This window comes from Flavobacterium sp. CG_23.5 (assembly GCF_017875765.1).
GTDB lineage: Bacteria > Bacteroidota > Bacteroidia > Flavobacteriales > Flavobacteriaceae > Flavobacterium.
Genome location: NZ_JAGGNA010000001.1, coordinates 173,015 through 390,000, shown reverse-complemented (window position 1 = coordinate 390,000; position 216,986 = coordinate 173,015). Strand labels below are relative to the sequence as shown.

Annotated in this window: 194 protein-coding genes, 1 tRNA gene, 1 rRNA gene, 1 other RNA gene and 1 pseudogene; 105 read left to right on the top strand and 93 right to left on the bottom strand. The window is 33.1% G+C overall.

The features are described 5' to 3' along the window. Window positions 1–207: 207 nt before the first annotated feature. Both H4V97_RS01590 and H4V97_RS01585 read right to left on the bottom strand, forming a co-directional pair. Window positions 208–1,721 (bottom strand): 16S ribosomal RNA (locus H4V97_RS01590). Between the two features lie 1,011 nt (window positions 1,722–2,732). Beyond that, entirely contained in the window at window positions 2,733–3,407 is a 675-nt protein-coding gene (locus H4V97_RS01585) for a DUF4294 domain-containing protein (protein WP_196849510.1), read from the bottom strand. Window positions 3,408–3,491: 84 nt separating this feature from the next. On the opposite strand from H4V97_RS01585, the gene H4V97_RS01580 reads away from it, so the two are divergent. The 7 genes and pseudogenes from H4V97_RS01580 to H4V97_RS01550 all read left to right on the top strand — a co-directional run bounded on the left by H4V97_RS01580 (window position 3,492) and on the right by H4V97_RS01550 (window position 13,495). Then, window positions 3,492–4,583 carry a M42 family metallopeptidase gene (locus tag H4V97_RS01580; RefSeq protein WP_209548736.1) on the top strand — a complete coding sequence of 364 codons (1,092 nt, stop codon included), beginning with the start codon at window positions 3,492–3,494 and terminating at the stop codon, window positions 4,581–4,583. Window positions 4,584–4,651: 68 nt separating this feature from the next. Beyond that, window positions 4,652–5,332 (top strand): response regulator transcription factor, encoded by a 681-nt coding sequence (locus tag H4V97_RS01575; RefSeq protein ID WP_209548735.1) that lies wholly within the window; start codon window positions 4,652–4,654, stop codon window positions 5,330–5,332. After that, window positions 5,329–6,690 (top strand): sensor histidine kinase, encoded by a 1,362-nt coding sequence (locus H4V97_RS01570; RefSeq protein ID WP_209548734.1) that lies wholly within the window; start codon window positions 5,329–5,331, stop codon window positions 6,688–6,690. The genes H4V97_RS01575 and H4V97_RS01570 overlap by 4 nt, the downstream gene beginning before the upstream one ends. Window positions 6,691–7,084: 394 nt before the next feature. Next, window positions 7,085–8,164 carry an efflux RND transporter periplasmic adaptor subunit gene (locus H4V97_RS01565; RefSeq protein WP_209548733.1) on the top strand — a complete coding sequence of 360 codons (1,080 nt, stop codon included), beginning with the start codon at window positions 7,085–7,087 and terminating at the stop codon, window positions 8,162–8,164. 31 nt (window positions 8,165–8,195) lie between these two features. Next, a complete protein-coding gene (locus H4V97_RS01560; RefSeq protein WP_196849515.1) occupies window positions 8,196–11,405 on the top strand; it encodes an efflux RND transporter permease subunit in 3,210 nt (1,069 codons plus the stop codon). Window positions 11,406–11,423: 18 nt separating this feature from the next. Next, the gene (locus H4V97_RS01555; protein WP_196849516.1) at window positions 11,424–12,857 is read left to right on the top strand and encodes a TolC family protein; all 1,434 of its coding nucleotides are present in this window, start codon (window positions 11,424–11,426) and stop codon (window positions 12,855–12,857) included. Between the two features lie 176 nt (window positions 12,858–13,033). Continuing rightward, a pseudogene (locus H4V97_RS01550) lies at window positions 13,034–13,495 on the top strand (DUF1801 domain-containing protein). A 304-nt stretch (window positions 13,496–13,799) separates the two neighbouring features. Here the strand turns inward: H4V97_RS01550 and H4V97_RS01545 are convergent. Next, window positions 13,800–15,419, bottom strand: coding sequence for an ABC-F family ATP-binding cassette domain-containing protein (locus H4V97_RS01545; RefSeq protein ID WP_196849517.1), 1,620 nt, complete (start codon window positions 15,417–15,419; stop codon window positions 13,800–13,802). 259 nt (window positions 15,420–15,678) lie between these two features. Here H4V97_RS01545 and H4V97_RS01540 point away from each other — a divergent pair, with 259 nt between their 5' ends. Next, window positions 15,679–16,611, top strand: coding sequence for a WG repeat-containing protein (locus H4V97_RS01540; protein WP_196849518.1), 933 nt, complete (start codon window positions 15,679–15,681; stop codon window positions 16,609–16,611). Window positions 16,612–16,634: 23 nt separating this feature from the next. Here H4V97_RS01540 and H4V97_RS01535 read toward each other — a convergent pair whose 3' ends face one another. Together H4V97_RS01535 and nagB are read right to left on the bottom strand one after the other, a co-directional pair. After that, the gene (locus H4V97_RS01535; RefSeq protein WP_196849519.1) at window positions 16,635–18,659 is read right to left on the bottom strand and encodes a beta-N-acetylhexosaminidase; all 2,025 of its coding nucleotides are present in this window, start codon (window positions 18,657–18,659) and stop codon (window positions 16,635–16,637) included. 31 nt (window positions 18,660–18,690) lie between these two features. Then, the gene (gene nagB, locus H4V97_RS01530; RefSeq protein ID WP_245345173.1) at window positions 18,691–20,625 is read right to left on the bottom strand and encodes a glucosamine-6-phosphate deaminase; all 1,935 of its coding nucleotides are present in this window, start codon (window positions 20,623–20,625) and stop codon (window positions 18,691–18,693) included. A gap of 416 nt (window positions 20,626–21,041) precedes the next feature. Here nagB and H4V97_RS01525 point away from each other — a divergent pair, with 416 nt between their 5' ends. Beyond that, window positions 21,042–22,703 (top strand): MFS transporter, encoded by a 1,662-nt coding sequence (locus H4V97_RS01525; RefSeq protein ID WP_209548732.1) that lies wholly within the window; start codon window positions 21,042–21,044, stop codon window positions 22,701–22,703. Window positions 22,704–22,864: 161 nt separating this feature from the next. On the opposite strand, the gene fsa is transcribed toward H4V97_RS01525, so the two are convergent. From fsa to ffs, 3 genes are all read right to left on the bottom strand, one after another. Continuing rightward, a complete protein-coding gene (gene fsa, locus H4V97_RS01520; RefSeq protein ID WP_196849522.1) occupies window positions 22,865–23,521 on the bottom strand; it encodes a fructose-6-phosphate aldolase in 657 nt (218 codons plus the stop codon). 144 nt (window positions 23,522–23,665) lie between these two features. Further along, window positions 23,666–24,469, bottom strand: a complete 804-nt coding sequence (locus H4V97_RS01515; RefSeq protein WP_209548731.1) for an SDR family oxidoreductase — start codon at window positions 24,467–24,469, stop codon at window positions 23,666–23,668. 163 nt (window positions 24,470–24,632) lie between these two features. Further along, window positions 24,633–24,730, bottom strand: an RNA gene (ffs, locus tag H4V97_RS01510) — signal recognition particle sRNA small type. 88 nt (window positions 24,731–24,818) lie between these two features. Here ffs and H4V97_RS01505 point away from each other — a divergent pair. Beyond that, window positions 24,819–25,868 (top strand): glutaminyl-peptide cyclotransferase, encoded by a 1,050-nt coding sequence (locus H4V97_RS01505; RefSeq protein ID WP_209548730.1) that lies wholly within the window; start codon window positions 24,819–24,821, stop codon window positions 25,866–25,868. Between the two features lie 11 nt (window positions 25,869–25,879). Beyond that, window positions 25,880–27,118 carry an imidazolonepropionase gene (hutI, locus tag H4V97_RS01500; protein ID WP_209548729.1) on the top strand — a complete coding sequence of 413 codons (1,239 nt, stop codon included), beginning with the start codon at window positions 25,880–25,882 and terminating at the stop codon, window positions 27,116–27,118. Between the two features lie 56 nt (window positions 27,119–27,174). On the opposite strand, the gene H4V97_RS01495 is transcribed toward hutI, so the two are convergent. After that, window positions 27,175–28,059 (bottom strand): hypothetical protein, encoded by an 885-nt coding sequence (locus H4V97_RS01495; protein WP_196849526.1) that lies wholly within the window; start codon window positions 28,057–28,059, stop codon window positions 27,175–27,177. 91 nt (window positions 28,060–28,150) lie between these two features. Between H4V97_RS01495 and H4V97_RS01490 the strand changes: the two genes are divergently transcribed. The 3 genes from H4V97_RS01490 (at window position 28,151) to H4V97_RS01480 (ending at window position 31,214) form a co-directional block, all read left to right on the top strand. Then, window positions 28,151–29,212, top strand: coding sequence for a formimidoylglutamase (locus H4V97_RS01490; RefSeq protein ID WP_196849527.1), 1,062 nt, complete (start codon window positions 28,151–28,153; stop codon window positions 29,210–29,212). Window positions 29,213–29,322: 110 nt separating this feature from the next. Beyond that, the gene (locus H4V97_RS01485) at window positions 29,323–30,576 is read left to right on the top strand and encodes a DEAD/DEAH box helicase (protein WP_196849528.1); all 1,254 of its coding nucleotides are present in this window, start codon (window positions 29,323–29,325) and stop codon (window positions 30,574–30,576) included. 173 nt (window positions 30,577–30,749) lie between these two features. Beyond that, on the top strand, window positions 30,750–31,214 hold the full coding sequence (locus H4V97_RS01480) for an Hsp20/alpha crystallin family protein (protein WP_209548728.1): 465 nt from the start codon (window positions 30,750–30,752) through the stop codon (window positions 31,212–31,214). 145 nt (window positions 31,215–31,359) lie between these two features. Here H4V97_RS01480 and H4V97_RS01475 read toward each other — a convergent pair whose 3' ends face one another. The 3 genes from H4V97_RS01475 to aroC form a co-directional block, all read right to left on the bottom strand. Beyond that, window positions 31,360–33,552, bottom strand: a complete 2,193-nt coding sequence (locus H4V97_RS01475) for a response regulator (protein ID WP_196849530.1) — start codon at window positions 33,550–33,552, stop codon at window positions 31,360–31,362. Window positions 33,553–33,786: 234 nt separating this feature from the next. Further along, window positions 33,787–35,073, bottom strand: a complete 1,287-nt coding sequence (locus H4V97_RS01470; protein WP_196849531.1) for a dicarboxylate/amino acid:cation symporter — start codon at window positions 35,071–35,073, stop codon at window positions 33,787–33,789. Window positions 35,074–35,117: 44 nt separating this feature from the next. After that, on the bottom strand, window positions 35,118–36,182 hold the full coding sequence (aroC, locus tag H4V97_RS01465) for a chorismate synthase (protein ID WP_196849532.1): 1,065 nt from the start codon (window positions 36,180–36,182) through the stop codon (window positions 35,118–35,120). 194 nt (window positions 36,183–36,376) lie between these two features. Here aroC and H4V97_RS01460 point away from each other — a divergent pair, with 194 nt between their 5' ends. The 7 genes from H4V97_RS01460 (at window position 36,377) to H4V97_RS01430 (ending at window position 44,538) form a co-directional block, all read left to right on the top strand. After that, on the top strand, window positions 36,377–37,201 hold the full coding sequence (locus H4V97_RS01460) for a UDP-2,3-diacylglucosamine diphosphatase (protein WP_196849533.1): 825 nt from the start codon (window positions 36,377–36,379) through the stop codon (window positions 37,199–37,201). A 131-nt stretch (window positions 37,202–37,332) separates the two neighbouring features. Beyond that, the gene (locus tag H4V97_RS01455) at window positions 37,333–37,836 is read left to right on the top strand and encodes a hypothetical protein (RefSeq protein ID WP_196849534.1); all 504 of its coding nucleotides are present in this window, start codon (window positions 37,333–37,335) and stop codon (window positions 37,834–37,836) included. Between the two features lie 161 nt (window positions 37,837–37,997). Continuing rightward, window positions 37,998–38,315, top strand: coding sequence for a hypothetical protein (locus H4V97_RS01450; protein ID WP_196849535.1), 318 nt, complete (start codon window positions 37,998–38,000; stop codon window positions 38,313–38,315). 164 nt (window positions 38,316–38,479) lie between these two features. Beyond that, on the top strand, window positions 38,480–38,977 hold the full coding sequence (locus tag H4V97_RS01445) for a hypothetical protein (RefSeq protein WP_196849536.1): 498 nt from the start codon (window positions 38,480–38,482) through the stop codon (window positions 38,975–38,977). Window positions 38,978–39,437: 460 nt separating this feature from the next. Then, window positions 39,438–39,995, top strand: coding sequence for a hypothetical protein (locus H4V97_RS01440; RefSeq protein ID WP_196849537.1), 558 nt, complete (start codon window positions 39,438–39,440; stop codon window positions 39,993–39,995). A gap of 167 nt (window positions 39,996–40,162) precedes the next feature. After that, window positions 40,163–42,694, top strand: coding sequence for a PIG-L family deacetylase (locus H4V97_RS01435; RefSeq protein ID WP_196849538.1), 2,532 nt, complete (start codon window positions 40,163–40,165; stop codon window positions 42,692–42,694). Window positions 42,695–42,816: 122 nt separating this feature from the next. Next, window positions 42,817–44,538, top strand: a complete 1,722-nt coding sequence (locus H4V97_RS01430; RefSeq protein WP_196849539.1) for a sodium:solute symporter — start codon at window positions 42,817–42,819, stop codon at window positions 44,536–44,538. A gap of 102 nt (window positions 44,539–44,640) precedes the next feature. Here the strand turns inward: H4V97_RS01430 and H4V97_RS01425 are convergent, their stop codons facing one another. The 5 genes from H4V97_RS01425 to H4V97_RS01405 all read right to left on the bottom strand — a co-directional run bounded on the left by H4V97_RS01425 (window position 44,641) and on the right by H4V97_RS01405 (window position 48,328). Further along, window positions 44,641–45,486, bottom strand: a complete 846-nt coding sequence (locus tag H4V97_RS01425; protein ID WP_196849540.1) for a DUF2911 domain-containing protein — start codon at window positions 45,484–45,486, stop codon at window positions 44,641–44,643. A gap of 51 nt (window positions 45,487–45,537) precedes the next feature. Further along, window positions 45,538–46,212, bottom strand: coding sequence for an HAD family hydrolase (locus H4V97_RS01420; protein ID WP_196849541.1), 675 nt, complete (start codon window positions 46,210–46,212; stop codon window positions 45,538–45,540). Window positions 46,213–46,296: 84 nt separating this feature from the next. Next, window positions 46,297–47,013, bottom strand: a complete 717-nt coding sequence (locus tag H4V97_RS01415; protein ID WP_196849542.1) for a ThiF family adenylyltransferase — start codon at window positions 47,011–47,013, stop codon at window positions 46,297–46,299. A gap of 59 nt (window positions 47,014–47,072) precedes the next feature. Beyond that, window positions 47,073–47,726 (bottom strand): TatD family hydrolase, encoded by a 654-nt coding sequence (locus H4V97_RS01410; RefSeq protein WP_196849543.1) that lies wholly within the window; start codon window positions 47,724–47,726, stop codon window positions 47,073–47,075. Beyond that, window positions 47,726–48,328: a DUF1684 domain-containing protein gene (locus H4V97_RS01405; protein WP_209548727.1), complete on the bottom strand. Its 603-nt coding sequence runs from the start codon at window positions 48,326–48,328 to the stop codon at window positions 47,726–47,728. The genes H4V97_RS01410 and H4V97_RS01405 overlap by 1 nt, the downstream gene beginning before the upstream one ends. 263 nt (window positions 48,329–48,591) lie before the next feature. Here H4V97_RS01405 and H4V97_RS01400 point away from each other — a divergent pair, with 263 nt between their 5' ends. The 4 genes from H4V97_RS01400 (at window position 48,592) to H4V97_RS01385 (ending at window position 52,479) form a co-directional block, all read left to right on the top strand. Further along, window positions 48,592–49,809 carry an MDR family MFS transporter gene (locus H4V97_RS01400; protein WP_209548726.1) on the top strand — a complete coding sequence of 406 codons (1,218 nt, stop codon included), beginning with the start codon at window positions 48,592–48,594 and terminating at the stop codon, window positions 49,807–49,809. Window positions 49,810–50,093: 284 nt separating this feature from the next. Then, window positions 50,094–50,450 carry a BlaI/MecI/CopY family transcriptional regulator gene (locus H4V97_RS01395; RefSeq protein WP_209548725.1) on the top strand — a complete coding sequence of 119 codons (357 nt, stop codon included), beginning with the start codon at window positions 50,094–50,096 and terminating at the stop codon, window positions 50,448–50,450. Window positions 50,451–50,500: 50 nt separating this feature from the next. Beyond that, entirely contained in the window at window positions 50,501–52,255 is a 1,755-nt protein-coding gene (locus tag H4V97_RS01390) for a M56 family metallopeptidase (RefSeq protein ID WP_196849547.1), read from the top strand. Window positions 52,256–52,338: 83 nt separating this feature from the next. Continuing rightward, complete coding sequence (locus H4V97_RS01385) at window positions 52,339–52,479, top strand: SsrA-binding protein (RefSeq protein WP_196849548.1); 141 nt, start codon at window positions 52,339–52,341, stop codon at window positions 52,477–52,479. Here H4V97_RS01385 and H4V97_RS01380 read toward each other — a convergent pair. Then, window positions 52,476–52,988, bottom strand: coding sequence for an adenine phosphoribosyltransferase (locus tag H4V97_RS01380; protein WP_196849549.1), 513 nt, complete (start codon window positions 52,986–52,988; stop codon window positions 52,476–52,478). The two genes, H4V97_RS01385 and H4V97_RS01380, sit on opposite strands and share 4 nt — an antisense overlap. A 70-nt stretch (window positions 52,989–53,058) precedes the next feature. Here H4V97_RS01380 and H4V97_RS01375 point away from each other — a divergent pair. Further along, window positions 53,059–53,132 (top strand) — tRNA-Arg (locus tag H4V97_RS01375). Window positions 53,133–53,358: 226 nt separating this feature from the next. Here H4V97_RS01375 and H4V97_RS01370 read toward each other — a convergent pair. Then, complete coding sequence (locus tag H4V97_RS01370) at window positions 53,359–53,907, bottom strand: hypothetical protein (protein ID WP_209548724.1); 549 nt, start codon at window positions 53,905–53,907, stop codon at window positions 53,359–53,361. Between the two features lie 27 nt (window positions 53,908–53,934). Further along, the gene (locus H4V97_RS01365) at window positions 53,935–54,123 is read right to left on the bottom strand and encodes a hypothetical protein (protein ID WP_209548723.1); all 189 of its coding nucleotides are present in this window, start codon (window positions 54,121–54,123) and stop codon (window positions 53,935–53,937) included. Between the two features lie 140 nt (window positions 54,124–54,263). On the opposite strand from H4V97_RS01365, the gene H4V97_RS01360 reads away from it, so the two are divergent. Next, window positions 54,264–54,533 (top strand): helix-turn-helix domain-containing protein, encoded by a 270-nt coding sequence (locus H4V97_RS01360; RefSeq protein WP_209548722.1) that lies wholly within the window; start codon window positions 54,264–54,266, stop codon window positions 54,531–54,533. Window positions 54,534–54,576: 43 nt separating this feature from the next. On the opposite strand, the gene H4V97_RS01355 is transcribed toward H4V97_RS01360, so the two are convergent. The 9 genes from H4V97_RS01355 to H4V97_RS01315 all read right to left on the bottom strand — a co-directional run bounded on the left by H4V97_RS01355 (window position 54,577) and on the right by H4V97_RS01315 (window position 60,077). Next, a complete protein-coding gene (locus H4V97_RS01355) occupies window positions 54,577–54,843 on the bottom strand; it encodes a hypothetical protein (RefSeq protein WP_209548721.1) in 267 nt (88 codons plus the stop codon). Continuing rightward, the gene (locus H4V97_RS01350) at window positions 54,843–55,142 is read right to left on the bottom strand and encodes a hypothetical protein (RefSeq protein ID WP_209548720.1); all 300 of its coding nucleotides are present in this window, start codon (window positions 55,140–55,142) and stop codon (window positions 54,843–54,845) included. The genes H4V97_RS01355 and H4V97_RS01350 overlap by 1 nt, the downstream gene beginning before the upstream one ends. A 131-nt stretch (window positions 55,143–55,273) precedes the next feature. Further along, a complete protein-coding gene (locus tag H4V97_RS01345) occupies window positions 55,274–55,945 on the bottom strand; it encodes a hypothetical protein (RefSeq protein WP_209548719.1) in 672 nt (223 codons plus the stop codon). 16 nt (window positions 55,946–55,961) lie between these two features. After that, complete coding sequence (locus tag H4V97_RS01340) at window positions 55,962–56,102, bottom strand: hypothetical protein (protein ID WP_209548718.1); 141 nt, start codon at window positions 56,100–56,102, stop codon at window positions 55,962–55,964. Window positions 56,103–56,176: 74 nt separating this feature from the next. Continuing rightward, a complete protein-coding gene (locus tag H4V97_RS01335) occupies window positions 56,177–57,118 on the bottom strand; it encodes a hypothetical protein (RefSeq protein WP_209548717.1) in 942 nt (313 codons plus the stop codon). Window positions 57,119–57,128: 10 nt separating this feature from the next. Further along, window positions 57,129–57,668, bottom strand: coding sequence for a hypothetical protein (locus tag H4V97_RS01330; RefSeq protein WP_209548716.1), 540 nt, complete (start codon window positions 57,666–57,668; stop codon window positions 57,129–57,131). Window positions 57,669–57,672: 4 nt separating this feature from the next. Next, on the bottom strand, window positions 57,673–57,954 hold the full coding sequence (locus H4V97_RS01325; protein WP_209548715.1) for a helix-turn-helix domain-containing protein: 282 nt from the start codon (window positions 57,952–57,954) through the stop codon (window positions 57,673–57,675). Between the two features lie 97 nt (window positions 57,955–58,051). Further along, window positions 58,052–58,738: a hypothetical protein gene (locus H4V97_RS01320; protein ID WP_209548714.1), complete on the bottom strand. Its 687-nt coding sequence runs from the start codon at window positions 58,736–58,738 to the stop codon at window positions 58,052–58,054. A gap of 37 nt (window positions 58,739–58,775) precedes the next feature. Next, window positions 58,776–60,077, bottom strand: coding sequence for a phage integrase SAM-like domain-containing protein (locus tag H4V97_RS01315; protein ID WP_209548713.1), 1,302 nt, complete (start codon window positions 60,075–60,077; stop codon window positions 58,776–58,778). A gap of 687 nt (window positions 60,078–60,764) precedes the next feature. Between H4V97_RS01315 and H4V97_RS01310 the strand changes: the two genes are divergently transcribed. Together H4V97_RS01310 and H4V97_RS01305 are read left to right on the top strand one after the other, a co-directional pair. Then, complete coding sequence (locus tag H4V97_RS01310; protein ID WP_209548712.1) at window positions 60,765–61,199, top strand: DUF6526 family protein; 435 nt, start codon at window positions 60,765–60,767, stop codon at window positions 61,197–61,199. Window positions 61,200–61,315: 116 nt separating this feature from the next. Continuing rightward, entirely contained in the window at window positions 61,316–61,885 is a 570-nt protein-coding gene (locus tag H4V97_RS01305) for a pentapeptide repeat-containing protein (protein WP_209548711.1), read from the top strand. Window positions 61,886–61,887: 2 nt separating this feature from the next. Here the strand turns inward: H4V97_RS01305 and H4V97_RS01300 are convergent, their stop codons facing one another. The 9 genes from H4V97_RS01300 to glyA all read right to left on the bottom strand — a co-directional run bounded on the left by H4V97_RS01300 (window position 61,888) and on the right by glyA (window position 70,622). After that, on the bottom strand, window positions 61,888–62,568 hold the full coding sequence (locus H4V97_RS01300) for an ABC transporter ATP-binding protein (protein WP_209548710.1): 681 nt from the start codon (window positions 62,566–62,568) through the stop codon (window positions 61,888–61,890). Window positions 62,569–62,570: 2 nt separating this feature from the next. Then, the gene (locus H4V97_RS01295; RefSeq protein ID WP_209548709.1) at window positions 62,571–63,827 is read right to left on the bottom strand and encodes an ABC transporter permease; all 1,257 of its coding nucleotides are present in this window, start codon (window positions 63,825–63,827) and stop codon (window positions 62,571–62,573) included. Continuing rightward, entirely contained in the window at window positions 63,827–64,921 is a 1,095-nt protein-coding gene (locus H4V97_RS01290) for an efflux RND transporter periplasmic adaptor subunit (RefSeq protein ID WP_209548708.1), read from the bottom strand. Before H4V97_RS01290 ends, H4V97_RS01295 begins: the two co-directional genes overlap by 1 nt. A gap of 138 nt (window positions 64,922–65,059) precedes the next feature. Beyond that, window positions 65,060–65,557: a GNAT family N-acetyltransferase gene (locus H4V97_RS01285; RefSeq protein WP_209548707.1), complete on the bottom strand. Its 498-nt coding sequence runs from the start codon at window positions 65,555–65,557 to the stop codon at window positions 65,060–65,062. Between the two features lie 26 nt (window positions 65,558–65,583). Continuing rightward, complete coding sequence (locus H4V97_RS01280; RefSeq protein WP_209548706.1) at window positions 65,584–67,380, bottom strand: ATP-binding protein; 1,797 nt, start codon at window positions 67,378–67,380, stop codon at window positions 65,584–65,586. A gap of 10 nt (window positions 67,381–67,390) precedes the next feature. Next, window positions 67,391–67,843, bottom strand: a complete 453-nt coding sequence (locus tag H4V97_RS01275) for a response regulator (RefSeq protein WP_231385413.1) — start codon at window positions 67,841–67,843, stop codon at window positions 67,391–67,393. A gap of 35 nt (window positions 67,844–67,878) precedes the next feature. Further along, window positions 67,879–68,439, bottom strand: coding sequence for a helix-turn-helix domain-containing protein (locus H4V97_RS01270; protein WP_209548705.1), 561 nt, complete (start codon window positions 68,437–68,439; stop codon window positions 67,879–67,881). A gap of 199 nt (window positions 68,440–68,638) precedes the next feature. Continuing rightward, window positions 68,639–69,232: a tRNA-(ms[2]io[6]A)-hydroxylase gene (locus H4V97_RS01265; RefSeq protein ID WP_073206106.1), complete on the bottom strand. Its 594-nt coding sequence runs from the start codon at window positions 69,230–69,232 to the stop codon at window positions 68,639–68,641. A 115-nt stretch (window positions 69,233–69,347) separates the two neighbouring features. Next, a complete protein-coding gene (gene glyA / locus H4V97_RS01260; protein WP_196849558.1) occupies window positions 69,348–70,622 on the bottom strand; it encodes a serine hydroxymethyltransferase in 1,275 nt (424 codons plus the stop codon). Between the two features lie 107 nt (window positions 70,623–70,729). Here glyA and fahA point away from each other — a divergent pair, with 107 nt between their 5' ends. The 11 genes from fahA (at window position 70,730) to argH (ending at window position 83,494) form a co-directional block, all read left to right on the top strand. Continuing rightward, entirely contained in the window at window positions 70,730–72,013 is a 1,284-nt protein-coding gene (fahA, locus tag H4V97_RS01255; protein WP_209548704.1) for a fumarylacetoacetase, read from the top strand. 765 nt (window positions 72,014–72,778) lie between these two features. Further along, window positions 72,779–73,396 carry a GNAT family N-acetyltransferase gene (locus H4V97_RS01250; RefSeq protein WP_209548703.1) on the top strand — a complete coding sequence of 206 codons (618 nt, stop codon included), beginning with the start codon at window positions 72,779–72,781 and terminating at the stop codon, window positions 73,394–73,396. A gap of 4 nt (window positions 73,397–73,400) precedes the next feature. Continuing rightward, entirely contained in the window at window positions 73,401–74,594 is a 1,194-nt protein-coding gene (locus H4V97_RS01245) for an argininosuccinate synthase (RefSeq protein ID WP_209548702.1), read from the top strand. 111 nt (window positions 74,595–74,705) lie between these two features. Next, window positions 74,706–75,683, top strand: a complete 978-nt coding sequence (gene argC / locus H4V97_RS01240; protein WP_196849562.1) for an N-acetyl-gamma-glutamyl-phosphate reductase — start codon at window positions 74,706–74,708, stop codon at window positions 75,681–75,683. Window positions 75,684–75,765: 82 nt separating this feature from the next. Beyond that, a complete protein-coding gene (locus H4V97_RS01235; RefSeq protein ID WP_196849563.1) occupies window positions 75,766–76,905 on the top strand; it encodes an aspartate aminotransferase family protein in 1,140 nt (379 codons plus the stop codon). Between the two features lie 64 nt (window positions 76,906–76,969). Beyond that, the gene (locus H4V97_RS01230) at window positions 76,970–78,166 is read left to right on the top strand and encodes a glutamate-5-semialdehyde dehydrogenase (protein ID WP_196849564.1); all 1,197 of its coding nucleotides are present in this window, start codon (window positions 76,970–76,972) and stop codon (window positions 78,164–78,166) included. A gap of 136 nt (window positions 78,167–78,302) precedes the next feature. Beyond that, window positions 78,303–79,064 carry a glutamate 5-kinase gene (proB, locus tag H4V97_RS01225; RefSeq protein ID WP_209548701.1) on the top strand — a complete coding sequence of 254 codons (762 nt, stop codon included), beginning with the start codon at window positions 78,303–78,305 and terminating at the stop codon, window positions 79,062–79,064. A 75-nt stretch (window positions 79,065–79,139) separates the two neighbouring features. After that, complete coding sequence (locus H4V97_RS01220; RefSeq protein WP_196849566.1) at window positions 79,140–80,087, top strand: N-acetylornithine carbamoyltransferase; 948 nt, start codon at window positions 79,140–79,142, stop codon at window positions 80,085–80,087. Then, window positions 80,077–80,862, top strand: a complete 786-nt coding sequence (argB, locus tag H4V97_RS01215) for an acetylglutamate kinase (RefSeq protein ID WP_209548700.1) — start codon at window positions 80,077–80,079, stop codon at window positions 80,860–80,862. Before H4V97_RS01220 ends, argB begins: the two co-directional genes overlap by 11 nt. A gap of 105 nt (window positions 80,863–80,967) precedes the next feature. Beyond that, window positions 80,968–82,068 (top strand): M20 family metallo-hydrolase, encoded by a 1,101-nt coding sequence (locus H4V97_RS01210; protein ID WP_196849568.1) that lies wholly within the window; start codon window positions 80,968–80,970, stop codon window positions 82,066–82,068. Window positions 82,069–82,213: 145 nt separating this feature from the next. After that, window positions 82,214–83,494 carry an argininosuccinate lyase gene (gene argH / locus H4V97_RS01205; RefSeq protein ID WP_209548699.1) on the top strand — a complete coding sequence of 427 codons (1,281 nt, stop codon included), beginning with the start codon at window positions 82,214–82,216 and terminating at the stop codon, window positions 83,492–83,494. A 113-nt stretch (window positions 83,495–83,607) separates the two neighbouring features. Here argH and ytxJ read toward each other — a convergent pair whose 3' ends face one another. Beyond that, window positions 83,608–83,997, bottom strand: coding sequence for a bacillithiol system redox-active protein YtxJ (gene ytxJ, locus H4V97_RS01200; RefSeq protein WP_209548698.1), 390 nt, complete (start codon window positions 83,995–83,997; stop codon window positions 83,608–83,610). Window positions 83,998–84,140: 143 nt separating this feature from the next. Here ytxJ and clpB point away from each other — a divergent pair, with 143 nt between their 5' ends. The 11 genes from clpB (at window position 84,141) to H4V97_RS01145 (ending at window position 96,129) form a co-directional block, all read left to right on the top strand. Next, a complete protein-coding gene (clpB, locus tag H4V97_RS01195) occupies window positions 84,141–86,747 on the top strand; it encodes an ATP-dependent chaperone ClpB (RefSeq protein WP_209548697.1) in 2,607 nt (868 codons plus the stop codon). A 363-nt stretch (window positions 86,748–87,110) separates the two neighbouring features. Continuing rightward, window positions 87,111–87,980 (top strand): DUF808 domain-containing protein, encoded by an 870-nt coding sequence (locus H4V97_RS01190; RefSeq protein WP_209548696.1) that lies wholly within the window; start codon window positions 87,111–87,113, stop codon window positions 87,978–87,980. A gap of 331 nt (window positions 87,981–88,311) precedes the next feature. Next, window positions 88,312–88,794 carry a hypothetical protein gene (locus H4V97_RS01185; protein WP_196849573.1) on the top strand — a complete coding sequence of 161 codons (483 nt, stop codon included), beginning with the start codon at window positions 88,312–88,314 and terminating at the stop codon, window positions 88,792–88,794. 174 nt (window positions 88,795–88,968) lie between these two features. After that, a complete protein-coding gene (locus H4V97_RS01180; protein WP_196849574.1) occupies window positions 88,969–89,619 on the top strand; it encodes a hypothetical protein in 651 nt (216 codons plus the stop codon). Window positions 89,620–90,013: 394 nt separating this feature from the next. After that, window positions 90,014–90,589 (top strand): Crp/Fnr family transcriptional regulator, encoded by a 576-nt coding sequence (locus H4V97_RS01175; RefSeq protein WP_196849575.1) that lies wholly within the window; start codon window positions 90,014–90,016, stop codon window positions 90,587–90,589. 55 nt (window positions 90,590–90,644) lie between these two features. After that, a complete protein-coding gene (locus H4V97_RS01170; RefSeq protein ID WP_196849576.1) occupies window positions 90,645–91,271 on the top strand; it encodes a DUF998 domain-containing protein in 627 nt (208 codons plus the stop codon). 407 nt (window positions 91,272–91,678) lie between these two features. Then, window positions 91,679–92,260 carry a Crp/Fnr family transcriptional regulator gene (locus H4V97_RS01165; protein ID WP_196849577.1) on the top strand — a complete coding sequence of 194 codons (582 nt, stop codon included), beginning with the start codon at window positions 91,679–91,681 and terminating at the stop codon, window positions 92,258–92,260. A 60-nt stretch (window positions 92,261–92,320) separates the two neighbouring features. After that, window positions 92,321–93,286 carry a ketopantoate reductase family protein gene (locus H4V97_RS01160; protein WP_196849578.1) on the top strand — a complete coding sequence of 322 codons (966 nt, stop codon included), beginning with the start codon at window positions 92,321–92,323 and terminating at the stop codon, window positions 93,284–93,286. 55 nt (window positions 93,287–93,341) lie between these two features. Then, the gene (locus H4V97_RS01155; protein ID WP_196849579.1) at window positions 93,342–94,364 is read left to right on the top strand and encodes an alpha/beta hydrolase; all 1,023 of its coding nucleotides are present in this window, start codon (window positions 93,342–93,344) and stop codon (window positions 94,362–94,364) included. Window positions 94,365–94,714: 350 nt separating this feature from the next. Further along, entirely contained in the window at window positions 94,715–95,512 is a 798-nt protein-coding gene (locus H4V97_RS01150) for a DUF1853 family protein (protein ID WP_196849580.1), read from the top strand. A gap of 164 nt (window positions 95,513–95,676) precedes the next feature. After that, window positions 95,677–96,129: a Gmad2 immunoglobulin-like domain-containing protein gene (locus H4V97_RS01145; protein WP_196849581.1), complete on the top strand. Its 453-nt coding sequence runs from the start codon at window positions 95,677–95,679 to the stop codon at window positions 96,127–96,129. Between the two features lie 124 nt (window positions 96,130–96,253). Here the strand turns inward: H4V97_RS01145 and H4V97_RS01140 are convergent, their stop codons facing one another. Beyond that, on the bottom strand, window positions 96,254–96,973 hold the full coding sequence (locus tag H4V97_RS01140; protein ID WP_196849582.1) for a hypothetical protein: 720 nt from the start codon (window positions 96,971–96,973) through the stop codon (window positions 96,254–96,256). Between the two features lie 189 nt (window positions 96,974–97,162). Here H4V97_RS01140 and H4V97_RS01135 point away from each other — a divergent pair, with 189 nt between their 5' ends. The 3 genes from H4V97_RS01135 (at window position 97,163) to H4V97_RS01125 (ending at window position 100,180) form a co-directional block, all read left to right on the top strand. Continuing rightward, window positions 97,163–98,095: an NAD-dependent epimerase/dehydratase family protein gene (locus H4V97_RS01135; protein ID WP_196849583.1), complete on the top strand. Its 933-nt coding sequence runs from the start codon at window positions 97,163–97,165 to the stop codon at window positions 98,093–98,095. A gap of 151 nt (window positions 98,096–98,246) precedes the next feature. Further along, window positions 98,247–99,134 carry a carbon-nitrogen hydrolase gene (locus H4V97_RS01130; protein ID WP_196849584.1) on the top strand — a complete coding sequence of 296 codons (888 nt, stop codon included), beginning with the start codon at window positions 98,247–98,249 and terminating at the stop codon, window positions 99,132–99,134. Between the two features lie 2 nt (window positions 99,135–99,136). Further along, window positions 99,137–100,180 carry an agmatine/peptidylarginine deiminase gene (locus H4V97_RS01125; protein WP_209548695.1) on the top strand — a complete coding sequence of 348 codons (1,044 nt, stop codon included), beginning with the start codon at window positions 99,137–99,139 and terminating at the stop codon, window positions 100,178–100,180. Window positions 100,181–100,260: 80 nt separating this feature from the next. Here the strand turns inward: H4V97_RS01125 and H4V97_RS01120 are convergent, their stop codons facing one another. Continuing rightward, window positions 100,261–102,519, bottom strand: coding sequence for a M1 family metallopeptidase (locus tag H4V97_RS01120; protein ID WP_209548694.1), 2,259 nt, complete (start codon window positions 102,517–102,519; stop codon window positions 100,261–100,263). A gap of 258 nt (window positions 102,520–102,777) precedes the next feature. Here H4V97_RS01120 and H4V97_RS01115 point away from each other — a divergent pair, with 258 nt between their 5' ends. From H4V97_RS01115 to H4V97_RS01105, 3 genes are all read left to right on the top strand, one after another. Next, window positions 102,778–103,629 carry an aldose 1-epimerase family protein gene (locus H4V97_RS01115; protein WP_209548693.1) on the top strand — a complete coding sequence of 284 codons (852 nt, stop codon included), beginning with the start codon at window positions 102,778–102,780 and terminating at the stop codon, window positions 103,627–103,629. Between the two features lie 18 nt (window positions 103,630–103,647). Continuing rightward, complete coding sequence (locus H4V97_RS01110) at window positions 103,648–104,196, top strand: GNAT family N-acetyltransferase (protein WP_196849588.1); 549 nt, start codon at window positions 103,648–103,650, stop codon at window positions 104,194–104,196. 138 nt (window positions 104,197–104,334) lie between these two features. Next, entirely contained in the window at window positions 104,335–104,886 is a 552-nt protein-coding gene (locus H4V97_RS01105) for a DUF3575 domain-containing protein (protein ID WP_196849589.1), read from the top strand. Between the two features lie 7 nt (window positions 104,887–104,893). Here the strand turns inward: H4V97_RS01105 and H4V97_RS01100 are convergent, their stop codons facing one another. Next, on the bottom strand, window positions 104,894–105,124 hold the full coding sequence (locus tag H4V97_RS01100) for a VF530 family DNA-binding protein (protein WP_196849590.1): 231 nt from the start codon (window positions 105,122–105,124) through the stop codon (window positions 104,894–104,896). A 49-nt stretch (window positions 105,125–105,173) separates the two neighbouring features. On the opposite strand from H4V97_RS01100, the gene H4V97_RS01095 reads away from it, so the two are divergent. The 3 genes from H4V97_RS01095 (at window position 105,174) to H4V97_RS01085 (ending at window position 107,369) form a co-directional block, all read left to right on the top strand. Continuing rightward, a complete protein-coding gene (locus H4V97_RS01095; RefSeq protein WP_196849591.1) occupies window positions 105,174–105,659 on the top strand; it encodes a histidine phosphatase family protein in 486 nt (161 codons plus the stop codon). A 120-nt stretch (window positions 105,660–105,779) separates the two neighbouring features. Continuing rightward, the gene (gene smpB, locus H4V97_RS01090; protein WP_196849592.1) at window positions 105,780–106,232 is read left to right on the top strand and encodes an SsrA-binding protein SmpB; all 453 of its coding nucleotides are present in this window, start codon (window positions 105,780–105,782) and stop codon (window positions 106,230–106,232) included. Between the two features lie 87 nt (window positions 106,233–106,319). Continuing rightward, window positions 106,320–107,369, top strand: coding sequence for a Fic family protein (locus H4V97_RS01085; RefSeq protein WP_209548692.1), 1,050 nt, complete (start codon window positions 106,320–106,322; stop codon window positions 107,367–107,369). Window positions 107,370–107,407: 38 nt separating this feature from the next. Here the strand turns inward: H4V97_RS01085 and H4V97_RS01080 are convergent, their stop codons facing one another. Then, a complete protein-coding gene (locus H4V97_RS01080) occupies window positions 107,408–108,049 on the bottom strand; it encodes a protein-L-isoaspartate(D-aspartate) O-methyltransferase (protein ID WP_196849594.1) in 642 nt (213 codons plus the stop codon). Between the two features lie 144 nt (window positions 108,050–108,193). On the opposite strand from H4V97_RS01080, the gene H4V97_RS01075 reads away from it, so the two are divergent. From H4V97_RS01075 to H4V97_RS01045, 7 genes are all read left to right on the top strand, one after another. After that, window positions 108,194–109,159 carry a Gfo/Idh/MocA family protein gene (locus tag H4V97_RS01075; RefSeq protein WP_196849595.1) on the top strand — a complete coding sequence of 322 codons (966 nt, stop codon included), beginning with the start codon at window positions 108,194–108,196 and terminating at the stop codon, window positions 109,157–109,159. Between the two features lie 85 nt (window positions 109,160–109,244). Further along, window positions 109,245–110,132, top strand: coding sequence for a 3-hydroxyacyl-CoA dehydrogenase family protein (locus H4V97_RS01070; protein WP_196849596.1), 888 nt, complete (start codon window positions 109,245–109,247; stop codon window positions 110,130–110,132). A gap of 79 nt (window positions 110,133–110,211) precedes the next feature. Continuing rightward, a complete protein-coding gene (locus H4V97_RS01065) occupies window positions 110,212–111,432 on the top strand; it encodes a DUF1015 domain-containing protein (RefSeq protein ID WP_196849597.1) in 1,221 nt (406 codons plus the stop codon). 35 nt (window positions 111,433–111,467) lie between these two features. Then, window positions 111,468–112,127, top strand: a complete 660-nt coding sequence (locus H4V97_RS01060) for a YggS family pyridoxal phosphate-dependent enzyme (RefSeq protein WP_196849598.1) — start codon at window positions 111,468–111,470, stop codon at window positions 112,125–112,127. A 74-nt stretch (window positions 112,128–112,201) separates the two neighbouring features. After that, window positions 112,202–113,563, top strand: a complete 1,362-nt coding sequence (locus tag H4V97_RS01055; RefSeq protein ID WP_196849599.1) for an exonuclease domain-containing protein — start codon at window positions 112,202–112,204, stop codon at window positions 113,561–113,563. A gap of 165 nt (window positions 113,564–113,728) precedes the next feature. Further along, complete coding sequence (gene miaA / locus H4V97_RS01050) at window positions 113,729–114,646, top strand: tRNA (adenosine(37)-N6)-dimethylallyltransferase MiaA (RefSeq protein WP_209548691.1); 918 nt, start codon at window positions 113,729–113,731, stop codon at window positions 114,644–114,646. A 100-nt stretch (window positions 114,647–114,746) separates the two neighbouring features. Then, the gene (locus H4V97_RS01045; RefSeq protein WP_209548690.1) at window positions 114,747–115,487 is read left to right on the top strand and encodes an acyl-[acyl-carrier-protein] thioesterase; all 741 of its coding nucleotides are present in this window, start codon (window positions 114,747–114,749) and stop codon (window positions 115,485–115,487) included. Window positions 115,488–115,630: 143 nt separating this feature from the next. Here H4V97_RS01045 and H4V97_RS01040 read toward each other — a convergent pair whose 3' ends face one another. The 13 genes from H4V97_RS01040 to H4V97_RS00980 all read right to left on the bottom strand — a co-directional run bounded on the left by H4V97_RS01040 (window position 115,631) and on the right by H4V97_RS00980 (window position 128,396). Then, a complete protein-coding gene (locus H4V97_RS01040; protein ID WP_196849602.1) occupies window positions 115,631–116,344 on the bottom strand; it encodes a response regulator transcription factor in 714 nt (237 codons plus the stop codon). 3 nt (window positions 116,345–116,347) lie between these two features. Beyond that, complete coding sequence (locus tag H4V97_RS01035; RefSeq protein ID WP_196849603.1) at window positions 116,348–117,931, bottom strand: sensor histidine kinase; 1,584 nt, start codon at window positions 117,929–117,931, stop codon at window positions 116,348–116,350. 59 nt (window positions 117,932–117,990) lie between these two features. After that, window positions 117,991–118,587, bottom strand: a complete 597-nt coding sequence (coaE, locus tag H4V97_RS01030; protein ID WP_196849604.1) for a dephospho-CoA kinase — start codon at window positions 118,585–118,587, stop codon at window positions 117,991–117,993. Window position 118,588: 1 nt separating this feature from the next. Further along, window positions 118,589–119,587 carry a glycosyltransferase gene (locus tag H4V97_RS01025; RefSeq protein WP_209548689.1) on the bottom strand — a complete coding sequence of 333 codons (999 nt, stop codon included), beginning with the start codon at window positions 119,585–119,587 and terminating at the stop codon, window positions 118,589–118,591. 129 nt (window positions 119,588–119,716) lie between these two features. Continuing rightward, window positions 119,717–120,523 (bottom strand): enoyl-ACP reductase, encoded by an 807-nt coding sequence (locus tag H4V97_RS01020; protein WP_196849606.1) that lies wholly within the window; start codon window positions 120,521–120,523, stop codon window positions 119,717–119,719. A 123-nt stretch (window positions 120,524–120,646) separates the two neighbouring features. Continuing rightward, complete coding sequence (fabV, locus tag H4V97_RS01015; RefSeq protein WP_196849607.1) at window positions 120,647–121,837, bottom strand: enoyl-ACP reductase FabV; 1,191 nt, start codon at window positions 121,835–121,837, stop codon at window positions 120,647–120,649. A gap of 92 nt (window positions 121,838–121,929) precedes the next feature. Next, entirely contained in the window at window positions 121,930–123,582 is a 1,653-nt protein-coding gene (gene recN / locus H4V97_RS01010; protein WP_209548688.1) for a DNA repair protein RecN, read from the bottom strand. Window positions 123,583–123,638: 56 nt separating this feature from the next. Then, on the bottom strand, window positions 123,639–124,523 hold the full coding sequence (locus H4V97_RS01005) for a DUF4835 family protein (protein WP_196849609.1): 885 nt from the start codon (window positions 124,521–124,523) through the stop codon (window positions 123,639–123,641). Then, window positions 124,516–125,727: a bifunctional phosphopantothenoylcysteine decarboxylase/phosphopantothenate--cysteine ligase CoaBC gene (gene coaBC, locus H4V97_RS01000; RefSeq protein WP_196849610.1), complete on the bottom strand. Its 1,212-nt coding sequence runs from the start codon at window positions 125,725–125,727 to the stop codon at window positions 124,516–124,518. The genes H4V97_RS01005 and coaBC overlap by 8 nt, the downstream gene beginning before the upstream one ends. Before the next feature lie 7 nt (window positions 125,728–125,734). Then, window positions 125,735–126,052, bottom strand: a complete 318-nt coding sequence (locus tag H4V97_RS00995; protein ID WP_035671643.1) for a DNA-directed RNA polymerase subunit omega — start codon at window positions 126,050–126,052, stop codon at window positions 125,735–125,737. A 4-nt stretch (window positions 126,053–126,056) separates the two neighbouring features. Continuing rightward, window positions 126,057–126,851 (bottom strand): outer membrane protein assembly factor BamD, encoded by a 795-nt coding sequence (locus H4V97_RS00990; protein ID WP_196849611.1) that lies wholly within the window; start codon window positions 126,849–126,851, stop codon window positions 126,057–126,059. 129 nt (window positions 126,852–126,980) lie between these two features. After that, on the bottom strand, window positions 126,981–127,868 hold the full coding sequence (gene dapA, locus H4V97_RS00985) for a 4-hydroxy-tetrahydrodipicolinate synthase (RefSeq protein WP_196849612.1): 888 nt from the start codon (window positions 127,866–127,868) through the stop codon (window positions 126,981–126,983). 9 nt (window positions 127,869–127,877) lie between these two features. After that, window positions 127,878–128,396, bottom strand: coding sequence for a DUF6913 domain-containing protein (locus H4V97_RS00980; protein WP_196849613.1), 519 nt, complete (start codon window positions 128,394–128,396; stop codon window positions 127,878–127,880). A gap of 47 nt (window positions 128,397–128,443) precedes the next feature. Here H4V97_RS00980 and H4V97_RS00975 point away from each other — a divergent pair, with 47 nt between their 5' ends. Together H4V97_RS00975 and H4V97_RS00970 are read left to right on the top strand one after the other, a co-directional pair. Next, on the top strand, window positions 128,444–129,253 hold the full coding sequence (locus tag H4V97_RS00975) for a 5'-nucleotidase C-terminal domain-containing protein (protein ID WP_196849614.1): 810 nt from the start codon (window positions 128,444–128,446) through the stop codon (window positions 129,251–129,253). A 179-nt stretch (window positions 129,254–129,432) separates the two neighbouring features. Next, entirely contained in the window at window positions 129,433–130,344 is a 912-nt protein-coding gene (locus H4V97_RS00970; RefSeq protein WP_196849615.1) for a bifunctional metallophosphatase/5'-nucleotidase, read from the top strand. Window positions 130,345–130,398: 54 nt separating this feature from the next. Here the strand turns inward: H4V97_RS00970 and H4V97_RS00965 are convergent, their stop codons facing one another. The 6 genes from H4V97_RS00965 to rpsF form a co-directional block, all read right to left on the bottom strand. After that, window positions 130,399–130,806 carry a hypothetical protein gene (locus tag H4V97_RS00965; protein ID WP_209548687.1) on the bottom strand — a complete coding sequence of 136 codons (408 nt, stop codon included), beginning with the start codon at window positions 130,804–130,806 and terminating at the stop codon, window positions 130,399–130,401. A 336-nt stretch (window positions 130,807–131,142) separates the two neighbouring features. Beyond that, window positions 131,143–133,143 (bottom strand): NAD-dependent DNA ligase LigA, encoded by a 2,001-nt coding sequence (ligA, locus tag H4V97_RS00960; protein ID WP_196849617.1) that lies wholly within the window; start codon window positions 133,141–133,143, stop codon window positions 131,143–131,145. A gap of 75 nt (window positions 133,144–133,218) precedes the next feature. Continuing rightward, window positions 133,219–133,692: a DUF6495 family protein gene (locus H4V97_RS00955; protein WP_196849618.1), complete on the bottom strand. Its 474-nt coding sequence runs from the start codon at window positions 133,690–133,692 to the stop codon at window positions 133,219–133,221. A gap of 160 nt (window positions 133,693–133,852) precedes the next feature. After that, window positions 133,853–134,296, bottom strand: coding sequence for a 50S ribosomal protein L9 (rplI, locus tag H4V97_RS00950; RefSeq protein ID WP_196849619.1), 444 nt, complete (start codon window positions 134,294–134,296; stop codon window positions 133,853–133,855). 63 nt (window positions 134,297–134,359) lie between these two features. Continuing rightward, window positions 134,360–134,656, bottom strand: a complete 297-nt coding sequence (rpsR, locus tag H4V97_RS00945) for a 30S ribosomal protein S18 (RefSeq protein WP_073206367.1) — start codon at window positions 134,654–134,656, stop codon at window positions 134,360–134,362. Window positions 134,657–134,658: 2 nt separating this feature from the next. Beyond that, the gene (gene rpsF, locus H4V97_RS00940) at window positions 134,659–135,000 is read right to left on the bottom strand and encodes a 30S ribosomal protein S6 (RefSeq protein ID WP_196849620.1); all 342 of its coding nucleotides are present in this window, start codon (window positions 134,998–135,000) and stop codon (window positions 134,659–134,661) included. Between the two features lie 164 nt (window positions 135,001–135,164). On the opposite strand from rpsF, the gene H4V97_RS00935 reads away from it, so the two are divergent. Then, window positions 135,165–135,860: a LytR/AlgR family response regulator transcription factor gene (locus tag H4V97_RS00935; protein ID WP_196849621.1), complete on the top strand. Its 696-nt coding sequence runs from the start codon at window positions 135,165–135,167 to the stop codon at window positions 135,858–135,860. 10 nt (window positions 135,861–135,870) lie between these two features. Here the strand turns inward: H4V97_RS00935 and priA are convergent, their stop codons facing one another. The 4 genes from priA to nadC form a co-directional block, all read right to left on the bottom strand. After that, on the bottom strand, window positions 135,871–138,321 hold the full coding sequence (gene priA, locus H4V97_RS00930) for a primosomal protein N' (RefSeq protein ID WP_196849622.1): 2,451 nt from the start codon (window positions 138,319–138,321) through the stop codon (window positions 135,871–135,873). 89 nt (window positions 138,322–138,410) lie between these two features. Then, entirely contained in the window at window positions 138,411–138,845 is a 435-nt protein-coding gene (locus H4V97_RS00925; RefSeq protein ID WP_196849623.1) for a DUF2147 domain-containing protein, read from the bottom strand. A 96-nt stretch (window positions 138,846–138,941) separates the two neighbouring features. Beyond that, entirely contained in the window at window positions 138,942–139,853 is a 912-nt protein-coding gene (locus H4V97_RS00920; RefSeq protein ID WP_196849624.1) for a YihY/virulence factor BrkB family protein, read from the bottom strand. Window positions 139,854–139,856: 3 nt separating this feature from the next. After that, window positions 139,857–140,714 (bottom strand): carboxylating nicotinate-nucleotide diphosphorylase, encoded by an 858-nt coding sequence (nadC, locus tag H4V97_RS00915; protein ID WP_196849625.1) that lies wholly within the window; start codon window positions 140,712–140,714, stop codon window positions 139,857–139,859. A 276-nt stretch (window positions 140,715–140,990) separates the two neighbouring features. Here nadC and H4V97_RS00910 point away from each other — a divergent pair, with 276 nt between their 5' ends. The 4 genes from H4V97_RS00910 (at window position 140,991) to H4V97_RS00895 (ending at window position 143,400) form a co-directional block, all read left to right on the top strand. Then, the gene (locus H4V97_RS00910) at window positions 140,991–141,452 is read left to right on the top strand and encodes a hypothetical protein (protein ID WP_196849626.1); all 462 of its coding nucleotides are present in this window, start codon (window positions 140,991–140,993) and stop codon (window positions 141,450–141,452) included. A 17-nt stretch (window positions 141,453–141,469) separates the two neighbouring features. Next, window positions 141,470–141,976: a CIA30 family protein gene (locus tag H4V97_RS00905; protein ID WP_231385415.1), complete on the top strand. Its 507-nt coding sequence runs from the start codon at window positions 141,470–141,472 to the stop codon at window positions 141,974–141,976. Between the two features lie 183 nt (window positions 141,977–142,159). Beyond that, the gene (gene rlmH, locus H4V97_RS00900) at window positions 142,160–142,633 is read left to right on the top strand and encodes a 23S rRNA (pseudouridine(1915)-N(3))-methyltransferase RlmH (protein WP_196849627.1); all 474 of its coding nucleotides are present in this window, start codon (window positions 142,160–142,162) and stop codon (window positions 142,631–142,633) included. A 296-nt stretch (window positions 142,634–142,929) separates the two neighbouring features. Beyond that, entirely contained in the window at window positions 142,930–143,400 is a 471-nt protein-coding gene (locus tag H4V97_RS00895; RefSeq protein ID WP_196849628.1) for a CHRD domain-containing protein, read from the top strand. A 107-nt stretch (window positions 143,401–143,507) separates the two neighbouring features. On the opposite strand, the gene H4V97_RS00890 is transcribed toward H4V97_RS00895, so the two are convergent. Together H4V97_RS00890 and folP are read right to left on the bottom strand one after the other, a co-directional pair. Continuing rightward, window positions 143,508–144,143, bottom strand: a complete 636-nt coding sequence (locus H4V97_RS00890) for a hypothetical protein (protein ID WP_196849629.1) — start codon at window positions 144,141–144,143, stop codon at window positions 143,508–143,510. Between the two features lie 2 nt (window positions 144,144–144,145). Beyond that, complete coding sequence (gene folP / locus H4V97_RS00885) at window positions 144,146–144,970, bottom strand: dihydropteroate synthase (protein WP_209548686.1); 825 nt, start codon at window positions 144,968–144,970, stop codon at window positions 144,146–144,148. 210 nt (window positions 144,971–145,180) lie between these two features. Between folP and H4V97_RS00880 the strand changes: the two genes are divergently transcribed. From H4V97_RS00880 to H4V97_RS00840, 9 genes are all read left to right on the top strand, one after another. Next, window positions 145,181–145,729: a DUF1599 domain-containing protein gene (locus H4V97_RS00880; RefSeq protein WP_209548685.1), complete on the top strand. Its 549-nt coding sequence runs from the start codon at window positions 145,181–145,183 to the stop codon at window positions 145,727–145,729. Between the two features lie 4 nt (window positions 145,730–145,733). Then, the gene (locus tag H4V97_RS00875) at window positions 145,734–146,834 is read left to right on the top strand and encodes a BT_3928 family protein (protein ID WP_209548684.1); all 1,101 of its coding nucleotides are present in this window, start codon (window positions 145,734–145,736) and stop codon (window positions 146,832–146,834) included. Between the two features lie 269 nt (window positions 146,835–147,103). Continuing rightward, on the top strand, window positions 147,104–147,601 hold the full coding sequence (locus H4V97_RS00870; RefSeq protein ID WP_196849633.1) for a TlpA family protein disulfide reductase: 498 nt from the start codon (window positions 147,104–147,106) through the stop codon (window positions 147,599–147,601). Between the two features lie 85 nt (window positions 147,602–147,686). Continuing rightward, on the top strand, window positions 147,687–148,439 hold the full coding sequence (gene tpiA / locus H4V97_RS00865) for a triose-phosphate isomerase (RefSeq protein WP_209548683.1): 753 nt from the start codon (window positions 147,687–147,689) through the stop codon (window positions 148,437–148,439). 109 nt (window positions 148,440–148,548) lie between these two features. Then, window positions 148,549–149,382 (top strand): 50S ribosomal protein L11 methyltransferase, encoded by an 834-nt coding sequence (prmA, locus tag H4V97_RS00860; protein ID WP_209548682.1) that lies wholly within the window; start codon window positions 148,549–148,551, stop codon window positions 149,380–149,382. A 17-nt stretch (window positions 149,383–149,399) separates the two neighbouring features. Beyond that, window positions 149,400–150,011, top strand: a complete 612-nt coding sequence (locus H4V97_RS00855; protein ID WP_209548681.1) for a class I SAM-dependent methyltransferase — start codon at window positions 149,400–149,402, stop codon at window positions 150,009–150,011. 39 nt (window positions 150,012–150,050) lie between these two features. Then, window positions 150,051–150,326: an ATP-dependent Clp protease adaptor ClpS gene (locus H4V97_RS00850; protein WP_196849637.1), complete on the top strand. Its 276-nt coding sequence runs from the start codon at window positions 150,051–150,053 to the stop codon at window positions 150,324–150,326. A gap of 94 nt (window positions 150,327–150,420) precedes the next feature. After that, complete coding sequence (locus tag H4V97_RS00845) at window positions 150,421–151,686, top strand: sterol desaturase family protein (RefSeq protein WP_209548680.1); 1,266 nt, start codon at window positions 150,421–150,423, stop codon at window positions 151,684–151,686. Window positions 151,687–151,701: 15 nt separating this feature from the next. Then, complete coding sequence (locus H4V97_RS00840) at window positions 151,702–152,373, top strand: lysoplasmalogenase (RefSeq protein WP_209548679.1); 672 nt, start codon at window positions 151,702–151,704, stop codon at window positions 152,371–152,373. A 48-nt stretch (window positions 152,374–152,421) separates the two neighbouring features. Here H4V97_RS00840 and H4V97_RS00835 read toward each other — a convergent pair whose 3' ends face one another. Together H4V97_RS00835 and H4V97_RS00830 are read right to left on the bottom strand one after the other, a co-directional pair. Then, window positions 152,422–152,835 (bottom strand): DUF6691 family protein, encoded by a 414-nt coding sequence (locus H4V97_RS00835; RefSeq protein ID WP_209548678.1) that lies wholly within the window; start codon window positions 152,833–152,835, stop codon window positions 152,422–152,424. A 3-nt stretch (window positions 152,836–152,838) separates the two neighbouring features. Then, on the bottom strand, window positions 152,839–153,396 hold the full coding sequence (locus tag H4V97_RS00830; protein WP_209548677.1) for a YeeE/YedE family protein: 558 nt from the start codon (window positions 153,394–153,396) through the stop codon (window positions 152,839–152,841). A 187-nt stretch (window positions 153,397–153,583) separates the two neighbouring features. Here H4V97_RS00830 and H4V97_RS00825 point away from each other — a divergent pair, with 187 nt between their 5' ends. The 4 genes from H4V97_RS00825 to H4V97_RS00810 all read left to right on the top strand — a co-directional run bounded on the left by H4V97_RS00825 (window position 153,584) and on the right by H4V97_RS00810 (window position 157,261). Next, window positions 153,584–154,036 (top strand): 2-dehydro-3-deoxyphosphooctonate aldolase, encoded by a 453-nt coding sequence (locus H4V97_RS00825; protein WP_209548676.1) that lies wholly within the window; start codon window positions 153,584–153,586, stop codon window positions 154,034–154,036. Window positions 154,037–154,213: 177 nt separating this feature from the next. Next, window positions 154,214–155,032, top strand: coding sequence for a 3-deoxy-8-phosphooctulonate synthase (gene kdsA, locus H4V97_RS00820; protein WP_209548675.1), 819 nt, complete (start codon window positions 154,214–154,216; stop codon window positions 155,030–155,032). Between the two features lie 16 nt (window positions 155,033–155,048). Beyond that, window positions 155,049–155,909, top strand: a complete 861-nt coding sequence (locus tag H4V97_RS00815) for a hypothetical protein (RefSeq protein ID WP_209548674.1) — start codon at window positions 155,049–155,051, stop codon at window positions 155,907–155,909. A 251-nt stretch (window positions 155,910–156,160) separates the two neighbouring features. After that, a complete protein-coding gene (locus H4V97_RS00810; protein WP_209548673.1) occupies window positions 156,161–157,261 on the top strand; it encodes a PAS domain-containing sensor histidine kinase in 1,101 nt (366 codons plus the stop codon). A 32-nt stretch (window positions 157,262–157,293) separates the two neighbouring features. On the opposite strand, the gene H4V97_RS00805 is transcribed toward H4V97_RS00810, so the two are convergent. The 14 genes from H4V97_RS00805 to H4V97_RS00740 form a co-directional block, all read right to left on the bottom strand. Further along, a complete protein-coding gene (locus H4V97_RS00805) occupies window positions 157,294–158,673 on the bottom strand; it encodes a M28 family peptidase (RefSeq protein ID WP_209548672.1) in 1,380 nt (459 codons plus the stop codon). 154 nt (window positions 158,674–158,827) lie between these two features. After that, complete coding sequence (locus H4V97_RS00800; RefSeq protein ID WP_209548671.1) at window positions 158,828–160,924, bottom strand: glycoside hydrolase family 97 protein; 2,097 nt, start codon at window positions 160,922–160,924, stop codon at window positions 158,828–158,830. Window positions 160,925–161,067: 143 nt separating this feature from the next. Then, complete coding sequence (bglX, locus tag H4V97_RS00795) at window positions 161,068–163,368, bottom strand: beta-glucosidase BglX (RefSeq protein WP_209548670.1); 2,301 nt, start codon at window positions 163,366–163,368, stop codon at window positions 161,068–161,070. Continuing rightward, window positions 163,365–163,997, bottom strand: a complete 633-nt coding sequence (locus tag H4V97_RS00790) for a prolyl oligopeptidase family serine peptidase (protein ID WP_245345172.1) — start codon at window positions 163,995–163,997, stop codon at window positions 163,365–163,367. The genes bglX and H4V97_RS00790 overlap by 4 nt, the downstream gene beginning before the upstream one ends. Window positions 163,998–164,131: 134 nt before the next feature. Beyond that, on the bottom strand, window positions 164,132–165,118 hold the full coding sequence (locus tag H4V97_RS00785) for a hypothetical protein (RefSeq protein ID WP_196849650.1): 987 nt from the start codon (window positions 165,116–165,118) through the stop codon (window positions 164,132–164,134). 46 nt (window positions 165,119–165,164) lie between these two features. Further along, entirely contained in the window at window positions 165,165–166,547 is a 1,383-nt protein-coding gene (locus H4V97_RS00780; protein WP_196849651.1) for a glucoamylase family protein, read from the bottom strand. Window positions 166,548–166,630: 83 nt separating this feature from the next. Next, window positions 166,631–168,103, bottom strand: a complete 1,473-nt coding sequence (locus H4V97_RS00775) for a RagB/SusD family nutrient uptake outer membrane protein (RefSeq protein ID WP_196849652.1) — start codon at window positions 168,101–168,103, stop codon at window positions 166,631–166,633. A 4-nt stretch (window positions 168,104–168,107) separates the two neighbouring features. Further along, window positions 168,108–171,089, bottom strand: coding sequence for a SusC/RagA family TonB-linked outer membrane protein (locus H4V97_RS00770; RefSeq protein WP_209548668.1), 2,982 nt, complete (start codon window positions 171,087–171,089; stop codon window positions 168,108–168,110). Window positions 171,090–171,329: 240 nt separating this feature from the next. Further along, complete coding sequence (locus H4V97_RS00765; RefSeq protein WP_245345171.1) at window positions 171,330–174,074, bottom strand: LuxR C-terminal-related transcriptional regulator; 2,745 nt, start codon at window positions 174,072–174,074, stop codon at window positions 171,330–171,332. A 98-nt stretch (window positions 174,075–174,172) separates the two neighbouring features. Next, on the bottom strand, window positions 174,173–175,372 hold the full coding sequence (locus tag H4V97_RS00760) for an acetate/propionate family kinase (RefSeq protein WP_209548666.1): 1,200 nt from the start codon (window positions 175,370–175,372) through the stop codon (window positions 174,173–174,175). Between the two features lie 117 nt (window positions 175,373–175,489). After that, window positions 175,490–177,583: a phosphate acetyltransferase gene (gene pta / locus H4V97_RS00755; protein WP_209548665.1), complete on the bottom strand. Its 2,094-nt coding sequence runs from the start codon at window positions 177,581–177,583 to the stop codon at window positions 175,490–175,492. Between the two features lie 145 nt (window positions 177,584–177,728). Next, a complete protein-coding gene (corA, locus tag H4V97_RS00750; RefSeq protein ID WP_209548664.1) occupies window positions 177,729–178,799 on the bottom strand; it encodes a magnesium/cobalt transporter CorA in 1,071 nt (356 codons plus the stop codon). A gap of 227 nt (window positions 178,800–179,026) precedes the next feature. Beyond that, on the bottom strand, window positions 179,027–179,629 hold the full coding sequence (locus H4V97_RS00745; protein WP_209548663.1) for a hypothetical protein: 603 nt from the start codon (window positions 179,627–179,629) through the stop codon (window positions 179,027–179,029). A 154-nt stretch (window positions 179,630–179,783) separates the two neighbouring features. Next, window positions 179,784–180,509, bottom strand: coding sequence for a bacteriorhodopsin-like (locus H4V97_RS00740; RefSeq protein ID WP_209548662.1), 726 nt, complete (start codon window positions 180,507–180,509; stop codon window positions 179,784–179,786). 115 nt (window positions 180,510–180,624) lie between these two features. On the opposite strand from H4V97_RS00740, the gene H4V97_RS00735 reads away from it, so the two are divergent. Next, a complete protein-coding gene (locus H4V97_RS00735) occupies window positions 180,625–181,524 on the top strand; it encodes a Brp/Blh family beta-carotene 15,15'-dioxygenase (RefSeq protein ID WP_209548661.1) in 900 nt (299 codons plus the stop codon). 79 nt (window positions 181,525–181,603) lie between these two features. Here the strand turns inward: H4V97_RS00735 and dnaK are convergent, their stop codons facing one another. Continuing rightward, window positions 181,604–183,490 carry a molecular chaperone DnaK gene (dnaK, locus tag H4V97_RS00730; RefSeq protein WP_196849661.1) on the bottom strand — a complete coding sequence of 629 codons (1,887 nt, stop codon included), beginning with the start codon at window positions 183,488–183,490 and terminating at the stop codon, window positions 181,604–181,606. A gap of 606 nt (window positions 183,491–184,096) precedes the next feature. On the opposite strand from dnaK, the gene H4V97_RS00725 reads away from it, so the two are divergent. The 3 genes from H4V97_RS00725 (at window position 184,097) to H4V97_RS00715 (ending at window position 185,921) form a co-directional block, all read left to right on the top strand. Then, complete coding sequence (locus H4V97_RS00725; RefSeq protein ID WP_209548660.1) at window positions 184,097–184,786, top strand: DUF2461 domain-containing protein; 690 nt, start codon at window positions 184,097–184,099, stop codon at window positions 184,784–184,786. A gap of 378 nt (window positions 184,787–185,164) precedes the next feature. Next, the gene (locus tag H4V97_RS00720; RefSeq protein ID WP_209548659.1) at window positions 185,165–185,602 is read left to right on the top strand and encodes an acyl-CoA thioesterase; all 438 of its coding nucleotides are present in this window, start codon (window positions 185,165–185,167) and stop codon (window positions 185,600–185,602) included. 4 nt (window positions 185,603–185,606) lie between these two features. Further along, window positions 185,607–185,921: a hypothetical protein gene (locus H4V97_RS00715; protein ID WP_196849664.1), complete on the top strand. Its 315-nt coding sequence runs from the start codon at window positions 185,607–185,609 to the stop codon at window positions 185,919–185,921. A gap of 89 nt (window positions 185,922–186,010) precedes the next feature. Here H4V97_RS00715 and H4V97_RS00710 read toward each other — a convergent pair whose 3' ends face one another. Next, window positions 186,011–186,286, bottom strand: a complete 276-nt coding sequence (locus H4V97_RS00710) for a GlsB/YeaQ/YmgE family stress response membrane protein (protein ID WP_196849665.1) — start codon at window positions 186,284–186,286, stop codon at window positions 186,011–186,013. Window positions 186,287–186,893: 607 nt separating this feature from the next. Here H4V97_RS00710 and H4V97_RS00705 point away from each other — a divergent pair. From H4V97_RS00705 to H4V97_RS00660, 10 genes are all read left to right on the top strand, one after another. Further along, the gene (locus tag H4V97_RS00705) at window positions 186,894–188,576 is read left to right on the top strand and encodes a Na/Pi cotransporter family protein (RefSeq protein ID WP_209548658.1); all 1,683 of its coding nucleotides are present in this window, start codon (window positions 186,894–186,896) and stop codon (window positions 188,574–188,576) included. Between the two features lie 231 nt (window positions 188,577–188,807). Further along, window positions 188,808–193,808 carry a translocation/assembly module TamB gene (locus H4V97_RS00700; RefSeq protein ID WP_209548657.1) on the top strand — a complete coding sequence of 1,667 codons (5,001 nt, stop codon included), beginning with the start codon at window positions 188,808–188,810 and terminating at the stop codon, window positions 193,806–193,808. Continuing rightward, entirely contained in the window at window positions 193,801–196,092 is a 2,292-nt protein-coding gene (locus H4V97_RS00695; RefSeq protein WP_209548656.1) for a BamA/TamA family outer membrane protein, read from the top strand. The genes H4V97_RS00700 and H4V97_RS00695 overlap by 8 nt, the downstream gene beginning before the upstream one ends. Before the next feature lie 257 nt (window positions 196,093–196,349). Beyond that, the gene (locus H4V97_RS00690; protein WP_196849669.1) at window positions 196,350–196,640 is read left to right on the top strand and encodes a TIGR03643 family protein; all 291 of its coding nucleotides are present in this window, start codon (window positions 196,350–196,352) and stop codon (window positions 196,638–196,640) included. 19 nt (window positions 196,641–196,659) lie between these two features. Next, on the top strand, window positions 196,660–197,079 hold the full coding sequence (locus tag H4V97_RS00685) for a DUF2452 domain-containing protein (RefSeq protein ID WP_209548655.1): 420 nt from the start codon (window positions 196,660–196,662) through the stop codon (window positions 197,077–197,079). 264 nt (window positions 197,080–197,343) lie between these two features. Beyond that, complete coding sequence (locus tag H4V97_RS00680) at window positions 197,344–198,849, top strand: cryptochrome/deoxyribodipyrimidine photo-lyase family protein (protein ID WP_209548654.1); 1,506 nt, start codon at window positions 197,344–197,346, stop codon at window positions 198,847–198,849. After that, on the top strand, window positions 198,846–199,559 hold the full coding sequence (locus H4V97_RS00675; protein WP_209548653.1) for a YqjF family protein: 714 nt from the start codon (window positions 198,846–198,848) through the stop codon (window positions 199,557–199,559). Before H4V97_RS00680 ends, H4V97_RS00675 begins: the two co-directional genes overlap by 4 nt. Before the next feature lie 4 nt (window positions 199,560–199,563). After that, entirely contained in the window at window positions 199,564–199,701 is a 138-nt protein-coding gene (locus H4V97_RS00670) for a DUF2256 domain-containing protein (protein WP_209548652.1), read from the top strand. A gap of 1 nt (window position 199,702) precedes the next feature. Further along, entirely contained in the window at window positions 199,703–201,238 is a 1,536-nt protein-coding gene (locus H4V97_RS00665; RefSeq protein WP_209548651.1) for a cryptochrome/photolyase family protein, read from the top strand. Continuing rightward, a complete protein-coding gene (locus tag H4V97_RS00660) occupies window positions 201,235–202,527 on the top strand; it encodes a DASH family cryptochrome (protein ID WP_209548650.1) in 1,293 nt (430 codons plus the stop codon). Before H4V97_RS00665 ends, H4V97_RS00660 begins: the two co-directional genes overlap by 4 nt. Before the next feature lie 124 nt (window positions 202,528–202,651). On the opposite strand, the gene H4V97_RS00655 is transcribed toward H4V97_RS00660, so the two are convergent. The 7 genes from H4V97_RS00655 to H4V97_RS00625 form a co-directional block, all read right to left on the bottom strand. Next, window positions 202,652–205,705, bottom strand: coding sequence for an efflux RND transporter permease subunit (locus H4V97_RS00655; protein WP_196849675.1), 3,054 nt, complete (start codon window positions 205,703–205,705; stop codon window positions 202,652–202,654). Between the two features lie 128 nt (window positions 205,706–205,833). After that, on the bottom strand, window positions 205,834–206,784 hold the full coding sequence (locus H4V97_RS00650; protein ID WP_196849676.1) for an efflux RND transporter periplasmic adaptor subunit: 951 nt from the start codon (window positions 206,782–206,784) through the stop codon (window positions 205,834–205,836). Continuing rightward, entirely contained in the window at window positions 206,753–207,991 is a 1,239-nt protein-coding gene (locus H4V97_RS00645) for a TolC family protein (RefSeq protein WP_196849677.1), read from the bottom strand. The genes H4V97_RS00650 and H4V97_RS00645 overlap by 32 nt, the downstream gene beginning before the upstream one ends. A gap of 26 nt (window positions 207,992–208,017) precedes the next feature. Beyond that, window positions 208,018–209,040 carry a YncE family protein gene (locus tag H4V97_RS00640; protein ID WP_196849678.1) on the bottom strand — a complete coding sequence of 341 codons (1,023 nt, stop codon included), beginning with the start codon at window positions 209,038–209,040 and terminating at the stop codon, window positions 208,018–208,020. A 143-nt stretch (window positions 209,041–209,183) separates the two neighbouring features. Beyond that, window positions 209,184–209,603 carry a PepSY-like domain-containing protein gene (locus tag H4V97_RS00635; protein WP_196849679.1) on the bottom strand — a complete coding sequence of 140 codons (420 nt, stop codon included), beginning with the start codon at window positions 209,601–209,603 and terminating at the stop codon, window positions 209,184–209,186. A gap of 99 nt (window positions 209,604–209,702) precedes the next feature. Continuing rightward, window positions 209,703–210,989, bottom strand: coding sequence for a sensor histidine kinase (locus tag H4V97_RS00630; RefSeq protein ID WP_209548649.1), 1,287 nt, complete (start codon window positions 210,987–210,989; stop codon window positions 209,703–209,705). Further along, window positions 210,986–211,666: a response regulator transcription factor gene (locus H4V97_RS00625; protein ID WP_196849681.1), complete on the bottom strand. Its 681-nt coding sequence runs from the start codon at window positions 211,664–211,666 to the stop codon at window positions 210,986–210,988. Before H4V97_RS00625 ends, H4V97_RS00630 begins: the two co-directional genes overlap by 4 nt. A 323-nt stretch (window positions 211,667–211,989) precedes the next feature. Between H4V97_RS00625 and H4V97_RS00620 the strand changes: the two genes are divergently transcribed. From H4V97_RS00620 to H4V97_RS00605, 4 genes are all read left to right on the top strand, one after another. Next, complete coding sequence (locus tag H4V97_RS00620; protein WP_196849682.1) at window positions 211,990–213,417, top strand: L-serine ammonia-lyase; 1,428 nt, start codon at window positions 211,990–211,992, stop codon at window positions 213,415–213,417. A 191-nt stretch (window positions 213,418–213,608) separates the two neighbouring features. Further along, window positions 213,609–214,568 (top strand): YeiH family protein, encoded by a 960-nt coding sequence (locus H4V97_RS00615; RefSeq protein WP_196849717.1) that lies wholly within the window; start codon window positions 213,609–213,611, stop codon window positions 214,566–214,568. 653 nt (window positions 214,569–215,221) lie between these two features. Next, window positions 215,222–215,965 (top strand): hypothetical protein, encoded by a 744-nt coding sequence (locus H4V97_RS00610; RefSeq protein ID WP_196849683.1) that lies wholly within the window; start codon window positions 215,222–215,224, stop codon window positions 215,963–215,965. A 170-nt stretch (window positions 215,966–216,135) separates the two neighbouring features. After that, window positions 216,136–216,618 carry a hypothetical protein gene (locus H4V97_RS00605; protein WP_196849684.1) on the top strand — a complete coding sequence of 161 codons (483 nt, stop codon included), beginning with the start codon at window positions 216,136–216,138 and terminating at the stop codon, window positions 216,616–216,618. Window positions 216,619–216,986: the final 368 nt, after the last annotated feature.

The window sequence follows — 216,986 nt, the reverse complement described above, 5'->3', positions numbered from 1 at the left end:
TCTGATTTTTGATTGTTGATTCCTGATTTTTGATGTTTTCACATCTTAAATCCCAAATCTTAAATCTTAAATCCTAAATCGTTATCTTTAACTTAAATTGTATTATTTGAACTAACAGCAAGAGTAATATAATGTCTTTATTTGTTTCCACTTCGACTTTTCGTCTTCTTTCCCTAGCGTGTATTACTACTAACACTAAGGCTCTAGAAAGGAGGTGTTCCAGCCGCACCTTCCGGTACGGCTACCTTGTTACGACTTAGCCCTAGTTACCAGTTTTACCCTAGGCAGCTCCTTGCGGTCACCGACTTCAGGCACCCCCAGCTTCCATGGCTTGACGGGCGGTGTGTACAAGGCCCGGGAACGTATTCACCGGATCATGGCTGATATCCGATTACTAGCGATTCCAGCTTCACGGAGTCGAGTTGCAGACTCCGATCCGAACTGTGACCGGTTTTGTAGATTCGCTCCTGGTCGCCCAGTGGCTGCTCTCTGTACCGGCCATTGTAGCACGTGTGTAGCCCAAGGCGTAAGGGCCGTGATGATTTGACGTCATCCCCACCTTCCTCTCAGTTTGCACTGGCAGTCTCGTTAGAGTTCCCGACATGACTCGCTGGCAACTAACGACAGGGGTTGCGCTCGTTATAGGACTTAACCTGACACCTCACGGCACGAGCTGACGACAACCATGCAGCACCTTGTAAATTGTCTTGCGAAAAGTCTGTTTCCAAACCGGTCAATCTACATTTAAGCCTTGGTAAGGTTCCTCGCGTATCATCGAATTAAACCACATGCTCCACCGCTTGTGCGGGCCCCCGTCAATTCCTTTGAGTTTCATTCTTGCGAACGTACTCCCCAGGTGGGATACTTATCACTTTCGCTTAGCCACTGAGATTGCTCCCAACAGCTAGTATCCATCGTTTACGGCGTGGACTACCAGGGTATCTAATCCTGTTCGCTACCCACGCTTTCGTCCATCAGCGTCAATCCATTAGTAGTAACCTGCCTTCGCAATTGGTATTCCATGTAATCTCTAAGCATTTCACCGCTACACTACATATTCTAGTTACTTCCTAATAATTCAAGTCTAGCAGTATCAATGGCCGTTCCACCGTTGAGCGATGGGCTTTCACCACTGACTTACTAGACCGCCTACGGACCCTTTAAACCCAATGATTCCGGATAACGCTTGGATCCTCCGTATTACCGCGGCTGCTGGCACGGAGTTAGCCGATCCTTATTCTTACAGTACCGTCAATCTTCCACACGTGAAAGGGTTTCTTCCTGTACAAAAGCAGTTTACAATCCATAGGACCGTCATCCTGCACGCGGCATGGCTGGATCAGGCTTGCGCCCATTGTCCAATATTCCTCACTGCTGCCTCCCGTAGGAGTCTGGTCCGTGTCTCAGTACCAGTGTGGGGGATCTCCCTCTCAGGACCCCTACCCATCGTTGCCTTGGTATGCCGTTACCATACCAACTAGCTAATGGGACGCATGCTCATCTTTCACCGATAAATCTTTAAATACATCTTGATGCCAAGTCGTATTACTATAAGGTATTAATCCAAATTTCTCTGGGCTATCCCTTTGTGAAAGGTAGATTGCATACGCGTTACGCACCCGTGCGCCGGTCTCTAATTCCGAAGAACTATACCCCTCGACTTGCATGTGTTAAGCCTGCCGCTAGCGTTCATCCTGAGCCAGGATCAAACTCTTCATCGTATATTGTTTGCTTAATAAATTAAGCTATTGTTATTTGACTGAAGTTCTAGTGGTTTTTTCAAATCTTTCGATTCTATTACTCTTTATTATTTGTCTCGCCTTTCGGACGAGACGGCTGTCAATTCAATATGTCTAGGAACGTGTTCTTCTTTGTTTTATCGTCTGATTAACTCTTCGTAAAGAGTCTCTCAAAGCGGGTGCAAAAGTGCAACTTCTTTTTTTAACTGGCAAGAAATTTTTGAAGTTTTTTTTGGAAATTTTTTATCTCCATTTCTTCTCGTTTTCTTATCAGTTTGTCAAGGAACTTTGCTTGTTTTGCGGGGTGCAAATGTAACATCCGTTTTCCAATCCCACAAGCTTTTGTGAATCTTTTTTTTGAAAATAAATTCTCGTTTTCGATTCAGAATACTTGTCAGTTTGTTAAAGAACGATTGCGTTGTTGCGGGTGCAAAAGTACCACCTTTATTCGCTTTAACAAGCTTTTTTAATGCTTTTTTTTGATGTTTTTTACTCCTTAGCTTTAACTCGCTGGAAACGTGAATTTTGAAAGTATTTCTTTTTGATCTACTTCCGATTCCGAATCGTCGGGATGGGAATCACCCACGAAAAAGGTTGACTTTACCATCAAAAACCGTCGATATCATTATATATAGGTAGTAAAACTACATTCCTATATATAAGGCAACAAATGAATACTAGTCAATGAGGTCTCTCTTTTCGAAGTGACAAAGTCAGCGGTATGTTGTACTGGTTTAAGAAAGGAAAGTAAAACCCACAAGAAAAGGGAATGAAATGGACCTAACTGTTAGAAATTTTTCCTATATAAAAATAACAAAGTCGCTGATTCGTTGCCCGCGTTAGGGATAGCAGTGGAAAGCCCGCAGAAAAGTGGAGTGAAACACAACTTTATGAGGACTTGTAGCGAATAGCCCGACCGTTTATAAAAAAGAGGCTATTACCTTTATTGATAATAGCCTCTTTTTTATAAAGGGAAACGCCCAAATGAAAGTTTTAATTTGTTTTTTGCACTTTGGACAACCACGAATCCGTAAGGTTATCATAATCTACTGGAGTTGCTGGATTTTGATTTTGTAATCGTCCAGATTCAAACCCTCTTACCAGTATGGTTTCGATTAAATAATCTTCGTTAACATCGTACGGAGCATATTTAGTTTTCAAGTTAATGTCAAACATACTCGCTGCCGTGTTCGACCAAAAAGCTTTCCAACCGCTTTTGAGATTTTTAACGAGATCGTAAGTAGTTGTCCCTGTTTGGCGATGAATTAACTTTACGAGTATTTGGCCTTGCTTACGGGATAGCTTTTTGAGTTTGGATTCAAATTCATTACTAAGGTAATCTTCTACTATCTTGAAATATTTCTTTTTTTCCCTATTCGTCTTAAGTGCTGCCATTCCTTTATTAAGAATAGTCAATCGTTCGGATGCCAGTTTTGCATAAGGATACGTTTTATACACTCGGTTTTGAAGGATTAAAAATTGCTTTTTTGCTTCGGGATCGAGTTTTTCTTTAAAGACTACTAATTCTGGTAATTGTATGGTGTCATTAAGTATGGTATCGCTTTCGGTCAATACATAGCCCATTTTGGTCGTATCTTTTTGGGTAACTTGTGCATTGACATATATTGTAGTAAAAAGAAAAAATAAGAAAAGTTTAATCATCTTCATTAGTAGGAAAATTTAATTGCCAAAATTATACAATATATACACAACTGTAATGCCAAATTTATAATTTAGCAAAAAAATAATTTTATGAGTTCTAAATCAATATTAAAAAAGTCGTCACTTGAATTTTTAGAAAACTATCTTAATAATGCTTCGCCTACTGGTTATGAAAGTGATGGGCAAAAATTATGGATGGATTATTTGAAACCTTACGTTGATACTTTTATAACGGACACTTACGGTACTGCTGTAGGAATTATAAATCCCTATGCTCCATATAAGGTAGTAATTGAAGGTCATGCGGATGAAATTTCCTGGTATGTCAATTATATTACCGATGATGGATTAATCTACGTCATTAGAAACGGAGGTTCTGATCACCAAATTGCTCCTTCAAAACGAGTAAATATTCACACTAAAAACGGAATTGTAAAAGGTGTTTTTGGCTGGCCCGCTATTCACACTCGAAATAGAAAGAAAGACGAGGAAGTGGCAAAGGTCGATAACCTGTTTATTGATATTGGCTGTGAAACTAAGGAACAAGTCGATAAAATGGGTGTTCATGTGGGCTGCGTGATTACCTATCCTGATGAATTTATGATTTTGAACGAAAACAAATTTGTTTGTCGCGCTATCGACAACCGTATGGGTGGGTTTATGATTGCCGAAGTCGCTCGTTTACTGCATGAAAACAAAATTAAACTTCCTTTTGGATTGTATATCACCAATTCTGTTCAGGAAGAAGTTGGTCTTCGTGGTGCCGAAATGATCACCAAAACAATTAAACCAAATGTTGCTATTGTCACGGATGTATGCCATGACTCGACTACTCCAATGATTGACAAGAAAATTGAAGGAGATACAAAAATAGGAAAAGGTCCTGTCGTGACTTACGCGCCTGCTGTTCAAAATAATTTGAGAGAATTAATTCTGGAAACTGCCATGGCTAAAGAAATTCCATTCCAGCGATTGGCTTCTTCTCGTGTTACGGGAACTGACACAGATGCTTTTGCGTACAGTAATGGCGGAGTTGCATCAGCATTAATATCTTTGCCACTGCGATATATGCATACAACAGTTGAAATGGTGCATCGCGATGACGTTGAAAATGTGATTAAACTTATTTATGAAACTTTATTGAAGTTAGAAAACGAAGAAACTTTTTCTTATTTCAAATAATACCTGTTTAAGTGTTAATTTGGTTATTCGTTTAACCGATTAACCAAATTAACAAATAAACAATTTCAATGAAAATTTTATTACTCGAAGACGATTTTACTTTATCGAAAGAAATTGCGACTTTTTTTGCTTCAAAAGCTTTCGCATGCACTCCTTATTATGATGGTTTGTTTTTGCTCAAAAAATACAAACCTAACGAATACGATTTAATCATCCTTGATATTAATGTTCCTGGCAAAAACGGAATCGAAGTTTGCAAAGCCATTCGAGAATTAGACAAAAAAACTCCTATCATAATGCTTACCGCCTTCAGCGAAATTGAAGATAAACTGACTTCTTTCGAAAATGGTGCCGATGATTATTTAGTAAAACCTTTTCATTTTGAAGAATTATTCGCCAGAGTGAATTCGCTTTTGCGAAGAAAGGAAACGCCTCAACAAGCTAAGGAAAAAATTGTCATTCAGGATTTAGAAATTTTTGAAACTGAAATGAAAGTTTTTCGGTCTGAAGTAGAAATAAAATTAACACCCAAAGAGTTTAAATTGTTATTGACCTTAGCGAATGCAAACGGAAATGTACTTTCAAAACAGTTTATAGCCGAAAAATTGTGGGATTATCATATAGAAACGAACCAAAATACAATAGAAGTTTACATTAATTTTTTAAGAAAAAAAATAGACAAAGACCATCCGGTAAAACTAATCCATACAAAAATTGGGTACGGATATTATTTAAAAGAATCCGAATGACTTTAAAAAATCGAATATCACTTTTAGTAAGTTTGCTTTTTACAGTCTTATTTGGCTTGGCTTCTGCGTTTATTTTTGTCTTGTATTCTAATTTTAGAAAACAGGAATTTAACGATCGCTTGGAAATAAAAGCGCTGTCGACCATCAAATTATTGGCAAATGTTAAAGACGTCGATTACAAAATAATGAGATTGATAGATAAAAATTCTACCAATGAATTGTCTAACGAAAAGAAACTGATATTTGATTCCAACTTTAAATTAATATACAGTAGTGTTAATGGCACTAAAATTAACTGGTCGGTGACCGATTTAAAATTTCTAAAAAAGAATAAAACATTTTTCAAAAAACAAGGCTCTAATGAATTATTTGGTGTTTTCTTTGATACCAATGCCAAAGATTATTATGTTTTAATTTCTGCAAATGATAGTTACGGTAAGAGGAAGTTAGTGTATCTCGAATATATTCTAATCCTATCCTACTTACTTTTTACGGCTATTTGTTGGGTTTTGACATCTTTCACCGTCAAAAGAACGATGCAACCTTTGAGTTCATTTTATCAAAAAATTAAAAAAATAAATGAGAATAATCTGGACACCAGAGTAGAGGCAAAAAGCAATAAAAACGAAATCGATTTGATTGCCACTGAATTCAATTTTATGATGGACCGAATTGAAGTCTCTTATCAAAAACAAAAAGAATTTACCGCCCATGCTTCGCATGAATTGCGAACTCCTTTATCTAGGATCACTTCGCAAATAGAAAATAAAATTGGTGGAAATGAAATTGACTCCAATTCGAAAAACTTCTTAAACATTATACTGAATGATGTTAATCAACTGACTGAAGTGATTACTTCTTTATTGATTTTATCTAAATTAGATAACAAAAAATACGAGAATAAAGAAACCCACCGACTTGATGAAATCCTATTTACGGCTATTGAAAAATTGAATAAGATATTTCCTGATTTTATCATTCTTTTTGAAATTGAAGAAAGCGAAAACTTGGATTCGTTACTTGAAATTCGCGGTAACAAAAAATTATTGGAAATAGCTTTTAGCAATATTTTAAAAAATGCTTTTGTTTACTCCGATAACAAACAAGCAAAAGTGAAAATTAGCTGTGTGGCACAGAACCTCATTATTTCCGTTTCAAATACTGGAAATACATTGGATGAAAAAGAACAAAAAAATCTCTTTCAGCCTTTTATGCGCGGAAAAAATTCAAACGGAAGGTCTGGATTTGGTCTTGGTTTGCGAATCGTACAACGCATTCTTACGCTTCATAAAGCAAAAATAGTTTATAGTGTTCCTTCTAAAAACACTAATTTATTCCAACTCCTATTTCATATCTAGATCGTAAGTTTTTGTATCGATTCAAAATTGATGGATTTACATTCCTTTAATGTGCCATCAAACTTTGTTGTGCATATATCTTAATCTGAGCTTACCTCCTATTATCATTATACTCCTTTCATTTTTAAGGTCTTTTTAAGGTCAATTTTAAGGCTTCTTAAAGCCTGTGAATAGCATCTTTGTATCCAATAAAAAACAAATGCAATGGAAAAAATATTGGGATTATCACTGATTCTATTTGAGAATCAAATTATTACTTCACAAAACACTCTCGTAATTTAAAGTCACCTTCTCACTATTTAGACTTTGATTTAACATTCTAAATATAGTTTAAACAGATTGTATTCTTAATAATTTCAATCTAAAATCATTTATTAAAAAATATTTTAAAACTATGAATAAAATTGTAATCCTTGTTAGCATCTGTGCAGTAATGAATTTAGCAAGCTGTAAATCTGACAAAAAAGAAGCTGTAGAAATATCTGAATTTACTGTTACAAAACCAATTGTAAAAGACACCACATTTACAAAAGAATACATTGCACAAATACAATCTTTACAAAATGTAGAGATAAGAGCTCAAGAAAAAGGATATCTGGAAAACTTATATGTTGATGAAGGGAGATCAGTAAAAGCGGGGCAATTGTTGTTTAGCATTATGCCAAAATTATATCAAGCAGAATATTCAAAAGCAAAAGCCGATGCTAAAATAGTTCAGATTGAATATCAAAACACTAAAACCTTAGCCGATAAAAACATCGTTTCTAAATCGGAACTAGCAATGGCTAAAGCCAAATTAGAAGAAGCTAATGCTGATGTAGCAACTGCTGAAACCCATTTATCTTTCACAAAAATTAAAGCCCCTTTTGATGGAACCATTGATAGAATTCAATTTAAAAAAGGGAGTTTGATTGATGAAGGAACTATTTTGACCAAAATTTCAAATAACAGAGAAATCTACGCCTATTTTAATATGTCGGAAGTAGAGTATTTAGATTATAAATCCAGAGCCAAAAACGATATAAATAATAAAGCAGGTTTGTTACTCTCCAATGGTGAAAAACATAAATATCAAGGTCAAATTGAGACTATTGAAAGTGAATTTGACAACAACACAGGAAACATTGCTTTTAGAGCAAAGTTCCCAAATCCTGAATTACTATTAAAAAATGGTGAAACAGGAAAAGTACAATTGGTAGTTCCAATTCATGACGCTTTGATGATACCTCAAAAAGCTACTTTTGAAATTCAAGATAAAATATATGTTTACGTTGTTGATCAAAACAATAATGTCAAATCAAGAAATATTATTATAAAACAGCGATTATCAAATATATACATTATACAATCTGGACTTTCTAAAAATGATAAAATCCTTATGGATGGAATTCAAACTGTAAAAGAAAATGAGAAAATTAAACCTAAGTTGGTCCCTTCTGAACAGATTTTTAATCATTTAGAATTAATCAAATAATAGCGATTTTTAATCATTCAAAACAAGTATTATGTTTAATAAATTTATACAAAGACCAGTACTGTCTATTGTTATTTCGCTTATAATTGTATTTTTAGGTATTTTAGCTTTAATACAATTGCCCATTACGCAGTTTCCTTCTATCTCACCTCCAAAAGTAAATATTACTGCCGATTATCCTGGTGCAAATGGAGAATTGATGATTAAATCGGTAGTGATTCCTTTGGAAAGAGCAATAAATGGAATTCCAGGAATGAAATACATTGCCTCTGATGCAGGTAATGATGGAGAAGCTTCGATACAGGTGGTTTTTGAATTGGGAACGGACCCAAATATTGCTGCGGTTAACGTTCAGAATCGTGTTGCAGCCGTTGTGAACAAGCTTCCTCCAATTGTTGTTCGTGAAGGGGTAAAAATTACACGCGAAGAATCTAATATGTTGCTGTACATCAATATATACAGTAAAGATCCAAATTTGGATGTGAATTTCCTTTATAATTTTGCCGATATCAATTTACTCTCAGAGTTAAAACGTGTTCAAGGAGTTGGAGACGCAGATGTTCTTGGAGACAGAGAATATTCGATGAGAGTTTGGTTGAAACCAGATAGAATGTTTGCTTACAAAATTTCTTCTGATGAAGTAATGAAAGCATTGGATGATCAAAGTTTTGAAGCATCACCTGGAAGATTAGGTGAAAGCTCAGGAAAGAAATCCCAAGCATTTGAATATGTTTTAAAATATCCTGGTCGCTATACCACAAAAGAGCAATATGAAAATATTGTTCTTAAATCAAACCCAAATGGAGAATTGCTTCGTTTGAAGGACGTAGCCGATGTTGAATTTGGAAATGCCTACTACAATTTATATTCAAAATTAAATGGAAAACCATCTGCTGCAATTGTAATCAAACAATCTTACGGAAGTAATGCCAGTGAGGTTATTAAGAATGTAAAAAAGAAATTAGAAGAAATAAAGGGAACTTCATTTCCTAAAGGGATGGATTACGAAATTGGATATGACGTTTCTAAATTTTTGGATGCTTCAATCGAAAAAGTAATACACACATTGATTGAAGCGTTCTTGTTGGTTTCCTTAGTGGTATTTATTTTCTTGGGCGATTGGCGTTCTACTTTAATTCCTGCTATTGCTGTTCCAGTATCCTTAATTGGAACCTTCTTTTTCATGCAGTTATTTGGAATTACGCTTAACTTAATTACGCTATTCGCATTAGTATTGGCAATTGGTATTGTGGTAGATGATGCGATAGTCGTCGTCGAGGCCGTTCACGCAAAAATGGAGGAGTTCCATGTAAATGCACTTGAAGCTACTAAACTAGCCATGAAAGATATTGGAGGAGCAATTATTGCGATTACCTTAGTTATGGCCGCAGTGTTCATTCCAGTTTCGTTTATGTCGGGTCCTGTTGGAATTTTTTACAGACAGTTTTCGGTAACCATGGCTACGGCAATTATTCTGTCTGGTATTGTTGCACTTACTTTTACACCTGCTTTATGTGCTATGATGTTGAAAAACACACATGGAGTTCCTAAGAAAGACAATATATTGAATCGATTATTGGCAAAATTTAATAACTGGTTTAATGGTTTGCAAGGAAGATACCAAAAACTGGTTAGTCTTATTGTAAACAGAAGAGTGGTAACAATGTTGGTCCTTTTAGCGTTTTGCTTAGGAACTTGGTCATTAAGTTCTAGTGTGCCTTCTGGATTTATACCTAATGAGGATCAAGGACTTTTTTATGCTGTTATTCAAACACCTCCAGGTTCAACACTTGAAAGAACGGATCAAGTTGCCGACCAATTGCAAAAAATTGCTTCTGGAATGGAAGGAATAAAATCGATTTCTTCCATGTCAGGTTATGAAATATTGTCTGAAGGTACAGGTTCTAATACGGGAAGTTGTCTTGTGAATCTTAAGAGTTGGGATGAAAGAAAACAGACTTCTCAACAGATAATGGATGAATTGGAAGAAAAAGCCAAAAATATAAAAGGCGCAACTATTGAGTTTTTTCCTCCTCCTGCTGTTCCTGGTTATGGTGCTGCTGGTGGATTTGAACTACGCGTTTTAGATAAAGCTGGTAGTGGAGACTATAAAAAAATGGAAACGGTCACTAGGAACTTTGTAAAAGAACTAACTAAAAGACCTGAACTTTCTTCTGTTTTTAGTTTTTATAGTGCCAGTTTCCCTCAATATATGTTGAAAGTTGATAATGATAAAGCAAAACAAAAAGGAGTTTCTATAGCAGATGCAATGGATAATCTTTCCACTCTTATTGGAAGTAATTACGAAATCAATTTTATTAAATACGACAGACAATATAAAGTGATGGTACAAGCTTTGCCACAATACAGAGCAATGCCAGATGATATTTTAAAGCTTTACACCAAAAATGATCAAGGTGAAATGGTACCTTATGGAGCATTCATGAGTATTGAAAAAGTTTTTGGTCTATCTGAAATCACCAGACACAATCTATATAACGCATCCGAAATAAGTGGTGGTCCGGCAGCTGGATATAGTAGTGGAACCGCACTTAAAACGGTTGAAGAAGTTGCAGCCAAAACACTACCTAAAGGATTTGGAGTAGAATGGGCAGGTATTTCAATAGATGAATCTCGACAAGGAAATCAAGCGCTTTATATATTTTTAATTTCACTCATATTTGTCTATTTGGTGCTATCAGCGCAATACGAAAGCTTCATGCTACCGTTGCCGATACTGCTTTCGTTACCTGTTGGGATTTTCGGAGCCTTCTTTCTACTTAAAGTATTGGGCTTAGAAAATAACATCTATGCACAAATTGCGATGGTGATGTTGATTGGTATTTTGGGGAAAAATGCCGTATTAATTGTAGAGTTCGCAGTACAACGGCATGCCGCAGGGAGGACCGCTATGCAGGCTGCGATTGAAGGAGCGACAGCACGTCTTCGTCCAATTTTAATGACCTCTTTTGCTTTTATTGCTGGATTGATTCCGTTAGTTTTTGCATCTGGTCCTGGAGCAGTAGGTAATCGAACTATTGGAGCAGCGGCTGCAGGAGGAATGTTATTTGGAACGATATTCGGTGTAATAATTATCCCTGGATTGTATTACATTTTTGCGAAAATTTCTGAAAAACATATTCTCATAGAAAATGAAGAAGAAGAAACGTTAACAGAAATTTTTAGAAAATCACTGAAAGGCATATTTTCGAAAAAAAAGAATAAGAAGAACAAGCTTTAAACGAAGAAATCGAATAAAATGAAGGAATTAAAAAAAAGTAAGAAAATAGGTTTCATAATATTATTGGGAACTTTTGCAAGTTGTAAAATGCTTGCTCCAGTTCACTATATCGAAACACCGCAAATACCGCTGGCGTACATGGATTCTAAAGACACCATTAACTCAGGAGCTATAAAATGGAAAGCGTTTTTTCCTGATAAAAATTTACAAAGTTTAATCGATACCGCTCTAACGAAAAACATCGACTTACAAATGACTTTGCAAGACATAGCAATTGCAAGTAATAATGTTCGTGCAAAAAAAGGGCTGTTATTTCCTAGTGTTACCGGTGGTATAGCTGTTGGTACTGAAAAAGTGGGGCGCTATACCAGCCAAGGTGCAGGAGATGCTTCGGCTGAAATTACTTCAGGCCAAATCGTGCCGGAACATTTAAATGATTTTTCCATTGGCATACATGCCAGTTGGGAAGTTGATATATGGAAAAAGCTTAGAAACTCAAAAAAAGCAGCAGTTTCAAGATACTTATCGACTATCGAAGGCAAAAACTTTGTAGTTACCAACTTGATTGCCGAAATTTCGAATTCTTATTATGAGTTACTTTCATTAGACAATCAATTGGATGTTATAAAAGAGACCATTCAGTTACAGAAAAATGCTTTAGGGATTGTAAAAGTTCAAAAAGAAGCGGCTAGAGTAAGTGAATTAGCTGTAAAAAAATATGAAGCTGAAGTATTGAATTCAGAATCTTTAGAATTTGATATCCAACAACAAATAAAAGAAACCGAAAATAAAATCAATTTTCTTTTAGGACGTTATCCACAAGTAATTGTTAGAGATAAAACTATTTTTGAAAGTCAGGTTCCACAGCAAATAAAATCTGGAATTCCATCTCAATTGTTAGCAAATCGTCCTGATATTAAACAAGCTGAATTAGAGTTATTCGCATCTAAATGTGATGTAAAAGTGGCTCAAGCCGAATTTTACCCCTCGTTTAATATTTCAGGTGGGCTGGGATTTCAAGCATTTAAACCGTCATTTCTTTTTACAGCTCCTGAATCAATTGCGTATTCGTTACTTGGAGAATTAACAGCTCCATTAATAAATAGAAATGGTATAAAAGCCGAATTTAATAAAGCTAAAGCGTATCAGATACAAGCAATGTACAACTATCAAAAAACAATTTTGAATGGCTATATTGAAGTGTCTAATGAATTATCTAATATTAAAAACTTAGAGCAATTGTACAATTTAAAAAACAAAGAAGTTCAAGCATTAAATAGTTCTATCGCGATTTCTAATGACCTATTTAGGTCATCCAAAGTAGATTATTTTGAAGTTTTAATGACACAACGAGACGCTCTTTCTTCGAAATTAGAATTAATAGAAGCTAAAGAACGACAATTTAAATCGGTAATAAATGTTTATCGAGCATTAGGCGGCGAATGGAATTAATCGTTTTTAGAGAGAAAAAAAGGCTTTTCAACAGACTAAAAAAAATTGTTAATTGTTAGGTTAGAAAAAAGGCATCCTTATTTATTTAATGGTGCCTTTTTGATTTTTTATATTTCATACACTCGATAATATAATTAGGAATCTTTTTTTACTAATTTTACAACAAACGATCTAAAATGCAATCGAAGGTAAAAAATATTGAAGCCTATTTAAAAGAGATTCCATTGGAAAGACAGGAAGTTTTTACCAAAATTAGAGCAACTATACAAGAAAATATTCCGAAAGGTTTTGTTGAACAAATGAGTTACGGAATGATTGGATATGTAGTTCCTCAAACCACTTACCCCGATGGCTATCATTGCAATCCAAAATTACCATTGCCATTTGTTAACATTGCTTCTCAGAAAAATTATATTGCCATTTATCACATGGGAATTTACGGAAATCCAAAACTATGAGAATGGTTTGTTGCTGAATATCCAAAACATAGTAAACAAAAATTAGACATGGGTAAAGGCTGCATTCGGTTTAAAAAAATGGACCAAATACCATTTGAATTAATTGGAGAACTCATGCAAAAAATAACAGTTGAAGGTTGGATATATTATTACGAATCCCACTTTAAAAAATCTAAATAATAGTTAACCATCATTTTAAAACCATTCACGTACTTAAAAAATTAAGAGAATTATTACTATTATTTTTTAGTTTTAATATCATTTACGGGTTGTTCCGTAATCGAAGGTATATTTAAAGCTGTTGTTGGTGTTGGTATATTTATCGTGGTAGCAATAATAGCCATAAATATACTAATCATAAGGAAAGTTTTCGATAAGAAATAATTTGAAATTAATTACAATTTGATTGTATTTAGCAATTTAACTAAATCAAAAAACTCCCGCAATTGCGAGAGTTTTTATTTTTTATATACTTTTTTACTTTTTAAACAGTGTACATCTTCGTTCTTAATTCTTGAACTTTTTCATCATCAAGATAATCATCAAAAGTCATATATCTATCAATTGCTCCATTTGGCGTTAATTCAATAACACGATTAGCAACCGTTTGAGAGAATTCATGATCATGAGTGGTAAAAATCACAGATCCTTTGAAGTTTTTCAAGGAATTATTGAACGCAGTGATAGACTCTAAATCCAAGTGATTTGTTGGTTCATTAAGCATCAAAACATTGGCTCGTTCCATCATCATTCTTGACAACATACAACGTACCTTTTCTCCTCCAGATAAAACTCGACATGTTTTCAAAGCTTCCTCACCTGAGAAAATCATTTTACCAAGGAAACTACGAATATTAACCTCGTCACGTTCTTCCTCCGTTTTTACCCATTGACGCAACCAATCCACAAGAGAATAATCGCTCTCAAAAAAAGAATGATTTTCTACTGGTAAATACGCTTGGTTTGTAGTAACTCCCCAATCAAAAGTACCTGAATCCGCTTTTTGATTGCCATTTAAAATTTCGTAGAAAGCAGTTGTTGCACGCGAATCTTTTGAGAAAAGGACAATTTTGTCGCCTTTGGCCATATTCAAATCAACCCCTTTAAACAAAATATCCCCATCTATTGAAGCACTTAGATTTTGTACATTCAAAATTTGATCTCCTGCTTCACGCTCTTGATCAAAGATAATCGCTGGATAACGACGGCTTGATGGTTTTATATCAGAAATATTCAACTTGCTAATCATTTTTTTACGAGAAGTAGCTTGTTTTGATTTGGCCACATTCGCACTAAAACGACGTATAAATTCTTCTAATTCCTGTTTCTTTTCTTCGGCTTTTTTGTTTTGTTGTGCGCGTTGTTTTGCTGCTAATTGGCTTGATTCATACCAAAAAGTGTAATTACCTGAATAATGGTTTATTTTACTAAAATCAATATCCGAAATATGGGTACAAACTGAATCTAAAAAGTGTCTATCGTGAGAAACTACAATTACTGTATTTTCATAGTTTGCCAAGAAATTCTCCAACCATGCGATGGTTTCAAAATCCAAATCATTGGTAGGCTCATCCATAATAAGTAAATCTGGATTCCCAAAAAGTGCTTGTGCCAAAAGGACACGAACTTTTATTTTACCCTCAAGATCTCCCATTAAAGTATAATGATGTTCTTCTGAAATTCCAAGATTTGACAACATCGATGCGGCATCTGAGTCAGCATTCCAACCGTTCATTTCTTCAAATTGAACTTGCAACTCCCCTATTCTATCTGCATTTTTATCATTGTAATCTAAATACAAAGCATCCATTTCTTTTTTGATGGCATACAATGTTTTATTTCCCATCATTACGGTCTCAAGAACTGTGCTTTCGTCAAACATATTGTGGTTTTGATTCAAAACCGACATACGTTTTCCTGGTTCCAAATGAATATGTCCCGATGTAGGATCCATTTCACCTGCAATTATTTTAAGAAAAGTAGATTTTCCAGCACCGTTGGCTCCGATAACTCCGTATATATTACCGTGTGTGAAGGTAGTATTTACTTCATCAAACAAAATTCGTTTGCCAAACTGAACTGATAAATTATTAACTGTTAACATAAATATTTTTTATAGAAATTTTTGCAAAAGTACAAAAAAATACACAGATGTAAACTAAATAGCAATGTAGTTATACTTGCATTTTCTTTTTATATTCAACTTAAATTTTTAAAAAGTTGATTTTGTTTTTTTAGTTTAATAATAGTTACTCCAATTTTAATATCTTTAAATAAATTATATCTTATAAAAAACTATTTTTTTAACGCTAACAAATAGAAAAACATCAACAGATTGAACCAAATAACTCAATTGATTTAATATGAATAAAAAATGTACTTTCTTATTGCTTTTTATTTCTCATCTAACTTTTTCACAATCGGAAAAATTATTTTTTTATGTAGAAAAGGATAGTTTAATAGGAGTTAGAAATCAAAATCGTAAAATAATTATATACCCAAAACCAACTTGGAATTCGCCATCCTACTACAATAACCGCGAAATAAAATCAGCACTCTTTAACTTAGATTTTAAAGACAAACCTTATTGTTATTATGACAGAAACGGTAAATTAATATTTAAAACTTTTATGACTTCTGAAGGACCTGATACCTTTCAGGAGGGTTATATACGTTACAGTGAAAATAATAAAAGTGGGTTAATCAGCGATAAAGGCCAAAAAATAACAACTGCTAAATACGACTGGGTATCTCCTATAAAATTTGGTTTTGCCTCATTTTGTAATGGCTGTTATTTTGATACCACCGAAGACGAAGAACATTCTCCATTGATAGGTGGAATTTGGGGCTTTGTAAATAAAAATGGAGTTGAAATAACACCATCTTCTGAAAGAAATCATCCAAAAGATTTTGAAACAAAAGACCACAGGTTCATTCCTTATCAATTTGAATATGATGAAAAAGAAAAGCATATTCTTGATTTTTTCGAAAATCGAAAAGACAAAATAGCCCAAATTAACGGCATTAATTGTAGCGAAAACATTCTATATTTTGAAATTGTTGGGCGTCCTTCCGAATTTGAATCTTTTTATAAAATAAAGACTTTTGAATTATGTGATTTTTACATAAATGCAGCTGATGAAAATTATGATGATTTCAAAAATTTTAAAGTTTCTGCAGATGGGAAAAAATTTTATGTTTTATACATTGATTTAGTTAATTACAAAGAGTATTCAGAATATGTTGAAAGAAAAATTCCAGTAGATAAATGGATTAAAAAAAATCTTAATAAATAGTACTACCTACAACCTCCGTATTATTACTTTAGCTTTTTTAAACTTGCATAAACTGCCACTTCAACATCGGCAGGGCTCCTAGAAGTAAATTGTTCTAATAAGCCATTCAGTATATCAGGATTGACTGTTTTTTTGTTTTCTAAAACTGATAAAAGTTGTTCAGATATATCACTTAGGTTTTTAGACAAAGGTAAAATTGGTTGAATCAATGGAGCATTTGCACTTAATTTAATTAAATCTGAATTCATAGTAATCCATTTTTTAAGAAAGTTAGTTACTAAAGTTTGATTTTCTGTATTTTTATTTTCTAAATAGTTGTTGACCGCTATATTAAAATCATACGCATCCGAAGCATCTGCCGTACAGGCATCAGCAAATAAAGTTAATGGAGAAAACATAAAGTATTTTTTTCCTCCTCCATTTCGCTTATAAACCTTCAATGGTTCACAAACATTAGAAAAATCTTCCAATGACTTTGTTTCTTGATTATTACAAATGTTTCTTAAAATTGCATCTTTACTTTTCAAATGCATGATTCCAAGTTCTTCCAATCTGAAGGATATGTTTTTCAATCTTTTATGTAAACTGCTCAAATCATTTATATTCTCATTACTCCATAATCTTTCGGCTATAGCTGCAGTCCTAGGCCAGATTCTGGAATCTATATTCAATGGAGTTACCAGTTCACTCCACATAGTTGCTTCTCCTCCTAATATCCTGTCCTTTTCCTCTGGAGTAAGAATTGTATTTTTAGGAATTGGATCATTTAAATAGTGACTATCTACACTAAGCATCAAATCAATATAAAATCCATTTGATAAAACGGTCTTAAAACCATTTTTTGCCGCATTAATCAATGAACTGCCAGAAGATTCACCTTCATTCACTCCTTTCCAAGAATGAATTATCGCATCTTTTGACATATCTTTTGTCATGATCTCTTCCCATCCCATTAATTCTTTATGATGCTTTTTTAACATGGGAATCAATTTCATCGTGAAATAGGATTGCAATTCATGATTCGTAGCCAATTTATTTTTCTTCTTAAATTCTTGTATTTTAGGATTTGCATCCCACTCTTTACCTTGATTTTCATCACCTCCAATGTGAAAATAGCTCCCGGGGAAAAGCGGGCTAACCTCGTCAAAAATATCACTTAACACTTGATATGTTTTTGGGTTTGTCGGATCTAATGTTGGCGTGTAAATCCCCGACCTTCTTCCAACTGTGTATGTAATCTCATCACTTGTTTTACTTCCAATTTCAGGAAAAACACTAAGCAATGCCGAGGCATGACCTGGTACATCGATTTCCGGCACAACAAGAATTCCTCTTTGATCCGCATATTTTACAATTGATTTAATTTCTTCTTGAGTATAATAATATCCATCCGAAGCTAATTCAGTTAGTTTTGGGTACTTTTTAATTTCGACTCTCCAACCTTGATCGTCTGCTAAATGCCAATGAAAAACATTCATTTTTACCGAAGCCATTGCGTCAAGATTTCTTTTGATAACGTCTATTGGTTGAAAATGTCTAGCTGCATCAATCATCAATCCTCTCCAGATAAATCGTGGCGAATCTGTGATGGTAGCGGTTGGGAAATAATAAGAAGTGCTGGTATTTTGCAACATTTGCAATAACGTCTCCAAAGCATGTAAAGCTCCCAAATCAGTATTGGCAGTAATCATTATTTTATTAGACTGAATGTCAATTTTATAACTTTCATCTTCATTTAATCCTACTTTTCCATTTTGAATACAATTTATTTGTAATTCTGCCGTAGGAACTTCATTGTTTTTGGTTACATAAGCCTGTTCCAGAAATAAACCTGTCCTTGCATCTAATCTTCGTAAAAAATTTGTTGTTCCTAGAAAAATTCGAGGATTTGGATTACCCGTAATATTTACTTTAAAATTTTTAGTTAAAGCAAAAGTGCCTTCTGTCAAATTTATATTTTGAGGCCAAGGCATTAAATCTAACTGTTCTTTTTTCATTTGCGCATTCGATACAAAAGCAATCAATAATAGGATTTGAATATATTTCATGTATTTTTTAATCTTTTTAAAATGTTGTTTTTTAATATTCAAAACGTTTAAAAGCCTCAATAGCCTCATATTCTGCTAATCCTAAATCATCATATAGTTTAGCAGTGTGCTTGTTTCGGTCCTCTGCCCTTACCCAAAATTCTCTCGAATCATTTCCTTGAAACATCACTCTGTCTTTTTGAGACTGATGATACAAAATCGCATGTCTTTTCAATAATACTTCATCCGGACTTAATGGTACAGCCATGTCAATTTCGTGAATTTCCCATTCCAGCCAAGCCCCTCGATACAGCCATAACCAACAATCTTTCATGTACGCTTTCGATTTTAATTGTTTCATCGCTGCGAATATGGCATTGAGACATACTTCATGAGTTCCGTGTGGATCAGCTAAATCACCCGCTGCAAAAACCTGCTGTGGTTTTATTTTTTCTATAATTGCAGCAACAATTGCTATGTCCTCCGAACTTATTGGGTTTTTCTTAATTTGTCCTGTTTCATAAAAAGGCATATCCAGAAAATGAATATTCGCCTCTTTTAAACCAATATATCTGGTTGCAGCATAGGATTCCCATCTTCTTATCAATCCTTTCAATTTACGGACTTCAACAGAATCAATTTCATTTTCTGATTTGTTATTTAAGAAATCAATAACCGCCACGAAATTAATTTTACTATTATCATCGCCGACGAAATCGTTACAAACTTCAGCAAATTTTAGTGCCTCGTCATCAGTTACGGCAATGTTTCCTGAGGTTTGATACACCACGTGAACATCATGTCCTTGTTTTATTAATTTCGAAAAAGTTCCGCCCATAGAAATCACATCGTCATCTGGATGTGGACTAAAAAGAATAACTCTTTTTTTAGCCGGATTAGCTCTCTCCGGTCTATTAGAATCATCTGTATTGGGTTTTCCACCTGGCCATCCAGTAATGGTATGTTGCAGCACATTGAACATGTTAATATTCAAATCGTAAGCAGAACCTTCTTGTGCCAAAAGATCAGACATTCCATTATTATTGTAATCTCTATCCGTTAATTTCAATATCGACTGACTTGTATTTTGGCTTAGCCAAACAATGGCTTTGCTTTTTAATTCTTGTGTCCAAATGCATTCTCCAACCAACCACGGTGTTTTAAACCTCGTTAACTCTGATGCTGCTGATTGGTCTAAAACGAACGTGACATTGGTCTGATTTTGCAAAAAAGTAGCCGGAACCTCAGAGCTTACACCTCCCTGAATTGTTCTTTTTATAATATCCGCCTTATTTTGGCCCCAAGCCATCAAAACAATTCTTTTGGATTGCAAGATTGTAGAAACGCCCATAGTAATTGCTCTTTTAGGAACATTATCAATACCATTAAAGTCAGATGAAGCATCTACTATTGTAATATGATCCAAAGTAATGATTCGGGTACCTGAATTAATATGAGAACCTGGCTCATTAAATCCAACGTGACCAGTTCGCCCGATTCCCAATAATTGAAAATCAATCCCGCCAGCATTTTTTATTTTTAGTTCATAATCAATACAATATTTATTTAGTTCATCAATCAAAACGGTTCCATCAGGAATATTGATGTTTTCTAGTTTAATGTCAATATGATTAAAGAGATGTTGATGCATAAAATAATGATAGCTCTGATTATTCTTTTTTGTCATTGGAAAATATTCATCCAAATTGAAGGTGATTACATTTCGAAAACTAAGCCCTTCCTCTTTATGCATACGCACTAATTCTTCATACACTTTTATGGGAGACGAACCAGTTGCTAATCCTAAAACGCACGGTTTATCTTTCTTTTGTTTCGATTTTATTAATTCAGCAATTTCTTGTGCAACAACTATCGAAGCTTCTGTCGAGTTTTTGAAAATTTCATTATGAATTTTTTCAAATCTTGTTTCTTCAAATTTACCTGCACTTTTATAACTAATGTCTGCTTTAATTTCTAGAGCACTCATGATTCATTTTTTTAAATACCAATTTATAAAGATATGCTTTTTTTAAAATGGTATACTAAATAAAAGTAAAGACTGTTTCCAAAACCTAAATTAAGCGGCTGACAATATTTCGTTAGCAAAGAGATTTTTTTAACGCGAACACAATCTATATACTTACTTAGGCTCTACAAGTAGTAATGAGTTTTTCTAAACATCTAAAAAGTGAAATTATTAAATAATTACTTTACAAATAATTCGCTTAAAATAAGAAAAAGTCTAAAAAAATCCCGTTTTGCTGCTAATTAATGTATATTATATAATTCTCACAAAAATTATTCTATTTTATTTTTTTTTAATTTACTTAACAAATATATTTACGCTCTTGTAATCTTTTTTTTTAAAGAAATAATTAACTAAAAACTAAACTATTTATAATTATGAATACAGAACAAACGAAGTCGAATAATTCGGCGCTTTATACACTGATAACCGTATTTTTCTTTTGGGGATTTATTGGATCATCAAACGGAGTTTTCATTCCATTTTGTAAGGCTAAATTTGGTTTAGACCAATTTCAAAGTCAACTTATCGATTTTGCTTTTTATGGAGCCTATTATATTGGAGCTTTATTATTATTTATTTTCAGCAGTTTAGCCAAAAAAGATATTCTAAATGGTTGGGGCTTCAAAAAAGGAATTATCAACGGTTTATTAATCAGTACTTTTGGAGCAATTTTAATGATTTTGGCCGTATCTCAAGGTAGTTACTTATTCATTTTAGGTGCATTATTCATCGTTGCCTTAGGTTTTTCTTTGCAACAAACCTCTGCACAGCCATTCGCAGCTTCTTTAGGAGAACCACATACTGCATCAAATAGACTGAATCTTGCTGGTGGAATCAATTCACTTGGAACTACAATAGGACCAATAGTTGTTTCATTTGCGTTATTCGGAGTTATTTCTGGGGTCAGCATTGAAGAATTTGCTCAAAAAGAAAATTCTTTAGACTCCATGAGAGTATTATATGTATTTGTAGGAGGTTTATTTTTAATGGCTGCAGCTTTATTCTATTTTTCAAAAAAATTACCTTCTGGGAAAAGTGATTCTACATTTGAACCTGCCAGCAAAGCAATGAAAACGCTAATAGCAATTACAGTAATTTTAGTAGCAATATTTGCTTACATATTCTCTCGTTATGAAGATCCTGAGTTTATTACTCGTTTTATAGATAATAAAGAAAAGGATTATTTGGGTTTAGGATTAACTGTTGCAACATTATTAATTGTTGTTATCGGGTTACTATTCGCTAATACTACGGCACAAAAAAATCCTGAAGGATGGGGAGCAATGAAATATCCTCAATTAGTTTTGGGAATGTTAGCGCTGTTTACGTATGTAGGAGTTGAAGTAACCATTGGTAGTAATCTTGGTTCATTGTTAGAAACCGATGCTTTTGGTAAAATTGTGGGTCCTGCATTAGCACCTTATATGTCAATGTACTGGGGAAGTTTAATGATTGGTCGTTGGGCAGGTGCAATTTCTGTTTTCAACCCATCATCACAGCTAAAGAAAATTTTACTTATCGTGGTCCCTTACGTAGCTTTTGGAGTAGTTTTAGCCGCTAATGCGATTTCTGGACAAGATGTAACGCCATTATACGGGTACGCATTCATAATCTTATTTCAAATTGCAGGTTTCTTTTTAGGAAAAGATCATCCATCAAGAACATTAATGATTTTCGGTTTAATGGGAATGGCAGCAATGCTTATTGGTTTGTTCACTACTGGAACAACTGCTATTTATGCCTTTATGAGTGGCGGATTGTTTTTAAGTATCATGTGGCCGTCAATTTTCTCTTTGGCAATCGCTGGTTTAGGAAAATATACTTCTCAAGGTTCAGCATTTTTAGTAATGATGATTTTGGGTGGTGGAATTATCCCACCATTACAAGGAAAAATATCTGATATCATTGGAATTCACGATTCTTATTTTATTCCAGTTTTATGTTTTGCCTTTATAGCATTCTACGGATGGAAAGTGATTGCAATATTAGAAAAACAAGGAATTGCAAATGAAGTAGAAGTTGGTGGAGCTCACTAAACTATCATTTAAATTATAATACCTAACCAAAAAACCAAACCAACAAAAAAACTCCCATTCGCCTAGGTGAATGGGAGTTTTTGTTTATACCGAAATCTCAAATCAGAAATCGTTGCCCGAGCCTGAAAGGCGAACTGGCGAAGCAATCTGCAATCTTAAATCTATTTATTACCTTTTTCGAAATCAGCAACAAACTGAGCCAATCCAATATCTGTCAATGGGTGTTTCAATAAACCGTAAATTGCAGAAAGTGGTCCAGTCATAACATCAGCACCAATCTTAGCACAATTTACAATGTGCATCGTGTGACGAACTGAAGCCGCAAGAATTTGAGTTTCATACCCGTAGTTATCATAAATCAATCTGATTTCTTCAATCAAAGCTAATCCATCAGTAGAAACATCATCCAAACGACCAATAAACGGAGAAACATAAGTAGCTCCCGCTTTTGCAGCCAATAAAGCCTGTCCAGCCGAGAATACTAAAGTCACATTTGTTTTTATTCCTTTATCCGAGAAATATTTAGCAGCCATAACACCTTCTTTAGTCATAGGCAATTTTACCACGATTTGATCGTGCAAATCAGCTAATTCTTCTCCCTCTTTAATCATTCCGTCGTAATCCAAAGCATTCACTTCAGCACTTACATCACCATCAACAAGATTACAAATATCTACATAATGCTTCAAAATACTGTTTTTACCAGTAATTCCTTCTTTTGCCATCAATGTTGGATTTGTAGTCACTCCATCCAAAACGCCTAATGCCTGTGCTTCCTTAATTTGAGCTAAATTAGCCGTGTCAATAAAAAATTTCATAATATATAATTTAATTGTGTGTTTTATAATTTGGGCGTGACCTGCTGAAAAAGCCGGTCAGGCTCTTCGCTACAATCTTTTACTTTTTAAAGAAAAATGTAAAAGGATTTCCACTTCGATCCTTCACGCAAATTCGGTGCAAAATTACAACTTATAATGATTCATTAGCATTTTTTCGTACACTTTGTCAGGCAAGATTCTTTTCAAGACAATCGAGAACTTTTGCATAAACGCCCCTACTTTATAATGAATGTCTGGTTCGGTAGTTTGAATAATCTTATACACCGCTTCGGCCATTTCATTTGGATTACTGCCACTATCTACATGTTCATCCATCATTTTTAGGGTATTGCCATAAGGAATTTCATAAGCAGAACCTTTAATTAAAGGAGCGTGAAAACGTCCCGAAGCAATATTGGTGGCAAAATCTCCCGGTGCAACATTAGTAATTTGGATCCCAAATGACTTTACTTCCATTCGCAAAGCTTCTGTAATTATTTCAAGAGCTCCTTTTGAAGCCGAATAAATACTTCGATACGGTAAACCCATATATCCGGCAATAGAAGTAACATTAATAATTAATCCTGATTTTTGCGCACGCATTTGTGGCAACACTGCTTTCATCACTTCAATTGGTCCAAAGAAATTGGTCTCAAAATTATTTTTGATTTCGTGCATTGGAATTTCTTCCAATGCTCCGGTAATTCCAACTCCTGCATTGTTAATAACAATATCCAGTTTTCCTGAAATCGAAATTATTTTAGCTACAGCCGCATGAATTGAATCTGTATCACGAACATCTAAAGCTACTAAAGGAAAAACCGAATTTAATACCCGTTCCGGATTTCGGCTAGTACCATAAACAACAAAGCCTATGTGATGCAAAAATTCACCAATGGATTTCCCTATTCCCGATGAACCTCCTGTAATTAGAACTACTTTACTCATTGATTTTTGTTTGAGGTTAAAAGTTTTATACCCTTTAAAAATGAGTAGCATTAAATACTCAACTCTTTTTTCGAATGGTCCAAAAATAAAAAATCCTCCCGAAGGAAGACTACTTTTGTACGAAATAATTCAAAAAAAAATCTCCCGAAGTGGAAGATTAAAAAAATGGCAAGCGACCTACATCGCATCGCTCAACCGCTTACCCTTGCTATGTTCCCATCCTGGGGGAGTCTGCAGGAGCAGATCGTGTAGGACTTGCCGGTGCAAATATACAATACTTTTTATATTTTTGCAATACCTTTGCACCTATAAAATAACGTTGTATATTGTCTTATTAAAATTTTAAACTATGAAAAATTATAACTTCCTATCTATCATTTTATTAGGAATTACGCTAGCAAGTTGCAGCGATACAAAAAAAGGAGAAAATTCTATATTTACCATCGATAATAGTACTTTCAAGGCACAATATCAGCCTCAAGAGTCGTTGAAGTTGGGGATTTTAAACCCAAATGAGAAGGCCGTAGACAGTATTATTTACTATGTAAATGATAAAAAAATCACATCAAAAAAAGGCCTTGAAAAATTGACTTTTGAATTAAAAGACCAAAAATTAGGGTACCAAAACATAAAAGCCTTAGTTTATTTTGGTGGAGAAAATTCTGAAGCAACAGCTAGAATCGAATTAGTTTCAAATGTTCAGCCTAAATTATTGAAGTACAAAATTGTAAATACACATCCGCACGATATAGCCAGCTTTACCGAAGGATTAGAATTTTACAAAGACACTTTATACGAAAGCACAGGATTAAACGGGAAATCATTTTTCAGAAAATACAATTATAAAACGGGTAAAGTATATAAACAAGTTAATCTCGATTCTAAATATTTTGGGGAAGGAATCACTTTTATAAACGACAAAATGTATCAACTAACGTGGCAAGAAAAAACAGGTTTCATCTATGATGCAAAAACATTAAAACTAGAAAAAACATTTGCTTACGATAAAGATATTGAAGGTTGGGGAATGACAAATGATGGTAAATACATTTATCAAACTGATAAAACTGAGAAAATTTGGAAAATGGATCCGAATACTCAAAAAATGATTGACTACATCAATGTGTACTCCGGAGATTCTAAAGTAAAAGCCGTGAATGAATTAGAATGGATTAACGGTAAGATTTACACTAATGTTTGGCAAAAAGATGCGATTGCAGTTGTGAATCCTAACAATGGTGCAGTCGAAGGAATTCTTGACATGTCAGGCTTGAGAAAATTAGTCAATGTAACTCCTGAAGATTATTTAAACGGAATTGCTTATAACCCAAAAACCAAAACCATTTTTATTACTGGTAAAAACTGGAATAAAATGTTTGAAATCACCGTTTCGGAATAATTTTATAAAAAATGACAACCTTAATCATCAATATCAAGGAATTACTTCAGGTTAGAGATTCTTCAATTTTAAAAATATCCGGTGCTGAAATGGCAATTCTTCCAACAATTAAAAATGCCTATTTAGTAATTCAAAATGGTCTTATTTCTGATTTTGGTTCAATGAAAGATTTACCTAATGTCAATCCAGAAAAATGCATTGACGCAGACGGAAAAATGGTTTTACCTTCCTGGTGTGACAGCCACACTCATATTGTGTATGCAGGTAATCGGGAACAGGAATTTGTAGATCGAATAAATGGATTGACTTACGAGGAAATTGCCAATCGCGGCGGTGGTATATTAAATTCAGCTAAAAAATTGAACGAAACTACCGAAGACGAGATTTACAATCAATCAAAAGCGCGATTAGAGGAAGTCATACGTCTAGGAACTGGAGCAGTAGAAATAAAATCAGGATACGGATTAACAATCGAAGGAGAATTAAAAATGCTTCGGGTGATTCAAAAATTATCTCAAAATTATCCCATAACCATCAGAGCTACATTTCTGGGCGCTCATGCTTTCCCATTAGAATTTAAAGAAAATCATAAAGGCTACATTGATTTAATCATTAATGAAATGCTTCCTGAAATTGCCAAAAACAAACTGGCTGATTACATTGATGCATTCTGTGAAACCGGTTACTTCACCGTCGATGAAACAGAACAAATCATGGAAGCTGGAATTAGATTTGGTTTAAAACCAAAAATTCATGTCAATCAGTTCAATTCAATTGGAGGAATTCTGGCAGGAGTAAAATACAAGGCGCTTTCTGTAGATCATTTAGAAATTATGAAAAAGGAAGATATAGAAATCTTAAAAAATACGGAAACAATGCCAGTGGCCCTGCCATCGTGTTCGTACTTCCTAAGCATTCCTTACACGCCTGCACGAGAAATGATTGCTGCAGGACTTCCATTGGCCATCGCAACCGATTATAACCCGGGATCTACGCCGTCGGGAAATATGAATTTTGTTGTGGCAACTGCTTGCATAAAAATGAAAATGACTCCCGAAGAAGCCATAAATGCTGCCACAATAAATGGCGCTTATGCGATGGGAATTTCACAAACACATGGAAGCATAACAGTGGGAAAAAAAGCAAATCTAATCATCACTAAACCTATACCCTCTTATTATCAATTGCCGTATGCTTTTGGAAGTAATCTAATCGATACTGTAATCATAGAAGGTGAAATTTTTACATAAAAAAAGAGGAACTTTAAAAGTTCCTCTTTTTTTTACGCAATTAATTACTTTAGAAATTATTTTAAATTAAAACTGGTTTTAGAAACCAATTGATCTTTATCAAATATATTTACAAAATAAGTTCCTTTTGGAAAATCTTTACCTCGCAAATTTTCTGTAACATCAACTGTTTTATTTTCATAATTAACATTAGATACAAAACTATAAGTCAAAGTGTTATCACCAAAAGTTTCTGTTTTCTTATCTCCCAAAACATTGTTTTTACTGTCAATTACTTGAACATAATACGATTTAGCTCCTGATTGTGCTACTTGATTTTCAGCAATGGTAAAACTAATTTTAAGAACATCTGCTCTACTGGCTTTATCTGTAGCTACCTCTTTTCCAGAACTTTTTAATTTAAAGGCTGAACCTCTCGTATTCAAAACAGTTAATTTGGCAGCTTTTTCTACTACTTTTGAAAGCTCTTGATTTTGTCCTGCTAAGGTTTCATTAGATTTTTTAGCTTCTCCAAGAACAACAACTGTACTATCACGTTGTGTCGTTAAAGTTGTATTCTGTTTTTTCAAACCTGCATTTTCAGCCATTAATACTTTCATATTAGATTGTAATGCAATAGCTTGAGTTCTGTATTTTGACAAAGAAGCTACATCTCCTTTTGATTTACTAAGATCATTCATTAAGTTTACTACTTTATCTCTTTCTTGAGTTAATTCATCAGACATAGAAGTATTTTCGGATATCGCAGCGTCATAAGTAGTTTTCAAATCTTGCAAATTTTTCATTACTGTCTCCTTTTCAGTTAAAGTTGACTTTAATTCTGTTTTTACAACTTCGGTATCGGATGTCATTTTAAATATATATACTAAACTTCCCACTAATAAAACTGCTAAAACTGCAACCACCGCTTTTAAACCTGAACTGCTTTTTTGATTTTCCATTTTTTATTTTTTATAATTAAATTGAAATATAATGACTTGATAACGTAAATTTACACAATTATATTATTTTTAACAATATTTTTTTTTAATAATGGAAAAGATTATCCCTTTTACAATCAATGATCTTGCTAAAATTACTAACCATAGAAGTGGTGAAATAAAATTTGGTGAGAAAATGATAATAGTGCCAAAAGAGACTGATACAGTAGAGTTTCTTAAAACTTCTGAGGCTAAATATGTATTATTTGGAATACCCGAAGATATTGGCATAAGAGCTAATTTTGGGAGACCAGGAGCAGCATCTGCTTGGGATAGTGCTATAAAAAGTATTGCAAATATTCAACACAACCGTTTTTGCAAAGGAAGCCAACTCATTGTTTTAGGACAATTAGATGTTAGTGAAGAAATGAAAGATGTGGAACATTTAGATTTTAATGACATTGACGACAGAGCAAAATTAAGTCAGTTAGTTGAAAAAATAGATAAAGATGTGTCTCATATTATTTTCAATATCGTGAAATCAGGAAAAACTCCTATAATTATTGGTGGAGGTCATAATAATTCTTACGGAAATATTAAAGGTTCGGCTTTAGCCAAGGGTAAACCTGTAAATGCAATCAATTTTGATGCTCATTCTGATTTTAGAATTTTAGAAGGAAGACACAGCGGCAATGGTTTTTCTTATGCCTATGAAGAAGGTTTTCTTAAAAAATATTTCATTTTTGGTTTACACGAAAACTATACTTCTAAAAGCGTTTTGGATATCATTAAAAAAATTGAAGATCGCGTGCGCTACAATACGTACGACAGTATTAATATTAGAAAAGAAAAAGAGTTCAATATGGAGATGGGACTAGCTTTGGAATTTGTAAATGATGATTTTTATGGAATCGAAATTGATCTGGATGCTATTCCTAATATTGCTTGCAGCGCAATGACTTTGAGTGGTTTCTCAGTGGAACAACTTCGTCAATTTGTTTCGTTTTTCGCAAAAAATAAAAACGCAACCTATTTGCATATTTGCGAAGGTGCCCCAGATTTAGGAGAAGACAAAAACAATCATCTAATTGGAAAGCTTATAGGTTATCTTGTTACCGATTTTATTAAATCTAATACTAATAATAATCTTGCTTTGACAAGAACCATACTATAACGCTCCCAAAATTCCTATCCAAAATAGCATAAAAATAGGCACCAAGAATATTAATACTATCTTTGCAGCACTATCTATGTACTTAATACAAGATATTTAATACCTAAAATATGTTATTCGAAGATTTATCACTTTCAAAAAGTATACAAAAAGCCGTATTTGAACAAGGCTATTTAGAAGCAACTCCCATACAAGAACAAGCTATTCCAATCGTTTTATCGGGAAGAGATATGATCGGTTGCGCACAAACCGGTACTGGAAAAACTGCAGCTTTTGCTATTCCTATCATTCATCAATTGCACAGAATAGTGGGTTCGTCTAAAAAAGCAAGCCCAATACGCGCCCTAATTATTACACCAACAAGAGAATTAGCAGTTCAAATTGGACAAAATTTTGACCAATATGGAAAATATACCAACTTAGTCCAACTCACCATTTTTGGAGGAGTTTCTCAAATGCCACAAGTGGAGATGTTAAAAAAAGGAATTGATATCTTGATTGCAACTCCGGGACGTTTGCTAGATTTAGTAAAACAAGGTTTTATAGATTTAGATCACTTACACACTTTAGTTCTCGATGAAGCAGATCAAATGCTTGATATGGGATTTGTAAATGATGTCAAAAAAATTGTGAAATTGACACCAAATAATAGACAAACACTTTTATTCTCAGCAACAATGCCAATGGCCATAAGAGAATTGGCCGAAATGTTTTTAAAAGATCCTGCAACCGTAACCGTATCTCCTGTTTCGTCAACTGCCGAAAATGTGGAACAACGCGTTTATTTTGTTGAAAAAACAGAAAAAAGAAATTTACTTTATCATTTAATAAAAAATGAAAACTTATCGAATGTTTTGGTTTTTTCAAGAACCAAACATGGAGCAGACAATGTTGTAAAAGCATTACATAAACATGACATTGCAGCCGAAGCGATTCATGGAGATAAGTCTCAAAACGCAAGACAACGCGTTTTAGATGGTTTCAAAAATAAAGAAATCAATGTTTTAGTGGCTACCGATATTGCAGCTAGAGGAATTGATATTGACCAATTACCATTTGTAATTAATTTTGATTTGCCTAATATTCCTGAAACTTACGTGCATCGAATTGGTAGAACTGGTCGTGCCGGAAATGAAGGTATTGCAATTTCTTTTTGCAGTAAGGACGAGCATCAGTACTGGAAAGATATCCAAAAATTAATAAAAGTAGATGTAAAAATTGTAAACGATCATCCGTATGGCTGGCATTCAGGAAGTCCGGAAACAGCTCCTGCTGCAAAACAAAACAATTCTAATCGCAGTGGCGGAGCTCATAAATCAAGAAAATCCGATATTTCAAAACAAAATAAAAAACGTTGGTATTAATTGGTTCCACTTAGAAATTCAATTGTACTAAATCTTTTTTATCGTTTTTATTCAAATAAGTAATTCATCGATAACAAACTGTTTTTAAACGTTTTAACTGTTAAATTATAAATTGCGCTATAGATTTTAGTTAAATTTATATAACTTAATTAAACAATTTAAAACGTACTATTATGGGAAATTTAGTAAAAAGAAACAATTTTGTCGCATCAGTGGATCCTCTTTTTGATGATATTCTCACAAGAGATATTTTTGATTGGACAAACAAAAATTTTTCGGCTATCGGAAGTAATTTACCTTCGGTAAACTTAAAAGAAACAGATAATAAATTAGAAGTTGAATTGGCTGCTCCCGGATTGAAAAAGGAAGATTTCAAAATCGAAATTGACAACAATATGCTTATGATTTCTTCTGAGAAAGAAGAAGAAGAAGAAGAAGAAGAAGAAGAAACCAGAAAAAAAGGTAATTATGTACGTAAAGAATTTAACTATCAATCTTTCTACAGATCTTTCTATTTGCCTGAATATTTAGATGAAAATAAAATTGAAGCGACTTATAAAGATGGAATTCTACATGTTGAGATAGCCAAAATAAACGGCTCCATGAAAAAAACGCATAAAACAATTGCAATCAAATAAATTAATGATTTATTTGATTTGAATAAATCAAAATCGTTAAATCATTGGCGATATTAAACTTTCCCTTTGATTTAGCGATTTTTATATTTTATAAAAATTTACACTGAAAATTTCAATTAATAATGATATTTAAAAGCTTTTCATTTCAAGTTTTAGCACCAAGATTAGTGATGCACTTGAATAATGTATTGGAGTCAAATGGTTTTACTATAATATCGTTTATTCCTGCAGAAATAGCTTCTTCAGCAATTTCTTCTTTATCAAAAGCTGTCAAAGCTACAATGGGTGTTTTTATTCCTGCACTTCGAATCCTTTTTGAAGTTTCAAACCCATTCATTAAAGGCATATTAATATCCATAAATATAATATCAAAATTTTCTTCTTCCAGTACTTTTATAGCCTGAAATCCATCATCGACTATGGAGCAGGAGTAATTATTTTTTTTGAGAATTTTTTCGGTTACAATTTGGTTAATCTTATTATCTTCAACAACCAGAACCTTCAAAAGTTTATTTAACGATAAATCAACTTGGATACTATTTATTATCTCTTTTGTTTTATTAGGGTCAGATTCAAATGCTATTGTAAATTTAAATTCGGTTCCTTTTCCTAAAGCACTTTCTAAAGAAATATCGCTTCCAAACAATTTCAACAACCTTTTTACAATAGATAGACCTAAGCCAGTTCCTTGATAATCATCCTCTTTCCTTCCTACTTGGACAAATTTTTCAAATATCTTTCCCTGATCTTCAATTGCAATACCTACTCCATTATCCTTTATCTTGAATTCAATAAAATGAAATTTATTAGTTACTTTTAATAAATTCACTTCAATAAATACTTCGCCATTTTTAGTAAATTTCAAAGCATTACCAACAAGATTTATTATTATTTGAGAAAGTCTCAGTTTATCACCGATTAAATTTTCTGGAATTGCAGGGTCAATATTTACATCAATACTATTATTATTATTTTTAGCCAGAAACGTAAGTGAATTTTTAATCATATTTATTTCGTCAGAAATATTGAAAGTCAAATTTTCAAGGATAATTCTGTTCTCCTCAATTTTATTAATTTGCAAAACATCATTGACTAATGACAGCAAATACCGAGCTGAAAACTTAAGAGAACTTAAATGTGGGCTGTTAGCCAATTCCTTGTGCTCATCTAAAAGCATATTTGTAATTCCTATAACGCCATATAAAGGAGTTCTCAATTCGTGACTAATGGTTGACACAAATTGTGATTTTAAAATTGATGCTTCTTCTGCTTTTTCTTTTGCGAAAATTAATTTTTCGTTCGTAGAAGAAAGCTCGGTGTTTATATTTTTCTTGAAAATATTGTTTTTATATAATGTAAAAAGAAACATTAATAATATCGTTAGTACAACAATAAACAATAGCATAATAATTTTTGACTTTCTTAAACTTTGCGTTTGTAAGTCTTTTTCATTTTCAATTTTTTCAATTTCTCTTTTATATTCATCTAACTGGAGGTTAATTCCAGCCCTATTTGCCTTTTCAATTCTTTCTTTATTGAAAAGATCAACTGTTATTTTATCATAAAGAACCAAGTTTTCATATGCTTTTTTATAGTTTCCTTTTTTAAACAAATACTTAGAATATTCTTGATGAGTGTAAGACAAATCTAATTTTTCTTTTCCTTCTTCTCCTAATTTGATTCCTTCTAAAAAAGAAGTAGTCGCTTTTTTATTGTCTTCTTTATATGCGTAATACATGCCATTGAGCATATTTAAAGCCACAATGGTCGATTGATTTCCAAATTTTTGATGATAAGTATTGATAAATTTCAAATAAGGATAACCCTCTTCATAAAAACCGATATCAAAAAAAGCCCAAGCAATATTGAGTTTTGTTAAAACAATCTTGCTAGTATCCGCTATTTTTGCGCAATTCGCTAATGAAGTTTTGTAATAGCTAATTCCTGTTTGAAACTGTTTTTTTTCGAAACAATATATATTGCCTAAATTATTATTTATTCCATATTTAATGGTGTCATTGTCGGTTTTGTTGACATAAGAAAGTCCCTTTTTATAAAAAAAAATAGCCTTATCAAATTCAGCTAATTCCTCAAAATTTGAACCGATAGTTTTATAACAGCATGCAATTAGATTGTTATCCTTGACTTTAATTGCCTCATGCAATGCAAGTCTGGCTGTTACTAATGATTTTTCAAAATTAGAATTACGCAAATAAGTAGATGCTTGTTTTGTTAATTTTAAGATTTCATTATTCGGTGTTGTTATAGGTAAAGAATAACAGTTAACATTAAAAAAAGTTAATGTTACAATTAACAAAAAAAATCTAATTTGGGACATATTTAGCTATTATTGAGTCAAATATACAATTTATTCATAAAAAAAATGAAGAATCTATCAATACATTCATAATTTTAATATTTGGTCATTCAAAAAGTAAAACACAGCAACTAATTGGCAATTCAACCTTCTTTTTACATGCTATATACTTTAATATAAAAACAAAAAACTACAACATAAAAAACCCATTTGATAAACAAATGGGTTAGATCACTATTACGGTAAAAGAATATTTTAGATAATTTCCGGTGTCACCATTTCATCTTCAGCTTCCGCTTCCCATTTCCCAACTACTGAAGTGGCTAATGCATTTCCTAAAACATTCGTTGCACTTCTAAACATATCACAAAAATGGTCTATTGGTAAAATTAATGCAATTCCTTCAATTGGAATTTTAAACATTCCGCAAGTCGCAGCTACAACTACTAAGCTAGCTCTAGGTACGCCTGCAATTCCTTTGCTGGTTAGCATTAAAACTAAAAGCATCGTCATTTGAGTTCCCAAATCTAAATGCACTCCATAAGCTTGAGCAATAAAAATACTGGCAAATGTCATGTACATCATGCTCCCATCTAAATTAAAAGAATAGCCCAATGGAAGCATAAAAGAAACGATTCTGTCTTTGACTCCAAAGCGTTCTAGCTCTTCCGTAAGCTTAGGAAAAACTGCTTCGCTACTTGTAGTTCCAAATGCAATAATTAATGGACTTACAATTCTTTTAAGCAAAACAGTCATTCTGCTTTTAAGAAAAATATATCCTACTAATATTAATACAACCCAAATTGATGAAATTCCAATTAAGAAAGAACCAAAGAATTTAAAATAAGTTATGGCTAATTCTTGGAAATCTCTTACTGCAAAGACACCTGCAATAGCACCGAAAACACCAATTGGAGCAAACTTCATTACGTAGTTTACCATTTTTAAAACGATATGAGATGTTTTATCTAATGCGTTGATAACTGGTTTTACATAACTTCCCAAAGACGCCGCTGCCAAACCAAAGAAAATAGAGAATATGACAATTTGTAAAATCTCATTAGTCGCCATCGCTTCAAAGATACTTTTAGGCACAATATGCTCAATGAAGTTTTCAAAGGAAATACTTTGTGTTTTTGCGGTCACTTCTGAAGCAGAAGCTAAATCAACATTTGGTAAATTAAGTCCAACTCCTGGTTCAAGCAGATTTACAAAAAACATACCTAATAACAAGGAAATGAATGAGGCCGTAAAAAACCAACCAAGGGCTTTCCCGCCTATTCGCCCTACTGCTTTGATATCACCTAATTTAGCAATTCCTACAACTAGCGTTGTAAATACTAATGGTGAAATTATCATTTGGACTAATCTAATAAAAACAGTAGCTAGCATTTTGATTTTGCTGCTAAAGGATAGCGCCGCTTCTTGCGAAATAGAATTATGAATAATAATCCCTAAAAGAGCTCCAAATACCATTGCAATAAGTATTTGAGTCGTTAGGTTTGAAAAAATTGATGCTTTCTTGGTTTCGGTTGTATTCATTTAATTGGTTATCTGTTATCTAAAATTGGTTATTATGAAATTGATTATTTGAAATACGTTTTATTAATTAAATAAAAATCAGCAAGGACTATTGCAGCCATTGCTTCAACAATAGGAACTGCACGAGGAACAACACAAGGATCATGTCGTCCTTTTCCTGTCATTTCAGTTATGTTTCCTTGATTATCTAACGTTTCTTGTTTTTGCATAATGGTCGCAACAGGTTTAAATGCAACTCGGAAATATATATCCATTCCGTTGCTAATTCCACCTTGAATTCCCCCAGAGAGATTAGTTTTTGTAGTTCCGTCAGGATTGTATAAATCGTTGTGCTCGCTACCTTTCATTTTTGCCCCACAAAAACCACTTCCAAACTCAAATCCTTTCACTGCATTTATAGAAAGCATGGCTTTACCTAATTCAGCATGAAGTTTATCAAAAACAGGTTCCCCTAAACCAATAGGCACATTTTGAATTACACAGGTTACAGTTCCACCTACCGTATCGCCTTGTTTTCTGATGTCGCGAATATAATCTTCCATTGCACTTGCCATTACTTCATCCGGACAACGAACAGGATTATTCTCCGTTTTCGAAAAATCTAATTCCTGGTACGGTTTTTCTAAAAATAGCGGTCCAACAGAAGAAACGTAAGCATTGATTTTTATTTCAGATAACATTTGTTTTGCAACTGCTCCTGCTACTACTCTACTGGCAGTTTCACGGGCAGAACTTCGACCACCACCACGATAATCGCGAACGCCATATTTTTTTTCGTAGACATAATCGGCATGACTTGGTCTATAATTATCTTTTATATGAGAGTAATCATCGGATTTTTGATTGGTGTTTGGTATAATAAAACCAATGGGAGTTCCAGTTGTTTTCCCTTCAAAAATTCCGGATAGAAACTGTACATCGTCCGGTTCTTTTCTTTGAGTCACAATTGCCGATTGACCTGGTTTCCTTCTCGACATTTCGAATTGAATTGCATCAAGATCTAATGTGATTCCAGAAGGGCAACCATCTATAATTCCGCCTAAAGCTTCTCCATGCGATTCTCCAAAAGTGGTTAATCTGAATAGTGTACCGTAGCTATTTCCCGCCATTATAATAAGTTTTGAACAAATGTATGATTTTAGTTTAGAGTTCAAAACTTTATCCTGCGATTTCGGGATAAAGTTTTATGAAACATTTAAGGATTATTGACTGTAAATTAATCTTGTGCTAGATTTCTTAACCTTTACTTTCATTTCAATTAATACAAATGCAATTAATTTGTTAAACTTCAAAATAGAGAAAATTGAAAAAAAGAAAAGTTGAACTGGTTGTAATTTCAGATGTACATCTTGGAACTTATGGAAGTCATGCTAAGGAACTATATAATTATTTATCTTCCATAAAACCTAAAATTTTAGTGCTAAACGGTGACATTATAGACATCTGGCAATTCAGAAAATCTTATTTCCCGAAAACACATTTGAAAATTATCCAAAAAATTATTAGTATTGCCTCCAAAGGAACAAAGGTCTATTACATTACAGGAAACCATGATGAAATGCTGCGAAAATTTAGTGATATGAATATGGGAAATTTCACCTTGGCAGATAAATTAATATTAGATTTAGATGATAAAAAAGCTTGGATTTTTCATGGCGATGTTTTTGACACTTCGGTACAACACTCTAAATGGATTGCGAAATTAGGTGGATTGGGATATGATTACCTAATACTTTTGAACCGCTTTGTCAATTGGTTCTTGCTGAAATTAGGAAAAGAACCCTATTCTTTTTCTAAAAAAATAAAGGCAAGTGTAAAAAAAGCAGTCAAACATATTTCTGATTTCGAAAAAACAGCAACTGATTTGGCTATTGAAAAAAAATATGATTATGTTATTTGCGGTCATATTCATGAACCCAAAATGATTCAAAAAGAAAATAAAAATGGATCTACCTTATATTTAAATTCAGGGGATTGGGTAGAAAATTTGACAGCGTTAGAATACAACAAAAAAAGATGGAAGTTATATCGCTACTCTGAAGCCAACTATCCTGTAGAAGAGAACCTTTTTGAAATGGAGGATGTTTTGAGCAACCAATTGATTGCATCAATAATTTCATCTAGATAAAAATTTTAAATTGTATCGCGTTATTAAAAACTTAAAGATTTCAAAAGGTGTGAATTTTATAAAATTTAATTAAAATTTTACAAGTAATATTGTTTGCTTTAACAATACCTTTGTAGGACAAAAATTTACTTATGAAAAAAATTATTTTATCAGCGATTATGCTAATTGGATTAGCATTTACTGCTCAAGCTCAAGACATTTCTAAAAATGCATTAGGTCTACGTTTAGGTGGAAATAATGGTTTTGGTGGCGAGCTTTCTTACCAAAGAGGATTGTCTAAAAACAATAGACTTGAATTAGATTTAGGTTGGAGAAACAGAAATGACTACAACAACAACGGATATGATGACAATGCTATCAAATTAGCAGCTTTATACCAATGGGTTTGGAACATTGATGGAGGTTTCAACTGGTACGCAGGTGTTGGTGGAGGTTTAGGTAGCTATAGTTATGACAATAACAATACTCATTACAACGATACTTTCGCATTTGCAGCTGGAGATATAGGTATTGAATATAATTTTGACATTCCATTATTGATTTCTTTGGATTTCAGACCTGAATTTGGTGGTAATGGTTACTATAAAAACAATTACGGTTCTGATGTAGCTTTGGGTTTAAGATACCAATTCTAATATTTAGAATATTTCTAAAAAAAGAGGCTGATCACTATGATCAGCCTCTTTTTTTTATGCTGTAAATTATATAAATCTCGGCTGCAATTATATAATTATAAATTATTATCTAAATTATACATTTACCGTAATAATAACTTTAAACAAAAAAAACAAACAAGATGAAGAAATTAATAGTCTATTTAATGATGATGGTATTGTCATTAAGCGCTTTAGCTACTCCAATGATTGCAGCTGAAAAAACACCAACTACAATAGCAAACAATACTAAAGAAGTACCTGCTGAAGTAAAGATTATGCTTTCCCGATTAGATGAAATAAAAGCAATGGATAAATCTTCTTTGAAATCTTCTGAGAAAAAAGCGCTTCGTAAAGAAGTTCGCGCCATTAAATCTGAGTTAAGATCTACAGGAAACGGTGTATATTTTTCTGTTGGAGCAATAATTATCATAATCCTTTTATTGATTCTTTTATTGTAATCAATTTTTAAATTTAAATGAAAGAGAAGCTTATAAACTTCTCTTTTTTTTCGAAACTAAACCTAATAAAATGTTAATTGATCCATTTGGCACAATTTTGGTTTAATATAAAAACATTGATGATTAGGTTACAATAAAATTATTACTAATTAAATATTTGAAAAATGAAAACATTAAAACTACTCGCCTTAGGAATAATCCTTTTTGCCTCAAGCACAATTCATGCACAAGTTTCAGTAAATGTAAATATTGGTACTCCACCAGCGTGGGGTCCTTCAGGCTATTCTAACGTAGACTATTATTATTTACCTGATGTTGAAGCATACTATGACATTAGAGCTACACAATTTATTTATTTCAATGGAGGAAGATGGACACGAGCTAGATACTTACCAGGACCGTATAGAAATTACAACTTGTATAATGGATATAAAGTAGTGTTGAATGATTACCATGGATCGAGACCATATACTAACTTTAAAAATCATAAAGTGAAATATTACAAAGGTTATCATGGTAAAGCACAGAAATCAATAGGTTCGTATCGTAACAATGACCATAGAGAATACGAAAATCATGGTTATAAAGAAGACAAAGGCTATAAAGGAGAAAAAGGCCATAAAGAAGGAAAAGAACATAAAGAAGGTAAAGGAAAACATTAATTCCTAATTAATTGAAGTAAAAAGAGAACCCAGCGCGGGTTCTCTTTTTTTTTTAGAAATCATTTATAAAAGTTAATCTATTGCACTTTGTTTCTAATTTCTTCAAGTGAATTGAAAAAAGGATTCTTTAAAACTACCCACTTATCTATTCGCGCATTAAATAAAATTTAATCAAGATTGTAACGGTAAATTATATAATTCTCAACTACAATTTTATAATTGCAAATTAAGCTTTAGGCCATACTTTTACTGTGATAAAGTCGGTAAACAAGGTAAAAAAAAATAAAAGTTTATTTCATGATGATCGCGCAGTCATTAGGGACCTATCAAATTATTTTTTTCAAAAACAATATTCAACAAATATGTTAAGTAAAATTTATTGGCACAGTTGTTGGATTTACATAAAAATTACTGACATAAAAAGTTAGTATAAAATTATTATTAATTAAATATTCGGAAAATGAAAACTTTAAAACTACTCGCCTTAGGAATAATCCTTTTTGCCTCAAGCACAATTCATGCACAAGTTTCAGTAAGTGTAAACATAGGAACGGCGCCATCGTGGGGTCCACAGGGTTATTCTGATGTTGACTACTATTATTTACCTGATGTTGAAGCCTACTACGACATCAGAGCTACACAATTTATTTATTTCAATGGAGGAAGATGGACAAGATCTAGATATTTGCCAGGACAATATAGAAATTATGATTTGTATAACGGATACAAAGTGGTATTGAACGACTATCATGGTTCAAGACCTTATAGCAATTACAGAAATGATAGAGTTAGATATTACAAAGGTTATCATGGAAGACCACAAAGATCTATAGGTGCATACCGCAATAATGACCGTAGAGAATACGAAAATCGTGGTGGCAATGGTAACAGAGGTTACGATCGTGGTAATGAAGGTCATGGTAACAAAGGTCACGGAAACGAAGGACGTGGAAACAATGGTCATGGAAATGAAGGACATGGTAACAATGGAAATGGTCGCGGACATGGTCGTGGCTAATTAGATTTTTCATTAAGAAAATTAAAAAAAAGAGAGAGAACCAATTTAGGTTGTCTCTCTTTTTTTGTGTTATCAAGTTTTTATTTTTTCGAAAGAAAATCAAAAACATTTTATAAAAAATTATTTAATTCCTACATTTGGAGTTGTTGCAAATTAAATTCAAAAAAATGCAAAATAAATATATTCTACCTTTAATACTTTTCCTTTTTTGTTTTCAAATAACAAAAGCGCAGCAACCCCAAAAATTAAATTCGGTTGAAATTTGTAATCAAATTCAAAAACTTAATTTTTTAGGATCTGTTCTTTATATAGCTGCGCACCCTGATGATGAAAATACTCGGTTGATTTCTTATTTATCAAATGAAAAAAAAGCAAGAACTGGTTATTTATCTTTAACTCGCGGTGACGGTGGCCAGAATTTAATAGGACCTCAATTACGTGAATTATTAGGAGTAATAAGAACTCAAGAACTTCTTGAAGCTAGAAAAATTGATGGTGGTGAGCAGTTTTTCTCGCGTGCTAATGATTTTGGATTTTCAAAAAATCCGCAAGAAACATTAGAAATTTGGGATAAAAATAAAGTCTTGGCAGATGTAGTTTGGGCAATTAGAAAATTTCAACCCGATGTAATTATCAATCGTTTCGACCATCGTTCATCAGGAACAACACATGGGCATCATACCGCTTCGGCCATGTTGAGTGTAGAAAGTTTTAAACTCGCAAATGATCCAACAGTTTTTCCAGAGCAATTAAAATTAGTCCAACCATGGCAGCCTAAGCGCCAGTTTTTTAATACTTCGTGGTGGTTTTATGGAAGTAAAGAAAAATTTGATGCAGCAGATAAATCTAATTTAATCGACATACAAACTGGAGTTTATTTTCCATCGACTGGAAAATCAAATCAGGAAATTGCAGCATTAAGTAGAAGTCGTCACCAATCACAAGGCTTTGGAAGCACTGGAAGTCGTGGGGAAGACACCGAATACTTAGAGTTTATAAATGGTGAACAATTACAAAACAAAGGTTCCATTTTTGAAGGAATTGATACGAGTTGGAACCGAGTAAAAGGCGGAAAACCTATTGGTGAATTATTGACAACTATTGCGACTCAATTTGATTATCACAATCCTTCAGCCAGCATTCCAAATTTGGCGAAAGCCTATTCAATGGTACAATCGCTGGAGGATAATCATTGGAAAACGATAAAATCTTCCGCCATAAAAGAAATCATTGCAGCCTGTTCCGGATTATATCTTGAAGCTGTCGCGCAAAACCAGGAAGCTACTCCGGGAAGAATTGTAAAACTAAAACTGGAAGCCATAAATAGAAGTGAAACAATCATGCAATTAAGTAGTATAACCACTTTGCCGGAGCAAAAAAATGCGCCGCAAAATAAAATACTAGCTAATAATGTTTCAAATACCATAAATCTCGATTTACAATTGCCAACAACTATTGACTATACGCAACCCTATTGGTTAAAAGACAAGGGAACAGTAGGAATGTATAGCGTCGAAAATCAAAAAAATATTGGGATTCCAGACATTATTCGGGAAGTAAAAGTGGTATTTAACCTGTTAATCAACAACATCGAAATTCCATTTGAACGAACTGTTATTTACAAATATAACGATGGTGTAAAGGGTGAAATGTATAATTATTTAGATATTGTTCCTGAAGTAACCACAAGTATTCTTGATAAAGTTTCCCTTTTTAAAAACGGAAAAAATAAAGAAATAGCAGTAAAAATAAAATCTGGAAAAGATGGGATCAAAGGAGATTTAAAATTGGAACTACCAAATAATTGGAACGTTTTACCTAAATCAATTCCATTTAACTTAGAAAAGAAAGGGACAGAACAAATCGTTTATTTTCAAGTTACACCTCCGGATCAAAATGATGAAGCTGTAGCCAAAAGCATTGCGTTTATTGATAATAGACCATATGATAAAGACCAAATAATTATCGATTACAACCACATAACCAAACAACAAGTATTGAAACCTGCGGAGGCAAAATTTATCAAATTAGATTTGAAAACTAATGATGAAAGAATTGGTTACATTATGGGCGCCGGAGACGAAGTTCTTAAAAGTCTGTCTCAAATGGGATATAAAGTAACGCTACTTAAACCGGAGGAAATAACTCCTGGAAAATTAGCCAATTTTGATGTTGTAATTACAGGAATACGAGCTTACAATACCGTAAAAGAATTAGCCAATAAACAAGCGATACTTTTTGATTTTGTACAAGAAGGAAAAACAATGCTGGTGCAATACAACACTCCTGAAGAGGCAGTTTCTGCAAATATTGCTCCTTTTCCAATGAAAATTTCAAATGATCGTGTAACTGAAGAAAATGCCGAAGTTCGTTTCTTAGCACCAAATCATGCCGTTTTGAACAATCCAAATAAAATTACAGTTAAGGATTTTGAAGGCTGGCAACAGGAACAAGGCTTGTATTATGCAAATAACTTTGACCCAGCCTTCACTCCTATTTTATCATCAAATGACAAAGGTGAAACTCCAAAAAACGGGGCTTTACTAGTTGCTCCGTACGGAAAAGGATACTATATTTATACCGGCTTGAGTTTTTTTAGAGAATTACCGGAAGGAGTTCCAGGTGCTTTTAGATTATTATCAAATATAATTTCTTTAAAAGCTCCAGTAAAAATTCCTGCACAAAAATTTAAGCCATAACACATTAAAAAATGGAAAAGAAAAAATTAAAGACTTGGAAAAAAAGCTATAGTTGGGTCCTTGCAGTCAATGCGATCTATATTTTAATTTTTTACCTAATAATGCAATTATACTCTTAACTTATGCAACTATTTGATTGGATTGTACTTATTGTCACCTTATTATTTATTGTTATTTATGGTGCTTGGAAAACCAAAGGCAGCAAAAATGTAGAAGACTTTATTCTTGGCGGTAATGAAACGCCTTGGCATATTGTTGGTCTTTCGGTTATGGCAACTCAAGCCAGCGCGATCACTTTTCTATCTACACCGGGGCAGGCTTATCACGACGGAATGGGATTTGTACAATTCTATTTTGGACTACCAATTGCCATGGTAGTTATTTGCGTCACTTTTATCCCAATATATCATAAATACAAAGTATATACAGCGTACGAATATCTCGAGAAAAGATTTGATCTTAAAACGCGTTCCCTTGCGGCCTTACTTTTTCTATTTCAAAGGGGACTAGGAACAGGTCTTACCATTTATGCGCCGGCCATTATATTGTCTGCGTTGCTAGGCTGGAATCTCACTATTATGAATATTATTATTGGTGTTTTGGTAATTATTTATACTTTTTCGGGAGGAACAAAAGCGGTAAACGTGACTCAGAAACAGCAAATGTTTGTGATTATGTCGGGGATGTTTATTACCTTCTTTCTGATTTTACATTATTTACCAAATGATATGACTTTCACTAGTGCTTTGCATATCGCTGGAGCAAATGACAAAATGAATATCGTAAATTTCTCGTTTGATCCTGAGGAAAAATATACTTTTTGGAGTGGTATTACGGGAGGATTTTTCCTTGCTTTGGCTTATTTTGGTACAGACCAATCTCAGGTTGGACGTTATTTATCAGGGAAATCTGTTCGAGAAAGTCAGATGGGATTGATTATGAACGGTCTATTGAAAGTTCCTATGCAGTTCTTTATTTTACTTACCGGTGTGATGGTTTTTGTCTTTTTCCAATTCAATCCAGTTCCGTTAAATTTTAATCCGAACAATAAAATAATAGTTGAAAAATCGGCATACAAAGGTGAATATCATTCTTTAGAAAAGAAACTAGACGATTTATCAGAAGATAAAAAAGTGATTAATCTCTTGTACATTGATCAGTTGAATCAAGATTATGACAATCCAATCCTTCGAAAAGAATTAGTTACTTTATCTAATAAGGAGAAAGATTTAAGAGATCGAGCAAAAGAAATTATTCTGAAAGCCGATAGCGGAAGTGAAACTAACGATAAAGACTATGTCTTTTTCCACTTCATTTTGCATTATTTACCCAAAGGACTTATCGGTTTATTATTGGCTGTAATTATTTCTGCAGCTATGTCTTCAACTGCTTCCGGACTGAATGCCTTGGCATCGACCACTGCAATTGATATCTACAAGCGTAATTTGAAAGAAGAAAAATCAGAAAAACATTATCTGAATGCCACAAAGTTTTTTACATTAATGTGGGGGGTAATTGCCATCCTTTTTGCTTGCATAGGAACCTTATTTGAAAATTTAATCCAATTGGTAAATATCATCGGATCTATATTTTACGGAACGGTTCTCGGTATTTTTCTTGTCGGATTTTATATTAAACAAGTCAAATCTAAAGCTATTTTTTACAGCGCGGTTGTAACGCAAATCACCATTTTTATAATCTATTATTTTGCCATCTATATTTACCCAAGCGGAGAAGAAAAACTGGGTTATTTGTGGCTAAATTTCATTGGAGCAATGTTAACGATTATAATTTCTTTAGTTTTACAATGGACTATTTTTAGGAAAGAAAAATCATTAGCCTAACATTTTAAATTCAATATTAGCACGAATAGTTTTCATTATTAATTATAAAAAAATCCCGTTTGCTTAGGCGAACGGGATTTAAGATTAAAAAAAAACAAAGTATTAATTCTTACTCCACTCTGCAATACTTTCCTTATTCATCTTTACATAATCTTGGTTTTTAGCTTTTTCAGCTGCAGCCATAGATATTTTTGCCGTTTCAATAGCACCTTTTTTATCACCAAGTTTTGCTTGTATCAATGATTTTAAACGGTAGTAAAAAAATGGTTTATCCTTATTCATTTCTAAAGCTTTATTTACATAAACTAATGACTTAGCGTTATCTCCATTAGACTGCAATAAAAATTGCGCTGCAGAAAAATAATCACCGGCAGCTGGTCCAGCCAAAGCTTTTTCAATACTTGCCATTGCTGTTTTTTGAGTAGGAACTTCAAACTTTAAAGCAACATAAGAACTCTCCCAATACATTTCTAAATAGGCAAAATTATTATCTAAACCGCTTATCCCGATAGTAAAAGTTTCAACTGGTTTTGGCAAAGTTTCTTCCTTCACCGTGGTTCTTAATACTACGTTAGCTTCGTTCCATTCTTCAGGATTTCCCCAGTTATCTGTAGTTGAATAAAATATGATATCCCAGCTTTCAATTTTAGGAACAGTATACATAGAGTATTTTCCTTTTTTTAAAGTTTTTCCATCAATAACTACATCATCACTAAATGATATTGTTGTGTTTTCATTAGCTCCCGTTCTCCACACTTTTTCAAAAGGGATTAAATTACCAAAAACGGCTCTTCCTCTAGCACTTGGTCTGGAATAATTAATTTCAACTTGGGTTAAACCAACCGTTTGAATAATAGCGGCTTTTGGACTGGCTTGAGGCGTTTTCACTTGTGCCTCAATGGTGAAATTTGCAATAATGATAGCAAATGCAATTAAGATGTTTTTCATAGTATCTGTTTTTATGTTTCCCAAATTTACAAATTCAGGTATTCTTAAATGTTAAATATTCCTTAATTTGGAGTCAATATTATTCACTTCATCCAAACCCAATTCATTGAAATGATTAATTACTACATCCGCTTCCGATAAATCTTGGTCTTTTGAATGAATGCTATTGTAACCCACACAGAAAATTCCAGCAGCTTTAGCAGCTTTCACTCCATTAGTACTGTCTTCAATTACAATACAATTTTCTTTTGGAGCAATCGATAAACTAGCTGCGTGTTCAAAAATGGCAGGATGCGGTTTTGATTTAGGAAAATCTTCTCCACTCACGACATGAGTAAAATATTGATGCAGTTTAAAACGACGAAAAACACGCTCAATAGTAACTTTTGAAGCAGAGGAAGCCAATATCAATTGCATTCCGTTTTCGTGTAATCCTTTGATTAAGTTTTCAACGCCTTCCAGCAATTCTAAATCTTCTTTACTATCAAAAGCATCATTAAATATGTTCCTTTTTCTTTGAATTAAATCCTCAACATTATGATTCAATTGAAAAGCTTCCTTCAAAGTCTGGAATGTATTTCTAGTTGAAAACCCTGTAAATGAGGTATACATTTCTTCCGTAACAGCAATATTCAATTCATCAAATTGTTTAAAATAAGCATAACGGTGTACGGGCTCTGTGTCGACAATTACGCCGTCCATATCAAAAATTACTGTTTGTATCATTTTTTTAGGTTAGAAGTTTGGGGTTAGAGGTTAGATGTTTGATTATCAGAATACTGAGACTGAGACTGAGACTGAGACTAAAAACTACTCCTTTTTAAGCAAATAACGAATCACAGTTTCCGCAGCATATAAACCAAATAATCCTGGCATATAACTATTTGTCCCGTAGAATGATTTTTTAAAATTAGAACCATCCGTCATTTTCAGACTTGATTCATCCTGAATTTCAGAAGAAAAAACGACTTTCAATTTATCAATTTTAAATTCTTTCAAACGTCTTCTGATTGTTTTTGCAAAAAAACAATTGACGGTATTCGTAATATCGGTCACTTTTACTTTGGAAGCTTCCATCTTTCCGCCAGCACCCATGCTGCTTATAATTTTCACTCTTTTTCGCTTTGCGGCGATAATCAAATTCAATTTTGGGGTTACACTGTCGATACAATCCAATACATAATCAAATTCCTCCGAAACAATCTCGAAAGCACGCTCTGGCGAAAGAAATTCTTGTACGCGGGTCAGTTTCAATTCCGGATTGATATCCATTAATCGGTCACCAACTACAGTAACTTTGGGTTGCCCCACAGAAGAATGTAAAGCTGGTAATTGTCTGTTTATATTGGTAATATCAACTACATCTCCATCTACAATGGTCATTTTCCCCACTCCTGCTCTAGCCAAAAATTCGGCTGCAAAAGAACCCACACCACCAAGTCCTACGACTAATACATTTGCATTCTGCAATTTATTTAAACCTTCTTTTTTAAATAAAAGTTCGGCTCTTTCTGTCCACTCTGCCATTATTTTTTTTTGTTTAAAGTTTAATGTTTAAAGTTCTAAAACTTCATCCGTAACTATGTTTAAATTCTATTCTTGAATACTTCCATAAAATTACTATTCACCTGTTTTTGAATTTCTTCAACCGAAATTCCTTTATATTTTGCTGCCAAAGCATAAACAGCATCAATCCCTTCTTCAACTGTATCGGTTTCCAAGAAAAATCGATTATTCGGCATATTTTTAAAAACCAATTCCAACTCCGGATTTAACAATAAATATTTACCAAAAGAAATATAAAATCCATTGTCCAATAACTGTTTCGCTAACTGTTCGCTTTTGGAAAATCCATGAATTAGTACTGGAACCGTAATATTCAATTTTTTCGTAATTTCAATCAATTCCTGAAAAGCGGCAACACAATGAATCACAACTGGTTTTTGATATTTCTGTGCCAAAAGCAATTGTTTTTCGAAAACCATCTGCTGCAATTCCATTGGGATTTCAATACGTTTATCCAGTCCGCATTCACCAACCGCAAGACAATTTGCCTCTTGTAATTTGCTTTCAATAATCTCTAAATCAGCTTCAATTCTATCTTCAACAATAAACCAAGGATGAATTCCAATAGAATAACAGGGAATCGTACCATCAAATTCCTGTGGATATTGATTGACTAATTCCAACACATTGGGCTGATTCGTGAATTTATGGGTATGTAAATTAAAGAATTCCATTAATCATGAAACTTTTTAACTCCTGCTTTTATTTCGATATTCAAATCGTTTTCCAAGGGTACTTTTGGGCAAGAATATTTATGACTGTAAGCACAATATGGATTGTACGATGTATTAAAATCGATGACAATCGTTTTACCTTTAGGCACTTTCATATCAATATATTTTCCGCCAATGTAGCTTTCATTTCCGCAAGTCAAATCTGAAAACGGTAAAAACAAATAGTCTTTGTATTCTTTCTTTTTAGAAAGTTCAATATTCTTGTAAATATTCAGTTTAAAATTTTTCCCTTCTAAAACAAAATAAACTTCCCCATATTTCACATACATTGGTTTTCTTTCCCCAGTGGTCTTCATTTCAAACGGCTTTTCTTTTTTTGTTCTCACGAATTTTGCTACCACAAAAAACTTTTCATTTATGGGATAAAAATCCAAGGTTTTGAATACAGCTAAATCTTCTGAATTCAAAGGACTTGTCTTTGCATCAGCATACTCCGAGTTTATGACTTCTTGAAATTTGGCTACAGATGCCGCATCAAATTTTTCTTGGCCAAAGCCAAAATTCAATTGAACCAAAAGAAACAAAGTAAATAGTGTTCTCATATTAATATCTTTTTGACTTTCTGCTTTAATAATATTGGATTATTTTCATTAAAAATAAAGTTATTCCTGTTGAACCATTAAGCAATTAAGGTCCATTAAGAATAAAACTTAATTTTCTTAAATTCGCAATGATAAAAAAAAATGTTTTGTTTTCTTTGCGGATAGTCCTTAATACTTTTAAGCAAAAATAGTTTAAAAGTTACAATGCCACAAAGTCGCATCACTACAAAGTTTTCTACCTTTGCAAAATTAGAACTTTATATATGATCCAAACCGCTTTCCAACGTTACATTAATAATTTTAGAGGATTCACAAGAGAAGTATGGATTCTTACCTTGATTACGTTTATCAATCGCGCTGGTACGATGGTTTTGCCTTTTCTATCCAAATATTTAAAAGAAGATTTACAATTTTCTTACGCACAAGTTGGATGGATTATGGTAGCTTTTGGTTTTGGATCCATGTTAGGTTCTTGGCTTGGAGGGAAATTATCTGATAAAATTGGGTTTTATAAAATCATGGTTTTCAGTTTATTTACCAGTGGAATCCTATTATTCTTAGTACAATACATTCGTACTTTTTGGGGATTGTGCATCGGGATGTTTGTTATTATGACCGTTGCCGATATGTTTCGTCCCGCCATGTTTGTTTCCCTTGGCACGTATGCGAAACCCGAAAATCGTACCAGAGCATTGACTCTAGTAAGACTAGCGGTAAATTTAGGTTTTACCGCTGGACCGGCTCTGGGAGGTTTAATCATCATGAATTTAGGATATAGCGGTCTTTTTTGGGTAGATGGAAGTTCTTGTATCGTTTCCATTTTGATTTTTGCATTATTGGTAAAAGAACGCAAAAAACCAGCTGATTTAAACGCTGCAAATAGCGAAACCGAAATTCCAGCATCTGTTTTCAAAGATAAGATATTCTGGATTTTCCTGTTTATTTGTTTTATAACGGCCATGCTTTTCTTTCAACTTTTCACCACTTTACCTTTGTATCATAATGAAAAATTTGGATTAACAGAGTTTCAAAGCGGACTTTTACTGTCCTTAAATGGATTGTTAATTTTCTTTCTGGAAATGCCAATTGTCAGTTTTAGCCAAAGAAAAGGCATTGATACACTTAAAATTATTCTTTGGGGTTCCTTTCTAATGTCCCTCAGTTTTTATGTCTTAATGATCAATATGTGGGCAGGAATACTAATTGTAAGTATTATTTTTATCACTTTTGGCGAAATGTTCATCTTCCCTTTTTCCAATTCTTTTGCTTTAAGTCGGGCACCAAAAGGCCATGAAGGTCGCTATATGGCTTTGTTTACGATGAGTTTCAGCTTAGCACACATTGCCAGTTCAAAGACTGGACTGGAAATCATTGCCACATTTGGCTATCAAACCAACTGGTTTGTCATGGGAACATTAGGAATACTTTCGGTTGCGGGCTGTATCTGGCTGCAACGATTAGTTAAAGAAGAACACAAATAATTATTTTTTGGGCGTGACCCCATTTAAAAAAGGGGCTAAGCAACAAGCAGGTTACTTAGCCCCTTTTTTAAATGGGGTCGGGCTATACATTTCAATCTTTTTCCAGCTACCGCCGTAAAAAGGATTTCCATTGCTATCCCTCACGCGGACACGCTTATATAAAAAACTAGGTTTGCTGAAATATAGTAAAATGGTATCCAAAACTAAAAAATTAGTTAAATAACTATAAAAGTAGTTTACAAACTAAAAATATAGTTGTATGTTTGATTCAAATAAATAAAATCATGCAAAAACTGACCAACAAAGAAGAGGAAATCATGCACATTTTATGGAAGCTTAAAAAAGCATTTGTAAAAGAAGTATTGGCAGAAATTACGGAAGAGCAACCGCATTACAACACGCTCTCTACAATTGTGCGGAATCTGGAAGAAAAAGGTTTTGTATCCCATAATGCTTTTGGAAACACGCACCAATACTATCCAATCGTGAGTTTAGAGGACTATAGAAAACGCTTTATGCACACGGCAATCGATAATTATTTTAATAGTTCCTACAAAAATATGGTATCGCATTTTGCCAAAGAAGAAAAAATTTCGGCTGCGGAATTACGAGAAATTCTAGCCATGATTGAAAAACAATAAAATAGCAATAATTTCTTACTGTTATAAAACCTTTACCAAAATAATTATTTATGGAAGCAGTCGCTATTTACTTTTTAAAATCCAGTGGATTACTACTTTTGTTTTTTATGGCGTATAATTTTCTGTTGCGCAAAGAAACTTTTTTTACTACAAATAGAAGGTTTCTTTTAGCAGGATTACTAACAGCTACTATTTTGCCGATAGTCGTTTACACAAAAATAATTTGGGTAGCACCTACACCTATTACTTCCGATTGGTCTTCCTTACCAATAAGAACCGTGACTGAAGAAAATCACACTGAGGAGTATATTTATTTAGGATTGGCTTTGACTTATTGCATTGGCGCTCTGGCTTTGTTGACTAAATTTGGGTTTGATTTTTACAGCCTTCGAAAAATATTTAAGGGAAAAACAGTAGCGCACCAAGCTAATTATAAATTTATAGACACAACAGAAAATCTAGCCCCCTTCTCTTTTTTTAGTACTATCGTCTATAATTCGGCTTTGTACAATGCGACCGAACTTGAAAATATAATTGCTCATGAGAAAGTACATAGCCAGCAAAATCACTCCCTTGACGTATTGATTGCACAACTATTTTGTATTCTTTTTTGGTTTAATCCCTTCATTTGGCTTTACAAGAAAGCGATGCTTCAAAACCTCGAGTTCATCGCAGATGGTGAAGCGTCTAAAAAAATAGCTGATAAAAAAAGTTACCAAATCACACTTTTGAAAATAACAACACAGGAAAATTGTATTCCCATTACCAATCATTTTTATCAATCCTTAATCAAAAAACGAATTGTTATGTTAAACAAAAACCGATCAAACAAAAGGAATTCTTGGAAGTATGCACTCGTACTGCCCGCCTTAGTTGCCTTTATGTGTTTATTTCAAGTTGAAGTAGTTGCACAAGAAAAAGTAATCGCAGAAACGAGTAAGCTTAAAGCAACCAGCCCAATTACAAGTACTAATACTAATAATCAGGAAACGGATAGCATCAAGAAAAACAAAATTCCTGCAGCAAATGCTACTAAAAAGGAGTTTATAGATTTAAATACTGAAATTTATATTGATGGTAAAAAAGTAACAAAAAAAGAATTAGACAGCACCAATCCCGATGATATAGCCACAATGGATGTTATTAAAAACAAAAACGAATCCACGATAAAAATTGTTACGAAAGGCAAAACTACAGGAAGTAAAAGTATTTTTAATTCTGATATAGAAAAAACGGATTTGGGATTTGATAATGTCGATCCTAACAATGTTACTATTCGTCAAAAAACAAAAGATACTTATACCGTTACGAAGATGACTAGAGAGGTAAATGGGGTTCCGGGAGATGCTGACTATTATATTGATGGAAAAAAAGTAAGCCCTCTCGAAGCTGAAAGCATGAGCCCAAATCTTATTAGTAGTATGGATGTCAATAAAGATGCTACTTCAAATAAAAATGCAATTCGTATTATTACAAAAAGCTACGTCGATGGTAAAAAAAACGACAAAATTGAAAGCCAAACTAAAAATGAGGATAAAGGGTGGGCTATTAGTTTTGAGACATCTAAACCAGAAGATAACATTAAAAGAATTCAAAATGATAAAAATGTAGATTTTAAAAAAGCCTTAATTATAATTAATGGAAAACAAAGTAATTATCAAACATTGGAAAAATTAGATCCTAAAAATATTATTAGTATGGGTGTACAAAAACCATCAAATGCAACTGAATTTACAAGACAGAATGCTATTAAAAAATATGGTAAAAAAGCTATAAACGGTGTTATCGAAATTACAACAAAATAATTTTAAAAATACTCCTCACAAATAACAGCAAAAAAGACGGTTATCCTAGAACCGTCTTTTTTTATATCTTTGAAAAAAAATCTATGTATAAGGTACTTGCTCAAATCAATAAACTTCTTTTACCCAGTTTCACTAAACAACGATTGGATTTAGGAAAAGCTAAGAAATGGCAAATGGCAATTATTGGTTACCGCTATTATGTGACGACTCGTGCTTTAAGTTAATAAGTCATCGCAGCAAAAATATCATTTCCTTTAATTTTTTCTCTGCCTTTTAGAAAACTGAGCTCCATCAGGAAATTGCATTGCACTATTACACCTCCCAGTCTCTCGACTAATTCGCAAACGGCTTTTATGGTTCCCCCAGTAGCCAAAACATCGTCGTGTATTAAAATCCTATCACCTTTTTGAATTGCATCGGTATGGATTTCTAATGTATCGGTGCCATATTCTAAATCATAGGTCGCAGAAATTGTTTTAAAAGGTAATTTATGAGGTTTTCTTACGGGAATAAAACCAACATTTAATTCCTGAGCGATTAGCATCCCAAAGAAAAAGCCTCGGCTTTCTACCCCAATAACCTTATCTATTTTTTTATCTTTAAGTGTCGAAACCAGTATTTCCAGACATTTATTCCTTGCTTTTGGGTCAATTAATAACGGAGTTATGTCTTTGAACAAAATTCCTTCTTTTGGAAAACCTTGAATATCACGTATATAATTCTTTAGTGGCATATTTTTAATTATTTATTTATAATTTGACTTGCAAATCACACAATTATACCTATATTTGCACCCGCAATAAGGCCTTGTGGCGCAACTGAATAGCGCACTTGATTACGGCTCAAGAGGTTACTGGTTTGAATCCAGTCAAGGTCACATAAAAAATCCTTAAACGTACTGTAAAGCAGGAGTTTAAGGATTTTTAAATTTAATACTTGTACGATTTATGTACGATTGAGTTAAAAAAACATTTTTTAATATATTTTCAAACCATTTTCAAACAAAAAAACCTTCCATTTCTGAAAGGTTTTTTATCTCTAAAATATTAGATTATTATTTATTGCTTTATTTCATTTCAGCAAATGGAAATACTAGCGTTTCTTTACTGGACCTCATCAATTAATTGTTTTGCTTTGATGATAAAATCTTTAATCTCAATTTTCTTGAAACTCATATTACATTTAAGATCGCTGTAACTATCGCTTAGATCACCTTTTTTATCTTCATTAAGTTTATCATACTGGTCCATATTCATACCTAAAAGAATATAATCTACTTCATAGGGTAAATAAAAATCATCTTCAATATCTGCAAGGCTGCGAGAGAAGGAAAGAAATTCTTCTTTCTTCTGTGAGGCTAAAAAATAACTTTCAAGTTCAGGATATAAAAACGGCTTGCTCTCCAAAACATTACTTATAGCTTTATAATAAATTGAGGAATCAATATTAAAATTAGATTGAAAACCATTGCACATTTTATTTACTAATGTATTAATGCGTATCACATTTAATATTTCAACTGTATAACCAAAGACCTGTTTTGCATCCGGATATAAAATACTATTTGTATCTAGTACCATGAATGAATTAAAGTCTCTTTTTTCTAAAAATCCTTTCGGAGTTACTTCTGCCTGATTGTGTGTAAGTACCATAATTGTAATTTTGTTTGTTAGTAATATTTATTTAAAAATTTTGTCAAAATCTAATCCATTGTAAACAGAATCTATTTTATCCTGATCTGTTTTTCTAGTTACTCCAGAATCATTGAAGGTATAAGTCGTTTTGTGGTAATACACTCCATGAGTCACAATTACATTTTCATTTGGACTAAGTAAGTAACTTGCTAAAACTCTAATTAAATTTTTCATGGTTTAGTATCTCTATAATTATTATACTTCAAATATAAGTAATAGTATAATCAATAACAAGTAAAGCTATAATTATTTTAAAAATAATTTAGTATTACTATAATTTACTTATATTTGTCTAAACTATAAATTTCTAACCCATGAGCATTTTAAGACTAAAAGAATTATTAATTGAAAAAGGTATTTCCGGAAAAGATTTGGCTGCAAAAGTTGAAGTAACGCCTGCCAGCATTTCAAACATAGTCCAGGGGAATAGTTTTCCAAAACCAGACTTGTTAATTAAAATTGCAGACGTTTTGAATGTGGACGTTCGAGAGTTGTTGATCTCTACAAAAGAAGTTGAAACTGAAACTATTTTCGCTTTTCGTGAAGGTTCTTATATTCCAATTGGTGAACTGAAAAAAAAATAAAACAGTCAAAAAATTAACCCTCTCAATCCGAGAGGGTTTTTTATTAATCCAAAACATTTACGGTTTCATTATACCTAAAATATCTCAATTGCAATATTTTGAAAATATTATAATCAACTATAATTGTTTTATCATTTACCCTGTAACTATTTGGAAATGTAAAATTTAGTAAATCTTCAAAATCCAAATCGTTTATTAAAACTTCATTATTGTTTTTATCTAAGAGCATTGTACCAAAGATAAATTGTTGCCATTTACAAATAAATAAAGTTTCGAGTTCTAGCTGTTCCTCTGTGGTGAAAATTTCCATTATTCTAGTAGTTTATTTTTTAAATATTCAATTCGCGCATTACGTTGCTCATCTGACATTTCCACTGTGGTTGCTGTAACCTCTGCTTTAACTTCAATTGACTTTGGTAATATTAAAATTAATAGTTTCGTAACTGCATTTATCCTGTCAAGGGGATCTAACTTTGCCAGCATAGAACCTAATTTTTCTACTTCTTTACCTAAAACTGTTTGAAGTAACTCTTTTGTTTCTGCAGTAGTTTTGTTTAACGCTCCTTTGGGACGTCCATTTACGTTTCTTGTACCTTTAAATCCTGACATAATTATTGTATTTTATGGTTATTTACTGTAAAAGTTTCTTATAAATTCAGTTAATAGTGTGATATTTTTTATTATTATTCAAAAAAATAGAGGGTTGCAGCACTGGGAAACCCTCTATTGATTTACTTTGATTATATATCTCGATTTAGTTCAAAACGCTGTTTGTAGGTTATTAATCCTTTGAGTTTTCCAGCATCAATACAAACTTTACGTGAACTATCTTCACTAAATATCAATCCTAAACAGCTCAATCTGGAATTTGTTACAATGTTTTGTTGATCTATAACATCCAAAAATTTATTATAGGACGTCATTAATTCTTTTGCCAATTCCAAAAATGGCTTCTCATCTTCAGTTATGTAGGTCCTGCAAAAACTTTCTAAAATAGCGTCGTAATCTTCATCTGAAACAATAAAAATTCCTTCATCAAACGAAATAAATTTCAAAGACAATTCAGCACTACGGCTGTATGTGATTGGTCTAAATGCTTTTGCAGCAGTAACTGCTAGGGATAAATCTTCAATTATTTTGTCATGGCCAGTTATGGTATTCAGGCGCATCGTACTTGAGGTTATGCCGAGCCTGTCAAGTTGATCGTTTAAAGTTGTAATGTAAAAAGCAACGGTATTGCTGGGGCCTGTCAATATTAAGGTCTTAAAAATCTCATTAGAAAATAAACCCAGCTCCATTGCTTCATAAGCTCTTTTCAGATCTGCAAGTGCCGGTTTGTACTGGATTAAATCTCTTGCTATTTCCTGCCCTAGCTGGGCGTTTTCTTCTATTAGTGTTCTAGTGTCGTTCATAGTTTTTTTTTAATTATTAAATATGTTTTAACATATTATCGATGGTTTCTTGATCTACTTCGCTTTCGTCTTGTTGCAGCTTTTGAAGCTTTGTCTGCAATGCATCGATTTGAGCTTGTGTAGCTTCAATTTCCGCTGTGTTCTTTCCTTCTTGCATGGTATATTAATTTTATTGGTTAAATTTTAAATTGGGCGCGCGGCCCGGTGTGTACTTTTTTTTCTTTTAGTGCTTTATTCAGTATTAAATGTTTGATTATTTATAATCCTGTCAGCATCAAAGACGTATTGTTTTTTGTTATTTAGGGCCTTGAGTGCGTTTTCACGGTTATAGACAAATTGACTTTTTACTGGTTTTGAAACACCAAACATTTCGTTTACTGCATCGTTAGCGGAATTCTGCAAATTTCCTCCTGATCTTAATGAATTATCTTTATTTAAATAATTGTCCTCTATGATTTTTATAAAGTTCGTTGGGTTAAATATCCAGTCAAAAGTCGCGGTCCAGTTGTCTTTATTATTGCCTTGTAAAAAATTGGAATCCCTGACTTTCTCAATTGCAATTTGAATGCATTCTTTACCATATTGTTTTTCGAGCACTTGAATTCTTTTTTTTCTTGCATCCGATAATTTTTTAACCTCGGGCAAAATCCCTCTATTATCATTAAAAAACGAAACCAGTTTATTAAAATCAATTCTGGTATGGGTAGGTTGATTTTTTAAATCAACAACTTTGTTAGGAATACTTTCTTTTATTTCATCTTCTATTATCTTATCTTCTCTTATTGGCTTTTTTTCGCTTTTACTTTTAGAAACCGAATCATAACCGTTCGGTTTATTTTCGCTTTCTGTCTGTTTTTTTGGTCTTCCACCTAAAGATCCATTCATAGAATTTACACGCGATTTATCCGAGGCCTTCGAGTACTGTTCATCAAGAAAATTGATAGTGATTTTTCCAGAATTGATTTTGATAATATTTTCTTTTATCAGTTCTTCAAAAAGATGATTACTTTTTAATCTTTTCATGGCCTGTTCTAGCTGCAATTCACAGTCTTTTTGCCAATATAAAGCCATAATGTTTACAAATAGTCCTTGTGCTTCAAATGAACAAAACATGATATCGCCAGCGAGATACTCAGCAACTTCAAATTGAAAATATGGTAGTCTCTTACCCATAGCTTTAGTTTTAGGAGTTTTTACAGTTTTCCGTACAAAATTCATTTAGCCATAAATAAAAATCTTGAAAAGTCCTAACAATTAAATAAATCCCCCCTGCGGCTTTAATTGCTTTTTGATAAGCAATTTGTCCTTCTGATTGTTTGTTGTCTGCTGTAGCAGCGCATTTAATCTCAATCTTAACACTTTTACCGTTTATGACACTATGAATGTCACTAGTTCCTGTTTTTCCGGTTCCGGGAATCCATTTAGTACTGCCAATACTTCGAGTGCGACCTAAAATATCAGTTGAATTTTTGCGGTTATCTTTCATGAAGCCTGTTGAATTTACCCTTTCGGCTTGCCCGCCTTTCAATTGGATATAAGCAATCACAGCTTTGGTTAACTGATTAGTTGTATTGTCGTTGTATTTTGGTTTTGGATGGAATGGAAAAGAAGGAAACTTATTTTTAAGATTTTCAAAAGCAAGTTGTTCCAGAGCTTTAATAGCTTCAGATTTTACATGTCTTACCGTTTTGGGATTGGTTGCTTGTGATTTCTTTTGCTGCATAACCTTATACTTTCAAAGGTTTAATTGCTGCTAAAAGTTCAGCTCTCTTGTAATACCGTCTGTTGACAATACCGTATGCAATCACTTTGCCTTTATTGGTCCAGTGCCACAGAGTTGAAGAATTAATTTTAAGAAGTTCACAAGCTTCATCTCTAGTCAAAAGAATGTCTGGATCTGGATTTGCAAGTTCTTTTTTAAATTTGTCTAATTGAATTTTAACGCCCTCACTGATTAAGTTTACCAATGCTTCGGACGTTGTACCTTGTAGAATAATTTGATCGCTCATTTTGTAAAGTATTGTTGTTATACTTTGCAAATGACAGCTACTTGTATGCTTTTAAAAATGTATTAGTTAATTACGTATTGTTTTCGTAATTTATGTATTATTTACTGAAATTTGAACTAACTGTTTTAGTATCAAAACCAGCAAAATAGTCACCTAAAAGCTTTGCGTAATCAATTTGTTTACCTCTGGGCTTGCCGGCAACTACTTTATAATACTCATAAAATATTTTAATTATTTTATCTTTTGTATTCAAATTATCAATATTAAAACGAACCTCCGGAATTTCTTTTTTATAAAATGCGAAGGTCAAATAACTTTCTAAAATCTCATTTTTTAGATATCTAGGTTTCACTAGCTTTTCTTTAAAAAATTTAAGTATTACGGTTTCATCTATATTATCAAAGTTGTTTTCGAAGTGAAAACTCTCTAATTGCTCAGGCTCTAAAGGTTCATTTTGTTGAGGTTTTGAACTTGCTTCAATAGTTAATTTCCTGTTTTCGAAAAATTCTAAGATTTTGTCTGTCGTAGCAATTGTAGCCTGGAATAGATCTAATATTTCATCATAATTACCTTCATCATCTTTTAACTCACTTACATATTGACTGAATGATTTTAATTGACCATCAATAATTGATTTTTGCATTCTAATAAAAAACAATTCGGTATTGTCAACATAATCATCTAAAAATAATTTCAATTCATAATTGTAACCTATCTGGTAATCGTCGAATGTAAATTTAGTTTCCTTTAAAAACGTAAATAAATTAATTCCTTCTTTCTTCATTTTTTGCGGGTATTTTTGATACTTAAAACAATTATTATTAAAAATAATTAGTTATTTCCATGGCCAAATCTTTGTTGCTTTTACTTAAATAATTTAAAAACATAGCTTCGGTACTATGTCCGGTAACATTCATCAAATAGGTTGTTGGGATTGTGCCGTAAAAATTTGAAGCAAATGAACGTCTTCCAATATGGCTTGTTATCAATTCCCATTTAGGGAACATTCCGGATTCTTTACGGTATTGCTTAACATCTTCTTTGTCTTTCATCTTCTTTTCGGTTTCGTCTTCTTTTTTAATATCGCTTAACTTACTGCCTTTTATCTTCTGGGTAATTTTGCCAATTCTGCATACTTGTTTTATGTAGAGATTATATTTAGGATCCGAAATTACCTTTGGAAAATTACCTTCTCTTTTCTCCAGGATAGCCATAACTTTTGGATGTAATGCTACTGTCATAATTTTATCAGTCTTAACCTGAGTAAACTCAATAAAAGGCTTAAAAACGCCTTCTTTGTTTTTCTCTAAGCGAATCATGTCTTTTGTGAAACGCATAAAATCTGATATTCTTTGCCCAGTATAGCAACTGATTATTAACCAGTCCTTCGCATTATCATAATTATCATTCAATCGCCTTTTGTCAATGTTTTCAATTTTTTGCAGCTCATCGAAGTTTAAATAGATTTTTTCTATTTTATAGTTAGGCGTTTTAATAGTTCCTAACTGGTGACTGATCTTTAATCCATTATGTCCAGCATGATTACAAACTGTTTTGATAGTCCTTAGATCCTTTGAAATTGTATTTGGAGCATAATTATTTTTTAAACAATATTTTTCAAAATCCAATCTGAATTTATCATTTACATCTGCAATCTGAATCTTTGATTTTTTCTCAAGTTCATAACGTTGCAGCAAATGCTTGGAAACATTGTATTTTTTCAAAGTACCAACCGTTATTTCATTCTTTTTACACTCAATGAAATAATCAAAATACTTTAGTAATTCTGTAGGTAATAATTCAGCTTCTTGAGGAGGGTTGTAATACCAATCAATCTGGCTTTGAAGCCATTCTTTATTTATCTCAATCGGATTAATTGAATTGAATGAATTTATTATGTGGTTTTCAATTTTATTGAGTTCGTTATTTACTTCAGTCTGCATATTTGTAATATCAATATCTTTAGACTTTTTTTTGTGCTGCTTGCTCCAATAATCTTTTAATACTTCTAACTTCGTGTTTGCGCCAAAAACAAAATCAGCATCGTTCAAACGATACAATAAACGTAAGTGTAAACTTGCTTTTTCTTTAGTTGAGCGATATAAAAAATTGACAGTTGCCATAGTAGAAAAGATTAACAGTACAAATATAATTCATTTGTACGGTACTTGTACGGCAAAATGCAAATAAACAATAACTATTGCAAATTAAATGAAAAGATATAAAACGTTTTAATGACTGAAAATGTTGATTTTAAAAGTATATTTGCAATAAAACCTAAACATTAACGAAATATGCTTTTGCACTAAAAGTAGTTCAGTCAAGGTCACTTTAAAAATCCTTAATTATACTGATAATCAGTATTTTAAGGATTTTTTATTTTAATATTTCCCCACAACTTTTAGTCTTTATCCATCATCACTTTGACGAAATTTATTTATAAACCATTCTGTTACATAAATTAACTCATCATTGGTTTTCTCAAAGATACTAATTACGTTTAATGCTTTGCAAATAATTTCAGTTCCCTGTTTGGCTGTAACGTCATCACGTTTTACAAATGCCAGTAATTCAGTATTATTTTAAATTATTATTTCCATTATCATCTATTTTTAAATTTGAATCCATTCCGTTACTAAGTGAATAATTATTGGTTGAAAATTACTTTTGTTTTGGCTGGTACTTAGTTCAGTTGCTTTTAGTAATGGAATAACAAATGTTAAAAAGCAAAATAATTATAAACAAGAAATACTTGTAGATGCAATACAATTAGATCATTTGATTACCTTTAAATTTTTAAAACACTTTTCATGGAATCACAATCTTATAAAAATCACATTCGGTATTATCCACCGCATCATTTTGTTTATTATCCAATTATAATGACATTTCTAGCCTTCAGCGTGTATTTTAGTTGCACCACCGAAGACAAATTGATTTGGACTTTTATCAGTGGAATTTTTATTGTTCTGTTTTGTCTGGCTTTCATGTTGCGCCAACATTATGCATTGACTTTGCAAAACCGTATTGTGCGATTGGAACTTAGGTATCGTTATTTTACAATTACAGGGGAAAAATTTGAAGATTTAGAACACCGTTTGAATGATGATCAATTGTTTGCTTTACGATTTGCACCTGATGAAGAACTTGTTCCGCTTACAGAAAGAGCAGTTAATGAAAATCTTTCAGTAAAAGCAATTAAAAAAGCAATTGTAAACTGGAAAGGCGATTTTGATAGAGTTTAACATTTCACAACTATTTTTCTAAAACAATTATTTTGATTAAAGGCTTTTGGCGTTATGGAATTTTGTTTCTTTGCTCGAAATTATTACAATACTAAATTCGAATTTTAAATCCGTACATGCCAGAATATTTTTTAGACATTGAATACCGCAACCTGACGTATAATTCTGAAGAGATAAATTTTAAGGAATATGAATGCTGTACTTTTACAAACTGTAATTTTTCTAGTTGCAATTTCATAGCGGTCACTTTTATCGATTGTATTTTTAATGATTGCATTTTTACTGGCGCCCAAATAAATCATGTGGCTTTAAGAACCGTATTTTTCAATCATTGCGAACTAAGAGAGGTTAATTTTGCAATGTGTGATAAACTAATTTTCGAAGTTCATTTTAAAGATTGTAACTTGGATTTCTCCAAATTTTATACGCTGAAAATCAAAGGAACTTCGTTTTCCAATTGTAGTATTGTTGCTGTAGATTTTATGAGTACAGATTTAACCGAAGTCGTTTTTGATAATTGTGATTTATACCGATCTGAATTTGCGAAAGCAATTGCTAATAAAGCCAATTTCAAAACAAGTTACAATTACATCATTGACCCTACCAAAACAAAAATTAAGAAAGCTGTATTTTCATTAGAAGGAATAAAAGGATTGCTTTATAAACATGAAATTAAAGTTCAATAATGTTAAGAAATAATTTTTCCGTCTTCCATAGTAATGATTCGATTTGTTCTTTCAGCAAAATCAGTGTCATGGGTAACAACCAATAAAGTTTGGTTTTGTTCCTGAGTCAATTTATTAAAAATATCAAAAACTAAATCGCTGTTTTTCTTGTCCAAATTTCCTGTGGGTTCATCTCCCATAATGAGTAAGGGATCGTTGATTAAAGCTCTTGCAATAGCTACCCGTTGCTTTTGTCCGCCACTCAATTGATTGGGCATTTTCAAGGCTTGATCTTCCATATCCAATGTTTTCAAATGCTCCATTGCGCGATGTTCGAGTTCCTGATTAGAGAATTTACCCAATTTTAGACCAGGAAGCATTACGTTTTTTAGGACATTATACTCCGCAAGCAAATAATGAAATTGGAATACAAAACCAATTTTTTCATTCCGAATTAAGGCTAATTCTTTGTCTGTTTTTCCAGTAACAAGTTCGTTGTGAATATATATTTCACCGTCATAATCCGTATCCATAGTGGAAAGTAAATATAACAAAGTCGATTTCCCACAACCTGATTTCCCTACAATTGAAACAAACTCACCGTGATTTATGCTCATGTTTATTTCTGAAAGCACCTGAAATTTTACAGGATCGTAGAAATATTTATTTAAACCAATAGTTTCAAGAACTTTATTATTTTCCATACTTATTTTCCTCTGATAATTTCTACGGGATCTACTTTACTGGCTTTTAAAGCAGGGAAAAGTCCTGCTATAATGGTCGTAAATAATGCAAACACGATTCCTATAATATAAAATATTGGATTATAGTTTATCGGATACGTTTTTACGGTAGGTAAAGCCGCTGTTTCAAAGGGAATAACATCAATAATAGAGGAAAAAATATATCCAAACAGCAATCCGAATAATCCTCCTGATAACCCTATAATTATAGATAGTGAAATAAAAATCCATTTCACATCGCTGCCTGAAAAACCTGTGGCTTTAAGGATGGCAATACTGTCCATTTTTTCATAAATCATCATATTCAAAATATTATAAATTCCAAAACCAGCCACAATCAATAATACACATCCTACGGCATAGGAAATTATTGTTCGCACCGTACTTCCGGTTTCAAATTGGGAATTAGCCGTTTGATAATCTATCGTATCGAGATTGAATTTGTTGTGAAACTCTTTGGCGACAGTTGGAGCCGAAACCATATCATATAATTTGATTTGAATGTCTGTAATATATTTAGTAGGCTCTCCAAGTATTTTTTGCGCTGTCGCCAATGATGTGTAGCTCATGGTATTGTCAATATCAGCAATTCCAATTTGTGAAATACCAACAATTTTCAAAGAAGCCAAATTCCCTTTCGAAGAAGTGATTTTTATGACATCTCCTTTTACAAGCAGCATTTTATCAGCTAATCCTTTTCCTATTATTATACTGTTGTTTTCAGATAAATCAGCAATTTTTCCATCAATTATATAATCGCTCAATTTAAATAATTTTTCTTCTGCTTGAATATCAATTCCGTTGATTACACCGGAAATCTCAATGGTACCTGAATTAAAAAATACTGGAGTAGTTATTTTTGGTGCCACATCGATAATACGAGAATCCTTTTTTAAATAATTAATAATCGATTTACTGTTATAAATGGATTTCCCAATATCTTTTGGTTTTATGGAATGAATGAAATTAGATTTATTCTTGTAGGTTTCTGATAATGTTATTGGTTGGTTTTCTGAAGGTTTTATTTCATTATACAAAAGAATATGCGGTGTTCTGTTCAACATTAATCCGTCCAACAAATCATTTAAACCATTCATAAAACTCACCAAAGAAATAAACATAGCAATACTAAAAGTGACCCCAACAGCCGCGACAACGGTCTGTTTTAGCCTCGCCTGGAGAAGATGCAATGCAATATTTAAAATGAGTTTAAAGTTCATTATTTGGGCATATATATAGTTTCTTCCGAGGTCAAACCGTCTAAAATTTCTACTTTTTCATAATCACTCAAACCTATTTTTACTCTGCGTTTCTCGTCTTTGTTAACTAAAACGTATTCCTCTTTTATCAAATATTTCTTTGGAATAGTCATCACCTTTTTTTGGGTTTTAATGACGATATTAGCCTCTGCGGTAAGGTTCGGATAAAGTTTTTTGGGAGGATCTACAAAATGTGCTTCAATTTTAAAGGTGCGGGAACGTTCAACCATTATTGGATAAATTTTATCAATAATTGCTTCAAAAACCTGACCTTTATAACTATCCATCGTCACAAGAGCATTTTGCCCGATGGTGACACGAACCATATCATTTTCATCTACTTCCAATTCTAATAAAAAAGAATTTGCTTTACCAATGATTGCCAATGGAATTTGAGGAGTAATCAATGTTCCTTCTTTTACTAAAACATCAAATAATTGACCGGAGAAGGCACTTTTAATGCCAAAATCACCTTGAGATTTCTGATTGATCTGCAGATTGACTTTGTTTCTATTTTGCTCATTTAGTAATTGAGCTTTAAGTTGTGTCAATTGTTTTTTGGTAGATTCGTAATTGATTCTGGAACTTTTATAAGCCAGTTCTACTCTCTCAAAATCAACTTCCGAAATTCCACCTTGGTTTATTATATTCTTGTTCCTGTTGTAAATGGATTCGTCTAAGGTTAATCTATCTTTGGCAGACTGTACTTTCATTTCCATTTCAGCAATTTTATCCTGAATGTAACGATTACTTTCCAGACTTAATTGATACGCTAAACGAGCATTTTCCGTGTTTAATTCCGCTTTTTCATTTTCCAGTTCAAATAGTGTTTGTCCCTTGTTTATCGATTCTCCTGCAGTAACTTTTATCTTTTGTAGCGTTCCGTTCACTGTTGAATAAACGGTATATTGCCCTTCTGCTTTTACAACTCCAGATGCATAGACACTTTCTGTAACATCTCCTAAGGTAGGTTTAGTTTCTTCAATATCTTTTTTGGAACAAGATATTAGACTAAAAATAAGTATATAAAATAATGATATTGATTTTAAACTCATTTTATTTTTATTTGAACAAGTATACATTTGGATAAATTCTTACTATCAAATGTACGAAAATATACACTGTGACTGCCGATTCATTTTTATATAATTAGCTGCAAAAACAAAAATTTAAAAAAGTATTTTACCAAATAGTTATAACTGTTTTTCCATTACATAATCTTCCATTAAATAACCAAAATCCAATTCAATATTTTCTTCGGAAACAATTGTGAAACCCATTTTCTGATAGAACGTCAGGGCTTTATTGGATCGATTAACATTTAATGAAAGAGCAATGGACTGATTTTCTCTCGCTAAATTTTCAATCGTGTCTATTAATAACTTCCCTGCTCCTTTTCCTTGGGCTTTAGGAAGCAAATAGATTTTGTGAAGACGAGTACCGTTTTTATTCAAGTAATTATGCTCATAGGAAGCAAATCCCAAACAAATATCAGCATCATGAACTAGTATAAAACGATGTCCCTTTTTATTTAAATTTTCGCTCAAAGTCTCCTCTGAATAAAACAAATCAAGCATATACTCAATTTGTTCTTTGGATAAAATTGCGCCATAAGTATCTGGCCAAGATTGAAAAGCAATTTCTTGAATAGTTTTAAAATCGGCAGTTGTTGCCTCTGAGATTATTAACATTTTGTATTTTTTCGAACTTAAAAAAATTAAACCAAATCTCCTTTGGGGAGGAAAATAGAAAATTTAGCCCCAGCGTTGGGTTCGCTTTTCACTTTTATAAATCCTTTATGATTATCCACAATTCGACTACAAATAGCCAATCCAAGTCCGGTTCCAGCATATTTTGGGTCCGTTTCTAAACGTTTGAATAAAAGAAATATTTTCTCTGCAAATTCTTGTTTGAATCCAATTCCGTTATCGGTGATTACAATTTTATAATAATCAGTTTCATTTGCTATTTTATTTTCGAACATTTCTTCTTGGGTGATTTTATCAGAAGTAATGCTAATTTGAGGTATTACATCGTCTTTACTGTATTTAAGTGAATTAGATACTAAATTGATGAAAAGCTGTTTAAGTTGAAAAGGAATCGCTTTAAGCGTGGGTAATTTTCCAATTTGGATCACTGCATTTTTCTCTTCGACATTTGTCGATAAATCTTGTATCGTTTCTACAAGAATTTTGTTTAAATCCGTTTCAACAAAGACTTTGTCCCCTTTAATAGTTCGGGAATAATTGACTAAATCAATAAGCAAGGTTTGCATTCGATTAGCAGCAATTCTAATTTTTGAAAAATAGTCTCTTCCTTGCTGTGAAAGCGCATCAAATTCTTTTTCTTCTAATCTGGAAATAAACATTTGAATCTTGCGAAGAGGTTCCTGTAAATCATGGCTTACAATATTGTTAAAGGACTCAAGCTCTGTATTTATATATTTTAACTCTTTATTATTTTCCTCTAATTCAAGTGTTTTTTTATATTGATTTGTGATATCATAATTCACCCCTATTTTTATCAAATCTCCATTTCCGTCTTTCGTAAAACTACCAACAGCCATAATATGCCTTACCTCATTATCAGGAGTTAAATACCTAAAAAAAAACGAAGTAGCCTCCTGTTTTTTTAAAGAATCTGTATGTAATTTTTTTGCATGCTCCAAATCATCCGGATGAAAGTATTTTATTGAATTTTCTACATTGGGTTCAAATGCATTGGGTTCAACCCCCATAAGCCTATACAAATTATCTGAAAAAGTGTACTTATTTGTTTCTAAATTAACCATCCAGTGTCCAAAACCAGCCGTTTTTTCAGCCGTATTGAATGATTCATTCAGTAACATTAGTTTATCATTTGCTTGCTTAAGTTCCTCGATATCGATATTGGTTTTATTAAAGGACAGCAACAAGATTAAAAGGGACAGAATAATTAATAGAAAAGCTGTTATTAATGAATCTTGAAGTTCAAATTGATGGTTCGAATTTTGAAACTTAGTTTTTAATCTTTCTGAATAAATGATTTTGTAAACAAATAATTTCATCTTTTCAGTGTAATCATTACTCCTCATCAACTTATAATCAAGTCCCCTTTTATCCAAATTACTACTTTTAACAGCAATATAGGTATCCCTAAATAATTTGAACCTGTAGTTTATCAGTTTTTCAAATGTTAGAATATCTTTATGTCTTATAGAATCATTTGCAGTTAAGAGCTTTAGTTTTTTTATACCTTTTTCAATTATGCCTCTATTCAAAAAGCGGTCCTCTAAATAAGAATCATCTTTAGTAATAATATAATTTCGCAAACTATAATCGTAACTATTTATTATCGATAAAAGTTTTTCTAATTCAAGTTGGGTTTCATTGGATTTTGCAATTAATTCAAGTGTTGAGTTGAGTTTTTGCATTTGCGAGAAAAATTTGGAACCAAAATAACAAACAACAAGGATAGCAACAATTAAGGCTAATTTGAATACTTGAGAATTTTTAAATAATCCTGAAAATTTCATCTGTTCCTTTTTAAATGCTGAAGAAAAAGGTTTCTATATTTAATCCTGACGTATGAAATTGCCAATTCATATTGATGACTTCCTTTATTACTTTTTTTAGCATAGAAAAGTCATTTGGTTTTTTTATATAAATATTAGCACCCTCAATAAAGGTGTCTTCTATATCTTTTTCCGACGATGATGTGGAATATATCGCCACTGAAACATCTTTAAAACGAGTATTTGCTCTAATTTCTTTTAGACAATCGATTCCTGTTTTTCCCGGCATATTTAAATCCAGAAATAAAATATGAGGCAATAGGATATCAGGATCTACTAAATAATCCATCAAACCTTTACCATCTTTAAATAAAGTCAACTTATTATCCATTTTAAGCTCCATTATAGCTTCACTAAAAAAAGTGCGATCATCTTCGTCGTCATCCGCTAAAAGAATATGCATTGGATCTTGATGTGTAATCATAGAATATTTGAGGTATTATTTAGGTGATTTTATATTTATTCATTATTGGCTAATTTCCTTCTTTTGTCAACAACTCTTTTAAACATGGTAGGCGTTAATCCCGTCACTTTTTTAAATTGAGTTGACAAATAAGCCACACTGCTGTAATTTAATTCATAAGAGATTTCAGTTAAACTTAATTTTTCATCCATAATTAACTTTTTTGCTCTTTCAATTTTCTGAATAATAATAAAATTTTCTATCGAAGTGTACGTATATTCTGAGAAAACATTAGTAATATAACCATATCTATAATTCAATTTATCCGATAGATATTGAGAAATTGTGGTATTAGGAAATTTATCTTTTTCATATACAATTTCTACAATTGCATCCTTAATTTTTTGAATTAATTGACCTTTTGGATTATCGATAATATGAATACCGTATCTGTTGAGTGAAGTTTGAAGTTCCTCAAAGCAAGCTTCAGATATAGTATCACTAATTTCAATTTGACCTAATTCCAGCAATTGATAATTAATATCTAATTTTTCTAATTGATCTTGTAATATTGTTCTGCAAGCAACATTTCCATCATAATTATAATTCAGCTTCATTGCAATTATTAATTATTAAGGTTAAATTTAAAAATATAAATGTAAATCAAAAATTATAAATCGGTAACCAATAACTTCAATTAATAACAAAAATACTGTCAATAGAAAACAAAATCAATTATAAACAGCTGGTTTATAATTGATTTAAAAAATTAAAAAAAGAGGGTAAATTCTTAATATTAACAAAACATTCTAGAATTTAGCCGTGTATCGTTTCATTTTTTCCATAGTTTTCAATAATGGAAGCTTCAAATTCAATCCATTCTCGCCAACGTTTTTCCACATCTACTCCTACTCCGTACTTTCGGGCATATGTGATAAAAGTCGTATAATGTCCTGCTTCACTTTCCATCAAATCCCGATAAAATATTGACAATTCTTCATCTTGGATATTTTCTGAAAGCACTTTGAAACGTTCACAACTTCGAGCTTCAATCATAGCCGAAAACAATAACCGTTCGACCAAACTGGAAACTCTGCTGCCATTCCCACTTTTTTTCATATACAAATACAATTCGTTTACATAATCGTCTTTGCGCTCGCGCCCTAACTTCAATCCACGTTTAATTATGATATTATGGACTTGTTCAAAATGGTCAATTTCTTCTTTGGCTAAAGCCAATAAATCCTGAACTAAATCTTGATGCTCCGAGTTATTAGTGATAATTGTAATAGCATTTGTAGCAGCTTTTTGTTCGCACCAAGCGTGATCCGTCAAAATTTCTTCAATATTTTTTTCAACAATATTCACCCATCTTGGATCAGTTGGCAATTTTAATCTTAGTACAGACATTTTTTTTAGTTTAAAAGTTGAAAGTCAAAAGTCGAAAGTCAAAACTAAAAAAGAACATACAAATTTCTTTTCCAGACTTTCGACTTTCGACTTTAAAAATTTTAAGACTATTGTATTAGTATACGAAAATAGCTCTTTCGCTCATCATTTCGTTTACTTCATTAGCTACTTCTTCGATGATATCTTCGTTAGTATGATTCATTAGCACTCGGTCAATAAGCTCCACGATAGTTTCCATGTCTTCTTCAACCAGACCACGAGTGGTTATAGCCGGAGTTCCCACACGAATTCCTGAAGTCACAAATGGTGATTTATCATCAAATGGAACCATATTTTTATTAACGGTAATTTCTGCTCGTACCAATGCGTTTTCAGCATCTTTTCCAGAAATATTTTTGTTTCTTAAATCAATCAACATCATGTGATTGTCCGTTCCGCCTGAAATAATTTCATATCCTCTTTTTACAAAAGCATCTGCCATGGCATTTGCATTTTTTTGCAATTGTAAAGCGTAAGTGAAAAATTCATCTTTCAAAGCTTCACCAAAAGCAACCGCTTTGGCAGCAATAATGTGCATTAATGGACCACCTTGGTTTCCAGGGAAAACAGCTAAATCCAATAACGAAGACATCATTCTTATTTCTCCTTTTGGAGTGGTTAAACCAAATGGGTTTTCGAAATCTTTCCCCATCAAAATTAAACCTCCACGAGGACCACGCAACGTTTTGTGAGTGGTAGTTGTTACAATATGACAATGAGGCAAAGGATCATTCATCAAACCTTTGGCAATTAGCCCTGCCGGGTGAGAAATATCAGCCAATAAAATTGCTCCAACACTATCAGCAATTACTCTAAAACGCTCAAAATCCATATCACGAGAATATGCCGAAGCTCCCGCAATGATTAGTTTTGGTTGCTCTCTAGTGGCTATTTCTTGAATTTTATCATAATCTAACCTTCCTGTTTCCTTATCTACACCGTAAAATGAAGGAGAATATAAACGTCCTGAAAAATTTACAGGAGAACCGTGAGTCAAATGTCCACCATGAGATAAATCAAACCCTAAAATTTTGTCTCCGGGTTTAATACAAGCATGGTAAACCGCTGTATTGGCTTGTGAACCAGAGTGTGGTTGCACATTTGCATAGGCAGCACCAAATAATTCTTTGGCTCTATCAATAGCAATTTGTTCGATTACATCAACTACTTCGCAACCTCCGTAGTATCTTTTGCCAGGATATCCTTCGGCATATTTATTAGTTAAAACTGAACCAGCTGCTTCCATTACTTCATCACTGACAAAGTTTTCTGAGGCAATAAGTTCTAATCCGTGAATTTGTCTTTCTTGTTCTTCTAGAATAAGGTCAAAAATTTGTTCGTCGCGTTGCATTTCTTTGATTTTCGTTAATATGATGCAAAAATACAAAAAAACGTTTGGTTAATAGTTAGATTATAATATATTTGACATGTAATTTTCAACAAAATAATTAACACATCATGCCTATAACAGCTAACGATACTAATAGAAAATCTTGGTTAGAAGTACCCGCTAATAGTGACTTCCCAATTCAAAATATACCTTTTGGCGTTTTTCTTACGATAGAAAACGTTGTAACTGTAGGAACTCGAATTGGAGATTTTGCAATTGACTTAGGAGCTCTGCAACAATTAAACTACTTTGAAGGTATTGAGTTGACAGATGACATGTTCATGCAAGATACTTTGAATGATTTTATTTCCGATGGACAAAAAACGTGGCGATTGGTTCGAAACCGTATTGCTGATATTTTTGACGAAAAAAATCCAAAATTACGTGATTCGGAAAAAGATTGTGGTATCATAATTTTCAAAATTGAAGATGTTGAAATGCAATTGCCAGTACTTATAGGTGACTATACTGATTTCTATTCCAGTAAAGAACATGCGACTAATGTAGGGAAAATGTTTCGTGATCCAGAAAATGCATTGTTGCCAAACTGGCTTCATATTCCTGTAGGCTATCACGGTAGAAGTTCTACTATTGTTCCTTCAGGGATTCCTGTTCACAGACCTATGGGACAAACGTTGCCAAATGGCGAAACGACACCTGTTTTTGGACCTTCCCGTCTTGTGGATTTCGAATTAGAAACTGCATTTATCACTACCGATGTCAATATAATGGGTGAAAACATTTCAGTAACAGAAGCCGAAGATTATATTTTTGGAATGGTTTTATTGAATGACTGGAGCGCCCGCGATATTCAAAAATGGGAATATGTGCCACTTGGACCCTTCTTGGCAAAAAACTTTGCTACATCTATTTCACCTTGGATTGTTACGATGGATGCTTTGGAACCTTTTAGAACAAAAGGTCCAAAACAAGAACCAACTCCATTGCCTTATTTACAACAAAAAGGAAAACATTCTTTTGATATAAATTTAGAAGTCGCTATCCAGCCCGAGAATGGAGAACCAACTGTTGTTTCTAATTCTAATTTTAAATATTTATATTGGTCAATGTGCCAACAATTAGCGCATCATACTTCTAATGGTTGCCGAGTGAATTCAGGCGATATGATGGGTTCAGGAACCATTTCCGGACCAACTCCTGATAGTTATGGTTCGATGTTAGAATTGTCTTGGGGAGGTAAAAACCCAATAAAATTGAATGATGGAACAGAACGTAAATTCATAAATGACAACGACACCGTAATCATGAAAGGATTTTGCCAAAACGGACATCTTAGAATTGGTTTTGGCGAAGTTTCCAGTAAACTTCTTCCGCCATTTGTGAGAAAATGAATAACTAAAAAATAAACCTAAAAAACTCCAAAAGTGTAAACTTTCGGAGTTTTTTAGGTTTATGGTAATGAGGTCAGTTCGTCATCTAATTCTCAATAATTAATTATCTGATGTTTTAGCAACTTTGATTTCTCTTTCAATATTTATCTACATTTTTCCCTACTAATCTGTAAAGTAAAGTAGGTACAATAATATGTTTTAATTTAGATAGCAGTGGAAAGTTTTATGCAGTAAAAGGATTGTTTTTTGTTGTCCTAAAAGTGCAACTCTCGAGGCTTCGGGAGATGCTTCTTTGAGTGCTTACAAAAACATACTGAAACAAATAAACTTGCAACGAATAGCTGGTTTCGATAGCTCCTAAAAAATACAACAATGCATTAAAATTTTGTTAGAAAACGCAAAATTAGTATGGTGCAATGAAAATTAGTGTACTTTTGCCCCAATGAATAACACTAGTATAAATATAACTCCTATCTCACGGACAAACAAACCGACTACTTCTCCCGAAGTACGGATGCTATTGGTATAGTTTCCACAAGTGTTTTGTTTTATTTTTATTCATTTTTCATTTTACCGTTTTGAAATCACATTTATTTCCCGTTGGAATAGTATATTCCAAAATCATTATCTCACTATTACTTATTAGTTGCTATTCAATTTATTGGACTATAAATTCGTATTTTAGTTTTAATTTTAATGGGAGGAATAATGCGTTTCAAAACAAACTGACAACTCATTTTTTAACTCAAAAATTCAACTCTTGAAATGAATATATCTATCATTATAACTCAGGAAGAACACTATAAATATTCCCAAGAAATATGCGATACCATTGAGCAATCTGCTTTATTGAGAGGTACGGGAATTGCAAAAAGAACTCCTGATTACATCCAGAAAAAGATGGAAACTAAAGATGCCGTTATCGCATTAGACAACGGGAAATTTGCTGGTTTTTGTTATATCGAAAGTTGGCAGCACGGGAAATTTGTGGCACATTCTGGTTTAATCGTTCATCCTGATTACAGAAATTTAGGCTTAGCCAAACAAATCAAATCAAAAGTATTTGAATATTCTTTGGAGAAATACCCGGACGCTAAGATATTTGGAATCACCACTGGTTTGGCGGTTATGAAAATCAATTCGGATTTGGGTTATAAACCAGTACCTTTTTCGGAATTGACTAGCGATCCTACTTTTTGGTCGGGTTGCAAAACCTGCACCAATTACGAAATTTTGCAAAGCAAAGAAAACAAGATGTGTTTGTGTACTGGAATGTTGTATGACCCAAAAGAGAAACCGAAAAATCCGCCAAAACACCCATTTAACGTGAGAGTTCTCGACAGATTAAAATTAATTAAGGAAGCCTTATTTTTAAAAAAATAATATCATGAAAAAAGTTGTATTAGCATATAGCGGAGGATTAGATACCTCTTATTGCCTGAAATATTTGAAGAACGAAAAAGGATACGAAGTTCATACCGTTCTTATTAATACTGGCGGATTTGACGAAGCTGAATTAGCCGCAATTGAAGAAAGAGCTTACGAACTCGGAAGCGCACAACATACAAATCTGACTATTGTAGATAAATATTACGATAAGGCTATCAAATATTTGATTTATGGAAATGTATTAAAAAATAATACTTATCCTTTATCAGTTAGTGCTGAGCGTGTCTTTCAAGCGATGGAAGCTATTAAATATGCAAAATCTGTTGGTGCGGAAGCCATAGCTCACGGAAGTACAGGTGCAGGAAATGACCAAATTCGTTTTGATTTGATTTTCCAAACCATTGCGCCAGAAATTGAGATCATCACTCCTATCCGTGATTTGAAATTATCAAGACAAGAAGAAGTAGCCTATTTGCAAGCCAATGGCGTAGAATATTCTTGGGAAAAAGCTCAATATTCGATTAATAAAGGACTTTGGGGAACTAGTGTTGGCGGTAAAGAAACATTGACCTCAAACCTTCCGCTTCCAAGTGAAGCTTACCCTTCACAATTACAAAAAGAAGGAGAAGAAAAAGTGACTTTGCATTTTGAAAAAGGGGAATTGGTAGGAATCAATAATAAGATGGATACTCCGGTAAAAAATATAGTTGTATTGGAAAAACTGTCAAGTGCTTTTGCAATTGGTAGAGACATTCACGTTGGCGATACCATTATCGGTATCAAAGGAAGAGTTGGTTTTGAAGCTGCTGCACCATTAATTATTATCAAAGCACACCATTTATTGGAGAAACACACTCTTGGAAAATGGCAACAATATTGGAAAGAGCAGCTAGGAAACTGGTACGGAATGTTATTTCATGAAGGACAATTCTTGGATCCTGTAATGAGAAACATCGAGACTTTCCTCGAAGACACTCAAAAAACGGTAAATGGAACAGTGACAGTATCATTGAAACCATATCATTTTTCACTTGACGGCATTAAATCTGAAAATGACTTGATGAACACCGGTTTTGGTCAATATGGCGAAATGAACAATGCTTGGACATCTGATGATGCCAAAGGATTTATCAAAATATTGGGTAATGCACAGAACATATTTTCGTCTGTGAATAAGGAAACTTACGAGTAGAATAATTAGTACTTGTTTTTCAAACCATTAAGATATTTAAGTTTAATTAAGCTTAATTTTCCTTTAATCTCTTAATGGTTAAAAATAAAAAATGATTTTAAAATAGAGATTATGATTAACGTTGGAATAATTGGAGGCTCGGGTTACACTGCGGGGGAACTCATCAGAATATTGATGTTTCATCCTCATGCGACTATCGATTTTGTTTACAGCACCACCAATGCTGGAAAACCACTTCATGTTGCGCATCACGATTTGATGGGTGACATCGAAATGAATTTTACTGATACGGTAAATCCTAATGTAAATGTGGTTTTCTTGTGCTTGGGTCATGGTAAATCCAAATCATTTTTGGAGCAAAACCAATTTGCGAGTCATACCAAAATCATCGATTTAGGAAATGATTTCCGTTTGACAAAAGACAAAGATTTCGGTGGTAAATCATTTGTTTACGGTTTACCCGAATTGAATAAAGCAGTCATTAAAAACGCTCAGTTTATAGCCAATCCAGGCTGTTTTGCAACGGCAATTCAACTGGCATTATTGCCTTTGGCGAAAGCCGAAATGCTTACAACGGATGTTCATATCAACGCGACAACGGGAAGCACTGGCGCTGGAGTTACCCCTTCGGAAACGACACATTTCAGTTGGAGGTCCAATAATATGTCGCATTACAAAGCTTTTGAACACCAACATTTGGGTGAAATAAACCAAAGTGTCAATCAATTGCAAGCCGATTATACAAACGAATTGATTTTTGTACCCAACAGAGGAGATTTTGCGAGAGGAATTTTCGCTACATTATACACAACAATCGAAGAAAGTCTGGAAGATGTAGTGGCTAAATATGAGGCTTTTTACAAAGACCAACCTTTTGTAACCGTTACAACCACCGGAATCAACATGAAACAAGTGGTTCAAACGAATAAATGCATTATTAGTTTAATGAAAAAAGGAAACCGGTTATTGATTACCTCCGTAATTGATAATTTGACAAAAGGCGCCTCAGGACAAGCCATTCAAAACATGAATTTGATGTTTGGATTGGATGAAACCACAGGATTGCAATTGAAACCATCGGGTTTCTAAAAATTTGTTTCAAGTTTAAAGTTTAAGGTTACACACGTAACTTGAAACTTGAAACCTTAAACCATTCAAACAAAAAAAGAAAATGAACTTATTTAACGTTTACCCTTTATATGATGTAACTCCAGTAAAAGGATTGGATTGTATCATTACAGATGACAAAGGAATCGAATACTTGGATCTTTATGGAGGTCATGCCGTAATTTCAGTAGGTCATACGCATCCAGAATATGTGGCAAAACTCAAAAATCAATTAGATCATTTGGCCTTTTATTCCAATGCGATTCAGAATCCAATTCAAGAAGAATTAGCCACTAAGTTAGGAAAACTTTCCGGTTGTGATGATTATGATTTATTCTTGTGTAGTTCTGGGGCTGAAGCCAATGAAAATGCATTGAAATTAGCTTCGTTTGTTAACGGCAAATCAAGAGTCGTTGCTTTTAATAACTCTTTTCATGGACGAACCTCTGCGGCTGTTGCTGTCACCGACAATGAAAAAATTAATGCTCCTTTAAACAAGCAGCAAAAAGTTACATTTTTGGCCTTTGATGATGTTGAAGCCTTAGAAAACGAATTAAAAAAAGGAGATGTTTCTTCTGTTATTATCGAATCCATTCAAGGTGTGGGTGGTTTAGACCAAGCTTCGACTGCGTTTTTTCAAGCTTTAGAAAAGTTGTGCAAAATCTACAACGTCATTCTTATTCTAGACGAAGTTCAAGCGGGATATGGAAGAACGGGTAAATTTTTTGGTTTTCAACACCATGACATCAAACCAGATATTATTACCATAGCAAAAGGAATGGGAAATGGTTTTCCCATTGGAGGTGTTTTAATTGGTAATCATATCGATGCTGTTTATGGTATGTTAGGAACTACTTTTGGCGGAAACCATTTGGCTTGTGCCGCAGGAATAGCCGTTTTAGATATTATAGAAAAAGAAAAATTAATTGATAATACAATCGCTATTTCTGCCTATTTTCAAGAACAAATAAAAAGTGTTCCTGAAGTTATTAAAGTAAAAGGAAGAGGATTAATGCTGGGTGTTGAATTTGATTTTGATGTAAGTACTTTACGAAAAAAACTAATTCTTGAAAAGCATATTTTTACGGGAAGTGCCAACAATAAAAATTTATTAAGAATCCTTCCGCCATTGACAATCAAGAAAGAAGCCATCGATACTTTCATTATTGCTTTAAAAGAAAGTTTAGCAGAAATAAAACCATAATGCTCCGCAAAGTCTCCGGCTTTGAGGAAGTGATTAACGGTCTTTGACCGTCTAAAACAATCGTATGAACAAACTATTAACTATAGAAAACCGTAACGCAGTTTTAAGCCGTATGGCGGAACTTCTTGAAGAAGAAAGAGCCAATCTTAAAACCATAAACCAACAGGATTTGCACTATTATTTTGGCGATGATTTGGCTATGGAAAAACGATTGTTGGTTGATGATGCTAAAATTGACGGAATGATTTTATCCCTGCAGCAATTAGCCAATCAGGAAGATCCTATTGGTGTAGAACGTTTTAATTTCGACCATGAAAACGGAATGAAAATCATCAATAAAACAGCGGCTTTTGGAACCATAATGATTATTTATGAGTCCAGACCTGATGTTACTGTTGAAGCGGGTGGAATTGCCTTTAAGTCTGGAAATAAAATTCTATTGAAAGGCGGAAAAGAATCCCTACTATCCAATTTGAAAATAGTGGAATTGTGGCATCAAGCTTTAAAAGAAAACAACGTTGCTAAAGAATGGGTGGAGTACTTGAATTACAATCGCGAAGAAACGCAGGCATTTTTGGAGAAACCTACCCAAAAAGTAGATTTAATCGTTCCGCGTGGTGGTGAAAATCTGATTGCTTTTGTAAAAAAACACGCAACCTGCCCGGTAATTATAAGTGGACGAGGAAATAATTTTGTTTATGTAAATAAGGATGCTGATTTAGATCAAGCACTTGCTATTATTATAAATGGAAAAACCTCAAACATATCAGTTTGCAATGCTTTAGATAAAGTTTTAATTGATACTAATTTAAAAAATTGGGAAGCTTTTGCAAAGAAAGTAATTCAGGAATTACAACAAAGAAACGTCACAGTTTTGGGAGACGAAAGTATTTCAAAAACAACGAATGTTCCTCAGATTGAATCGGATTTAATTTGGTACGAAGAGTTTTTGGATTATAAAATTGTCATTGGGACAACCAATTCTGACCAAGAAGCAATTTATAAAATAAATAAATATTGTGGCGGACATTCGGCTTCGATAATCACAAAAAATGATGCAATTGCCCAAGAATTTATGGAAAACGTGGATACCGCAGCCGTGTACCAAAACGCTTCCACCCGATTCACTGATGGAGGACAATTTGGTTTAGGTGGCGAATTGGCGATAAGCACAGACAAATTACACCAACGTGGACCTATTGGTTTGCAACATTTAGTTACTAATAAGTGGTATATTTACGGGAATGGACAAGTGAGATAGTAGGCAGTAATCAGTGTTCAGTATTCGGTTAATTGCAGATTTTAGAATAACGATTAATGATATAAGATTTCCTTTGCGAACCTTGGGTTTGTAAAGATTCAAAATATAAACTTTGCGCCCTTTGCGGTTAAAAATCATGTCTAAAAAAAGAATTTTATTAAAGTTAGGAAGCAATACGTTAACCAAAGAAACCAATCATATTTCGAGAGGAAAGATTGAAGATATTGGCATGCAAATAGCCACTTTACAAGACGAGTACGAGTTTATCATTGTGAGTTCAGGTGCTATCGCTGCAGCCAAACAATTTGTAAAACTGGAAAATCAAGACAAAGATGTTTTTGTAAAACAAGCCTTGGCTTCGATTGGTCAGCCTCATTTAATGCGGATTTATCATGAAAACTTCAGCGATTTAGGATTGCTAATTTCACAGTGTTTACTTTCTTATTCTGATTTCGAAAAAGAACAATCCAAAGTAAATATCGTGAACACCATCAATGTGTTGGTCAAAAATAATTACATTCCGATTATCAATGAAAATGACACGGTGGCAACAGATGAGATTCGGTTTGGTGACAACGATAAATTAGCCGCTTTAACGGCCGTTTTATTAAATGTTGACATTCTGATTATCGCTACGAATACGAACGGAATTTACACCAAAGCATCCATAAACGACACCGTTCCTGCAACGATTTCTTTGGTAACCGATTTAAAAGTATTGGAAAAAGAAATTGGCGATTCGAAATCTTCTCATGGAACTGGTGGAATGCAATCAAAAATAGAAGCTTCGGCAATTGCCAAAAACGCTGCTATCGAAACTTGGATTGTCAATGGATTGGAAGACAATTTTATTTTGAAAGCTTTAAAAAACGAAATACCTTTTACTAAAATAATTTAAAAAGTTGATTCGGTTATTTGTTTATTCGGTTATCCAAATAAACAAAGAATCGACTAACCACAAAAACATAAAACAATGAACTATATTTCGATACAAAACATTGATTCTCTATCAAAATGGGTGAAACAAGCAATTAAAATTAAAAAAAATCCGCTTAAAAACAAAAAACTGGGTAAAAACAAAACCTTAGGAATGTTGTTTTTTAATCCAAGTTTAAGAACGCGTTTGAGTACCCAAAAAGCGGCATTAAATTTGGGCATGAACGTCATGGTAATGAATTTTACCAATGAAGGTTGGACTCTTGAATTTGAAGACGGAGCCGTCATGAACTCCGGTGCTTCGGAGCATATTAAAGAAGCGGCAGCGGTAGTTTCTCAATATTGCGATATTATTGCCGTACGTTCTTTTGCAGGATTGATGGATAAAGAAAAAGACAATGCAGAAATCGTACTTTCTGGTTTCTTAAAACATGCCACTGTGCCTGTTGTTAATATGGAAGGAGCTACCGGACATCCATTACAATCGTTAGCCGATGCTATAACTATGGCTGAACACAAAACGAAACATCAACCAAAAGTAGTTTTGACTTGGGCGCCACATCCTAAAGCATTGCCTCAAGCAGTTGCTAATTCGTTTGTGGAAATGATGCAGTTACAAGATGCCGATTTTGTCATTACGCATCCCGAAGGCTACGAATTAAATCCTGAAATAACTAAAGATTCGAAGATTGAATACGACCAAGATAAGGCTTTTGAAAATGCTGATTTTATTTATGCCAAAAACTGGAGTAATTACAAAGAGTACGGAAAAATCACTAATTCCGACCCCAAATGGACTGTAACCGCCGATAAAATGAAACTGACCAACAATGCTAAATTCATGCACTGTTTGCCGGTAAGACGTAACGTAATCGTAACGGATGAAGTAATTGACAGCGAAAATTCGATTGTGATTGAACAAGCCAATAACAGAACGTATGCAGCCCAATTAGTGTTGAAAAAAATATTAGAAAATGGAAAATAAGAAACCATTAACTATTATAAAAATTGGTGGAAACATCATTGATAATCCAGCGGAATTATCGCAATTTTTATCTGATTTTTCTGCGATTGAAGGGTACAAAATACTCGTTCATGGTGGCGGAAAATCCGCTACAAAAATGGCCGAAAGTATTGGATTAGTTCCTCAAATGATTGACGGACGACGCATTACCGATGCTGCAATGCTTGATGTAGTCGTGATGATTTATGCAGGTCAAATCAACAAAAACATTGTTGCCCAATTACAAGCAAATTCCACCAATGCCTTGGGATTTTCGGGTGCAGATGGAAACTTAATTCAATCGGATAAAAGAAACCATCCCACGATTAACTACGGTTTTGTAGGAGATGTCAAAAAAGTCAATACCGAACTATTGGAAACGTTGCTTACAAATGGGATTGTTCCTGTATTTTGTGCGATTACGCACGATGGAAAAGGACAATTATTAAACTCAAATGCAGACACCATTGCCAGTGAATTGGCGATTGCCTTATCCGAAGTATTTGAAGTAACTTTGAATTATTGTTTCGAAAAACCGGGCGTTTTATATGATGCCGAAGATGATTCTTCCATAATTGAAAACATCAATCAAGAATTATATTCCAAATTAAAAGCCGAAAAAGCGATACATTCCGGCATGATTCCTAAATTAGACAACTGTTTCAATAGTTTGTCCAAAGGAGTTCAAAAAATAAAAATTGGTCATCACAGGATGCTGCAAAATGAAAATTCAGTTTGCACCACTATTCAACTGTAAAAAATTGAACCATTAAGGAATTAAGGTTTAATTAAGAAATAAAAAACTTAATTTTCTTAATTCCTTAATGGTTTAAAATAAACTTTATGATTTTGTAAAAAATAAATGAAAAACATACAAACCCTAACACAAGAAGCCATTGCGCTATTAAAATCACTGATTGAAACCCCTTCCTTTTCAAGTGAAGAAGACCAAACAGCGCTTTTAATCGAAAATTGGTTTACCCAAAATAATATTCCTTTCGAAAGAGAAAATAACAATGTTTGGGCTTTTAATAAACATTTTGACACAACCAAACCTACGCTTTTACTGAATTCCCATCACGATACCGTCAAACCTAATCAAGGATATACTAAAGATCCTTTCAAGGTGATTGTTGAAGACGGAAAGCTATTTGGCTTGGGAAGCAATGATGCAGGAGGTTGTTTGGTTTCGCTTTTAGCGACTTTTGTTCATTTTTATTCGAATGAAAATCTACCTTACAATATTGTTATGGTAGCATCCGCAGAGGAAGAAAGCAGTGGTAAAAAAGGATTAAACAGCGTCTTGAAACATTTACCGGAACTGGAATGTGCCATTGTTGGCGAACCTACTTTGATGCAATTGGCCATAGCCGAAAAAGGTTTATTGGTACTTGATGTTATTGTAAAAGGTACCGCGAGTCACGCCGCGCACAATAATCCTGACAATCCTATTTACAATGCAATACCCGTTATTGAATGGTTTAATAGCTATCAATTCGAAAAAATATCGGAGGTTTTAGGGCCCGTGAAAATGACGGTAACACAAATAAGCGCAGGAAAACAACACAACGTAGTTCCTGCGGAATGTCACTTGGTTGTGGATATCAGAGTGAATGATTGTTATAGCAATCAGGAAATTTTAGACACCGTAAGCCCCCCAACCCGCGAAGGGGGAGTAAAAAAAGAAACGCGGGAAGTATTTGTTACTCCTAGATCTATGCACTTAAACGCTTCCTCAATTCCAGTTAATCATGGTTTAGTGCAGGCAGGAATCGCACTGGGAAGAACCACTTATGGCTCGCCTACCCTTTCTGATCAATCGGTTTTAAGCTGTCAATCCTTAAAATTAGGACCTGGCGAAACCCTGCGGTCACACTCGGCAGATGAATTTATATTTATAAACGAAATAGAAGAAGGAATTGAATTGTATATCAAAATACTAACTGATTTTTTCAAACAATAAAATAATTTGGATTTATCCTGATTATTTTCAGGAGCTAATCCCGCTATACGTTGCAATCTTTTATTTTTTAAAGAAAAAAATAAAAGGATTTCCACTGCTATCGGGGCTAAAAATCTAAAAAGTCTAAAAATCTAATTATCCATATATGAAACTTTGGGAAAAAGGAATACCAACCGATAAGCAAATCGAACATTTTACCGTTGGAAACGACAGAGAACTGGATTTAGTTCTAGCCAAATATGATGCAATAGGTTCTATTGCACATGCTAAAATGCTAGGCCAAATCGGACTTTTGACCGATTCAGAAACTACTTCTCTTGTTTTGGCTTTAGAAGAAATCATAACTGATGACGAAAAAGGTAATTTCGTAATCGAGGATAGTTTTGAAGACGTACATTCTAAAATTGAATATTTATTGACCATAAAATTAGGTGATGCCGGTAAAAAAATCCATACGGCGCGTTCTCGTAACGACCAGGTTTTAGTAGACGTTAATTTATATTTGAAAGATGTCGTTACAGACCTGAAAGAACAAGTAAAAGTGCTTTTTGATTTGTTAATGGAATCCGCAGAAAAACATCAAAATGTTTTATTACCGGGTTACACGCATCTTCAAATCGCGATGCCGTCTTCTTTCGGGATGTGGTTCTCCGCTTATGCCGAAACCTTAATCGATGATATTACGATGCTGAATGCTGCTTTGAAAATCGTGGATCAAAATCCATTAGGTTCCGCTGCAGGATACGGAAGTTCATTTCCCATCAACAGAACTTTCACAACAAAAGAACTGGGATTCGAAACCTTAAAATTCAACTCCGTTGCTGCTCAAATGAGCCGTGGAAAATCAGAAAAAACAGTTGCTTTTGCCATGAGCAGTGTTGCCGCTACCCTTGCTAAATTCTCTATGGATGTGTGTTTGTATATGAGTCAGAATTTTGATTTTATCAGCTTACCGGCACATCTTACAACAGGTTCGAGCATTATGCCACACAAGAAAAACCCGGATGTTTTTGAATTGATTCGTGGAAAATGTAACAAAATTCAAGCGTTACCATACGAAATCACTTTGATTACAAATAACCTCCCAAGTGGCTACCACAGGGATTTGCAATTGTTAAAAGAAGGATTATTTCCTGCGATTCAAAATCTAAAAGCATGTTTGGATATTGCAACATTTGCAATTAAGGATATCAAAGTGAAAGAGCACATCTTGGACGATAAAAAATACAATTACTTGTTTACAGTAGATTCTTTAAATGAAATGGTGGTTGCTGGAATTCCTTTTAGAGATGCTTACAAAGCAGTTGCAGAACAATTGGAAAACGGTACATTTCAATCACCAAAAGAAACCAAACATACGCATGAAGGAAGTATAAATAACCTTTGTTTGGATGAAATAAAACAAAAGATGAAATCTTCATTTTAAAGACGATTTCTTTTTTTAACCACTTCAGCAAAAAATAATAAACCGCAAATTCGCAAATTAATGATTGAATCAAAAATTGCGAATTTGCGGTAAATTTTTTTTAGTAAAATAGATTACAACTTCCCTTTCAATGCTTCCGCGTCAATATCGCTATGCGAAACATTATAAACTGATTTTCCGCCTTTAATCAAAAGCAATTGTGGAGATTGATGTGTTACTCCAAAACGACTCGCAATTTCATTGGAAATATCGCGATACGCTATTAAATCTAGAAAATAAGGCGTAACTTTATCTGACAAATCGAATTCATTTTCAAATTGCTTCAACGCCATTCTGCTCACACTACAACGTGTACTGTGTTTAAAAATAGCCACCGGTTTTTCATTTGAAAGTGCAATAATATCGTTCAATTGTCCCAAATCTGTTAAGGCAGTCCAATTGATTTTATTTGAAGAATCATTTTGGTTTTCTGAACCACTAAAAATATTTTTTAAAAAACTCATAATTGTCTTGTTTTAAGTCAATTTGACTTTTTTATATGATAAAAATCATATAAAATCAGTCATTTTGTCTGTACTATTGTAATGGAATATATCTTGATTAATGAATCGCAAAGTTAGCTAAATAACACAAACAATATAAAATCATGAACATAAATAAATTTACAATCAAATCTCAGGAAGCTATTCAGCTTTCTCAGCAACTTGCGCAAACCTTGGGGCAGCAACAGATTGAAAACGAACATATTTTCAAGGCAATTTTTGAAGTGGATGAAAATGTGGCGCCTTTTATTTTGAAAAAACTCAATGTAAATGTTCCACTATTTCTTCAAATATTGGATAGCACTATTCAGAGCTTTCCTAAAGTTTCCGGTGGAGAAATCATGCTGTCCAGAACTGCCAATACTACTCTTAATGAAGCGGAAATTATAGCCAAAAAAATGAATGATGAATTCGTTTCCATTGAACATTTGATTTTGGCGATTTTTGATTCTAAAACTAAGGTTGCCCAAATATTGAAAGACCAAGGTGTTACCGGAAAAGGATTAAAAGCCGCGATCGACGAATTGCGAAAAGGGGAAAGAGTTACATCGGCCTCCGCGGAAGAAACGTATAATGCTTTAAATAAATACGCCAAAAATCTCAATGAATTAGCCCGTAATGGAAAACTCGACCCAGTGATTGGTCGTGACGAAGAAATTAGACGTGTGCTGCAGATTTTAACCCGTAGAACCAAAAATAATCCAATGTTAGTTGGTGAACCCGGTGTTGGTAAAACCGCCATCGCCGAAGGTTTAGCGCATCGAATTGTAGATGGCGATGTTCCTGACAACCTGAAAGATAAAATTGTATTTTCATTGGATATGGGTGCCTTAATTGCGGGAGCCAAATACAAAGGAGAATTTGAAGAACGACTAAAATCAGTGGTGAAGGAAGTTACTGCTGCCGAGGGTGATATTGTTTTATTCATTGATGAAATTCACACACTCGTAGGCGCTGGTGGTGGCGAAGGCGCAATGGATGCGGCTAATATTCTGAAACCAGCCTTGGCGCGTGGAGAACTGCGTGCTATCGGTGCAACCACATTGGACGAATACCAAAAATATTTTGAAAAAGATAAAGCGCTCGAAAGACGTTTCCAAAAAATAATTATCGAAGAACCAGATACCGAAAGTGCGATTTCAATCCTGCGTGGTATCAAAGAAAAATATGAAACACACCATAAAGTACAGATAAAAGATGAAGCTATTATTGCTGCCGTCGAATTATCACAGCGTTATATTACCAACCGTTTTCTTCCGGACAAAGCCATAGATTTAATGGACGAAGCTGCTTCAAAAATACGCATGGAAATCAACTCAAAACCAGAAGAATTGGATGTTTTGGATCGAAAAGTAATGCAACTCGAAATTGAAATTGAAGCAATAAAGAGAGAGAAAGACGAAAGTAAACTTAAAATTTTAGGTCTTGATTTAGCCAATCTTAAAGAAGAGCGAAATGAAATTTTTGCCAAATGGAAATCGGAGAAAGATGTTGTAGATAACATTCAATCGATAAAAACAGAAATTGAAGATTTTAAGTATGAAGCCGAACGCGCCGAACGCGATGGTGATTATGGAAAAGTAGCTGAAATTCGTTATGGGAAAATAAAAGAAGCGCAAGAGCGTCTGGAGGTTTTGCATGCAGCACTAATCGAAAACCAAGCTGGCGGAAGTTCACTTATTAAAGAGGAAGTTACCCGAGAAGACATTGCCGAAGTAGTAGCCAAATGGACTGGGATTCCAGTTATGAAAATGCTACAAGGAGAACGCGAAAAACTATTGCATCTGGAAGCCGAATTGCACCAGCGTGTAGTAGGTCAGGAAGAAGCAATCGAAGCCGTAAGTGATGCCGTAAGAAGAAGTCGCGCAGGATTACAGGACATGAAAAAACCCGTGGGAACATTTTTATTCCTTGGAACTACAGGAGTTGGAAAAACCGAATTGGCAAAAGCCTTGGCCGAATATTTATTTGACGATGAAAACGCCATGACAAGAATCGATATGAGTGAATATCAGGAGCGTCATAGTGTGAGCCGTTTAGTTGGTGCGCCTCCGGGATATGTGGGTTATGACGAAGGCGGACAATTGACTGAAGCCGTTCGTAGAAAACCGTATTCCGTAATTTTGCTTGATGAAATCGAAAAAGCACATCCCGATACCTTTAATATTTTGTTGCAAGTATTGGATGAAGGACGATTGACGGACAACAAAGGCCGTCTTGCCGATTTCAAAAACACTATTATCATTATGACTTCAAATATGGGGAGCCAGATTATTCAAGAGAAATTTGAAAATTTAAAAGGAAGTGTGGAAGCAGCAACAGAAGCGGCCAAAGTAGAAGTTTTAGGTTTATTGAAACAAACCGTTCGTCCGGAATTCATCAACCGTATTGACGAAATTGTAATGTTTACGCCACTTACCAATGCTAATATTACCAAAATTGTAGGTTTGCAACTGAAAAGTGTCACAAAAATGCTGGCACAACAAGGAATTACAATGGATGCTACTCCAGAAGCCATTGCCTATTTATCAGAAAAAGGATATGATCCGCAATTTGGTGCCAGACCGGTAAAACGTGTGATTCAAAGAGATGTCTTGAACCAGTTATCTAAGGAAATCCTTGCTGGAAATATCACATCAGACAGCATTATTCTGTTGGATGCTTTTGATGGAAAGTTGGTGTTCAGAAACCAAACGGAACTGGTAGAATAAGCAGTTTGTCCCTACGATTTGAGAACTTCTGTAATGAAATGAAGCAAAAAATGTATTGACAAGTATCACAAAACATCAGTCGAAAGGCTGGTGTTTTTTTATGCTGATTTTTTGGAGCAGAACTACATTAAATTTGCATCTCGAGTTGTCCCGCTGTCCGCCGTATCCAACCTGATTGCTTCATTCTGCACAATGACAGCGCTGAAGATTTACTCCCAAAAGTGCTAGATTAGAAATTTCGGATTTCTAAAATTAAATTATAAATAAAAAAGTTTTAAATTCGCACTAATAAAAAATCATAACGCATCGATTAAATTTTTGCAAAGCAAAACCAAAATCAAATCAGTTATTAAAACAATCAAAATGGCATCAGGATTTTTCGCATTATTAGACGATATCGCAGCAATTATGGATGATGTTGCCGTAATGAGTAAAATTGCCGCCAAAAAAACGGCAGGTATTTTGGGCGATGATTTAGCCGTAAATGCCGAGAAAGCTTCGGGATTTATATCCTCAAGAGAACTCCCCGTATTATGGGCAATTGCAAAAGGTTCTTTCATTAATAAACTAATCATTTTACCTATAGCCTTTCTGTTGAGTGCTTTTTTACCCGTGGCTATTATAATAATCTTAGTACTTGGTGGACTTTATTTAGCGTACGAAGGCGCCGAAAAAATATACGAATATTTATTTCCTCATGAGCATGCAAAGCATGAAAAATCTTTGGAACCAATGACCAAAGAAGAAATTTTGACTTTCGAAAAAGAAAAAATAAAATCAGCAATAGTAACTGATTTTATTCTATCAGTAGAGATTGTAATTATTGCACTGGGCACCGTTATTGGAAAACCAATTTTATCCCAAATTCTTGTTGTTTCCATCATTGCAATAGTAGCAACCGTGGGTGTTTATGGAATTGTAGCCTTAATTGTCCGAATGGATGAAGTAGGGTTAAAACTAATGAAAATCAGCTCAAAAGAAAGAAGTTTTACAAAAAGTCTAGGTAATATTCTGGTACAAGCACTGCCCAAAGTCATCAAAAGTTTATCCGTTATAGGTACAATCGCCTTGATCTTAGTAGCAGGAGGCATATTTGTACATAACATTGATTTTTTACATGATGTATTGCCCCAATTACCCGCCATTGTAACAGAATTTTTAGTTGGCCTCGCATTTGGTTTACTTGTTTTGGGAATTGTAAAATTGTTCAAGAAGATAATTGGCAAAAAGTAAGCCATGCATAATGAGTGCACTTTAGCTCTTCCATATTTAAAAATAGTAAAGAAACACTGGTCGAGAGGCTGGTGTTTTTTTATGGAGATTTTTAGGAGCAGAAATAATTATTTCCAGAACAACCATCCCTCCTGCTCTCGGCTATATCTCTCCGTTACACTGCGAGGATGCCGCCTCGATCAGGGCTAATGAGAGGGTATATTACATCTCAACACCAACAAGAATTATTTAACAAGAAAAAAATTTCAAATTTAGAAAAAACACCAAAAAAGATGTATACATTTGATGTTATGTACGAGTTAGCCGTTATTTTACCTGAACGAAACGAAAAATGAAAAAATCAACCAAAATTATTTTAATGTTTTTTCTAATTTTATTAATTGGAATTTTCATTCATCCTCAGAAAGTAATTTTTGAGGCAAATATTGAAGGAAAGGTAATTGACGAAAACAATATGCCTGTTTTCAACGCAACAGTTTACAGAATTGAAAAAGAATATTTCATAAATGAAAAAATTGGCTCGAATGAATCAAGAGATTTAAGAACTGAAAGTGTTAAAACCGACAAAAATGGAAACTTCAAGTTTTATGAAAAATCAAGAATAGATTGGTTTCATACTCCATTAGATCTGCCAATTGGCTATTGTTATGCGGAATTCGAAATTGAGAAAAGCGGACATGAATTTTATAAAACAAAGTTTGGTAAGTTTGAACAATACAGAATTGAAAATTGTTACGCTTGTGAAAAAGTATTATTTAAGCCAATTATTACTTTGAAAAGCCAAAACATAACCGAAAACAGAATTAAAAAATAAAAACAACGGCTAACCGTCGTTTGGCAATATGGCGGGATTTGGCTTAATTTGAAGATAGTTTTGTACTTGGAAAATTAGTCATTAACCGAAAGATTAGGCTTCCTTAATCCGCCACATCGCCAAGCGGCATGGACGTTAACTGCAATATTGAAAAAACACTACGAAACTAAAAATATGAATTTAGCTTTGAACAACTTAAACAAAATAGCAGAGGAAATTGAAAAGATTGGAGGAATCTCGGCGATTTTGTCTAAAGCTTTAGACATATCAAATCCTTCGATGACTGAAAACACTGAAATATTATTGAACTATGGATGGTATATTTCAAGTGATATTGAAATGAGAAAATTGTCTGAAACGATTAAACTAATTAAAAACGACGAAATAGAAACTGCTGAAAAATCACTGATTGAATTTTATAAAAAAAACATCAAGAGTATTGAGGCAAAATTAATTTCAAAACACTCAGAGAGGGAAAACATTTTTAAAGAAGCTTTTCTGGCTCACAAAAACAAAATGTATTATTCGTCAACAATTCTTTTCTTGTCGCAAGGAGACGGAATGATTGATGGCAAAATCTTTCATAATCGACAAAATCTTGATAAGCACTTAGACAAAAAAAGAAATCCAGATTTCGTGAGTCTTTTAAAAGATGATTGTCCATTAAATGTTCCTTCTATTAAAGTTAAAAAGTCAAAATACTTTAGCAAATTAAATAGACATGCGGTAATGCATGGAGAAGACAAAAATTACGGAACAGAAATAAATAGTCTTAAAGCCCTTTCACTTTGTTGCTTTGTAAGTGATTGGTATAATCGATATTAATACTGCAGTTAACAACTAATGATTCGTTGCCCCACTCTGGTGCTCGTTTGCAACGAGTACCTCCTTTCTTTAAAAACGAAATCGTAGCATTTGCAATGCGGGTACACAATGCAAGTACATTCTAGAGAGAAACAAATTGACGCTTTCAAAGAATTAAAAAAATTAATAAAAGCGTCTGCTAACAACTAAGTATTCGTTGCGCTCGCAAAGCCAACACCCGAGCGATAGCGAACAGACGAAGTAATTAACCCGCGTTTGAACGGAACCGGAGGTCGGTTTTTAAAGCAATTCCTTTTTGGCACTACAAATCAACTATATTTGCTCCAAATTAAGTTCTAAGGAGCTTTTTATACACGCTGACGTTAGACATGCAATTGAAAAACCTAATTCGTAAATGATAGAAATATTAGTAGATCATATCAAAAGCTTCATTCCTGTTTCAAAAGAATTAACAAAACGACTGGAAGAAATTTCTAGTACAAAAATCATTGAAAAAGGAAAGTTTTTGCATAGACCAAACAGAATTTGTGAAAATACTTATTTCATAAAATCAGGTCTATTACGAGTTTTCTATAAAAAAGACGAAAAGGAAATAACCGACAATTTTTCAGCTGAAGGAGAATGGATTACTTCTATTTATAGTTTTATGAAAAATGTTCCCGACAACTGCTACATAGAAACATTAGAAAAGGCAGAACTAATTGCCATTAATGTTTTACAACTTGAAAAGTGTTTTAAGGAATTTCCCGAAATGGAGCGATTTGGTAGAATTTTAATCTCCAAATACTTTATTCAAAAGTCAGAAAGAATAATTTCGATGCAATTTCATACAGCCACAGAGAAGTATCAATTCTTTTGCAACACGTCTAAAAACATATTGTCAAGAGTACCACTTGGGATGCTATCCTCATATTTAGGAATTACACAAGAAACATTGAGCCGAATACGTGCCAAAATAGTCTTTTTTTGACATAGATCAAAAAATGTTTTTTTATAAGCTCATATCTTTGAAGAAAAAACAAAGAATGAATAATAAGACTAATGGATTAATTGGAATTACTGCTGTTGTGGTTGGGGTATCAACTATTATCATAATGGCAGGACTAAGAACTGATGGTTACAATCACTTTCATAAAGCTGTAAGTGAACTAGGATCAACTGATGCTGAAAACAAATGGATATTTAACATACTGGGATTCATTATACCAGGAATTCTCATAGCAATTTTCAGTTTTAACCTTATGAAGGAATTTCGTTCATATTCTATAAAATCATACCCGTTTTATTTATTAATTTTATCTGGATTGTTTCTAACTCTTGCAGGATTATCTCCAGCCAATATGGAAAATAAAAAATCGATTAGTACAATTATTCACTCGGTTGGAGCAGTTGGAGGAGCTGTTTTTTGGCTACTATGTGCTTTGACTTTATGGTGGCAACTCAAAAAGAATAACATTTGGAAAAATACGGCAATTTCTACTTTCTTAATACCTTTTATAATGATAGTAGCGATGAGTTTTGTTTCAGAAAACACACCAGGTATATCGCAACGGATTATTTTCATCGCCTTGTATTTATTTATTCTTATTTTAGCTGGGAAACAGTTATTGATTGCAAATAAAAAACCACAAAAAATAGAAAAGTGGAATTGAGATATCGAGAAAATTACTAAAAACAGACAAAATCTGACTGATAAAATTCCCATCTGGTGCTCGTTTGCAACGAGTACCTCCTTTCTTTAAAAACAAAATCGTAGCATTTGCAATGCGGGTACACAATGCAAGTACATTCTAGAGAGAAACAAATTGACGCTTTCAAAGAATTAAAAAAATTAATAAAAGCGGCTGCTAACAACTAAGTATTCGTTGCGCTCGCAAAGCCAACACCCGAGCGATAGCGAACAGACGAAGTAATTAACCCGCGTTTGAACGGAACCGGAGGTCGGTTTTTAAAGCAATTCCTTTTTGGCACAACAAATCAACTATATTTGCTCCAAATTAAGTTCTATGGCGCGTTTTACACACGCTGACGTTATACATGAAATTGAAAAACCAAATTAATGGACAAATCGATACTTAACAATTATTTCCATTCTTTGTTTCCAATCCAAAAAGAAATCGTGGAAAAAATTACGGAAACGTTCTGTGATTTTGCATTAGATAAGAATACTACACTGCTGGATCAAGACACGATCAGCACAAAAACATATTTTTTAGAGAAAGGATATATGCGCTCCTATATTCTGGATGAAGATAATAATGAAGTTACAACTAACATCTATTCAGCGCCTTGTTTTGTAAATGACTTTTTATCCTTCTTTAAAAAACAACCTACAAAAGAAATCTATCAAACCTTGACTGACTGCATACTATGGGAAACTTCCTTAGAAAATGTACAAAAAAACTTTCATAACATCGCGGAATTCAGGGAGTTTAGCCGGCTTTTATTTGTTATCAATTACTATAAACTAAACGACCGAGTAATTGAAATGGCAAGTCAAAAAGCAGAAACAAGGTATTTAAACCTTTTAAAACTACAGCCACTTATTTTTCAACATGTTCCTCTTAAAATTATAGCTTCTTATTTAGGAATTACAGACAGTACATTAAGCAGAATTAGAAAAGAAATCAGTAAACTATAATTTCTTGCCATTTATCAAGTGCTTATGTATTCGTGAATTTTCACCTTTGTAAAAAAAAAGATGAATAAAAAACACATTGTTATCATAGGTCTTGGGGGTGTTGGCGGTTATTTTGGCTTTAAGATAAATCAAGCAAACGAAAAAAATAAACAACATACAATTTCTTTCGTAGCAAGAGGTACAACCTACGATACTGTAAAAGAAAATGGACTAACGTTACTTTCTCCGGAACATTCAATAAGTACAACAAAACCGGATGCGATTCATCAAACAGTATTTGACATTTCTAAGCCTGATTTGGTATTTATTTGTGTTAAAGAATATGATTTAACGAATGTTTGTACGCAACTATCCGAAGTAATTACAAAAAATACCATCCTAATACCAATGATGAATGGAGCTGATATTTATGATCGAATTCGTGAAATCATACCTAATAATATTATTTTACCCTCCTGTCTTTATGTTGCTTCTCATATAAGTGAAAAGGGCATTATTGAACATAAAGGAAAAGCAGGAAAATTAATCTTAGGCAAAGACCCAGAACATGCTTCTGAAGATATAGATTGGGTTATCAATTTAATAGACAGCAGTAAAATAGATTTTGAGTTTAAAGACAATTCTTTAGTTGATATTTGGACTAAATTTATTTTCATAGCAAGTTTTGGTTTAATAACTGCAAAATACAATTCCTCTATAGGAGCCGTTTGCACCATTGAATTACAAAAAGAAGAGGCGACGAAAATAATGGACGAAATAAAATCAATTGCAGATCGAAAAGGAATTTATCTACAAGACAACATTATCCAAAAGACATTTGAAAAAGCAGCTACATTTCCTCCAAAAACACCTACTTCATTACAACTTGATTTAAATTCAGGAAAAGAAGATAATGAATTAGAATTGTTCGCTGGTACTATTATCAAATACGGAAAAGAATGGAATATAAACACGTCTTTTACTGAAAGTGTTTATCAAGAAATAATATTTACTAATTCACTGTTATTAAAAAAAACTTCACTATAAAGGTAACTTTATATAATCCAAATCGTCTTATGACGATAACTATAAAATTTAAATAATGAAACGAAAGATTTTCAGAGTGCTTAAATGGGCATTTTTAATACTTCTTGTTCTATTCTTTTTTAAGGCTTGTATGCCATCAATGCAAGACAGCCCAACGATAAAACCAAGACAATCAACTCAATATTGGAATCTAAAAACAGGTTCCAAGATAGCCTATACTTTTATTGAAGGGAAAGGAATTAAAAAACCATACCCTGTTATTTACCTACATGGAGGCCCAGGTGGATATGTACATTCGAAAGTGATTGAAGTTCTTGGTAAACTTTCTGAAGATGGATTTGATGTTTATTTATATGACCAAATTGGTTGTGGGCTGTCTGCTAGGCTCGAAAATGTAAATGATTATACTGCGCCGCGTCATCAAAAAGATCTTGAAGCAATCGTCGAGATTATAAAAGCTAAAAAAATAATTTTAGTAGGGCAATCTTGGGGCGGTGCTTTGGCAACATTATACGCAGCTGATAACCTCAAAAAAGTGGATAAGATAATACTTACATGCCCAGGTGCAGTAAAACCAGTTAATGATTCGGTTGAAAAAATTAAAGCACCTGATAGTTTACAGCTCAAAGACCCAATGGAAGTTAACAGTGATGTAATTGGCTTTGTATTAAAGCCACGGTATATAGCAATTCGTTTTTGGGCGTTTTTTGGAAAGAAAATAGCGAGTGATGAAGAGGCGGATAGCTATTTAAATAAAATGGCAATGGGTTTTACCAAAGGACTTGTTTATGATCCTTCCAAAATATTGCCCGAAGAAGGTGGCGGTGGCGGTTACTGCAATATTAAAACACCAACAAGTTATAGCAAGCTTACAGATCCAAGACCAAAACTTAAGAACAGTATTATTCCCGTTTTAATAATAAAAGGTCAATACGATAATATTCCTTGGGGCAATACGAATGAATATAGAGCTATTTTTAAAAACAGTCAATTAAAAATAATAGAAAAGTCAGGACATGATGTTTATATCGAAAAACCTGATGAATATTTACTGGCGATGAAATTGTTTTTAAAGTAAAGTTGAATTTTAAAAGCAATAGCGAACAGGACTTAAATTCAATTCGGGCAGAAATATAAGGCATTTGCAAAAGCTGTCCTTTCAGGAAGAATAATTATTCTCGCTTTGCAAATGTCTAATAAACATGTAGCTTTGTCTGTACTATTTGGGAGGATAAAGTTTCGAAAACTAAACTGAAATTTAGTTCAGACTGCTAGCGTAAGCGTTAAAAAAATGGTATATTCTCTTCTATTTTTTATATTTTTAAAATTATATAAAAAACAAAAAGGTATCTGTTTTAAAAAATTTTGAACTTCTTGCGATTATAGGGCTTTCTTTGCGAAACAAACTACATTAACACCAACGATAGAATGAAAACGAAGACAAGGATTGCATCAATAATAAAAGCGAATTGTCTAGACTTTTCTTTTACTGGTTTACAAACTTTTGATTTATCGGCATTAAACCTAACAACTGATCTGGAATTTCAACTGCCAACTAATGTAAGATTGGGACATTTGGTAGAAAAAATTGTTTCTGAATTGATTAAAGCGTCTACCAACTACAAACTACTTTATGAAAATGTTCAAATAATTGAAGATAAAAAAACCATTGGCGAAATTGATTTTATTATTCAAAATGAAAATACAAAGCAGTTAATCCATCTGGAGTTAGCTTATAAGTTTTATCTGTTTGACCCAAGCATTTCTTCGGAACCAATAAATAATTGGATTGGTCCAAATAGGAATGATTCATTGAAAGAGAAATTAGAAAAATTAAAAACAAAACAATTTCCTTTATTATACCATAATTGTGCTAAATCAATGTTTGATACTATTGTAGTTGACGATGTTTCTCAAGCGCTGTGTTTATTAGTTTCCTTGTTCGTTCCTTACGATTATAAAGCCAATTTTAGCCCTATTTATGAAAAAGCCATAAAAGGCTACTATATAAACATGGAAACTTTTATAAGCCTTGATAATCCATCAAAAACTTATTATCTACCTCCAAAAAAGGAATGGGGAATGGATCCAGCTGAAAACGAAATTTGGAACCACTTTAATGGTATAGAAAAGCACATTACCAATGCTATTAATGAAAAACAAGCACCATTATGTTGGCAAAAAGACAAAAATTCCTATTTAGAATTTTTTATTGTTTGGTGGTAGGTTAAATTGATTGGATTAAAATAAGAAAAACTAGCTATAACAATAAGTATGATCGGATATCTGCGGCTAATTCCAAGTAATTTTATATTTTAGTCCTTGCGATAGTTCAAGAATGCTATACTATCTAAAACCTTTTAGGAAAAAAATCTCAAACTAGTAAAACAATGAAAATAAAATTAACAATGTTGTTATTTAGCTTGTTATTGTTAGCATGCAACAAACAAAATAAAGACGAAACGGAAAGCAATGAAAACTCGGTTTCCAGCGATACAATTGAAATAACAAAGCCCATCGAACCACAAAAACAAATAGCGACAGTCTTTTCAAATGAACATTTTCGCCAAGTAACGGTAGAAAAAATAGATGGAACTAAATTCCATATACAAGGACAAGCCCAAGTTTGGGAAGCAAACGTTAGTTGGGTGATTGAGGATGGATATAACGAATTGAAAAACGGATTTACAATGACCGATGCTGGCGCACCAGAATGGGGTAAATTTGATTTTACAATCGATATTGAGAAAAAAGAGGAGTATTCAACTTTAACTCTTATTCTGTTTGAAGAGAGCGCAAAAGATGGTAGCCGAACACACGAATTACAAATACCACTAAAGTAAAACCTACATAGCGAATTTTGCTATTGCTATTTTTTCGATTAAAGTTTGATACGTTTGAGCGAAACCTAGAAAAAGGTTTACTTCTTACCGATAGATAAAAAAATTTATAACAAATTACTAACTTTTATAGTTTCGTGAAAATAGCGGAATTAAAATTAGTTTTAACTTTTACATTTTTGGGTCCAACTTCTTCATTCGGTCTGTCAAAAGAAAGCAAGATGTTACCCACTTTTTGATAGTTATTCCATGGCTTTAAGAACTTTGGCTTGGCATCTTTATAATTTTTATAATGCGCCCATTGCTTTATTAAATGGTCTTTTTTATCAACATACAGCCAGTATTTATTTTCGGGAGTTACACCAACAGCACTAAAAGTGAGTTGCAAAATATCCGCCGTTTTTCCATTTGGTAATTTATCCGTTTTAACATAAATAAGATGCACTCCAGGATCTTGTAATTTCCATGGCATCACTAACCAATACGAATCATTTATCCACCAGTTCTTCGCTTCTTTAAGCAGACCATTGGCTTTAGTCTGATCTTTAATTAATACTCCATTTTGATATGCCTTACCTTTTAAAGTATTGATATTTACTAAAATTACTTGATTTTCTGTTGGATTCTCTATGCGAACATTTCCTGTCCATTTATCCCAAAAGAGTTTTCTGTTCACAAATTCCCATTGAATAAAATGGATAGCATTATAATTTTTCATTCCGCCCATCGCTGTTAGCATATCTTTCACGATGGCATTGGCTTTTTTATCTTTTGACTGCGCCAACGTCGAAGTGAAGCTAAAAATCACTGTACTAAGAATTAAAGTAGCTTTAAAAATAGTTTTCATAATCATGTATTTAGTTTATTCTATCTAACAAAAATAGTCACTTTTGCTGCTATTTTTAATTCAAAGCTCATTTTTTAAACTTATATCTTCATTTGTCATGGCTATAGCTGCTCCATATAGCGAATATCCCGTAAAAATTATTCTTACCTTAGCACTCCAACCCATTTTCGAACAAGAAAAATAGTTAAGATGCAAACGATATTAGGAGCAAACGGAATCATAGGAGAAGAATTAGCTCGCGAATTGCGAAATAATTATACAGACCAAATTAAATTAGTGGGACGCAATCCCCAAAAAGTCCATCCAAACGATCATCTTTTTAAAGCAGACTTACTCAATCTTGAAAGTGTTGTAACAGCACTTGAAAACACAGAGATTGCCTATTTGACAGTGGGACTTCCGTATGATTCTGAAATATGGCTTAGGGATTGGGTAATTGTAATGAAAAATGCAATCGCCGCCTGTAAAAAGAACAACTGCAAACTCGTGTATTTCGACAATACCTGCGCCTATCCTCAAGACAGCGAAATTCAAACCGAAGAAACTCCTTTAACTTCTGAGGGGAAAAAAGGAAGAGGAAAAAAACTGGCTGCTGAATTACTGTTAAAAGCCATTGCCAACAAAGAAAATGAAGCCGTGATTTGCAGAGCACCCGAGTTTTATGGTCCCGGTAAAACCAAAGGACTTACCAATAGTCTTATTTTCGAAAATCTTAAAAACGGAAAAGAAACTAAAGTATTTTTAAAAGACAATGTCTTACGTACACTTATCTTTACCCCTGACGCTAGCAAAGCCATGGCATTAATTGGCAATACAGCTGATACTTTTGGGCAAACTTGGCACTTACCTTGTGACGATAACCGATTAACCTACAAGCAATTTATTGCAGAAATCGGGCATCAATTGGGTAGAGAAATAAAATACAAAGTATTGCCCTGGCTCGTACTGAAAATAGGTTCTTTCTTTAACAAAAACCTTAAAGAAACACAGGAATTACTCCCACGTTATGCGATTGACAATATCTTTCAATCCTCAAAATTCAAAACTAGATTTCCAGATTTCAAAGTAACAAAGTATTCAGAAGGAATAAGAATAATTCTTAACGACTTTAAAATAAACTGAGGAATAACGTATAAAGTAATAGTTCATCGTTACAAATTGTACTTCATTTTTGAGCATCAGAAAATCGTAAAGAAATTAGTCTCACTTTTCCATTATCTCCGTTTTCTACTCTTTATAAAATTCACTATTTTTGCAGTCTAAAAAGTACACTATGCCGAATAAAAAATATAAAATAGCAGTTATTCAATTGAACCTTAACGACGTTGCCGAAAACAACCTTAAGAAGTGTTTGAGCTGGGTACGCGATGCTGCCAGTCAAGGCGCCGAGGTCATTTCGTTACCGGAATTATACAGCAGTCATTATTTCTGTCAGAGCGAAGATGTAGACAATTTTGCATTAGCAGAACCTTTATACAGCACTTCGTTTATTGCTTTTAGCGCTTTGGCAAAAGAATTGGGCGTAGTAATCATTGTTCCTTTTTTCGAAAAAAGAATGGCAGGAATTTACCACAACAGTGCATACATAATTGATACAGATGGATCTGAAGCCGGATTGTATCGAAAAATGCACATTCCTGATGATCCGCATTTTTATGAAAAATTTTATTTTACGCCTGGCGATTTGGGTTTCAAAACGATTCCAACCAAAAAAGGAAAAATAGGAACACTAATTTGTTGGGATCAATGGTATCCTGAAGCAGCAAGACTGACCGCTTTAAAAGGAGCTGAAGTGTTATTTTACCCAACAGCAATTGGATGGCATCCAGGAGAAAAAGATGAATACGGAGTAAACCAGCATGGAGCTTGGATGAGTGTCATGAAAGGACATGCGGTTGCTAATGGTGTTTATGTTGCAGCAGCAAATAGAATAGGTTTAGAGCAATATTTACCTGATACCGATGGAATCCAGTTTTGGGGATCTTCGTTTATTGCGGGACCGCAAGGTGAAATATTGGCGCAAGCCTCACACGATAAAGAAGAAATCCTTATTGCAGAAGTTGATTTGGATTTACAGGAAAATGTACGTCAGAACTGGCCATTTTTTAGAGACAGAAGAATTGACGCTTTTGGCGATATTACTAAAAGAGCAATTGACTAATTATGAGTACAACCAATAATAGAAGATTTCCTGCTGAGTGGGAAAAACAGCAAGGCATTTTATTATGTTTTCCGCATAATGGTAAAGATTGGCCAGGAAAATATGAAGCTATACAATGGGCTTTTGTAGAATTCATTAAAAAAGTGGCTACTTTCGAACAAGTCATTTTAGTGGTGGCCGATGAAAATCAGAAAGAAAAAGTCGTTGGAATGTTAGAAACGGCTCATGTAAAAATCGAAAATGTTTCTTTTATAATTCACAAAACCAATAGAAGTTGGATGCGTGATTCGGGACCAATTATCGTAAAAAACGGAACCGAAAGAGAAGCATTAAATTTCAACTTTAATGGTTGGGCCAAGTACAAAAACTTTCAATTGGACAAATTTGTTCCTTCCAAAGTGGGCGAGTTTTTGAATATTCCTGTTACTCAAGTAATGTATAAAGGAAAACCGGTAATTGTTGAAGGTGGCGCGATTGATAGCAACGGAAGAGGTACTTTACTGACTTCGGAAGAATGTTTGATGCATCCAGATATTCAGGTTCGCAATCCAAATTTTACCAAAGCAGATTACGAAGCAGTTTTCAAGGAATATCTTGGAATTACCAATGTGATTTGGTTAGGAAACGGAATTGAAGGTGATGATACGCACGGTCACATCGATGATTTATGCCGTTTTGTAAATGAAGACACTATTGTAACTATTGTAGAAACAGATCCAACGGATAATAATTACAAACCGTTGCAAGACAATTTGCAACGTTTGCAAAACGCTAAACTGGAAAATGGTAAATCTCCTATAATTGTTGTTTTACCCATGCCAAAACGTTTGGATTTTGATGGCTTGAGATTACCTGCCAGTTATGCTAATTTCTTAATTTTGAATAAGTGTGTTTTGGTTCCTACTTTTAACGACAGCAATGATAGAAAAGCGTTGAACATCCTTTCAGAATGTTTTCCCGATAGAGAAATCATCGGAATTAGCGCTACTGATTTTATTTGGGGTTTTGGAACATTACATTGTTTGAGTCAACAAATTCCGGAGTAAAACTAACTGTTTACTTTTAAATCTAATCATAAAAAAAACGCCAACTTCTCAGTTGGCGTTTTTATGAATACTATAAAATATTATTTATCTCTTGTAAATAAGAAACTCTGTCCGTTAACTCCTAGTGTAAATTCGCTTTTACTTTCGTTAAATTGAATAGTAAGTCCAGCGGGAGCAAAAACAAATTTATTGTTTCCTGCAGCAACCAGATTCAAATTTGGCTGACCTTCGGATTTCCCGATCAAAACACCATCTTCATCGGAAAAAATAAGTTTTACAGGAATTTGTTTACTTGAAAATGTTCCTAAATAAGCATCTAGTGCTACAACTATTTCTTTCTCTAATTCTCCTTTTCCAGCTGTCCATGTGTCATTACCAGTATTAATGTCTGGAAAAACATGACTTGGATCAAGTGTTATTGTGTCAATTTCTTCAGTTGTATTTGATTTGAACGACCAACTTTTGTTGCGTTCCCAAATCTCCACCGGAAGATTAACTCTAGTCACTTTACCAGATTTAGACTTGATATCTAAGATTACTGGAAAAGGCATTTTCTCTAAATTATCTATAGTAATAATAGCTCCTTTTGCAGGATCATTTTTTATATATTTAACTTTCGAAACTGCTTGATCAAAACGCCAGTTGTTAATAATCCAACCTCTCCAAAACCAGTTTAAATCCTCTCCTGAGACATTTTCCATCGTACGGAAAAAATCATCTGGAGTTGGGTGTTTGAAAGCCCAACGTTCCGTGTAGGTTCTAAAAGCGTAATCAAAACGCTCTTTTCCTAGAATTTGTTCACGCAACATGGTTAATCCAGCACTTGGTTTATAATAAGCCAATATACCTAAGTTTGCTTCTTTTAATGCATCAGGTGCAGTGAAAACAGGCTCCATTTCAGAATTTGTCAACGTATTAGCCGAACGATGCAAATCGGAAGCAGGCTGTTTGTACTCTCCATTATTAAAATCAACCGAACTTAACGAATTAATAAAAGTATTAAAACCTTCATCCATCCACGCAAAAACACGTTCGTTTGAGCCTACAATCATTGGAAACCAACCGTGACCAAATTCGTGATCAGTTACTCCCCATAAATTATCTCCTTTTGATTCCCATCCGCAAAAAACAATTCCAGGATATTCCATTCCTCCTTCATTACCGGCAACATTTGTGGCAGCAGGATAAGGAAATTCAAACCATCTTTTTGAATAATTTTCAATGGAAGTCTTGGTATATTCGGTTGAACGGCCCCATGCACCTTGACCTTCACTTTCAACTGGATAAGCCGAAATTGCCATAGATTTTTTTCCGCTTGGCAAATTAATTTTGGCAGCATCAATAATAAAAGCAGCTGATGATGCAAAAGCAACATCTCGAGAATTTTTAATTTTAAATTTCCACGTCAAAGTCGATTTTCCTGCTGGACGAGAGCTAGCGCTAGTTACTTCGGCTGCCGTGCGAATCATTACAGTTTTGTCACTTGCAGCGGCTTGCGCCCAACGTTTTTGTTGTTCGGCTGTATACACTTCTGATGGGTTTTGTAAGTCACCAGAACAAACTACAATATGATTAGACGGTGCCGTAATTGCAATATCAAAATCTCCGTATTCTAAATAAAACTCTCCTGCACCGATGTAAGGCAAAGTATTCCATCCTTTTACATCATCATAAACACACATTCTAGGATACCATTGAGCAATGGTGAAAATCTTACCATTTTTGGTATCTAAAACTCCAGTTCTGTCTGAACCGTATTTTGGTGAAATATATGAGAAGTCTATTTTTACTTTAATTGAAGACCCATTACCATTTAATTCTTGTGGCAAAATAATTTGCATTCGAGTATCCACAACTGTAAATTTCGCTTCTTTTTCAACAGCTTTTCCTCCTATCGTTGCAATAACTTTGATTGATTTAATTTTGTGACCTCCATCAAAAATTTCACCATCCGCTCCGTTACGACTTCCGTTAACCGGAATAACTGCATTTCCACGCGAATCTTTTTTAAATAGATTTTGGTCAACGTTCATCCAAAGAAAAGCTAATTTATCTGGACTGTTATTAGTATACGTTAAGGTTTCGGTACCAGTAATCTCACTGTTTTTATCATTTAAATTTGCAGTTAATTGATAATCAGCCCTGTTTTGCCAATACTTTGCTCCAGGTTGACCACTTGCAGAACGAGTTTCCGTTCCATTTTTAGTATAAAATCCTGGTGCAAATGCATCATGATAATCGTACTTTGAGACGCTTGTTTTTGAGTCCTGCGCATGAAGCGAAGAAACTCCACAAAATAAAGCTAAATAAAATGACGCTTTAATGAAGTTGTTTTTCATAATTTGATTGATTTTTTACTTTTTATCTGTTTGATTAACAATTAGTATGAAAGTGTGTACTTTTGTTACATTAAAAAAAAATATTGACTAAATATTGTAACAAATTAATGAAAAATAATGCAGAGTGTAACAAAAAAATAATTTGTTGAAAAGTTTTACTATATAATAATATCTTTTGACCACTTTATATTTTGACCACTTTATGCTTTTAGAAAAATTTGAAATATATTTACAATCTAAATTAAAACAAAAACTGCTTTGAAAACAGTAATTACAAATACTTTTTTAACCGCTACAATAAAGAGCTTCGGTGCTGAATTATGTTCTTTAAAAGATACTAATAACGAAGAATACTTATGGGAAGGAAATCCTGATTTTTGGGGCAAGCACTCTCCTATTTTGTTTCCAATTGTTGGCACATTAAAAAATAATTCCTATCAATATAATAATACAGAATATCATTTATCCCGACATGGATTTGCTCGAGATATGGAGTTTCAAATAATAGATAAAAACGAGAATAGCGCCACTTTTTCGATAAAATCATCTAAAGAAACATTAAAAGTCTATCCTTTTAATTTTGAATTACAAATAACCTATACTCTAGACAACACGAGTTTATCCATTGAATATAAAGTCATTAACAAAGGAAAATTAAAAATGCCGTTTTCTATTGGAGCGCATCCTGCTTTTGCTTTATCAGGTAATTTTGAAAATTACGCTATTGAATTCGAAAAAGAAGAATCTTTAAAATATTACCTTTTAGAGAATGATTTAATTTCAAATAAAACAAAAACGCTGGAGTTACTAAATAAACAAGTGACTTTGAACTATCCGTTATTTGAAAATGATGCTTTAATTTTTAAAACATTGGAATCTAATTCGGTGACCATTTTAGAAAATGCAAAACCAAAGTTCCGAGTTCATTTCAAAGATTTCCCTAGCTTAGGAATTTGGACAAAAATGAATGCCCCATTTCTTTGCATCGAACCTTGGTTTGGCTATTCAGATACTAATGAAAGTTCCGGAAATCTTTTTGAGAAAGAAGGAATCCAAATTTTGGGTGCCAATGAAACTTTTAGATCAAAATTTAGTATTGAAATCCTCTAAATTAATAAAATAAAAGATATGCTGACTATTAATTTTACTCCATTTCCAAATTTAGAAACCGAAAGATTACTGTTGAGACGCGTTAATAAGGATGATGTAAACGAAATTTTCGCTTTGCGTTCTAATCCAGAAACCATGAAATATATTCCTAGACCATTAGTGAAAACAAATGATGATGCCCTGGAGCATATTGCATTGATTGATGCTAAAATTGAATCCAACGAAGGGATAAATTGGGCGATTACGTTGAAAGATAACCCAAAACTAATAGGCATTATTGGTCATTATAGAATAAAACCCGAGCATTTTCGTGCTGAGATTGGCTATATGATACTTCCGGAATATAATGGAAAAGGGATTGTTTCTGAAGCTGTAAAAGAAGTTGTTACTTATGGTTTTAATGAGATGAAACTGCATTCGATTGAAGCTATAATTGATCCTGAAAATTTTGGATCTGAAAAAGTTTTGCAAAAATGTGGTTTTGTAAAAGAAGCGCATTTCAAAGAAAATGAATTTTATGAAGGACGTTTTTTAGATGCTGTTATTTACTCTATTTTGAATAAATAACTATTTTAAATCATAAATAAATCACTCGATATTATTTTTTACAAAAACCCATATTATTGTCTATTTGAAAGAATAATCTTTATATTTGCCGCCGAAAAGTATTATGCTTTATAGGAAAAGCATTAGGAAACCTTCATTATGAAAAAATTATTATTAATTGCAATTCTTTTCTTTTCAATCCATTCCCAAAGTCAAACTTACGTAAAAGTAAATGCATTAACGACTTTATTAGGCGTGCCAAACGTGGGTATTGAAACCAGTATTGGCAAAAAATCGACTTTTCAATTAGACATTTTAGCCTCCCCGTGGAAGTCAGTAGACGGTAAACCGTTACAGTTTTATACTTTTATTCCGGAATATCGCTATCATTTTAAAGAGAAGTATAATGGTTTCTATGTTGGAGCACACATAGGTGCAACTGCCTTTAATTTCCAAAAATGGAATTATTTAAATACTGATAGATATGAAAAAGGATTTGGTTATGTCATAGGTGCAACAATTGGATATCAAGCTAAAATAAATGATAAGTTTGTATTAGACTGCTTTTTGGGAGGAGGAAATCAGCAAGGGTTCTACCATGGATATTATCTGGGAACTGATGAACGTTACGAAACCGCTAAGCATTGGAACAAAAGCGGAGAATGGTTACCCTACCGCGGTGGCGTTATGGTTTCTTATCGAATCAATTAAATTGAAACTATTTTATGAATTTAGGCAAGGATTGAATATATAATTCTTCGACTTGCTTTCTGGCCCACTCTGTTTTTCGTAGGAAAGTTAACGAAGATTTTATGCTAGGATTATCCGTAAAACATTTAATTTTAATTAATTCTCCCAAAGTATCAAATCCATAATGTTCCACTAATTGTTCCAAGATTCTTAGTAAAGTGATTCCGTGAAGAGGATCTTTTGATTTTGAATTTTCCATTTTGCAAATATATAAAATCGTTAAACAACAAAATTTTAAATTAGGTCAAATGAAAAAATATTTATTGATTGTTGCTTTTTTTGTTTTGCAAGTTAGTTTTGGACAAAACACTACAACCACTTATTACTTTATTCGCCATGCGGAGAAAGTTGATAATTCTAAAAATCCTGATTTATCTCAAACTGGTCTTCAAAGAGCCAAACTTTGGAATGAAATATTTTCAGAAATTAATCTAGATGCCATCTACTCTACTGATTTTAATAGAACTCTTCAAACCGCTACCCCAACAGCGACAAATAAAAAGATTAGTATTATAAAATATAATCCTAAAACTATAGACTTAGAATCATTCAAAAAAGAAACTTTAGGAAAAAAGGTATTGGTTGTTGGCCATAGCAATACTATTCCAAATTTTGTTAATCAAATTATCGGTCAAAAAATATACTTTGATATCAATGACACTACTTTTGGCAATCTTTACATCGTGACTATAAATGGCGATTCTATAAATCATCAATTATTAAAATTACCGTAAACTATTAGCATTATAATTTCACTTTTAAAGGATGTAAATAATAGTTTTCAAGTGGTTTTTGAGTCTAATTATTGTCCTTTAGTAGAAATCTTTTCTTTTTTATCATACCTTTGCAATCCTATGCTAAAAACAATAAATATATACAACAAAAGAGCTAAATTCGATTATGAAATAATTGAAACATTCACTGCTGGGATTGTTTTGGCTGGAACTGAGATTAAATCAATCCGTTTAGGAAAAGCGAATATTACGGAGAGTTTTTGTGAATTTAGCAATAACGAACTTTTTGCAATCAATACTTACATTGAAGAATATACTTTTGGCAATCAATTCAACCACAAAGCAAGAAGCGAACGTAAGTTACTTTTGAATAAAAAAGAATTAAAAGGCCTTGCTAAAAGTGTTCAAGCAAAAGGACTTACCGTTATCCCTTTAAAATTGTTCACCAATGAAAAAGGAATGGCTAAACTACAAATTGGTCTTTGCAAAGGGAAGAAAACCTACGACAAACGCGAATCTCTAAAGGAACAAGACACTAAAAGAGATCTTGACAGAATAAAAAAATCATTTTAAATAAAAATTGAAGTTCAAAACAGTGCGGTTTTTTAAATTCAAAAAAAATGACTAATTTTGTCAAGACAATTTAAAACATTTTCAAAAATGAAAATACTACTCAAAAACGAAAGAGAACAAAAAGGACTCAAAACCAGAGAAGTGGCTCAACTTTTAGGAATTGATCAAGCCTTGATTAGTAAATTTGAAAGTGGCACTAGAAAACCCACTAGAGAGCAAGTTATAAAACTAGCATCGTTACTGGAAATAGATTTAGAAACAATAATGGTAGCTTGGCTAAAAGAAAAAATTCTTTATGAAATAGGTCAAGATGAATTTGCATTAAAAGCATTACTAGTTGCTGAGGAAGAAATAAGATATCAAAGTAAATCTTTAAAGAAAAAAATATCTAATACGCTACAAAAAATCTTAGACGAAATCGACACTTTGAAGACAAAACTGGATAGTTTTCGTCAATTTGACAGCTATCGAATCGCCCAAGCATTAGAATTAGAATACACTTTTGAAAGTAACCGTATCGAAGGAAATACTATGACGCTTCGGGAAACTGATTTGGTTATCAATGAAGGTTTAACTATTTCAGGGAAAAGTATGAGGGAACATCTTGAAGTGATTAATCATCAGGAGGCGATTGCATACATTAAAGAATTAGTGCAAAAAAATAGCTCCATAAATGAACGAGAAGTATTATCTATTCATAATTTAATTTTGAGAGGAATTCATCCCGAGGAAGCTGGAAGATACAGAAAAGTACAAGTGATGATAAAAGGAAGCACTCACATGCCACCGCAACCGTATATGGTCGCTAAGGAAATGGAAGATTTTTTCATTTGGTATGAAAGCAATAAATCAATTCTTCATCCTATCGTTTTGGCTGCCGAAATACACGAACGATTAGTAACCATTCATCCATTTATTGATGGAAACGGTAGAACATCTCGTTTAGTCATGAACTTAGTTTTATTGCAGCATGGCTACATCATTGCTAATATAAAAGGGGATTATGAAACTAGAATGAAATATTATGAAGCACTGGAAACAGCTCAAACTAAAAATAACAAAGAAGATTTTTTACTGTTTATCGCTGAAAAAGAAAAAGAAAGCTTAGAGCGGTATTTAAGTATTATTGGTCAATAAAAAACCCGTCTCGTTATTTAAGCGAGACGGGTTTCTTTTTAATTTTTATCTTCTAATAATGGTACAAATCGGAATTCTCCAAACTCATGTTTTTCGAATTGGGTTTCGTTTTTACGAATCAACAAAGTCATAATTTGTACCTCTTCTCCTAGCGGAATAACTAGCCTACCTCCTATTTTTAATTGTGACATCAATGGTTGAGGAATAAACGGAGCGCCAGCAGTTACAATGATGCTGTCAAACGGAGCATATCCGGGTAATCCTTTATACCCATCTCCAAAAGAAAGATGTTTAGGACGAATATTTAGTTTTGGAAATAACAAAGAGGTTGTTTTAAACAATTCATTTTGTCTTTCCACACTAAAAACTTTCGCTCCCATCATACATAATACAGCCGTTTGATATCCCGAACCAGTTCCTATTTCTAAAACTTTATGCTCTTTTTTTATTTCCAATAACTGGGATTGAAAAGCTACGGTATAGGGTTGAGAAATAGTTTGACCAGCACCAATAGGAAATGCCTTGTCCTGATAAGCATAATCTTCAAAACTGGAATTTAAAAATAAGTGCCTTGGAATCTTTTTTATTGCATCCAAAACATTTTTATCAGTAATCCCTTTTTGTTCCAAAGTGCTTACTAATTGATTCCGAAGTCCTTGATGTTTGGCTGTATCTTTCAAAATTTGATATTTAATTTTGGTAAAAATAGAAAACAATTTCTAATATTAAATAGTGAATTTTAAATATTAAATTGGTTAAATAATTGTTTGATATCCTTAAAAAAGTAATCAATTTATTGCTATTTTTGTACAAATTAAATCATTATGCTGAAAATTGGAGTGTTAGGTGCGGGTCATCTGGGTAAAATACATTTGCGTTTATTACAACAATCTGAAAAATATGAATTAGTTGGTTTTTACGACCCAAACCAAGAAAATGCCGAAAAGGTTTCTAAAGAATTTGGTTACAAACATTTTAGCACGATAGCTACACTTATTCATGCTGTTGATGTAATTGATATTGTCACTCCTACTCTTTCTCATTATAAATGTGCTAAAGTTGCTATCAAGTCAGGCAAACACGTTTTTATAGAAAAACCTATTTCAAATACAGTTGAAGAAGCCGAAGAAATAATCGCTTTGGCAAAAGAATACAATGTTAAAGGTCAAGTTGGTCATGTAGAACGATTTAATCCTGCATTTATCGCAACCAAAAACATGATCGAAAACCCAATGTTTATTGAAACACATCGATTGGCTGAATTCAATCCTCGCGGTACGGATGTGCCTGTAGTTTTGGATTTAATGATTCATGACATTGATGCAATTTTAAGTGTGGTAAAATCTAAAGTAAAAAACATTAGCGCAAGCGGAGTTTCTGTTATCAGCGACACTCCCGATATTGCTAACGCCCGAATCGAATTCGAAAATGGATGTGTGGCTAATTTAACTGCCAGTAGAATTTCGATGAAAAACATGCGTAAATCACGTTTTTTCCAGAAAGATGCTTATATCTCAGTCGATTTCTTAGAAAAGAAATGTGAAGTAGTAAAAATGAAAGACGCTCCAGAAGTTCCTGGTGATTTTGATATCATTTTGCAAAACGCTGAAGGAGTTAAAAAACAAATCTACTTTTCAAATCCTGATGTAGAACAAAACAATGCAATTCTTGACGAACTAGATTCATTTGCAGATGCCATCAATAATAACACTACTCCTGTTGTAACCCTAGAACAAGCAACGGAAGCGCTTCGCGTGGCCTATCAAATTATTGATTGCTTTAAAAAATAGTTAAAAAAAATTCAGGTTTCAAGCTTCAAGTTTAGGGTTATCCGACTTGAAACTTGGGACTTTAAACTTTAAATAAAAAAACAGAATGAAAACAATAGCAGTAATCGGAGCGGGAACAATGGGTAATGGAATTGCTCACACATTTGCTCAAAGTGGTTTTACCGTAAAACTAATTGATCTTTCCGAAAAATCACTTGACAAAGGAATGGCAACTATTGCCGCTAATTTAGACAGAATGGTTTCAAAAGGAACGATAACTGAAGAAGATAAAGCAAAAACGATTACCAATATTATAACGTATACTGACATAAAAGATGGCGTTGTGGGAGCAGATTTAGTGGTTGAAGCGGCTACCGAAAATGTTGAATTGAAATTAAATATCTTCAAGCAATTGAATGAGGCTTGTTCTCATAATACTATTTTGGCAACCAATACTTCTTCTATTTCTATCACTCAAATTGGAGCTGTCGTAGCACATCCAGAGCGCGTTATTGGAATGCACTTTATGAATCCAGTGCCCATCATGAAACTCGTTGAAATCATTCGAGGCTACACTACTTCGGACGAGGTGACGAAAATTATCATGGATTTATCCGAAAAATTAGGAAAAACTCCAGTGGAAGTAAATGATTATCCTGGATTTGTCGCCAATAGAATTTTGATGCCAATGATCAACGAAGCCATTGAAACTTTATACAACAAAGTCGCTGGTGTTTATGAAATTGACACGGTAATGAAATTAGGGATGGGACACCCAATGGGACCTTTACAATTAGCTGATTTTATTGGTCTTGACGTATGTTTAGCCATCTTAAATGTAATGTATGATGGTTTCAAAAACCCGAAATATGCGCCTTGCCCGTTACTGGTAAATATGGTTCGCGCAGGAAAAATGGGTGTAAAATCTGGTGAAGGTTTCTATGATTATTCGGAAAGTAAAAAAGCAGAAAAGATTTCTAAACAATTTACATAAAAATCACAGTACGCAATCGCAGTTTACAGCTTTCCCACTGAATACTGCGACTGCTAACTGCTACTGAATACTATAAAAAATGGCAAAAATAGTTCCTTTCCAAGCGGTCAGACCCACTCGTGATAAAGTTTGCCTAGTCACTTGTCGTTCCTATGAAGAATATGTGAATGCCGAGTTAGCAGCACAATTGGATTTTAATCCGTTATCGTTTTTGCATATTCTAAAACCAGCCTATACCAATCAGGAAACTGTTTCTTTTGAAAAAAGATACCGACAGGTACATCAAAAATACCAGGAATTCAAAAATGAAATTATATTAGTTAAAGATAAAAAACCGGCGATTTATATTCATAAAATCGTGACCAAAACACATTCTTTCACCGGAATTATTGTAGGAACAAGTGTGGAAGATTATCGTAATAATGTTATAAAAAAACACGAAGATATTTTAGCCTTTCGAGTACAATTACTGAAAGATTATATGAAATATGCCGAGTTCAATACGGAGCCAGTTTTAATGACTTATCCTGACAATAAAACAATAGAAAATTGGATTTTTAACTGTACTCAAAAACTAGCCGATTTTGAATTTTCTACAACCAAAAAAGAGGTTCATTATCTGTGGAAAATTGAAGATACTTTAGAAATTAATTGGATACAAAAAATATTCGAAAAAACAGAAAGTCTTTATATCGCTGACGGACATCATCGTACAGAAGCTTTAAAATTACTATCCGAAGAAAATAAAAATCCGGAAAACACTACAAAGGATTATATATTAAGCTACTTAATTTCGGAAAATAATGTTAAAATTTACGAATTTAATCGATTAGTAAAAGATTTAAACGGTTTCTCGAAAGAGGATTTTATCACGGCATTGAATGTGAATTTTATTGTTGAAAATAAACACAAACAACCTGTTCAACCTTCTGAAAAACATCAGTTCGGAATGTACCTTGACAATAACTTTTATAGCTTAATTTTACGAAAGGAAAACACTGTTTTTAATAGCGCATTAGAGAGTTTAGACACTCAAATTTTGTATAAAAAAGTACTTTTACCTCTACTTGCAATCGAAGATTTACGCAATGATGAACGTATCGAGTACATTTCTGGGAAGCAATCCGTTTTAGAAGTAAAAGATAAAATTGATCAAGGGGAATTTGAAGTTGGCTTTATTCTTTATCCTTCAAACATTACGGAAATTAAAGATTTAGCCGATAACAATTTGATCATGCCCCCAAAAAGCACCTATATCGAACCAAAGTTCAGAAGTGGTTTAGTGATTTATGAATTTTAGATTAGAATTAAAAATAAAATTAAAAGATTTAAAAAATGTCGATAGCTCAAAACTTACTCTCCATAAAATCTACTTTACCAGAGCATATAACCTTAGTTGCTGTCTCTAAAACTAAACCCGTTCCTGACTTAATGGAAGCATATGAAGCAGGACAACGCATTTTTGGAGAAAACAAAATCCAGGAAATGGCGGAAAAATGGGAACAAATGCCAAAAGACATTCAATGGCACATGATTGGTCATGTTCAGACGAATAAAGTCAAATTTATGGCACAATTTGTGAGCTTAATTCATGGAGTAGATAGTCTGAAATTACTACAGGAAATCAATAAACAAGCACAAAAAAATAACAGAATTATTGATTGCTTATTGCAAATTCATATCGCTGAAGAGGAAACTAAATTTGGTCTTGATGAAGAGGAATTGTCTTCTCTATTATCTTCTAATGAATTTCAAGAAATGAAAAATATTAGAGTGGTGGGATTGATGGGAATGGCAACATTTACGGATAACAAAGAGCAAATTAAAAAAGAATTTACTCATTTGAAATCGATTTTTGATACCATTCGCAGTAGAGATGCACTGCAATGCATCTCTACGTTGTCAATGGGAATGTCAGGCGATTATCAACTCGCAATTGACTGCGGAAGCACAATGATTCGAATAGGAAGTAGTATCTTTGGAGGAAGAAATTGATTTTCGATTTTTGATTAACGATTTTTGACTTCACATGTTTCATAACTTGTAACATTAAACATTAAACAAAAAATTTGTACGCAATACTTGACATAGAAACCACAGGAGGACAATTCAACGAAGAGGGAATAACTGAAATCGCCATCTATAAATTTGATGGACATGAGGTTGTGGACCAATTCATCAGTTTAGTCAATCCGGAAATCCCGATTCAGCCATTTGTGGTGAAATTAACTGGAATCAATAATGAAATGTTGCGCGGTGCTCCCAAATTTTTTGAAGTAGCCAAACGTATTGTCGAAATGACAAATGATTGTGTCATAGTAGCGCACAATGCCTCTTTCGATTATAGAATTTTACGCACTGAGTTTAGACGATTAGGCTATGATTTTGAAGCAAAAACACTTTGCACTGTAGAATTATCAAAAAAACTATTACCAGAGCAACCTTCGCATAGTTTAGGAAAACTAGTGCGTGCCCTTGGAATCCCAATGGCAGATAGACACAGAGCCAGTGGAGATGCATTGGCTACAGTCAAATTATTCAAAATTCTTTTAGAGAAAGATCTAGAAAAAGAAATTGTAAAAGATTTTATCAAACTCGAAGTTGAGAAAGGAATTGCTCCAAAACTGCTAGACATTGTTAGTAGTTTACCTTCTACAACTGGTATCTATTACATTCACAATGAAAAAGGTAACCTGATTTATATTGGCAAAAGCCGAAACATAAAAAAACGAATAAATCAGCATTTTACAGGGACTTCAACTAAATGCAAAAAGATTCAAACCGACGTTTTTACCGTAACGTACGATGAAACCGGAAGCGAATTGATTGCTTTATTAAAAGAAAGTGAAGAAATAAAAATCAATAAACCTATTCTAAACAGAGCCCAACGAAAAAGCATATTTCAATTTGCATTGTATGCTGAAAAAGATGAAAAAGGCTATTTGAACCTAAAACTTCAAAAAGCAGACGGTCGAAAAAAAGAAATCACCTCATTTACCTCTTTGCAGGAAGGGAAAAATGCCTTGTTTAGAATCACTTCCCATTATAATTTATGTCAAAAATTTACGGGATTATATACCTCAAAAACAAACTGCTTTCAATACAGCATAAAAGAATGTGATGGCGCTTGCATTGGTGAAGTTTCTCCTGAAATATACAACGCTAGAGTCCTTGAATTTATAGAAAAAAACTCCTTCGAAAATCAAAACATGATTCTTATCGACAAAGGAAGAAATATCAGTGAACGATCCGCTGTTTTGATAGAAAACGGAATTTACAAAGGCTATGCGTTTTATGATTTGAACTATCAAATACACAATATTGAAATCCTAAGAAATATTATCATTCCTATGCAAAATAATCGTGATACCAAGAATATTATTCAGGGCCATGTTCGAAGAAGCAAAACGCTAAAAGTGATAAATTTTTAATTGACTAACTTTAATTTGTAGCTACTCCTGCTATACACTGCAACTCCTCGCTATTCAAGTAGTTTTTCTAAGGCATAAAAGGAGCTTCCTTTGGTCGCTCTTTTACACCAAGAAAAACGAACTTTCATAACTCCGGGGTTTCCGTTTCCATCAGGGCTAAAAAACATGAAATACTTAATAACCATTATCGGACCCACAGCTATTGGAAAAACTTCCTTAAGTATTATGCTCGCAAACTATTTCAATTGCGAAATTATTTCCTGCGACAGCCGACAATTTTTCAAAGAAATGAGCATAGGAACAGCAGTTCCAAGCAATTCAGAGCTAGCGGCAGCAAAACATCATTTCATTCAAAATATTTCAATTTTCGATAATTATACAGTAGGTGATTTTGAGAAAGAAGCCATGTCTAAACTCGATGAATTATTTTTGACAAACGATTATGCTATTTTAGTTGGCGGATCCGGCTTGTATGTGGATTCGATTCTGAAAGGTTTTGATGAATTTCCTGAAATTGATCCTTCAGTTCGCTTAGATGTAAATTCAAATTATGAAAAATTGGGAATTGGGTATTTGCAACAAAAACTAGAAGTATTAGATCCAGATTATTACGCAAGATTAACAAAAGAAAATCCACAAACTTTACAAAATCCACAACGAATGATGCGTTTTGTAGAAGTATGCTTGGGTTCTGGAAAACCATATTCATCTTTTTTAAATCAAAAACAAAACAGTCGCAACTTCACTCCTATTTTAATTGGACTTGAAGCAGAAAGAAACGTAATATACAATCGAATCAATCTACGTGTTGATAGTATGATGAACGAAGGTTTATTGGCTGAAGCCAAAGCTTTATTTCCAAACAAGGAATTGAATGCATTGCAAACCGTGGGCTATAGAGAATTATTTAGTTATTTTGATCGTGAAATCACATTAGAATTTGCCATCGAAGAAATAAAGAAAAACACGAGACGGTTTTCTAAGCGCCAATTGACTTGGTTTAAAAGAAATGAAAATACCAAATGGTTTAATTTTGAAACTCCGTATGAAGAAATTGTCAGTTATATAAATTCAAAGAAATAGCCAATTCAATTGCAATAACAATAGCAAAAATCAATTTCAATAGCTATGGCAAATCAAAAATCTTAAATCGTTAATCAAAAATCTTAAATCCTATTTATCAATGCCAATAGCTCCACATTTCACTTCCATTCTTAGCAAAGATTGGGTAATCAATTTTACTCAATGTGCACCAAGCGGCTACTTAAAATATACTGATTTGTGCAATATCCTGCAGTTAACAGCCGCAGCACATTCGGAAATTGGCGGAATTAGTTTTTCTGACATGCAGGAATTCAACCAAGCTTGGGTTTTGAGCAGAATGCGAGTTGAAATCGATGCTTTACCTAAATGGGGAGATGTAGTGACAGTAAAAACTTGGATTAATTCTTTAGAAAATTCCCGTTCGGTACGTGCGCTTGAAATGTACGTCAATGGAAAAAAAATAGTCGGTTCGGAGACTTTTTGGGTTGTTTTTAATACTGAAATTCGCCGACCAGAAGGTTTGGCCTTACCATTCGACCATTTTCAATTGTATCCTGATACAAGAGCTACAAAGCATGGCTTTTCAAAAATTAATTTGAATCATCAAAAAGAAATGGTCTTTGAAAAAACAGTTTTCTTATCCGATTTGGATATTGTAAATCACGTAAATAATGTAAAATATTTGGAATGGTGTCTAGATCATATAGACGAAAAACTAATTCTAAACCAACAAATTGCAAGTTTTGAAATGAATTTTCTTAAGGAGTTATCTTTCAAAGACAGCGTGATCATTCATAAAAGTTTAAATGAAAACGCGACTACATTTAGTATCACGAAAGAAGATAAAACCAGTTTCGCTTTGCAATTGAATTGGAAATAAACTAAAATTTATTTTTTCCATAAAGTCCTAGCCCAGATAAAAGTGGAAATCCTTTTATGCTGGTGTTCAGCATAAAAGATTAAAACGGTTAGCTGGAAATAGCTCCAAAAAAAAGGCTCCGATTTCTCGAAGCCTCTTTAATATTATGCTACTTTGTTTTTTACAACTAATCTAAATCCTTCACCGTGAATATTAAGAATTTCTACATCTTCATCTAGCTTAAGGTATTTTCTTAATTTAGCGATGTAAACATCCATACTTCTTGAAGTAAAGTAGTTATCATCTCTCCATATTTTAGTTAATGCTAACTCTCTAGGCATTAAATCATTTTCATGAAGAATCAACATTTTCAATAATTCATTCTCTTTAGGAGATAATTTTATTGGTTCTTCATTATCAAAAGTTAAAAAACGGAGTTTTGAATTAAAATGAAATTTACCAATATTAAATTCAAATTGTGCTTGTTCCGCCTTATTATCTGAAGATTTTCTTTGAATAATAGCTTTAATTTTCATTAAAAGCACTTCAGAATCAAAAGGTTTATTTAAGTAATCATCCGCACCAGCTTTGTACCCTTTCAACACATCCTCTTTCATAGATTTTGCTGTTAAGAAAATAATTGGCACTTCATTATTTTTTTCTCTGATTTCTTTTGCTAGCGTATAGCCATCTTTATATGGCATCATAACATCCAAAATACATAAATCAAAGGTATCTTTTTTGAATTTTTCAAAACCTTCCATTCCATTTTTAGCTAAAGTAACGTCAAAATCATTTAGCATCAAATAATCTTTTAGTACGGCACCAAAATTAAGGTCGTCTTCAACTAAAAGTATTTTTTTATTTACATTTTCCATATTTTAATTTATTAATGGTAATTTTATTATAAAGGTACTTCCTTTCCCCTTTTCACTTTCTACATATACTTGACCATTATGGTCTTCAACAATTCTTTTTACGTAGGCTAAACCTAAACCGTGCCCTTTAACATTATGTATGTCTCCTGTATGCTCTCTATAAAACTTTTCAAAAATCCTTTTCTGCGCTGTCTTACCCATTCCTAGTCCATTATCCTTAATCTTAATGATGACCATATCTTTTACATTTTCTGTAACAACATCAATTTTAGGAATATCTGGTGAGTATTTAATTGCATTTTCCAAAATATTCACAATCACATTGGTAAAATGAACGTCATTTAGCAAAACAGTCTTTCTTGTGGCATCATAATGTGTTGTAATTGTACCCTGTCTGTCTTCCAATATTAAATTTACATGCTCAATAGCTTCATTAATAATTTCTTCAGCATTACAAGATTCTTTAGCTATATCTAACTCTTTTTTTTCTAATTTAGAAATACGCAAAACATTTTCAACTTGAGCGTGCATTCTTTTATTTTCATCCCTAATCATTTGAAGGTATCGAAGAACCTTCTCCTTATCATCAATTATTTTCGGGTTTTTTATCGCATCCAAAGCTAAATTAATAGTCGCAATAGGCGTTTTAAATTCATGAGTCATATTGTTGATAAAATCTGTTTTAATCTCCGATATATGACGTTGACGAATTAATTGATTTAATGCACTCGAATATGCTATCAGAATAATTAGCGTAAATATGATCGACAGTACTGTTATACTAACGAGTTCTGACAATAAATATTTCTTTTTATGAGGAAATGTAACCAATAATTGATATTTACTATTTCCTTCATTATCACTAAAAATAGGAATTGAATAAGTGGCATTTTTATCATATTTAAAATCTTTTGATTTTACCTTTGTTGCCAAATTATTATTATAAATACCAAACTCAAATCTTGTATTTACACCATATTCCTCTAATTCTTTCTTTATTAGCTTCTGCAATATTTCTTTTGAAACTCTTTCTTGAATAGGCATTGCTGAAGCAATATCTTTGAAAAAAATCTCAAATTGAGCATTATCTAGAACATCTAAATTTCCAGATTTTTCAATCTTCACATCTGGAATTAAGTTTTGTTGAACAGACGAATTGTCAATATTGTTATTGTTGTAAACTTCCGTAACTCGTTTAGAATTAAAATTCTTAAATCTATCACTATCAAATTTTTTATCAAAGAACGTCGACGATATTTTATAATCTTCTGATATAATGCTATTTGAATAAACTATAGTTTTATTCGTTTTAGGATTTTTCTGAACATAATAAAATTCCAATAAATCATTCTTTTGAGGAATTTTACCTGTACTGTCTTTATAGTGATTGTATTTATCATAAAAACTATAAGCCTCTTTTTGCTGCAATTTATCGGCTACGTTACCTATAACTTGTTTAACATGAAATTTGAATTGATCATCATTATTTTTAAATGATGTATTAAACCAATATACCTGAACCAAAATTATCCCAATCAAGGATAAGCTCATCAATAATACTAGTAATCTAAAAAAAAGTTTATTCATCGAAACAAAATTAGTATTTTAACAATATATTAAATAATACATTAACCAAACATTAACATCTAATGCTCATTTTGTCTAATCCTTAAAATTTTAAGAATTTTAACAATTTCTGATTTAGTTTCTTCAATATTTGTGTTTTTAATGACAAAATCGCTTTTTAGGATGCGTTTTTCGTCATTCCATTGCATATTAATTCTTTTTAAAACTTGCTCACGGGTCGTTTTATCTCTTTCCATTACCCTTTGAATCCTTATTTCTAAAGGTGCGGTAACAGTAATGATTAAATCACAATTTTTGTAACCCCCACTTTCAAACAAAATTGCTGCTTCATAAATAATAAACGGAGACTCTTTCTGATTTAAAATCCATTCCGAGAAATGTTTTTTTACGGCCGGATGAACAATTGCATTAAGTTGCTCCAGTTTTTCGGGGTCGTTAAACACAATTTGGGCAAGCTTTTCTCTATTTAGTTGATTATCATCAAAAACGGCATGACCAAAAACTATTTTGATTGCGTCAATAACATCACTGGACTGCATGAGTTTTCTAGCTTCATCATCAGCAATATAAACCGGAACTCCTAATGATCGAAATTCATTAGCAATTGTAGTTTTTCCAGTGCCAATACCACCCGTTAATCCTATAATTTTTGTCATGTTATACTTTGAAAAACAATTCTGGAAAGGCCTTCTGAGGCTTTTGTTTCAGAATGATGATTTTTATAAATGATTCCATAAAACCGAGTCCGTAACCAAAGAATTGTTTCCAAACTGCAATTAATGATAAGTACCCTATTTTCAAGCTCTTGTTCTGATATGTTGACATCAAAAATAATACCAAAAAATACATAAAATACATTTTAAGCAGCAAATCATTATTAAAAACTAGGGCAAGAAGCGCTACAACAAATCCTATTAAAAAAACAGTTGGGAAGAAAAAAGTAATTTTATTGTACTTGGGATACCAGCTATTAAGAATTGGTCTTGCTTTACCAAATTTATTGACCTGAACAGAAAACTTATCCCAATCAATTCTTCTTTTATGATATACAAATGCGTTTGGAAAAAGTTTGGTTTCAAAACCTAAGTTCCATAAACGTATCGATAAATCCGGGTCTTCCCCAGGATGAATATTTCCAAAACCTTGTGAGGCTTCAAAAGCTTTTCGAGACAATCCCATATTGAAACTTCGAGGTTGAAACTTATCAATTTTTTCTGATCCACCGCGAATTCCACCCGTAGTGAGAAATGAAGTCATAGCAAAATTTATTGCTTTTTGAATATCGGAAAAACTGTCCAAAGCCTTGTCAGGCCCACCAAAACAGTCTACATAATTTTGTTTTAAAGCTTTTTCAACTTCATCTAAATACTGTTTTGGAATGATGCAATCTGAATCAAAAATGATAAAATAATCTCCTCTTGCTTTTTTCATTCCGTAATTTCTGGAATCTCCAGGCCCTGAATTCTCTTTGTAATAGTAAGAAATATCTAATTTGTTCCCATATTTTTGAGCGACATCCTGGCATCTCAATGTAGATCCATCTTCAACAATCACAATTTCAAAAATCTCATTGTAGTTCGATTGCGACAAACTTTCTAAAAGTTCATCGACTTCATCTGGACGGTTGTAAACTGGAATGATTAAGGAAAATAACATACTTTTTAATGTTCTATTTAGGTAGTATTCTATTGATTCGAAAATTTTAACAAATATAATCTTTATCCATAAAAAAACCATCAAATAGCAATTGATGGTTGTTGTAAAATTTTTGGTTTTATTTGCTTTTTATTCAAACATTTCAACCACTTCCTGGCTCACTCCCATATTGGAGAATCCACCATCATGCAATAAATTTTGTAAAGTCACTTTTCTTGTTAAATCCGAAAACATAGAAACAGTATAATTAGCACAATCTAAAGCAGTTGCATTTCCTAATGGTGACATTTTCTCAGCAAAAGCAATGAATCCATTAAAACCTTTCACACCCTGACCCGCTTTGGTAGCCGTCGGTGATTGTGAAATGGTATTCACTCTTACTTTTTTATCTCTTCCAAAAAAATATCCAAAACTGCGGGCAATAGATTCCAAATAAGCTTTATTGTCAGCCATATCATTATAATCAGGGAAAACACGCTGCGCTGCCATATAAGACAAAGCCACGATACTTCCCCATTCGTTCATGGCATCTTTTTTATACAAAACTTGCATCACTTTATGAAAAGAAACGGCAGATACGTTCCAACCTTTCTCCGTGTAATCATAATTCTGATTCGTGTAATGATTTCCTTTTCGAACATTTACAGACATCCCGATAGAGTGCAAAACAAAATCAATTTTACCTCCCAAAATTGCTATTGCCTGATCAACTAAATTTTCTAAATCAGTTACCGAAGTTGCATCTGCAGGAATGATTTGCGAATTAGTTTCTTGTGCCAATTGATCAATGGTTCCCATTCTCATCGCAGCCGGCGCATTCGATAGCACGAAAATCCCTCCTTCTTCATGAACACGTTCGGCCGTTTTCCAAGCAATGGAATTTTCATCTAATGCTCCAAAAATAATACCTCTTTTCCCTTTTAATAAATTATACATAACAAATGAAATTAACTTTAAATCAGATTTAAAAAAAATACACCTTAATTTCTAAATGAATAAAACCATTATGAAATTAAGGTGTATTATGAAAAATTTTATATTTTAACTTTGTAAAAAGAATTACGCAATACTAGAAACATTTACCATTTCATCCGCATCAGCTTTGTACTCTACACCTTCAACATCAAAACCGAATAAATTGTAAAAATCTTTTCTGTATCCTTCTAAATCAGATATATCAGATAAATTTTCGGTCACAGCCTCTGCCCACAATTTAGCAATCTTTTCTTGAACATCAGGACGCATTTCTAAATCATCGATACGAATTCTACCTTTTTCATCCGTTGGAATTTCGGCACCAGTATATAATCTTTCACTGTACAAACGCTGAATCTGCTCAATACATCCTTCATGAATTCCTTCTGCTTTCATGATTTTATACAATAAAGAAATATATAATGGAATAACTGGAATTGCTGAACTTGCTTGAGTAACCAATGCTTTATTTACAGAAACATAAGCTTTACCATTAATATCTGCTAAACTATCTGTAATAGAAAAAGCAGTAGCTTCAAGGTGATCTTTGGCACGACCTATGGTCCCCTTTCTATAAACGGCTTCAGTAAGTGATGGTCCTATATAAGAATACGCAACCGTAGTAGCTTCTGGAGCAAGGAGATTTTCAGCTTTTAAAGCATCAATCCACATTGACCAATCTTCACCACCCATTACCGCAACTGTATTTTCAATGTCTTCGTCAGTACAAGGAGCAATAGAAATTTCTGAAACTTTACCTGAATGAAAATCTACCGTTTTATTGGTAAACGTACTTCCGATAGGTTTCAAAACGGAACGATGTAAAACACCGGTTACCGGATGCATACGAACAGGAGAAGCCAAACTGTAGATAACCAAATCAACTTGGCCTAAATCAGCTTTTATTAAATCTAATGTTTGTTTTTTTATTTCATTTGAAAAAGCGTCGCCATTAATACTTTTTGCAAATAATCCCGCTTTATGCGCTTCATTTTCAAAAGCCGCAGAATTGTACCAACCCGGAGAAGCTGTTTTGCCTTCTGCTGGTGGTTTTTCAAAAAATACACCTATAGTTCCCGCATTTGAACCAAAAGCACTTGTAATTCTCGAAGCCAAACCAAAACCGGTTGAAGCACCAATTACCAATACTTTTTTGGCTCCAGCAATAGGACCTTTGGATTTTATATATTCAATTTGATTTTTAACATTTTGTTCGCATCCTTTTGGGTGAGATGTCGTACAAATAAATCCTCTCATTCTTGGTTCTATAATCATATCTTGTTATTCTTAATTTATTATCCTTGAAATTATTTTTTGGTAATACGAAAATACCTTTTGTTAAAAGGAAACAAATATAAAGCTAAATATTAATTCAGCAAGGTTTTTGCATGATTTAAGGCCGAATCAGAAACAACAATTCCTGATAGCATTTGCGCAATTTCAACAACTCTTTCGTCATTACTCAGTAACTTTAATTCGGATTGTGTATCCTCACCAATAGTCGATTTGAATACTTTGAAATGTGCATTTCCTTTTGCAGCAATTTGTGGTAAATGGGTAATGGCAAAAATTTGCATTTTCTGGCTCATTTCCTTCATGATTTCTCCCATTCTAATTGCAATTTCGCCTGAAACACCGGTATCTATTTCATCGAAAATCAGTGTCGGTAATTTTGAATATTGTGCCAATATTGCCTTTACTGCAAGCATTATTCTTGACATTTCTCCCCCGGAAGCCACTTTTTTCAGTAATCCAAAGTCAGTTCCTTTATTAGCAGAAAATAAAAACTGAAGTTCGTCTTTTCCGTTTGCTAAATAAGTTGAAGTCGCATTAAGTTCAATATTAAAACGCACATTTGGCATTCCTAAAGTTTCTAAAATAGTAATCAACTTTCCAGATAAAACAGGGATTGAATCCAATCTGTTTTTATGAATTGTCTCAGATAAAGTATCTAATATTATCGTTTTTTGTTGAATTGAAGTAGTCAATACTATAATTTCTTCCTCTAAATTTCCTAATTCTAAAACTGAATTTTCTAGATTAGCCTGAATTTCTACTAATTCATCGACTGAAGAAACTTGATGTTTCTTTTGCAAATTAAAAATCACTTGCAACTTTTGACTAATTAAATCCAATTGTTCCGGATCATTAATCAGTTTCTCTGAACATCTGTTTAATTCATCAGAAATATCATCAAATTCAATTGCTATGCTTGTAACTCTTTCCAACAAGGAATAATATTCGGAAGAAAAAGAGGAAATTTTTTGCAATGAAACCTTAATTTCATTCAAATTATGTAAAACTCCTATTTGTTCTTCATTGGCAACAGCCAAAGATTTATCAATGGATTCTTTTATAATCTCAACATTATTCAATTTTTCAAAATCAGCTTCAAGAACTTCTTGTTCGCCTGATTTTAATTGTGCAGTTACTAATTCATCCAATAAAAAAGTATTGTATTCTTGCTCTTTTGAAGCATCATTTTGTTTTTTAAGAAGCGAATTTAATTTAGACTTATCCAATTTATAACTTTTCAAAACCGATTGATACTCTAGAATAGTAACTTGATTAGTAGCAATTGCATCTATAATTTCGAATTGAACATTCTCATCCGATAGTTCTTGGGTTTGTTGTTGCGAGTGAATATCAATCAAAAACAAACTCAATTCCTGTAGTTCTTGAAGATTTACGGGACTATCATTGATAAAAGCTCTTGATTTCCCAGACGGCAGAATTTCACGTCTAATAATGGTATCATCTTCATAATCCAAATCATTTTCTTCAAAAAATTGACGCAGATTATATTTGGAGATCTCAAAATGAGCTTCAATAATACACTTTTCTTCTTTATTCTTCAACGAAGTTAAGTCGGCTCTTTTTCCTAAAACTAGACCTAAAGCTCCTAATATTATTGATTTCCCTGCGCCTGTTTCTCCAGTGATTATTGAAAAACCTTTGGAAAAATCAATAGTTAATTTTTCTATAAGTGCATAGTTTTTTATCGAAAGAGAGGTAATCATTTAAATTAATTTTGGGATGAAAAACAAGGATATTTTAGTAATTTGAAAGTAATCAATTAATACTTAATTGATGCCCATTTACTGGAATTCAAAGGAGAAACTTTATTCATATTCTCAACCAAATCAGTAATTGAAATACTTGGCCCACCTGAAAAAATAGAAACAATTTCGTCTGATTTAGCGTCAAAAAATACGCGTGTTAAAAAAGCATTGGGTTTTGTATTATTTAATTTTGATAAATTAAGTAATGACTTCTTTATTTTTTCTTTTGAAGCTTTCAAATCTTGACTCATCAAATCTAATCCGGAATGGTAATCGAATAAAGTTTGTCTGACTTCCATAAATGTGGGAGATAATAAATCATTTATCAAAAAGTAACGATTTTGATTTCCATCGCTTTGCGTCCATCCTTTATAACCGCCTTGTTGCGCCACATTAGAAATGTTTTGGGCTGTTTCAAAATAAGGATTCCCCGATTGTAATACAAAAGTATCTGCATCCATTCCCAATATTATATTGCTATAAAATGCCAATACTGACACTAAATTTGAATCAAAAGTAGTAGGACTAAAGATTAAATTTTCAAACTCCGTATATCTAAAACTGAAGTCCTTATCGTTATAATTCAATACAGGCGAAGCATAGGATGAATTGAAAACAGGTCTTGATGATTGTACTTGTATTGTTGCCGTGAATTGATCGGAACTGTTCGATAAAACAGTAATATACATCGAACAATTAATCTTTTCATTTTGTTTAAAAGTTTGTCCTGTCCAATCTGTTTTATTTACAAATTCACTTACTGACGCTTCCAAAGTTTTAAAAACGGCTTGATTCGCATTAGTTAGTTTTTGTGAATTGACCGTTACCGTACAATTTAGCTGTTGCGCTTGTGAAAGCCCAAAAGTAAGTAAGAAAAGAAAAGTAATTATTTTATACATAAAAATGTGTGATTACTTTGTTTAATATATCATCCGCCACAGCTTCTTTTGATTTCAGTTCCATCGCTTCGATATTGAAAAATTTATCTATAAAGGTAACTTTATTTGTCGGCTTTCCAAAACCGGCTCCTTGATCTTGCAATGAGTTTAAAACTATCAAATCTAAGTTTTTTTTCTGAATTTTCAACTTCGCATTTTCAATTTCATTTTCCGTTTCTAAAGCAAACCCGATTAAAAACTGATTTTTTTTGATTTTACCCAAAGAAGCTAAAATATCTTTGGTTTTTTCCAGCTCAATGGTGAAATCATCTTCTGCTTTTTTAATCTTTTGAAGTGCCACATTCTTTGGTTTGTAATCTGCTACTGCTGCTGCAGCTATTGCCACATCAACATCCTCATAATAGAGATGACACGCGTTATACATTTCCTCACCAGAAACTACATTTATCACCTTTATCGAAGAATGAACCGCTTTACAATTGGTAGGACCAGTAACTAATATCACTGAAGCCCCTAAATTTGCAGCACTTAAGGCAATATCAAAACCCATTTTTCCAGACGAATGATTTCCTATAAAACGTACAGGATCTATCGCTTCGTATGTGGGACCGGCAGTAATTAGTATTTTTTTCCCTTTAAGAGGTAATTTACTTTCTAAATCAGCTTCCAAGAATGCTACAATATTTTCTGGTTCTGCCATTCTTCCTTCACCAGATAAACCACTGGCTAATTCACCACTTTCAGCGGGAATTATAGTGTTTCCAAATTGGTTTAAAGCTAAAAAATTTGCAATCGTAGAGGGATGTTTATACATGTCCAAATCCATCGCAGGAGCAAAATACACCGGACATTTTGCCGATAAATAAGTTGCAATAAGAAGATTATCACAAGTACCGCTTGCCATTTTAGACAAGGTGTTTGCCGTTGCAGGTGCAATAAGCATCAAATCTGCCCACAGTGCTAATTCAACGTGATTATTCCATTTTTCGTTCTCATCATCTTGATTATAAAAACTGGAAAATACAGGATTTTTTGATAACGTAGATAACGTTAGAGGAGTTACAAAATCCTTAGAAGCAGGTGTCATTATCACTTGGACATGTGCACCTGCTTTTATGAAGAGTCGTACTAATGACGCTGTTTTATAGGCAGCAATCCCACCAGAAATACCTAGTAAAATTTTCTTACCGCTTAAAACTGACATTATACTATTATTTATTTGAATCTCTGTGGTAGATTTTACCATCTAACCATTCTTGAACCGCTAAAGCATGAGGCTTAGGCAATTTTTCGTAAAATTTAGAAACCTCAATTTGTTCTTTATTTTCAAAAACTTCTTCAAGACTGTCATTATATGTAGCAAATTCTTCCAATTTCTCTGTCAATTCTTTTTTGATTTCAGAATTGATTTGGTTTGCTCTTTTAGCCATAATGGTTATCGCTTCATACACATTACCAGTAGGTTCTTCAATAACATTTTTATTGTAAGTTATTGTATTTACCGGAGCATTCGTCTTTTTTAAATCCATGACTTTATTTATTAAATTTTTGTAAATCTTTATCAATTCGCACTAACATTTCGTCAGTTTTCTTTTTGTATTTGTTATTTGCATTAAATTTTACAAGATTTGAATGCGCTGCTTTTGCAACATTTAATCTTTCTTCCATTTTTGCAGGAATACTGTTTATTGCTAATTGGTAAGCAGAATCAAATTTGTAAAAAAGAGCATCTTCCCTGAACATTGTACCAGGATAATCTGCTATAAAGTTATCAAAAGCAACAATCGCAGATTTGTAATCTGAGATGGTATTATAACCTTTTGCATTTTCATATACCTTTTTCTCTATTTTCTCGCTTAGCTGTTTTAGCGTTGCGTTTGCTTCTGCCAAATATTCTGAATTTGGATAATTGTCTATAAATGCTTGAAGTTTGTCAATGGCCTTAAAGGTATCTTTTTGATCTAAACTATAAACCGGTGATAGCATCGAGTAACTTTTGGCGGCTAAATAAGCAGCCTCTTGAACTTTTTCACTTTTTGGATAACCAGAAACAAAACTTTCAAATTGGTATCCCGCTAAATAATATTGTTTTGTTTTATAATACGATTGCGCAAACATATAAAACAATTTTTCTGCTTGTGGTTTCCCTCTGTAAGTAGGAGCAATTTGCTCAAAAAGACGAATTGCTTTAGTATAACTACCTGAATCATACAATTTGGTTGCCATACTAAACTTTATGGAAACATCTTCGGTTTTTATAGCTTTTTGATATTCATTACAAGAATAAAAAAAGGTAACAAGAAGTAATAGAGATAATATTTTTTTCATTTTTATACTTTATTTATGATTTCCCGGCCGTAGTAAACACAAAAAATCATACCGAAGTTTCGGTGGCAAATTTAGTTAATAATTTAGCTACTTCAAAATATTTTTTTGTTTTAATAAAAGTAAGATTTTTTATCCGTTTTTATTCATTTTTTCAACAAAATGGTTTATTCTTCCCGCTAATGTCTCATCTACTTTTATTAGTGGAAGACGAACAACATTTTCGGAAATTCCCAATGATAGAAACACTTCTTTGATTCCTGCAGGATTTCCTTGTTCAAAAATCATATCGATACAATCATCTAAAATATACTGTGTTTTGAATGCTTCATCCACTTTTCTATTCAAACCTAATCGTATCATTTCCGAAAACTCTTTTGGAAAACCTTGACCAATTACAGATATAACACCAGATCCACCGGCTAAAACCATAGGTAAAGCAATCATATCATCTCCAGAAATTACAAGGAAATCTTTTGGTTTATTTTTCAATAATTGCATCGCTTGAACCATATCACCCGCGGCTTCTTTGATGGCAACTACATTTTTGAAATCATTGGCTAAACGCAAAACAGTAGCCGGCAACATATTACTTGCTGTTCTTCCCGGAACATTATATAAAATTACTGGAATTGGAGACGCTTCTGCAACTGCTTTAAAGTGTTGATAAATTCCTTCTTGTGTTGGTTTATTGTAATAAGGTGAAACAGAGAGAATTGCAACAAATTGAGATAAATCTCTAGTTTTCAATTCTTCAACTACCTTTAAAGTATTGTTACCTCCTACCCCAAGAACTAATGGTAAACTTCCGTTGTTTGCTTCTATTACCGTACTGATAACTAATTCTTTTTCCTCTTGAGACAAGGTAGCATTTTCAGCAGTCGTACCAAGCACTACAAGGTATTCAATTCCGCCATCTATCGAGAAATTTACAATTCTTTTTAAAGCTTCTGTATCAATTGAAAAATCTTCTTTAAATGGAGTTACAAGGGCAACACCAGTTCCTATTAATGATTGCATAGTATTGGATTATATTTTGTTTAATAATTTTAAATATCTGAATAATTCATCAGTGAAAACTTTATAATTTTCGGCTTTCGTATCAATAATCAAATGGTTTAACCTTTTGTCAATTGATGCAAAACCCACTTTAAATTTTGCTTTCGATTTAATAGTAAAAAGCATTAGTATTGTTTTTTCAACATCGTAATAACTGATAAGAAAATCAAATTCTTCATTGAGATAATCATTTACTTTTGGTTCCGTAATTTCTCCTTTCCAATTAAGATGTTTTGCACTGAATGCAAGTTGTGAATTTGCGTTGTTTGACTTTGATTTATCTGTGTAAACAATAACCTTAATATTTTCATTAGAAAATCCATTTGCAATTAAGTCGTTAATCAAGGCTTCTTTTTTAGAAAAATAACTGGTATCAATTAACAAACCAACTGTTTTTACCACATTTGAAACCTCCTCGCTTTTTACATTTTGCAAGTTTTTTTTAAATGTTTTTTTTACGTAGAAATTCTTTATATAATTTATAAACATACTACATTTACCTGATTACAAAATTAATTAATTAAGTCGCATTTAAAATGGTAAATCTAAAAAAGTATAACGACGTTTTAAAACTTTTTGTTATATTCTTAACATTTCTTTTTATTGTTTCCTGTAGCAAACAAAATTATCATGTTTCTAAAATAGAAGGCAAACGAATTCCAATCACTGCAAAGGAAAACGAAGTTCCTGACCAGAGCCCACAGGGCGAGCAGGCAAAGCAAATTGAAAACTTCATTAAACCCTATCGCGAACATATTAATAAAGATTTGGACAGTGTGCTTGCCTACTGTCCTGTAACATTGGACAAAAGTTCTGGTAAATGGCAGACAACTATTGGAAATCTATTAGCGGATGTCAGCTTGAAGCGGGGAAATCTGGTTTTTAATGCCAGAGAAAAAAAGAATATCGATATTTGTTTACTCAACCATGGTGGTATTCGTTCCATTATTCCTAAAGGGAATGTAACCAGCAGAACAGCATTTGAAATCATGCCTTTTGAAAACACTATGGTCGTTATTGCTTTGAAAGGAGAACAGGTTTTTGAATTAGTTGACTATTTTATCGCCGAAAAAAAACCACATCCACTTTCTGGAATTACTTTTACAATCGACAAAAACAATAAGGCCAAGAATATAATAGTCCGAGGAAAGCCTGTTGAAAAAGAGACTATCTATTATGTGGGTACCAACGATTATTTAGCGAATGGGGGTGACAATATGAATTTCTTTAAAAAAGGAGTTCAAAAATTTGACTTAGATTACAAACTTCGAAATATTTTGATTGATTATTTCAAAGAAGTAGATACAATTCCGGTGATAAATGATGTTAGAATTACTGTTGAATAAATATAAATCCTAGTAAATAAATAATGCCCTAGCCCCGATTACTTCACTTGATTTTTATTCTTATAGGAGTTCAGTGAATTACATTTGAAGTGGAAATCCTTATTATTTTTTTTCAAAAATAAAAAGATTGCAATCTCGTCTTTAGGACGAGACGGGAAATAGCTCTAAAAAAATAAAAAATGAAAAGAAGAGATTTTATAGAAAAAACGGCTGCAAGTACAGCTCTATTAAGTTTGGGTTTGTCGTTGAGCAGCTTCGAATCTGCGAGAACGAAGCATCTCACGATTTTGCATACTAATGATGTTCACAGTTATATTGATCCATTTCCTGCAAATCATCCAAAAAATGCTAATATGGGTGGTGTCGCGCGAAGAGCAGCATTGATTGAAACCATCCGAAAAGAAAATCCAAATGTTTTATTACTTGATGCTGGCGATATTTTTCAGGGAACTCCTTATTTTAACTATTATGGAGGGGAATTAGAATTCAAATTGATGAGCATGATGAAATATGATGCTTCTGCGATTGGGAATCATGATTTTGATAATGGAGTTGAAGGATTGTACGCCCAAATGCCTCACGCGACCTTTGAGTTTATATCAGCAAATTACGATTTTAAAAATACTGTGATGAATGGTCTAGTAAAACCCTATAAAATTTTTAATAAAAACGGAATCAAAGTTGGTGTTTTTGGACTTGGAGTGGAATTAAATGGCTTGGTTGACAAAGCAATGTACAAAGAAACGGTTTATAACGATCCTGTTGAGACTACACAAGATATGGTTCGCATCTTGAAAAAAGAAAACAAATGCGATTTAGTGATTTGCTTGTCGCACTTAGGGTACAATTATAAAGACGAACCCAATAAAATTTGCGATTTAAAATTGGCTCAAATTACTCAAGATATTGACTTAATAATTGGTGGTCATACCCATACCTTTCTTGATAAACCAACTGTGATGAAAAACAGTGTTGGCAAAGATGTTTTAGTTAATCAAGTCGGCTGTTATGGAATTAATTTAGGGAGAATTGATTTCTATTTGGATAATAATAAAGAAAAAGCATCACAAGGAACTTCAATTATTGTTTAATTTTTTTAATTGGATTTGTTTTACCAACAAAAATATTTTTCCTCAAATTACATTCTAATCAATCAAAGAATTATTTTGATAGTTGTATTCTTGTAAATCTACATCCATTCTTTCAGTATCGATGACAAATTTATAAAAAGCGTAATAGCTGGAAACATATAAAATCATTCCTAATGGGGTAAAGAAAGTGGGAGGCAAATTAAATAAAAAACATTTTTCAATAAATACAGTAAAATACATAGCGGTTGACAATAGCCCAAAAATAAATAACCAGGGTGTATTTCTAGTTTGATTCATGAAGTAATTAGACAAGATAACCCCACCAAGAATAGACACCAAAATATTTTGAGCTACCAAAGGATAATAACTGTTTTCCGGAATCTCATCAGAAATAGAAAGCAGATAGGAAAAAATAAGAATAAAAGGAATAATTGCAATTACTATGGGCATAAAATCTTTCACCTTATTTAATTTTAAAATATAAAAAATAAGCAAAATTCGGTGAATCAAAATGCCTGTCAATCCCAATATTAAAAATAGCATTGATGTCGAAAGAATAAAAATACTAGTCAGTAATAAAAAAAATACGGTCACAAAAAAAAGTAAACTCCGCACATTAGAAGTAATCCAATATAGATAGAGCAACACAACGGCAATAAAAGGTCTAAACGCAAATAAAATTACCTTGAATGAAAATAATTCTGCTAAGATTTCAATAATTGCAAAAGAGAAGAACAAACCTACGATTGTATTTTCCTGCAAAAAAATATTTTTTTTAATCAGTGACTGCATTCGCTTTTAGTTATTAACTAGATTTATAAAATCATCCTCAGAAATTATCGGTATGTTCAGTTTGTTCGCTTTTTCTAATTTTGCAGGTCCCATACTATCCCCAGCAACAACATAATCAGTTTTTGCGGATATTGAGCTTCCTACTTTACCCCCATTATCTTCAATTGATTTTTTCAAATCATCTCTGGAAAATTTCTCAAAAACACCGGATACGACGAAGGTTTTACCGGCAAATTTATCGGTTGCATTAGGATTTATTTTTTCGATTACTTCAAATTGAACTCCGTAACTTTTTAAACGGTCAACAATAGTTCTATTTTCCTGATTTTCGAAAAATTCGATGACGCTTTTAGCAATCCTGTCCCCAATTTCGTCCACTAAAACTAAGTCCATCAAAGTCGCCTGACTCAATGCATCAATACTTTTATAATGTTTAGCTAATTTCTTAGCGACAGTTTCACCTACAAATCGGATTCCAAGGGCAAACAGCACTCTCTCAAAAGGTATATTTTTAGAAATCTGAACCCCATTCACAAGATTCTCTGCTGATTTTTGAGCCATTCTTTCCAAAGGTAGAATTTGCTCCACAGTCAATTGATATAAATCGGCATAATTATGAACCAAACCATTATTGAACAGTAACGTTACCGTTTCGCCGCCAAGTCCTTCAATGTCCATTGCTTTACGCGAAATAAAATGCTGTATTCTTCCAACAATTTGTGGCGGACAGCCATAAAAATTAGGGCAATAATGATTGGCTTCCCCTTCATTTCTAACTAATTCCGTATGACATTCCGGGCAATGAGTGATGTATTTTGTAGCTTCTAAATTTTCAGGACGTTTCGTTAAATCAACTGCAATAATTTTAGGAATAATCTCCCCTCCTTTTTCAACAAAAACGGTATCACCAACACGAATATCTAATTTTTCTATTTGATCGGCATTATGCAATGAAGCGCGTTTTACAATAGTTCCGGCTAATTGTACCGGTTCTAAATTTGCTACGGGCGTAATCGCACCCGTTCTTCCAACTTGGTATGAAATTGAATTTAATTTTGTTGAAACCTGTTCCGACTTAAATTTATAAGCGATTGCCCAACGAGGAGATTTAGCCGTAAAACCTAATTCATCCTGATAATGAAAAGAATTTACTTTGACCACCACTCCATCGGTTTCGTATGGCATCTTGTGTCTGTGAGTATCCCAATAATCAATAAATTCAAAAACTTCATGCAAATTATGGGCTAACTTAGCTTCTTTCGGTGCTTTGAATCCCCATTGTCTGGCTGTTTCTAATCCATCAAATTGAGAATTAAAAGGTAATTTATTTCCAATTATAAAATACAACAAACAATCTAACGGTCTTTTTGCCACCTCGGCACTGTCTTGCAATTTCAAACTACCGGAAGCCGTATTTCTAGGATTCGAATACGGTGCTTCTCCAATTTCGATTAATTCCTGATTCATTTTTTCAAATCCGGCAAAAGGTAAAATGATTTCGCCGCGTACATCAAATGTAGTAGGAAAATCTCCTTTTATCTGTAATGGAATTGATTTAATGGTTTTGATATTATTAGTCACATCGTCACCTTGAAAACCGTCACCGCGAGTCACAGCACGTTTCAGTTTTCCATTTTCGTAGGTAATACTTATGGATGCACCATCGTACTTTAATTCGCAGGTATATTCTAAAGGAACATCTCCCAAAACTTTTTGAATACGTTTTTCCCAATCCATCAATTCTTCTTTGGAATAGGAATTGTCCAAAGAATACATTCGATGTTCATGAGCAACGGTTTGAAAGTTTTTTGTAATTGTTCCGCCAACTCTTTGCGTGGGCGAATTTTCATCGAAGTATTCTGGGTTATTATTTTCTAAATCCTGAAGTTGCTTTAACTTCAAATCAAATTCAAAATCAGAAATGGTCGGTTTGTCTAACACATAGTAATTATAGTTGTGCTGATTTAATTCCTCTCTTAACGTTTGAATCGTATTTTGAATATCCATAGAAAATAAAAATTGGCTATTTTAGTGCTTAAAATAAGGCACTAAAATAACCAATTTAAAATAAAAACAATAGAATTATGACTCTATAATTGTGTTTATTTGTTTGTATAATTGTCCGTCACTTAAAAAAGCTCCTTGTTGTATCAAGGCAAAGATCGACTTGTTGCGTTCTTCAGTAAATTCCTTTTTACCGGTTTTCATTTCAATAGTTTCGGTAAACATGTTATCGCTAAGCCATTGTAACCCTTCTCTAGTTAAAAAATCAACTTCAGGAACCAACGATTTTAAAACGATTGACTGAACATGAGTATCAAAACTTTGAAACAGAAAAATATGGTTTTTCGAAAAATGTTCTAAATATTCTGCTTTGGCAAGAACACCTTCCCAAATCAAATCAGAAAAAACGTCAAGTTCTTGTTCGGCAACCTCAGGTTGTTCCGTTTTTATTTTATCCCATTCGGCTTTATCAATTGCTTGAGTCGCAAGGAACGTACTGAATTCTTGATTCAGTTCTTCAAATTGTTCTTTTGTTAGTCTTGAGTATTTCATTTAAGCTGAATTTAGTTACTGCGTCAATTCGCTACGCTCGTGTCAGCATCTTAATTATTTACGACGCTCTTTATTTATAAATTAAAGAATCTGAACCAAGTTCAGATTAAACAAAAAAAATCCCGACTTACATCGGGATTCAGTTATATAAACTTAGAAATTATGCTTTTTCAGCAACAATTTCATAAGGCAATTCAACTATTACATCTCTGTGTAATCTAACGTTAGCAGTATATTTTCCTGTACGTTTAACGATTCCACTAGTAATGAATTTTCTGTCAATTACTTGACCGCCTTTTGCTAAAGCTTCAGCGATATCAATATTCGTGATTGAACCGAATAATTTTTCTCCACCTGCTTTTGCGAAAATTTTAATTTCAATAGCTTTCAAAGCTTCAGCCAATGCTTTTGCATCGTTTACTACTTTTTCTTCTTTGTGAGCTCTTTGTTTTAGGTTTTCAGCTAACACTTTCTTTGCAGAAGAAGTTGCTAAATGTGCGTGACCTTGTGGGATTAAAAAGTTACGACCGTAACCGTTTTTCACAGATACTACATCATCTTTAAATCCTAAATTTTGAACGTCTTGTCTTAAAATAAGTTCCATGTTGTTGTCCTTTGTTATAGAAGTTAGGTTTCATTTTCAGAAAACCAACAACTGCGTTAAATATTATTTTAGTAAATCAGCCACATATGGCATTAATGCTATGTGACGTGCTCTCTTAACAGCAACTGACACTTTTCTTTGGTACTTTAATGAAGTTCCTGTTAAACGACGAGGAAGTATTTTCCCTTGTTCATTCACGAATTTCAATAAGAAATCAGCATCTTTATAATCAATATATTTGATACCTGATTTTTTGAAACGACAATACTTTTTTTGTTTGTTTGTTTCTATGTTCAAAGGCGTAAGATATCTGATATCTCCGTCTTTTTTTCCTGAAGCCGATTGTTGTAGTGTAGCCATGATTACGCTTTTGTTGCTTTTAATTTAGTTCTTCTTCTCTCAGCCCAAGAAATCGCGTGTTTATCTAAACTTACAGTTAAGAAACGCATGATTCTTTCGTCACGTCTAAATTCAGTTTCAAAAGCAATTAGAACTTCTCCAGCTACTTTGAATTCGAATAAATGGTAAAAACCAGATTTTTTGTTTTGAATTTCGTAAGCCATTTTTTTAAGGCCCCAATCTTCTTTCGATACCATTTCTGCTCCTCTACTAGTAAGAAAATCTTCAAATTTGCTTACTGTTTCCTTTACCTGAACTTCAGATAAAACGGGATTTAAAATGAAAACAGTTTCATAATGATTCATAAATATATATTTATTTGTTAATTTGGGTGCAAAAGTAACCATTTGTTTTAGATAAACAAGCCTTATTTTACTTTAATCGTCAAACGGCGAAAAAAAACGTTTCATATTAGTTTTTTTAATAATTTAATGTTAAATTTACTAATCCAAATCTAAAATAAAAAATTATGAAACTTAATTGCGTAGTAGTTGATGATAGTTCCATTCAAAGAATGATTATCGCAAAGTTAGTAAATAACCATACAAACTTACATTTAATTGGGGATTTTTCGAATGCAATCGAAGCTAGGAGTTGCATGTCGGTACACAACGTAGATTTAATATTTCTGGATATTGAAATGCCAGTTATAAGTGGTTTTGATTTTTTAGATGGTTTAAAAATAAAACCGCAAATAATTTTCATTACTTCTAAGGCAGAATATGCGATGAAAGCATTTGATTATGATGCGACTGATTATTTGCAAAAACCAATTGCAATCGATCGATTCAACGCCTCGGTTAGAAGAGCAATGGATCAATATTTACTTAAAAAAGAAAACAAGGAAGAAGAAGGAGAACATATTTTTATTAAAAGTAATCTAAAAAAATTGAAAATTTTTACTTCTAAAATTAAATGGATAGAAGCTTTTGGTGACTATGTAAGAGTAGTTACTGAAGAAGATAGTAATTTAGTACTTTCTACAATGAAATCCTTTGAAAATGATTTATCTAAAGAAAAATTCATACGTGTTCATAAATCATATATTATCAATATCGACAAAGTAGAACGTTTTAACAGCAAATTTGCCGAAATTGGAGTCACTAAAATCCCTTTAAGCAGAAACAAAAAAGAAGATTTAGTTAAAGCGCTATCATTTGCATAAAAAACTACTTTTAATAAAAATCAACGTTTAACGTAACCTTCACAGCTCTATATTGAGGCACGGCTTCAAAACTATTCAGAATCTTTTGAATAGTTTTTTTTGTGTTTAAAATAGAAATTTCCTGCGGAATTTTAATAATTATCGTCCGTATAAATTCATTCCTGATCCTACTGATTGCTGGTTCTTCAGGTCCTAAAACAGGCATATTTAGGTTTTGGCTCATCACTTGATACAACCACATAGATCCTTCCTTTAACTTATCAAAATCACGTTGTTTAAGCGTTAGTTTAACAATTCTAAAATATGGAGGGTATTTATAAATCTGTCTGTCATACAACTGTTCCTTAAACATTCCTACATAATCTGTAGTGGTTACCTGCTGAATGGTATTGTGATTTGGATTATAGGTTTGGATAATCACTTTTCCTTGTTTTTCTGAGCGTCCTGCACGACCGGCCACTTGCGTCATCATTTGGAAACTTCTTTCAAAAGCTCTGAAATCTGGATGATACAGCATATTATCCGCATTCATAATCCCTACCAAAGTTACATTATCAAAATCTAATCCTTTGGCAAGCATTTGCGTTCCCACAAGAATATCAATTTCTCTATTCTTGAAACTATCGATTATTTTCTCAAAACCAAATTTCCCTCTTGTTGTATCCTGATCCATCCTTCCCGTTTTTGCAGTTGGAAAAATAGCAATTAGTTCTTGTTCGATTTGTTCAGTTCCAAAACCTTTTGTAGCCAAATCAACACTGGAACAAGAATGACAATGCGTTGGTTTTGCCATGGAATATCCGCAATAATGACAACGCAATTGATCTTTATGCTTATGGTACGTCAAACTCACATCACATTGCTGACAATGGGGCACATGACCACAAGTCATGCATTCGATGATGGGAGAATAACCTCTCCTGTTTTGAAACAAAATCACTTGTTCCCCTAAGGACAAAGCTGTTGTGATTTCGTCAATTAAAGTATCGCTGAAATGCCCGGTCATTTTCTTGCGAAAATATTTGTCTTTTAAATCTACCAATTCGATATTTGGCATCATGACGTTTCCAAATCGCTCCGAGATTTCGACTAATCCAAATTTTCCAGACTTAGCATTGAAATAGGTTTCTAAGCTAGGTGTTGCAGAACCCAATAACACTTTTGCTTGATGTGAATGTGCCAAAACTATGGCTGCATCGCGTGCATGATAACGAGGTGCAGGATCTACTTGCTTGAACGTTTGCTCGTGTTCTTCATCTACAATTATGAATCCCAAATTATGAAATGGCAAAAATAAGGCCGACCTCGCTCCTATTACCACTTGCGCTTTTTCGGAATTTTCTAAAACTTGATTCCAAACTTCCACGCGCTCGTTATTATTATATTTCGAATGAAAAACCGCTACTTTATTGCCAAAATAAGTCCTTAACCTTCCCACTAATTGAGTCGTCAAAGCAATTTCAGGAAGTAAATACAGTACTTGCTTTCCTGAATCGATATATTCTTCGATGAGTTTGATATAAATTTCCGTTTTACCACTGGATGTTACGCCATGTAAAAGGCAAACTTCTTTTTGAATAAAACTTTCTTTGATTTCATCAAAAGCGATTTGTTGTGCAGGACTTAACTGCAATTGACCTTCTCTGGTTTTTCCTGTAAAATTGACGCGGTCTTCCTGTATAAAATAGTCCTCAAATATTTCTTTTTCAATCAATGCTTTTACAATAGCTGCCGAAGAATTAGCTGCCTCTACCAGTTTTTTTACCGTTATTGGCTTCTTTTCCACAGCGCTAAGTTGAAAATAATTCAAGACAATTTCCTTTTGTTTATTGGCACTTTTGAGTGTCTCAAGTAATTGACTTAAACCGGCATTTGAATCATATTTAGAATGCAACCGTACGTAGCGAACTAATTTTGGTTTATAGGTTTCCAGCATTTCTTCCTCAAGCACCAATATATTTTTGTCAATCAATTTTTGAATGACTGGAAAGATATTTTTCTTGTTTAAAATTGAAATGATGTCTTGGACTTTGAGTGAACTTTGTTGTTGTAAAGCCTGATAAATTAGATATTCATCATCCGAAAGCAGGCTTTCATCTACAAATAAATCTTGTTTTTGAGAAATTACGGTTTCGCTTTCCAGCAAAAGTGCGCTAGGCATTGCACCGCGATAAACGTCACCGATGGCACACATATAGTACGAAGCAATCCATTGCCAATGTAAGATTTGGATTTCTGTTACAATGGGTTTTTCGTCAAGGATTTGGTGAATTTCTTTAGCTTCGTATAATTCAGGTTTGTTTTGGTGAATTTCGATAACTAAAGCCGTGTAGATTTTACTTTTACCAAATGGAACTGCCACGCGCATTCCTTTTTTTATATAATGGAATTCGGCTTCTGAGATGCTATAAGTAAAGGTTTTGGCAAGGGAAAGCGGTAAAATTACTTCGACGAAATACATTCTTTTAATTTAAATAGTTTAAAGTTTCAGGTTTTAAGTCTCTTATTCCAGTTACAAAACTTGAAACTTGAAACCTGAAACAATAGGACCTAGTTTTTAACTCTAGACCAATATTGTGTTCTTCCAAATAATGAAAATCCAATAAAACCACGTACTTTCAGTTTATCTTTTGATTCTAATGTCATTAAACATTTATACATTTTTCCGTTTTTAGGGTCTAATATTTTTCCATTAGTATATTCATCCCCATCTTTTTTTAATCCTTTTATAATGACCAACCCAAGAATTGGTTTATTTTTATCCTCTCCGGCACAATCTTGACATACGTTATTCTTATGAGCCACATCTAAAATCTCAATTACTTTCCCGTAGATTTTTCCCGATTTCTCATAAATTTCTACAATTGATTTTGCTTTACCGGTTTCGTCGTCAATAGTTTTCCATTTTCCAACAACGGTTTGATTTTGACTATAAAAAATAGTTGTAAAAAATAATGCTGCAATAATTAAAATGTTGTTTTTCATAATTTTGTTTTTTTTTAGCCCTGATAGCAGTGAAAATCCTTTTCCTTTTTTTAAAGGAAAAGATTGTAACGAATAGCAGGAATTAGCTCCTTAAATTTAACCTTCTTTTTTAATTTTTAATTTATTTACTGTAGCGTTTAATTCAAATCCCAGAAGTAATATCATACAGTTGATCCAAATGTAAAACATTAGAATTAATAATGTACCAATCGACCCATATAATTCATTATATTTTGAGAATCGTATCACCCAAATCCCAAAACCGTAGGAATCCAAAAGAATCAAGATAGTTGTGAATACTGAACCTATCGAGATAAATGCCCTGTTTTTATCATGTGTTGTGCCAAACTTAAAAAGTATGGAGGTGGTCGCTAATATCATCAGAATTACGAATGCATATCTCCCCAAAACAATCAGTTGATTGACATCGCTAAAAACTGTTTTTTGAATAAATACCTCGAAAACTACTATCGTTGAAATAGTTACGATTAAAAGCAATGACAACAATAACGACATGCCTAATGCGACTATGTATTGATGAATAAATCCCCTTTTGATGAGTACGTGGCGGGAGGATTCAAAACCTCCAAGAATTCCATTCAATCCATTTGCCATAAGGAAAATAGACAGAATAAATCCTGATGAAAGCAATCCGGAATGACTGTTATGGAGAATATCATTAATGATTTTATAAATGGCATCATACGTATTAGGTGGGACTCCTTGTCTTACAAATTGAAGAAAATCACTTTGAAAACCTTCAATAGGAATGTATGGAATAAGATTTAGTATAAATAGTGCAAAAGGAAATAATGCCATAAAAAAACTAAAGGCAATAGCGCTTGCATGATAAGTCAAAGCGCTTTCCAGAATTCCCAATCCGTACAATTCTAATAAGTCATATAAAGACATTCCTTGTAGCCAAGACAGCTTTATCCGTTTCAGTACATGAACTAAATTCCTGATTACCGGAACTTTTTCGAGTTTTATTTCTATTTCTTCGGACATAATTTAAATCGCTTTTAGACTTAAGTCCATATTGTAAACGGAATGCGTCAAAGCACCTGATGAAATATAATTAACACCACATTCCGCATAATGACGAATCGTTTTTTCATTGATATTCCCTGAGGATTCCGTTAAGCATTTGGTGCCAATTAAGGCTACTGCCTTTTTTGTATCTTCATAATTGAAATTGTCTATCAGGATTCTAAAAATACCTTCGCTTTTCAGGATTTCTTTTATTTCGTCTAGGTTTCTGGCTTCGACAATTATTTTTAAATCCAAATTATTTTCTTTGAGATAGGCTTTAGTTTTGGCTATGGCCAAAGTAATTCCACCCGCAAAATCGTTGTGATTGTCCTTGAGCATTACCATATCATACAAAGCAAAACGGTGGTTTTCGCCTCCGCCAATTTTCACTGCCCATTTTTCACATGCACGGAATCCCGGAGTTGTTTTGCGTGTATCGAGAATTTTAGTATGGGTTCCTTCCAATAACTGAACGTATTCTTTGGTTTTGGTTGCAATGGCTGACATTCTTTGCATCGAATTCAAAACTACTCTTTCGGCTTTTAAAATGGATTGTGAACTTCCCGAAACATGCAAAATAATATCACCTTTTTTAACTGGCGTTCCATCTTTTATAAAAATTTCGATTTCCAAATTTGGATCGACGTACGCAAAAACCATTTTGGCGAAAGCCACACCGGCAATAATACCATCTTCTTTTACAAGCAACTTTGCTTTTCCGCTTGCAGTTGCAGGAATACAGGCCAAAGAACTGTAATCTCCCGGACCAACATCTTCGCGAATGGCGTTTTTTATTATTAATTGTAACTCGTTTTCGAACTGTGCTTCGCTAATCATTTTATAGGAAATTTAATAGTATGCTAAAGTAGAATATATTTTGTGGATTTGAAAATTTGTAGGTGGGGTTCTTTTGAAAAAAAAAGAAGCACTGATTCTACTCTTCATAAATAACTACATTAGTAAATTTTGAAACAGTTTGCAAAAAAGAATTCCCATAGTTTCCTTTACTAAATGATTTTGCGAATAAGATTGATGCCCCAAAATCAATTGCAATAGTTAGGTGTTTACTATTTAAAGTCTTATATTTGAGTGTAGTAATTTAAATCCTTTATTATGAAAAATTTTATCAATCTACTTTTTGCATTAACTATACTAACGACTTCTTGCAAAAATGAAGCAGAACAACAAAACGACACAACTACCACAAATGTAGTTCCTTTTACTGAAGTTGGAAGACAAATGAAGAATCAATCTCAGACTAGCAACCAGCAACAACCCGCCACTATTGATCCAGTAACGACAAATACTGTTGCTCCATCAACTATCAGTACTGTTGCGAAAGGAATGAATCCGGCACACGGACAACCTGGACACCGCTGCGACATTGCAGTTGGAGCGCCATTGAACGCTCCAGCGGTTACAAAGCCGAATCAAAACGCTCCAGCGCCTGCCACAACCATAACTACTGCAGCTACTCCAGCTGAAGCAACTCCTACACCAGAGGGAATGAATCCACCACACGGTCAAACCAACCATAGATGCGATATTGCTGTCGGCGCACCATTGCCGAAATAGAAATTTTAAATTTATTTTTGAAAAAAACGCTAATGAATCCGTTATTGATTTTTGAATTTAGTTCCAAAAGTGATCTAAGTCACTGGAAAGTTGTCAATGATGCTGTGATGGGAGGAAAATCACAAAGTAAATTATATCTGAATGCCGAAGGAAATGGCGTATTTGAAGGTGAGGTGTCATTAGAAAATAATGGTGGGTTTTGTGCTGTTAAATTTGCTTTTGCTGCAATTGCTTTAGAACAAAGTAAGCACATTTCTATCCGTCTTAAAGGAGACGGTAAAGAATACCAATTTAGAGTCAAGACCCATCGAGATGATTCCCATTCGTATGTCTATCACTTTAAAACTTCAGGAGACTGGCAAACCATTGACATTCCTATTATGTCGTTATATCCTGCTTTTAGAGGTCGTAAATTAGAAATTCCGAATTATGATGGTTCAAATTTAGAAGAAATTGCATTTTTGATTGGGAATAAAAAACGCGAAACTTTTGAACTGATTATAGAAACCATTGAAGTAAAATAATTCCTGTTTTTTATCCATTTTAGTGTTACGAAAACTTCATTACTTAACAAATAAATCGACCAGAATTCAACTGAAAATTGAAAATATTTTTTAAACTTGAATAAGTCCAGTGCCATTCCGTTTAAAGCCAATCGCGTTAAACTTCTGAAATTTTCTATCTTTACGTTTTTGAAACACTAGAAAATGAACATCAAACTGGTTGCCATTGGTAAAACCGATAACAAAGCTTTACAAACATTAATCGACGATTATACCAAACGTTTGTCTTTTTATATCAAGTTTGATCTGGATATTATTCCTGATATAAAAAACGTAAAAAACTTATCTGAAAGTCAGCAGAAAGAGAAGGAAGGCGAATTAATTTTATCAAAAATCACTCCTACAGACCAACTTATTTTGTTGGACGAAAACGGTAAAAACTATTCCAGCGTCGGCTTTTCTGAAGAATTGCAAAAGAAAATGAACTCAGGCGTTAAAACTTTGGTTTTTGTAATTGGTGGTCCTTACGGATTCTCGGAAACATTATATGCCAAAGCAAACGGCAAAATTTCTCTATCACTTATGACCTTTTCACACCAAATGGTGCGTTTGTTTTTTATTGAACAATTGTATCGTGGATTTACAATTTTGAGGAATGAACCGTATCATCATCAATAGATTTTAGAAATACTTTGTCTTCAATATAACTTCCCTATCTCAAATCTTTTTCAAAAAAAGATAATTTATTCCTTTTGCAAGAGTTGGTGCTTTGCAGCAGGCAAAATTTAAAATATTGCCTTCCTTAAAAATATCAAACCTTGTTTTAAAAAAAGTATTGAAAAATAAGTTGCCTTTTAAAAGAAAATTCCTAAATTTACAAGGATAGTAAATTTTTAAGACTATGTATTACAAATAGTTAAAAAAAAATTATGAACAATGCTCTTTCATTTTTTTAATCTTTATTTTTATATCCTATGAAAAATTTAATTAGATTATTCGCACTTTCATTTTTTGTATTGGTTATCACTTCTTGTAGTGACAACAATTCAAACTCAGGTCCAAGCATAACTACTTTTACTGCTACATTAAATGGCGCAAACGAGGTTCCTGCAAACAATTCAACTGCAAGTGGAACAGCCACGCTTTCTTTTAATAATACGACAAAGATATTTACAATTACAGTTACTCATACTCTTGCAGCGGCAGCAGCTGGGCATATACACATGGGAGCGGCTGGAACTAACGGTTCAGTAGTATTTCCTTTTACTAGTTTAACCTCACCTATCAACTACACAAGTATCGCCTTAACTACAGCACAGGAAGCAGATCTTAAGGCAGACATGTATTATGTTAATATACATAGTTCTACATTTAGCGGTGGAGAAATACGAGGTCAACTGCTTAAGGGCGCTACAACAGGTGGAAGTACTGGCGGAGGCTACTAAGAATAATTTATTATCTTTAATCGTATAAAAAAGTCTTACTCTCTTTATAAAAGGAAGTAAGATTTTTTTTTTGTAAATATTCCTTTTTCTAAACAAGAATCTTCTAGTTAGTAGAAAAATTCTTTATTTTCATCAAATCGGATTCCTTTCTTGGTATGTACCAAATTTCTAATAAAAATTTTATTCTGAAGATAAGATCCGTAGCTGTCGTTCTTATCAAAACACAAAATAATTTTTACATCATTCTCAACAAACATATTGTTCAAATAATTTTGTAATTCTTTTTTAAGCACCAAAACATCATTCACTTTGATTTTGTCTTTATAAAAGTAAACAGTAGGATTCCCTGAAAAAGGTTTTTCCAATTTGTAAAACACTTTTGTAAATAGGATAAAAGCTAAGTTTTTGCCAATGGTGTCCGCATAGGAATAATAATTTTCGGCCTTTTCATTTTTGTGTGCTTTTTCAGCGCGTTTTTTTTCCTGTAATTTCATCACTTCCGGAATCACTAATCGCAATGGCAAACGTTTGTCGATATTAAAAATCCAATTGGTAGAAATAATTTCATTTTTACGGTTTACTTCGGCCAAAGTATCTTTTTCTTTTGTTCTAAAAAAAATATAGATTGGCGAATGATCTTCGACATTTTTGACAATAGTTGTATTCGATTTCGGCAATAGAATATCTTCTTTGTTTCCGCAAGAAACAACTATAAAAAGAACAATCAGGCTAAAGTATTTCATATTTATGAATTGATTTTATTATATAAAGTTACACACTGAATTGCTTCTTTTACATCGTGAACACGAAGAATTTTTGCACCCTTTGTTAATGCTATGGTATTTAATATTGTGGTTCCGTTTAAGGCTTCTTCAATACTAGTATTTAATGTTTTATAAATCATTGATTTTCTTGAAATTCCAACCAGAAGCGGCAACTCAAGCATATTAAACAATTCTATTTTTTCAAAAACTTCGTAATTTTGATCCATCGTTTTGGCAAAGCCAAAACCGGGATCGATTATTAAATCATTGATTCCAAAACTTCTGGCTTTTGCAATTCGTTCCGAAAAATAAAGCAACATTTCTTCTACAATATCATCATAATCCGTTAAGGCTTGCATGGTTTGCGGTGTTCCTCTCATGTGCATCATAATGTAAGGAACATTATATTTACCAATTACCGCCAACATTTTATCATCTAAATGTCCTGCCGAAATATCATTGATGATGCCCGCGCCACTTTCGATACTGGCTTTGGCCACTTCGCTTCTAAAAGTATCTATCGAAAGAATCGTTTCAGGAAAATGTTTTAGAATCAAATCAATCGAAGGAATTAATCTTGAAATCTCCTCTTCTTCTGATACAAACTCTGCATTAGGTTTACTGGAATAGGCACCAATATCAATGAAGCTAGCACCTTCGGTTATCATTATTTCGACTTGAGAAAGTATTTCGTTTTCATTTTTATATTTTCCACCATCAAAAAAAGAGTTGGGTGTAACGTTCAAAATTCCCATTACTTTGGGAGTTGATAAGTCAATGAGTTGTGCTTTGCAATTAATAGTCATTATTTTTTTAAGTTTTCAGTTTTCAGTCGCAGTCTCGAGTTTCAAAAACTTCTGTATTCAACCCCGACGCTTCGGAACATTAATTAACATTCGATATTCTCTCCTAGTATTCAGTTTAAAAACTTCTGCAATCAAAAATCGTTAATCTACATTCTTCAATCAAAATTTATCCTTATTTTTGAGGAAATTTTAGACAAATATACACCAATAATGAAGAATACGTCAAAGGAATATGATTCTGTGATTGCGATCTGTCGCACATTATTTATCAACAAAATGAAAGATTATGGATGTGCATGGCGTATTTTGAGATTGCCTTCATTGACGGATCAAATTTACATAAAAGCACAGAGAATCAGAAGCTTACAAGAAAATGAAGTTCGTAAAATTGATGAAGATGAAGCAGGAGAATTCATCGGCATTATCAATTATTCGATAATGGCTCTAATTCAATTAGAATTAGGTGTTGTGGATCAACCTGATTTAGATGTTGCGAAAGCAACCGAATTGTACGATGCAAAAATAAAACTAACCAAAGATTTAATGCTGGATAAAAATCATGATTATGGGGAAGCTTGGCGCGAAATGCGTGTCAGTTCACTTACTGATCTTATTTTGCAAAAACTACTTCGTGTTAAACAAATTGAAGATAATAAGGGAAAAACATTAGTTTCCGAAGGAATTGACGCTAATTATCAAGATATGATAAATTATGCCGTTTTTGCTTTAATTTTAATGGGTTTTGGTAATCAAAAATAAAAATATGAAAAATATAATTACTCAATTTTCAAGAATTTTCGTTGGAATCTTATTCATTATTTCGGGATTAATAAAATTAAATGATCCGCTTGGGTTCTCTTATAAACTGGCAGAATATTTTAGTGAACCTGTTTTCAATATGTCTTTTTTGGAGCCGTTCGCATTGGCCCTAGCCTTATTTTTAGTGACCGTTGAAGTGGTTTTGGGTGTTATGTTGCTCATTGGTTACAAATCTAAATTCACGATTTGGAGTTTGTTATTACTGATTGTATTTTTCACATTCTTAACTTTTTATTCGGCTTATTTTGATGTCGTAAAAGATTGTGGTTGTTTTGGTGATGCCTTACATCTTACCCCATGGCAATCCTTCACTAAAGATGTGGTTTTGTTGTTTTTCATCCTTATCTTGTTTTATAACAAAAAATTAGTCAAACCTTTATTTGGAAATACCACGCAAAACATCCTAGCGTTTGCAAGCATTGCTGCCTGTGCCTTTATGGGGTATTGGGTTTTAAACCATTTGCCATTTATTGATTTTCGACCTTTTAAAGTTGGAAACAATATCCAAAAAGGAATGAGAATTCCGGATGGTGCGCCAAAAAGTGTAGTAGAAATGGTTTTTATCTATAAAGTAAACGGCGTTGACAAGGAATTTACAGAGAAGGATTTAATGAATATTCCGGCTGGAGCGACTTTTGTAGATAGAAAAGACAAGGTAATTACAGAAGGTTACGTTCCTCCAATTCATGATTTTGCTATGGCAAAAGACGGTTCTGATTATAAAGATGAATTTTTACAAGAACCAAAAGTGGTCATGATCGTCGCCTATGATTTAATTCATGCGGACAAAGCGGGTTTATTGAAACTAGAAAAGCTGAATTTAGATGCTAAAGCAAAAGGGTATAAAGTAATTGGTATGACGGCTTCAACTCCAGAAGATATTGCTAAAACAAACAAACAATTCGGATATACTTTTGATTTTTATTTTTGTGATGCTATCCCTTTGAAAACAATTGAAAGAGCTAATCCAAGCATTGTGATTTTGAATCACGGAACGATTTTGCAAAAAGTACATTATAACGATATTCAAGACTTGAAATTGTAAAATTATTTCAGTTTAAAGTTTAAAGCTCCCATCTCTTTAAACCTTAAACTTTTTTTTATTGCCTCCAAAAATAAAATTAAAGTAATTATCCGCTACAGCTTATTGCTTCAGTGGGGAACAATAGTAAACAACTGTAAAATAAAGATTATCAGTTTTTTTATTAACTATAACGATATTATTTTGTGGGTTTTGAGATTCTGCTTTCAAAATTCGATATTCTATATATCTCATTCCATTTCTTTTTCTAACTTTACTAAAATTATAAACAAATGAAAAAAATATTCGCTTTATTAATTGTTATCGCAACATTTTCATGTACCAACGCGCAACAAAAGACAAAATTCTCAAAAAAGGCATTATCAGAAACATTATTATCTCCTGATGGAAGTCAAGTTGCTTTTAAGAATATCATAAAAAAATATAAAGGAAAAACGCTTGTAATAGAAGTTTGGGCTTCCTGGTGCGGTGATTGTGTAAAAGCAATGCCTAAAATTAAAGAATTACAAGCAAATAATCCTAACGTTGCTTATGTTTTCATTTCTATGGACAAAGCAGCTGACAAATGGAAAATGGGTGTTGAAAAACACGAATTAAAAGGAGATCACTTCATGGCAAATGATCAAATGAAAGGAGTATTTGGAAAAGCTATAGATTTAGATTGGATTCCAAGATATATTATTTTAGACAAAACAGGAAAAATTGTTTTATATCGTGCCATAGAAACTGATTTTGACAAAATAAATGAAACGTTAAAAAAATTGAAATAAGAAAGTCAATATCGGTGGTTAAGTAAAAAATAAATGCCATTTTTACTGTTAAAAAAACTAAAAACTAAATATAATAAGTACTAAGATGAGAAAGAAGATTGTAGCAGGAAACTGGAAAATGCATAAAAATGCAGAGCAAACTGAAGATCTATTGAATGAGCTAATCGCTAAAATACCAACTGAAACTACAGCACAAGTAATAGTTGCTCCTACTTTTGTTAATTTGGCTTCTGCTGTTGATCATTTGGAATTCACAAACATTGATGTGGCTGCCCAAAATATGCATCAAGCGGAAAGTGGCGCTTTTACCGGTGAAATTTCTGCTGATATGTTGCAAAGTGTAGGTGTAAATATCGTAATTCTTGGGCATTCAGAACGAAGAGCTATTTTTAATGAAACAGATGCATTAATTGCCAGTAAAGTAAATTCAGCTTTGGAACATGACATGACCATTATCTTTTGTTTTGGCGAAGAATTAAAAGACCGTCAATCTAAGAATCATTTTAATATTGTTGAAAATCAATTAAAAGATGGTTTATTTAGTATTGAAGCATCAGATTGGGGAAATATAGTTTTGGCGTATGAACCAGTATGGGCTATAGGAACAGGAGAAACTGCTTCTCCAGAACAAGCGCAAGAAATGCATGAATTCATTAGAGAAACAGTTCGTAAAGCTTTTGGAAGTGATATTGCTGAAGATGTATCAATTCTATATGGTGGAAGCGTTAAACCTGAAAATGCGAAAGAAATTTTCTCGAAACCAGATGTAGACGGAGGTCTTATAGGTGGAGCCGCACTAAAAGCTGATGATTTCATAGCTATTGTAAATGCTATTTAAAAAAATTAAATAAAGTTTAAAGAGAGGTTTGAAATTATTCGAACCTCTTTTTTTTTGGTTTTCATTATCCAATAGAAATAGATAATACTACCTTTGCAAAAAAATAAACATGTCAAACATATATATAGGTTATCATTTTACCATCGAACCAAAAGAACTAGGTTCGGAAATATTAATTGCCGAATTAGGCGAAAAAGCATTTGAAAGTTTTGCAGAAACGGAAACTGGTATTTCTGCTTTTGTGCAAAAAGATTTATGGGATGAAACTATTCTAGATAATATTTACATTTTGCAATCTGAGGAATTTAAAATTGACTATACTTTTGAGGAAATCGAACAAGTGAATTGGAATGAGGAATGGGAAAAGAATTTTGAACCTATAGATGTAGAAGGAAATTGCCATGTTCGTGCCCCTTTTCATCCAAAAACTGATGCCGAATTTGATATTGTAATCGAACCGAAGATGAGTTTTGGAACTGGTCATCATGAGACTACACACATGATGATTCAGCATTTATTAGAAATAGATGTTACAGGAATGAAAACGTTGGATATTGGTTGCGGAACAGCAATTTTAGCTATTCTTGCCGAAATGAAGGGAGCACAACCAATTGACGCCATTGACATCGATAATTGGTGTTATTTGAATTCTATAGAAAATGCGGAACGCAATAATTGTAAACACATTACAGTTTATGAAGGAGATGCATCTTTATTAAAAGACAAAAAATACGATTTAATTATAGCGAATATTAACAGAAATATTCTGTTGAACGACATGCAAAGTTACTTTGATTGTTTGAATCCAAAAGGAACTCTTTTATTAAGCGGTTTTTATGAAGAAGACATCCCGTTTATAGACTCTTCTTGTACGGAAAAAGGTCTACATTATGTTAAAAAGTTCCAAAAAAATAATTGGGTTTCTTTAAAATACGTAATTTAGTACTGAATATCAGATAGATGGAAATTAGTAGAAAAAATCATTGGGAAACTGTTTATGAAACTAAACAGCCCAATGAAGTAAGTTGGACACAAGAAAAACCTCATACTTCTCTTGATTTTATTCGAGAAACCAATTTGGGTAAATCGGCAAAAATTATAGATATTGGAGGTGGCGACAGTAAACTAGTTGATTTTCTATTAGAACAAGGTTACGAAAATTTAACTGTTTTAGACATATCGGCTAGTGCGTTAGAACGAGCTAAAATTCGTTTGGGAGATAAAGCTGACAGGGTTACATGGATCGTTTCAGATATCACTGAATTTGAACCTGACACCAATTATGATATTTGGCATGACCGGGCTACCTTTCATTTCTTGATTACAGAGGATCAGATAAATCAATATGTTAAAATAGCTCAAAAATGGATTAGCGGATATTTAATTATTGGCACATTTTCTGAAGAAGGTCCTAGCAAATGTAGCGGACTTGAGATAAAACAGTACACCGAAACAAGTTTAGAAAATCAATTTCAGAAAGAATTTGAAAAATTAAAATGCATTAACGAAGATCACAAAACGCCTTTTGAAACTATACAAAATTTTATATTTTGTATTTTTAGGAGAAGATAAATCAAACTGTATTTTTATTTAAACCCCAATTACATAAAAATGAGTACCAAAGAAAAAGTAAGAGAAAAAGTCAGCAAGAAAGAAGTTACATCAATAAATAACGAAATTGTAGTTTATAATGATGATGTAAATACTTTTGATCACGTAATAGATACTCTTATACGTGTTTGCCAACACACGGCCGAACAAGCAGAACAATGTTCTTTAATCGTGCATTATAATGGAAAATGTACGGTAAAAACGGGTCCTTATGACAAACTAAAACCGCAATGCAGTCAATTACTCGAAGCAGGATTGAGTGCAGAAATTGTATAACCAAAACTAAAACAATTAGCCTTTTGCAAAATTATTCACTATAATTTAAAAAACATATAGTTTTATTATATATTTGAAAAAATATTAGACTTATATGGTAGAATACGGTAAAATTTTAGTGTTTGTGATGCCCATTTTTTTAATATTAATTATATTAGAAAAACTTTATGGACATTATAAAGGAGAAAACACGGCTCCTAATATGGATTCTATTTCGAGCGTAAGTTCAGGAATGGTCAATTCTGTGAAGGATGTTTTGGGGCTTAGTATTACCCTAATATCCTATGATTGGATTGCTTCAAAAATTGCCATTTTCCATTTGGAGGCTACCATCATGGCTTATATAATTGGTTTTATAGCTATCGATTTTTATGGGTATTGGAGTCATCGCTTGTCACATCAAATTAATTTTTTATGGAACAAACATGCTATACATCACAGCAGTGAAGAGTTTAACTTAGCGTGTGCTTTGCGTCAGCCAGTATCGAGTTTTGTTAATTTATTTACCTTTTTATTGATTCCTGCAGCGTTGCTGGGCGTTCCGTCTAAAGTCATTGCAATTACGCTTCCTGTACATCTATTTCTTCAATTTTGGTATCATACGAAACACATAAAAAAAATCGGTTTTCTTGAAAACATACTCGTTTCACCATCTCATCACAGGGTGCATCATGCTATCAACCCAGAATATATGGATAAAAATCATTCTCAAATATTTATTATTTGGGACAAGTTGTTCGGAACTTTTCAGGAAGAGTTAGAAACGGTTCCTCCTGTTTTTGGAATCACGAGACCTGCAAAAACCTGGAATCCCATTCGAATAAACTTTCAACATTTATGGTTAATGATTACCGATGCTTGGCGTGCTGAAAATTGGAAAGACAAATTTACCATTTGGTTTAAACCAACCGGTTGGCGTCCAGAAAATTTTGAAGAAAAATACCCAGTACACAAAATCACGAACGTATATGATTTTGAAAAATACAGCACAAATCACTCTAAAAAACTAATGATTTGGTCAATGTTTCAAGCCATAATTACTTTATTATTTATTACTTATCTCTATAATTCTATTGCCATAATTGGTTTACCAAATGTATTTGTATATGGAGCCTTCATCTTTGTCACTGTTTACAGTTATACGGAATTGATGGATACTCGAAAGATTTCAATATTTTGGGAAAGCATCCGATTTATTTTTGGAATCTCCATTATCACTTATTTTGGTGACTGGTTTTCAATGAATCAGCTTTTCCCGTACGCAAATTATATTATTATTGGATATCTCACGTTATCCTTAATAGCCACGCTCTACTTTGTAAGTGTAAATTTCGAAAAAGAAAAAGTAGTTTTATCATAATCCTAAAAATAATTCATGAGAAGTACGTTATCATTCAAAGCCTATATAGGAATTAGTTTCGTTTATCTTTTATTAATTATTTTAGAAAGAGAGGACATTTCTTGGTTCTTAAAACCTTTTTTGATTCCTTTTCTTTTTTTAGCCGTTTACACTTGTGGAGATTTTCCATCAAAAAAATTCCTATTAATAGCCTTGACTTTTTCTTGGATTGGTGATGTAGTTTTAATGTTTGCGGACAAAGGAGAGCTATACTTTATAGTTGGATTGGCTTCCTTTTTAATCTCCCATATTGCTTACATCATTTTGTTCAGCAAACAATTAAGAATAAATTCAACAAGAAACAAAGCTGTTTTTTGGGTGGGCATTACAGTTATAATAGTCTATTTAATGGCTATGTTATCCGTTTTATTACCAAGTTTGGGTGATCTAAAAATTCCTGTCTTTGTCTATGCTATAGTGCTGTCAACTATGCTTTTATTTGCATTTAAAGGCTATTTGAAATGGAGCAAACCTGCTGGAATGTATATTTTACTAGGTGCAGTTATTTTTGTAAGTTCTGATAGTATCATGGCTTTTGATAAGTTTTATGAACCCCTTAAATTTAGTTCTTTCCTGATTATGTCCACGTATATAGCGGCACAGTATTTAATCGTTGTTGGTATTTTAAAATTAAACAAAAAAAAATAGCATCTTCTTTTTTTAGAAAATGCTATTTTAAATGTCAATTCAGAATGATTAATGAGGCAATTTATCTTTCATTACTCCATAAATAAAAGTACCCAACAAAGCGCCAAAAAGCACTAATAGAACACTCCAGAAACCAGCGCCAAGCAGGATGAAGATAGGTCCTGGACAAGAACCTACAAGCGCCCATCCTAGTCCAAAAAATATTCCTCCTATCCAATAACGGAAAGAGCCTTTTTCTTTATCAAGAATTTCTATTGGTTGTCCTTTTATGTCTTTAATATTGTTTCTTTTTATAATTTGAATGCCAATCACACCCGTTGCAATTGCTACAGAAATAATTCCGTACATGTGAAACGATTGAAATTGAAACATCTCATAAATGCGATACCAAGAAACTGCTTCTGATTTTGTAAGTACAATTCCGAAAACAAAACCAACAAGTAAATATTTTAATATGTTCATATGCTAAAAAATTAATTGTAATAAAAAATGTGCCATGATTAAACCTCCAATAAAAAATCCGATAACAGCTTTCAAAGAAGGAAGCTGCAAATTACTCAAGCCTGATATGGCATGACCTGAAGTACAACCGCCGGCATAACGAGTTCCAAATCCGATTAGAATTCCTCCAATTAATAGGATAAGAATACTTTTTGGAGATTGCCAAATTTGTGTTCCAAATAGTGCTTCCGGCATAAGTTTTCCATTTGGTGCGTCAATTCCTAATTGTGCTAACTGAGCGATAGTTTTTGGGTTTATGTCGACATTCGAGGGATCACTCATAAAATGTACAGCTACAAAACCACCCAACATGGCCCCTACCACAACCAGTAAATTCCATCGTTGTGATTTCCAATCGAAATTAAAGAAAGAGACATATTTCCCTACTCCTGCTATAGAGCATAACGAACGCAAATTAGATGACATCCCAAAAACTTTCCCGAAATAGATAAGAGAAAGCATAATCATTCCTATCAAAAACCCTGAAACATACCAAGGCCAAGTTTGAAAAATAATATTCATATAGATTCTTTTTTTGCAAATATATGAAGCATTTCACTAAATCTATGTGAGAAATGTTACATTAGAAATAAAAGAAGGATTCAAATTCAAAATACTAATTGATTCTTGTAATAATCATTTAAAGTTCTTTTTATATTTGTATGATAATTACCAAATAAATTTCACCTATAAAGATTAATTAAAAAACATGAAAAAAACTGCACTTTATATCGCAATACTGATTGTTACCGCTTCTTGCATGAGTACAAAATCTACGTTGAAAAACATTGATGACAACGCTCCTGCTCTTATGTTATCCAAAGACAATACATTTGTAATCACAGAATTCAGCAAAGACAAAAAATACGGCTACGATCAAGATTATCCCATCAATATTTTTTATAGAAATACCAAGGAAGACTCCATTAATCAACAACGATTTTTGAATGCTTTAGCAGGACCAAAAGGCGAAAAAATCACGTATACAAAATTAGAAAGCTGTTGTCCTTTCCCCTCGAAAAGAACTGAATTAGGTGCTGGATTTCTAGACGTTTATGAACTAAAATGGGATGGACAAAAAAAACCTGTAAAACTCTATTTGAATATTTACGAAAAAGGAATTTTAATGGTTCCTGTAGGTCTTAGTTTAAAGAAAAATTAAAATATAGACGACTGCCCTAGCCCTTATAGAAGTGAAAAATCCTTTTCCTTTTTTATTTAAAAAGGAAAAGATTGAAACGGATAGAAGGAATCAGCTCCTAATACTTGATAATATTAATCTAAATTAATTTGTAAATCGCAAATCCTAACTACCTTTGCACTTTCAAAAATAACTACTATGAACATACAACATATTCCACAAATCAAACATACTGAAAGTGGTAACTTTTTTTTACTGGCTGGACCTTGCGCTATTGAAGGTGAAGAAATGGCAATGCGTATCGCTGAAAAATTAATTGGTATCACTGACAAACTGCAAATTCCTTTCGTTTTTAAAGGTTCATTCAAGAAAGCTAATCGTTCTAGAATTGACAGTTTTTCTGGAATTGGAGACGAAAAAGCATTGAAAATACTGAGAAAAGTATCAGAATCTTTTAGTGTTCCAACCGTAACAGATATTCATACCAATGAAGATGCAGAAATGGCTGCGCAATATGTTGATATTCTTCAAATCCCTGCTTTTCTTGTTCGCCAAACTGATTTAGTTGTGGCAGCTGCCAATACTGGAAAAGTGGTAAACTTGAAAAAAGGGCAATTCATGAGTCCTGAAAGCATGAAACATGCCGTGCAAAAAGTTTTGGATTGTAACAATCAAAACGTAATGGTTACAGATCGTGGAACTATGTTTGGTTACCAAGATATGATTGTTGACTTTAGAGGAATTCCTACAATGCAACAATATGCTACTACGGTTCTTGATGTAACACATTCGTTACAACAACCCAACCAAACGGCTGGAGTAACAGGCGGAAGACCTGATATGATTGAAACAATTGCCAAAGCCGGAATTGCTGTAGGCGTGGATGGGATTTTTATAGAGACACATTTTGATCCCGCTAATGCAAAAAGTGACGGGGCAAATATGCTGCATTTAGACTATTTTGAAGGATTAATGACCAAGTTAGTTGCAATCAGAAAAACCGTAAATCAATTTTAAATTAAATAAAAATTCGTTGAAAAATATAATTATATTTTCTGCATATTTTTCACTGTGTTTTTCGAAAAATATTGTAGCTCAAGAACAACTTAAAATAAAAGATAGATATACTAACAATAATAAAGGAAAATTCTTTATCTCATGGGGAGGAAACCGAGATTCTTACAGTAATTCTGACATAACTTTTACAGGGAAAGATTACAATTTCACTCTTGATAATGCAATCGCTCATGACAAACCAAAAGGCTGGCACGTAGATTATATAAATCCTACTAAAATGACTATCCCTCAAACTAATTTTAGAATGGGATATTTCATTAATAACCATTACAGTATTGCTATTGGAATGGATCATATGAAATATGTATTGACACAAAACCAGACAGTCAATATGACCGGAACAATCAGTCTTCCATTAACCGATTCGGGATCAGATTACAATGGTACTTACAGCAATACTCCTACTATTGTTACGGAGAAGTTTCTAATGTACGAACATACAGATGGATTGAATTATGTAAACACAGAGTTTTCGAGGCATGATGATATTTCGTCATTATTCAAAATTGGAAATACTGATAAGATTCAAATCAATTTGACTGAAGGTGTAGGAGTTGGATTATTGTATCCAAAAACAAATACAACACTTTTAGGGAAACCACGTAATGATGATTTTCATATATCGGGTTATGGAACCTCTTTAAAAGCAGGTTTAAATATCACTTTTTTAAAACATTTTTATGTTCAAGGAGAATTAAAAGCAGGTTATATTAATATGCAAGACATTAGAACTACTCAAAGCATAGAAGACAGCGCTTCTCAAGACTTTTTCTTTTTTCAAAGAATAATTGCCTTGGGAGGGATTTTTAAAATCTAAATTAATTAAAATCGCATAAAAAAAGGCTGTCAACAAAATTGATAGCCTTTTTTTTAAAAATCATTTTCTTATTATTAAATAATATTATTCTTTCAAATTTTTATCCTAGGTTTCTAATGAAAATTAACAATATTATAATTTATATTGTCTAATTTTGATTTAAAAAGTTTGTTTAATCTTTAAGTATTAATTAAATAAGTACAAAATTTTATACTAGCTCGAAATCTCACATATAAATTTTATTAAGCAAAATGACTAAAAACAGCAATTTAAATCCTGATTTAGAGGGAATATATCACTTTGATAATTTCTTTAAGATATCAGCCGATTTTATTTGTATTGCAGGATTTGATGGATATTTTAAAAGAATTAATCCTGCAGTTTCAAAATTATTAGGGTATAGTGATGAGGAACTATATTCTAAACCTATAACTGATTTTGTTTATGCACCAGATCTTAAAGCCACGATTGAAACTCGAGAACAAGTATATAAAAATAAACCACTATTAAATTTTGAAAATCGGTATTTAACGAAAGCTGGGGAAATTGTTTGGTTATCTTGGACATCCATGCCTGTAGAAAACGAGCGGTTAGTTTATGCGATAGCAAAAAATATTACGGATAAAAAAAGAATTGAAGAGGAACGAAATTTACTTCTTTCCAATATTACAAAAATCAATAAGGATCTCAAGCTTTTAACACATAAAACGTCACATGATTTAAAGTCTCCTATTAACAATTTACTTTCCATTTTCGGACTTATTGATGTTTCTAAAATTAATGATCCGGAAACGCTTGAATTTGTAGAAATACTTAAAATTACCACGGAAAATTTAAAAGAAACTTTAAATGACTCTATAAAAACACTGTCTCAAAATGAAAATTTGACTACTTCAATCGAAGAATTAAATTTAAACGAGTCCTTACACGATGTTCTTGTATCGATAACTTCTTTAATAAAAGATTCCAAAGCGGTCATTAATGTTGATTTCTCAGCGCTTGAAAACATAAATTTTAATAAAGCCTATCTAAAAAGTATTTTTCTGAATTTATTGACGAATTCAATAAAATATGCCAAACCAGATTCGGTCCCCACTATTTCCGTTTATTCTAAGAAAGTTAATGGAATAAATCAATTAATATTTTGTGATGAGGGTCTTGGTTTTGATTTGGATAAAGTAAAAGATAAAATTTTTGGATTACATCAAAAATTCCATAATAACAGTCATAGTGACAGTAATGGTATAGGACTATATTTAGTTTATAATCATATTACCAGTCTTGGTGGCCGTATCGTTGTAGAAAGTAAAATTAATGAAGGAGCTAAATTTACTATTTCTTTTAAATATTAAAGAAAAAAATAAATTTAGCTCACTCATTTATATTATTTAATGATTCCGTTTTGATCGATCAAATACATCAGTGAAGCCATTGTTGCTGCTCCTAACTCTAATTCTCGTTTATTTATTGCATCAAATTTATCATTTAAAGCATGGTGATAATCAAAATAACGTTGTGAATCAGGATTTAAACCTGCTTTTACAATCGATCTAGAAGTCAATGGCCCAATATCCGAACCACTATGTCCTTTTACAAAAAGGTGTATTAAATAAGGCTCGAAAAGATTTTTCCAACTTGCTATTTTATTAAAATTAGCATCATCAGCTTCAAAAGAAAAACCTCTTGGACTAAAACCTCCTGAATCACTTTCTAAAGCAAAAATGTGGTTTTCTTTATTGGCTTTTGCCAATTCCTCGTATTTTTTTCCTCCTCTGCCTCCATTTTCTTCATTCATAAAAAGTACGACACGAATAGTATTTTTTGGTTTATAACCCAAATTCTTGAAAATATTAATGACTTCCATACTTTGTACTACTCCAGCGCCATCATGATGAGAACCATCTGCTAAATCCCAAGAATCAAGATGTCCGCCAACCACCATAATATTTTCTGGATGTTCACTTCCTTTTATTTCACCAACTACGTTATAAGACAAAACGTCGTCCATTTGCTGGCACGATTGCTTGAAATAGAATTTTAATTTTGGATTGTTTTTCAAAGTTTTAGATAATAATTCGGCACCGTTAGTACTTATAGCTGCTGTAGGAATGTATTGTGATTTTGGTATATCACCATAACTTTGATTTCCAGTATGAGGAAAGTCATCCAATCGCAAATTCATTGAACGCACTATTGTACCCACGGCACCAAATTTTGATGCTTCTTCTGCACCACCGTATCTTTGATCTACCGCTCCAGAATATGCATCAAAAGCTTCTATCTCGCCATTATTCATTGGACGATTATAAAAAACAATTTTTCCTTTTATTTTATCTGTTCCTAATGTAGCTAATTCTGCTAAGCTATGTACTTCAATAACTTCTGCAGTTAGTCCGCTCTTTGCGGTTGCAACAGAACTTCCTAAAGCACAAATTGGCACACTTATTTTGTTCTTTTTATCTTGAATATAGGCTGTTTCTTTTTCACCTCGAACCCATTTTGGTACCATTACTTCTTGAAGATAGACTTTATCTAAACCAAGTTTTTCAAGTTGTGCTTTAGTATATAAAACTGCTTTTTGAGCATTATCAGAACCTGATAAACGAGAACCGATTTTATTGGATAAATAATCCAACCAAGAATAACATTTTGAATTGGTTAATGAAGATTTGTAAATTTCTTTGATAGTTTGCTCCTCTTTGGTTTGTGCAAAAAGGGTAATTCCATTAAAAAAAATAAGCATTACAAAAGATAGTTTTCTCATAATTTATAGCATTAAGTATTTAAATAGTTCTATACTATTCTGATTTATGCCGCAATTTCGTCAATATTATAGTATTCTGGCATCTAAATCAAAAAAAAAAAAATCCTGCAAGTTAATAACAACTTGCAGGAAATGAACTTAGCAACTGAAATGGCTATTTAATTGGTTCGAAACTAATCGCTGTTCCTCCTCCTGGTGCCAAATTCAAATTGATTTTTGATTTATTGGTCACTTCTATTGTTTTAATTTTATAAGCGATAGGGTTATTTTTCCAATCGGCATTTTTGGCATCTTCATAGATGATCGCTTTATACTTTTTACCTTTGGTAAGAAAGTCTAACTTTATTTCCGATTTTCTGGCATTTTCATCCGTGATTGCACCTAGAAACCAAGATTCTTTTCCTTTTGCTTTTCTAGCAATCGTTAAATAATCTCCCGGTTCCGCTTGAAGATATTTACTTTCGTCCCAATCTACTGCTACGTCTTTTATAAACTGAAAAGCATCCGGATATTTTTCATAATTTTCAAGTAAATCAGCCGCCATTTGCAACGGAGAATACATTGTCACGTACAATGCCAATTGTTTTGCTAAAGTAGTATGAACTTGCTCGGTTTTATTTTTGTCATAATAACTCATTTTTATTTCAAAAATTCCGGGAGTATAATCCATAGGTCCTCCTAAAAGTCTTGTAAAAGGCAATATCGTTTCATGCATTGGTGGATTTCCAACACTCCAAGCATTAAACTCATTACCACGAGCCGCTTCGGCAGCAATATAATTTGGATACGTTCTTCCGTAACCTGTTGGTCTTGAAGATTCATGGGAATTAATCATCAACTTATAATCTGCTGCGCGTCTGGCAACAAAATTGAAATGATTCACCATAGTTTGACCGTCATGAAATTCACCACGCGGAATAATTTTACCCACATAGCCTGATTTTACTGCAGGATAATCGTATTTCACCATATTCTCGAAAGCACGGTCCAAATGGCGCTCGTAATTAGCGACAGAACCTGATGTCTCATGATGCATAATCATTTTAACGTTTTTTGATTTGGCGTAAGCCGAAATAGCAGCAATATCAAAATCTGGGTAAGGCGTTACAAAATCAAAAACTTCTTCTTTCCAGTTTCCATTCCAATCTTCCCAACCTACATTCCAACCTTCTACCAATACTCCATCAAAACCATTTTTGGCTGCAAAATCGATATATCTTTTGGTGTTCTCCGTAGTTGCGCCGTGCTTTCCTGACGCTTTTGGTGCATCTGCAAAATTAGTTGCATTTTGGGAACCGGCATAATCCCATGTTGATTTCCCAACATGCATTTCCCACCAAATTCCAATATATTTCATTGGTTTTACCCAAGAAGTGTCATCTAATTTTGATGGTTCATTTAAGTTTAAAATCATTTTAGACCCTACAATATCTCTAGCATCATTACTTATCATGATAGTTCTCCAAGGAGAAACACAAGGCGTTTGTAAATATGCTTTGTCACCAATGGCATTGGGTACTAATTGTGCATTTAATTTGTAATTTTTTACATCAACATTCAAATGCATTACCGGATAATTGACAACTGCTGCTTCAAAAATATTAAGATACAACCCTGATGGCGATTTCATCATCAAAGGGGATTGCACCACATATTTTCCTGGAATGGATTTTACTCCAATACCATTATTCATGTTTATTTTAGAGTTATCAATTTCTGAAAGTTTCGTTTCATTATATTCATATTCATTGCTGTCAAAATCCCCCGGAATCCAAAATACTTTGTTATTTTCTGTCAGATTAAATTGAGTAACCTCATCAGAAATAATGAAATAATTCAAATCAGCTTGTTTTGGAAAATCATATCTGAAAGCCACTCCTTCGTCAAAAGCCCTGAAAATGATATTCATTTTTACATGGGTTTCTTTTTGAATAAGAGAAATTATAAGCTCATTGTAATGATTAACAATAGTGGCTTGTTCTCCTAAAACTGGTTTCCAAGATTCATTGAAAGTGGCTGTTTTTGAACCAACACTTTCAAAACCAGCATCCAAAGCCGGTTTTTCCTTTAGTTTTATTCCCAAAGCGCTTTGCAGAACGACCGCTTTATCTTTGTAATTTACTGAATATGTTGGTTGTCCATTTCCAGCTAATTTGAAATTAATCGCAATTTTACCGGAAGGCGATTCAATGCTTTGTGCATTCAATATACTCATGGTAAAGACGGCTAAAAGTGTTACTAATTGTTTCATTTTTATAGTTTTTTAGAATTGATAAAAGTAAATAAAATAGCGGCTTTTTTATAATCTGACATTTAACAAATACGATTTATTTGTTAAAAAAACCCTTCGATATTAAATATCGAAGGGCGAATCTCAAAATAAACAAACCAAATTTATTTAATCAACTCAAAACTAACTTTATTCTCTGTGCTGGAGTTTGTTCCTACGAAAACTTGGAACACACCCGGTTCAGCAATAAATTGCAAATCAGAATTATAAAACTTCAACTCTTCGACAGAAATTTCAAAGGTTACCGTTTGTTTTTCTCCTTTTTTAAGCATTATTTTTTGAAAACCCTTCAACTCTTTTATCGGTCTTGTAACTGAACCTACCATATCACGTATATACAATTGAACGACTTCTTTACCATCATAATTTCCGGTATTTTTAACATCAACGATAACGTTTACTTTTTCGTTGAAGTTCATTTTGTCCGATGAAATTTTAAGATTTGAATAGTCAAATGTGGAGTAACTCAATCCAAAACCAAAAGGAAATAATGGCTCATTTCTTTCGTCTATATAATTAGACCTGAATTTTTCGAACTTTCCTTCTTTATTACCTAAGGGTCTTCCGGTATTTTTTTGATTGTAATAAATAGGTACCTGCCCTACATTTCTTGGGAAAGTAGCGGTTAATTTTCCAGAAGGGTTTTCATTTCCAAACAAAACATCAGCAATGGCACTTCCCGCTTCGCTTCCTGCAAACCAAGTGTTCAAAATAGCTGGTACAGTTTCATTTTCCTGAACCAAAACCAAAGGACGTCCTGTAAATAAAACGAGTACAACCGGTTTTCCTGTTTTAAGTAATTCCTGCAATAAATCTTTCTGAGCCTGTGGAATGGATAAGTTAGTTCTACTACTGCTTTCTCCGCTCATTTCTGCTGACTCACCAAGAGCTGCAACAATTATATCCGATTGATTGGCAATTTTCAATGCTTCCGCCAATAATTCTTCTTTTGTTCTATTATCTCGGTGTAGAGTCTTACCAAACATGGTTGCTTTTTCTTCAAATGCGGGGTCATAATCCAGATTACTTCCTTTAGCATAAAGCACTTTTGTACTATTCCCTGCCACTTCTTTGATTCCGGATATTAATGAAATCGATGTTTGCATGTTAGTAGCAACACTCCAAGTACCCGCCATATTTTCTTTGGCATCAGCCAATGGTCCAATCACGGCAACGGTTCCAGATTTTTTTAACGGAAGCAATTGGTTGTTGTTTTTTAGTAAAACTAAAGATTGAGTCGCAATTTTTCTAGCTTCAACTCTATTTGAGGTTGTAAAAACTTCCGTTTTTGCTCTTTTCTCATCACAATATTTATAAGGATCCTCAAATAATCCTAAATCATATTTTGCATTCAAAATAAGTCGAACTGCATTGTCAATTTGTTCCATACTTACTTTATTTTCGTCTAATGATTTCTTTAAAGTTGTAAGGAAACCTTCACCCACCATATCCATTTCAATTCCAGCATTTAATGCCAAAGCAGATACGGTTTGCAAATCGCCCATCCCGTGTTCAACCATTTCGTTAATACCAGTAAAATCAGTAACTACAAAACCTTTAAAACCCCATTGTTTTCTCAACACATCGGTCATTAACCATTTATTTCCGGTTGCAGGAATTCCTTCTACTTCGTTGAAAGATGCCATAACTGATCCGACACCTGCATCAACAGCGGCCTTGTATGGAGGGAAATAATCGTTGTACATTTTTATTCTGCTCATATCAACCGTGTTGTAATCACGTCCTGCATCAGGCGCACCATACAAAGCAAAATGTTTCACACACGATAAAATCGTATTATTTTTTGATAAATCATCTCCTTGATATCCATGTACCATCGCTTTTGCAATTTGGCTTCCCAAAAACGGATCTTCACCTGAACCTTCAGAAACTCTGCCCCAACGCGGATCGCGAGAAATATCAACCATAGGAGAAAAAGTCCAGTTTATCCCATCAGCGCTGGCTTCTTGAGCAGCAATTTGTGCACTTCTTTCAATCAGTTTCATATCCCAAGTACAAGACAATCCAAGCGGAATAGGAAAAGTGGTTTCATAACCATGAATCACATCCATTCCAAAAAGTAATGGTATTTTCAGTCGGCTTTTTTCGACTGCAATCTTTTGTACTTCTTTAATTTTTTGAACTGATTTGATATTGAATAAACCACCTACTTTACCATCTTCAATATTTTTAGCGACATTAGAGCTACTGGCTGATCCTGTTGTGATGTCTCCCGAAGTAGGCAAATTTAGCTGCCCAATTTTCTCCTCCAGAGTCATTTTCGACATTAATTCTGCTACAAATTCGGTTTTGGGTTTAATTTTAACCGTTTTCTTGGTAGTCTTTTTTTGGCTGAAGCCAAAAAGGGAAAATCCCAAGAGCAGTATAATTAGTTTCGTTTTCATTTTTTATCTGTTTTTGTTTGTTTAAACATCCAATCGTAAATTTCTTGGTTGTCATATACTTTAGACCAGCTATCGTGACCCGCATCATCGAAGATGGTTAGTTCAACATTGGCATTACAGGTTTTTAATTTTTTATAAATAGTAATCGCATAATCGACATTGACAACATCGTCCAACAGACCATGAAAAATTCGGGTGGGAATATTCTTGATTTTACAATCTTCTATCATCGGAACTCTGTCTACAAATCCTGCAATTGGAACTAATGCAGCAAAAGTTTCGGGATGTGCAAAAGCAAGATTCCAAGCTCCCCATCCTCCCATACTTAAACCCGTCAAATAAATTCTACTGGGATCGATATTATTTTCTTTTTGGATTTTTAATATCAAACGGTACAATACTTCTTCATTCCAATATTCATTCTCCGGACATTGTGGCGCTAAAATATAAGCATCGAGTGCGTGGCTTTTTAAGTATTTGAAAGGACCGTGAACTTTCACTTTTTCTATATCTGTTCCTTTTTCGCCTGAACCATGAAGAAAAATAATCAGTGGTTTTTTCTCTTTGGTATTTGCAGGCATATGTAATACATAACCTAATTCGTGTTTTTCAACGATTTCGGTTTTCATTTTCCCATTAACCTCTGATTGAGAAAAAGAAAATTGACTTAAAATTAAAAATAGAAAAAGAAGCTTTCTTTTCATTTAAAAATATAATAAAAACAGATAGTAGGTAATTTTACTATCTGTTTAACAATTAAATATTATCTGTTTGTACTTTCTAATTTATATAAGGCATTAACTTCAGAAGAAGTCAAAGCTGATTTATAGATTCTAAATTCATCTAATAAACCGGCATAATCTGTTGCCCAACCTTCATCTCCATGTGTAGTTGTAAGTGAAGGTGTAGTGCTGAATTGATTTGACCCAATAACCAATTGCGATAGATTTGGTGTAGCAAAAACTAAGGCACCGTATAAAGGAGCGCTGTTAGGATTTCCGTTGCTTCCATCAGGTCCGCCTGGATTATCACCATAAAGTATGCATGAACCATTTAAGTCCGTAAAAGGACCGTAAGGAGTTCCGTAAATACTGTTAGTTCCTTTTTCTCCATTTTTATAAACTGTATATCTACTTGTAACGTCATCATACGTCAAAACCACTTGAATCCAAGAATCTACTGCTCCTTCAATGTTAAAAATTGGTCCTTGACCACCCCAAGCTACTCTTTTGTTTTCGATACCCATTTTCAAACGAAGAGTATTCGGTTTTGAGTTATCAGGATTTTCAAGAAACAAATTCAATCCTCCCCAAAAACCTGCTGGGTTTACTAAAGAAAAAATTCCTTGAATACCTTTTCCTTGTCCTGGAGCACCACCGTCAGGAACGGTTTGACCAGATTTCATCCAAAAACTAAAACTGAAGCTACTTAGTGCACCAACAGCTGTTGCATTATTATAAACGGCATAACGTTCTTGAATATTAGAACCTTGAAACGCCTGTCCTTTAGCACCTGCTGTATAAGTTACATTTTTGCCTGTTCCGGTAAGGCCTCCTTTAGAATCTGCTATGCTATTTTCAAAACTCCATTTCGCAATTAAATTTGAAGCATTTACCTCGTCAGAAGTATTGTAAGACCCAATTGGTGGGTAATCCAGTGGCTCATTGCTATCTACATTATCAGTACAACTTGCTAAAAACTGCATGGAAAATACAGCACTTAAACAGAATATTTTTATACTATTTTTCATATTTAATATTTTTAATTATTACTAATTTTTCTATTTTTAATTCTAATTAGAATGCATATTTACCAGAATGAAAACCAAGACTAATTAAACCTTGTTTCACCTCGGGAGCATTCATGAACAATTGCCATAATAATCCCGAACGATAATTTTCTAACATAACCATTTCTGGTCCTTGGTCTATCGCCAAATAGCGTTGTGCTGTCCATTGATACTGCTGACTGTGAGCGTCGTAAAATCCTGCCACGCCCCATGTATCTGTTTTATAATTTTCATATAAATTTCGCATCAGTGCTTTAGATTCTACCGGTGTATAAACAATTGAACTTATTGCCGCTGTTGGAGAAATAATCCCTTTATCATTACTCGGCATGTGTGCATCATAACCGATCGATCCATCTGTATTTCTAGAATACGATGCGGTTAAGCCCCAATAATTTGGGCCATATCCTTTATAACTCTTTGGATTTGCAACGCAATATAGATAGTCAATTTTAACATGATTCGAATTCAAATCCCAATAGTTAGCATATTGATCGCTCAACTGATTTGGATCTACACCAAGATAAGAATAATGTGCCCAAAATAATGGTCCACCAAATTCTTGAGCTCCATTGTGTTTTAAAATCAAAGGCAAATTGTATTTTGTTAAGGCCGATACTATTCCGCCACTTCTGGCCCAACCTTCATGATAAGCAATTGGTGCAATAGCATGTGAAGGAGAAGCAGATGCCATAACATAAGTTATCAAACACTCGTTATAACCTTCAAGAGGGAAATTCATTTGCCAGGCGTAATTAGGTGACCAATGCCAAAACAACTTATTCTGATTATTAGTATACCATTGCCAATCGACTCCTTTCCAAAGTACATCATATTTTTGAGCTAAAGCTTTTTCGTCAGTTGTACCATTTTTAAGGTATTCGCGAACAGTTATCATACCAGCTGTCAAAAATGAAGTTTCCACCAAGTCACCACCATTATCTATGGTTCCAAAAGGAATAACATGCCCAGTGTTTCCATCAATCCAATGTGACCAAGCACCATGAAAACGATCAGCAGTAGCTAGGAAATCAGCTATTTTATTTAATCGTTCTGTTCCTTGTGCTTTTGTTATATACCCTCGGGACATAGCCGAAACTATCGCCATTAAACCAAAACCAGAGCCACCTGTTGTGACAATATTCTGATCAAAACTTGGGTCTTGAGGAATATAGCGTTCTCTTGCCATTCCAGAATTAGTTTGAGCATAATTCCAAAAATAAGCGAAGGTTTGCTTTTGCACCAAATCTATTAGTTCTTCATCAGATAATTTTACTACCGGAGGAACAACAACTGGAGGAGTAACTACTGTACCACCGCTTGAAGCGGAACTAGAAGAGTCACATCCAAGGAAAGTAAAAAGCAGAACTAAAATTGAAAATTTTATCATTTTAGATTTTGTTTTATGATGTATAATAGATTGTCCACAAACTCCAACCCTTTCAAAAAGAAAGGGCGAAATTGTAGAAATTTCTAATTATAACCTGGATTTTGTAAAGATTTCCCATCAGCCTGAATAATGAATTTTTGAGGTAAAGGAAACAATTCATGTTTTCCTTCCACAAAAGTTTTACCATCGGCAGCCATAGCGGCTTTTGCTTGACCTGTTCTAACTAGATCAAACCATCGGTCATGCTCAAAAGCCAATTCATGTCTTCTTTCGGCTCTAATGGCAGCTCTTAATCCTGCCTGTCCTGTTGCCGTTGTATTTGCTAAACCAGCTCTGTTTCTTACTTTATTCAATGGACCAGTTACATCACCGGTTCCACTTTCGTTAGCGGCTTCAGCCTGCATCAATAAAACCTCTGCGTAACGTAAAACTCGGATGTTTTTTGTGGTTTCCCAATCACCGTTGAAAGTTTCTGCAGTGTTACTTACATATGCTTTTTCATTGTATCTTGGGTTAGCCACAAGCGGAGAAACTACTCTTCCGTCCCACATGGTTTCACCTGCAAAAACAATAGTTGCATCTTTTCTGACATCGCCAGCTTCATAAGAATTAGCCAACCCTAAAGTAGGTGTATTGAAACCCCAACCCCAGCCACTAGTTCCTCTCGCTCCTTGAGATACCATATAGCCTTCAATACCTTGAGAAGGATTCCCACCATATCCACGAATTTCAAAAATAGATTCTATGCTGTCTTCACCAGCTTCTCTCCAAATTGTTGCATAATTAGGCACTAAATTATATCCCGTTATAGCGGAAGTTTGGTCTTTTACACCTTGCCAGTTTCCTTGATACAAATATACTTTTGCCAGTAAAGCATGAGCAGCACCTTTAGTCGCTCTTCCTAAATCAGAAACAGCATATCCTGATTTTTCAGGAAGCGCAGCTATTGCAGCTAATAAATCTGTTTGAATAAAAGCATATACTTCTTGTTTTGATTTTTTAGTCAATGTCATATCAGTATCTTCTGAAGAAGAAGGTACGGGAACATGATCTACAATCGGTACACCACCATAGCATCTTACCAAATTGAAATACATCAAAGCGCGAAGAAATTTAGCTTCACCAGTTAATCTAGATTTTAGAGCAGCATCTGCTTTATCTAATTTTGGAAGATATAAAAGCGCAATATTAACTCTGCTTATTCCTTGGTAATTAGCCTCAAAAACATCTTGTACAGATAGCGAAGTTGCATCTAGAGTAAGTGCGTCACATTTATCTTTATCTGCTCCTGAATCTCCAGGATCCGATCCTTTGTCAGCATCATCAGAAGTCATGCTTGACAAACCATTCCAAGAGAATGAACTCATATTCCAGTCCAGAGACTTACTATAAATAGCGGTTACAAAACTCTTAGCTCCATCGTCATTATTATAAACTGTCAATAAATCTGCTTCAGTTATACTTTCTGTTGGAGCAACATCAATAAAATCATTAGAACAACTATTAGAAAAAAGCGCAATAGTTACTAAAGTTATGGGTATGAATATTTTTTTCATGTTATTAAAATTTTATGTTAGCACCAATAATGAATGAACTCAATGTAGGATAAGCATCAAGCTCTATTCCCTGCATTCCCATTGGGTCACCATCATTATTTAATTCTGGAGAATATCCTGTAAATTTTTGTGATATAAAAGGATTTATAGCACTTGCATATAACCTAAGAGAACTAACAGAGTTTGACAATTTAGGTATAGTATAGCCTAAAGTGATGTTATTCACTCTAAAGAAAGCTCCTGATTCTAAGTAATAGTTTGATGAAATTGGAACAGAATTAAACGGTGCCGGATTTGCTGCATTAATATTTGTAGAAGTCCAAAAATCGGTAGCTATACCAGCTTCAATGTTTTCGTTTCCAAAACGTTGTGCTTTTTTTCCATTGTACACTTTGTTTCCTCCTACTCCGTATGTATCTACAGAAAAGTCAATATTTTTATATTCTAAACCAAAATTTGCCCCGTAATAATACGTTGGTAAAGAAGAACCAAAGAATTTTCGATCTGTTTCTGCCGGTGTAGATGTAACAATGCCATCTTTGTCATAGTAAGTAAAATTACCATTTGCATCATAACCCGCTACTTCAAACAAGTAAAAACTACCAATAGGCTGTCCTTCTGCCAATTGCTTAGTATATTGTCCATTACCTATTCCTCCACCAGTTTGCTTAATTGCTAATGGATTGTACACATTAGACACTAAGTTTTTATTATTCGAATAATTACCTCCAACCCAATATTTAAGGTTATCATTGATATTATCATCCCAGCGCAAGGCAACTTCATATCCTTTGTTTGTAATTTCTCCTGCATGCGCTGGAGTTGCTCCTGTACCCACAGTCAAAGGTGGTGTAACATTAAGAATAACATTCGTTGTCTTTTTATTGTACCAATCCAATGATCCTGATAATTTATTGTCTATCGTTTTAAAGTCTAAACCAGCTGATGCTTCTTCTGTAATTTCCCAACCCAAAGTAGGGTCAATAAAAGAACCAATAGTAGTCCCTGAATATAGTGAACCACCAAAATCATAAGCATATCCTGAACCTGAACTAAACGTTTGTTGATTAATAGGTACATTTTGATTTCCTAATCTACCCCAACCTCCACGAAGTTTTAAGAAATTGATTGCATTACTGTCTTTCAAGAAATCTTCTTTGGATACAACCCACCCTAAACCAAATGATGGAAAATTACCCCATTTGTTATCAGATGAAAATTGTGAAGAACCATCTCTACGAATCGTACCTGTAAAAAGATATTTTTCCATAAGTGTGTATTGGAATCGAGCGAAATACCCAATTAAATTTTTACGATTTCCAATTCTATGATTAGTAACAACATTATTAGAAAGAGCACTAGATTGATTTAAACTCCAGTAATTAGAATTCTCAGGAACATTTCTACCTTTTACGTCTAACTCTTCTTTACTTCCAAACTCTTGAGCAGACATACCGACAGTTAATTCAACATCATGAATATCAGCAAATTTCTTATTGTAAGTCAAGAAATTATCAAAATTCCAATTGAAATAATCACTTCTTGCAGTAACTAATTCATTAATTGGATCTGAAGCAGAATAATTAGCCACATTTCTTGTAGGATCAGCCGCTAACCATAGATTACGTGAAGGTGTGTAAGCAAATTTTTTCCAAGTATTATATTCCAAACCTACTCTTGAAGTAAATTTCAATTCATCAAAAATTTTGTATTCCAGTCCGAGGCTTCCTTGCAACAATAGATTTTTTTGCTCTTCAGTAAAATACTCTAATTGAGCCACTGGATTTCCCACATTATTGAATAAAGCTCCACTTGTAGATGCTTGTCCATCAGCACCAATTATTGGCATTCCCCATCTTCCATTCGGGTATTTTACAGGAACTAATGGTGATTGTTTGTAAGCTGATGTGAATGCTGATAAAGGTTTTGGTGAAGATTTAGAGATAGATGCACTCAAAGTTTGAGTTATTTTTAATTTATCGGTAAGCTTGTAATCATTATTATTTCTAAAAGTAAAACGGTTGTAATCCAAACCGTTTAAAATTCCTTTTTCATCATAATAATTCAAACTGAATAAATAATTGATTTTTTCTGAAGCTCCAGATAATGATAAATTATTTGAGGAATACGTTCCTAATCTTGAAATTTCATCAAACCAATTGGTGTTATATTTTTGATTTGTAGAAAATCTGGTGTTTTGCTCTGCCACATCAGAATAGTAAGCAAAATGATTAGAACCCGCCATTTTTACAGTTTTTAGCGGAGTTCTTACTCCATAAAAGCCATCATATTCCACAGTAGTTTTATCACCTTTTCCTTTTTTAGTTGTAATAATTACAACTCCATTCGCCGCTTGATTACCGTAAATTGCTAATGAAGAAGCATCTTTTAATACATCAAATGATGCGATATCATTAGAATTTATGTTAATGATATTTTTTGTAGGAATCCCATCTACAACATATAAAGGTGTTCTATCAGCACCAAAAGTACCAATCCCTCTAATAATAAGTGAAGGAGAACTACCTGGTGTATCAGTTCCTATAACTTGAACACCTGCCGCTTTACCTTGAATCGCCTGTGTGGCATTCAAAACTTTAGATTTAGTTATATCGCTTGCTGAAAGTTGTGAAATTGATCCTGTGTTATCAGATTTTTTTCTGGTTCCATACCCAATTACAACTACCTCTTTCAATTCAGTATCCTTAGATTCCTTCATCTGTATAGACATAGGACTAGAAGTTGCAGGCATTGATAATGCATCAAAACCTAACATACTAATTTTTAACATCTCACCTACTTTGGCATTGATATTAAAATTTCCATCAAAATCAGTATCAGCCGATGTTTTAGAATCAGTGGCAAATATCATTGCTCCAGGAATTCCAATTCCGTTTTTATCTAATACTTTTCCCTTGATTACTTGACCAGACATATAGGCTGGAAGCAGGATGAGCGCTAAAAAGCTAAAAATAAAATTTCTCATATATTAATAATTTGTTAAGTTAGTAGAGCCAAATTAGATAAATACAACGTTATAGTAAGCTAAATGGAATTACTACATGAATACATCAAAATGTTGAAATACATGAAAAAATCAATGTTTTATAGTAGCTAAGGAAGATAATGAGGTATAGGCTACATCGATGTGATGTAGTAATGATGTATTGTAATTTCGCAAAAAAATTACTTAAATAATATATTATCTATAAAAATATAAACTTTATTATAAACTTAATAAAAATTTAGAAAGATTTTCATCCTGAGTAAGATTCAATTTCTTTCTTAATCGATAACGATGTAGCTCCACTCCTCTAAAAGAAATATTCATCATTGGAGCAATTTCTTTAGAAGATAAATTCATTTTTAAATAAATACAAAGCTTTATATCCTTTGAAGTTAGGACTGGATATTTTTTCGAAAGATTAATTATAAATTCATTGTGAATTTGATTCAGGTTGGATTCAAAGGTTTCCCATTCATGCTTATTTACAGCGTTAATTTTTATGGCCTTTTTTATTTCACTTTTCAATTTATTAAAGTCGGTTTCTGTATCCAAAATTCCTTGAATATTTTCTATCATTTCACTTTGCTTTGCAATAGAAAGTGATTTACCGGCAACTTCTGAAGATTTAGATTGCAATTCCAATTCAAGGATGTGCTTTTCATACTCCTGAACATTCAATTCATTTTCGGCTTTTAATTCCATCTCTAGAATTTTCTTTTGATGTTTTAGTTCTTCTTCTCTCAATTCAATCTTTTGAGTGTATTGCATTTTATTCCATTTATAATAAAGAAATAAAACAGCACCAATTATTGCGAAATACAACAGAATCATCCAAAAAGAAAAATACCAAGGTTTTGCAACTGTGAATTCAAAAGTGGAAATTTTACTATAACTTAAACCATCATGATTATAAATTGTAATGATATGTGAACCATTACTTATATTGTTCAAAACAATTAACCCTTCTTTTATGGCAATGAAATCATTTGCAGTATCAATTTTATAAAACAAGTTCGGTTTTGTTGCTCCAAATATTCCCGAAATCACATTTATTTTTAGCTCTGAATTATAATCAATCTTTGATTTATCTTCTAACAGATTATCATTATTGAAAGCTTCAATTTTTACAGTTGTGTTCTGTTTATTCTCAAATTTTAATCGAAGGGAAATGAATCCATCATCCAAATTCAATAAATAATTTTCTTTATCTTTGAAAATTTTCAAATTGTCGTTAATAATTTTTCCTTTGTAATATTTCTCCTGAACAACATTCCAAACAAATCTATTTCCCTTGGCATCAATATGATATAAAAGTCCTTCCTTTAAAACCATAAAATGATTTTCATCAATCGCAATGATTTCAGAAACGTTTCTGAAATTCGAATTAAACAATTCATTTAATTTTAATTGATTAGTGATAGAACTATAAGTGTACCAAGAATTGTTAATCAAAAACAAAATTTCATCTCTGAACTCAAATATTTTCACCCCAAAGTCATTCGTTATTTTATGGCGTTGAGTAGTGTTTTCTACCTGAGTACCTTCGTCGCTATCACTATATTTTATGCGATACAACCCTCGATAGTTATCAGCCGCCCAAATTTCATTTTTTCTGTTTTGAGCAACATATTTAATAGGTTTTAAAAGTCCATTTACTAGCTTGTTTTGACCTAAATCATTGGCATTATTGTAAATGATAACACCACTATATGTAGCCTGCAGATAGGTATTATTGATGTTACTTTTTACAAAATTCCAACCTCCATTTATATCATTTAACTTAGAAAAAATACCATTTTCATAAATGAAAGTCCCTTCATTGTGACCAATAACGTATTTATTATCTATTTTACTGATATTCCAAGCTTGCCCTTGGGTATTTGGAATTAAAGAGAGTTGCTTATATTCATACTTAAAAACGCCATGATTGGAAGCCATCAAATATCCCTTTGGCGTACTTGCCACCGAATAAACTGAACCTAAAATACCTGAATTATCATAAAAAATAGAGATTGGTGAATTAACCTCAACATGCGCAATTCCGTTGTCCAAGCCCAGCCATAAATCATTTTCAGAATCCAGGCCAATACTTAAAATGGAGTTATTCATCAATACGTTATTTCGATTGATACTTGTAGATGAATTAGTAGCGAAATCAAAAACATAAACGCCTTTATTAGCAGTTCCTATGATTAATTTATTGTCCTTAATAAACTTGGCTAAGTTGATATTTGCCGCTTTCAAAACTGCATTTAAGGGGTTATCCCAAACCCTAAGAATACCGTTCTCTTCAATATAAACTCCGTTTTTTTTAGTGAAAATATAGGTTTTGTTGTGGTATTTTTCAATATGGTGAATTACGTTATTCTCTAAGATGGTCCATCCTTGTATTTTTTCAAACTTAGAATCATTCATCTTATAAATTCCTTTTTCTACCGCGGCAACAAGCAATTGATTCTCTACCACAAAGCAATAGGAAACCAGAAAAGGGAACTTAATTTTCCTAAGTACTTTCGCATCATAAAGATAAATCCCGTTAAAAGACTGAAAGTAAATTTTGCCTTTGAATTTAAATATCTTCCAAATCTCTTCATTATCACTATCATCAAAAACTTTCGTTTTATCAGAAATGGAAACGTAATACATCTTGCCCTCTTTTCTAAACCAATACCCAAATTCCTTATAGGATCCCGAATAAATTTTATCTCCGTCGACCATTATAGAACGTATAATGGTCTTATTAGGCAACATGTTTTTTTCCCATTTTACGCCATCATAACGCAATAAATAATGGTTATTGGCAAAATACATAGCGTTATCGTTTCCTTGCGCTACATTCCAAATTTGGTTATCTCCCTGATAATTTGATTTATTGTAATTCTCAACAAATGGCAATAACTCCTGCGAATACAACTGCGAGGATATAAAATAGAGAAGTATTATTTTTATTATTCTTTCTTTCAAAATTGTATGATTTGTCTTCAAATATAATCACATTTATTGAATTTGAACCATAAAAAAAGCTTCCCGATTGAGAAGCTTTTTTCTGTGTAAATCTATTCTTAGTTTACAAGTAACTCATAAACCTGATTGGCAATTTCAATTTCTTCATTGGTAGGTATCACCAATATTTTTGTTTTCGAATCTAGAGTATTGATTTCTCTTATTTCTTTCGAACGAATTTCATTTTTTGCATCGTCTAATTCAATTCCGAAATAATCCATATCAGTACAAACTAGTTTTCTGATATAAGATGAATTCTCTCCAATTCCCGCTGTAAAAATAATTGCATCCAAGCCATTCAAAACAGCCGTGTAAGAACCAATATATTTTTTTATTCGATAGGCATTCATATCTAATGCTAATTGGCAATCCACGTCTCCATTCTCTGCATTAGCTTCTATATCTCTCAAATCACTGTAACCGGTCATCCCTAGCATTCCGCTTTGTTTTTGCAACATTGTATTGACATCATCCAGCGAATAGCCCAAAGAATTTACCATATAAAATATCACCGATTGATCGACATCACCGCTTCTTGTTCCCATAATCAAACCGTTCATAGGACCAAAACCTAAAGTATGATCGATGCTTTTTCCGTCTTTTATAGCGGTCATGCTACATCCGTTTCCAAGATGTATTGTTATAATTTTTGACGCCGAATTAATTGAGTTTTCCCTTAAATAATGAATCGCATTTTCTGAAACGTACTTATGACTTGTTCCGTGAAAACCGTATACTCGAATTTTATTTTCTGTCAAAAGTTGATTTGGTATCGCATATTTATGCGCCACTACTGGAATTGTTTGATGAAATGCCGTGTCAAAAACTGCTACTTGTTGAGCATTTTCAAAGATTTCTTCGGCTACATTTATACCTTCTAAGTTAGCAGGATTATGCAATGGTGCCAAGTCAAAAAGTTTTTTGATTTTATCTTTCACTTCCTTATCAATGATAATGGTATTCGAAAAAGTGCTTCCGCCATGTACCACTCGATGACCAACAGCCTCAATCTCCGATGTGCTTTTAATCACGCCCACGGTTTCATCCATTAACAATTGGGCGATTTTTTCTAAACCAATTTTATGACTAGGAATAGGTAAAATCTCTTCTAATTTTACATTATCTGTTACATAAGTTAGATTAGAAGTTTCCAATCCTATTCTGTCAATCATACCAGAACAAATTACGTGATTTGCCGGCATATCAATCAGTTGGTATTTTATAGAAGAACTCCCCGAGTTTATAATTACTATTTTCATTTTTTATGTTTTCCTCTACCGTCCCGAAGTTTCGGGACTTTCCCACTTAAAGGCAGACGGGGTAGATATTTATTATATTAACTTTTTTAAACTTAAAACCTTAAACTTAAAACTTTTTTACAATCCTTGTGCTTGAATCGCGGTAATCACGACTGTGTTTATAATATCATCAACCGTACAACCACGACTTAAATCGTTAACAGGTTTATTTAACCCTTGTAACATAGGACCAATTGCCAATGCTCCCGTTTCTCTTTGCACCGCTTTGTATGTGTTATTTCCTGTGTTTAAATCTGGGAAAATTAAAACGCTTGCTTGTCCTGCCACTTCTGAATTTGGCATTTTGCTTTTTCCCACTTCCATATCTACGGCAGCGTCATATTGAATAGGACCTTCGATTTTTAAATCGGGACGTTTTTTTCTAACTATTTCAGTTGCTGTTCTTACCTTATCTACTTCGTCTCCTTTTCCAGACGATCCAGAAGAATACGAAAGCATCGCTATTTTTGGTTCTAAACCAAAAGCCAAACTCGAATCAGCAGATGAAATGGCTATTTCCGCCAATTGTTCTGCGGTAGGATTAGGATTAATAGCACAATCCCCAAAAACAGAAACCCGGTCTTCTAAACACATGAAAAATATAGAAGAGACTACGGATGAATTTGGTTTTGTTTTAATGAATTGCAATGCTGGTAAAATCGTATGCTGTGTGGTATGCGCCGCCCCTGAAACCATACCGTCAGCGTGGCCTTTATACACCATCATTGTTCCAAAATAAGAACCATCTTCCATTAAATCTTTGGCCATAGCCAATGTTACTTTCTTATTCTTACGCAACTCATAATAGGTATTTACGTAATCTTCATAATTCTCAGATTGAATCGGATTGATGATTTTTACTTTCGAAAAGTCAAAAGCAATACCCAACTCTGCAACCTTATTTTCTATTTGTTTTTTATTTCCCAGAATCGATATATCAACAACATCCATTGCTAACAAACGTGCAGCAGCAATAATAATTCTTTCATCATTCCCTTCGGGCAAAACGATATGCTTTCTGTGCTTTTTTGCTCTTTTTACTAGATTGTATTGAAACATTTTTGGAGTCATCCCTTCCGCTTCAAAAGAGCTTAATTTTTTAGCTAAATTATCCAAGTCAACATACTTCTCGAAAGTATTTATTGAAGTTTCAATTTTCTGCTTATTGTCAGCATAAATCTGAGATTTTATATTCCCTATTTTATTAGTAATGCTATATGTTCCTCCTTCAACAGAAATAATAGGAACAATACTGGTCAATCCTTCAATTAATTTGAGAATACTGTCATCAGGCAATATATTACCTGTGAGTACTATTCCTGAAATCGTCGGATAATTTGCAGATTCATTGGCTTGCAATGCACCCAATATAATATCAGCCCTGTCACCAGGAGTTATCACCAAAGCATTTTCTTTTAAGTGTAACAAGTAGTTGTGTAACTGCATTGCTCCAACACTAAAATTCCCAATTTCATTATTTAAGAATTCGCCACCAAATAACACTTTTGCCTCGAGTTCATCTACAATTTCTTTAATGGTCGGATTGTTCAAACTAGAAATTATCGGAATGGCATTCACGAGAATATCTTTTGGTAAACTTGCTTTTAATCCATCCGTAACTAATTTGATATTTTCGGGTTGTACTTTATTGGCAATAACAGCCAGTACTTCGACGTCCTTTACTTTAAAAGAATCATACGCCAAATAAAGACTATCGATTAATTCCTCTAATGTTTTACCAACTCCTGAGCCCACAATTATAGTTGGAATACCCAGATTTTTGGCTATAAGAACATTCATATCGAGTTCGATAACCGTTCCTTCACCGCTAAAGCTAGTTCCCTCAACCAAAACAAAATCAAATTGTTCTTCCAGTCGTTTGTATTTATCAATGATCAAATCAAGGACTTCTCCTATTTTACCTTTGTTTTTCTTTTTGATTAGCTTGCTTTTAGTAATTGCAAATGCATCTTCAAATGCAATATCCAAACCAAAATGAGAGATTACGGTTTCAATATGATTGTCTATTTTACCATCCTCAAAATCTTCTATTATTGGTCGAAAATAGCCCACTTTAGCTGTTTTACCAATAAGCATACTCATTAAACCTAAAGTAATAATTGACTTTCCACTATTAGGTTCAGAGGTTGCAATATATATGGCTTTGTTCATTCTAATATTTTTTATTTTTATTATAATTCTTATGCGTTGAAAATTCTCTATATTTCACTCCAGTCCTTTATTTAAGACCGAGATTTTATATTCTTTTAAAGGCATTCTATTGTTATAGACTAAATATCTTTACTGATTACTACTCTCAAAACCACTTTCGCTTTTTAAAATAAAAGATCATTGCAATTCCTAAAGAAATCATAATACCAATAATGGTATAATATCCATTTCGATAATGCAGCTCCGGCATAAACTCAAAATTCATTCCATAAACTCCCACAATAAATGTCAGCGGAATAAATATGGCGGAGACAATAGTCAGCGTTTTCATAATCTCGTTCATCTTATGCGTTTGCGCCGAAAAAAAGAAATTAGAAGCACTTTCTAATGATCCCATATCCGAATCAATTTGTTCTAACAGCTCTAAACTTTTTTGATGCAATCGAGCAAAAAAACTAAAATTATCCATTTCCATAGCATTAAAGACATTGTCATCTTTTATACTTTTTATATCGTACAAAGAATCTCTCAAAGGAATAATGGATCTTTTAACAAAATTAAAATTATCTCTGTGTTTTTCAATTCTCTCTAAAATAATGGGGTCAGCACTTCGTTTCGAAAGGTTAATTAGGTCTTCTACTTTGTCTTCTTCATTTTCAATAGTAATATAAAAATTTTCCATGATAGCATCCAAAAGGATGTACAACAGATAATCGACTTTTTTTGTTCTAACAATTCCTGAATGCGTGCGAATTCGTTCTCTGATATGCATGAAAAAATCACTGCGCTTTTCTTGAAAAGAAATTAAAATACCATCCTTTATCAAAAAACTGATTTGTTCCACACTGATATTGTCGGAATCTCCAGCCGGCAGAAGTGATTTTATATTAAAAAATAAGATGTCGGACAGTTCTTCCAGTTTTGTTCTTCTAGTCGTATTTAAAATATCGGCAAGCATCAAATCATCTATTTCAAAATAACCACCAATCGCTTTTATTAGCTCAATATTATTTAAACCATGAATATTCAGCCAATTCATTTTTTGAGTATTGATATATTTATCCAGATCCGAAACTTTAAAATCCTCATATTCTGTCAAATCAAAATTGTCAAAAACAAACAACTGCATTTCTGACTCATGCTGCTTGTGAATTCCGGTATATTCCAAATTAAAAGGCTGCAATTTTCTGCCTTTCTTGTACTTAATTTTTCTCATTCAAAATTATTTGTATAGTAATATTACGAAATACTTTTATCAATAAATCTCAACTTTAGGAATTGGACATTCTAAAAATCAAGTTTTCATATTGACTTATTTTAAAAAAAACAAAGATATGCAGAAATAATAATTACTAATAGCAGATTAATGACGTATCTCGTATTAAAAACAAAACCCGACACATTTTTAAAACGGGTCGGGTTAAATATTAAAACTTGATTTTATTATTTTTTCTTAGATTGTCCGGCTGAGGCGAATACAAACTTTTTATCTGAAGGATTGTAAATCATTTTATTTTCCTTTCCTTTATTTTTCAATACCACATCTCCTTGTTTGTTTACTATACATTCAAAACCTTCGTTTCTAATTTTATCAATGGTTTCAGAAACAGTTTGGTTAACATCCAAAAAATGTATTTCTTTTATTTTAGTCATGGTTTGTTCATTCGTCAGGACTTTTGTTTTTGAAGCAATATCACAAATTACAGAAACAGTTGTTACCGCATCTTCAGTTTTTAATTTGGTTATTGCACTCTTTTTTTCCAACCAAGTTATTTTATGCAAGGTAGTTCCTTTGGTTATAAACGCCTCAATCTTACATTCTAATGGCACCTTATTTGAGTCAAAAGTTTTCAATAAAATTGTATCTTTTTTTTCTTCTTTATTGGTGAAAGACAAATAAAATTTATTCTTATTCATCTCTGCCGAAACATTTTCTGATTTTGCAAGAACTAGTGAAGAGGATGATTTTTTGGATGACTTATTTGACTGGCTAAAAATAGTAGTACAAAAAAATGATAGTGTAAGAAGTAGGATTATTTTTTTCATAATGAATTAAGATTTCAACTAGGATTGAAAATTACAATAATATTTGATGCAAAATAATCCGTTTTGTTTTTTAACTAAATAAAAAAATCCATTGCATAAAAAAACCGAACTTTAAAAAAGCTCGGTTTTAGTAAACAAATTAAATAAAAGAAAATTAGTTAGCTTGTGATTTTACTGCTAAATTATAGACTACTAATCCAAAACCAATTTTATTAATGGCATCAGCAATATTGTAAGCGACATCTACGCTTCCTTTTCCAAGGATTCCCGTGTACCATCCATCAGTTCCTAACATGTATCCTAATGGGTAAATTGCCCAACCTACAAGTACAAACCAACATAATATTTTGTGTGAGGCAAGAACATTTCCTCCTGCAGCGGCAGCTAATTTAGAAGCTTGCCCTAACCATATTTCGTAAACAATAGCGAAATAAGCTATTCCAGATACTAATCCCCAAATTTGAGCATTTTCTGGATTTACGGCTTCACCAAAGTAACCCGTAACTAACATTATTAATGAATAGATAATCATTTTCCATAACAATGATTGTTTAGCTCCTGCTATTTTTAATATCAAATAGAACTCAACACACATTAATGGCACCGTTAAAACCCAGTCAACATAACGAAAGAAAGTAGGTGATTCTCCAAACGAAGCCCAATAATCTCTCATGTAAAAATAATGTACTGCGGCAATAAAAGTAATTAAACCAGAAACTAAGACTGAAGTACGCCACTTTTTGTCAAATTGGTTCAGTGATAAAAAGAAAAATGCTGATGCGGCCATCATAGCCATACAACCAACGAAAAAAGTAAATCCTACATAATCTGTAGGAGATAATTTTGCAACCAACATAGTAATAAACATAGAATTTGTCATAATTTAAATTTAAAGGTTAAGGTTATTTGTTGAAGTAAATATAATAAAAGTTAAACAAACAAAATACATTTTGTTAAAATATTTTTACTTAATTTTAAACAAACTTAATTCAAACATGCTTAAATATACAAATTTCGCAATCGTAGCAAGCTTTTTTTGTTTGTGGCTCAACTCCTTTTTCCCTAAAGAAATTCAAATATTCATTAGTTTTTTACTCATTTTTACGTTCGGAATTTTACATGGGGCTAATGATTTGCTATTAATTAAGAATACAAACGATTCAAAAAACGCGTTTTCCTTTACAAAAATTCTAATATATTATGTTCTGGTAGTTTTAAGTGGGTTACTACTTTTCTATTTAGTACCTGTGTTAGCCTTGCTATTATTCATTTTGGTAAGTGCGTTCCATTTTGGCGATCAGCAAGGGTTGTATTTAGATTTTGATGTCCCAAAATGGCTGCTTATTCTCTACCCGTTTACATACGGAATTGTTCTCTTGTTCTTATTGTTTTTCTTTCATATCAATGAAGTCCAAATTATAGTAACAGAAATTATTAGATTTAAACTTCCGTCCTACTATATAAATGAAACCCTCATAATTAGCGGATTGATCTTTATAAGTTTAAGTGTTTATTTTTATTGGAAATTTGAATCCTTTCGAAAAAAATTAGAAAGAGAATTGTTTTTTCTTTTGCTTTTTGCAATATTATTTAAAACTTCAGATTTAATTTGGGGTTTTGCCATTTACTTTATCATTTGGCATAGCATTCCTTCTATTTTAGACCAAATAAAATATCTGCATGGTTCTTTTACTTTTACCCATTTTATAGCGTATTGTAGGAATGGCTTTGTCTATTGGTTCGCCTCATTACTGGGTATCGGACTTCTTTATTTCCTGTTTAGGGATACGGAAATATTCAACGGGTTGTTTTTCTCTTTTCTAGCAGCAATTACGTTTCCGCATGTATTAGTAATTCTGAAAATGTCGCATAAAAAGCATTCGAAAATCGCATAAAAAAAACCGTTCACCACAGGCGAACGGTTTTTTAAATCAACAATAAAGACGCACCGCAGTGCGTCTCTACGGGAAATTATTATTTTACTTCTTCAAATTCAACGTCTTCAACATTGTCTCCTTGAGCAGCATCCCCTTGAGGTTGTGCTTCAGCTTGACCTTGTTCTCCTTGAGCATACATCGCTTCAGTTGCTTTTTTCCAAGCAGCGTTGATGTTGTCAAGAGCAGTTTGAATTGCAGGAATGTCTTGAGATTGGTGCGCCATTCTCAATTCAGTTAATGCATATTCTACAGCCACTTTGTTTTCGTCAGATAATTTAGAACCTAATTCTTTCAATTGAGTTTCAGTTTGGAAAATCATTCCATCTGCTTCGTTCAATTTTTCTGCTCTAGATCTTGCGATTTTGTCAGATTCAGCGTTAGCTTCAGCATCTTGTTTCATTCTTTCGATTTCTTCAGAAGTTAATCCAGAAGAAGCTTCGATACGAATATCGTGAGATTTACCAGTTCCTTTATCAGTAGCCGAAACTTTGATGATACCATTAGCATCAATATCAAAAGTTACTTCAATTTGTGGAACACCTCTTGGTGCTGGTGGAATACCGTCTAAGTTAAAACGACCGATAGTTTTGTTATCAGCAGCCATTGCTCTAGCTCCTTGCAATACGTGCAATTCAACTGTTGGTTGAGAATCTGCAGCAGTAGAGAAAACTTGAGATTTTTTTGTTGGAATAGTTGTATTAGACTCAATAAGAGTTGTCATAACACCACCCATAGTTTCGATACCTAAAGATAAAGGTGTAACGTCAAGTAACAATACATCTTTTACATCTCCAGAAAGAACTCCACCTTGAATAGCTGCTCCAATAGCAACAACCTCATCAGGATTAACTCCTTTAGACGCTTTTTTACCAAAGAATTTTTCCACTTCGTCAGCGATTCTTGGCATACGAGTAGAACCTCCTACAAGGATAACTTCGTCAATATCAGAAACAGATAAATTTGCATCTTTAAGCGCTTTAGCAACTGGTGCCATAGAACGTTTCACTAATGAATCAGTTAATTGCTCAAATTTAGCTCTAGTTAATTTTTTAACTAAGTGTTTAGGTCCTGAAGCCGTAGCAGTAACGTATGGCAAGTTAATTTCAGTTTCCGCAGAAGAAGACAATTCAATTTTTGCTTTCTCAGCAGCTTCTTTCAAACGTTGCAATGACATTGGGTCAAGACGTAAGTCAATACCTTCTTCAGTTAAGAATTCAGCAGCTAACCAGTCAATAATTTCATGGTCAAAATCATCTCCACCTAAGTGAGTATCCCCATTTGTAGATAATACTTCGAAAACTCCGTCTCCTAATTCAAGAACAGAAATATCAAATGTACCTCCACCTAAATCGTAAACTGCAATTTTTTGATCTTTACCTTTTTTATCAAGACCGTAAGCCAGCGCTGCAGCTGTAGGTTCGTTGATAATACGCATTACTTTAAGACCTGCAATTTCACCAGCTTCTTTTGTAGCTTGACGTTGTGCATCATTAAAGTAAGCAGGAACTGTAATAACTGCTTCAGTAACAGTTTGGCCTAAATAGTCTTCAGCTGTTTTTTTCATTTTTTGAAGAGTCATTGCTGACAATTCTTGTGCAGTATATAAACGACCATCAATATCAACACGTGGTGTATTGTTGTCTCCTTTTACTACAGAATAAGAAACTCTTTTTGCTTCAGCAGTAATTTCTGAAAAAGAGTGACCCATAAAACGTTTGATAGAAGCAATCGTTTTGGTAGGATTAGTTACCGCTTGTCTTTTGGCAGGATCTCCCACTTTAATCTCTCCACCTTCAACAAAAGCGATGATAGATGGTGTTGTTCTTTTTCCTTCTGCGTTAGGGATAACCACTGCTTCGTTACCTTCCATTACAGAAACACAAGAGTTTGTCGTACCTAAATCAATTCCGATTATTTTACCCATTTTTACTATATTTAATTTTAATTGTAAACTTATTTTTAACGTCTCGAAGACGATAAGTCAATCTTTGTGCCAATACAATAGGTGCCCATAAATTGTCAGTTTATGTGAAAATTGGCGGGAAATAATCTGACAACATGACATTTTAATCTGAATTCATTTCAGATTCTCCTGTCTTATATCTCGCTATCTTCAGCTTGCCTATGATTTATTCCTCCTTTATTTTAGGAGCTATTTCCTGCTATCCATTGCAATCTTTCTTGTCTCTTCTTGTCTTTTGGGACAAGAAGAGACAAGAAAGGATTTCCATTTCTATCAGGGCTAGGGATTTTGTATTTCCATCACATTTAAAATCATTATCTTATTCTCATTATTGTACGGACAGGTCGCGACTTGTCTCCACGTGAAAAAACCCGCTCCTCGAAGTGTTCTTTGCTTACTCCAAAACGTTTTCAACTTTGAGGATGCGTCATTCAGTTTAAGATTAAAATAATAAAACTGACTGATGCAATAAAGATCAGGAGACCTTAAACACTTTCTCAAAGTTGAAAACTTTGCGAAGCGATCGTGACCTTAAAGTTCCATATATTTACTTTATAAAAATAAAGAATGAAAGACATCCCCATATTAGCAAGTAGCATCACTTTTTTGAAGAGTCTGGCAAATAATAACAATAGAGAATGGTTTGCTGAAAATAAGGAGACTTATATTTCAGCACAAAATAATATTATTGCATTTATAGACCAACTTATAATACTAATGAATAATCATGAATCTATTGAAAATGTTTCTGGAAAAAAAAGTCTCTATCGTATTTATAGTGATGTTCGTTTCAGTAAAGACAAATCACCTTACAAACCTCGCTTTGCAGCAAGTTTGCAAAGAGCGACTAACTTAAAACGAGGTGGCTATTATTTGAATATTCAGCCCGGTAATAATTTTCTAGCGTGTGGTTTTTTCTCTCCAAATCCCGATGACCTAAAAAGAATAAGAAAAGATATTGACCTTAACCATAAAGATTGGCGCAAAATTTTAAACTCCAAATCAATAAAGAATAATTTTTTAGAACTGACAGGTCATACAGTTCCAACTTTCCCAAAAGGATTTTCCCAAGACCACGAAGCGATGGATTTAATTCGGCATAAACAATTTATTCTTAAACATAATTTTACCGATAAAGAAGTAATTGATCCAAAATTTATTTACAATGTAAACGAAATATTTAAATCGGTAAGACCCTTTTTTGATTATATGAGTTTTGTGCTTACAACTGATTTAAATGGAGAATTGAAAGTTTAGAAACTAAAAGAAACATAAGAGATAGCGCAACAATAGGACAATTGGTCATTTTATCAAATTTGGAAAGTCTCAATGCTGTTTTTATTCAGCAAGGACAATCGCAATCACAAAGGCTTATTCAACTCAATACTATTGCGATAACCCAAATGAAAGCTTTAGTAAATAGCAAACAAATAAAGACCTTGGATTAATTATGTTTTTCTACAATAAAAAAACGCAGGTTTTAAATCCTCTTCTCTTCCAACATTTTAAAAAGTAAAAACTTTATTATCGTATTATTACTCGTTTTTTCTATATTTACAGAAATCAAATGCGGGTTCTACAATATGTTTATCGGACCTTAGCACTAAAATAAATGCAATTTAAAATAAAATAATAATGACAGCTTTTAGCAAAGAATTATCCTTTCGTTGGTCAGATTTAGACCCTAATTTTCATGTACGTCACAGCGCTTATTATGATTTTGGCGCTCAGCACCGTATCGAGATTTTAGAAAGCCTAGGTTTAACAATGAAGGTTTTGCGGTCACAGAATTTTGGTCCCATCTTATTCAGGGAAGAATGCATTTTTAGAAAAGAAATACTGCTTTCGGATAAAATAGTGATGCATACTAAAATTTCTAAAATGAAACCCGACGCTTCACGTTGGTCAATTGTCCACGAATTCCTGAATGACGAAAATAAACTTTGTGCCATAATAACCGTAGATGGTGCATGGATGGATACCAAACTGCGCAAAATAGCCAACCCAACTCCTGAAATAGCGATAGACGCTATTCGTAATTTTCCAAAAACTAATGATTTTCTAGAACTTTAAATTTATGAAACAATTATTTAAAATTGCCAGCTGCTTACTGATTGTAATCGCACTGGCTGTAAGTTGCAGTCCGTTGATAAACGCAAACACCACTGAATTCACCACTGGTAAAGTGCAGGAAATCGTAGTGGGCAAAGACGGGTATACCGCGAAATTAGCAACAACCGACAATTCAATTTATCTAGCGACTATCAGTCGCGCCAATTTATTTGAACCAACACAATATAGACAGGTTTCAACTGGAGAAACTATACAAGTGAAAGGGGATGTTTTTAAAATTTCAGGCGTTAATCATATGACAGTGCGAGTGCTGAAGTAACGAAAAACTAAAAAATTGTACATCAAGAATAAAAAAAGTCAATAGAAATTACGCTATTGACTTTTTTTATGCATTAAATAGTTTTTTTGCTACAAATTTGATCTTCCTCGATTTAACAATCCTACAATAAACAACAGGACAACAGCACCTAAGACCGCGGTTACTATACTGGCTAAATTAAAACCACCAGTTTCAGTACCTGCAATTCCAAGTCTTGTGCCTAGCCATCCGCCCAAAAAACTACCTACGATACCTACAATTATGTTTCCGATAAGGCCAAAGCCACTACCCTTCATAATTTGACCTGCTAACCATCCTGCGACTACTCCTAAAAGTAACCAAACTAAAAAATTTTCTGTTGACATAATTAAATAATTTAAATTGTTGAACAACTATTTTAGTAAATCAAACATAAAGGTAGCATTTTTCTGTTTAAAAAATTTACATTTATAAATTATTTTCTGATTAAAAAAGAAAAAATATTTATATATCAATCTGTATTGCAATTAATTAATAAGATTTTTTTTTGAAATTTAGGTTTTCAAAACAGAACCATAATATTTAAATTTTTAATCTTACCGCAACACCTCAATAGAATTTAACCTTGATGCTTTCAACGCATGATAATAGCTAAAAAATACGTCACTAACATAACAAATTAAAAACGAAAGAAGTATAGGACATAGTGCGATTGAACTGGGCCAATTATAAACTAAGTAACCAGTTTGGTAGCGCTAATTGCAAAAATAATCCCATTTAATCCTCCGGTTATACGGGTCATCATGGCATTAATTAAAAATTTTATTAAGATATTGATTCCTCTGGCTTCCCGTTTGAAATAAAATGACGAACAGTTTAATAAACAAAACTGATTTGTAACACATTTTATTTAAAACTTGAGGTTATAGATCGGTAATAGTTCTAGTACAATTATAAAATTAAATTAGTTATCTTTAAAAGTTAAATAAGTCTATGGAAACACTTAACTCGATTTTTAAACTAGCCGCGGGAATAGGATTGTTCCTATTTGCAATGTACCTGATTGAGGAAGCATTAAAAAATCTTTCCGGTCGAACATTTAAACTTTTTTTGCAGCGCATTACAAAAAATAATATAGGTGCCATAACTGGTGGCGCAGTCGTAACTGCAGTTCTTCAGAGCAGTTCTATGGTTTCTTTGATGGTTTTAGCATTTGTAGGGGCAGGCGTGTTTACGATGAAGAATGCCTTGACAATAATTCTAGGCGCTAATCTGGGCACCACACTCGATAGTTGGCTGGTCGCTACGCTTGGTTTTAAAACAAATATTGAAATAATTGCCTATCCTGCCGTGTGCTTGGGCGGTTTTCTACTAATACTTTTCAGGAGTCGCAAGACAATTGAATATATCTCTTATTTTCTTTTAGGATTCGGACTCTTATTCATTGGGCTTTCCTTTATGAAAACTGCCATGGAAACGCAGGTGCAAAACTTTAATTTTTCGGAATATGCAGCCATGCCTTCTATTGTGTTTCTATTCATGGGGTTTCTCATTACTATGGTGGTTCAATCCAGCTCTGTAACAATGGCTCTTACACTTAGTGCACTTCATGCAGGGGCAATTGATTTTCCTATGGCAGCAGCCATTGTTCTAGGCTCAGAAACAGGTACTACAATTAAAATACTACTTGGCGCAATAGGTGGCAATGTCTCGAAAAAGCGAGTGGCGCTTGGTAATATTCTTTTCAACATCGTCCTAACTGTAATTGCGTTCCTATTCCTAAAACCTATTCTGTTATTGATTACTGATGTTTTCAACATAAAGGATTCCCTTATAGGATTGGTTACTTTTTCCAGTCTTATTAATTTACTTGCTATTGTTCTTTTTCTTCCTTTTCTCGATTTATTTACAAAATTTTTAGAACGGTTTTTTAAAGATTCAGATGGTTCCACAGCTGCCTTTATAGGACACGCGTCTATCAATGAACCAGAAACAGCCTTGGATTTATTTCGACGAGAAACCAAATATTTTATTTATAATTCAATGATTTTTAATCTGGAGTTATTTAAGACCGATACTTCCTCGCTTCAAGCCCACTCTGAATATAAAATCATCAATAAGGATAAAAATTTCTTTTCGAAAACTAAAGAAGAAAAATATGAATTCCTGAAACAATTGCAGGGTGAAATACAGGCTTTTTATTTAAAATTGCGATCTAAAATACAAAATGAGCACCAGGGAGAACTCAATCAATTGATTTCAGCAGGACGGAGCTCTATGCATTCGGTAAAAAGTATCAAGGACATAGGTTCTAATATCTCAAATCTCAGCCATTCCTCAAAAGATATTAAATACAATTTTTTTATACATCATAAAAAAGAAACAGAAAACCTGTATTTTCATTTGAATACCTTGCTTTTGCAAGAAAACAAAGTGAGTTTTGAAGAACTCCAATCCCTTTTTGACAGTATCCAGAATAACTACAGTTCTGCCTTGAATAATTTTTATACCGAGGCGCAACAAGCTTCAATTGAAAATTTAGATATCACCACCATAATCAACTTTAATCGGGAACTTTTCACCTCCAATAAAGCGATGCTAATGGCTGTAAAAGAAATGGTATTGGACGAAAAACAAGCTGAATTTTTTAATGAGATTCCAAAATATAAAACCTAAAAGAAGTGAAAGTGATTGATTTTTAGCCGTTTTTTAAAATACCTAAGCCTTACAAGTAAAATACATAAAACTTTGAGCCTATTTTATCCAAAAATTTTACAACTTTAAAAACGACTTTTATACGATTTTTCGTTGCGAAATTTACATCTTTGTAGATTATTCCATTTTCGACTAAAATTGTTAATCTGGTTGAAATTGGTTATTTTTAAAACATTAAAAAAAACACTTCATTTGAAAAACTATTTAAAGAAAGGTTTAAAAATTTTCCTTTGGACTTTAGGAACAATCGTACTATTGTTTCTATTGATAATAGCAATTTTTCAAATTCCCTCTGTTCAAAATTTTGCCAAAGAAAAAGCGGTAACGTATCTGGAAGGAAAAATTAAAACTAAAGTTTCCATTGCCAGATTAAAAATTGGATTACCCGAAAAAGTAATTCTAGAAGGTGTTTATTTTCAGGATCAAAAAAAGGACACGCTTTTAGCCGGAGAAAAATTATCGGCTGATATCAGTTTGCTGCAATTGATAAACAACAAAATTGAAATCAACTCCTTGGAATTGGAGGGAATTACTGCCAATTTAAATAGAGATTCAAAAGCAGTTTTTAATTTCGAATATATCTTCAAGGCTTTTGCTTCGCCAGAAAAACAAAAAAGCGATTCTCCTCCGATGCAATTTTCTGTAGAGAAAATTAAATTGGACCGAATAAAATTCAATTATAATGATGCCGTTACAAAAAACGATTTAAATGCCAATTTAAATCATTTTGAAACAACAGTAAAAACATTTGATTTAGATCAGATGATTTTTGAAATCCCAAAAGCTAAAATTAATGGCTTACGTTTTAAATTAAGGCAAGGGTTGGTTCAAATATCCAATAAAACCAAAGTTGCTGCTGTACAAAATGCTCCAGAATCCATCTTAAAATTAAAACTGGGAGAAATTGATTTGGCTAAAATTGATTTTGATTACCAAAGTGACGAAACCAAATTATCCACTAACTTTTATTTGAAAAAACTTTTAGCTAAAATTAATAAAATTGATCTTAATAACCAATTATTATTATTTGACAGCATTGATTTGACAGGTGCTGAAGGCGAATTAGCTTTTGGCAAACTCGATTCAGAAAATTCAAGAAAAGAAGCAAAAGGCGACCCAAATAACTGGGAAGTAAAAGTAACTAAAACCGAATTTAAACGAGTAAATTTCCGTTATGACAATAATAATATTAACAGAATAAACGAAGGTATAGATTACAACCATTTAGATTTTACTCAATTAAACTTACAAGTCGATGCTTTATATTACAATCCGGAAAATATCTCCGGAGCGGTAAATTCGTTAACTTTTAAAGACAAAAGTGGTTTAAACATTCAATCGTTTACTGCTGACTTTTTCTATGGTAAAAAGAATGCTTTCTTCAAGAAATTATATTTAAAAACCCCTCAAACAGAGTTGAAAGATGAAATTCTCATCGGTTATCCTTCAATTGGATCTTTAGCTAAAAATCCAGGAGAATTAGGTATTACAGCTAACTTGAAAAAAAGTAAATTGGGAATCAAAGATATTTTGCTTTTTGCTCCAATTTTAGTAAAAACAAATCCTTTTATGAGCAATCCCAATGCGATACTACAGGTAAATGGGAAAGTTTCGGGAAAATTAAAGAATTTTGCATTTCCAGACATTGAAATTAGTGGTATTGGAACTACTAAAGTGGTTACCAGCGGAAGAATTATAGGTTTACCGGATGCTAACAAAGCATATTATGATTTTAATATTAAGAATTTGCAATCCGGTGCTAAAGATCTTAATGGAATTTTACCTCCGGGAACGATTCCAAATTCGATTCAACTGCCTTCAAAGTTCAGTGCTGTAGGAACTTTCAAAGGGACAATAGATAATTTTACTACCAATTTGAATTTGGTAAGCAGTTTTGGAAATGCAAAAATTAATGGTACATACGATCGAAGAATAAAAAATCTGGATCGATATGATGCCAAAATGGAACTGACTAATTTTGATCTTGGGAAATTTATCAAAAACGATTCAATTGGTAAAGTCACTTTAAAAGCTAACATAAAAGGAAGTGGTTCTAATTTAAAAACGGCGACTGCCTCTTTGAACGGAACCATTAAAAAAGCCTATTACAATAAATATACCTATCGAAATCTAAATGTAAAAGGGAATATTCGAAACGGAAATTTTAATGTTAAAGCAAATGCTCAAGATCCAAATCTAACTTTTGATTTAGTAAGCAGCGGAAGTTTTAGAGACAAATATCCTTCAGGAAAACTTAAACTGAATGTTGATATCGCCGATTTAGAAAAACTAAATCTGCATGCCGGACCAATGAAAATTAGAGGAGTTGTAGATGCCGATATTCAATCTGCCAATTTAGATTATCTCAATGGAACCATAAGTGCCAATACGATAACCATTGCCAATGGAAAAGAACAATTTGTTATTGATTCCATTAATGTAGTGGCAACGTCCAGTTCACTAAAAAACACTTTAAAACTAAAATCACCTTTTTTAGATGCAGAAGTCGATGGAAAATACAAGCTAACAAAAATAGCAACTGCATTATCTAATTCTATTGCCAATTACTATAATACTGCATCTTATAAAAGAAAAGCAGTAAGTGAAAAACAACAATTAGCTTTTAAAATCGCTATAAAAGACAGCCCCATTTTACTAAAATTAGTTCCAGAAATAAAAAGCTTAGAACCCATTAACCTAAGCGGAAGGTACAATTCTGTTAATGATTCTATTGTTTTGAATGGTACAATTCCAAAATTAATTTACGGTGAAAATAGAATCACTAACGGAGTTTTGAAGATAGATACCCAAGACAAGGCACTGGTTTATAGTTTAGTTGTAGACGACGTCATAAATAAACAAATTCAGTTGCCGTTTACAAGTATTACCGGTAAAGTCCAAAACAACATTGCCAATTATACGATTCAGTTAAAAGACCTAAAGGACAAAGAACGCTACTTAATTGCTGGAACTCTTAAAGCCATCAACGGAAACAACGAAATCAATTTGGATTCTAATAATTTATTACTCAATTATGAATCTTGGAAAATCGTACCCGATAATTTAATTCGTTTTGGTAAAAACGGGGTCTACATCAATAATTTCGATTTGGACAAAGGAGGGAATAACATTAAAATTCAATCCCAATCCGAAAGACAAAATGCTCCCATAGCAATTGATTTCAAAGACTTCGATCTTGAAACCATTACCAGTATAGTCGAAAAAAGCGATTTGCAAATGAGCGGAAAAATCAATGGAAACGCTTTACTGAAAAATGTAAGCACGACTCCCCTTTTTACTTCCGATTTGATAATCGAGAATTTTACCTTCAAAAAAGATACTGTTGGAACCATTAGCATAAAAGTAAATAATGCCATCGCCAATAGATATGACGCTATTATTTCAATTACCGGCCAAGGAAATCAAGTCAATTTAGACGGAAATTATAAAACAGGCGACAGTAGTTTTGATATGAATCTTGCCATTGAAAAACTCAACATGAAGAGTATTCAAGGATTTACGATGAATCATTTAAGTGAAAGCACCGGATTTTTGACAGGTAATTTTAAAATAACCGGAAACACATCCCAACCCAATGTGATTGGTGATTTACAATTTAATGACGTGGGTTTCAAAGCAACAGAACTGAATGCAAAATTCAAATCTATTAATGATAAAATCTCATTTACGAATAATGCTATTACTTTCAATAAGTTCATTATAAAAGACGAAAAAGATAATGATTTAACGATCAACGGAACAATTGACAGTCATGAATTTAGCAATTTAGGATTCAATCTAACAGTTGACGCTGATAATTTCAAGGCCGTAAATTCAAAAGCTAAAGATAACGATTTGTACTACGGAGAATTATACTTAGACAACCACTTGCGCATAAAAGGCGATTTTAATAACCCGGATATCGACGGTAATATCAAAGTGAATAAGGATACTAAATTTACCGTTGTTTTACCACAATCTGATCCTTCAATTGCAGATAGAGAAGGAATTGTTGAATTTATTGACCAAGACCACCCGCAATTAATCGAAAATGTTGCGCTTACTGAAATTAGCAGTAATTCGGATTTAAAAGGTTTTAATGCTTCAGTAAACATTGAAATTGATAAAGACGCTGAATTATCATTGGTTATTGATAAAGCAAACGGTGATTTTTTAAAATTAAAAGGAGAAGCCCAACTGAACGGCGGTATTGATCCTTCTGGAAAAACTAGCTTAACTGGAAGATATGAATTATCCGAAGGTAGTTATGAAATGAATTTCAGTGCGATTAAAAGAAAATTTGACATCAAAAAAGGAAGTTATATTCTTTGGACCGGCGAACCAACAACAGCGGATATCAATATTACTGCTGTTTATAAAACGGAAGCAGCACCAATCGATTTGATAAGTGATCAATTAGGAGATATCACCCCAGAAATTAGAAACACGTACAAACAAAAAATACCTTTTGAAACAGAGTTAAAAATGAAAGGGGATATAATGAAACCAACTATTAATTTTGATATCATTTTACCAGAAGGAAATAACAGTGTTTCAACTGAAATCATCAATAGTACGCAGGCAAAATTAACGCAATTAAGTCAACAGCCTGATGAATTAAACAAACAGGTTTTTGCTTTGCTGTTGTTAAACCGTTTCATCGGCGAAAATCCATTTGCAAGCGAATCCGGGGGCACAAACGTTTCTTCGCTCGCCAGAGCAAGTGCGAGTAAAATTTTATCGCAGCAACTGAATAATCTTACCGCAAATTTAATTAACGGGGTTGAACTTAATTTTGATTTAAATACTACCGATGATTATACTACAGGTCAGCGAGAAAACAAAACGGACTTGAATGTAGGTATCTCCAAGAAATTACTAAATGACCGATTGAAAGTTACTGTGGGAAGCAGCTTTGGAATAGAGGGACCTCAGCAATTGAATCAAAATGCAAATAATATTGCCGGCGATGTTTCCTTAGATTACCAACTTTCAAAAGACGGAAGATATAAAGTAAGAGCTTACCGTGTAAACAAATATCAAGTTGCGCTTCAAGGAGAAGTTGTAGAGACTGGAATTGCCTTTATCATCACATTGGATTATAATAAATTCAAAGAGTTATTCCTCAAAAGTAAAAGCCAAAAAACAAACAACAAGATAAAAAAAGTATCAAAAAAGAAATCTGATGAATAAGAACCATTTACTATATTTTCTTTTTTTAGCATTGTTTGTGACTTCATGCAGCAATACAAAATATTTACCTGAAGGAGAACTTCTATATACTGGCGCAACTGTAAAAATGGAAGGAAATGAGACTTCGAAAAAGGAAAGAAAATATTTAAAAACTGAATTACAAAAAATCGTAAGACCAAAACCTAATTCCACTATTCTTGGTTTGAGACCAAAATTATATATCTATAATTTAGTAGGGAAACCTAAAAAAGAAAAAGGATGGCGCTACTGGTTGCGAACAAAAGTTGGCGAAGCACCCGTCTTATACAGTCAAGTTGATTTAGAATACAACAAAAGTGTTTTACAAAACTTTAGCGAAAATCATGGCTATTTCAATACTAAAACTACAGCTGATTCAACAAGGAGCGGTAAAAAAGTTAAAGCAAATTATACCGTAAACCCGAAAAAACAGTATAAAATTAGAGAAGTTAAATTCCCAACTGATTCCTCCGTAATTTCAAGTAATATTCGCGCGATAAGCGATCGAAGCCTACTAAAAACAGATCAAGGATACAACCTTGATATAATAAAGGCAGAAAGAGTTCGTATTGATGCTAAGCTAAAAGAAAAAGGATATTTTTATTTCAATCCGGATTATCTTAAAATTCAAGTGGACAGCACCGTTGCAGATCATCAAGTAGATTTGACTGTAAAAGTAAAAAATGAAGCGCCTTCATTGTCTCAAACACAATTCAAGATAAATAATATTATTGTCTATCCTAATTATTCTATTGTTTCTGATACTTTGAAATCAAAAGAAGGATTTACCACAAAATACAATGATTTTACTATCATAGATCGCGAAAATTTATTCAAACCAAGAATTTTTGATCGTGCGTTGTATTTTAAAAAAGGAGATTTTTACAACCGTACCAATCACAATTTATCTCTGAACCGATTGGTCAATTTAGGAACTTTCAAGTTTGTGAAAAATCAATTTAAGGTCTCTGATACGCTAGGAAATTATCTAGATGCTTTGTATTATCTCACTCCTTTACCCAAAAAATCAATTCGGGTGGAAGTGTTGGCAAAAACCAATTCTGCTAATTATACCGGAACAGAATTGAATGTGAACTGGAGCAACAGAAACGCTTTTAGAGGAGCCGAACTACTTACTATTTCTGCTTTTGGTGGAGTTGAAGTACAAGTATCAGGACAAAATAATGGCTTTAATGTTTACCGAATGGGTACCGAAGCTAATTTGGTTTGGCCAAGATTTGTTTCCCCTTTCAAAATTGAAACGCCTGGTGGTTTTGTTCCAAAAACTAAAGCTACTCTAGGTTATGAATTTCAAAATAGAATCAAATTATATTCCTTGCAGACATTCAAAGGATCTTACGGTTATTTATGGAAAGCAAATGAACATAAAGAACACTTGTTGAGTATTACCGAAATTACATATGCCAGCCCGCAAAATGTAACTCCTTTGTATCGAGATCAAATTGCTGCCAATCCATCGCTTGAAAAAGTAATCGAAAAGCAATTAATTTTTGGTCCAAGTTATTCGTACACCTTTACTAATACCATGGAGAAAAGAAAGAAAAACACCTTTTACTATAAAGGAACTTTGGGTCTTTCTGGAACTATAGCCGGGTTGCTGACCGGTGCTAATGCAAAAAAAGGAGATACCATTAAGGTGTTTGGAGTTCCGTTTAGTCAATTTATAAAAATTGAAAACGAATTCAGACATTATTTAAAATTAGGAGAAGATTCACAACTGGCTAGCAGAGTTATTGTTGGTGCAGGTTTTGCCTATGGCAATTCAACTGAAATGCCTTTCATCAAACAGTTTTTCATCGGTGGAACCAATAGTTTAAGAGCGTTTAGAGCACGTTCTATCGGACCCGGTAGTTACGATGGTTCAACTACTTCGAGTTCCTTTTTAGCAGACCAATCAGGAGATTTAAAATTGGAATTCAACACTGAATATAGAGCTAAAATTTATGGTCTGGTTAAAGGAGCGTTATTTTTGGACGCAGGAAACATTTGGCTACTGAACAATAATCCAGAAAAACCTGGGGCTGAATTTTCTAAAAAATTCATCAACGAAATAGCCGTGGGAACTGGAGCCGGACTTCGTTTTGACTTTTCGTTTTTAGTCCTTCGAACTGACCTTGCCTTCCCTGTTCGGAAACCTTATTTACCGGATGGTCAACGTTGGGTGTTAGATCAAATAAGTTTTGGTAACAGTACTTGGCGAAAAGAAAATTTAGTTTTTAATTTAGCAATCGGATATCCTTTCTAAATTTTAAAACTATAGATACATAGTTGTATTTTTAGATTCTATATACCAAAAAACATTTAGTATTCAGAAAAGAAATTCTCTTTTCTGAATACATTTACTACGTTTTCTATTAATCAAAAAAAGCAAAAGTAAATTCAAAATCGACAATCTTATCTCCCTCAAATATTTTATTCCAAAATATAAATCAAGAATATACCATCGTAAACTTTTAATCATTAAATTTGTTGAATCAAATCAATAAAAGATTAAACAAAATAATGAAGTCAACTACCGAAATTCAACTTTCAGAAATAGCACTAGATCGGATTATCGAAATGGCTTGGGAAGACCGAACGCCTTTTGAAGCCATCTATTTTCAATTTGGACTAAAAGAAGCCGACGTCAAGGCTTTAATGAAAAAAGAATTAAAATTTAGAAGCTACAAATTATGGCGTGAACGAGTTGAAAATTGCAAAACGAAGCACCTCGCCAAGCGCGTTGAAGGTATTGACAGATTTAAATGCAATATGCAAAGAGCAATCTCAAATAATAAAATTTCTAAGCGATAATAAAATTTATTCAGCAATAATGAAAAAAGAAAGACCAGATAATATCGTATATTCTGAAGAGCAAGGATATAATGCGAATCTTTTACCTTATGCAACAAGTGTTGGCGCGCCCGCAATTAGAATCGATGATGTAGTTTCTTGGAAAAGTAGAGGTATCAGTAATGTAAACAAAGAATTTGAAAGTAAGTTCAATGAGCTTAAACTTCAGTATCAAAATTTAATAGAAGAATTTGAGTGGAATGAATTAGTTTACAACTCTAAATTTTCTTTTGAACCAGTGGTTGGCGAAATTTATCATTTATATAGAGGCGATGACGGCATAAATTTTCTTTCATTAATTGGTCCAAATGAATGGAATAAGGAACATATAGGAACTTTTAAACTAAACAGCGATAAAAAGTGGATTCTACTGAACAAAAAAGAAATCATTTTTTCGTAAAAATTCAAAAATAGAACAAAAAAATATACATTAAAACTATTGTTTTCTTAAAATTAGAAAGACAAGATCGTATTCATTTTATAATACTTACGCCCAACTCAAAAGCGTTTCTTTACTTCGGACTTCTAATAAAAATAGATTCGAAAAAATAAAGAAAAGCAAATATCAGCACTTTTTAGGTTTTAAAAAATTTTCATAAAACCTTTCAATTAAAACGATTAGATTACAAAAACCGGATAAAGAAATCACATCAATAATTCAAAATTGAATAAAAAAGCTATAAATATTGTTTGGTTCAAACGTGATTTGCGTTTTACAGATCACGAACCACTTTTTATGGCACAACAAGAAAACATTCCCATTCTTTTAGTTTGTTTTTTTGAACCATCAGTGATGTCTTATGATGATTCTGATGAGCGTCATTGGCGATTTGTCTATGAATCATTACAAGAAATGCAGTCTAAATTAAAGTCTGCCTCTACTGAAATTTACTATTTTCACAACGAGGTGCAATCCGTTTTTCAGGAATTACTAAATGTTTATGATGTAAAAACGGTTTTTTCACATCAAGAAATTGGCAACAAAATTACTTTCGATAGAGATATCACTATGCAATCTTTTTTTGATAAAAATATGATTCATTGGAAACAATCTCAAATGCACGGTGTGATTCGGAAATTAAAATCCAGAAGCGATTGGGATAAGCGTTGGGAAAATGTAATGCGCGCTACTCCGTTAAATTTCGAAATAAATTCTCTAAAAATTGAAACTTTAGCAACTGATTTTTATGCAAAATTCAAAGGAAAAGAACTTCCAAAAGCAATTACTACTCGCAATAAGAACTTTCAGCATGGTGGCGAACATTGGGCGTGGCGCTATTTAGACAGTTTTGTGAAGGAACGTTATGTAAATTACAGCAAACACATTTCCAAACCTAGTTTAAGTAGAAAAGGGTGCAGCAGATTGTCACCTTATTTGACTTATGGAAACATCAGCATGCGAATGATTTACCAATATACCAATCAGCATTATGAAAATTCGTCCAACAAAAGAGCGATACTAAATTTTGTTTCTCGATTGCATTGGCATTGTCATTTTATTCAAAAATTTGAAGATGAATGCCGAATGGAATTTGAAAATATCAACAAAGCCTACGATTCATTAGTGAAACCTAAAAATGAAGTTTACATAAAAGCGTGGCAAGAAGGCAAAACGGGTATTCCAATTGTGGATGCTTGTATGCGCTGTGTGGTCACAACGGGTTATCTTAATTTTAGAATGCGAGCTATGGTGGTTTCGTTTTTTACTTTCAATTTGTGGCAAGATTGGCGCGAATTACACTTTCTGGCAAGACAGTTTTTAGATTATGAACCTGGAATTCATTATCCTCAATTACAAATGCAATCCGGAACTACGGGAATTAATACCATTCGGATTTACAGTCCTATAAAAAATTCAGAAGAACATGATTCAGAAGGTATTTTCATAAAACAATGGTTGCCTGAATTAGCTGAAATTCCAGTAGCATTAATTCACGAACCTTGGAAATTGAACGCCATTGAACAACAATTTTATAATTGTGAAATAGGTAAAGATTATCCGCAACCAATCGTAAATATTGAAGAAACTAGAAAACAGGCAAGTGATATTGTATGGAGTTTTCGCAAGCAGGACGATGTCAAAGAAGAAGGAAAACGAATTTTAGCAAAACATGTAAATAGCTCGAAAGCTGTTTCCAGAAGTAAACAAATAAAAAAGAAATTAAAATGAGTGTGTTTTTAAAAGCCAATTGGGAAAATATTGTAATGGCAAATTATGAAATATCTACAGCAATTCTGTCCAAATATTTACCAAAAGGCGTGACAATAGATTTATATAATGACAAAGCTTATGTTAGTTTAGTCGGGTTTATGTTTAAAAACACTAAAATATTTAATGTCCCAATATATAGATTCGGAACTTTTGAAGAAATTAATTTACGGTTTTATGTTTCTAGGAAAGTGGGGAATAAAACCAGGCGAGGTGTTGTTTTTATAAACGAAACCGTTCCATATAAAGCCGTTGCGTGGTTAGCAAATGCGTTGTATAAAGAACATTATACAACTATACCAACACGACATAGCTGGGATTTTGCCAAGGAACAAAAAGAAATAAAATACGAATGGCTGGTTAATAAGAAGTGGAATAGTATCGCGTTATCAGCGTTGAAAGAGAAAAAGACAATGGAGAAAAGTAGTTTTGAAAGCTTCATTTTTGAACATTATTATGGTTACACAAAATTCAATAACACGATTACAGAAGAATATCAAATTGCGCATCCTAGTTGGCTAATTAATGAAATCGTAGCGTATAAAATAGATTGCGATTTTGAAACCATGTACGGAAAAGATTTTGCTGTTTTAGATAAAACACAACCCGAATCTATATTTTTAGCCGAAGGTTCTGCTATTGAAATCAATTGGAAAAGAAATAAAATCTAAACAAATGAAAGGTGTAAAAAAGCAAAACCTACCAACAAAAACGTGTATCGTTTGCAACAAACCTTTTGCTTGGCGCAAAAAATGGGAAAAAGTGTGGGACGAAGTAAAATATTGCAGTGATAAATGCAGAAGCAACAAATAAAATGAACAAAACGGTACGATTAATTCTTGGCGATCAACTCAACAGCAATCACTCCTGGTTTAAATCCGTAGATGATTCGGTTACTTATGTGATGATGGAAATTCGTTCTGAAACTGATTATGCAACGCATCACATTCAGAAAATAGTTGGTTTCTTCTCGGCAATGCAATCTTTTTATTTGGAATTAAAATCAAACAATCACCAAGTGATTTATATTCATTTAAATGATGAAAATAACTTGCAATCATTTGAAAAAAACATACAAAATCTAGTTTCAAAGCACAATTTCACTCATTTTGAATACCAACTTCCAGACGAATATAGAGTTGATGTTTGTTTAAAAAACCTTTGCCAATCAATCTCGATCTCAAATACAGTGTTTGATTCGGAACATTTTTTTACTACCCGAAATGAATTAGGTGATTTTTTTGAAGGAAAGAAAACCTTTTTGATGGAAAGTTTTTATCGTATGCTCCGAAAAAAGCATGAAGTCTTGATGGAAGGCGATAAACCACTAACAGGAAAATGGAATTATGATAGTGAAAACCGTAAAAAACTACCCAAAAATCATAAAGCTACACCACCGTTAGTTTTTAACAATGATGTTCGTGAAATTTTAAATCAAATTAAGAAAACCGATATTAAAACAATCGGGAATATTGACGAAGCTAGTTTTGTTTGGCCAATTAACCGAAAACAATCCTTAGAATTATTAGATTTTTTTCTTGTTGAATGTTTGCCTTTATTTGGAAGTTATCAAGACGCTATGTCGCCAAACGAATGGTCTTTATACCATGCTCGAATTTCATTTTCTATGAATTTAAAAATGATTTCACCACAAGAAGTTATTGATAGCGCCATAAAAGAATGGGAAAAACGACCTGACGAAATTGAATACAATCAACTAGAGGGTTTTGTGCGACAAATAATTGGATGGCGTGAGTACATGAGAGGAATTTATTGGCTCAAAATGCCCGAGTATGCCACGATGAATTTTTTCAACAATCAGGAAAAATTACCGGATTGGTTTTGGACGGGAAAAACAAAAATGAATTGTCTCAAAGATGCTATAAATCAATCCTTAAACTTTGCTTATGCGCATCACATTCAGCGATTGATGATCACAGGAAATTTTGCGCTTTTAGCCGGAATTCATCCAGACGAAATAGATGCTTGGTATTTGGGAATCTATATTGACGCGATTGAATGGGTTGAAATTACCAATACTCGCGGTATGAGTCAATTTGCCGATGGCGGAATTGTAGGTACAAAACCGTATGTAAGTTCAGCAGCTTATATCGATAAAATGAGTCATTATTGCGGAAGTTGTTTTTATAAAAAGGAAATTAAAACTGGAGAAAAATCATGTCCGTTCAATAGTTTATATTGGAATTTTTATGACCAGAATGAAGATAAATTAGGTAAAAATCCTAGAATTGGAATGATGTATAACATTTGGAGAAAAATGAAGCCAGAAGCAAAAGTTGCCTTATTAGAACAAGCCGATTATTATTTAAAAAACATAAACACATTATGAAAACTGCATTAGTTTGGTTTAAAACCGATTTACGTTTACACGATAATGAAACCTTGGTAAAAGCGATTTCGCACAGTGATAGCATTATTCCAGTGTATTGTTTTGATGAATCCCATTTTGAAACAACTGATTTTGGATTTAAAAAAACAGGAAGTTTCAGAGCGCAATTTTTGATGGAATCTCTTATTAACTTAGATTCAAATTTGAGAGCAATTGGTTCAGGATTGCTGATAGTTCATGGCAAACCAGAAATTGAAATTCCTAAACTGATTAAGCAATACAAAGCAACCACAGTTTTTGCAAAAAGAGAAGTTTGTTATGAAGAAAAACAGACAGAGTTATTAGTTCAAACCGAACTTTTCAAAGTGCGATGCGAACTAGAAACATATAGCACCAGCACTTTGTATCATGCAGAAGATTTACCTTTTTCCATTAAAGATATTCCAGAGGTCTTTACCAATTTCAGAAAGAAAATCGAGAAAGAAGCAGTGATTCGAACAGTTTTTGAGGCACCAACTCACATTGAATCACCAGAAATTAAGTCTTTAAATTTACCTTCTTTACAAGCATTAAATTTGAAGTTTACACCAATCGACAAAAGAGCTGCAATCCGTTTTAAAGGTGGAGAATCCGCAGCAATAAAGCGTTTGAATCATTATTTTTATAAATCTAAATGCATTTCAAACTATAAAGAAACCAGAAACCAAATGGTCGGTGCTGATTATTCGTCTAAATTTTCTGCGTGGTTGGCTATGGGTTGTATTTCGCCAAGATTTATCTATCAAGAACTAAAAAAATACGAAACGCAGTTTGAAGCCAATGACTCCACCTATTGGTTGGTTTTTGAGTTATTATGGCGTGACTACTTTCGTTTTATGATGAAAAAACACCAACAGCAATATTTCTTGCTCAATGGAATTCAAACACCTAAATTAGAATCAAAAGCAATAAATTTAGAACTATTACAAAAATGGACAGAGGGTAAAACAGGGAATGATTTTATTGATGCTAATATGATTGAATTGAAGCTTACTGGCTTTATGAGTAATCGAGGACGACAAAATGTTGCCAGTTATTTTTGTAACGAATTAGAGTTAGATTGGCGTTATGGCGCAGCGTATTTCGAACAACAATTGATTGATTATGATGTGTGCAGCAATTGGGGAAATTGGGCATATATCGCTGGAGTTGGTAATGATCCAAGAGGAAATCGGTACTTCAATGTCGAGAAGCAAGCCGATGATTATGATAAAAAGCGAGTGTACCGCAACTTGTGGTTATCGGTTTAAGCCAGCGATTTATCACTTTGTTGAAAGCACTTGTTAAGTGAAAAATTATCTACTATTGGCACCTGTTTTTGTATATCGCTATTTCAGTTCAAGATATCATAAATAGTTTTGAACGATTAGTCCATTAATTAAAATGTGTAAAATGCTTTTCATTTTTATATACTAAACACAATAAACTTGGCAATACAATTAATAATAACGGCATGGCTATTAAAAAACCACCAATTACTGCTATTGCAAGGGGTTGATGCAACTCAGAACCAGTTCCAATTCCTATGGCTAATGGCAACAAAGCAATAATAGCGCCTAATGCTGTCATTAATTTAGGTCGTAATCTAGTGGAAATAGAATAAATTATAGACTCATTCACATTTCTGGTCAATTTAAAAGTTTCCCTAAATTGAAGAAAAGTAAATATGGCATTTTCGCTAATGATACCTACTATCATAATAATTCCAGTATAGCTTCCTACGTTCAATGGTGTGTTTGTTATAAAAAGTAAAATATAACTCCCTGAAATCCCTAAAACGGAAATTAAAAGAATCACTAATGCTACTCTAAAATCTCTGAATAAAAATAAAATCACACCAAAAACCAATAATGAGGACGCAATTAAAATCATCAATAATTCTTTGAAAGATTGTTGTTGATCTTTGTAAGCTCCTGCATATTCAATATAATATCCAGTTGGAAGGTGAATCTCACTGCTCACTTTCTTTTGAATTTCTTGCATTACGCTTCCCAAATCCCGGTTATCCAATCTTCCGGTCACGACGCTCATCATCTGCAAATTCTCTCTTTCAATTTCTGCAACTCCTTTTTGAACTGAAATAGTAACCAGACTTGAAATAGGCACCGCTTGTCCGGTGGGCAAAAATAATTGCAGTTTCTTAATATCTTCTAAACTTCTATTTTTAGAATTCGAATAAATTAATCTAATCGGCGTTGTTTGTTCATTTTCTAACAAACTACCCACTACATTTCCTTCAAGTGCTGTTTGCATCTGAAATTGTAAATCAGTTGGCGTAATTCCGTATTGTGCCAATTGCGAATAATTGGGTTGGATATTAATTGCTGGTCCAGCCAAAATAATTCCGTCAAAAACATCTGCAGTTCCTTTTACTTTTTCTACAATACTATTTACTCTTTTAGCTATTTTTTGTAGTTCTTGCTGATTGCTTCCGTAAATTTTCACTTCAATTGGCGAAACAGAACTCATTAAATCTCCCAACATATCCCCTATTACCTGACCAAAATCAATACGCAAAGCGGGCTGAGTAGCTTCTACTTTTTGTCTGATTTCATCAATCACATCGTTGCTGGTTTTATTTCGATCTTTTTTTAATTGAATCAAGTAATCACCACGATTGGGTTCCGTAATAAAAAAACCCATTTGAGTTCCTGTTCGGCGGCTATAAGCTTCTACTTCAGGAATTTTTATTATTATTTTCTCTACTTCATTTAGCATTCTGTCTGTTTCTTCGAGTGAAGTTCCCGGTGGACTTTCATAATCCAAAATAATACTTCCTTCATCCATTTCTGGTAAAAAGCCTGTTTCTAAATTAGGCAGAATTATAAAAATAGAAAGTATTAAAACGATACAAAATGAAATGCTAAGTATTGGTTTTCCAATAAAATACGCCACCCAATTTTGAGTTTTAACTTCATGTATTTCTGTTTCTTTTTTTGTTTCTGAAGCGTTTTTTACTTTTTTAGAAAGCAATAAATAAACTACAGGCAACAGTAGCCAAGTCACAAAAAATGAACAAACCAAGGTGATTATCATCGTATCCGTCAGTACTTTAAAATAAGACCCGGCGACTCCACTCATTAATACAAAAGGAATAAAAATCACTATGGTACTTATCGAAGAACCTACCATTGCAGGGAATAAATAATGAATTGCTTTTTGCAAAAGCGAAACGGTAGGCTCATCAGGATGTTCTTCGTGTGTTCTATGAATTTGTTCAACAACGACAATGGCATCATCGATAATTAATCCTAAAGCTGCGGCAATGGCTCCCAAAGTCATTATGTTGAACGTTTGCCCAGTCAAGTATAAAACGATCAATGTCAAACCTAAAGTAACTGGAATAATAATTAATATGGTTGCACTGGCTTTCGCCGATTTCAAAAACAAAACAGCTACAATAATCGCTAATAACAATCCGATGAGTAAACTGTCCGTAACGCTTTTTACAGCATCATTTACAAAATTTGCCTGTTCGTAAAATGGAGTGATTTTTATAGATGACGGAAGTATTTTTTTTAACGCTTGCAGTTTTTCATTCATGGCCACTGTAAGCGAAATCAAATTGGAATTGGGTTGTTTTATTACTGCTATCAGGATACTTTCCTTGCCATTGGCATTTACTTTTATAAATTCTTTGGCCTCCTTAATTTCAACTGTCGCAATATCTTTCAGGGTTACAATTCCTTTGCCATTATTACGAATAACCAGATTCTCAAGTTCATCTTTTTTATCGACTTGAGCATCCGTAATCGTGAGATATAAATACCGATAATCAGACAAATAACCATTTGATTTTATAAAATTAGTCTCGCTCATAACTTGTGTTATAAGATTAGGACTAATACCAAGTGCTCTCATTTTATCAAAATCCAAAGACAACCAATATTCCTTTTCTTTTCCGCCAATAATTCTAATTTCGGAAACACCATCGATTTGAGAAAGGAATGGTTTTATCGTGTAATTGGCTATTTTCTTGAGTTCAATTGCTGACATTCCCTTTCCTTCAATGGCATATCCAATAACCGGAAGAATCGAAGGATTCATTTTTTCAACCGTGATTTGAGTATCCGGGGGAAGATTATTTTTTATTTGATTGATTTGTGCTTCAATTCTTGTTTTGCTCAAATCAATATCGGATTTCCAGTCCATAAATGCCGAAATCTCGCAACTTCCTCTACTGGTAGTACTGCGAACAGTTTTTAAATCCTGAACTTTCTTGATGGCATTTTCCAAAGGTTTTGTTACCGTAATCATCATTTTATCAATGGGTTGTTGACCCGCATCGGCAATGATTTTTATTTTTGGAAATGTAATCTCGGGAAATAAACTCGTTTGCATTTTCGAATAAGCAAAAAAACCTCCTAAAATAATTAGGAAGATGATAGCACTTAAACCATTTTTATGTTTTACAAAAAAGTTGTTCATATTTAAAATTTATAAAACACGAATTTCACGAATTAGCACTAATTATTAGTTTGTAATAGAAAAAGCTAAAAATTTATGAAATCAATTTTCAAATTATTTTATTTCGTGTCAATTCGTGAAATTCGTGTTTATTTTCTATTCACCTTAACTTTAATAGTATCGGAAACACCATAATTTCCGGTAAGCAAAATTTTATCATCCTGTGTCAAAACAGGCGACACTATTTCTACTTTATCGTCTGTTTCAATTCCTTTTTCGATTGGAATTTTTATGGCCGTGGAATCGTTAATCAATTTCATAATCCAAAAATCAGTTTCCGTTTCATCACTCAAAACAGCTGCTTTTGGTAACGAAATATTTTTTGAACCTGATGATTTGTTAATTCTGACTTTTACAATTAAATTCTCGGGAATATCGTGTTTCCCAATAATTTTCAATACTACATTTTGTGTTTGAGAGGCCGCATCAACTGTTGGCATAAATTTTTGAGCTACTGCTTTTATCGAAGAACTGTCCGGAAGTAAAACGATGAATTCTTTACCAATGGTAACTTGTTTTTTCAATTCATAAGGTAAACTCAAAACGATGGCAAAACTATTACTGTCATTGATTGTTGCTAAGGCATCACCATCCTGAACATAATCCCCTTGCTGCACATTAACCGCTGTAACAAAACCGTTTGTGTTGGCTCTTACTCTAATGGCTCCGCCAAAGTTCAGCGTTGGATCTATCTTGTTAATTGTATTTCCTAATACTTTTGCTTCGCGAGTTTTTATCGAAAATAACGCTGTCCCCTTTGAAACATAATCATTTGAAGCCACATTAACTGAATTCAAATAACCGGTAGCGTTTGCTTTTATGACGTTTTTTACTAAATAAGTTGCGGTTGCATTCAAGTCGACATAACTTTCAATTGTACTAGTATCAATATTGGTTAAAGTAACTGGGATTCTTGCGTCTATGACTTTTTCGGCCGCGTTATTATCTTTGCAGGATGCAAAAAAAAGTAAAAATAGGGTGAAAAAAAGTATCGGTTTTGTCATATAATTAATCGTTAAAACTCCAGTAATTAATTTCATTAATGATTTGAAGTTTGCTGGTGTTATTTTGTGTAATGGCATTTTTTATGGTGATTAAATTGCCAACCGCAATAATATATTCTGTGATTTGAGCATCACCGGTAAGCAACAATTTCTTGTTGGCTTCTATTAAAGCATCTGTGATTTTAAGTTGGGATTGCAATTGATTTTCAATATCTTTCGCCTGCTTCAATTTCTGGTTCAGCATCAATAATTGTTGCTTGTATTGCTTGTTGAAATTGTTTTTGTAAGCCCAATTTGTTGATAAAGCGGTCTCATTTTTTTGATGTTGCAAACTACGCTGATTGCCATCAAAAATAGGAATTGACAATCCTAAACCTGCACTAAATCCAAAATTTTTATATGCTTGATTCGTAAAACTTGATAAATATCCTGCATCGCCCAATAAAGATAAAGAAGGTTTATAACCATTATCAATTAATTTATTCTGATTTTGAAGTTTCAGGCTATCCACTTCAAATTGTTTCAGAAATATAATTTTATCCGAAGATTTAGTACTTTTTAAAGCAATTTCAGGCTTTTTCAAATTGACAAAAGTCGTATCTGTTTCTCCCGAAAGATAATTCAATAAAGCCAAATCGTTTTGGTATTGCTGTTTCAATTGCAATAAAACCAGTTCCTGTTGCTTTACCGTGGCACTAAAAATTAAATAATCCGTTTGTTTATAAATAGAGTTTTGAGTGAGTTTTTTTAGAATATCAGTTTCTTCTTTTAAAAGAATTGCAAGTTTCTTGTTATAACCAATTTGTTCCGAACTTCCGGAAGCCGAAATATATTGGGCAATGATGGCCTTATTCAAATCTTTCAGTGCTACTTTTTGATTCAAAACCAAGCCTTTTTTCAATATTTCGAAGGTTTCATATTGAGAATTGATTTGATTTTTTCCAATTATCTTCTGATTAACGCCCACTAAACCTGAAACAGTATGCTCATTACTCAAAGCGGCGTCATAGCCAAAACCATTAATAATGGGAGCATAATTCGCATTCAAATTCCCTGAAACCTGTGGTTTTCTAGTAGCTCTAAACAACAAACTATCAATGGCTACCGATTTAATTTGGTTTTTATAATCTTTGATTAATGGAGAATTGTTTTGTGCTTTTTCAAGAAAATAATTTAAATCCTTCTCTTGCGAAAAGGATTTAAAAAAACTCAAAAAAACGATAAGTAAAATGGTAAATTTCATTTGATAAATTTAGATAAAAATTTCATCTATTTACTCTTATTTTCGACAACTAAAACTGTAAAAGAATTAGGTGTAATTCCAGCTCTTGGTTTTGGATTTTCAGCGGTTGGTTCTGGCTTTGTTCCAAATTCAGCGGTTGGCAAATACAGTTGATGTGTTGTTTTATTCAATGCAATTGTTCGGGCTCCTTTTTGAGTTTTAACAGTTTCAAGAACTGAAAAAGAATTGGCGTTTTTTTCCTTTACAACAGTTATAGTTCCTTCGCCATTAGAGCTGAAAACAAGTTGTTTTTCAGCATCAAAAGCTACACCATCACAACCATCGCCAATAGGTAAAGTTTTGATTATTTTACCAGTTTTAGCATCTGAAACCATCATTAATTTATTACCACAAACCGAAAACAATCTGTTTGTTTTTAAGTCTATTGCTAATCCTGATGGTTCGTCACCGGGCGCTATACTCCAAGTGTTTACCACTTTTAAGGAGGTAGCATCTATTGTTTTAATTTGATTTTTATCTTCAATATTTACGTAAATCAAACCTTTATTATTGGTTACCGAAAACTCCGGTTTTCCGCCAAGTGCAATTGTTTTAATCACTTTATTTGTTTTAGCATCAATAACCGTGGCATCTTTGCTCATGGCATTGTAAACAAACACTTTTCGAGAAAATTGATCGTATAAAATAGCATCTGGTTTAATTCCTGCAATTTTCACTTTTTCTATTAATTCAAATGTTTTCAAATTAACAACCGTAATAGAATTGTCTTTTCCATTGCTAATAAATGCTTTATTCAAGTCATTTGCAACCGCAATACCATGAACTCCTTTTGTATCCGGAATGGTAGCTATTGTTTTATCTGATTTTAAATCAATCACGTTTACAACACTTCCGTGGGAAACGAACAAATGCTGATTTACGTCGTCGACTGCCATATAATCCCAGCCTTCATCCCCGGCGATATTGATTTTATTAGCAACTTTAAAAGTTTGACTGTAAGTGTTAGCAATAGAAACAATAATTATAAATGATAGCAGTATTTTTTTCATTTTTGAAAATTTAAAAGGTAATTAAAGGTGATTTTAAAACAGAATAGTAAATTTAACTCTATGGAAAACACAGCTATTAAATCAATTTAAAAAGAGTTGGATAAAAAACCCAACTCTCTCTATGCATACATTTGATTAAAAAATTATTCTTTTATCGACATACCGTCTTCTTTAAATGCAAGACTTTTACTCTTCATTCCTTTTTTTAAATCTACTTCATAAATAGTCCCATGTTTCGAGGTTTCTGTTTTGTCAGCTTCTGCAATTTTCCAATCACTATATTTCGATTTTACCGATGCTAAAACAGCTTTTGGCAAATCAACAGCTTTAATTTCTCTTTCGGTTTCCAACCAAGTTCCATCTTCTGAAAAATTAGCAGAAATCTTATTTCCTTCTAATGTAAATTCTGCCTCCCATTCTTTTGGACCTTCAACTCCCCAACTTACTTTTGTAGCAGTAGGAAATTTTTTAGCGAACGCTTTTTTTACTGCTCCCGGTGGAGTACCTGCAAATGCACAACTGCATATGAATACAATTGACATAATCATTAATAATTTTTTCATTTCGTTTTATTTAAATGTGATATGTAAATGATTTTACATTACAAAGATTAGACGCAATTCTATTTTAATTCTATTCTAAAATAATAGTCTTTCTTTTTTTTATTTCGAATCAATATTTTTAGCTAAAGAAAGGATAAAACTGTGTTTGCCATCGGAGAATAGATAATCTAATGACAACCCATTAACTTCAGCAATTTCTTTAGCGATAGACAATCCTAAACCCAAAGATTCGTGTGAATCAGTATTTTTCTGGAAGCGTTCAAATAACTGGTTGTCAATTGGTTTGTTTTTTCCTAAATTAGAAATTACAAATTTATTTTTCTCCATTAAAATTTCGATTTTACCACCCTTACTATTATGTCGAATTGCATTTTGCAATAAATTATTAACAAGTATCAAACACAAGTCTGGATTCATTAAAACACAAAAGTCACTTTCAATATTTTTTGTTATCTCGATTTTATTGGCATCAATATGATCTTCAAAAAAGACTAAGGAACTATCTACAATATTTTCAAAAGAAACCATTTCTGTGGTTTTGAAATACCTATTCTCAATTTTAGTAAGTAATAAAAGTGATTTATTAAGTCGAATTAATTTCGAGCAGGCATCATCAATCGCAAAAATTAATTTTACTTCATTTTCCTGTAAATTTTTAGATTGGATCAGTAAATCAATCTTTGATTTTATAACTGCTAAAGGCGTTTGTATTTCGTGTGAAGCATTTTCGGTAAATTTCTTCTGACTGTTATAATCAACAATCATTTTATCCATCATCGCATTAAGCGAATTATTTAATTCTCCAAATTCTTTTATGGAGGTTTTAGCGAAAGCTGGAATTTGGTTGTCGTTTGCGCGAAACCTTTTTAACGAAGCTACGGTTAGGTAAAATGGTTTCCATAAAGTTTTTGAAACCCAAAAATTCACAAACATTGAAATCAAAAAAAGACAGCATAAAATAACAAGCAACAAATAAAATATACCATCAAATAATTCATCATATTCTATTGTGCTTCGCCAAATTTTAATTTGATAATTATTGTTTCTTATGGTAACAAGGGATGAAATCATCCTATTGACTGCTAACTCATTTTCTTTTTTATCAAGAATTAATGTATCCGAATACTTCGTTTTAACCCCATTTACATACTGTTTTTTTAAAGTTTTTTCTATTTGGGCTTCTTTACTTTTTGTAATTAAGTTTAAAGCAACCGTATCATTTTCCTTCAAATAATTTTCGACGACAACAATCCGATTTTTCAAAAGTTCATTGTTACTGTCATTTACCTCCGCGGTAATGATATGGTAACAAATAAATCCCGATAAAATTAATATCGGAATACTCAAAATCAAATAATATAAACTGGTTTTAGCTAATAATTTCATTCGTTTGTTTTAAAATTATAGCCAATGCCGTAAATGGTTTGTAAATAATCCTCACATCCCTTTTCTAATAATTTTTTACGCAAATTTTTGACATGATTGTATATAAAATCAAAATTGTCCAATCGATCTGAATTGTCTCCCCAAATGTGTTCGGCTAATGCGCCTTTACTGACCACCCGATTTTTATTGGCCACAAAATAAAGCAACAAATCATACTCTTTTGTAGTCAAAATAACTTCTTTATTATGAACTAAAACCCTTCTTTCGTTGGGCAAAATTATAATTTCGTTTACACTGATTTCTATATTCCCGTCAAAATTTTTTCTTCTAATTACCGCTTTGATACGCGAATTCAATTCCGATAAATGAAAAGGTTTAGGCAAATAATCATCGGCACCAAGGTCTAAACCAAACACTTTATCGTCAAGAGAATTTTTTGCCGAAATAATTATTACTCCAGCTTTAGACTTTTTATCTTTTATCTCCTTTATTAAATCTAATCCGGAACCTTTTGGCAACGTGATATCTACTAAAATACAATCATAGTCATATAGGGCTATTTTGCTTTCTGCTTTAGAAAAATCGGAAGCAATTTCCACCACATTTCCTTCCATTTCAAGATATTGAGTAATGCTCTGTTGTAATTGCGGCTCGTCCTCGATAAGTAGTATTTTCATAGTAAAAGTAAAATTAAAGCTAAATTCTATTCTAATTCTGTTTTCCTTCTAAATATTAGCTTAATTATCTTGCAATCAGTAGCAAATAAAAAAATACCTCAGATATTAATAAAAAACTAATTCGACGACAATAGAAAAATCCATTTAAAAACAGGAAAGCCAACTGCTGATTATTAAAAATTTAATTACCAATGAATCAAACAATTTGTTACTGAATAAATAAAAACACGAACTATAATTATTAAAATGACATCTAAAAGCGCTTTTGTAAAAAATTCTATATTTCTTTAATATATATTTGCGCTGTAAAATTTACCCTGATTATGGAAGAATGTATCTCTGTTTTTGATATGCTGAAAATTGGTGTCGGACCTTCAAGTTCGCATACCCTTGGACCTTGGCGTGCAGCCGAACGCTTTTTGAGTGAATTGCGAGAGGAAAATGTAATGCCTTTTGTAAACAGAGTAAAAGTCGATTTGTACGGTTCCTTATCCTTAACCGGAAAAGGGCATGCAACTGATTTAGCGTTAATGCTGGGTCTAAGCGGACAAGATCCGGAAACTATTCCTGTTGAAAATATTGCTGGAATCATCAAATCCATCGAAGACAAAAATGAAATTAATTTAGGAAACGAAATAGTGATTCCTTTTTATTTTCTGCAAGACATTGTATTCAATAAAAACTTCCTTCCCTTCCATGCTAATGGGTTAACTTTTACCGCTTATCTCAATGATGACAAGGAATATTCAGCGACCTACTACTCCATCGGCGGTGGTTTTGTAGTCAAAGAAGAACGCATCAATGCCAAGAAAAAAATCGCCATAAAATGTGCTTTTCCGTTTCCAATTGACAATGCTGCCGAATTACTCAATTTTACCATTACAGAAAAGAAAAAGATATCGGAAATCGTTTATGAAAACGAAAAATCCATGCGTTCGCCGGAAGTGATCGACCATGAATTGATGCGCATTTGGCATACCATGTTAGAATGCATGTACATTGGTTGTCATTCAGAAGGTATTCTTCCAGGAGGATTAAACGTACGCCGAAGAGCTTTCGATATGCACCAAAACCTCATTGGTTTAGCCAATTATAATTCTCCGCAAACCTGGCTCGAAGAAATAAGAAAAACCGAAGTGAAATTTCGCCAAATCCTGCAATGGGTAAGCTGTTTTGCACTTGCAGTAAATGAAGTCAATGCGGCTTTAGGACGCGTGGTGACGGCACCAACAAACGGAAGTGCGGGCGTTATCCCAGCCGTTTTAATGTATTATTTAGTGATTGAAAACCACGAAGCCGGAGATAAGGAAATCAAACAATTCTTGATGGTTGCCGGTGAAATAGGTAGTATTTTCAAGAAAGGTTCCACTATATCAGCAGCGATGGGCGGTTGTCAGGCCGAGATCGGGGTTTCCTCTTCTATGGCAGCAGCGGCTTTATGCGAATTAATGGGCGGAACACCCGAGCAGGTTTTAATGGCAGCCGAAATTGCCATGGAACATCATCTTGGAATGACCTGTGACCCAATTGGCGGATTAGTGCAAATACCGTGTATTGAACGCAACACTATGGGCGCCATCAAAGCTATTAATGCTGCGGAATTAGCCTTAGCCACCGATCCCGAAAATGCAAAAGTTCCCTTAGACAAAGTAGTGGAAACCATGTGGCAAACTGCCAAAGACATGAACAACAAATACAAAGAAACTTCCGAAGGTGGTCTGGCAATTGCTGTGAATATGGCGGATTGTTAAATATTTAGGATGAATCTGTCAAAATTATAGGAGAACCGCTGTTTATAAAATCCTACTGGAACATTAGTTTTACAATTCAGTATAACCTCAAGTAATGGGAAATTACTAAATACAATTTCGTTTTATCCTATAAATTGATGTCCTTTGTACCGTTATAAATTAAGAATAACAGTATGAAAACCGAATCTAAAATGCATAATCTCCTCACAAAAAACCTGTTTTTCAAAAGGATTTCCACGCAAGAAGTCATTTTTCTTTTGGCATTTGTTTTGTGTTTGTCCCCGTTCATTACGCCACCCATTGCGTTATTGATGGGATTGATTATTGCACAATTTATAGGCCATCCGTATTTACATTTAAACCATAAAGCCACCCATATTTTATTACAGGTTTCCGTTGTAGGACTGGGTTTTGGGATGAATGTAACCAGCGCAATGAAAGCCGGAAAAGAAGGAATCCTTTTTACAATTGCCTCAATTATTGGCACATTACTCATTGGATTTTTAATGGGCAAGTTTTTAAAAATAGAGAAGAAAACCTCCTTTTTGATTTCGGCAGGAACAGCCATTTGTGGCGGAAGTGCCATTGCTGCTATTTCGCCGGTGATAAAAGCCGAAGAAAAACAAATTTCGGTAGCCTTAGGCACTATTTTCATCCTCAATTCAATTGCTTTAATACTGTTTCCAGTGATCGGTCACGCTTTACATTTATCTCAAACGCAATTTGGAATGTGGTGCGCCATTGCCATTCACGACACGAGTTCCGTGGTGGGAGCAGCAAGTAAATACGGTCCGCATGCCTTGGAAGTAGCCGCAACAGTAAAATTGGCAAGAGCATTATGGATTATTCCCGTGGCATTTTTAGCGACGGTATTTTTTAAAAATAAAGGCACCAAAATCAAAATCCCCTACTTCATCGGCTTGTTCGTTTTAGCCATGATTGCAAATACCTATCTTCCAATTGTACAAAAATACAGTTCGTATTTAACCGGATTAGCCAAAGCAGGATTGACGGTAACCCTATTTCTCATTGGTTGCGGGTTGTCTAGAAAAGTCTTGCTTTCCGTGGGATACAAACCCCTACTTCAAGGAGTTGTGCTTTGGTTCCTCATTTCCGCCGTCGCTTTATGGGCAATACTTTCATTACTGTAAGGTATAAACATATTATTTTCTGGTAGCTTTTCCAGCTATTCGCTACAAGATTTCATCAAAAAAGGCCATTTTGTAAGCCCTAAAAATAGCTTCCGTTGGTCGCTTTTTTAGGACAACAAAATTCAGCCTTTTTTGATAAAATGCTTTCCACTGCTATCTGGGCTAAAAATAGGAAAGAAAAATCGTCTTCTCATTTACCGGAAAGTATCTTGACGTAGTTAAGACTTATTTCACCACGTATAAACCTCGAAAATATCTTTTTGAAATACAATATGGTGGGCAATACAGTTCCAGAACCGCGCAACAGCTTTTTAAAAACGGATTTGCAAAAGCTGGAATTCACAAATCATTACGAGAACAGCTTAAAACATAGTCATTCCTTCCTGCAAGCAGGTTTGCAACCCACTTCTTGACAAATGGCTGAAATATTCATTTTATACAAGAGTAATTAGGATACACTAGTCGTAAAACCAACACCAGCTACTCCCATTTTTCAAAAACGCAAACCTGTAAGCTAGCAACCCCACTAGATTGCTTCGTAGATGAAAATAATAAGAAAATACTGAACAACTTAAGTAAAACATTCAAAAAGATGTATATATTTGATGTTATAGACAAATCGTGAGTAATTATAAAAATACGACTTTATTCAAATGAATGAAATTCCAAAAAATATTCAAGAAATTTTAAATCAATCTATCAATAAACTTGATAGACCTGTAAATGAAATAATTACAGAATTAAAAAAGGAAAGAGATAGGGAATATTCCGATTTTGAATATTGGTTAGGATTAGAATCGACTGACCCAGAAAAGTATAATGAAATTGATGAAATAGCTAACCATACTGGTCATTCACTTCAAATCCAAATGCGAGAACATATTGAGTCAGCGCTTTATGCAGAAGACGAGCTAATTGCATTGTTAGAAATGAAAATTATCTATGCATTCAAACACCTTGAAATAAACACAAAAAAATTGATATTTCATTTCTATAACGAGTTACCTAATGCTAATCCGAAATGGCACGAAATGATTGATTTTTTAAAGAAAAGGAATATTTCAGTAAAAGAACTTAATGATTACGTAGAAGTAAATGAATTAAGACTGGTTAACAATTCACTAAAACATTCAACTCAAAGTTCTGACAAAAGCATAATGGAAATTGCGGAATTTAAGAATAGTTCAATTCAACAATTTGAGTCATTAGATAGGTTTTACGAAAGAATAATTGATAGTCCTTCCTTATTTTTCTGCGACCTTTTGGATAAAGTGGAAAAGGAGGTAAATGATTTTAATGAAACGAAATTAAAGAAAATAGCTGAAAAGGTAACAAACCAAATGAATAAAGAGATTGCCGAAAAACTTATAATCGAAATAAAAAGAAAGTATAAATAATTACTCACAACAGCCATCTTGAGCTGGCTGGAATTTAGTGGAATTATCGTTTATTTTCATATATTCGTTTAGCCGAAAATATTCTGCTAACAAATTGCCTACAATACGATGCTGAGAAGCATTAACAGTAGTTAGAAAGCAGATGTGATAAACTCAACAAATTGAAAATTATGAGCAAAAAAAATATTGGTTTCGAAAATTTGAACTATTCCATTATACTTTTTTGTTTTTTTTCATTTTCAACACTGTATTCACAAATAAATTTTAGTAGAGAGGTCATTGACAAAAAATATAAAGGAAGAATTTTAAGTTCACAAAAACAGGGCGAGTTCTTGGAAGAAAGTAAAATTCTTAATAAAAAAACTGATACAATAACGTTTGTCTTTGATGATAAAAACATCGCGAAACTAATTACTATAAAAAATCAAACGGCTCGAATCACTGATGATAAATTCCATAAATATGCGAGTGAAATTAATCCAAAATTTCGTTTTCATTCAAAATTAGAAAATACAAATACAACCATATATTTTAATGAGGAAAAGGATTTAGTAAACATCAAGATATTCGCTGATAGTGCAAAGAATATTTTAATTGAGGTAGTTTTCATTTCTGGCCAAAAAATGATTCAAAAATTAGTGCCACATTATTAAAGAGAACTGCCCTACTAGCAGTTTTAATGTCGTGGGTGTCTTCCCGATGCCGCCCATATTAGCGCTGATTAAATAATAAAACACAATTATGAATAGAAATGTAAATCTAATATTGAGTAGCACTTGTTTATTTTATTTTGCAATTTTAATATACATATCATTTAAACATATTTTTCTGCATAACTTTTTTAGTGCAATATTCGAGTTAGTAACTATCCCTTTACTTATTTTAACAATTGTAATGCTTGGTGTTAATCTTAAAATATGGTATTTGGAAAAGTTGTCAATAAAATCAACCTCCTTTCTTTCAATATTAATTTTAATAACAGCTATAATCTTAATGAGTTTAGCAACAATCTTTGATATTT

Bases quoted from the DNA above. Each gene is read 5' to 3' on its own strand.
- H4V97_RS01310 (WP_209548712.1), top strand. From the start codon at position 60,765: ATGGAATCACAATCTTATAAAAATCACATTCGGTATTATCCACCGCAT.
- H4V97_RS00845 (WP_209548680.1), top strand. From the start codon at position 150,421: ATGGTAGAATACGGTAAAATTTTAGTGTTTGTGATGCCCATTTTTTTA.
- H4V97_RS00720 (WP_209548659.1), top strand. From the start codon at position 185,165: ATGACAGCTTTTAGCAAAGAATTATCCTTTCGTTGGTCAGATTTAGAC.
- H4V97_RS01180 (WP_196849574.1), top strand. From the start codon at position 88,969: ATGAATTTAGCTTTGAACAACTTAAACAAAATAGCAGAGGAAATTGAA.
- nadC (WP_196849625.1), bottom strand. From the start codon at position 140,714: ATGATTAGCGAAGCACAGTTCGAAAACGAGTTACAATTAATAATAAAA.
- H4V97_RS00695 (WP_209548656.1), top strand. From the start codon at position 193,801: ATGAATAAGAACCATTTACTATATTTTCTTTTTTTAGCATTGTTTGTG.
- miaA (WP_209548691.1), top strand. From the start codon at position 113,729: ATGAAATACTTAATAACCATTATCGGACCCACAGCTATTGGAAAAACT.
- H4V97_RS01025 (WP_209548689.1), bottom strand. From the start codon at position 119,587: ATGTTATTTTCCTTAATCATTCCAGTTTACAACCGTCCAGATGAAGTC.
- H4V97_RS01305 (WP_209548711.1), top strand. From the start codon at position 61,316: ATGCCAGAATATTTTTTAGACATTGAATACCGCAACCTGACGTATAAT.
- H4V97_RS00955 (WP_196849618.1), bottom strand. From the start codon at position 133,692: ATGAAATACTCAAGACTAACAAAAGAACAATTTGAAGAACTGAATCAA.
- H4V97_RS00805 (WP_209548672.1), bottom strand. From the start codon at position 158,673: ATGAGAAAACTATCTTTTGTAATGCTTATTTTTTTTAATGGAATTACC.
- H4V97_RS00835 (WP_209548678.1), bottom strand. From the start codon at position 152,835: ATGAACATATTAAAATATTTACTTGTTGGTTTTGTTTTCGGAATTGTA.
- H4V97_RS01280 (WP_209548706.1), bottom strand. From the start codon at position 67,380: ATGAAATTTTCAGGATTATTTAAAAATTCTCAAGTATTCAAATTAGCC.
- H4V97_RS00775 (WP_196849652.1), bottom strand. From the start codon at position 168,103: ATGAAAAAAATATTCATACCCATAACTTTAGTAACTATTGCGCTTTTT.
- aroC (WP_196849532.1), bottom strand. From the start codon at position 36,182: ATGGCGGGAAATAGCTACGGTACACTATTCAGATTAACCACTTTTGGA.
- glyA (WP_196849558.1), bottom strand. From the start codon at position 70,622: ATGCAACGCGACGAACAAATTTTTGACCTTATTCTAGAAGAACAAGAA.
- H4V97_RS00740 (WP_209548662.1), bottom strand. From the start codon at position 180,509: ATGACAAATTCTATGTTTATTACTATGTTGGTTGCAAAATTATCTCCT.
- H4V97_RS00725 (WP_209548660.1), top strand. From the start codon at position 184,097: ATGAAAGACATCCCCATATTAGCAAGTAGCATCACTTTTTTGAAGAGT.
- H4V97_RS01095 (WP_196849591.1), top strand. From the start codon at position 105,174: ATGAAAAAATATTTATTGATTGTTGCTTTTTTTGTTTTGCAAGTTAGT.
- H4V97_RS01125 (WP_209548695.1), top strand. From the start codon at position 99,137: ATGAGTACAACCAATAATAGAAGATTTCCTGCTGAGTGGGAAAAACAG.
- H4V97_RS01415 (WP_196849542.1), bottom strand. From the start codon at position 47,013: ATGGCAGAGTGGACAGAAAGAGCCGAACTTTTATTTAAAAAAGAAGGT.
- H4V97_RS01160 (WP_196849578.1), top strand. From the start codon at position 92,321: ATGAATAAAAAACACATTGTTATCATAGGTCTTGGGGGTGTTGGCGGT.
- H4V97_RS01070 (WP_196849596.1), top strand. From the start codon at position 109,245: ATGAAAACAATAGCAGTAATCGGAGCGGGAACAATGGGTAATGGAATT.
- H4V97_RS00715 (WP_196849664.1), top strand. From the start codon at position 185,607: ATGAAACAATTATTTAAAATTGCCAGCTGCTTACTGATTGTAATCGCA.
- H4V97_RS01275 (WP_231385413.1), bottom strand. From the start codon at position 67,843: ATGATTACACATCAAGATCCAATGCATATTCTTTTAGCGGATGACGAC.
- H4V97_RS01005 (WP_196849609.1), bottom strand. From the start codon at position 124,523: ATGTATAAAATAATTACTTTTCTTTTCTTACTTACTTTTGGGCTTTCA.
- H4V97_RS01355 (WP_209548721.1), bottom strand. From the start codon at position 54,843: ATGGAAATTTTCACCACAGAGGAACAGCTAGAACTCGAAACTTTATTT.
- H4V97_RS01105 (WP_196849589.1), top strand. From the start codon at position 104,335: ATGAAAAAATTATTATTAATTGCAATTCTTTTCTTTTCAATCCATTCC.
- H4V97_RS01270 (WP_209548705.1), bottom strand. From the start codon at position 68,439: ATGAAGCTGAATTATAATTATGATGGAAATGTTGCTTGCAGAACAATA.
- H4V97_RS00800 (WP_209548671.1), bottom strand. From the start codon at position 160,924: ATGAAACAATTAGTAACACTTTTAGCCGTCTTTACCATGAGTATATTG.
- H4V97_RS00630 (WP_209548649.1), bottom strand. From the start codon at position 210,989: ATGAAATTATTAGCTAAAACCAGTTTATATTATTTGATTTTGAGTATT.
- argH (WP_209548699.1), top strand. From the start codon at position 82,214: ATGAAACTTTGGGAAAAAGGAATACCAACCGATAAGCAAATCGAACAT.
- H4V97_RS01475 (WP_196849530.1), bottom strand. From the start codon at position 33,552: ATGTCCCAAATTAGATTTTTTTTGTTAATTGTAACATTAACTTTTTTT.
- H4V97_RS01175 (WP_196849575.1), top strand. From the start codon at position 90,014: ATGATAGAAATATTAGTAGATCATATCAAAAGCTTCATTCCTGTTTCA.
- H4V97_RS00635 (WP_196849679.1), bottom strand. From the start codon at position 209,603: ATGAAAAAATTATTAATGATTATGTCAATTGTATTCATATGCAGTTGT.
- H4V97_RS01365 (WP_209548723.1), bottom strand. From the start codon at position 54,123: ATGAAAAATTTAATTAGAGTTTTAGCAAGTTACTTACTTAGTCCAAAT.
- H4V97_RS01185 (WP_196849573.1), top strand. From the start codon at position 88,312: ATGAAAAAATCAACCAAAATTATTTTAATGTTTTTTCTAATTTTATTA.
- H4V97_RS01525 (WP_209548732.1), top strand. From the start codon at position 21,042: ATGAATACAGAACAAACGAAGTCGAATAATTCGGCGCTTTATACACTG.
- H4V97_RS01145 (WP_196849581.1), top strand. From the start codon at position 95,677: ATGAAAATAAAATTAACAATGTTGTTATTTAGCTTGTTATTGTTAGCA.
- H4V97_RS00880 (WP_209548685.1), top strand. From the start codon at position 145,181: ATGAAGAATACGTCAAAGGAATATGATTCTGTGATTGCGATCTGTCGC.
- H4V97_RS01450 (WP_196849535.1), top strand. From the start codon at position 37,998: ATGAAGAAATTAATAGTCTATTTAATGATGATGGTATTGTCATTAAGC.
- H4V97_RS01210 (WP_196849568.1), top strand. From the start codon at position 80,968: ATGAAAAACATACAAACCCTAACACAAGAAGCCATTGCGCTATTAAAA.
- H4V97_RS01020 (WP_196849606.1), bottom strand. From the start codon at position 120,523: ATGTATAATTTATTAAAAGGGAAAAGAGGTATTATTTTTGGAGCATTA.
- H4V97_RS01570 (WP_209548734.1), top strand. From the start codon at position 5,329: ATGACTTTAAAAAATCGAATATCACTTTTAGTAAGTTTGCTTTTTACA.
- H4V97_RS00895 (WP_196849628.1), top strand. From the start codon at position 142,930: ATGAAAAATTTAATTAGATTATTCGCACTTTCATTTTTTGTATTGGTT.
- H4V97_RS01515 (WP_209548731.1), bottom strand. From the start codon at position 24,469: ATGAGTAAAGTAGTTCTAATTACAGGAGGTTCATCGGGAATAGGGAAA.
- H4V97_RS00925 (WP_196849623.1), bottom strand. From the start codon at position 138,845: ATGAAAAACAACATTTTAATTATTGCAGCATTATTTTTTACAACTATT.
- H4V97_RS00975 (WP_196849614.1), top strand. From the start codon at position 128,444: ATGGTAAATCTAAAAAAGTATAACGACGTTTTAAAACTTTTTGTTATA.
- H4V97_RS01585 (WP_196849510.1), bottom strand. From the start codon at position 3,407: ATGAAGATGATTAAACTTTTCTTATTTTTTCTTTTTACTACAATATAT.
- H4V97_RS00615 (WP_196849717.1), top strand. From the start codon at position 213,609: ATGCATAATCTCCTCACAAAAAACCTGTTTTTCAAAAGGATTTCCACG.
- rplI (WP_196849619.1), bottom strand. From the start codon at position 134,296: ATGGAACTTATTTTAAGACAAGACGTTCAAAATTTAGGATTTAAAGAT.
- recN (WP_209548688.1), bottom strand. From the start codon at position 123,582: ATGATTACCTCTCTTTCGATAAAAAACTATGCACTTATAGAAAAATTA.
- H4V97_RS01265 (WP_073206106.1), bottom strand. From the start codon at position 69,232: ATGTCTGTACTAAGATTAAAATTGCCAACTGATCCAAGATGGGTGAAT.
- pta (WP_209548665.1), bottom strand. From the start codon at position 177,583: ATGAACAAAGCCATATATATTGCAACCTCTGAACCTAATAGTGGAAAG.
- ligA (WP_196849617.1), bottom strand. From the start codon at position 133,143: ATGGATATTCAAAATACGATTCAAACGTTAAGAGAGGAATTAAATCAG.
- H4V97_RS00810 (WP_209548673.1), top strand. From the start codon at position 156,161: ATGACTAAAAACAGCAATTTAAATCCTGATTTAGAGGGAATATATCAC.
- H4V97_RS01220 (WP_196849566.1), top strand. From the start codon at position 79,140: ATGAACTATATTTCGATACAAAACATTGATTCTCTATCAAAATGGGTG.
- H4V97_RS01250 (WP_209548703.1), top strand. From the start codon at position 72,779: ATGAATATATCTATCATTATAACTCAGGAAGAACACTATAAATATTCC.
- H4V97_RS01325 (WP_209548715.1), bottom strand. From the start codon at position 57,954: ATGAGCGATCAAATTATTCTACAAGGTACAACGTCCGAAGCATTGGTA.
- H4V97_RS00655 (WP_196849675.1), bottom strand. From the start codon at position 205,705: ATGAACAACTTTTTTGTAAAACATAAAAATGGTTTAAGTGCTATCATC.
- corA (WP_209548664.1), bottom strand. From the start codon at position 178,799: ATGAGAAAAATTAAGTACAAGAAAGGCAGAAAATTGCAGCCTTTTAAT.
- H4V97_RS00995 (WP_035671643.1), bottom strand. From the start codon at position 126,052: ATGGATTTAAAAAAGACGAATGCTCCGGTAAATACAATAACTTACAAT.
- H4V97_RS01370 (WP_209548724.1), bottom strand. From the start codon at position 53,907: ATGGTACTTACACACAATCAGGCAGAAGTAACTCCGAAAGGATTTTTA.
- H4V97_RS01420 (WP_196849541.1), bottom strand. From the start codon at position 46,212: ATGATACAAACAGTAATTTTTGATATGGACGGCGTAATTGTCGACACA.
- H4V97_RS01430 (WP_196849539.1), top strand. From the start codon at position 42,817: ATGCAACTATTTGATTGGATTGTACTTATTGTCACCTTATTATTTATT.
- bglX (WP_209548670.1), bottom strand. From the start codon at position 163,368: ATGAAAACGAAACTAATTATACTGCTCTTGGGATTTTCCCTTTTTGGC.
- H4V97_RS01565 (WP_209548733.1), top strand. From the start codon at position 7,085: ATGAATAAAATTGTAATCCTTGTTAGCATCTGTGCAGTAATGAATTTA.
- H4V97_RS00910 (WP_196849626.1), top strand. From the start codon at position 140,991: ATGAAAAATTTTATCAATCTACTTTTTGCATTAACTATACTAACGACT.
- H4V97_RS01110 (WP_196849588.1), top strand. From the start codon at position 103,648: ATGCTGACTATTAATTTTACTCCATTTCCAAATTTAGAAACCGAAAGA.
- H4V97_RS01445 (WP_196849536.1), top strand. From the start codon at position 38,480: ATGAAAACATTAAAACTACTCGCCTTAGGAATAATCCTTTTTGCCTCA.
- H4V97_RS01495 (WP_196849526.1), bottom strand. From the start codon at position 28,059: ATGGAAAATCAAAAAAGCAGTTCAGGTTTAAAAGCGGTGGTTGCAGTT.
- clpB (WP_209548697.1), top strand. From the start codon at position 84,141: ATGAACATAAATAAATTTACAATCAAATCTCAGGAAGCTATTCAGCTT.
- H4V97_RS01150 (WP_196849580.1), top strand. From the start codon at position 94,715: ATGAAAACGAAGACAAGGATTGCATCAATAATAAAAGCGAATTGTCTA.
- H4V97_RS00640 (WP_196849678.1), bottom strand. From the start codon at position 209,040: ATGAAAAAAATACTGCTATCATTTATAATTATTGTTTCTATTGCTAAC.
- H4V97_RS00920 (WP_196849624.1), bottom strand. From the start codon at position 139,853: ATGTCCGAAGAAATAGAAATAAAACTCGAAAAAGTTCCGGTAATCAGG.
- H4V97_RS01045 (WP_209548690.1), top strand. From the start codon at position 114,747: ATGCCAATAGCTCCACATTTCACTTCCATTCTTAGCAAAGATTGGGTA.
- proB (WP_209548701.1), top strand. From the start codon at position 78,303: ATGTCTAAAAAAAGAATTTTATTAAAGTTAGGAAGCAATACGTTAACC.
- H4V97_RS01170 (WP_196849576.1), top strand. From the start codon at position 90,645: ATGAATAATAAGACTAATGGATTAATTGGAATTACTGCTGTTGTGGTT.
- H4V97_RS00690 (WP_196849669.1), top strand. From the start codon at position 196,350: ATGAAGTCAACTACCGAAATTCAACTTTCAGAAATAGCACTAGATCGG.
- H4V97_RS00645 (WP_196849677.1), bottom strand. From the start codon at position 207,991: ATGAAATTTACCATTTTACTTATCGTTTTTTTGAGTTTTTTTAAATCC.
- H4V97_RS00875 (WP_209548684.1), top strand. From the start codon at position 145,734: ATGAAAAATATAATTACTCAATTTTCAAGAATTTTCGTTGGAATCTTA.
- H4V97_RS01485 (WP_196849528.1), top strand. From the start codon at position 29,323: ATGTTATTCGAAGATTTATCACTTTCAAAAAGTATACAAAAAGCCGTA.
- H4V97_RS01385 (WP_196849548.1), top strand. From the start codon at position 52,339: ATGTATAAGGTACTTGCTCAAATCAATAAACTTCTTTTACCCAGTTTC.
- H4V97_RS00890 (WP_196849629.1), bottom strand. From the start codon at position 144,143: ATGAAATACTTTAGCCTGATTGTTCTTTTTATAGTTGTTTCTTGCGGA.
- H4V97_RS00705 (WP_209548658.1), top strand. From the start codon at position 186,894: ATGGAAACACTTAACTCGATTTTTAAACTAGCCGCGGGAATAGGATTG.
- H4V97_RS01395 (WP_209548725.1), top strand. From the start codon at position 50,094: ATGCAAAAACTGACCAACAAAGAAGAGGAAATCATGCACATTTTATGG.
- H4V97_RS00840 (WP_209548679.1), top strand. From the start codon at position 151,702: ATGAGAAGTACGTTATCATTCAAAGCCTATATAGGAATTAGTTTCGTT.
- H4V97_RS00935 (WP_196849621.1), top strand. From the start codon at position 135,165: ATGAAACTTAATTGCGTAGTAGTTGATGATAGTTCCATTCAAAGAATG.
- rpsF (WP_196849620.1), bottom strand. From the start codon at position 135,000: ATGAATCATTATGAAACTGTTTTCATTTTAAATCCCGTTTTATCTGAA.
- H4V97_RS01545 (WP_196849517.1), bottom strand. From the start codon at position 15,419: ATGTTAACAGTTAATAATTTATCAGTTCAGTTTGGCAAACGAATTTTG.
- dnaK (WP_196849661.1), bottom strand. From the start codon at position 183,490: ATGGGTAAAATAATCGGAATTGATTTAGGTACGACAAACTCTTGTGTT.
- H4V97_RS00620 (WP_196849682.1), top strand. From the start codon at position 211,990: ATGGAAGAATGTATCTCTGTTTTTGATATGCTGAAAATTGGTGTCGGA.
- dapA (WP_196849612.1), bottom strand. From the start codon at position 127,868: ATGCAATCATTAATAGGAACTGGTGTTGCCCTTGTAACTCCATTTAAA.
- H4V97_RS00870 (WP_196849633.1), top strand. From the start codon at position 147,104: ATGAAAAAAATATTCGCTTTATTAATTGTTATCGCAACATTTTCATGT.
- H4V97_RS01245 (WP_209548702.1), top strand. From the start codon at position 73,401: ATGAAAAAAGTTGTATTAGCATATAGCGGAGGATTAGATACCTCTTAT.
- H4V97_RS01155 (WP_196849579.1), top strand. From the start codon at position 93,342: ATGAAACGAAAGATTTTCAGAGTGCTTAAATGGGCATTTTTAATACTT.
- H4V97_RS01120 (WP_209548694.1), bottom strand. From the start codon at position 102,519: ATGAAAAACAACTTCATTAAAGCGTCATTTTATTTAGCTTTATTTTGT.
- rlmH (WP_196849627.1), top strand. From the start codon at position 142,160: ATGAACATCAAACTGGTTGCCATTGGTAAAACCGATAACAAAGCTTTA.
- H4V97_RS00855 (WP_209548681.1), top strand. From the start codon at position 149,400: ATGGAAATTAGTAGAAAAAATCATTGGGAAACTGTTTATGAAACTAAA.
- H4V97_RS01060 (WP_196849598.1), top strand. From the start codon at position 111,468: ATGTCGATAGCTCAAAACTTACTCTCCATAAAATCTACTTTACCAGAG.
- H4V97_RS00760 (WP_209548666.1), bottom strand. From the start codon at position 175,372: ATGAAAATAGTAATTATAAACTCGGGGAGTTCTTCTATAAAATACCAA.
- rpsR (WP_073206367.1), bottom strand. From the start codon at position 134,656: ATGGCTACACTACAACAATCGGCTTCAGGAAAAAAAGACGGAGATATC.
- H4V97_RS00610 (WP_196849683.1), top strand. From the start codon at position 215,222: ATGAATGAAATTCCAAAAAATATTCAAGAAATTTTAAATCAATCTATC.
- ytxJ (WP_209548698.1), bottom strand. From the start codon at position 83,997: ATGAGTTTTTTAAAAAATATTTTTAGTGGTTCAGAAAACCAAAATGAT.
- H4V97_RS01555 (WP_196849516.1), top strand. From the start codon at position 11,424: ATGAAGGAATTAAAAAAAAGTAAGAAAATAGGTTTCATAATATTATTG.
- H4V97_RS00665 (WP_209548651.1), top strand. From the start codon at position 199,703: ATGAACAAAACGGTACGATTAATTCTTGGCGATCAACTCAACAGCAAT.
- folP (WP_209548686.1), bottom strand. From the start codon at position 144,970: ATGACTATTAATTGCAAAGCACAACTCATTGACTTATCAACTCCCAAA.
- fsa (WP_196849522.1), bottom strand. From the start codon at position 23,521: ATGAAATTTTTTATTGACACGGCTAATTTAGCTCAAATTAAGGAAGCA.
- H4V97_RS00970 (WP_196849615.1), top strand. From the start codon at position 129,433: ATGAAAAGAAGAGATTTTATAGAAAAAACGGCTGCAAGTACAGCTCTA.
- hutI (WP_209548729.1), top strand. From the start codon at position 25,880: ATGACAACCTTAATCATCAATATCAAGGAATTACTTCAGGTTAGAGAT.
- H4V97_RS01540 (WP_196849518.1), top strand. From the start codon at position 15,679: ATGAATAAAAAATGTACTTTCTTATTGCTTTTTATTTCTCATCTAACT.
- H4V97_RS01290 (WP_209548708.1), bottom strand. From the start codon at position 64,921: ATGAGTTTAAAATCAATATCATTATTTTATATACTTATTTTTAGTCTA.
- coaE (WP_196849604.1), bottom strand. From the start codon at position 118,587: ATGACAAAAATTATAGGATTAACGGGTGGTATTGGCACTGGAAAAACT.
- H4V97_RS01455 (WP_196849534.1), top strand. From the start codon at position 37,333: ATGAAAAAAATTATTTTATCAGCGATTATGCTAATTGGATTAGCATTT.
- prmA (WP_209548682.1), top strand. From the start codon at position 148,549: ATGTCAAACATATATATAGGTTATCATTTTACCATCGAACCAAAAGAA.
- H4V97_RS01285 (WP_209548707.1), bottom strand. From the start codon at position 65,557: ATGTTAATAATCTCAGAGGCAACAACTGCCGATTTTAAAACTATTCAA.
- H4V97_RS01340 (WP_209548718.1), bottom strand. From the start codon at position 56,102: ATGCAAGAAGGAAAGAACACAGCGGAAATTGAAGCTACACAAGCTCAA.
- H4V97_RS01065 (WP_196849597.1), top strand. From the start codon at position 110,212: ATGGCAAAAATAGTTCCTTTCCAAGCGGTCAGACCCACTCGTGATAAA.
- H4V97_RS00770 (WP_209548668.1), bottom strand. From the start codon at position 171,089: ATGAGAAATTTTATTTTTAGCTTTTTAGCGCTCATCCTGCTTCCAGCC.
- H4V97_RS01390 (WP_196849547.1), top strand. From the start codon at position 50,501: ATGGAAGCAGTCGCTATTTACTTTTTAAAATCCAGTGGATTACTACTT.
- H4V97_RS01560 (WP_196849515.1), top strand. From the start codon at position 8,196: ATGTTTAATAAATTTATACAAAGACCAGTACTGTCTATTGTTATTTCG.
- H4V97_RS01440 (WP_196849537.1), top strand. From the start codon at position 39,438: ATGAAAACTTTAAAACTACTCGCCTTAGGAATAATCCTTTTTGCCTCA.
- H4V97_RS01480 (WP_209548728.1), top strand. From the start codon at position 30,750: ATGGGAAATTTAGTAAAAAGAAACAATTTTGTCGCATCAGTGGATCCT.
- H4V97_RS01100 (WP_196849590.1), bottom strand. From the start codon at position 105,124: ATGGAAAATTCAAAATCAAAAGATCCTCTTCACGGAATCACTTTACTA.
- H4V97_RS00660 (WP_209548650.1), top strand. From the start codon at position 201,235: ATGAAAACTGCATTAGTTTGGTTTAAAACCGATTTACGTTTACACGAT.
- H4V97_RS01535 (WP_196849519.1), bottom strand. From the start codon at position 18,659: ATGAAATATATTCAAATCCTATTATTGATTGCTTTTGTATCGAATGCG.
- smpB (WP_196849592.1), top strand. From the start codon at position 105,780: ATGCTAAAAACAATAAATATATACAACAAAAGAGCTAAATTCGATTAT.
- H4V97_RS01580 (WP_209548736.1), top strand. From the start codon at position 3,492: ATGAGTTCTAAATCAATATTAAAAAAGTCGTCACTTGAATTTTTAGAA.
- nagB (WP_245345173.1), bottom strand. From the start codon at position 20,625: ATGAGTGCTCTAGAAATTAAAGCAGACATTAGTTATAAAAGTGCAGGT.
- H4V97_RS01470 (WP_196849531.1), bottom strand. From the start codon at position 35,073: ATGAATACAACCGAAACCAAGAAAGCATCAATTTTTTCAAACCTAACG.
- argB (WP_209548700.1), top strand. From the start codon at position 80,077: ATGGAAAATAAGAAACCATTAACTATTATAAAAATTGGTGGAAACATC.
- H4V97_RS01135 (WP_196849583.1), top strand. From the start codon at position 97,163: ATGCAAACGATATTAGGAGCAAACGGAATCATAGGAGAAGAATTAGCT.
- fahA (WP_209548704.1), top strand. From the start codon at position 70,730: ATGCCTATAACAGCTAACGATACTAATAGAAAATCTTGGTTAGAAGTA.
- H4V97_RS00625 (WP_196849681.1), bottom strand. From the start codon at position 211,666: ATGAAAATACTACTTATCGAGGACGAGCCGCAATTACAACAGAGCATT.
- H4V97_RS01405 (WP_209548727.1), bottom strand. From the start codon at position 48,328: ATGAGAACACTATTTACTTTGTTTCTTTTGGTTCAATTGAATTTTGGC.
- H4V97_RS00685 (WP_209548655.1), top strand. From the start codon at position 196,660: ATGAAAAAAGAAAGACCAGATAATATCGTATATTCTGAAGAGCAAGGA.
- H4V97_RS01075 (WP_196849595.1), top strand. From the start codon at position 108,194: ATGCTGAAAATTGGAGTGTTAGGTGCGGGTCATCTGGGTAAAATACAT.
- H4V97_RS01165 (WP_196849577.1), top strand. From the start codon at position 91,679: ATGGACAAATCGATACTTAACAATTATTTCCATTCTTTGTTTCCAATC.
- H4V97_RS01320 (WP_209548714.1), bottom strand. From the start codon at position 58,738: ATGAAGAAAGAAGGAATTAATTTATTTACGTTTTTAAAGGAAACTAAA.
- H4V97_RS01130 (WP_196849584.1), top strand. From the start codon at position 98,247: ATGCCGAATAAAAAATATAAAATAGCAGTTATTCAATTGAACCTTAAC.
- tpiA (WP_209548683.1), top strand. From the start codon at position 147,687: ATGAGAAAGAAGATTGTAGCAGGAAACTGGAAAATGCATAAAAATGCA.
- H4V97_RS01425 (WP_196849540.1), bottom strand. From the start codon at position 45,486: ATGAAAAACATCTTAATTGCATTTGCTATCATTATTGCAAATTTCACC.
- H4V97_RS01360 (WP_209548722.1), top strand. From the start codon at position 54,264: ATGAGCATTTTAAGACTAAAAGAATTATTAATTGAAAAAGGTATTTCC.
- H4V97_RS01330 (WP_209548716.1), bottom strand. From the start codon at position 57,668: ATGCAGCAAAAGAAATCACAAGCAACCAATCCCAAAACGGTAAGACAT.
- argC (WP_196849562.1), top strand. From the start codon at position 74,706: ATGATTAACGTTGGAATAATTGGAGGCTCGGGTTACACTGCGGGGGAA.
- H4V97_RS00605 (WP_196849684.1), top strand. From the start codon at position 216,136: ATGAGCAAAAAAAATATTGGTTTCGAAAATTTGAACTATTCCATTATA.
- coaBC (WP_196849610.1), bottom strand. From the start codon at position 125,727: ATGTCAGTTTTAAGCGGTAAGAAAATTTTACTAGGTATTTCTGGTGGG.
- H4V97_RS01140 (WP_196849582.1), bottom strand. From the start codon at position 96,973: ATGAAAACTATTTTTAAAGCTACTTTAATTCTTAGTACAGTGATTTTT.
- H4V97_RS00710 (WP_196849665.1), bottom strand. From the start codon at position 186,286: ATGTCAACAGAAAATTTTTTAGTTTGGTTACTTTTAGGAGTAGTCGCA.
- H4V97_RS01400 (WP_209548726.1), top strand. From the start codon at position 48,592: ATGATCCAAACCGCTTTCCAACGTTACATTAATAATTTTAGAGGATTC.
- kdsA (WP_209548675.1), top strand. From the start codon at position 154,214: ATGAACATACAACATATTCCACAAATCAAACATACTGAAAGTGGTAAC.
- H4V97_RS00980 (WP_196849613.1), bottom strand. From the start codon at position 128,396: ATGTTTATAAATTATATAAAGAATTTCTACGTAAAAAAAACATTTAAA.
- H4V97_RS01315 (WP_209548713.1), bottom strand. From the start codon at position 60,077: ATGGCAACTGTCAATTTTTTATATCGCTCAACTAAAGAAAAAGCAAGT.
- H4V97_RS01410 (WP_196849543.1), bottom strand. From the start codon at position 47,726: ATGGAATTCTTTAATTTACATACCCATAAATTCACGAATCAGCCCAAT.
- H4V97_RS01490 (WP_196849527.1), top strand. From the start codon at position 28,151: ATGGAAAAGATTATCCCTTTTACAATCAATGATCTTGCTAAAATTACT.
- H4V97_RS00650 (WP_196849676.1), bottom strand. From the start codon at position 206,784: ATGAAATTAATTACTGGAGTTTTAACGATTAATTATATGACAAAACCG.
- H4V97_RS01035 (WP_196849603.1), bottom strand. From the start codon at position 117,931: ATGAATAAACTTTTTTTTAGATTACTAGTATTATTGATGAGCTTATCC.
- H4V97_RS00790 (WP_245345172.1), bottom strand. From the start codon at position 163,997: ATGAAAACCGAAATCGTTGAAAAACACGAATTAGGTTATGTATTACAT.
- H4V97_RS01190 (WP_209548696.1), top strand. From the start codon at position 87,111: ATGGCATCAGGATTTTTCGCATTATTAGACGATATCGCAGCAATTATG.
- H4V97_RS00825 (WP_209548676.1), top strand. From the start codon at position 153,584: ATGAAAAAAACTGCACTTTATATCGCAATACTGATTGTTACCGCTTCT.
- H4V97_RS01040 (WP_196849602.1), bottom strand. From the start codon at position 116,344: ATGGAAAATGTAAATAAAAAAATACTTTTAGTTGAAGACGACCTTAAT.
- H4V97_RS00990 (WP_196849611.1), bottom strand. From the start codon at position 126,851: ATGAAAAAAATATTATCTCTATTACTTCTTGTTACCTTTTTTTATTCT.
- H4V97_RS01350 (WP_209548720.1), bottom strand. From the start codon at position 55,142: ATGTCAGGATTTAAAGGTACAAGAAACGTAAATGGACGTCCCAAAGGA.
- H4V97_RS00735 (WP_209548661.1), top strand. From the start codon at position 180,625: ATGCTTAAATATACAAATTTCGCAATCGTAGCAAGCTTTTTTTGTTTG.
- H4V97_RS01435 (WP_196849538.1), top strand. From the start codon at position 40,163: ATGCAAAATAAATATATTCTACCTTTAATACTTTTCCTTTTTTGTTTT.
- H4V97_RS01295 (WP_209548709.1), bottom strand. From the start codon at position 63,827: ATGAACTTTAAACTCATTTTAAATATTGCATTGCATCTTCTCCAGGCG.
- H4V97_RS01380 (WP_196849549.1), bottom strand. From the start codon at position 52,988: ATGCCACTAAAGAATTATATACGTGATATTCAAGGTTTTCCAAAAGAA.
- H4V97_RS01230 (WP_196849564.1), top strand. From the start codon at position 76,970: ATGAACAAACTATTAACTATAGAAAACCGTAACGCAGTTTTAAGCCGT.
- H4V97_RS01505 (WP_209548730.1), top strand. From the start codon at position 24,819: ATGAAAAATTATAACTTCCTATCTATCATTTTATTAGGAATTACGCTA.
- H4V97_RS01235 (WP_196849563.1), top strand. From the start codon at position 75,766: ATGAACTTATTTAACGTTTACCCTTTATATGATGTAACTCCAGTAAAA.
- H4V97_RS00780 (WP_196849651.1), bottom strand. From the start codon at position 166,547: ATGATAAAATTTTCAATTTTAGTTCTGCTTTTTACTTTCCTTGGATGT.
- H4V97_RS01335 (WP_209548717.1), bottom strand. From the start codon at position 57,118: ATGGGTAAGAGACTACCATATTTTCAATTTGAAGTTGCTGAGTATCTC.
- H4V97_RS01300 (WP_209548710.1), bottom strand. From the start codon at position 62,568: ATGGAAAATAATAAAGTTCTTGAAACTATTGGTTTAAATAAATATTTC.
- H4V97_RS00675 (WP_209548653.1), top strand. From the start codon at position 198,846: ATGAGTGTGTTTTTAAAAGCCAATTGGGAAAATATTGTAATGGCAAAT.
- H4V97_RS00850 (WP_196849637.1), top strand. From the start codon at position 150,051: ATGAGTACCAAAGAAAAAGTAAGAGAAAAAGTCAGCAAGAAAGAAGTT.
- H4V97_RS00785 (WP_196849650.1), bottom strand. From the start codon at position 165,118: ATGAAAAATAGTATAAAAATATTCTGTTTAAGTGCTGTATTTTCCATG.
- fabV (WP_196849607.1), bottom strand. From the start codon at position 121,837: ATGATTATAGAACCAAGAATGAGAGGATTTATTTGTACGACATCTCAC.
- H4V97_RS00670 (WP_209548652.1), top strand. From the start codon at position 199,564: ATGAAAGGTGTAAAAAAGCAAAACCTACCAACAAAAACGTGTATCGTT.
- H4V97_RS01085 (WP_209548692.1), top strand. From the start codon at position 106,320: ATGAAAATACTACTCAAAAACGAAAGAGAACAAAAAGGACTCAAAACC.
- H4V97_RS01345 (WP_209548719.1), bottom strand. From the start codon at position 55,945: ATGAACGACACTAGAACACTAATAGAAGAAAACGCCCAGCTAGGGCAG.
- H4V97_RS01575 (WP_209548735.1), top strand. From the start codon at position 4,652: ATGAAAATTTTATTACTCGAAGACGATTTTACTTTATCGAAAGAAATT.
- H4V97_RS00830 (WP_209548677.1), bottom strand. From the start codon at position 153,396: ATGAATATTATTTTTCAAACTTGGCCTTGGTATGTTTCAGGGTTTTTG.
- H4V97_RS00745 (WP_209548663.1), bottom strand. From the start codon at position 179,629: ATGAAAAAAATAATCCTACTTCTTACACTATCATTTTTTTGTACTACT.
- priA (WP_196849622.1), bottom strand. From the start codon at position 138,321: ATGTATTTCGTCGAAGTAATTTTACCGCTTTCCCTTGCCAAAACCTTT.